Here is a 229,434-nt window from a genome sequence, read left to right as displayed (position 1 = left end):
CTGGACTCAATTTCCAATGGATTTGCCAATCCTGGAGAGATTGCAGGAAAACTCAACAGGCATCGTTCGTCAATCGAAAAACATTTGCATATCCTTGTTATTGCAGGAATAATAGAGAAAGAGCCTTCGCTGAACAAAAAGGGTCAATTATCAGTCAAATACAGAATTAAGGTCGATTTGTCAGAATTGCTGTCATTTGCTGACAGGACTTTTAAAGTACAGAAAGAGGAATAAAATTATTTCGTAAGGGAAATACCCCAAGTTCAATTTCTCCCTAAGATAAACATGGTTCTGGAACTTTGAATTAATTTGGGGATGGTGCCGAGATTCAATATTGCATAAGGTGGGGCTAATAACTAACTCGATGTTGACTGTGAGTTTGTTAGCTAAATCGTCAAATTTTCCTTTTACTCATAAGAAAGTAAGACTCATTTATAGCAGTAAATGGGCCCGACCGGATTCGAACCGGTGACCTCCTCCGTGTCAGGGAGACATCATACCGCTAGACTACGAGCCCTTAACCATCCTGGAATTGTTGTCCTATATGGGATAGATGGCTGCTGTCGCACATATAAAAAATCTATTTAACACTTGCGAGCTTCATTTGCGCTATACAGGCGTATGTGCCAAGGCAATCAGGTTCAGGCATGTCCTGAGAACCGAAGAACGATCCGCAGGCATTGACTTTTCTTTGCTCATAGCCGGCAAATTTGAGCTGGCAAAAATTCTATAAAAGCTCGGGATGACCCCATATGGAAGATGTTCTCCTTATCCACTCAGGTGCAGGCTCAGATCGGTCCTATAATCCACGGCTTGAAAGATATGCCCGTGAGTCCTTCAGGCAGTCAGGGGCGCTGGACAGTGTGGTGGAAGCCGTAAGGATGATGGAGGACGATCCTGATTTCAACGCTGGAACCGGTTCAGTGAAGCGCATAGATGGAACAATACAGATGGATGCTGCAGTGATGATGGCTGGCTCCATAGGTTCAGTTGTGAATATTGAGAGAGTGAAGAATCCCATACTGGTGGCAAGGGCAGTAATGGAGAGAACGCCCCATGTAATGCTTTCAGGAGACGGTGCAGTCGCATTTGCCAGAAGGATCGGATATGAGGATTACGATCCGTCGACCCCCAGGACTGAGGAGCTTTACAGAAAGGCCTTGAAAATCTTATCCGGTGCAGAAAAAGATATTCCCGAGAGATATGCGTCTTACATGAAATATGCTGGAATTTTCGGGATTCCAGAAAACAAGGATACTGTTGGTGCCGTTGCACGAGTTTCCGGAAAATTTGCCGCTGCAGTCTCTACAGGGGGGTCTTCTCCCATGATGCGAGGCAGGGTGGGAGATTCTCCCATACCGGGTGCAGGATTGTTCGCTGGTGAAAAGGGGGCGATCGTAGCAACAGGCATCGGAGAGGAAATAATGAAGAGAAGCCTCTGCTACAGCATATATCATCAGATTGGAACTGAAAACCTTGAGGATATAATAAAGCGGGAGATTGATGGGTTCAATGGAGTCCTTGCAGGAGTGATAGCCATCACCGGGGATTCCTATGCTTCATATTCCAACAGCAGTATGGCGGTTGGCGTATTCAGATTCGGCAATAAGTGAATCTTTAGCTGGAAAATCTGAACTACAGACGGCAAACGTTAAATCCCACAAGGTTAAGATTTATATCCACGTACATGATGATATGCGAAATGGAATTCGAGAAATTCAAGACCATGCAGTTCCCCAGGGATGTATATGTGGGGCATGGCGTTCTGCCGAACATAGTTCCAGTGGTTGGCAGATACATGAGAGCCGGTTCCATTCTGGTTGTTACAGGCAATATCACGTATAACCTGGCCGGCAGGGAAATAGAGACGCTTTTAACAGATTCTGGCTATTCAGTCCATGTCATCAAGGCAGACAAGGCTGACATATTAAATCTCAAGAACATTGAAGAGGAGGCCAAAGATCTTTCCATAGGCCTTATTGTTGGAGTGGGTGGCGGGACAAAGATAGACCTTGCCAAGAAATCCGCCTTCGACATGGGTGTCCCGTTCGTAAGCGTTCCAACGTCGCCGAGCCATGATGGTATCGCATCTCCACGTGCCTCCATCAGGAATGAGAAGCTCACGGTATCTCAGGAAGCTTCCATGCCAATAGCCATCATAGCTGATACATATATACTGTCCAGGGCGCCATTCAGGTACCTCAGGGCCGGAGCCGCAGATGTCATATCGAACCTCACTGCCCTCCTGGACTGGAAACTTGCCAACAGGCTGCACGGTGAAGAGTACAGCTCAAGTGCCGCAGCTATTTCTGAGTATGCTGCAAGGGAACTCCTTGAAAAGAGCCATATGGTCATGGAAGGAGTGGAAGAATCAGTCTGGCTTGTGACAAAACAGATACTGGCCTCCGGTACTGCCATGGCAATCGCAGGAAACTCACGTCCTGCCAGCGGCAGTGAACACCTGCTTGCGCATGCCCTTGAAATGTCAAATCCCGGTGCATCCATCCACGGCGAGCAGTGCGCCATGGGTTCTGTTGTCTCAATGTTTCTGCATGGAGGGGAATGGCAGGTCCTTGCCAATGCATATTCACGCATGGGGCTTTCCATCCGGGCTAAAGATTATAACATACCTGATACTGTGGTGATTAAGGCGTTATCAACCGCCCACAGGATAAGGCCCGAGAGATACACCATTCTGGGCGAAAAGGACATAAGTACCAATGCTGCGGAAAAGGCTCTCGAAATTACGGGCATCATCTGAAACCGGTGTCGGCATCATGGCTAAAATTTCATTAATAGGAATCGATCTTGCAAAGGAGGGTCTGGAGTTCAGGTTTGTTGGACCCCTTGTAGGCTGTGCTGAGTGCAGGATAAAGAACGTGTGCTTCAACCTTGAACCGGGCCGGAAATACAGGATAACAAAGGTCAGGGACAAGGAAAATCCATGCTTTGTATATGATCAGGACAAGGTTTCCACAATTGAGGTCGAAGAGCTTCCCGAGTACGTCAATCTCCAGGCCGGAAGGAAGCTTCAGGAAGGATCATCTGTGACCATGAAGTCCATGGATTGCGATCATTTCACATGTCCCCATATCGAGACCTGCAATCTTATCCACATGAGGGAGGGCTCCAAGGTAACCATCAAGAAAGTTGAGGAAAAGATCGAGTGCCCCAAGGGATACAACATGAAAAGGGTACTGGTAAATTTTCACTGAAGATGCCTGAGAAATGACAGTAAAGATAGGCCTTGTCGGAAAACCAAACGTTGGGAAGTCCACGATTTTCTCTGCAATGACAAGGAGCCATGCTGATATTGCCAATTATCCATTCACAACACTGAAACCAAATGTGGGAGTGACCTACATAGAAACTCCATGTCCCCACACAGAAATCGGGAAACAGTGCAATCCGCGTGAGGGATACTGTGAAAATGGCATACGGCATGTGCCAATTGAGATCATAGATGTTCCCGGCCTGATTCCGGGCGCAAGCCAGGGAAAGGGCATGGGGAATGAGTTCCTGGACAATCTCCGGGATTCCGAGGCGCTCTGCCACATAATCGACGGATCCGGGCTCACAGCTCCGGACGGAACGCCCATCCAGGCCAGAAGGAAGCCCTGGGAAGACATAGACACCATAGAAGGTGAGATAAAGCAGTGGCTTGCTGACAGGATTTACAGGGACTGGGAGAAGTTTGCAAGGAAGGCGGATTCATCGGGTGAAAAACCTGATAGGTCCCTCCACAGGAAGATAGCATCCTTTGGACTGACAGAAAAGCAGGTTTCCCTGATTTTCTCAAGGGGATCATTCCCTGCCAGGTTCATGCTGTGGACCGAGGAAGATGCAATGCGATTCTCGGAGGTCATATTTGAGTTCATGAAGCCAGTGTTTCGGATTGCCAACAAAGCCGATAACATGGAACCTGATTCAAGGGATGAACTCTTACAGAAATATCCCGGGCTATACCTCGTTTCCGGAGAATTCGAGCTTGCCTTTGAGAAGGCACTGAAATCAGGAATGATTAAAGGTGGTCCAAGGGACTTTGAGATTACAGGCTCTGCAAGCAGGCAGCAGTCGGCGGCACTGGACCGAATCCGGGAATTCTTCAGGGACCCCGGCATAACGCTCATATCGCAAATAATGGGCATGATAGTCCAGGAAAAACTTGGCTACGTCATCGTATTCCCGGTCGTTGATGAAAGCACGTGGGAGGACAATAAGGGCAACGTGCTCCCGGATGCACTGCTTATGCCTTCAGGATCCACAGCGCTGGATCTTGCTTTCAAGATACATACTGATATCGGCGAGGGCTTCATCAGGGCTGTGGACTGCAGGACAAGGCGGGTCATAGGGAAAGACCATGTCCTGGCCAATTCTGACATAATAAGGATAGTCTCCAAGACCAGGTAGGATCATCATGCAGTGTCGGAATACGAGTAATCCGGAAGCTGATCTATCTCCAGTTCAGGATGTTCCTCCTTCCACTCATGTTCTGTGAGTTTTCCTGCTGAAGATACTTTGTCAAAGGAAGTGTTTCCGCAGTAAGGGCATTTCATGAGAAGTTCGTTGAAGACATGAGGCTTCAGTATGTCCCTTGCCCTGAAAACATGCTGGAAATCCTTTCCGCACTTGCTGCAGTGCACATTCCAAATATGGATATATTTCTGCATAAATCCCTGTAGAAATTCAGTTTATTTGCTTTCACTCACAGCAAAATACATTCAAATTATGCCATCACTCGTTTTGGGCACCGTACAGGAATAGTATTTTAATATGCCAGGGAACGCTATGAAAACAATGAAAGCCGTTAAATATAATTTAGCATATCCCATGCCTGCTCGATTAAGTTAAACAAAATCACAGGGTGATGTATTGGCAAACGGAGAAAACGCTGGTGGAAAGTTAAAATCAGTAAGAAAGAAATTCAAGTGGTCAGATAGCAAATTCAAGCGGAGAGTGCTTCATCTCAAGAAGAAGAGCGACCCGCTGGAGGGCGCCCCTTCAGCTAAAGGCATAGTCATAGAAAAGATTGGGATTGAGGCTAAGCAGCCGAACTCTGCAATCAGGAAATGCGTGAAGCTTCAGCTCATAAAGAACGGAAGGCAGATTACGGCCTTCGCGCCAGGTGACGGTGCAATCAACTATATTGATGAGCACGACGAGGTCACCGTGGAAGGCATAAGGGGAAGGCAGGGAAGAAGTAAAGGAGATATCCCCGGAGTAAGGTACAAAGTTTCAAAGGTCAACGGAATATCGCTCCATGAGCTTGTGAAGGGTAGAAAGGAGAAGACGGTGAGATAATGGTAGACCTTAAAATCCTGGGTGAATATGCAATAAATGAGGTGCAGGTTCATGATGAGGGCCTATCCAAATACATAAACCTCACCAGCAACGTGAACCTCCACAGCGGTGGCAGATTCTCCAGCTATTCAGCAGGAAAGAGAAATGTGAACACGGTGGAGAGGCTCCTGAACAAGCTAATGAGATCCGAGAAATGGACCGGGAAGAAGTACAGCGCATACAGAGTCCTGAAGGAAGCCTTCGAGTTGATCGCTGAGAAGACAAAGCAGAACCCGGTACAGCTCCTGATCAATGCAATAGAGAATGCAGCTCCAAGGGAAGAGGTCACTAGGCTCAAATACGGCGGAATAGCAGTACCAAAGGCAGTGGACGTTTCACCATCCAGAAGGGTTGACGTTGCCCTCAGGAACATCGCAATCGGGGCCACAAATGCATCATTCAAGAGCAAGAAGGCAATAGCCAACTGCCTTGCGGATGAGATCATGAACGCTGCCAGAAATGACGCCTCCTCCTTCGCGGTGAACAAGAAAGAGGAAATTGAGAGAATAGCGGCATCTGCCAGATAATCTTTTTTTATATATCTCCATCCATCCCTCTTCTATTATGGACATTGTTAATATTCAATAAGGACCTTATTACACTGGATAGACATGGCAGATGTTGCAGAAGTACTCATGATTGAGCATGAGGCAATCAGGCACATAAGCAGGTTCATCACACCAAGTTCGGAACTGAGCCTTGCTGATTTCCACAAATACCTGAAGGCAGTTCACATAGAAATAGAGGAAAAGATAGTGTTTCCGGCAATCGAGAAAAAGCTTCCGGAAGGCCGGAAGGACATGGTTTCAACCATTGAGCAGATCAAGGCGGATCACAAGCTCATCGACACCCTTGCTGGAAATATCGCTAAATGGCAGGATAAGGGGGACACTGATCTGGTCAATGAAAGGTTCCCACTGTACCTCCGGCTTCTCAAGGATCACAACCTGAGCGAGGATCGGCTTGTTTTTCCATGGTGGAAGGAGCTTGACCTCAGGGAAGTAAAATCAGCCATAAAGGAAGCGGAGGCAATAATAGATTCTTTCGGCAGGGAAAATTACATGGAAATAATCGGTCTTTCGCCGGAATCATTTGTGTACATGTTCGAATGAGATTCCCTGCTCAGTCTCCATCCCCGTCATTTATGTCCACATATGATTCGAATAAGTAGTTTATGTCCTGAAGCTTCCTGAAAAGCTCATTCCCGAACTCGGATAGCGTGAGTGTCCCATCATGCCTGAACTCTGCAATGTTCATGCTCACCAGGTATTCTGTGATGGAATCCTTTGTGGTTCCTACATCAGTCTTAAGGTCATTCCAGTTTACCTTTCCGTACGTTCCAAGCTCAAATATGGCCCTGAGGATGCCAGGTTTCCAGTCCAGCCATTCAATATAGTCTTTGCCCATATTCTCACCATAATATCAATAACTGCCCGTATTTCTACTCATCACCTGACCTGTAAGGCAAGCTCATGATCTGCATTCGCGGTAATTTATATCTTATGGCGGCATGTTTCTCGTGAAATGTCTCTGATGGACAATCTCAAATTCAAGGGATCAGATGCAACCCAGATGCTGAGGAATCAGCATAAGATCACTGTTGGTATTTCTGAAGGCTTCATTGCGAATGAAGTCAAACTGGAGGATTTTGTTGGGCATGTTGATTATGCAATCTCTGTTCATTTCAGGCTGGAAGAGGAGATACTCATCCCCGTCCTGAGCCCTCTCCTGAGGCAGTACCTGGAGTTCGAGGAGCCCATCCGCATAATAAGGGGTGAGCATGTCTCAATAAAGTCGCTTTACAACACACTTTACAGATCAATATCATTCGAGGCAGAAGATACGGCAGCTACATCTGAGGAGGTACTGAACAAATCAGGCCTGATTGCAAAGACCCTCCTTCAGCATATTTTCAAGGAGGAAAACGGGCTTTTCGGCATGGCAGATCTGTATATACCTGAGCAGCAGAGGGAGAAGATACAGTCCGACCTCGAAAGGAAGAATGAGGAATACCACCAGTCTTACATTTCTGCCCATGGCAGGACGAAATGAACCGGCACAGTTTGATGAATCAGCTTCTTGCCACTGCCGAGAGATCATTGAAGCTCAGTACGGTGGCGAACTCCCCATTCAGCGATGCAAGGCTTACACTGTGGACATCCTCTGCCCTGATGGTCCTGCCCTTCAGGTCCTTCCGGTCAAATGTAACGCAGGCATCCTCAATCACAAACACATTGAATCCAAGGTTGGCTGCCATCCTCACAGTGGTGCTCACGCAATGGTCAGTGGTTATGCCGGCAAAGAAAAGATCGTGAATTCCCTGCGCCCTTATGCGCTGTTCCAGATCCGTGCCTATGAATCCGCTGTTCACATGCTTAACTATGACTGGTTCCCCATCAACCGGCATAGCCTCTGGCTTGAACTCATATCCAGGTTTTCCCGCCTTAAGAAGGGAATCTGGGTTTCTTGAATCATGCCTGACGTGAATAACTGGCAGGTTGTTCTCCCTCCAGAGTTCAAGGGCATCAGACATCACCTTCTCTGCGTCCGGATTGTTTCTCCTGCCCCATGAGGGATCGTTCCAGACCAGCTGCACATCAATCATAATGAGAGCCGAATTTCCCTGTATAGAATATTCCATACGCATGGGAATTGCCGGCAGAGATATACATTTTCACTGTATGTGTTAACAGTAAAATTTCCACAGATTGTCGCTGAGTTTAGCATATGCAATTAACCCCTGCATTCCAAAAAACATCGCTCATTCCGCTGTGACAGAAGATTATGGCAGGAAACATTAACAGTGCTTTTAAACAGAGTACAGGGAACATGGATATTGACAGAATATAATAAAAGAGGAAATCTGTATTAATTAATTTCATTCAATACAGAAATCCCCCTGTGGTTTCGTCACTCATATGCATACAATTCCCGGATGACAGCTGGTGGATACTTTAAGGAGCCCGATGGAAGTTGAAGTTAATCAGGAATACCCTTAAGGAGAAGTCTCAGGGCACTTTCCGTCATGACATTAACACCAAGCATCAGGGCTGTTTCATCCATCCTGTATCTGGGACTGTGTTGTGATGCGGTGATTCCCTTTTCCGGGTTCCCAACACCAAGTCTGAAAAAAGCGCCAGGTGCAACTTCAAGGAATCTGGAAAAATCCTCTCCTCCCATTGTTGGTGGCGGGTATACAACATGATCCTTCCCGACGAGTTTGACCGCAACCTGGTTCACAACCTCCGCAACTCTCCGATCATTCAGTAATGCAGGATATCCCTCCTCATAATTGAAGCTAAACTGTGCTCCATGTAAATTGCAGAGTGATTCCAGCATGTCACGGAGCCCGTCCCTTATCTTATCACGTATCTCTTTGCTGTATGTTCTCACAGTACCGCTGATTTCTGACTTTGATGCTATTATGTTGAATCTGTCACCGGCTTTTATGGTGCCAAATGTGAGTACTGCAGGCTGTGTCTGATCAGTCATCCTGGAAATGAGCGCCTGTGCTGAAACTATGAACAGTGAGGTAACATATATCACATCCGATGTCTCATGGGGTCTCGAGCCATGTCCACCCGGTCCGGTTATGGTGATGAAAAACTCGTCTGAGATGGCAGCGCCGTAGTCGAAGTTAATGCCTATGGTTCCGGCCGGGAGGGTTGAGATAACATGCTGGCCCAGTACAAAGTCAACACCTTTCATGATTCCCTCCCTTATCATCTCTATTGCCCCACCAGGTGGTGACTCTTCTGCAGGCTGAAACATGAGCCTCACACGTCCGGGAAATGAGGGATCTGCTGCAAGTTTCCTGGCAACACCCAGCAACATAGCTATGTGAGCGTCATGCCCGCACGCGTGCATCACTCCCTTATTTTTCGAGGAAAACTGGTCTCCTGACATTTCATCAAGGGGGAGTGCGTCTATGTCAGCCCTTAAGGCCACGGTCCTGCCCTGAGTTTTGCCGCTAATATCACAGTATATTCCAGTCCCTGCAATGGGTATGGGTCTCAGTCCAATCTCATCCAGCTTTTTTGCTATCATTTTTGAAGTCTGGAATTCCTTGAAGCTGAGTTCAGCAATTTGATGAAATTCTCTGCGGAGTGAGATCACGTAATCATTCAACTCACTCTCTTCAATGACCTTAGCCAGGATTATTCACCCTCTCCAAGCACCTCGGCCTCCTGGCTGGCGACAGCGTGTTTCACGTTTGGCGTGATGCCCACAAGAACGAGGCTTACAAAAAGAGGGACCAGTATAACGTAAATCCCTGCCAGATGATACCCTACAGCGTTCACAGCAATTCCCATCAGTGGCGATCCTATGATGGTGCCCAGGTTGAAAATCAGGAACATAAATCCCACTGCGGATCCTCTCCATGCATCTTCAACAGAATCCTGGGCAAACGCGTTGACATTGCCATACATGCCATATCCTGCACCGAAAAGTATTGTTCCCAGTGCGGCAACCGCGAAAACTGGCGAGTGAATGAACAGTACTATGGAAGCCAATGCCATTACAACGCTGGCCGCCAGAATAACCATCTTCCTGTTGAAGGCATCACCCAGTACGCCTGCTGGCAGGGTAGCAATTAGAAGAGCAAGTCCGAAAAAGGAGAAGACAAACGACGCATTTCCCTCGCTGAACCCATATGCCGTAAGATATGCTGTGAAGTAGCTCTGGAAGGCAAAGAAGGCCACTCCGAAAAAGAAGAATGAAAGAGATATAACGATGAGCGACGGATTGAGGACCTCCAGGATCCCCTTCTTCGGTCTCTGATATAGCTTGTATTTTGATGGAACAAGTGCAATGACCACGCCTATGAGCGCAGCTCCGCTGATTCCAGCTATAATAAATGGAATGTCGAATGTGGTAGCTGTTGAATATGCAGCATATATGTAAGGGGCAACGAATAGCCCGAGACCAAAAGCTATTCCCTCAGAGGCTATGATGGTCTGCCTCCTCTCCGGTCTTATATCCCCAAGGAACGCTATAATTTCAGGCTGGATCATTCCCGTGCCGAATCCAACCAGGAATCGGTAAATAACAAGCTCATACTGGTTTGAGACAAATCCAGTCAGGGCTGAGAAGAGTGAGATGATGGTCAGTGAGATTATTATGCCGTTTCTGGTGGTGATTTTATCGAATATGTATCCACCTATAACGCTGAATATGGCTATTCCCGCAGCAAAACCTGAACCGGCTATCCCAAGGAGGAACTGGTTAACCTTTATGGTCTTCAGGATGAATGTACCACCAAAGAAGAAAAGGTTCGCATCAAACCCAACCAGAAACATTCCAAGGGCAATTGGAATGACCACCTTGAGCAGTCCTCCGACTGTATTGGCCTCTTTTATGACAGTCTGTTCCGTGTTCACACGACCCACACGGAGTTCAATGATATAAATGTTTAGTTCAGAAGCAGTGGCGGACAGTCATCATATGGGTCAAACCAGTGTTAGTCGGGGTTTCCAAAAAAGGGACTCCCTGACAATTCGTAGGCTTTTTGCCTCAGGGCAATCATTTCGGTAATAATTTTAGCGTGGTCATGATACCATCCTATGGATAGGAAGGAACTCCTGACTTCTCCTGTCAGGGACCTCAGGATAAATGCGAAAACAACACTGGCTGAATTAATGGAACAGTTTGGGGAATCAGGCGGATTCACATCTGCAAAGCTGCATACTGCCATGACGATTCTCAGGAAGATGTTCAGTGAGCAGAATACAACCTTTCTTTCATTTCCCGCAGACATAATTTCAACGGGTACAAGGGGAATAATCAACGATCTTGTGAGGAAAGGCTTCATTGACGTTATCATTACAACAAACGGGACTCTTGACCATGACATAGCCCGCACTTACATGAAGTACTACAGCGGCACATTTGATTACAGCGACAGGGAATTGAGGAATCTTGGTATAAACAGGCTGGGAAACGTATTCGTGCCGGATGAGAGCTACGGTGAGATAATCGAGGCTCAGGTTCAACCCTTCCTGGAGCAGGCTTACTCCATCAGGAAGGAATGGGGAGGTGCTGAGATAATAAGAGAATTTGGCCTGAAAATGAATAATCCAGATTCCATACTGTACAATGCCGCAAAGAACAATGTTCCGGTGTATGTGCCAGGAATGACGGATGGATCATTCGGGTCACAGCTGTGGTCGTTCTATGAACAGCATCATGACTTCAGGATAAATCTACTGCGGGATGAGCATGAACTTTCCGATATAGTCTTCGAGGCAAAGAAGACCGGGGCGCTTATGCTTGGGGGCGGAATCTCAAAGCACCATACAATATGGTGGAACCAGTTCCGGGATGGCCTGGATTATGCAGTGTATGTAACCACAGCACAGGAATACGACGGATCGTTATCCGGGGCGAAACTTGAGGAGGCAATCTCCTGGAAGAAAGTGAGGGAGGATGCCGAATTTGTTAATGTATACGGGGACATCACAGCGCTCCTGCCCCTGCTGGTAGGGCCTCTGCTTTAATTTATATGGGGTTTGCGTTGCGGGATTCAGAGGAAATCCTTCCAGGAATCAGATATACTTCAGCCATTCCATTACGGGGTCGTCCTCGCCCTCAAGATCTGTTGTGGTTTCTCCGAAGGCACTTCGCGTTGTAAACCTGTAAAAGTAGATCACACCGTTCCTTTCCCGCCCATACATTATATGCTCCACGGACTGTCCTTCCGGAAGGTGCCCCATTGCCTCCGGGAATTCAGGAGAAAAGTGGAGCTCAAAATTATCGCCATCCCCCTCTATCCAGTATGAATTATTTCCGCTGACGTAGTCCCTGAGTTTCTTTGCATCTATTGAAGGGCCCATGGGGCATCAGTTTATCTGGCTATATAGGTTTTTTACTCCAGAATGCATGCAAGATTATGTATTACATAACGGAAGAGGACGTCAGGAAGAACCTTGGAATGAAGGAGACCATAGATGCCATGGAGACCGCATTCACTGAATACGGGAATGGAAGGGCCACCACCAGCCCCAGGGACAGGCTGATCATTGGCGGAGTTGTCTACAACACCATGCCTGGCGTCATCGAGAAGTACCATCTGGCAGGCCTGAAGACATACATAGCTTCAAAGAACGGAGCAAGGTTTGTCGTGGCCGTGTTTGACACCCGTTCCATGGATCTGGTTGCGGTCATTGAAGCCAACCGCCTGGGACAGGTGCGGACAGGAGCACTCCCTGCCATGGTCACATCCAGGATCGTGAAGGACAGGAATCCCGACATATGCATAGTTGGGTCCGGTTTCCAGGCCGAAACCCAGCTGGAGGCGCTGCTTGCTCTATATGACCCGGAGAATGTTTACGTATACTCAAGGAACTTTGGCAATGCATCGGCTTTCGCGGAAAGAATGTCCCGTCTCCATGGAATAGCGGTGACACCGGCGAAGAGCGTGGCCGAAGGAACCAGGAAAGCAAGAATAGTAAATTCAATAACTGATTCCAACGAGGCCATTTTCTCCAGGAAGGACCTAGGGCAGGAATATCATGTCAACCTCTGTGGTGGAAATCTGCCAAACAGGAGGGAGGCGGCTGAGGACATTCTCACAGGATCCGAGGTGATAATTGCAGAAAACCTCGACCAGGCCCTGAAGGAATCCGGTGAGATCATAGGTTTTCATGAGAACCATCCTGAAAGGCAGATAACGGAGCTGAAGGACTTCATCAACGCAGGGAAAGCGGATTTCAAGAGGTCTGTATTCAAATCCATGGGCATAGGCCTGGAGGATGTGGCTGCAGCCTATGTTGTGCTGAAGAACATGTCCCTCATTGACTGAATGGATACCGTTATCACGTGCTGCCCATGAGGTCAGCAAGGGCTGCTTTCAGGTCCGTGTACCTGAACCTGTATCCCAGTTCCATGGCTCTTCGGGGAACCACTTTCTTTCCCTTGGCCAGCACGTTGGACACCTCTCCCATCATTAGCCTGATGACAGTTATGGGAATCCTTATCCTGGACCCCTTGTGCATGACTTCCCCAAGGGTAGCCGCAAACTCATTCATTGTGGGAACCTGAGGATCGGAAGCGTTCAGGGGACCGGAAACATTATCATTTTCAAGCGCAAACAGGACAAGCCCAACCTCGTCATCTTCATGTATCCATGGAAACCACTGGTTCCCCGGACTTATGGGACCACCTATGCCCTTCCTGAAAACAGATACAAGCTGTGGCAGGGCACCTCCCTTCATTGTGAGCACAACACTTGTCCTTATGAGAACGACCCTGACACCCATACTGGCTGCCGCCATGGCTTCCTTTTCCCAGGCAGTTACAAGGTCACCCCAGAAATCCCTGCCTGGCGGAGAACTTTCATCCACTTCCCTGTCATCAAAGCTGTCGTAGCCGTAAATGCCTGAGGCTGAGCCGTTGATGAGTACGGCAGGTTTTTCTGTGCACTTGCTTATGGCGTCCACAATCTGCTTTGTGGCTTCCACCCTGGAATCCCAGATTTCCTTCCTGTAATTCCCCTTCCACTTCTGGAAGATGGGGGCGCCTGAAAAATTAATTACAACTGCAGATCCCTCAAGATTCTGCTTCCAGTCATCCCTGGTATAATCCCACCTGATGTGTTCATTTATTTCAGGAAACATATCTCGGCTCTTCTCCACATTCCTGGCAAAGATCCTGATGCTGTATCCATCCTCCATAAGCGCCCTGATGACGCTGCTCCCTATGAGGCCGGTTGCACCGAACACTGAAACTGTGCTTGATTTTCCTTCCATGGTGGTAAATTGTTCATTTAGATTTAAATAATCATAAAGAAAATATTCAAATTTTCACAAAAGGGATAGGGGTGTGGTTATTCTCCAAGGATCTCCTTTGCGGCCTTTATGGGGACAATGCAGATTATCTTCATGTCCTCTGTTGCCGTCATGCCATGCCTGAGGTTTGGCGGGATGAATATGAAGTCCCCCTCTGATGCTGTCTTCTGGGCATTTCCAAGGGTAACGTCGCATTTTCCTGAGACAACAAAAATCTCGTGCTCGTAGTCATGGGAATGGTACGGGGTGCTCTTTCCCTTTCCAACCGTGATGAGCCGCATTGAAAAAGTCGGAGCGCCATCCCTGTGGGTTATGAGCCAGCGGATAGCTCCACCTCCCGGCATTGGTATCTCCTCAACCTGGGAAAAATTCTTCACGAATCCCTCTTCTGTCTTTTGCATGTATATGTTATGAGCTTACTGAATATAAGCCTTGACAGATACCGGCAGCATGATCGCCATTGGTCAAAGATCCTGCCATACAACGCCATTGCAGGATGATTGCGTTGATTACGGCGATGTGAACAAAACGCTCACAGGAGTTATTGTTGAAGTGAAAATTGCATGCAAAAAAAAGGTTGGTATCCGACCTATGGTTCGCGCACAGCAGAAATCAAGTATTCCGGATTTATTGGCGTTTCCGTTATGTGAAGGCCGGTGGCAACCTCTATTGCCCTAGAAAGAGCCACGGGTGTGCCTATGGTGGGAGCTTCACCAAGGCCCTTTGCCTTTGAAGGCAGTGTGGATTCACTGCTGTGCAGGATGAGCCTGTAGCGCGGGACCATGGTTGCTTTCACAACTCCGGCATCAGCGATTGATGATGTGATCATCTGCCCGTTCTGGTCAAACATGAGCCCCTCGTAAAGGGTCTGCCCTATGCCTTCTGCGCATCCCCCGGCATTCTGCCCTATGGCATTGTCCATGTTGAGTACCTTTCCAAGGTCATAGTATGATATGCATTCGTCGACCCTGACTCTGCCATACCTGTCAGTGCTCACAGTTATCAAATTTGCTCCAAGGCTTGTGTAGGGCTTGTCATAGTGGAAATATTCATAGGAATCCCACTTCCCATCAAGAAGCTTCGAAACGGAATATTTCCCGTGCTTCTTCTCCACCTGTTCCTTAAGCTTGTGCGCCGCCTCCACCAGCGCGGATCCCCCCATCATTGCGGATCTGCTTCCCCATGCGCCAACACCCTCCTTCAGCTGGTCAGTGTCACCCTTCTGCCATTCAACTATTCCAGGATCGACGCCAAGCTCGTCGGCAAGGATCGACTTCACAAAGAGATCATGCCGCTGGCCATGTGCGGTTCCGCCCAGCCATACCTTGATGCCGCGGTTTTCAACAAGTATCCTGGCAGTCTCTCCAGGCATGGTTGCCGGCACCAGGACAAACCATCCGAAACCGAAGTTGCCTTTCTTCCTGTGCCCATTGTAGTCCATTGCCTTCACAGCCTGTTCAAGGAAAGGCTTTGAAGCCTCAACGGTAAGTCCTGTGGGACTCACAAAAGGTTCCCGGGTTGCGTTGATCATCCTGACATCAACAGGATCCATATGGAGCTCATCGGCAAGCCTGTCAACCATTCTTTCCATGAAAAATGCGGCCTCGGGTCTTCCTGCACCCCTGTATGGTCCCTGCGGCACCTTGTTGGTGAGGACGGACAGTGCATGTATGTGGGCATTGTTTATCTCGTAGGGGCCAGTGATCTGCATGGCGATGAATCTTGATGAAAATTCTCCCGATCCTCCCGCAAATGCTCCGCTGTCAACTATTACATCTCCCTTTATGCCCAGGATCCTGCCTTCGCGGTTCGCGTAAAGCTTCATCCTTCCCACGACGCCACGTCCCGGCCTGCTGGCCAGGAGATGCTCGGAACGTGTCTCTATCCATTTCACAGGTCTGCCCTCCTTCATGGCGAGCCATGCGGCTACCACGTATTCCGGATAGAAGCCCCCCTTCAGGCCAAATGCGCCTCCGGTATCTGTCTGTATGACTCTGACCGCATCCGGTGAGAGTTTCATGACCTCGCAGAATCCCTGCTTGATGGTATGGACACTCTGTGTGCTTATCCATACTGTGAGCCTCTTTCCATCGTATGCTGCAACAATGCCCCTGGGCTCAATGGGATCGGTTGCTATGCGGTGGTTCACGAAGTGATCCTCAATGACAACTGGCGCATCCACCTGGAAATCCTCTCCCAGGTACCTGTCGGCGAGTATGTTGGACTTCAGTCCGGGATACATGGGATCAGCGGACAATGCCTTCTCCGGATCCACTATTGCAGTGAGGGGCTCGTAGTCAACATCAACTGTATCCACAAGGTCCTCTGCCTCGTACGCATTCTCTGAATACACAGCGGCAACAGGCTGGCCCACATAGCCAACGTATTCTTTGGCCAGTACGGGGTGTTCAAGATACTCGAAACCGGCACTTGCTCCTTCCCCCACGGAAGCCATCTTCATGTCGATGTCCCTTGATGTAATGCCTCCGGTAATGCTCTTTATGCGGGCCCTGGCATAAGGGCTCCTGACAAAGGCCAGATGCAGCATTCCTGGCAGGTTTATGTCATCCACGAAGTTTCCCCTGCCCGTGACCATCTTCTCTGAAAGATCCACTGGAATCACCTGCTCCTCCTGACGGGAATCTCCTCCTCTGTGTATTCCCCTTCCTTTTCCATGTTTCTCTGTGCCTCCTCAATGGAATCAACTATGCTTTCATAGCCTGTGCAGCGGCAGAGGTTTCCGGATATGGCCTCCCTGATCTCTTCCTCAGTGACCTTCTTTTTCCTGTTCAGGAGCCAGAATGATGTCAGCACCATGCCAGATGTGCAGTAGCCGCACTGCAGGCCATGCTTGTCAACAAACGCCTTCTGGACAGGATGCAGTTTTCCCGGAGTCCTGGAGAGCCCCTCAATGGTTGTGATCTTTTTTCCATCCGCCTGGACTGCAAGTATGGTGCATGACTTCACTGCCCTGCCATCCATTATGACAGTGCAGGCACCGCAATTGGTGGTGTCACATCCCACATGGGTTCCAGTGAGTCCTGCTATTTCCCTTATGAAATGGACCAGCAGCATCCTCGGTTCTACCTCAGCTGTCTTTTTCTCGCCGTTTATTGTGATTGATATTTCCTTTCCTGTCATTATTTCATTCCTCCCGATCTCCTGAATGCATTTTCAAGCGCCTCCATTGTTATGCGCTTCAGGATGTTTTTCTTATACTCAACAGAACCATATGTGTCCGGACTGGGCTGCGATTTCTCAACAACAATGTCGGCAGCCTCACTGATGACTGACTTATGGAATTTCTTACCCAGAAGGTAGTCCTCCGCTTCCGGGATGTACATGGCTTTCGGCCCCATGGATGTGATTGCAATGCCAGCTTCCACAACCGCTCCGTTCTCAAGCCTCAGTTGCACTGCACTTCCAGCCACGGAGAAATTCCAGGTGCCTCTCTCGAACTTCACGTATGATCCGCCTGAGTGTTCTTTCCATACGGGAATGGATATCCCGGTCAGGACCTCATCATGTTCAAGCGCCGTGGTGAAAGTGTCAATGAAGAAGTCCCTTGCATTTATGTTCCTGTCCCCTCCCCTTCCCCTTGCCACAAAGGTTGCCTTCAGTGCAAGCATCACTGCAGGGAGATCGTTGCTGGGATCGCCATGGGAAATATTTCCGCCAACTGTCCCCATGTTCCGGACAAGGGGATCCGCAAGCCTGGCAAGGGCATCCATGAGAATCGGGTACCTCTTCCTTATTGTGTCGGAATATTCCAGATCGGAATCAACGGTCATTGCCCCAATCCTTGTGGCATTGCTGCTTTCCGTTATGTAGGAAAGGTCCTTTATTCCTGACAGGCTGATAAGGTACGGTATCTCTGTTATCCTTGACTTGAGCAGGGGGATAAGGCTCTGGCCCCCAGCCAGTATCTTTGCGTCGTCTCCATACTTTTCAAGAAGGTCTATGACCTCATCAACGCCGGTCGGGGCATAATATTCAAAAGCCGGTGGCATCATAAGCCAAACAAGGATTTCAACTATTTAAATAAAGTTTTTATGTTGTAAAGATTATATTGTCTTAGCCTTTTTTTCAGTCGCTTTTTCAGCATGTTGTTCAGCAGAGGCTCCATTCCTCCTGACCCTTATGATCTCTGCAATTATGCTCACTGCGATCTCCGGCGGTGAAATTGCTCCTAAATCCAGACCGATGGGTGTGTGCACAGCTGCAAGGAAATTCTCATCTATGCCCAGCTTCCGCAGTTCATCAAAGTCATGCTTCGCTCGCTTCCTGCTGGCCATAAGGCCAACATATGACGCTTCAGTGTCAGCCAGGCTCCGGAGCGTAGGTATATCACGATCTCCCTTGGTGAGAATCACCACGTAATCTCCTCTTGATATGTTCAGGTCACGCAGGTTGAAGTCCAGATGGGTGATGAGTGTGTCCGGTTTATTTGTCAGGGATGGTGCATGATCGATCACGGTCACCTGGAAATCACAAAGTTTTCCCAGGCCTGCCAGCGAATCCTCTATGTCATCCTTCCCGCCCTGCCCGATTATTATGAGCCTGTCGCGAGGCCTGTACGCCTCCAGGAACACTTCAATTGTGCCTCCGCAGAATGTCTCCACATAGACTTCATCCGGCAATTTCCTTGAGACAATGGCTTCAAGACCCTTCCCGGATTCCTCAAGGTGAATCCTTATTGTCCTTGGGACGCCTGTTGAAAGAACCTGTTCAGCCGCATCCAGGATAACAGAATCGGGACATGCCCCTCCAAGTGTCCCGTAAATTATCTCACCATTGTGGACAATGACCTTGAATCCAGGCTTGGCAAGTGACGATCCATCAGTTTTCACCACAGTTGCAGTGACAAAAGTCATGTTCTGCGATATGAGTCTGTGCATTTCCTCTGCATACCCTATGGTCTCCATGCACAGTTATTGCTCCCTCCGGATATTTCATTTTCGGAATCCGGCCCTCTTATACTGCAGGCAAAAAATTCATGGAAAGTCAATATCCAAGTGCTAAAATAGGGACTGTGCCATCAGGGTAACGTGAAAGTATGTGCGGCAGTTCTGGCATCGGGAATGGGCACAAGGTTCGGAGGAGACAAGATATCTGCCCTGATGGGAGGAAAGCAGGTTGTATGCTATGCCGTAGACGACCTGGTAGCTGCTGGGCTGGAAGAGATCATGCTGGTTGTGCGCCCTGAAACAGTGGCTGAAAGGCTGGCCTGCAATGGTGAAGCAAAAATTGTCAGGAATGCACATTACCGGGAAGGCATGGCTTCCTCCATAAGGACTGCAGTCAACAATGCAGGAAATGGCTGTGACGGATTGCTTCTTGTGAATGGCGATATGCCATTATTCGGCCAGGCCAGGTACAGGGAAATGGTGGCAATATTCTTGAACAATCCGGATTGCATAGTGGCTGCCACAGTTTCCGGTGTAAGGAGAAATCCTGCCATCTTCCCCGCTTCAATGATGAAGGAGCTGCTTGGGCTAAAGGGAGAGGATGGCGGGAGAAAGCTTCTTGCCTCATATTCCGGGAATGTCGTGGAATATGCGGTAGGTTCCATCACAGCGGTCATGGATATTGACACGCCGCAGGACCTGGAAAAGGCAAATTCAATATTAAGAAATCAGGGCAAGCGCACCTGACTCAGATTATTTCCCCCAATGGCTGGCCACGCCACCAGGATGCCAGGAACGCTGGATCCGTACGGCGCACAGACAGCAAACAAACTCCCAAGGTGCGGCTTAGCCTGCACCAATGCTTTCATTTATTCATTGATTCAAAGGCTTCAATATCATTATATCCAACTGTTCCAATACAGTTCAGTTGGCGCAGATAAAGTTACGTGACAATCTTGAGAATATTTACAAGGTCAAGACACTAGTAATCATCTCGTTCATCCTGACTTTCCTGCTTGAAAACCATTACATAAAGTTTCTGTCTGATCCTGCACTGTCGGCGAAATTCAACACGTTCTTCAGCAATGGGAGCCTCCTCAGCCTTTACGGCACCCTAATAGGGCTGTTGCTGACTGCATATTCCCTCATAGTCACCATAATACCCCTCTTTTCCGCGGACAGCCTCCAGAAACCCATTTTCAGCCAGATCAACAGCCTCTTCGTCTTCACCATACTTGACGGCATACTGCTGTTGATAATCTTCTTTGCCGGCGGACTGATACCGGACAACTCTTCTTTCCTCTTTCTTGACTCAGAGATTTTCTTCTTCCTTTGTTTCCTCATAGGGCTCATATTCTGTGTGCTTACCCTCTCGGACCTGTTCAGGATCATAAGGCGCCGTGGAGTCAGAAGATAGTATTCAGATATTTCTTATACATAACATTATAATCTATTGACCAGGTTCTTTAAATAATATATAAACAGAATGTAGCTATTAAAACCATCTTCTTAAGGTATAAGGCATGGTCATTTTGTATGGACCTGCGATGATAGAATTGGTGAATCTATGGTTGACAAGGCATCTATAGTTCTGGCATCAGGGACTGTGGACAAACTGATGGCAGGATCCATAATAGTCTCCGGAGCCGTGGCCAATGGGATGGAGGTCAATGTTTTTGTGACTTTCTGGGCACTCATGGAGATGAGGAAGAATGCCGGCGAGAACACGAAGCTGGGCGTTGAAGGCAAGGGAATGGAGAAACAGCTTTTCAGCATAATGAAGGAGAAGAAAGTCCCGTCGTGGAAGGATACCCTGAAACAGGCCATGGAAGTCGGTGACGTTCATGTGTACGGCTGCGCAATGTTTGCTGACCTGATGGGAATCGGAAAAGATGACCTGGACCCAATGATCGAGGAAGTCATAGGTGTTTCCCAGTTCGTAGACATGGCAAAGGATTCCAAGATGACCCTGTTTATCTGAAAGAGGTGAATGAATATGGCAGAAGAAATTAAACCTGACAAGGTTGTGGATGCAAGGGGAAGTTTCTGCCCCGGACCACTCATGGAAATGATAAAGGCATACAAGCAGGCCAAAGTAGGTGATGTAATATCCGTATACTCCACGGACAGCGGCACCAAGAAAGATGCCACAGCCTGGATAAACAAATCCGGAAACCAGCTCATAGGTGTATTCGATCGGAACGGATATTACGAGATCGAAATGAAAAAGGTAAAGTGACGTGGTGAATATGGGCAATGGCAGGACGAACGTTCTGGTGCTTGGTGATGGTGCTGCAGGCATCATCATCTCAAACAAGCTGAGGCTTCTCACGGACCGTGAAAGGGTATCTATTTCCATTGTGGGGAACACCCCGCTCCACTACTTCAAGCCTGATGGGATCCACATCCCGCTGAACCTGAAGAATTACAGGGACAGTGTCAAGCCAACGGCATTTGTCATAAACCCCGGCATAGAATATATTAGGGACATGGCCACACATATTGATCCTGAGAACCGGAAGGTAACCCTTCTTGGTGGAAAGACCCTGGACTACGATATACTCATAGTGGCAACGGGAAACAGGTTTGCCCCGGATGAAATTCCAGGCTACAGGGGAAGCGCAAACCACTTCTACGACCTGCCAAGTGCCATTGACCTCAGGGATCAGCTCAGGAAATTCAAGGGCGGAAAGATAGTAATCGGGCAGGCAAGCATCCCCATACAGTGCCCTCCTGCACCCTATGAGTTCACGTTCCAGCTGGAGGACTATCTCAGGACAAGGGGTATCAGGGACAAGACCCAGATAGATTATGTGTATCCGCTGAACAGGGTGTTCACCATAGCTAATGTCTCGGACGAGGTCCAGAGGCTCTTCGATGAGAAGAACATCAATTACCACACGCTGTTCAATGTGGAGAGCATTGACCAGGAGAAGAAGCAGGTAAACTCCCTTGAAGGAGAGACCGTGGACTATGATCTGCTGGTGATGATACCCCCACACAGGGGACAGCGCTTCATAACAGAATCAGGGCTTGCCGATGAATCAGGCTATATTGACGTTGACAGGCACAAGCTGAACTACAAGGATCACGACGATCTGTTCGCAATCGGGGATGCCACAAACCTGCCCATCTCAAAGGCAGGTGCAACAGCCCACTTTGAATCTGAGTACCTGGCAAACAGGCTGGCATATGAAACTTCAGGGCATGTGTACGATGAATCATACAACGGCGAAGTTGCATGCACAACAGTGACCGGGGAAGGGACGGCAATGACCCTCTACTTCTCATACAACAAGCCTCCAAGGGCATGGTATGAGAGCAAATTTGACTACCTCCTGAAGTGGACCTCGGCAGATACGTATTTCACGGCAATGCTAAGGGGGATAATGTGAGATGACAGAAATGGAAATACATGATAAGGAAGAAGAGAATGAGGTCGAGGCAGTTGACCCCATGGAGAAAATCATAGAGAAGGTGGCGGACAACAGTGACGCTCTGCTCACGCTGCTGGATATACTTGAAAAATTGAAGGAGGCGGGGATAATAAAGCTGCTGAGCGACGTATCACAGTCATATCTTCCAACAGATGTGGAATTCTTTGGCAAGTTCATCTCATCCAAGGAGTTCGCCAACGGGATCATGAAGACTGGAAACGTTCTGCTGGCATTGCTGTTCGCGCTTTCCGATGAAAGGACCGCCGACACAATTAAGGCCATACTGTTCAACCTGCCTGATATTTCCAAGGACCTGGTTGATACCATAGGGAGCGGGAAGAAACAGACCCTTGTTGGAATGTACTCAAGCATCAAGAATGACCAGGACCTCTTCCTTGGGCTCACGGCCTCCATGAAAGCAATGTCAAGGATCACGAAGTCAATCAAGAAACTGGATTACAGTGACCCTGTTGAGAAGCTCAGGCAGATGAACCAGTGAAGCCGATCTGCTCCCCATTCCATATTTTTATGAATAAATTTTAATCCATCGCATATTTTACGTATTGATATCAATGGCGATTTCTCATAAGGAACTGAATGATTACATTATCTCCAAACGCAGGTATTTTCACGAAAATCCTGAACTGAGTTTCCAGGAATCCAGTACAGTTGCATATCTGAAAAAGGAACTTGAGAGTATGGGTTTAAATGTCACCGAGGTCCCAAAGGGAGGGATATTTGCTGACCTGGTGGGTGGGAGACCGGGGAACAGTGTTGCCGTCAGGGCTGACATTGATGCGCTTCCAGTAACGGAGGAGAATGATCTTCCGTACGTGTCAAGGAACAGGGGCGTAATGCATGCCTGCGGACACGACGCGCACATGGCCATGCTCCTGGGCGTGGTTCGCATGGCTGTGGCCAGGAAGAATGAGCTCAGCGGAAAGATAAGGTTCATGTTCCAGAGGGCAGAGGAAAGGCCACCAGGAGGAGCGGTTTCGCTTATTTCAGGTGGGGTCCTGAACGGCATGGACTTCGTCATAGGCCAGCACGTGATGTCCACAATTCCTGCAGGAAAGGTAGCGCTCTTTCCAAGGGAAGCAATGGCCAATGCCGATGAGTTCACAATAAGGATACATGGGAAAGGGGGTCACGGTTCAGCCCCCCATGAGACCGTTGACGCCCTGATGATTTCAGCGCTGTATATTGCCGAGGCGCAAACCATCGTATCCCGTATGATAGATCCGCAGGAAGCCGGTGTGGTGACATTTGGAACCATAAATTCCGGATACAGGTACAACATAATAGCGGCACACTCCGAGATGACCGGCACAGTTCGCACATTCTCCGAGGGCGTGAGGAAGACCATCAGGGAGAGCCTTGAAAAGCTGCTGTCAAGGATATGCGAGGCCTATGGCGCCACATATGAGTTCCACTATGAGGAAGGATATCCAGCCGTCATTAACAGCCCACAGGTCACGGACATAATCGGGAAGGCAGCCGAAGAGATCCTGGGCAAATCCGCCCTTCTTTACCCGAAGCCAAGCATGGGCGGGGAGGACTTTGCTTACTATCTCCAGAAAATTCCGGGTGCCTTCTATTTCCTTGGGGTCGGAAACCAGGAGAAAGGGATCACCAGCCCGCAGCACAGCCCAACATACAATGTGGATGAGGATGCCCTCCTGAACGGGTCCAGTTTACTGCTGAGGGCAGTAGAGAAGCTGACGTCTCTGCAGAAACAGTAACAGGAATATCTGTGCAACTGTCATGAAAATCAATGACAGGCGAACTGATGGCTGGAATTTTCAGCAATATTGGGGAACCAGGGGTCACTGACGTAACCTATACGAAGCGTGATGAGACATTTGAAGTGGAGTTCAACGCCACCTGCCGGGGCTTCTGCAATGCAATCAGGAATGACGGAACCAAGAAACGTGGTATAAGCGCAATCCATAGGAAATGTGAGAGAAGCAGTTTACGGCCAGAAATTATCCATGATAGGAAACTCCAGGCAAGCTCCTCTAAAAAAATTACTGTGAAGCAGCTTCCTGCTTCTGGGCAACCGGGCTGTAGGCCTCAAGCTGGAGGTAAAGATTCACCTTGTCGCCAAGCATGAGTCCGCCACCCTCAAGGGCCATGTTCCATTTCACGTCGAAATCTCCCCTGTTGATTGTTGCGGAGGCAGTGAGCCCAAACCTGTCGTTTCCATAGGGGTCCTTTATCTTGCCGCCGTATTCTCCCTTGAACACAACTTCCTTTGTTATGGCCTTGATCCTGAGATCGCCGGTGATCTTAACTTCATCCGCAGATCCAGTAACTTTCTTCACGGTGTACTCAACAGTGGGGTACTTATCCATGGCAAGTATCTCATCGGACCTGAGGTGGTTGTCCCTGTCCGCGGTACCCGTGTCAATGCTGGCAACCTTTATTGTGAAATGGGCCTTCAGGGTTGAGAAGTCATCCGGGTTTCCCCTTATCTCGCCGTCGAATTCCTTGAACTTGCCTCTTACCGTTGAAATCATCATGTGCCTTATGCTGAACTCTATGCTTGAATGAACTTTGTCCACAAGCCATGTCTTCTCTTCCATTTTTTTCACCTAACTATACATTTGTAACTTACTTACAATTGTAATCTCAGTATAGCAGTTACATTTAAATAATCTCTGTAACTCACTCTAAACAAGATGGCATACAGTAAATCAGATGAAATAGTTGAAATAACTTCCCCAAAGAAAGATAGTTGTCCCATTGTTGAAGCAATCAAGGAGATAGGGGGCGAGTGGCGACTCATAGTCATACGCTACCTTAATGACGGCCCCATGGGATTCAATGATCTCCTGAAGAGCATAGAAGGGCTGAACTCCAAGACGCTTTCATCCACACTGAAGTACCTTGAGGCACACGGGATTGTCACCAGGGAGGTAGAGAGCACCAGGCCCTTCAGGGTGCGGTACGATCTCACAGAGAAGGGCAAATCGCTCAAGTATTCCCTTGAGGATCTAAAGCGGTGGGGCCAGCAGTGGATCATGAAAAAGGCAGACATGCCGCAGAATGGCCAGCTGCCATGAATAGCGAAAGTTAACAATACAGTTGATAATCCCCGTTCACGAGAGCAAGCGGACGTTCTATTTCGGTTGCCATGCAGGCACTGCTTTTCATGACCCTTGGTAACTTCAATGATTCCGCCTACTCACCACTTGCTCCATTCATAAAATCTGATTTTCTCCTTTCCTCAGCCCAGCTCGGGCTCATCACGAGCTTCATTTTCATAGGCTCTTTGACAATGTCATCAATGACAGGCTATTTTGTTGACCGCCTTGGAAGGAACACCGCACTGAAAATAGCCTTTGGCATGATGGCTCTTGGATCACTTGTTGCAGGATCTGCTCAGAACTATCCAGAAATAGTGTCGGGCTTCTTCATCATAGGATTTGGATACGGCATAGTGACCCCTTCCACAAACAGCTCTGTGATGGCAGCTTATTATCCGCATCACGCTCGAACAATGGGAATAAAACAGTCAGGTGTTCCTCTTGGGGCGGCACTGGCGGCTCTTGCCCTGCCACTTGTCGCCCTGCACTTCTCTCTCAGGGATGCCCTCATACTCACGGCCCTGATCTCTGGAGGCCTGGCAATCGGCATAGCCCGGGATGTCAGGCCGGAAGGAAGCAGGGGCTCTGGGAAGGGGTACGTGCGGGAGTTCTTCTCAACGTGGCGCAACCGCCTGCTCCTGCTGGTAAGCCTTCCGGTGGCATTCCTGTCTTGGGGCCAGCAGTCCCTGCTCACATACTTCGTTGTATACATGAGGTTCAGGGGCTTCCCAATCATCTGGTCGGAAATACTCCTGGCTGTCCTGCTTGCAGGTTCCGTGGCAGGCAGGCTCTTCTGGGTGAACCTTTCCGAGAGGATGTTCAGCAGGAACAGGTCAAGGATGATCGCAATGATCATGCTCATAGCAGGCCTCCTGTTCATAACCTTCTCCCTGGTGGCCGGAAACATTCTGGAAGCAGGCGTGATGGCATTTGTCCTCGGCATGAGTGCCATAGGCTGGAACAGCACATACGTTACACTGATATCTGAAATTGCCCCGCGCGACCGCATCGGCCTTTTCAGCGGCGTGAGCCTCATGATGATAAGCATGGGGACAATACTTGGCACGCCGCTTTCCGGAACTGTTGTGGACGTGATCTCATACAACGCCATGTGGAGACTCATCGGGCTCTTCCTGATCCTGATGTCTCTCACCGTTGCCCTCATGCAGAGATACCTGGCAAGGCACATTTCCGGAACCCCCAATCCATGAACGAATCCATAATGATCTGGCGAGGTTCGGTGTAACCACAGTATTTTCGGGCCGGATGAATGATGCACCCTGTTGATGCTTCTTAGAGGATTTCCATGGATTCCAGGCCCGCGCATTGAGAGGTTGCTACCTCTTCCTTCATGTATTTTGCACGGAATACGACATAATGTTATTCACCCAGCTGTGGATTCCAATTTCATGTGCCAGGATTGCGCTGAAGAGGACTGTACTTGCAGCAGCTGCTACTATTACAGGCATAATTCAGCCTGTCCGCAGTGTGGCCACACCATATATCTGGACTGCTGCCAGGGTTTTTAGGCCCCTGGGAGCTCCAGTCAACCGGAAGAATGACACCCGCGATGCCTAATCATAAATTATATGCCATATTTGTAAAATATCTCATTGATATTTATGAAGAGACCAGTATAAGTTGACATAATATCGGATTTTAGCCTGGAAACAATACAGTTTTATATTATGGGGTCAATAAGGAAAACATAAGCGGCTAGAATGTGAAACTGCCATGATTCAGCATGCAGCGGATAAAGTGATTTCTTCCCGCTTGCGCCAGATATAGCCTGAAGGGAGCAAAAACATAATGATGCGAAGAAGAAACAGGTTGCAGAAGAACGCAGTGGGCCTGTTCCAGGGAGTGTTCCAGTCTCTTGGGCAGGTTGCCCCGGCAGCAGATATTGCTATCCTGCTGGTGGCATCTTTCTCAATTGCTGGCCCTGACACAGTCCTGTCTGTAATATTCGGATGGCTCATTTACGCACTGTGGATGATAACGCCCTACCAGTTCAGCAAGTATAAGTCCAACGCCGGAAGCTACTATGCTTACGCCTCATCCGCAACAGATCGAGGAAGACTGGGGCCAATAACGGCTTTCAGCTTCATGTATTACGATATAACAGGGGCGGCATTCGGGATACTCGGTCTGTCCAGCTTCATATTCCTCATATCGCCTGCAATAAGCAGCATCCCATACATATGGGTCATATTTGCAGCTGCCTTCACGGGTTACATAATCGCAGTCACGTATTTCGGCATAAAGCCTTCACTGGGATACAATGCAATTGCCGGACTTGCCGAGGTCCTGTTCCTGCTCATTGGAGCAATAATAATCATAATCAGGGTTGGGCCGGGAAACTCAGTGCTGCCATTCACAATTTCCAGGTCAACCGGCATTGGGTTTTCCGCCATTATGTTCGGCGCGGTGTTCTCAATTCTCGATTTCACGGGAAGCGGGGTGGTCACAACGGTTTCCGAAGAGATAAAGGAGCCCAAGAAGAACATAGGAAAATCCATCATATTCGCCATGGTCCTCACCGCAATATCAATAATACCTGCAACCTACGCACTTACCGTTGGATGGGGTATTGGCCACATTGCGAGCTTCGCCACAACCAACGATGCCGGCCTTATAGTGTTCAGCAGGTATCTTGGGCCAGTCGGGCTGGTTCTCCTGATAATATTCACAGTGAACAGCTACCTGACCAACGGGGTATCCAAGGCAACCGCCGTGAGCAGGTGGTGGTATTCAGCTGCCCGTGATGGCGTTGTCTTTCCCAAGAGCCTGAGCAGAATCCATCCCAAATACAAGTCTCCTGCCAATGCATTAATTGCGTGGGCGCTGGGGTCGTTTGCGCTTGACGTAATCATGGGGGTGATCTACGGCCCGGAAAACGCTGCATTCATTCTGGAGGCAGGCACAGGCATCTCGATCATCCTGGTCCACATAATGGCCAACACTTCACTGACTTTTTTCACCAGGAGAATAGGTGAGTTCAGGCTGCTGACGCACGGAATTGCACCGGCAGCAGCCACTGCCATAGGGCTTGTAGTCATATACTTCTCCATGAGCGATGTTGTGGCAAAATGGCTTTCCACGCCATCACCAATAAATGACGCCTATTTTGGGTCACTAATTGCAACAATGCTGTGGGTTATCCTTGGAGGGCTGGCCGTAACCATGTACTATTCCAGGCACAGGCCGAACACCCTGGAAAGAGCTGGGGAATTTGACGTGGAGGGTGTGAGCTACACTGGATTCAAGGAGAATCAGTGACAGGTCAGCGGGATCCCAGCTTCTTTCCGACCAGTGACCACACCATGTCGGCAACGCAAGCAGCAGCGGGAACAACCGGTGTGAAGCTCAGGAATCCATGAATCATTCCCATTGCCCTTATGCCGGTCACAGGAATGCCTGCGGACCCGAGCCTTGATACATATGTCTCACCCTGGTCCCTGAGGGGATCATGCTCTCCTGTTATGATTATGGCCTCAGGTAACCCTGAGAGATCAGGATGCAGGATGGGCGAGAAGTAAGGGTTCAGGGCATCAGCCTTATTTCCCAGGTACATGTCACCGAACCAGTCAATCTGATCCCTGGTGAGGAAGAAGCCATCAGAGAATTCACGCAGTGATTCGGAGAAGAAGTCAGGGCCGAGAGCAGGATAGAATAGAATCTGAAGCATGGGTTTTTCAATGCCACGGTCCCTGATCATGAGGCTGACGGCAGCGGAAAGGTTCCCGCCGGCACTGTCCCCTGCCACGGCAATCCTGTCAGGGTCAACGTCAAGCTTCCTGGCATTTTTCCTTGCCCATACATAGGCAGTGAAAGCATCCTCTACCGCGGCTGGAAACTTGTGTTCAGGGGCAAGCCTGTAATCCACAGAAAGAACCTTGCAGCCGGATTCCCGGGCTGCCCTGCGGCACACCGCATCGTGGCTTTCCAGGTTTCCAAAAACGAAGCCGCCCCCATGGAAATACAGTATGAGGGACCTGGTGCCATCCTTCGGATCATAAAGCCTGGCAGGGATTTTTTCGTCGCCTATGGACATGTCTGTGGTCCGGCTTATCTGGATATCCTCCTTCATCAATGGGTTGTTGTCCATCATATTCCGCAGATCGCCAACATCCATGTCCCTGAAATTGGGCATGTTCATTTCAGAAATCATCTTCAAGAGCTTCGCAACATCAGGATCAAGAGCCATTTCTATCCTATGATCATGCCATATCCTGCCTAATAATGTTGTGGAAGGCACTGTATTATAGCATTGCCATCAAGGATTAGACGGCAGTTCCCGGAATTTCCTGCGGTAATACAGTATGGGATTTCCTTCCTTGAGACTGTATGCAGCTGTGACATTTCCCAGAAACATTATATGATCCGCAACTGGAATCTGATCCTCAAGTGTGCATTCAAGGCAGGCAATTGAACCCGGGATAACAGGGATTCCATTGCTGCCACTCTCAAAGTGATCCTGAGCGAACCTCGTTGCGCTGTCCGGATCTGCAAATTTTCTTGCATCCGCCTCCTGACTGGCACTGAGTATGTTCACGTTGAATTTCCTGCTTCCTGCTATGGCCTGTGCTGTATGGCTGCCGGCAGTTATGAAAACCGCAATAAGAGGTGGAGTCATGGAGACTGAAGTGAAGGAGTTCATGGTACCGCCCACTGGCTTTCCTTCAGAAAGGGAGGTCACAATAGTCACTCCGGTTGGATAGCCCCTCATCACCTCCCTGAACGTCTGTTCCGTATTTTCCTGCATATCTAAAGCCTTAACGAATAATTTCTAAACAACTCAGAATACTATTGGCACATAGTCATCATTTACAAGGGCGGCAAGCCTCTCTCCAGCAGGCTGGAGATCAACACCCTTTTTCAGTATGGGCTCAGTGAGCGTGAATTTCTCTGCGATGAATTTGCATGCTGAATCAATATGGTGGTTCTTTATGAGGTAATCAACGTTGTCCTTGATTCCGGGTGATTCATCAAGCAGGAGCTTTTCGCTCTCGCCCTGCAGTATTACTTTCACGTCGCTGAATCTTTTGTGTTCAGCGGCCCTTCTTGCCACTGTAAGTCCCATGGCTGCTCGATCCTTTTCCGAAGCTACAATGTAAAACAGTGCTTTTTTCATGGACATGAAACTGTGATGTAAAGCTGCTTTAAAATTTTCATGTAATTTTTTGAGCAGGTTATCAGGATACCTCAGTTTCAGCAGATTAACATTGCTGCACATGCAATCCATGGAATATTGAACCCCGCTGCATAAAGCAGGCGCCATGAGTGGAATTGACTGACATAGCATTAGGGATCGCATTGAAATAACCGGTAATTGATTATCATATTGTGCACTAAATGTCATCATATGACAGTATCCTCAAGGCAAAACCGGGAGACAGGCTTTTTCTCCTTGGAAACGAGGCAATAGCCCGTGGTGTCATAGAGGCTGGCGTCGATGTTGCCACCACATACCCTGGCACTCCATCAAGCGAGGTTGGCGATGTTCTATTCGAGATAGCGGGAAAGGCTGGGCTGAAGTTTGAATTCTCCGTGAACGAGAAGGTGGCCGTTGAATCTGCCTTTGCCGCGTCCATATCGGGCCTCAGGTCCTTTGTATTCATGAAGCACGTGGGAATGAACGTGGCGGCAGATGCCATCATGAGCATAGCATATACAGGTACAGGGGCTCCAATGGTAATAATGACGGCAGACGATCCGTCAATGTTTTCGTCCCAGAATGAGCAGGACAACAGGATATATGCGCAGCTTGCCCATCTGCCATTAATTGAGCCCTCGAATCCGCAGGAGGCCAAGGACTTCCTGAAGATTGCATTCATGATATCTGAAAGGGAAGGCCTGCCAGTCATGTTCAGGACAACCACCAGGACAAGCCACATGCGTTCCTCCGTTGTCATGGGTGAAATACAGGAAAGGCACAGGGAAAATATACCCGCACCTCCGGGCAAGTATGTGGCACTCCCGTCAAATTCATACAGGTACAAGGAAGCCCTGATCTCAAGGATGGAGAAGATATCCGGCGAGAATTACCAGGACCTGCTGGTGACCAGGATTGGAAATCCGGAATCAATGCATGGAATCATAGCGTCCGGAGAGGCATTCAACATAATGATGGACAGCATGAAGAAGCTTGGGCTGGACATTGAAGTGCTGAAGCTGGGAATAATAAACCCATTTCCGGAGAAGATGGTGGCAGAATTCATGCAGAAGCATCCAACAGTCATAGTGGCTGAGGAGGTGGACCCTGTAATCGAGACCGCCTGCAGGTCCCTGGCCCAGAAGAAAGGCCTCAGTGTCAACATTACTGGAAAGCTCGACGGTGTCTTCCCAATGAGCCATGAACTTTCCCCCAATTCAGTGGATAAAATACTCAGGGAGATCCTTGCCCTTGGCAGGAAGGAACAGACAGGTACGAGCCAGCTTTCCATGGATGTGCCTGCAAGGCCTCCTGTCCTGTGCCCCGGATGTCCGCATCGCGGCACGTATTTTGCCGTGAAGAGGGCAGTGAAGATGCTCAGGATCAGTGATCCTGTTTATTCCTCCGATATAGGCTGTTATTCCCTGGGAGACTATGATCCGTTCGACGAGGCTACGGTCATGCTCAGCATGGGCTCATCAGTGGGTGTTGCCTCCGGCCTCACTGCCGCCACGGACAGGCGCGCAATTGCCTTCATTGGAGATTCCACATTCTTCCATGGAGGAATCCCAGGTCTGATAAATGCTGTGCACAACAAATCCAGGCTGCTCCTTGTCATAATGGACAATGATATTACAGCCATGACAGGCAGGCAGCCAAATCCCGGAACTCCGTTATTCCTTGCAGGACCGTCCACAAGGGAAGTATCAATAGAGGATGTGGTCAGATCAGCAGGAGTTGATTTTCTTAAGGTTGTTGATCCGTATGACCTGAAGGAAACCCTCACTGCCGTAATGGATGCGCTGAGGCACGACGGAGTGTCCGTGATCATAGCCAAGCGTGAATGTGCATTAATCCGTGACAACAGGAACAGGAAGCTCGGGGTTGAGGTCAGGTTCATGGTTAATCCTGATAAATGCACCGGCTGCATGAACTGTGTCACGAACTTCGCATGCCCTGCCATGTCCGTATCTGGGAACAAGGTGGTTATCGATCCAAATATCTGCGACGGATGCAGCGTATGCACCCAGCCCTATGTCTGCCCATTCCATGCAATAGAACTTGAGGGTGATGCAGGTGCAGCATAATATCATCATAGCAGGAGTCGGTGGACAGGGCGTGGTGACCCTGGGGCTCATGATCTCTAACGCGGCAATGTCAGCGGGCCAGAAGGCAATAATGTCAGAGATACACGGACTTGCCCAGAGAGGAGGTTCGGTGTCAGTGGACGTCAGGATTGGGGACTATTATGCCCCAATAGTGCCTGACGGCGATGCGGATATAATCGTGGCACTGGAGCCCCTCGAAGCACTCAGGTCGCTCAGAAGGGCAGGACCACACACGATCATGGTGATGAGCACGGAAAAGCTACCCCCTGTTTCGCTGGGAATCAACAGGAAGCAGTATCCCGATATTGATGATATCAGCAGGGCCATACAGAAGGAAGTTAAACTGCACAGCATAAACGCACTGGAGCTCGCAAGGGCGGCAGGGAATTATCGCACCGTGAACACCGTGATTGCAGGTTTCCTGTATGGGCTTGGCATTCTGGAAATCCCAAGGGAGATACTGGAAGGTGAGATAACCAGGATATTTTCCGGGAAGGCAGCAGAGGCAAACCTGGCAGCATTCAACTCAGGATATGAAGCTGCAAAGGCAGAAGGGATACAGGAGAGAACTGTTTCGTGATCTGCCAGCAGGTCACCGTACCATGATGGGCACTGAGGTTCACGCGGTGGTTTGAGCCATGAGTCATAATTTACCGCATCTTCATAACCCGCATTGGAAAGAGCAATAATGTAGATAATCATACACCTCCATGAAGTGTACTATCTGCGGCAGGGACGCTGTTTACGAGGCCAGGTACAGCGGTGAAATGCTCTGCGCGGATCACTTCATCGCTTCAGTTGACAGGAGAATCAGAAGGGAGATAAGGGACCAGGTATCATTTTCAGGTGCCCACATAACAATATCTGTTGCGATCTCAGGGGGCAAGGACAGTTCTGTCACCCTCTATTCTCTGGCAGAGCTATTCAAGGGCAGGAAGAATGTCACGCTGAAGGCATTCACAGTGGATGAAGGCATTGAAGGATACCGCAGCTCCGGCCTGGAGAAGGCACGCATGCTTTCCAGGATGCTGGGTGTGGAGCACTCAACCATATCATTTCAGGATCATTTCGGCACAACCATGGATCGCGTTGTCTCGGAAAACCCTGACGCCATTCCATGCTCGCGCTGCGGCCCCATGAGGAGGCAGATGATGAATCTTGAAAGTCTCTCCCTTGAATCGGATTATGTTGCTCTTGGCATGAATCTTGACGACTACTCCCAGTCAATACTCATGAATGTGGCCCGAGGAGACGTTGACAGGCTTGCCAGGATGGCACCGCACAGTGATTCCCGGGAAGGCATGGTCAGGAGGATACTGCCCCTGAGGCGCATCCCCGAGAAGGAGGTAATGCTTTACGCCATCCTGAAGGGGATCGACTTTGATGCTTCATGGTGCCCTTACTATGAAAAAGCACAGAGAAACACGTTTCGCGACGTTGTGGAAACACTTGAAGAACGCTCCCCTGGAACACGTTTTGCGCTGCTGAACTTCCTTGACAGGATCAAGCCATCAATACGGGGCGGCTCAGATACGGCAGTGGGAAAATGCGCAGTTTGCGGCCAGCCGTCATCCAGCGAGATTTGCCCGGTATGCGCCTCTTCTTCAGAAAACTTGAATGAAATTTACCACAGGAAATGATCGAGCAGAAATTGGAAACTGAACAAGCATATCTACTGTTAGGTTGCGAAATGTTTATTACGGCTCCTCCAATTTTAGGGGGCTTCCATTTCCAGTATTTCTGGAAACAGGGGTTGTAGCTTAGCATGGTTTGAGCACCCGGCTGATAACCGGGAGGTCACCGGTTCAAATCCGGTCAGCCCCATTTATTAACCGGACTTTTTGATTCAGTTGGATTTTAGAAATGCACCATCCATCTTTATGAGGTTCCCGGGAAAAATCAAGTACGTCAGGTTTTCCTTTGAAATTGCCGCGAATAATGAGAACTTCTCTTGAGGATGGCTTTGTTTATATGTCAAGTTGGGATTACGGATTCACATCAAGTCCCACGGGATGTGATAAAATGGAAAAAGAATTGAAACCGGCAAAGATAGTTGATGTGCGGGGAACAATTTGTCCTGGAGCTCTCTGGGAGATGCTCATAGCCTACAAGGATGCGAAAGTTGGGGATATTATAGCTGTATATTCTTCGGATCCAAGCGTAAAGGATGATGCTCCTGCCTGGGTGGACAAATCACAAAATGAGCTTGTAGGTGTATATGACCGCGACGGATACTATGAAGTTATGATGCGAAAGACGAAGTAAATACCTCAATTCGCATTTTCTTCTTTTTAATCAATTGTATAAGTCCCATTAATTTCTTCCAAATGGCAAACAGGCAGAGGACTCCGTACCGGGTAACGATTTCAAATTGCGTTGAATATTCTTGCTAGGGGAATCCTCCCATACTGATCAGGGATGATGGGGATTACCGTGTAAAATCCAATGAACTGTGGCTCAGTTTCATATTTTTCTCATAAATACATCGGTCACAGAATGATCGGGTCCCTTCTTCAGGATCAGGTGTGCGTGGTATTTTGTGGGCTCAATATTCTGCCTCAGGTTCACGGCATTGATCTCTTCCCATATGGACGAAGCTGTTGCTATGGCATCTTCAGTGTCCAACTCCGCATACTTCCTGAAAAAGGACTTTGGATCCCTGAATGCTGTTTCCCTGAACACCAGGAACCTGTCGATGTACCATTTCTTGATGTCTGCAACATCGGCATCCACATATATGGAAAAATCAAAGAAGTCTGATACAAGTAGTTCAGGATTGGTCTGGGATGCCATTGTACTCCTGGTCTGGAGAACATTGAGCCCCTCCAGTATGACTATATCCGGCCTCTTTATCTCCTGGAACTGCCCCGGAACTATGTCATAGGTCAGATGTGAGTAGAGGGGAATCTTGAGATCATCTTTACCACTCTTAAGCTCATAGAGAAAGTGAATCAGTGCCCTCACATCATAACTTTCGGGAAAGCCCTTCCTGTTCATGAGTCCCTTTGCTTCCAGCACGCTGTTTGGAAGCAGGAAGCCATCTGTTGCAATGAGCGAAACCTTTGGTGCAGTGGGCCATCTTGAAAAGAGGATCTTCAGGAGTCTTCCTATGGTGCTCTTCCCAACCGCAACGCTGCCTGCCATCCCCACCACATAGGGTACCTTCTCCCCCTTCTCCTTGAGGAACTCCCGCCTGGAATCGTAAAGCTGCCTGGCTGCGCAGTAATATATGTTCATGAGCCTGGACAGAGGCAGGAAAACCTCTTCAACCTCCTGGAGCGAGATTTTCTCGTTTATTCCTCTTATTATGCTGAGGTCCTCCTCTGACACGGTCATTGGAGTTGAATCACGAAGTGCTTTCCACTCATCCCTTGTGAAAGATATGAATGGAGAGACCTTGCTTTCATTGAGAATTTTAAGCAATACTATACGCTCCCTGTTTTTTCAAGTTAGCGGGTCAGGAGAATGATTGCGATTTGAGTATAAACATTTCCTGCATGAACTATGCTTATCTTCAGGTTCAGCATGTGTATGAATGCATAAAGTGTGTCCCATGTGCCATTCTGACAACGTGACGGGAGCAATGATCATGATCATGGGTCAGTACAAGTGCCTGGACTGCGGCTACAGTGGCCCATTTGTAATGGAGATGGATGACGATGCATACCAGGAGCTTCTCCTGGATGACGCGAGGAAGAAGGGATGATCACAGCAAGGTTTGTAACTATCAGAGGATGATCTTGAAAAGTTCCACAAAGATCACCACGATAAACACGGTTCCTATGGCTGCATATATGCCTTTCTCGGAGGTTCTGTGAGCAAGATATGAGAATCCAATACCGGATGCAAGGGAAGCCACCCCTATAATGGCAGCAGCAGTAAAGTCAATAAGCCCAAGGGAAGCATAACCAACAGTCCCGCTGAACGCGGAGAAAAACATGGCAAGGGTGGCTGTGCCCACCATTTTCTGTGCAGGTACAGTGAAGAGGAGCATTGTTATGCCTATGAACATGATGCCTCCGCTGGTGCCTATTGTGCCCGTCAGAAATCCCACTGGAATGCTCAGGGCAAAGGCAAGTGGAAGTGCCTGCATCTCCGGAAAGGATAGGTGAATATTCTTTTTTTCACGGGGTTTTCCAAATGCCCTTCTGTACATCTGGAAGGCAAGCACCGCTGTGAGAACAACGAATGCGATTTCCAGTGGATGCTGGGATATGGACACAGCTACCCTTGACCCTATCTGTGCTCCTATGATTGCGCCAAGGCCCATGAAAATCCCGCTCCTCACGTAGACACTGCGCTTCCTGAGATATACGTATATGACTATGGATGTGGTTATGACGTCCACAAGAAGGCTCGCACCCACCGATCTCTGGAACGTGAATCCCATGAGGCTCAGTGCGGGCACAACAACCAGAACGCCGCTGCTGCCAGTCATTCCAGTGAGTGCGCCAACTGCCACGCCGACGATCATAAGGATAAGGATATCCAGCACTGCCTGTGATTTCACCACCTCTTAAAAACAATCCCCATGTGGCATCATATTTCATGAATGAGGAAATTTAAACCATACAGGGAACAAAATCAGTAACGCCGGGGGGGAGATTCGAACTCCCGAGCTACAAGAGCAATAGATCTCGAGTCTATCGCCTTACCAGGCTAGGCTACCCCGACCCAATGTGTATGGAACTTCCGGTTAAGATTTTTATGCTTTGCTGTGGTATTTCCTGTGCTCCTTCATCATGCAGCGATCCATAACTACCTGTATGCCGTGGGATTTCGCAAGTTCAGCAGCCTCCTGGTTCACAACTCCCTCCTGGAGCCATACTACTGCTGGTTTCAGTTTCAGGGCTTCCTCCACCACCTGCAGTGCCGCATCTGGTTTCCGGAAGACATCCACTATTTCCACCCTGACATCTTCTGGAATGGATGAAAGGTCCCTGTATGCCTTTATGCCCAGCCACTGGTCCAGCGCTGGATTAACCGGCAGTATGTTGTACCCGGACTGTTTCAGGTATTCAGCTACCCTGTAGCTGTCACGGTCAGGCTTGTCGGATATGCCAACAACTGCCACTGTTCTGTACCTGTCCAGAATTTCCGGAATGTGTTCCTCGTCAAATTTCGCCATGCCTCACAATATTCAAAGTAGTAATTATCATTTTTGTACAACATCTTGCCGGAATTAAGCAATTTGTAAAGGTCAATGTATATATACTATCTCGGAATTCATCCTTTCTATGTTCTGTCCTAAATGCGGTTCACTCATGACACCCTCAAACGGAAAGATGGTCTGCACCAATTGCGGGTACACCCAGACAGCCGGAACAGGCAAGTCAGGCAAGATAGTAAGCACCTCCGCAGCCAAGGAGGTAATAATGATCAAGGAGGAGAAGAATGCGGAGCCTCTGGATTCCGATGCAGTCTGCCCAAAATGCCACCACAAGGGCGCATATTATCTCCTGAAACAGACCAGGTCTGCAGATGAACCGGAAACGAAGTTTTACACCTGTGAGGAATGCGGCTACAGGTGGAGAGAATATTAAATCCTTGGATTCATTTCTACCAGTGATGCTTAATGGTTCTTGAAGGGCTGGCCGGATCGCTCAGGGAGACAATACGCAAGATATCACGTGCAAGCTACATTGACAAGGAGACAATAAAGGAGGTTTCCAAGGAACTTCAAAGAGCGCTCCTGAAGGCTGACGTGAATGTCAAGCTTGTCCTGAATCTTTCTTCCACCCTTGAACGCAGGGCCAGCGAGGAAAAGCCCCCTGCTGGCATGACCGAACAGGACTACATGATCAAGATCATCTACGAGGAGCTCCTGAAGATTCTGGGGGAGGACTCAAAGATAGAGCTTGGTGAGCAGACCATTATGCTCGTTGGTCTATACGGTCAGGGCAAGACCACAAGCGCAGGCAAACTTGCCAAATTTTTCCACAGGAAGGGGCTCAGTGTTGGGCTCATAGCAGCAGATGTCCACAGGCCGGGAGCCTACGATCAGCTGGAACAGGTGGCAAAGCAGGTGAATGTCCCGTTTTATGGCGAGAAGGGGCAGAAGAATCCAGTCAGGATAATAAGCAACGGCCTGGAACAACTGAAGGACCTCAAGGTGAAGATCATTGATACCAGCGGCAGGGATTCACTGAACCAGGAACTTATTGACGAGATCACGGAGATAAAGAAAAAATTCCAGCCAAAGGAGGTCCTCCTGGTCATGGACGCCACCATAGGGCAGCAGGCAGGCCCGCAGGCAAAGGCTATAAACGATGCTGTAGGAATAACGGGAGTCATAATCACCAAGATGGACGGCACTGGGAAGGGTGGAGGGGCCCTCAGTGCGGTTGCAGATATCCATGCGCCCGTGTATTTCATAGGTACGGGGGAACACATGGATGATCTTGAGGTCTTCAATGCGAAGAAGTTCCTGTCACGCCTGCTTGGCCTTGGTGACCTGGAAACACTTCTTGAGGCATTCCAGGAGACCCAGATAACAGAGGAAGAGGCCGAGGAATCAATGAACCGCCTCATGTCCGGGAAATTCAATCTCAAGGACATGTACGAGATCTGGGAGAAGTTCGCGCAGCCCGGCATAATGAGGAAGATGTTTGATGCCCTCCCGCTCTCAAAAATTCCCGGCGGAGGGAAGATCGGTGCTGAGGACCTGGACAATGCTCAGGACAAGCTGAACAACTACCGTGTCATAATGGATTCCATGACCTTCTATGAGCTGGAGCATCCAGACGAGATAAATGCCAGACGCATCGTCAGGATAGCCAGAGGATCAGGAAGGGAGGAAACTGATGTGAGGAATCTCCTGAGGGAGTTCAAGGCAATGAAGAACAATCTCAAGGCCATGAAGGGCAACCGCGGATTCAAGAAACTCATGAGGAACCAGATAAAGGCCGGCAATTTCGGTCTGGAGAATCTCGAGGGCATTCAGTGATCCTCATTAAGGAGGTCCATAAGCCCGCCAATATCCATGTGCATCCGCCTTTCAATCTCAGCTACCGATATTTCTGAATATTCTTCTGTGGCAAGTTTTTCCATGAATTTTTCAATTTCACGGGGCTGTGCTTTCATGAGTTCGTTGTAGAGAAGGAACTCATCCCTCGGAGATTGTGCAAGTTCTGCCTGAAATCTCTCCGTGTATCTCTGGACAGCATTTTCAACCCTGCCTTCAAGCTGGGCAGTTATGCATTCTGCCGCAAGCTGAGCCGTGGCGACAGACTGGTGGAACGCAGTTGAGAAAATGGGATTCCACAGGCCTGACTGCAGCCCCGCAACAATGGCACCACCGTATTCTGGTACGGGTGCAGCCGGTAGGGCAAAGAACTTCTGTCCGACGGCAACTGAACCTGATGGCGATACTGTATCAGCAACGGTCACTCCAGGCTTTCCAGGCATCAAGCATATTGAATCGTGAAAGCCCCCGGGAATGGGATTTTCAATGTTGATGCAGTGTTCATGGCCATTGAAGATCAAGGAGGCAATTTTTCTTTCATCTGTCCGGGCCACTGATCTGCCATAACTGAAACCTGGCCGGGCAAGGTTTTGCAGCGGTGGCCGGCCTGCAAAGGCAGGTGCACTGTCCCATGATCCGCCAGCCAGCACCAAAAAACGCGACCTGAGCAGTTCCTCATGGGAACCGGTCCTGACCATAACTTCAAAGTCGCCCTGGGCATTCAGTGAAACGGCTTCTGCCCTGGACCTGATGTGGACATGGGAGCCTTCCAGCGCAGCAAGTGCCGTGATCTCCTTTTTGAGCCGGTCTGTCTCAACTGCGGCATTGAATGCATCGCCTTCCTTTCCTGATGCTGCCATGGTCAGCGCGGCCGATCCGCAGTGGATTTCAACGCCATCAAGCATCTCAATGGGCATTTCATCTGGATCTGCCCCGGCAGACCTGACATCCCTGACGTTTACAAGATCATCGCATGTCATGGGAGCGCCGATCTCCATCCTCATGTCAACGATTGCCGTGGCGAAGCCGCGCTTCTGAAGAATCCTTGAAATCACTGACCCGGACGGGCCACCACCGATTATGATGCAGTCAGGCAATGTCAACGTAATGCGTCTGGTATCATTTTGTTTTTCATTGATTCTGTCACTCCGGCCGGATCAAATAAATTTTAAATATGGTGCCATATACTCAGGCAGTAGTCGATTTTCATGAACAGCGTGGACAATTATGATATAATAGTTGCAGGAGCAGGCCTTTCCGGCATGCTTGCAGCCACTGTTGCTGCAAGGGCCGGCAAGAGGGTCCTGATGCTTGACAGGAACACGGAGGAGGAAGTTGGGAAGAAGACAGTATGGGGCTGGACATGCGGGGATGCAGTTGCCGGATCGCACATAGACTTCGTTACCAAAAAATTGGGAATTTCATTCGGATTCCCGGAACTTGACAGGAGGGTTGACGGCGTTTATGCAATTTCACCTGACCTCAAGACAAGGTTCATGTTCGAGGGGGTTGGATTCACCCTTGACAGGCCTGAGTTTGAGTCCAAGCTCCTGCAGATTGCCAGGAAGACAGATGTGGAATACATCAGCCAGTTCGACATTTCTGGGCCGGTCCTTGACGGGAAGAAGGTCGTGGGAGTCCATGGAAGGGACAGGAACAAGGAGGAGAAGGAATTCAGGGCAAAGGTTGTCATAGATGCCCTTGGCGTTTCAACAGTCCTGAGGAGGAACCTGCCTGAGAACCCTTACATAGAGAGGACAGTGGACATAGACGACATTGAATCAACAGGCAGGTACATCTATGAATTCGATCTTGATCATGCCGATCTGAAGTATTACGATCCTGACAATGCGCTGATCCACCTGAACAACGAGATCGCCCCAGGCGGATACGGCTGGGTGTTTCCCAAGAGCGGTAACAGGATAAACATTGGCCTGGGTGTCCAGAAGAGAAGCCTGGACATCAGGAACGCCAAGATGAAGAGATCAGACAACCTGCAGACCCTCATAGACAATTACGTGAAATGGAATCCTGCCCTCAAGAACCTGCGGATATTCAACAAGAACAACAACGGAAAGGGCATATGGTCCGTCTCGGTCAGGAGGCAGATGGAGAGCCTGGTGTACGACGGGTACATGGGAGCCGGAGACAGCATGGTCATGCCAAATCCCATCAGTGCTGGAGGAATCGGCCCGGCGCTCATATCGGGAATACTTGCTGGAGAAAATGCAGTCCGCGCTGTGGAGGAGAACGACACGTCCGTGAAGGGCCTGTGGAAGTACAATCTTGACTACAACCAGGCATACGGAAAGAGAACGGCTGGAATGGAGGTTTTCAGGATATACCTGCAGTCCCTGAACAACGATATCCTGAACTACGGCATGAGGACATTCCTCACAACCAAGGAGGCATCGGACATAACACTGGGGCTCATCCCGGAACTGAGCCTTGCATCAAAGTTCAAGATGGTGCTGAAGGGCGCCACCAACGTAAGGGCATTCTCAAACCTTGTCTATGTGGTGGGAAAGATGAAGGAATTCAACAGCCTCTACGATGCTTATCCAAAGACGCCGGAGGAGTTCGCTCCATTCAAGAAAACCGTGAAAACAATCATAGAGGACGCCAAGGAGAGGTTCAAGCCCAACCCTGTCTGATCCTATTTCTTCCCCAATTTTTTCTTTCCATATTGGCAGATGCCGTTGATCAGGCATTCGCTGCATCTTGGTCCAACCGGGCGGCATATCTTCTTCCCGAATTCAACCATTGTTGGATTGAAGCCAACCCACATGTCCTCAGGGACTATTTTCATGAGCCTCTTCTCGGTCTCCTCAGGCGTTGCGGCTGGTGCCCATCCTATGCGTGCAGCAATCCTGAAAACATGAGTGTCAACTGCTATGGCCGGCTTCCCGAATGCATCAGCCAGTACCACGTTTGCGGTTTTCCTTCCCACTCCCGGTATCTTTGTGAGTTCATCAAGCGAGGGCGGCACATTCCCGTGAAAATCATCCACTATGATCCGCGCTGCCTCGATAACCCTTGCTGCCTTGACCCTGCTGAATCCCACCCTTGATATGATGGCGAGGACATCCTCGTATCTGGCCCCGGCAAGTCCAGCCGCATCATGATACCTCTGGAACAGCCCGCGTGCTGCTGCATCTGTAACCTCATCCTTTGTCCTGTGGGACATTATTGTGGTGATGAGAACCCAGAACGGATCATGGAATTCAAAGTGATGTGGAGGAGCCTGTTTTCTTATTGAGGAATATACCTCCATGAATGTTGCCCTGGATTCACTGAGATTCATCACTGCATCACCAGTATTCCCCTATTTCCAGATATTCCGGCTTTGATTCCGCCTCAAGTGCCCTGGCAAGGCTCTCAGCCAGCCTGAGGTTTGTTATGAGTGGTATGTTGCTCCTGATTGCTATCTTCCTTATCTCATTACCGTCCCTGATTGCCCCGGACCGCATGTTGGGCGTGTTGATTATGATGACAGGCTTCTGGGAAGCAATGAATTCATCAATGCCAGGCTTCCTGAGATCCTCAATCTTGAATACTGTGCCCGCAGCGATTCCGTTTTCCTCAAGATATTTCCGTGTCCCAGGCGTGGCATATATGGAGAAGCCCCTGCCTGCAAGTGATCTTGCTACCGGCACAAGCGCCGGCTTGTCCCTGTCGCTGACCGAGACCAGCACTTTCCCCCCATGGGGTATGCTTATCCTCATGAGCTTCAGGGCCTTTTCCATGGCTTCCTCAAGGGTCTTTCCGGCACTCATCCCCTCACCGGTGGATTTCATCTCCGGTCCAAGCACCGCATCAAGGTCCAGGAAACGGTTGAATGGAAATGCGGGAACCTTGACGAAATACGAGGATGGATTTCCCGGGTCTTCATGTATCCTGTGGCCCGTCATGGCGGAGATTCCGATTCCGATCCAGTCTCTGCCAGTGGCCTTGCTGACGAATGGAAGAGACCTGGAAGCACGGGCGTTGAGTTCTATTATGTAAATCCTGTCATCCTTCACTGCCAGCTGCAGGTTGGAGAAACCCCTGAGAGAGAATCTTTCCGTGAACTTCCTGACAAGTGAAGTTATCCTGGACGCAATTTCCGGTGACGGAATGCCGGGCCCCATGACCATTGTTGCATCTCCGGAATGGGTTCCGGCCTCCTCTATGTGAACGCATATTCCTGCTATGACTGAATTTCTGCCATCCGACACGAAGTCAACATCAATCTCCGTGGCGTCCTCAACGTACCTGCTCAGCAGTATGGGATACTGTGGCCGCTCGTTGAGCAGATCCGAGATTCTCCGGAACAGGTCATCCCTGTCATTGACAATGTCCATGGCCCTCCCGCCTATTATGAAACTGCTCCTCACTATGAGGGGGAGCCTGACCCTCTCCATGGCCTCCACCGCCTGCTGTATGTTTGAAATGGTGACAAATTCTGGCTGCAGCATTCCCATGGCATCCAGCGATTCGGCAAACTTCTTCCTGTCCTCAATCTCATCTATGCTGTCCGGCATTGTTCCCATGAAGATGCTTGCACCGAAGATCTTCTCAAGATCTGAGGCAAGATTCTGGCCCGTCTGGCCTGAAAACTGTATTATGATCCTGCATGGCTGCTCCCTCATGATGACGTTGCTGATATGCTCCAGATCAAGAGGCTCAAAGTAGAGGGAATCCGATATGTCGAAATCTGTGGATACGGTTTCGGGATTGCTGTTCACCATAACTGTCCTGTAGCCCATGCGCCTCAGCTCAAGGACGGCCTTCACCGCCCCATAATCGAACTCCAGCCCCTGAGAGATGCGGTTCGGTCCAGATCCAATGACAACAACCGTGCCCCTGTTCTTTTTCGCCTGGAACTTCTCATCCTCACTTTCATAAGTTGAGTACAGGTATGGGGTCTGGGTCTCGAATTCACCGGAGCATGTGTCTATGGCCTTGAATACTGGAAGGATGCCGGATGTTATCCTGTCCATTATTATGTCCGTCTCCCTGATGCCTGTGAATACAGTTATGTTACTGTCAGGAATGCCAAGCCTCTTGAGCATGGCCATGTCCTCCGGCACGGTGCCCCTGCTGATTGCCCCAAGGGCCCGGGTAATGTTTACCATCTTTGCTATGAAATACTCCGGATAACCGCTGATCCTGCTCACATGGGATATGTCCCAGTTCCTGAAAAGCGCCTCAAATATTGCGAAGAGCCTCAGGTCTGACGGAACCGATATGAGAGAGGAAAGTTTTGCATCATCAACACCAAGCCTGAGCTTCCTTGATTCCGGTGTATCCAGTGAGGCAACAGCCTTCATGAGGGCTTCCTCAAATGTCCTGCCGATTCCCATGACCTCCCCGATGGATTTCATCTGGACCCCGATTCTCCGGTCCACGTCAAACTTGTCAAATGGCCATCTGGGTATCTTCACGGTTATGTAGTCCAGCGACGGCTCGTATGCCGCATATGTATTCCGGGTTATGGGGTTCCTGATCTCCGGCAGATTGTAGCCAACGGCAATTTTGCTGGAAGTCCTTGCTATGGGGTACCCGCTTGCCTTGGACGCAAGGGCGGATGATCTTGATGTTCTGGGGTTCACCTCAACAATATAGTACCTGTTTGTGCTGGAATCAAGGGCAAACTGGATGTTGCATGCTCCCCTTATTTCAAGTGAAGAGATGACCCGTATGGCAGAATCCCTGAGCATGTGGTACTGTATGTCGCTGAGCGTCTGCGACGGCGTGACCACAATGCTCTCGCCGGTGTGGACGCCCATTGGGTCAAGGTTCTCCATGTTGCATATGGTGATGCAGTTCCCGGCATTATCCCTGATGACCTCGTACTCTATCTCCTTCAGCCCCTCAAGGGATTTCTCCAGCTCCAGGGTTTCTTCGGGATATATGCTGAAGTATTCCTGGCAGATCTTCTCAAGCTCCTGGCGGTCCCTGATGATCCTTCCCCCTGAACCTCCAAGGGAGAAGGAAGTCCTGACTATGAGGGGATAGAAGTCAATTGACTGGAGTGAAGATTCATAACTATCTTTCCTGAGCCTTGCAGACGGCGCAACAGGTTCTCCTATGCTGATCATGAGCTCATGGAACTTTTCCCGATCCTCCGCAATCTCAATGGATTCAGCGGAAGTCCCCAGCACCCTGATGCCGGTCCTTTCAAGGAAACCCCTCTTCTTCAGTGAAAGGGCCATGTTGAGGGCAGTCTGGCCTCCCATGGACGGAAGTATTGAATCCACGTTCTCCCGCAGGGCAATAGTCTCAACGGCTTCTGGAGTAAGCGGCTCTATGTATACCCGATCAGCAATCTCATGGTCGGTCTGGATTGTTGCGGGGTTTGAGTTCACGAGAACAACCTGGATTCCTTCCTCCCTGAGTGAAAGACAGGCCTGGGAACCTGCATAGTCGAATTCGGCAGCCTGCCCTATGACCACGGGGCCTGACCCTATTACAAGAACCTTCCTGATGGTGACGTCCCTGCTCATTGCAGCGCCTCCATGTCTGCCAGGATCTCCTGGAAGAACACACGGGCATCATGCGGCCCCGGAGAGGCCTCCGGGTGGTACTGCACAGAGAAAACATGGAGATCCCGGTGCTTTATCTTCTCAACTGTGCCGTCGTTTATATCCCTCTGAATGACCTGCAGGGGCGTTCCGGCAAGGGAAGCCTCATCCACCGCATAACCATGGTTGTGCGTGGTTATCATCACGTGAGTTCCGTCGCCAACAGCATGATTTGATCCCCTGTGCCCGAACTTCATCTTGGTTGTCCTGCCGCCAAAGGCCTGGGAGATGATCTGGTGGCCCAGGCACACGCCGTATACCGGCATGCTCTCAGATGCACGGCGAACGAAGTCAACAACGCCTGAAAGTGACGGATGTGACGGGTCTCCAGGACCGTTTGAAAGGAAGACCGCATCATATTCTCCTGCCATCATCTCCAGATCAGCATCATACGGGACAACCAGGAGGCTGCCAACTGCTGACATCTCCCTTACCAGGCTTCTCTTTGCTCCAAGATCTACAAAGAGGATATTGTGGCCGCTCCTGCCAGGAACATGGTATTGGGTCCTGCAGGTCACCAGCGATACAAGATCCGCATCCATGGGATCCGGGAATGCCCTTGCTGTTGAAGGAGAATTGCTCATGTGGCACCTCAATGTACCTCCTTCCCTGATCTTCCTCACCAGCTGTCTTGTGTCAACAAGATCAATGCCTGGAACTCCCTTGGCCCTGAGGTATTCCTGGAAATGATCCCAGCTGGAATCCGATCTGAGCACTGAATGGGCATCCCTTGTCACTATGCCGGCCACCTGCCCCTGGCCGCTCTCCTCAGAACCCATGGATATATCATAGTTCCCTATGGTTGGGCTGGCAAAGACAAGTATCTGGTTCCTGTATGACGGGTCGGTTATGGATTCAAGGTATCCGGTCATTGACGTGGTGAAAACAAGCTCCCCGTAGGATTCCCCATCATGCCCGAATCCTTCTCCCTCAATGACGGTCCCGTCCTGAAAGACGAGATACCGCTTCATATGGCCACGCCCACCCACATGGAATAATTCACAAATTCAAAAAATCCAGAGATTGTTGATGCATTTACAAATTTCAATGTCTTTCGAGGTTGTGAATTGGAAGGTGACATAAAATGATTTTCATAGGGCCAGTGTCAGTGGATCCTGTCCCCATGTTCATCAAGCACAGGAATCCCGCCGCAGTACGTGACTCGCGATCCATCAAAGGCGAACTTCAGCACCCTGACGGGCATTCCGGCATCCAGGCATCGGTAGAACTCCCGGGAGAAATCCGGATCGGTACGGGAATTGGGCATGAAAGCCGTTGCATACCTGCGAAACATGAGCACCATGAGTTCAACCCCGTATCCCTGCAGCATGAGCTGCTGCAGCAGCCTGAGATGATCGCGCCCCCTTGTGGTTGGGGCATCCGGAAATACGGCTATTCCGTTTTCCAGCAGAGTTCCGCCCTTAACCTCAAGATATGTGTCGCCATACATGAAGTCGATCCTGTGGTTCCCTACCCTGACCTCGCTCCTCACATCCGGCGGAAGGAAATGCCTTGCAATGGGATGGTGGAATCTTGTGTCGGTGATCACCCACTGGCTTCCAGCCCTGGCCGCCGTCACAGAGTATCCGGTCTTTGCCCCTGCCTGTGGCCTGATGAGGACGGTGTTGCCGGGATAGATAAGCTCCCTGAGCCTGCCGGGGTCATGGAGGTGGCACCTGATCTCCTCCTTTCCATTATGCGCAACCACAAGGAACCTGTTTGGCCTATCAATGATCCTGGCCTCTGCCATGGGAAAATCCATGTCCATGACAACAGTGCCAGCAGGGATATCATTGAAAATTGCAGTGTTGGTCAACACCATCCTGACTGCAATGAGGAATAAAGTTTTTGCATCATGTCCTTATGGCAATCAATGGCAGATGGCGCACTCATTATAATTTCGTCAGGCAAAGAGGCTGTTGACAAGGCAATGACCGGAATGATGTATGCATACAACGCGTTGAAGTATGGATGGCTTCCGGATGTGCAGGTGGTGTTTTTTGGCCCCAGCGAGGAGCTCATAATATCGGACAATCCCGAGGTCAGGGCAATGCTGGAGAAACTCATGGGCCAGGGTGTAAAGCCTTTCGCCTGCTCTGCAATTGCAAAGGGCAGTGGCCTGGAGGCCGGTTTGATGCAGATTGGAATGGACGTTCTCCCTGTTGGCCCGCTTATCAGTTCCTATATAAAAAAGGGTTATGCCACCCTGACTTTCTGAGGCGGCTTATTCTATTATTGCCAGTTCCCTGCCGGCACTTGTGAATGCCTCAACGGCATAGTCCAGATCCTTCCTGCTGTGCAGTGCAGACGGCATGAGTCTTATCCTGGCGGTGCCTGCCGGTACGGTGGGGTAGACAATGGGGGAGGCAAATATCCCGTGTGCCGCATAGAGTTTCTCGCTCAGTTGGAGGGTTTTCTTCTCATCACCCACCATCACCGGTGTTATTGGGGTCTTGCTGTGGCCAAGGTCAAATCCAGCTTCACTGAGGTTTTTCTTCAGGTAGTCTGAATTGCTCCACAGCTTCTTCAGAAGGCTGTCGTCCCTCTCCAGTATCTCTATGGATTTCAGGACAGCTGCAGCATCGCCGGGATTGAGGCCGCTGCTGAACAGGAATGGCCTGGACTTCCTCTTCAGGTACTCCACCAGGTATTCAGGGCCTGCCACAAATCCGCCCATGGAACCGATGGCCTTGGAGAATGTACCCATCTCTATGTCTATTTTGTCTGAAACCTTGAAATAATCCGCTATCCCCCTTCCATGGTCTCCAAGCACGCCTTCCCCATGGGCATCATCCACGTAGCTCATTGCACCATACTTGATGGCCAGGTCAACAAGCTCAGGAACAGGGGCAATATCGCCATCCATGCTGAAAACCCCGTCGGTGATTATGAGTTTTCTGGATGAGGATGATGCATTTTCTCTCAGGTTCTTCTCCAGGTCAGCCATGTTCATGTGCTTGTACACTATTCTTCTGGCAGAACTCAGCCTGACACCATCAATTATGCTGGCATGGTTCAGTTCCTCGCTGAATACGAGATCATCCTTTCCCACAATGGCCGGTATGGTGCCGGAATTTGCCAGGAGTCCTCCCTGGTAGACCAGGGAAGCTTCCATGTGCTTGAACTTCGCAACCTTCTCCTCCAGCTTGATATCTATCTCATTTGTGCCTGCTATGGATCTCACGGCTCCCGCTCCCACTCCATATTCCTCTATGGCCTCAATGGCAGCCTTTTTCACCTCAGGGTGGTTGGCAAGCCCAAGGTAGTTGTTTGAGCACATGTTCAGGAAGTCCTTCCCTGAAATCCTGACCCATGCCCCCTGTGGCCCCTCAAGAACCTTGATGGGCACAAATCTGCCGGCGCTCTTCATGGATTCAATCTCGCCCTTTATCCAGTCCAGTGATCCCATAATTGTCACCAGATCATGGCTAAAATAGTATTAAGCATGTCCATACATGGCTGAATTCTCGCCGGACCCGTAACAAAATTATAATACTGTGATTGCGTATTTATATCATATGGCAGATTTAATCGTTTCCGGAAATCTCAAGCTGAAAAACCTTGCACAGGTCACGTGGAGCTGGTATGACAAGTCCTCCGGCACAGTGATGTGGACCTTCAGGAATCCGTCAGCCAGGGTGCAGAGCATAATCCTCTTCAGGTCAGGATACTATTTCGGCAACGCCTACTGGCCCATATACCTTGCAAACCAGAATTTCAATGTCAGGTGGGGAAAGAATGATCCCCTGGTGAATCTGGGTTCCCAGCAGAATTCTCCGCCCCTGGGCGTTGTGAATTTCAACTCCAGGAAGCTTGTATGCTTCATTTTCACACTGAATCCAGGCCAGGACTGGTCAATGCTCGAGGGGGGCTTCCAGGGCACTGAACCGGAGTCCGTCAAGAGTGTGCCAGTCTCATACGAGGGTACGGCAGATTTCTGCATAACCTATGACAAGAACCAGGTGAATGACTGGGATCTGCAGACAGGAACAGGGCTGAAGGGATACCTTCCTAACCCCAGCACCTTCAGCACTGCATATTACGGGTGCAGGGACGAATACTACCAGCTTTTCAACGATGTCATAACAGCAGGTAAATGCTGAAACGCATCAGGCCTTCCCGTGATCTGCCATGATCCTGACGCTGTAGTCCATGCCCTCCCATGTGGCACTGTCCTTCCAGAAGAAGGTGAATGTCACAGTATCTCCAGCCTTCATTTCGGATGTGGGCAGGTCAGTGTAGAACTGGTTCAGGCATGAATGGTCTGTATCCTGATCCACTATTGTTTTCCAGCCATCGCCGGACCAGTGTATGGTGGCAATTGCATGCACCTGTATTCTCAGTGTCCTTCCCTCCTCAAGCCATGTGAACTTGTTGCTGAATGCCCAGATTGACAGGGTGCTCCTGTTGCTGCCCTCGAGGTAGCGCAGCCTGGTTACTTCCGGCATGTCGTATATCCTGCCGTCGTGTATGGATCGTCCCAGCTTCAGGTACTCTGCATGCGCCCATACCAGCGGCATGGCAGAACCCGAGGGCTTGCCGTTGAACAGTCCCTTTCCAGGTATGTCGGGGGCGTCCCATACCTGCTCCGGCAGCATTCCTCCGCTGCTTGTCATCTTCTCCATTGCGGCCATCAGCTTCTGAGCTTCCTCACGCCGGCCTGCAGCAAGCTCATAATGTGCGCGTTCTCCCACAAGCAGAGGCCATCCCCTGCCCTTCCCGGTGCCGTTGAATGGGGTCCCGTCATCATGCTCGCCATAGCCGTCGTAATTGTACCTGTGCCATACGGGGCCAGATCTGGTATCGGTGCGGAGAATCCCGTCCATCACCCTGATTGTGTTCAGTATTCTAGGATCGCCTGGAGACCTCAGCCCGAACCTCACAAGTGCCAGGGCATCGGTGCTGACAATTTCCTCCGCCGGGACATCAGACTGGCCAACAGGCCTGTTCTTGATGGGAACATATCCAAGGAGCGCCGAGGAAGCAAAACGCATGCCCCGGTCGGGAGGCGCAATCCTCACGTAGTAGCCATCAACGCCGAACCTTCTGGAAACGTCAGTGCCCGTGGCATATGTCCACCTTTCAATATTTGAGTTTATTGAATCGGCGGTTTCCCTCAGGAATGCTGCAGTATCAGCTTCCCCGTTGAATTCCGCGAATTCTGCCGCGGACAGCAGGGCCGCCACCTCAACGGCAATTGTGAATGGGGAGTATCCGCCATCCTCCTCCCACCTGTCCTCCTGGGTGCACGGGCCGCTCCTGACAAGGAACTCTGCTGCCTTCCTGACCATGGGCCAGGCATTATGCATGTCTATCTTCTCGAGCTTCCATAGCTTGTGTGCAAGCAGCACGGGAAAGGCGGTTTCATCTATCTGTATACCCTCCCAGTACCTTCCGCCGTCAAGCCACATGTTCTGCTGCCAGTGCCCGTCGTCCTCCTGTGTAACAAGAAGGAACCGCAGGGCTGATATTGCTCCGTCTATGTCTCCCACTGCAATCTGGGCTTCGGCAGCCTCCACCATGTCACGAGGCCATATGAGGTGGTATCCGCCTATGTCGTTGTCGCCCTTGGAATTGCCCCATGGTATGGAAAGGCTTGCAATGAGGGCACCGGGAAACTGGTCCTTGGCCTGGTGGGATTTCACCACTGTTATGCTCCTCTCATCAAGGGCATTGTTCCATTCCTTGGCGTACTGCTTCCCCAGGTATGCATGGTAGGAGGACCACTGGGATGTGAACTTCCTGAGCACATCCCTGTAATCCTTCATCCTTGTGCTTCTTGCCTTAAGTGCGGCCTCATCTGCTGTGTTGCCGAATCCCAGGTAGAATGTGAACTCTCCGGATTCAGGCACCTCCACTTCAGCAGTTATTGCCACATTTCCGTTGTCAGCACGATGGAACTCCCATGTCATCTTCCTGTTCCTGCTGATGTCCTGCCATCCATCGGAGAATCCGGAGAAGCCGCAGCTCATCCTGCTGTGCGGAACATCTATGCACGCTGCCATGAATATGGAACCGCGCATGGCGTACATCATGGGTACGCCCTTGTAATCTCCAATCCACGCTGTATTCCCGTTTCCCATGTTGCCGATGTGCGGTGCCATGAGCGAATATATGCTCATCCTGCCGGACTGCTTTCCGGAGGGTGTGAATTTAACATGCTCCACCAGGACATCCGCATCCGGATCAGTGAAAACGGTTTTCGTTATCCTGAACCTGCCGTTCCTGGCAGAATTTTCAACAACAAAGGCCGGTACCCCGGGCTTGTATGGTCGTATCCTGTGTATGGTGTCCCTCCTCTCCTCGGCAAAGAAGTCGTCCCCTGCCACAAGGAACTGGTGATCCCTGAGGTCTGCCGTATCTATCCTTGGAAAGTAAACCTCATTCACGATGCCGTGTGACAGGGTGAACCATATCCTGCTGTGTGATGAAATTGCAGTTCCCACGCCGTCCTTTGAACTTGATGTCCACCTGGGCTCTATGCCAGGCGAACCGAATGCCTCGCCGTTATCCATGAAGTCGCATGCCCTTTCCGGTTAAAAGGCTTGCCGGAACCCTGGATGCCTGATTCCATATTGCAAGCTCCGTTCAGGTCAACAGTGTTACTGGCCTTTGGGCCTTGATTGCTTTGCCTGCGCTGCCGGTTTGCTCTCCACTGTGCGTGCAGCCAAACCTTTCCCGTGGTGGCCCTGGTGTGCAGAATCCAGCAACCTGCAGGAAGAGGAATTGAGAGCAAGCAGAATCTCAAGGCCACGTGCTGCCAGCCTGTCAAAGCATTTTCCAGACATGATACTGCCATGAGCTTTTACCTCATAACTCTTGCTCATGGCCCATTGCCAGAGAAGCAATGCGAAATGAAGTAATTTCCTTCCAAATAAAAATATAAATCGTCAGACACTACCTGTGAGAGTAAGGGATGCAATGAACGATCTGCAGGGAAACCACATAATTCTTGGCACCAGATCAAGAAAATTCTCCTCAAGCGGCCATGCCTGGTTCATAAGCTACCTTCTCTCAAACGTGTCTGGCGGTCTGACATCTCCCTTGATTCCGCTGTTCGTTGTCATATATTTACATTACAGCGTGGTATACGTGGGGATAATATCCTCACTTTCCTCCGCCGCAAGCGTGCCGGCACTGATTTTCTGGGGCAACCTCTCGGATATCCTGAAGAAAAGGAAGGTCTTCATCGTCATAGGATTTGCAGGGTCGTTCCTTTCCCTGCTTCTCATACTGATCACCCACACCATAGGTATGTACATAGCTACGCTTGTGGTGTACCAGATCATAGCAATGGCCAGCACCCCGGTTGCAACCCTTCTAATACTGGAGAGCACAGTTGAGAAGAAATGGCCCAACGTCATGTCCAGCTTCAATACCATATCATACATCGGACTTGTTGCCGGATTGGCAGCGGGCACCATTATCCTGAACATATTCGGCCACGGGGGGCCGGCAATCCTCCCCATGCTGTATTTCTACTCTGCCATAGTGTACCTGGCTGCAGCACTGAGCGCAATATTCCTCCTGCCCGAACCTGCCAGGAAGCTTGACAGGAACGCGGGCAAGCTGAACCGCGTGGCATCATTCAGGATGGTTGAGAGAATACGCTATTTCCCATCCAGTGTCATACACATAATATCACTCCGCCAGGGCAACGGCAGGAAACTTTCATCCAGGACCAGGACGTACATATTCTACACATGCATGCTCATGTTCGGCTTCCAGCTCTTCTTCGTGCCATTCCCTGTCTTCCTCATAGACAGGCTGGGCGGGACTGAGACGGAGATATTCATAATGTACCTGCTCAACAACATCGCCTCCCTGCTTGCCTTCAGGATCAGCGGAAAGACGGTTGAAAGAGCCGGCCTGGGAAAGACCATGTCAATGGCAATATTCTCGAGGGTCTCCATCCTTGCCTTTTCCACGATTCTGGGATTATGGCTGGTTCACATCTCTGGAAGCCTGTGGATCGGCGTGGCATGTTACTCAATCATGGGATTCTTCTGGAGCTTCATAAGCATCAGCTGGGTCACATCAATTTCAAAGCTTGCCATACCTGAGAACAGGGGGAAGGCCATTGGATATTACAACTCATTCCTTGGTATAGGGCAGATAGGCGGTGGCCTGGCATCCGGTTTCATTTCAGGAATTTTCGGGTACCCTGCCGACTTCCTTGTGGCCATGTTTGCAGTGCTCATTGGCGGGATATTCCTGGTCAGGTTCCAGAAAAACATGGATCCTTATATGAATCCGGGACAGCAGGTACCGGCATCATGACACTGGCTAGAGAGCCCTGATCCTCTGCCTGTCTATGGCTATTCCGGGAGGAGTGACCACAAAATATGTGCCGTTTGAGCCCACACCGGCCACATCGCCGTTCACGTCCCTCACTATCCTCTTGATCTCGTCCTTGATTCTGGTCATAAGGTACTCTTCCCTGGAAACCGGGGAGCAGTCCAGAATGAGGATGTTCCCCTCATAGATGAAAGGGCTGATCTTCCTGATGTCCTCAAACCTTGCGATCTCAGCCACCCTTACCATTCCCCTGGTCTCGTCCTTGAGCTCTGGAAACTTGTATTCATTCAGGTCTATGAATTTCCTGGTTCCTGGTTTTTCGTTTTCTTCCCTGGAGTTCTTCCTCTTTAGGATGGCCATGGAAAGTAATTATCAAGGCAGTTCTAATAATTTTGCCTGACGCAGATTCAATGCGCTGGAACTGCTGTTTTTCCCTTGGACATGCGGAATCTTATCATCATGACGGCCCACAGGGCTATTGCGCATGTCCCGAATGTTTCAAGTTCCGCGCTTGATGGCCAGCTTATCCCGAAGCCCGCTCCCGTTGCTACTGCTGCAAGGAGCAGTATGTAGCCTCCCCTGGAGAGGCTCTCAATGGACATTCCCATTCCCCATGTTATGATGGCGATATCGGCAATGATGAAGAACCAGAGGCTGACAAAATCGTGGGGATAGGTGCCTCCATGATAGATGCCTATGAGCGCCAGGAAAAGTGCCGCCATCATGAAGAAGGAGCTGCCTGCTGATTCAATTTTGTTGCGTGACCACAGCAGAAGCCCGCAGGCAAATATGAAAAGCAGGACTGCGGTAAACATCAGCCCCACGTTGTAGACCCACGGAAAGTTTGATCCAGGTGACCCAAGCTGGCTCAGGGCGCCGGTGAAGAAGTCAAAACCGGGATTCAGGAGCATTGCAGCAGCTATCCATGCGAAGGCAGCCACAATTGCTGCAATTCCAGACAGCATGAGCTTGCCGGAGAGGTCTTCTTTCAACACAGTGAAAACAGCTGAATCGGGTATAAGAGGTTTACTTTCATAACAGATTCCGGTCACGAGTTGCCGTTGACCCTCTTGACGAAAACATAGAACAGGTTTGAGAAGCCGTCGTGCCAGGTCTTCAGCTTGGGCTTGGTTATCCTGATGCCATATCTTATGGGGACCTCTATGAACTGACCGAGCCTGATGGCCTCAATCTTTATGTCCTGGGAGAATGACATGCCGTTGCTGAGGTTCCTCATCTGCCTGTAAAGGCCGCTCCTGAAAATCCACATGCCGCTCTGGGAATCCTTAAGGCTGGTCTTGAAGAGGAGGCCGATGCTCTTGGTGAGTATGCTGTTTCCCACGAAGTGCAGCGTGGTATAGCTTTTGCTGGTCCTGAGGGTTATCCTGTCGCATGAGATGAAGTCCACTTCGTCATATATGAGCAGATCAATGAGTGGCCCCACAACGTTTGTTGGATATGTTCCATCACCATCCAGGCAGACCACAATATCTCCGGTGATCCTGTCGAGCCCGGTCTTGTATGCCCTTCCATAGCCTTTTCTGGGCTCCTCTATGACAAGTGCGCCCTTCTCCCTTGCTATCTCGCGGGTCCGGTCAGTCGAATTGGTGTCAACAACTATTATTTCTACATCGCCGAGCTTGCGTAGGCCGTCTATGACTTCGCCTATTGTGTGTTCCTCATTTATGGTAGGTATAACTGCACTGATTTTCAACTCAAACCGACTCCATGCCGAAACTCGATGTCTCCAAATTGGCAGGAAATATATTTAAGTATTTCTCTGTGAGCATCGCCAGCGTGGTTTCGCTTCCGGGATACTGCTAATCACCGGGATCATTCAGCCGGCTGCACAATGGAGCTGCCTTTCTGCTTGGTCACCTCGAATACGTTGTTGGAGACTGACCTGAGTTCTGAATGGTGCGATACTATGATCATCTGCGGGATGGGGTTCTCCTCACCGTTGAATGTATACTGCAGTATATCGGTCAGATTCTGTCTCCTGTCCTCATCAAGGAACACAGTGGGCTCGTCCATGACCATTGTCTTTATGCTGTCGTTCACGTACTTCACAATGGCAAGCCTGAGGGCAATGGCAAGAGCTGTGCGCTCTCCTCCGCTGAGCATGTCAACGCTCTCCATATTGCCGTTCTGCGATACCTGTATTCCCATATCCTCCTCCACCCTGACATCATCAAAGTTGAGGTTGAAAGCCAGGGAATATTCCCTCATCATGTTGGTTATGAACACTGCGGAGTCCTTCCTTATGGTTTTCTGGATTCCATCCCGATCAAAACAGTACCGGACCTTATCCATTGAGGAAATGGCGCTCCTGATCTTCTCCAGTTTGGCCACACGTTCTGCGGAGACCTTTTCATCCTCCCGGAGCATACTGAGCGATTTCTCAAGGGTCTCAATCTTGCCCCTGATGATGGAAACCTCCGTCATATGATCATCCATTTCTTTGCGAGCTGTATTATAGGCATCCTGTGCTCTGATGTGATCATTCTCTGCCTCCGGGCGTGATTTCAGGAGGTCCTGCAACCTGGATATATCGGCATCAATGGATGACATCTGTGATTTCTTTGCACTTATATCCGCATCCAGGCTGGTTAGCTTCTCCCTGATACCAATGGCATCCTGCTGTGCCCTGATGCTTGCCGCCAGCCTGTTCCCGGTTTCGGCATCCGGCGAGAATCCCAGGGTGGAGATAATGGCCTCAAGATCTGCGGACATTCCTGAATTATCAGCATCAAGCGCAGACTTTCTTGCCTCCAGTTCTGCCCTGCCTGAATTCTGTATGGAGTACATCAGCGAATTATGCCTGTCTTCCTGTTCCTTCAGGTCCTTCAGCTTCTGTTTCACCTGACTGTAGGTATCCTGAATGCCTGTGTATTCCTCATGCTCCTTCATGTATCTCCTTATGGTTGCCTCAAGGGTCCTGATCTCGCTCTCCTGGGTTGAAAGATCACGCTTCAGGGCAAACAGCTGCGACAGTTCGCTGGAGGACAGTGCGGAAAGCTCTGCTTCAATTCCGGCTTTCCTGGCTTCAAGGTCCTTCTTTTTTGAGGAAAGCTCCTGTATCCTGGTCACCAGTCCGCTATCCTCAATATTGTAGTCCCCCACGATCTTGCTTCTGTGTTCCTCAGTGATTTCCTGCCTGCAAAGTGGGCATACGCTTGAGTGTTTTATCTCCTCTATGCTGTCTTTAATCTTCTTTCTCTGTTCATTGATCTGGCCTACCTGGGCTTTGATCTCCCCCATGCTCACATTCAGGCCGGATCTCTCCGCATCAAGTGTTGCTTTCCTACTGGACAGGGCGGCTTCATCAAGATCACCTTGTATGATTCCGGACAGTCTTTCCTGCAGGGACTTCAAATCATTGCCAATATTTTCCGCTTTCTTCTTTGCCTGGGCAAGGGACCTGAAGGCATACTCGAATTCCCTGTTGGCAGGTTCCAGGGATTTCATCCTTTCCTCAAGGGCCTGGTATTCCTTCTGGATTTTTTCATAATCAGCATGGGCGGGCGCCAGTTTCTTCAGTTCATCTTCGTCACTGGATATCCTTTCAAGGCGACGCATCACATCCTGCAGCACTGTCAGGTTGCTTCCCAGTCGGGCCTGGATATCAAGGTACCGCCTTATGCTTTCCTGGTTGTCAACCAGGGTCTGGTCTATACTGCCTCCCTTTTCGGAAAAATCACGCTTCAGTTTTTCCATTTCGGCGGACTTACGTGACAGCTCACTTTCGAGGCCGGCCTTTTGCTTTTTAAGTTCGTCAAGCCTCCTGGCGGCAGCCTTGAGTTCCGTAACCCTGTCCCTGGCCTCCTGGAGATCAGAGTCGGCTTTCCTCAGTTTCCCTTCAAGGTCTTCACGCCTGGAATCAGCATCCATGATCTGTGCCTCATGTCCTTTGATCTCTTCTGTGGTATCCTGTATCCTCTGCTGCGTGTCGGTAAGCTGCTGTTCCGCATCACGCATGGCCTCCAGCTTGGACTTAAGCTCCTTTCCCCTCTCCTGGATATCCTGCGCAAACTGCTGCAGGAGATTCAGCCCAAGGATATGGCTGAAAGTCTTCTCCCTGACAGCTCTGTTCTCAGAAACAAGGGAGGCGATTTCTCCCTGTTCCACGAAGACAGAGTTGAGGAACAGGTCTTCGCTGATGCCAAGAAGATCCTCCACGGCAGAGTTGACTCCGGTCACGGTGCGGGCCATTTCGGCACTGTTCTTCAGCAGTGTTGCATCCCGCCCCTTTATGCCTGACCTGCCAACGGACATGGTCCTGGTGATCCTGTACTGGTCAGGGCCTACACTGAATTCAAGCGACACCTGGGTCTCAAGCCTGTTCCTTGTGACAAGATCCTGCACTGAGCCGCGTTTTGTGTCACCGAAGAGCGCGAATTTTATCCCGTCAATCAGGCTGCTCTTTCCTGCGCCGTTCTTGCCGGTTATGAGGTTTACGCCCAGATCGAAATTGACGGTGCTGTTCTCATGGGACAGGAAATTCTTCAGTTCAAGTGTATGTATGATCACAGGTCACCGACCCCCAGCTTTTCCATGAGGAATTTCATTGCAGCTTCCCTGTCCGATCTTGCCATACTGTAATACCTGGCGGCAATTCCAGCAAGCTCGGGATCACTGCTGAAATATGCATTTATGTAGTCAGCAATATTCTCCATTCCCGGCCTGGATTCAACTTCCACTTTTTCTGAGATGAATTCGGGAGGCCTGAAAATTATGTTATCATAGGACTTCAGTGTTGATCTGATCCTTTCCTTGTCTGCGTTTCCAACTATTCTGAGGGTGAATACAGGTTTCTTGTTCCCAAACCTTGAGGAGTATTTTTCAATGGCCTTATCTATTTCAGCCTGGTAGTCAACGGGGTTGCTCTCAATGGCGTACTGGAATCTCACAGATTTGAGCTTTCTCCTCTCAACGGTGGCGATGCCGTTTTCCAGGCTGACAAGGTTCACAGACTTGCCGTTCTTTATGAATGCCGGGATCTCCCTTGTGCTCTTGAGCTCCGTTGACCCGGCATAGGAGAACACCGGCCTCCGATCCTGCTTCAGGGCCCAGTCATGGACGTGGCCAAAAGCAAGGTATGAGAAGTTAACAGGAAGATCCTCGGGCCTTGCTTCGCATGCTTCATCATAAAGGTAGCCTGTTATGGCCTGGTGCGAGATCAGGACAGAGTTTGTGCTCCCCTCAGAAATTTCGTCTGCCCTGCGGTACTCTTCAAGGAGTGCATTGCGCCTGAACCCCTTCATATTTGATATGCCGGCAATAAGGACACGGTCGTTCCCAACCTCATGGGTCACACTTTCCACCCCGTCCTTTCCAAGAAGCCTTATTCCAAGGAAGTTGAATATTTCGGCAGCCGGGTAGTCTGTTCTCTTTGGGCGATCGTGATCTCCCATGATGAGGAACATCGGGATCCCGGCCTCCCTCATCCTCAGTGCTGAATCCCGGAATTTGGAAAGTGCATAGTTGCTGGGGCTCCAGGTGTCGAAGAGGTCTCCGGAGTGCACTATGAAATCAACCTTCTCACTTATGGCTATATCCATGGCTTCATCAAAGGAATCGTAGAAATCCTGTTCCCTGTCATCGCTCATGTATATCCTGCTGCCCAGGTGCGTATCCGACATGTGAAGAAACCTGATCATCTCAGTCACCCAGCAGCCTTGAAATCCTCTGCCTCTCTGCCTTTGGATCGTTGCGCCTGTCCCTTTCTTCCCTTGCTTTGCGCAGCATGTCAACCACGTCTATGTCGCCGCCGCCTTCCATGCTCTCCCTCTCCCTGATCCTTACGTTAACCGGGACTTTCACGAACTGGCCCACAAGTATTGCTTCGCCCACATTAAGTGAGGGAAGATCATCTATGACGGCCTGGCTTATTGCTTCTCCACTCTCCAGGATGGCCCGCTGGTCCAGTGGGTTGGTGATCCTCAGGATGATCTCGGAATTGCACTGGCTGAGGACATCCTGATCGATCTTGCCTGGCCTCTGCGTTATGACAACCAGGAATATGCCGAATTTCCTGCCCTCAGATGCAATCTTCTTTATGATCTGGGCTATCTGCGTCTGCGATCCAGGAGGCACGAAGTTGTGTGCCTCCTCAATGAATACAAACACGGGGTACTGGTAGGTTGAGGTGACCTTGGAATCGTAAATCTCATCAAGCACCCGGTATGAGAAGTATCCTGCCAGGAACTGATCCATGCCTGATAGATCAAGGATGGACATCATTCCCGGTGCAAGGTAATCTGACAGACCCGTGGTTCGTTCCGAAAAGATGCTCCTGACCTTGGAGAGGAGCCTTATCCTGCCGGCAATCCTGTGATAATCCTCAGGCTCAAGTGCCTCGGCAGTCTTAACGAAATCATCAAAGTCCCTCCGCCCGTGCATGTTCTTCACGGTGGTTTCCACGGACTTCCTCAGGTTTGTCCATGATTCCTTGATGCCCATTATCTCAGAGATGTCATCCGCCTCAAGATCGGAAAACCTCAGGGTGAACTCGTCAACTATACCCTTCTGCACGGAATCATACCTGCCCGTGCTCAGAGGTGTGCGGAACACCCTTATGGAGCCGTTGTAGAATGATCCTGATCCGGTCCGCCTCATGAGGACATAATCGGCATGGGGGTCCAGCACTATAATGGACGCGCCCTTCCTCAGGAGTTCCTCCATTAGGACGCCTGCAGTATGGCTCTTGCCTGCACCTGTCTGTGCCACGATAGCCACATGCCTGCGCATCCCCCTGACATCAACGGACACATGGACATCCGACCGGTCGGCCAGGTATCCAATGTTCAGCCCCTCTTCGGTGCCGAATCCGAAGATGCCTTCAAGCATGGATGACGGTGCCCGGTAAACCGCTGTCCCAGGCCTGATGAAATCCCTGGAGAGCTCAAGATCATGATTTATGACGGAACCCAGGGTTCGGGCAAGGCACACGTTCACCGCATAGTTCAGATCGCTCTCCACATAACGGGCTACGCTGTTGAAATCCATGCTGTCATTGAGCAGATCGCTCTTGGAAATGGTCCGTTCCACCCTTCCCAGGACGGTCTTGCCGGATGTGGTCACATAAACATATTCCCACTTCCTCACCTGGGCATCCTCAGCAATGACAAATCTGAACATTTCGCTGGTGTTATCGCCCACCACATAACCTATCTCAGATTCTGATTCTTGCACGCCTTTCCCCTCTGGTCTCATAGAAACTGATGCCTATTTCTCTCTCAAATGTTTTCATGTAGATATCCTCCACTTCTTCCTTCCTGAACTTAACCAGCCTGTCTATGTCTGCAAGCCAGAGGTTGTGGACCTTGGAACCGCCATATGCCCAGAAGGCCATGGATATTATGGATCTTGCAAGGCTTCCGGAAGAATCCATTTCCTCGCCGGGGAGCACAAAATCCATCTTGAGTGGTAGGTCCCTTGCATCCGGCAGGATATGGGTCGTATGGTATAGGTACTCCTTTGCAGCATCCCCGTCACCCAGGGTTGATGCCTGCTGTATGGGCCGGGTATATCCGGGCCCGGTTGCCAGGGACTTTATGAGATAATGGTCATTCAGCCCTGAATCCAGTTCCGTCCTGATCTGTTCCTTCATGCCCGCGCCTTTACCTATCTCTCCCAGCAGGAATTTCTTGAAGACCCTTGATTCAGAACTCTTGGCTATGAACACCAGGGGAATCCCAAGTGAATCTGCCCTTTCAATCATTGCTGCAAGTGACTTCACGTAATCATTATGGAATTCAGTGTATCCTTCTGCAAGAAGTCGGCGCCTCTCACGGTTTATCCTTCCGCTTATGGAACCGTCAATCAGCACCATGTCAGGTCTTTCAATTTCAAGCATCCTGAGCACGCTCATGTGCTCAGAATGTTCCATGAGCATGGTAATGAAGCGCTGCAGATCATCCCTGCCAACGTTCATGACCCTGGGCACAAAACTGCTGTAAATGGTCTTCCCAGCTGATGTATATGATCTCACAAGAATTATCTTCTTGCCGTTGTAGAGCTCCCTGACGAATTCGCTGCTGTCGGTGGCCGATATATTCTTGCCGAAGCCATGGGATGGAGGCGGAAGAAAGTTTCTGCGAAATGAATCCGAGTAAAGGTCTCTTCTGGGAGATGATTCAGGCATGATCAGGTCATCCCTGATCCTTTCCCGGTTTTCCCTGAGAAATGATACAAAGTCCCCGTATGTTTCGTTCATCTGCCAATGAAGATATTCAGGGAAGTATTAAATGATTCATGCATCAGGTCAGTGGATGCTGATGGGTATGGGTGTGAAAGTGAGGACGAACATTATGAGTGCAAACACACCCAGCGCTATATCCATGGGCCTGATCTTTGCATAATCGTCAAGTGCAGGAGGATGCGTTAGCCCCAGCAGCACAACAAATATGGCTAGAAGCCACCACCCGTCATATCTGAACCCCAGAATGAAAAGGAAAGCAACGAAGACGTAGTCAACAATTGATGCCTTTCTCCCAAGGAGTCCCCTGACAACATGGCCGCCATCAAGCTGCCCAACAGGGATAAGATTCATGGCTGTGGCAAACATCCCAACCCATACGGCAAGCACCATGGGGAAGACGGGAACATCATGGGGCGTTGCAAAATGGAGTACATGGTAGATTAAGGGGAAATTTATGAAGAAACCTATCCTGTAATCGTGAAGCGGTGGAAATGAGTGTGAGAGAAACGAGGCCACAAAGACCAGAGGAAGTGCAGTCAGGAAACCGAAAATCGGTCCGGCCACGCCTATTTCGGTCATGGCTCTCCTGTTTGGGATTGGATCTCTCAGTGAGATGAAAGCCCCGAATGTGCCTAGAGTCACAGGAAATGGTATGAAGAATGGAAGGGATGCCCTCACCTTGTGGTGGCGGGCTACAATATAATGGCCCGTCTCATGTATTCCAAGAATCAGCATCAGGGGCAGCGAAAAGAAAACAAATCCGTAGAGAACCCTGAGACCAAGGTCCCTTGGATCTGAAACGAAGTTGATGGCGTATATTGAACCAACGTAGATGGTGGACGCCAGGGTCAGGACAAGCATTATGATGTTGACATAGACCCCACGGAATTTCACGTTTGGTCTCCTGGTCACCTCCAGGAAATGCTCTCCATCTTCTGAAAGGAATGGTATATAGCCCTTGGGCACAAGTTCCTTCCTTATCTCATCGAAGGCTCGATCTATGTCAGGGTTGTCGCTGTTGACATAAAGGAATTTAACGTTTACCGGAGTGACCTGTATATCATATGCATTAAGGTACTGCTTTACAGTTGAAACGACGTATTCCAGATCATCGCTTTGCATTTTTGTAAGAGTGCTGCTGTTCTCCATTGGTACTCCTCGGAATGACTTTTCCCCAGTTTAACGGGAGCTAGTCACGTTTCGTAGTTCCGCTGACCCTCTGGGGAATTTTTCGTATGTCGCTGATCGGGAGATCACTGCCAGATGACGCATCAGATGCTAATCCCGAGGCCCATGACTAAACGAATTTTAGTCCCGGGTCGTCATATATGATCACAAATCACATATACTAATTTCCAGGACGTTACACCAATGTGGAACTGGGATAAAAATATTGCAAGTAGAAATTAACACAAAATGTGCAAAGTTATTAATGCGGATTCAATTTTCCCCAGACAGAGGGCTTGTGGTCTAGCGGTTATGACATCGCTCTCACACAGCGAAGGCCGCCGGTTCAAATCCGGCCAAGCCCATTTGAAATATCAATCTACTCTGGAAAATATGTAGTCAACGTTCTCAGTCGTCACCTTTGCTGATGGTTGGGTTCAGCTATCTGGGAACACTTTCAGAATTTTGTCATGTTTTTTCAATAGTAGTCTCGGATGAGTATACGGTTTTTATACATATGGTCGGAGGAAAGTGTGTTGCACAATTCAATAGGCATGTGTCATCTCTCTTAGAACGTTGTAATACTGCACCTTCAGTGCAATCTCCTGAACTATGTAATCAGGCCTGTTGGCCTTGATTACCTCACCCATTGTCCTCTTGAGGCCTGAGAAATATATCTCCACATGCCATCTTTTTCCATAACCAACGGATTCCTTCCATTCTTTTTCCGATGTCCTCCAGATCTTCCTGACTATTTTCGCTCTTGAAGGTGATCCCCTGCTCCTTGTGGATGCATTCTTCCTTGGGGGTATTATTGTATTCTCCCCGAATGTATTGTATATTGACTTTGAATCATAACCCTTGTCTGCAAATATCCTTCTGATCCTTTCTTTTACAGATTTCAGCAGTTCCTTTCCTGCCTTTGCATCATGCACATGATCATCAGTGATGGAAAAGGACATGGCTGACACATCATTTATGGATATGACTGCATGAAGCTTTGACCATCCCCCCCTTGGTTTTTTCCATTTTGATCCAAGATAATCACCCCTGATGGTGATCTTGAAGCCTGTGGAATCAATGGCACAGTCCACAGGCTTTCCCTGAGAATCGGGAATAGCTGGCACAATCTTTCTGATTCTTCGGAATATGCTTGTGTAGCATACTGTTGCAATGCCTGTGATCCTTGCAAATATCCTGGCAATTCCCTCCAGTGATCTGAAGGGAATGCTGTACATTGCCCTGAGTTTTGCAAGGAATGTTATGAATGCATTTGGTGTCCTGTAGGGATGGCCTCTCTTTCCACTGTTGTTATCTGCAAGGAGCAGCTTCCAGTCCATGAGGAATGAAGTATCAAGGAGATCCTCAATCCTGTCCACCAGGGACCTGTTGTACCTGTCATACCTTCTGTCCGAACCGATCCAATATCTTCTTTTGCTTCTATTGCCTGTAGCAGTGATTGGCTTTGGTGTCATACAAACCAATCACCCCCCTGTATTTCATTATACAGGGGAATTATGCAACACACTTCTCATTAAATTATCAACTAATATAGGAACTGCACTGGATTAGCGTTATCTTGTATTTGACTCAATTTCTAACACAATTAGTGCAGGCATAATAACGAAACAACTGAGTGGGGACTTCATAAAGCCCGATCTAAATGGAGAAATTGAACATCTAATCTCAACTTAAAGATATCAACTCAACACTCCCACGGTCAATATTGATACAGGCAAATCTTTTACTATAAATTCTAAATTTATATTTGAAAAATTATTATATGATGGTACAATCTAATTACTTATTTGGGCACAAGAACACAGGGAAATGCAGGCAGTTACAAAGGCAAAAAGGAAACCTCAAAAGAGGTTCATGCGTTACGCGATGCTCTAGAAGCACACTTGGATGCGAAGACTTTGGCTAAAATGGCTGTAAGAACGTTAGCAATATCCAATCCTTACATTGGCGGATTAGTCTTAGCATCTGAGCTTGCCTATTCTGCTTATAAAGGTTTGAAAGTATACACTGAAACTAAAGATTTAAGACAGGCCATGATTTCCTCCGGATTAGAAGCTGCTAAGATTCTTATAAATGATGTTTTGTTACCCGGAGAGGTAAGAACGGCTTCGAATTTAATCGTCCCTGGATTGGTAGCAAAATTTACAGGAGGAAATGCCAACTCAGAAAAAATCATGGATGATACAAAAATAATAAAATCAGCAATTGAAGGGGCTGCAGGTGTATTGACTTGAGAGTAGATTCTGAATTACGAGAATTTATGTTAAAATTCTATGAGAACTTGATTTATGGAATGCTAAAATCCAGCTTTACTACTGATGACAGGGTATCTGATTCTTACTTAAAACTCAGCGATGAGGAGAAGAGAGAGCTAGAAAAAGAACTTGAGAGGAAATCAAAATTTATTGCCAGTGATATAGTTGAAGAACTAATCACGCATGATTTACTCATTGAATCAGAGCCCACAACAACGCAGGCATTAGAGATTGAAAAAATCATTAGAAAAGTAATCTCTGATTACGCGGAAGATTAACATGAAAATAATAGTAACTTCAGTTAACAAATCCGGTGCTGACAAGAAAATTACTATCTCTCCAGAACGTGGAGATATAACATTTGATAGATTCATAGACACTGGAAAACTAAAGTTATTAGGGCAGAATTATGAATTCTTGAGCTTAATTTGTGGAATATTCATCCTTGAAGGACTTTTGAGAGACGGTTCTTATCAGAATTGCGTAATAGACTTAAATTCAAAAATAAGTGTTGATATAGAATTGGAGTATATTAGTCCGCAACAAGAATTACCATTAAAAACTTACTTCACATATCTTCTCTCATTCTCACTAGGCTTATTTCTTGACTTGAATATCAAGTCCGTGGGTAGAAAATGGCAATCCACATTAATAGATACTATAAAGCATGATGGCGCAGTTTGCCTCTTTTCAGGAGGAGCAGATAGTTTTACCGGTATTTTAAGTTCGAAGGCAACTGGAATAGAGACCATTGGGGTATTTGTGTCTCACGCAATGCTTAGGAAGTTAGTGGAGGAAGAGCTTATCCCTTTTATGAATTCAAAGGGGATATCTATAGATATAATAAAAATCCCAAAGGGAAGAAGCAGATTGCAGCAACTGAGAGGTTTTGTTTATACAGCAATAGGGACAATTGTTGCCCATATGCATGGAATGAACAAAGTTATTATTTCTGAAATTGGACCTGTAATGTTTCAACCTATCTTTGCCCTATTTTAACACTACAGTTCAATTGAAAGTTTCTCCAGCAGTGTTTTCTGATCCTTTGTGAGTTCCACAGTACTGTGGGAGCCATTGGCGTAGACAACCTCCTTGATGCCCCTTATGGTTTCCAGAGTCCGGTTGTATGTCAGGCCGCACCTGTATGCAATCATTGCCATGATTGCATACCCGAGAATGGAGAGGAACACCTTCGCCCGTGTACCATCCTCTGTACGTGCATACAGAGGTTCCATGGCGGATTTTGAATGCATGAATGCCTTCTCAACCACATCCTTCCTTCTGTATATCTGCAGGATATCCGCCTCACTGATCTTGGTGTTTGTGAGTAGTATGAAGAATCCCATGCGTGATGTGTGTGACTGTATTGCTCTGTGCTTCAGTGAATATGTGAATGTTGATCCGGTGAATTTAAGCGATATGTACCTTCCCATGCCCCTGACAGATTCCGTGACGGACCGAATCATGTCGTTCCTGCTGCTGAACTTCACAGCCATCATGCCCCTGAGCCTTTTCTCCGCCTCCGAGAGTTTGGAGTAGAAGGATTCTATCCTTTCTGCCTTCCTCTTTGCACTGTAGTACACAATGTAACGCATCTTATTGATCATGAATGATTTGTGGAATATTGTATCCTCACCATACTGCATGTAGTTCCTGGAGCTCTCTATGCCCGAGGACTTCTTCAAGAGATCCGTATATACGGAGAGCGTACCGGGGACTGAAGCGATTATGCCGTGATCCTGGAGTTCCTTCACGTTGGATTCGGAATAGAAACCCCTGTCCATGACAATCATCACTGAACGGATGCCGAAATCCTTCAGTTCCATCACAAGATTGCTGATGGCTGAAACCGACACTATGTTGCCGGGCATGATCCTGTGGTGCACCGGTATTCCGGAATCCCTTGTCACTGCCAGAACAAAGTTGATCTCCCTGTTCTCCCCGTTGGAATGATAGTAATGGCCGTACTCTGCAAGATCATTATCCTTTCCGTAGTATCGTATTGCACTGAGATCATATACTATGCCTGAGGATCCGAACTCCTTCACTATGCGTTTCGATATGGCCTTCTGAAGGACTGCTGCAATATGGGGACTTTCAGAACCGATGAAATCCACCAGATCACGGTTCTCCTTCACTGTGCCATCCCTTATGCCCGTATGCATTTCAATGGAACCGGTGGAACCGAACATGTCCATTGCAGCCAGTACAACGATTCTCCTGGCTGCCTCCCTCATGCTGGTGAAACCGCTTATGGCAGGTATGAAATCATCCATTATTCCGAAATCCTCCGCATATCGGTACATTATGTATGGCGCAGATTCCAGAAGCCTCCTAACCATGATCCGCTTCCTCGGTTCCTGTATCACGGTTTTTCCATCCACGGTAATCTCCTTTCCAAGATACACAGAATCCTGTTTCACTTCCTTAGTTCCCTTTATCCTGTGGTTTGTCACACGGTAAACGTAGATGTTTTTTCCCTTTGGAAGCCTCCGGGTGAATGTCATGTAGTGATAATAACACTACAATCTATAAGAATCTTTTCCTTCACAGACACCTTAAAACAGCTTATTTGAGATAGAATGTAGTGTTAATCAGGGGAAAAGATAGGTTTCAACCGTCTTATGATATCCTTGATGAGGTAACTATTACCACGCATCCTGTCACGCTTGAACTCACAAGAAAGATATTTGGGATATTATACAGAGAAAATTTCGAATATTTAACTCCATTTCGGACATTAACAAAGGCAGAAGCGGTTTCCCATGTTAGCAATTTTGAATTGATAAAGAGGACAAATTCCTGCAGAACCACTAGGTATTCCAACAGTGAATATCCGAATTGCGGGAAATGCCTGGGTTGTATAATTCGCAGAATATCGCTCATAGTCGCCGGTATAGAGGATGGAAAGGCGGACGGATACGCTTGGGATGTTTTCTTGAGAGACGAGAATGAGCCAGTTATGGGACGGGGAGAAGGATGGAAAATAAGGCTAAAATCTTTCTCAGATCTTTATCAGATATTCAACTTCTGTGATACATTCTTGAGAAACTCTTCTAGCGATGTAAGTCTTCCAAAGATAAAAGATTATGAATTGAACAATTTGTTTACGAGGTTTTCCTTGGATGTTATGAGTGCAGCTTATTTGATGTATGATAAGGAAAAAGTGGGAAATAACCCCATTGTTAATAGCTTTTATAACTCACTTAAATCTGATGGAATAATAAATACTGAAATGCTTGAAAAGAGAATTTCAGCAGTGAGGAATAAGGAATTTCACCCAGTTTTTTATTCTACTTTCGTTTAATTTTTTCCTGTTATGGGCGGTAGGGGAAGGTTTGAGCCTCTGATTATATTTCTTAGCCTTTCCGGGTTGCTCTTAAGTTTATTCATGGTGGATATGACAGCATTCTTCAGATCATCCATGCTTTCAGGGCAGAAATTTGGCAGCTCCTGATATTTCAGGGCATTCCAAACGAATTCATCGGGATTCAGCTCGGGAGAATATGCTGGTATACGCCTTGTGATGAGCCGATCATTATGCGTGCCGAGGTATTCCCTGACCTTGCCACTCCTGTGTATCATGATGTTGTCCCAGAATATGTAAAGAAACCCATGTATTTCTGAGAGAAGCTGATCCATAAATGAGAGGATGTCGTCCTCGTTCATGCTACCCCCCTTTATGGCGAAATACAGATCGCCATCCGCAGATACTGCAGAGGATATGGATATCCTGTCCCTCTTCTCCCTCACCCTTATGGCCGGTCTCTTGTCCCTGGGAGACCATGTCCTCCTGACGTTGGGCCTGCTCTGCATTCCGGATTCGTCCTGGAACAGAATGGTCGCATTCTTCTCCTTGGCCTCCTTCACGTATCCGGGATCTTCTCAATGGCAACCGCAACCGGGATCTGTGCTGAATAACCCAAGTTCTTCAGCACTCTCCAGACGTGTGTCGTGTTGTAATCAACATTGAACTCCCTTGATATGACTTCAGATATTCTCTTCAGTGTCCACAGATCAGTATCATAGCCGTATGACCTTGGACCGCCGTCTATTATCTTCTTCAGCTTCTCCTTCTGATCCTTTCTCAACTTGCTCCTGGAACCTGGCTGTTTCCTGTCATGCCAGTCTCCACTCTGTTCCAGTTTGACTGACCAGTTGTACACTGTCTTTCGGTTCACCCCGAGTCTTTTTGATATAACGGACTTCTTCATGCCTTTCTTCAGCATCTCAAAACCCTGTTCCCTTTTCCATTCCCTGATTTCAGATTTATCACGGGATCCGTGCCTGGGCCTCTCGGTAGCCATAATAATTGTGGAAGCAAATTGGATACAAGCATCATTATGGATTATTTGTCGTTATAGGCCTTAATCATTCCAAAGAGCAGTAAACCAAACTCACCCATTTGTTCTAACCTTTCACTAAAGATTATAAGATAGAATCGTAATGAATGGTTCATTTACTACCAAAGTTTGTACGTGACGTAAAAAGCGCTCAGATTCGATTTAAAGAGTTATGGCATGACTACTTTTTAATCTCAAATATTTTCAGTCTTTTCTAGAATTCTGACTTCATGGTGAAGCATTTGGTAACCTGCTTAAGAATCCTTCCAAGAAGGAGCCATTTGAATTCGCTAATAAAGTTTTGAACAGTCTTCGACTCAGAATTAGCAACAAATCAAAATTTCATTTCAGTGTGCCAACGATTTTAAACTCCTTGTTATCTCATCTCTCAATCATTCGTTTGTTCTTGACTGGCCAACATTTTCGACGGAATATATTTAGATGTATACTTGTTCATTGGGTCTTCAGCATTGGATCATCCTCTTAGTTTAGATAGTATCGTCGAAACATAAGGCTACCCCGTAAGCATTGAAAATTGAATAGTCCTCTCTTCCGTTAGACTTTTCACAAAAACCTAGATATTAAAAAAATAACGCATGAAGAGAAGGGGAAGCAATATGGAAGAACGAAAGGGATGTGATACGGCAGGGACTGTCGCATAATTCCTTTAGTGAATTGTCTAGAATTGGGGAAAACAGTACACATACACAACTTTCGGGTCGATATGAGATTATGGAAATTCGTGGAAGTATTGCAAAAGTATATACTAATTTTCAACAAGAATGAATACAGGCGATCAAGTCCACTCTTGGTCATTTTTTGGCTTTGGTTTACATAAACTAAGAAATGCTGACTGTTTATCAAATTTGCTTGTTAATGTAAATAGTTCTCGTATCACTAATGTATTTACTCAGATATCTTGGTTTGACGCTCATGCTAGCTAAAATTTAGCATCGCAATGGAATAACTCACTGTCTGATAAGCTTCTGAATTCCCGACCCGTACTGAGCAGCCTTCTTTGGAATCATTGCCAGATCTACCGGATAGCTAAGACAGACAGCGGCTTGCCTGAGCATGAGTTTATTCATGTTTCCCCTGACATTCTGTTCTCTCTGCATCCCTTCCATAATCCCGAGGATTTCAGGGCTCAGGTAAGGCGTAACAAGCTTCTTCCCCATGGCGCTGGCCAGTCTTTCTTCCCTAGGGAGAGTTGAACTGTAAAGCTTCTTCATATGCCCCTCGTTGGTGAGACCAGGATTATCAATGAATCGCCTGTACCCATAGAACAGTTCGTCGGATCCCTGTCCGGTGACAAGGTATTCTTCGTCTATACTGTCCAGAAGGATGGCAAGAACAACCTCATAGCCCATGTCTGATTCTGAGATTCCTGGATCCGCATCACGTACCATTTCCCTGTACTTTTTAATGTCCAGCCCAGTGGGGTCGATGTGCGTGAACTTGAATCCCAGGCGTTCAGACACCATGGTTGCGTTGGAGAGGTCCCTGGATCCAGGAACGCTTACATTGTAAGGGTGAAGACTGTTTCCAGCGATGAAATTTATGAGTGAACTGTCTATGCCCCCGGAAAAACCAAGGGCTGAATCAGGTGGAATCATGCCAGGAAATGTTTTCCGAATAATTTCTGCAAGCTTCCCGGCAAAAACATCTTCGCATGGGATGGAATCCATTGCCAGCCCTATTCGATCTGATTATATAATTATGAATACTATCGAACCCGTGGATTACGTTCCAGATACTTCAGTGATTATTGATGGCCGATTTACTTCATTTCTTTCCCGGCAGTCGGAATGCAGGGTGATCCTGTCGGAAGCCATGATGTCGGAGGTAGAGCATCAGGCAAATGAAGGAAAGTCAATAGGTTTTGCGGCTTTGGAAGAGCTGAAAAAAATCAGGAAAATGGCCGATGACGGCATAATTTATGTGGAAATACACGGCCGCAGGCCGGCAGACTGGCAGATTAAGCGTGCCAAGAGCGGCGAGATTGATGAGATCATCAGGATGGTGGCATTCGAGAATGATGCGACTCTTGTTACTGGAGACCAGATACAGAGGGACATTGCGCTCATAAAGGGCATCAAGGTTGAATATATTGCCCCTGATACAAGGGAACCGAAAAACATCGAGGAATTCTTTGACGAAGTAACAAGTTCAGTGCACCTTAAGGCTGAAATGGAACCTGTTCTCAAGAGGGGTCCTCCCGGAGAAATCAAGTATGAGAAGCTCCGCTACAAAATAACAAGGGGAGATCTTGAGGAAATAGCCAACCATATCGTGAAGAGAGGCAGGAACGAGGACGATTCATTCATTGAGATGGACGCACGGGGAGCAACCGTCATCCAGCTTCACAACATACGTATAGTCATAACCAGGCCTCCTTTTTCTGATGATCTTGAGATAACTGCTGTGAGACCCATTGTGAAACTCTCCATTGAGGACTACAAATTAAGGCCAGAACTCCTGGAAAGGCTGAAAAACCAGGCAAACGGAGTTCTTGTGGCCGGCGGCCCGGGGGCGGGCAAGAGTACATTTGTTCAGGCACTTGCGGAATACCTCAGTTCACTTGGTAAGGTTGTAAAGACAATGGAGAGGCCGAGGGACCTCCAGGTTTCAAAGGAAATCACTCAGTACACTGGGCTTGAAGGATCCATGGAAAAGACCGGGGACATTCTCCTTCTTGTGAGAGAGGATTATACGGTTTTCGACGAGATGAGAGTGACAAACGATTTTCATGTGTACTCTGATCTCAGGCTGGCAGGCGTGGGCATGATTGGCGTCGTCCACGCCACACGTGGAATAGATGCAATCCAGAGATTCATCGGAAGGATAGAGCTTGGGATGATTCCACAGGTTGTGGACACAATTATATTCATTGAAAGGGGAGCCGTTGCATCGGTCCTGGTGACGCAGTACTCGGTCAAGGTTCCAAGCGGGATGCAGGAGGAGGACCTGGCGCGTCCTGTAATAGAGGTCAGGGATTTCTTCAGTCAAACCACTGTCTTCGAGATTTACACATTCGGGGAGCAGATCGTGGTGGTGCCAGTCCAGAAGGGCCAGGAAAGAGGTTCTTTCTTCAAGCTTGCAGAGGATCGCATAGTCCAGGAGATAAGGCGCATAACAGGCTCGGGACGAGTTGTTGTTAAGATGGTTGGGGAGAACAGGGTCCTTGTGCAGGTGGATGAAGCAAGCATTTCGCGGCTCATAGGCAAGAAGGGCGCAACAATCTCAGAACTGGAGAAGCGCCTCGGTGTGAGAATAGAGGTTGAACCGCTTGAGGAGTCTCAGGAGGAGCAGAGGCAGGAAGCTTACACTGAAATCAAGAACAAGATAATCTACCTGACCGTGGGCGAGCCTAACATGGATGTAAGGTTCTATGTTGACAACATACTTGTACTCCAGGCGAAAAGTTCCAATAAGGGAATTGTCAGGATAAAGATAGCCAGCGATACAGGCGCTGCCCTCTACAACTACATCAAGCAAGGAAAGAAGATATATTTCTCGCCAGCAAGAAAATAAGAAACAGGCCACCCATCAATTTGAAAATCTGGTGGTGGTTGCAGGAGGCAGGTTTCTTGTGGAATAGTAGTACACAAGCAGGAAGAAGCCCGCAAAGAAAGGCAGGAGGAGCAGATCACTTATGACCCTCACCGATTCAATATACCAGAACAGTGAGAATGATAGCAGCAGGGCAGAAACAGCCACCTTCATGTTAGCCTGCTTGACCTTTCTTATCTGGCTCCTCAGTATGTATGCTGCTGCAACTACTGCCACGATGCCTATTACGAGCCCAATAAGGGTTGAATCATAATTCTCAGGGAACAGAGCTACAAGGACAATGGCAGCCTCAAAAGCCTCCACAACTCCCACGGAGAACGCTGTGCTTGCAACGCTCCTACCTGTGTCACCGTGTCCTCCGGGTGGAAAGCCGATGCGCTGGAACTTCATGGATCGCTTTGCGCTTTTCATGAGCCTCTGGCCGAAATATAGCAGGAGAGTTGCAGATGCGATCCTGACGTAGAAAAGCGGGAACAGGGCAATGAAATTTCCTGCAACTGCAGTGGGAATAAGGATTACAATGACACCAAGGGCAACTGCAAAGAAAGGAATGTTTGATCTCGAATCTCCATGCAGTGCAAGAGCCACAGCCGAAGCTTCTGACATCTCAAGAAGCGTTATTCCCAGGGCAGCAAGCAGTATAGCAGGTTCAAGAAACATCTCATCTTGGGATTGGCTGGGAATATGAATAATTTTCCACATGTCGGCGGAAATCCCGGGGAAACCTGCACAACTCCTGCCACATTGAACCACTGAAATTATTCTGGCAGGTTCAGGGAAAGCATTTAAGTAGGGATGGCATAACAAGAAGGGAAGATGGGGCTAAGCAAAAGAGATTTGACCAGGAAGAAGAAGAGTCTTGAGATGAAGCTTGAAGAGCTTGAGGCGAGGGCAAAACACAATCCCATGAACAAGGAGCTTCAGGCAGAGATCGCCGACCTGAAGAAAAAGATCGAAAAATCCTGATTGCTCTCCTGCCCGTAATTGTTTTCGAGGGCGAGAAGGTTGCTCGCATAAGTTAAATATTATCATTTAATAGCGTGAAAAAGGTACTTGACACAGTGATAGCATGGTTTACATAGGAATTATTGGAGGAAGTGGACTCTACAATCTCATTGAAAATCCAAAATCTTTTGATATAGAGACTCCATACGGCAAACCCTCAGCCCCAATTGAGGTAGGAAAGATCAATGGCGTGGAAGTTGCCTTTATCCCACGCCACGGCAAAAAACACACAATCCCGCCGCACAAGGTGAATTACAGGGCCAATATATGGGCACTCAACAGCCTTGGCGTGAAGAGGATCATAGGCGTTAATGCGGTGGGCTCCCTCAAGGAGGAACTCGCTCCGGGCCATGTGGTTATTCCGGATCAGTTCATTGATTTCACCAGGAGGAGGGAACTTACGTTCTACGACGGCCCTGAGGTATACCACATATCCATGGCAGACCCATTCTGCCCGGAAATGAACAGGGAGATTTTCAAGGTTTCGAAGAAGATAGATGGGAATTCCCATATGGGTGGTTCATATGTGACCATTGAAGGGCCGAGATTTTCCACAAGGTCTGAATCCAGGATGTTCAGGCAGTTTTCAGATATAATCGGAATGACTCTTGTTCCCGAAGTCAACCTGGCTGATGAAATGTCAATGTGTTATTCCGTCCTGGCAACTGTCACTGACTATGATGTCTGGTCAGAAACACCGGTTGAGGCAGCAGAGGTCTTCAGGATCATGAAGGAAAACGAGGATAAGGTCACCAGAATAATCAGGGAATCATTACCCATAATAAATTCCGAAAGGCATTGTCACTGTAAAGATCGCCTTAAAGATGCAAAAGCGTGAGGAAACCAGAATGAAAGTAAAGTTTTTAGGAGGAGCAGAAGAAGTTGGCAGGCTGGCAATAAAGTTCCAGGATGATAGCACCAGGTTCATGGTGGATTACGGAGTGGTTCCAGAGAAGCCTCCGCAGTATCCAATGCCCTACGAACCCGTAGACGGCATATTCATAACACATGCGCACCTGGATCACATAGGCGCTCTGCCCGTGTGTTATCACGGAGACAGGGCAAGCCTGTACACAACCACCATGACGGCAAACAGCATGGAGCCGCTGCTGAACGATTCCATCAAGATAATGGATCTGGAGGGCTACCCCAAGAGGTTCGACGTTACCGATATTGATACCATGTTTGAATCGCTGACCGCAGTGCACTATGAAGATACGGTCCAGGTGGGGAAGTACTATGCTACACCATACTCGGCCGGCCACATACCGGGGTCTTCCATGTGGCTTTTCGAGAACAGCAAGAAGATCCTTGTTACTGGAGATCTCTACACAAGGGATTCAAACCTCCTGGTAGGCGGGAAGCCTGTGAAGGCCGACATACTTGTGATGGAGAGCACGTATGCTGGGAAAAACCACGAAGACAGGCAGCAGGTCATAGCAAGGCTCAAGTCCAGGATAAAGGAAGTTGTGGATAACGGCGGCAAGGTCATACTTCCGTCCTTCGCGCTGGGAAGGACGCAGGAACTCATCATGATTCTTGCAGACCTTGGATACAGGATAGCAGTTGACGGCATGGGCAACCTCATAACAGGAATATACCTCAACACCCCCGGATACCTGAGATCGAGGGGAGAGTTCAGGCGCAAGGTTGGTCGTGTACGCCAGGTGAGAGGCAGGAGGATGAGGGAAGCAGCCCTGGATAACGACATCATCATAACAACCTCAGGGATGCTGGACGGCGGCCCCGTCCTTGGCTATATCCAGAAACTTGCCGATGATGACAAGAGTGCAATATTCCTGACTGGATACCAGGTGGAGGGCACAAACGGAAGGAGCCTTGTTGAGACAGGTACAATAAACATTGCGGGCGTTCCACTGAGGCCAAGCATGCAGGTGGAATTCTTCGATCTTTCCGCCCACGCCGGCCATGATGATCTTATCTCATTTGCCAAGGCAGTAAGCCCTGAAAAGATAATCCTCTGCCATGGGGAAAGCAGGGAGAAGCTTCTGGACGATCTCTCTGAATTTGAAGTGATCCTCCCCTTCAACGGGAAGGAATTCACCATCGAATGAAGGCAGCATCATCCGGCCATATTCCACCGGCCGGTGCCCGCCTCAATTTTTTCCCAGCATCTTTATTGCACTGATTTTTCCAAGTTTATATCAGCAGTTTTATCAGGGAACATATTTAAATACGGGTGAGTAATTTTCATAGAGATGAAATATTATGGAAAATCATGATAATGAATCTCCATGCAACCAGAGCTCGCCGGGCAAACTTTTCAGTAAATTGCAGTCCGGAGGTTCAGCATGATAATCACAATTATTCAATATCTGTATTCCGTGATTTCCGGAGTGCTTGTGGGCTTTTCGCTCGGGCTCATCGGTGGTGGAGGATCAATCCTGGCAATACCGCTGCTCCTCTATTTTGTGGGCATTAATGATCCCCATGTGGTCATAGGCACAACCGCCCTTGCTGTTGGAATAAATTCATATATCAATTCCATAAGCCACTGGAGAAGGCACAACATAAATCTCAGGGTGGGCCTGATCTTCTCAGTTATGGGTGTCATCGGTGTACTCATAGGTACCACTCTGGGCCTGCTGACGAAGGGTAACCTTCTGCTGTTTCTGTTTTCGTTCATGATGATGGGAATAGGCCTGTACATATTCCTGACAAAGTGCAGGAAGGCGAATGAGGACGTTTCCGGCCAGACCAAGGTGGAGAAAAGCAGCGATGCAAAGGTGAGTTCTTTCGGCGTTCTGGCAGGCTTTGCATCAGGGTTTTTCGGTATAGGCGGCGGTTTCCTTATTGTACCATCAATACTCTATTCCTCCAACCTTAACATGAACAGGGCAGTTGGCACTTCCCTTCTGGCTGTTGGCACATTCGGGATGGTCACCGCCATAAGGTACGGCATAGCAGGTCAGATAATCATACCCATCGCAGTTCTGTATGTGGTGGGAGGCATATTCGGAGGCATGGCAGGAGCAAGGATATCATCAGGAATGAACAAGACCCTCCTGAGGAAAATATTCGCAGTGATAATTGTGGTGGTTGGCATATACATGGCAATACAGAACCTCTCGGCAATCTGAGATTGCCGGTTCCCACCCTCCATCAGTGTATGACGCCAAGTGCTATTATGGCATTTATGAAGTACTGTATGGCAAAGCCCGCCACCAGCAATCCAAATATCCTTGTCAGGGCCTTCAGAACCTTGTCACCAAGGACCCTGGTTATCCTGGACGAGAATGTGAAGAATATGTAAATTATGAGCATCACCAGTGCAAGCGCCACAATGGTGAAGAGGTCATTCAGCGGATTGGTGAAAACTGCTCCCTTCATGAGTATGATGACCAGTGATATGGCACCGGGGCCGGCTATGAATGGAGTGGCAAATGGAACGATCCCTATATCCTCCTGGACCTGTCCTCCACCCATTGATTTCGGCCTGTCCCCCTCCCTCACCATCTCAATACCCATGATTAACAGTATGAGCCCGCCAGCTATCTCAAGGGCCTCAATGGATATGCCGAAGAAGCTCAGGATGTATGATCCCAGTATGGCGAAGAAGAGCAGGATGAGGCCGCCGTAGACCACAGCATCATTGGTTATGGTCCGCCTGGTTTTCGTATCGGTTGTGCCTGTCATTGCCACAAAGAGGACAAGTGATCCAAAGGGATCAATGACCACGAACAGCCTCACGAATATGCTAACAAAATCAAGTAACGGTGAACTCAATGGGGGAGTTATAATGAGAAGCACATTAACTTAGTGATACATGGCAGCCCCTGTCCCGGCAGCATGTGTTTCCTGCTGCAATTTGCAAGTGTGTCAAACATTTTTATCCGCATTTCCACTACGGCTGCATATGAAGGTAATGATACTGGGAATTGACGGTTACATCGGCTGGCCCCTGGCCCTCAGGGAGATAGAGAAGGGAAACGAGGTCTCTGGAATTGACAACTTCTTCACCAGGAGACGGGTCAGGGAGGTCAATTCTGATTCCGTGATTCCAATCTCAACCATGCAGAAGAGGATATCTGCCGTGCGTGAGAAAACCGGCGCAAGAATAAATTTCTACAGGGGCGACGTTGCAAACCCTTCCGTGGTCATAGACGCCGTGAAGAAGGAGAAGCCTGATGTTGTTGTGCATCTTGCAGAGCAGAGGTCTGCACCTTATTCCATGATCGGCCTCAGGCAGGCGACGCAGACCATGGTTAAGAACATAGTCAGCACCCTGAACCTCATTTATGCCATAAAAGATGTTGTGCCCCATGCACATATACTGAAGCTTGGGACAATGGGCGAATACGGAACACCCAACATAGACATTCCTGAAGGATTCTTCGAGGTTCAGTACAACGGAAGGAAGGATTATCTGCCTTTCCCAAAGCAGGCCGGTTCCTGGTATCACTGGACAAAGGTGCACGATTCCAATAACCTGATGTTTGCAAACAGGGTATGGCGCCTGGGTATCACGGATGTTATGCAGGGCGTTGTATATGGCACAAGGACACCTGAAATCAACAGGACAGGCCTGCGGACAAGGTTTGACATAGACGAGGTCTGGGGAACAGCGTTGAACAGGTTCTGCGCCCAGGCGGTGGCAGGGCTGCCCATAACGCCATACGGCAAGGGAGGGCAAACGAGAGGTTTCCTGTCATTGGAGGACAGCATTTCCTGTCTTGACCTTTCAATATCAAAGCCTCCTGCAGAAGGTGAATACAGGGTATTCAATCAGTTTGACGAGCATTATTCTGTCATGCAGCTTGCCCAGATGGTGAAGGAGGTCTTCGAGCATGACACCGGAAAGGAGGCAGTTATCAGGAACGTGCCGAATCCCCGGATTGAGGCCGAGGAGCATTATTACAATCCGGAACACAAGAAGCTGGCAGAAATGGGTTACAGGCACTCAAGGGAGCTGAAAGAGGAGATCTCAATAATGCTGGAGGATCTCGCAGCCCACAGGCCGCGCATAGAAGCTCTCAGCGACGTTATCAGCCCGCATACGGCATGGAAGGCAAGCGGCATCAATTGACATTGCCGCGGCTTCTTCCCAGGGTCTCGGAGAGAACTCTGACGTAGTCATCTACTCTCCCAACACTGACCCAGTCGTCATGCTTCACAACCTTGGCAAATGTCGGTGTTCCTTCCCTTATCATGCTGTTTATGGCAGGAGTCAGCTCCACGTTCTCTGACACATCGGCAGACAGGTGGGCGAATATACCCGGCTCAAGTATGTAGAATGCGCAGAGGGCATAATCCGAAGGAGGATTCGCAGATTTTTCCACAACCTCCCTGACAATAAGCTGTGATCCCTCACGATCTATCCTGGCAGTCCCATAGTTCTCGGGGTTCTTCACCCTCCTCACAGTCAGGATGTTGCCCGGTGTTTTCTGCCTGATGCAGTCAGACTGGGTTTTCTCGTCCAGAAGTATTCCATCCCCGGCATTGAGGGCGAACCTCTCACCATCAATGAACTCCATTCCGGCAAGGACGGCATCCCCGAACCCCCTCTGTTTTTTCTGGTGCAATACAGTTACTTCCGGGAATTCGCGTGAAATGTATGAATGCGTCTGGTCATCAGATGGTTCCAGAACCACTGCAACGTCATCTATGCCCATGCTGTGGAAACGGGTGATGATCACGTCAAGCATGGGGCGCAGCACAAGCCGTCCACCCCTCATATCGTATACGGGGAGCATCTCCTTTCTAAGTTTCCCGTCCAGGCCGGATCTAACGCCTCTTCCTGCAGCAGTGATAAGTGCTTTCATGTGATCAAGTGGTTATATCGTCCTATCTTAACTATTCTCGTACACTGGGTTTCACCAGATGCACCATGGTTATATCCTGCAAAGCCTCCGTCGCACGGGAATTAATCCATGGGATGCGGCCGGTGGCTTCATGCGCCTGACAACCTGCATTTCATGCATGAAGGAAACGAATATATGTTGGGGAAACGATTACCAACAAATGCCCAGATATGCAGGTAATTTTTTCACGCTGGATAGCTTCGATCTCAGGGGCAGGCATATTTACCTGAGGCTCGACGTCAATTCACCAATAAATCCAATTGACGGCAACATAATGAGTTCCGCCAGGTTCGAATCACATCTGGAAACGCTCAGGGACCTTTCCGAATCAATGGTGGTCCTCGTTGCCCACCAGAGCCGTCCCGGGAAGAACGACTTCACTTCCCTGAACAAGCACGCTGAAAAACTTGAGCGGATACTTGGCAGGCCGGTTGAATTCATCGATTCCCTCTTCGGGAAGGAGGTCAGGAACAGGATAAGGAAAATGGAGCCGGGTGACATCATCATGCTGGAAAACACCAGGTTCTACAGTGAGGAGGTAGACATAGACGCCGGAGATATCGATGCCGTGGAATCCACCCACATAGTGAGGAACCTTGTGGATCTATTCGATTACTTTGTCATCGATGCATTTCCCGCAATACACAGAGCCCAGACCTCACTTGTGGGTTTCCGCCGGCTGAAGCCTAACCTGGCCGGGAGGCTCATTGAACGTGAAGTCTCAATGATCGACAGGTTCAGGGACAGCAGGGAAAGGCCCAAAATTGCCATACTTGCCGGAGCAAAGATAGACGACAGCATACAGGTAAGCAGCAATTTCCTCAGGGATGGCACAGTGGACAGCATACTGGTTGGCGGGGTGGTTGCAAATGCTTTCCTGTGGGCAAGCGGATTCGACATCGGCCGCAAAAATCGTGAATTCATCGAGAAGAACAATAAGGATCACAAGAAGCTCATTGAAACTTGCAGCAAGCTCCTGAAGTCCTATCCCGGAAAGATAATCATGCCCGAGGATTTCGTGCTGAACCCCATGGGCAGGCTGTTCAGCATAAATGATCACATACCGGATGACCAGCTTATTGCCGATATAGGTCTTGAGTCAATAGCCAGGTTCTCGTCCCTGATATCGGAAGCCAGGGGGATTTTCCTCAACGGCCCCATGGGAATGTACGAGATTGAGGAATATTCCGTGGGTACCAGGGAAATCCTGGAGGCAGTGGCAAACTCAGATGCACTGACAATAGCAGGGGGCGGGCACACCTTGAGCGCCCTGGAGAAGCTCAACCTCATGGGGCGCATAACACACGCCTCAACCGGAGGTGGCGCCCTCATAAGTTATTTATCCGGCGACCCAATGCCTGTACTGGAATCACTGGTGGAAAGCCGTAAGATTTTTGGAGTGAAAGAGGATGGAAAACAGTAACAGCGTGGGAATATCCGAAGAGCTTGACTACCTTAAATCCCTGATTGATTCCATTGACAACCAGCTCTCCGTCCTTGTGAGGGGCATGGATGAATACAACCGCGCCCTAGTGGTCCTCAAGGAGAATTATCTCAAGGATTCAAAGGACGTGAAAATCGGCATAGGAGCTGGCATTTACATGAAGGCGGATCTTCATAACGAAGAGAAGCTGTTCGTTCCAATAGGTTCTGATCTTTATATTGAGGAGGATTCCAGCGTGACCCTTGGCAGACTGGACAGGAACATCAAGGAAATACAGGATTCGGTTCAGAACATTCAGCAGAGGCGTACTGAAATTTCAGACAGGTACAACTCACTTGTTGCTGCAGTTCAGAACCAGATGGGCAGAAACAAGGGATAGACGCCATGTTTGAGAATTTCAGGAAGAAGCTCTCAGGCCTTTTCAAGGGATCAGCAGGTAGCGATGAGGTTCTCAGGAAAGGGGATATTGAAAGTTCCGTCAGGGATGCCCTTCTGGAATCTGATGTGTCCCTTGAGACATCTGAAAGGATCATAGCTGATCTGGATAATTTTCTGGAAAGGCCCGGAAAGAAGGTGAGCCAGGCTGATCTCAGGGATGCCCTGAGAAAATCCATCAGGAAGATACTTGATGAGAATTCAACAGGCATTGATATACTCAATCCCGGAAAGAAGCCCTTCGTGATCCTGTTCCTTGGGATAAACGGAACGGGGAAGACCACAACTGTGGCAAAGATAGCAAATTATCTCAAGAAAAATGGCAAGCGTGTTGTTGTTGCTGCTGGAGATACTTTCAGGGCAGGTGCAATTGAGCAGTTGAGCCTTCTCTGCCAGGATATCGGGGTGAATCTCATAAAGCATGAGGCGGGAAGCGATCCGGCATCCGTGGCATTCGATGCAATTGATCATGCGAAGGCCAGGAACCTTGACTATGTATTGATCGATTCAGCTGGCAGGATGCAGACCAACAAGAATCTCCTTGAGGAGATGAAGAAGATGAAGAGGGTGGCAAAGCCTGATCTCACTGTCCTTGTGCTGGATGCAATGATAGGCCAGGACGCGGTGTACCAGGCTGAAACATTCATGAAGGAGACATCATTTGACTGCGTCGTCCTTACAAAGCTGGACACCGACGCTAGGGGAGGCGCCATAATAACAATAGCTGACCAGCTTCGGAAGCCTGTGCTGTTCCTGGGGGTAGGCCAGGGAATGGACGACATCATGGAGTTCTCCACCGAATGGTACCTGGATCGGGTGCTTCCAAATTAGAAAAGGGGCTCAGGGGCTGTTCTCTGTGGCTTAATGATCTGGCGGCTTCTGGTTCTCTACGTTCTTGGTTTCACCGGATATGTCCATTGACGCAACGTATTTTTCATGGCCTGTATCCCGGCTCTTCTGCGACAGGGGCTTGATGTCGAATTTGATTCCTATCCTGGTGTTGATGATCTCCAGGTTTTTCCTTACCATCTGGGAGAACTTAGTGAGGTCCTTCATGAAATCGTCCTGGTCATTATTTCCAGTTGCCAGCGGTGTGGCAGGCTCCATATGATCTTCCACCACAGCAGGGTGATTCTCAGGTTCGGAAGGCTTTTCCTCAGGGGCAGCCTTTATGTCTCGGCGCGATCTGCTCTGAGTAAAAGTCACTATCCACAATGCTATGGCTATTAAGGAAAATATGAGGGCAGCCAGTGTGAAAGGATTCATTGTCAGACAATAGCATCTGATATTAATTCATTTTCTCTTCCGGCCTTTTCCCAGATATGGATACGGGAAGAATATGGCCAGGAAAATCAGGAAGAGTGAAGCTCCAAGGTACTCATAGCTGTGGGCAGGCACCTCATTATAATAGGGCCAGTCTCCCTCAAGCCTCATGAGGTTGAGCTTTATGAGGCCGAACCATGGTATCTGCCCCCTGGCAATTCCCACAACCTGGCTGGGTTTCACCGGGGCTGGAGTGATGCCCACGTTCTGATCAGCCGCCAGGTATGCGTCATACTTTGCATTGAAATAGAAAGATGGGGCAGTTGCCAGGTTATGATCACCAACGGTGATGAATCCGCTTTCGTTCACAAAGCCCGAGACGTTTACAAGGAGATTCCTGTGGGAATAGCCGCAGTCATAAATCACGATGTTCATGCCGTATATCTTCAGCCAGCTCTGGTCTGTGTATCCCTGCACAACGGGCCTGCTGCCATTCCATGTAAGGTAGAACATGGCACGATGGATTACGGTGTTTCCGTCTGGATCGTGGTAGAGTAAGACATCGCCATATTCACCGTAGGTGGAGAAGTTGGTGATTCTTCCGGTCACATATGTTACAACATCCTCAACGGGATTTGGGACATACTTCACTATGACAATATCACCAACATTTATTGTGCCCCATTCCCAGCTGGAAGAGTGCTCCATGCTGTAGGATTCCACAACAGATGCTGGAGGGAATTCGCCTGAATATGCCGTGATCCCCACGAGAATGGCAACTATTATGATCACGGCCAGAATCCCCGGTGCAGATCTCTTCATCAGAATATCCTGAATGAGCCATCAGTTATAATTTTTGAGATTTGCCTGAACAGAACAGGCCTCAGGCAACACCGCGCCTAACAGTGCAATATATGAGGATTCCAGTCAGTAAATGCTGGATTATTGATTATGGGTGTAATTATAATGAGGGAAACTGCATTTTCCCCGTTTATGGCCTGTCAGGAATGACAGACCGGTCATTTCAGTGACGCCATAATCTTTGATATGGCAGGCGCATCAAGTTCCGTAACGATCAGCGGGATATTTTCCACGTCTGCCAGCTTTACTGCCAGATCATCTATTCTGTCGGGCTGAATATACACAACAGCGGCAGGTTTCAGTGGATGCACCCTGATTGCAATCATGGGGCTTCTTCCCAGTTTTACCTCTGTGAAGAATATTATTCGCTGGCTTGACCATCCGTAGAGCTTGCTGTATTCCGAGTATGAGAATGACAGGATTGCCTTGATTCCATCAACAATAGTATATCCCCGTATGTACCTGTTCAGGCCTATGGAGGAATAGTTTGTCCCGCTTATCATGCGGATCACCCTCTCGAGCGATATGTCATGGCTATAATCACTTATGTCGATGATGGCATCAGAAGGCATGCCGCTGTTGTACCGCCTCAGTACCTGCCCACCCCTCTTCAGGTCGATCTCCACCAGTGCATTGACTATCTTTCTTATTGATGTAACACCAGGTGATTTACGCCTGCCCGATTCATAATCACTGATGACTGATGGCGATATCTCCAGATACCTGGCCAGGTCCAGCTGAGACACCTGAAACTCTTCACGCCATTTCCTTATGGTTTCGCCGGGATTCTCCGCTATTGTGATCTCACCGGCTATCTTCTCCTGTATGTCCACATTGAGTAAGATTTGTAATGTTTAAAAATTTGTCGAATGAAGCTACGTTTAATGACGAAAAACATGTTGCGCGTTCACTCCAGTCGGCCCAATCCAAAGAAGCCCATTTCCTGTTATGTTAAATCAGGACACACCGGCATCTTCATTTCCCTTCATCATGGAGGCAAACGGCCTCACATTCCGAATTTTAACACTCCAGTTCAAGAAGTCTTTACGCGATCTGGAAATCTTTTTGATATAGTCGGAAACAAAGGATTTGGGAAGTATGAGAGTTATGGTAAAGATCCCTCCGGACAGGGTGTGAATCCGCCGGAAAGACGGTATCATTATGCTGTGGTCGCTGGACGACAGGAAGCCCAGCATCTCGTTTCTGGTTTCCATTTCATATATATTGTCCACGATTTTCATTGCGTCATCCCTCACCCTCTCCGAACCTGAAAAATAAACAGCCTTGATGGAGCTGTCCGTGGTTCTGTACTTTATCTCCCGAACCCATTCCAGTCCAATGGGGTTTCTTTCAGGAGACAGTTCCTCAGGCGGCGGGATGGTATCAACTGTTACTTCGTATAATTCCACGTGGCTGTCTATCCATTTCAGGACGTCAATCATCCTGTCATTCCCGGAAAGGCGATGTACATTTATCCCGGAAGGGACCTCGGATGAAAGAAGCGTGTCCGAAACCTGGCGGAGAAATTCATGCCTGAATATGAAGTGGAAATAATGCTTGCCTTTCCATACATAGGAAGCATAGTTCAGCACTGAGGGTATGTCAAGAATTCTCTTTAACATATTATACTGGGGGAATCTGGAGCTTGAACCGTAAAGTGTCAGTACGCCCCCGTTATTCCTGGCCCCATACCTGTTGAGAAAAATTTCAACATCTCTCTTTCCCTTCACAGCTGCTTCCGAGAAATAATACATCATGGATACTTTTCCATTACCGGCAGAAAGGACGGCAGGGACGAAAAGATCGTGATCTCGGCTAAAAGCCTCAATAGGGAAATTTCCCTCATTCTCTATTACCAGCTCCATGTCGAGGTTGTTAGCAGCAAGGAATGATTCCCGAGAATTCATCAGAGATTCACTTTGTCTCCCGGATGTGATTAAGGTTGAGCTATAAAAAAATTTTCATCAATTACGGGAAATTTCGCCGATTGTTAGACTTTTAAGCTTCAATTTAAATATTGTGTGAATGATATTTGGGGTTCAATACGAAGTATTGACATAAGGCGCCATCATCATTCGCCATACCTGACTGGCCATAAAAAGCGGTTGCTAAAGGATATATTCCATTGGGAAATCTGCAGATCATGAATGAAAATGGCCTTAATGGGAAGATTGCACTTGTTACAGGCGCTTCAAGGGGAATTGGAAGGTCCATTGCCATAAAGCTTGGAAATATGGGGGCCAGGGTTGCCGTCAACTACAACAGAGGCAGAGATGAAGCTGAGAGCCTTGCCCGATCAATTCCAGATTCTATGGCATTCCAGGCAGATGTGGCCAGCAGAAGCCAGGTCAACAGGATGGCTGAAGAAATTCATTCAAAGATGGGAAAAGTTGACATAATCGTCAATAACGCAGGCTACTGGGAACTTATGGACTTTGTGTCATACAGGGAAGATGCCATGGACAGGATGTTCGCTGTTAATGTTAAGGGAGGCATAAACACGGTCCTGGCATTTCTGGATGATCTGAAGGGAAAAGGGATAATTGTGAACATAGCATCAAATGCTGGAATTGGAACTGCTGCTCCAAATACAACCCTGTATTCCATCACGAAGGCAGCCGTCATTATGCTAACGAAACGTCTGGCATTCGATCTCAGGGATCAACACATCAGAATCAATGCCGTTGCTCCGGGATGGGTTGAAACGGACATGACCATTGGGAACAAGAACAGCAGCGAGATCTCAGATCTTGAACACTATTTCAGAAGCAGAACCACGCTTAACAGCGTTGGGCGACCAGAGGATATTGCCGATGTGGTGGCTTTCCTGGCTTCAGATGATTCCAGATACATAAACGGGCAGGTAATTGTGGCGGATGGAGGCCGTATGGATAACCTGACGCATGGGATTTGAACATACTGAAAGCACAGCGAGATGAACTGTAGCTGGTCATTCCACAGGGCTGCATGGGTCAATGGACACTGCTTTGCCGTTCAGCCCAGCAAAACTGTTAAATAATGTTCAGTTGATAGTTGCAGGGCATTCTAATGTATGACACGTTGCTGGTAAAGGATAAAGGGCACATTTCCATAATCTCAATAAATCGTGCTGAAAAATTAAACTCACTTGGGGATGAGGTTCGGAGGGACCTTCTGAAGGCATTCAAAGATTTCAACGCAAATGAAGGAAAACGTGTGGCCATATTGACAGGGGAGGGCAGGGCGTTTTCTGCAGGCGCGGATGTCTCCACCTCTTCAGAAAAAGGCGCCGGTGTGGATATAGAGAGCGAGCTGTCAAATTCCTTTCACCTTATACTGAAAGAAATGAGGTACAGCAAGAAGCTATTCATTTCAGTTATAAACGGCGTTGTAGCTGGGGCTGGGATGAGCCTTGCCCTTGCATGTGATGAATCTTTCGCATCCCGTGAAAGCAGGTTTGTAATGGCTTTTCAGGGCATAGGACTTGCTCCGGATACGGGGCTTACGCTGATTCTTTCAAGACTGGCCGGAGCACGAGCACTTCCGTACCTGCTCCATGGCGGAGAATTCTCTGCTGCAGAAGCAGAAAATATGGGCCTGGTAAGGGTAGTGGATGATCCCATGGCTGAGGCCATGAAAATGGCAGAAAATCTGGCTGAAGGGCCTTTTGGGGCATATTCTGTGGGCAAGCAACTTATAACAAAGGCAATTTATTTTGATCTGGATGAGTTCCTGAAGGAAGAGGCAAGTCTGCAGGGCAAACTGTCGGAGGGACATGACTTCAAGGAAGGCGTGAAAGCTTTCAGGGAGAAGCGCAAACCAAATTTTAACGGTACATAAGCAAAAATCTATCTCAAATTTCAACGCTGAGCCTTTATGGATTGCGGTTCCGACTGGGCTAACTTCTTTAATTACAGTCCATGGCGAATTTTACCGCCAAGAAAATAAAAGTGTTCCAGTTAGATTCACAAATAAGACTCTCCGGAAGCAATTTCGTGATATTTTTCGGTCAGTTCATTTCATTAATCCATCAGGGTTGTTGCAGTGGATAAAATGGAGGCAAACTTCGTAAGATCACAATTATATTGGGGTGAGAAGTCGGTTTCAGGATTCAGACTGCTTCGTCCCTGGAGATGCGTAATTTATAGATCATAATCGTGCGAACTAACTTGGATATATTGTGATAATTGACGTGCAGCTTCCGCCAAGCGATGATTACAGAAAAGATTTTGGGAATTACATAACTTGCACAGGAGCCCAGTTTGATTTTAACAATTAAGGATATGCTGTTCAATGAACCTGCTCTGGGTGCTGAGAAACAGGCTATAGTAAGAGCAACACGAAGTAAGTAAGATTCTGTTAAGGTACGGTTGCTTGTTTGTGGGTTCAGTTTGAGTTTATATCAATATACAGTTCTGGTAAGAGAAGTCTGACAAGTTTGCGGGTCCATTCTATCATTCTACGACACACATTAACAAGGGGAGCTTGTAGTGCAAAAGACCGTATCTCATGAAGCTTTTTTATCAGAAATTCTGAGTTTTTACAGACTTTAATTCAAGCTCTATTCTTACTGCGTTGCTCGCACCTATTTTATATTCTTCACGTGTTGTGAGAATATACAAGTTTATACCTTCTGCACCCTTTTTTAGAGAATATTTCAGGTACTGGCCGTAAAAATAATCCAAACTTGTAATGTGATTGTCTCCGCGTGCATACAATGCAACACTTCTAACATTCCCTTGTTCTCTCCTCTGAAGGTCCTGGATAGACTTCAATGCATCAGTCCCCTCATCTATGAATAGTGCTTCCGGGAAGTAGTCGAGTATATTTGTTATTGCTTCATCAGAGTGAAGTTCACTGCTTACAAGCAGCTGCATTGCGAAACCCTCAAGATAACCTGATCTTGCCAGATTGTAAAACTTCTTGTTCATTGTTTTTTTTGGGCCGTCAAAAGCTGATGTCATAAGATTTTTTGCCTCCTCGTACTGGGCAGAGTCCTCAAGATTAATTATCTTGAACGCAATTTTGATTGATGCTACTTTATCTGGCTTCCACCCTGCTTTTTTGAACAGGTCTATCTTGTGTCTTTGTGTGGAGGTAAGCTTCTGGTTGGTTGCAATGCTCAAGGAAGGGTCGAACTGGAGCCCAATCTCTTCGTGATTCTTAATATCATTTTGTAGAGCGGTAAAAATCTCTTGAGCAACTACTGGATCATAGTCCTTTGCCTCTTTATTGATGTTGATGGTAATATTCTGGGTCATCAGATGATCTATCCTGATGTTCTGATACGAGGTGTTGAAGTTGATGTCAGGTTTGTCTGGCCTTACTGTAAGCCATTTTACGCCTTTCTTCAATAAGTTTACAATTTAAAGTAAAAAAGTAGGTGGCATTATGGGATTTACTCTTCAATCAATTCTACTTCAGAAACATCTGTAATAAGAGCTAGAGATCCTGGAACAATGCCTTTGACATCGCTGACTTTTATACCAGTGGCACCGTCAACAGATGCAGCTCTCTTGCCATCAATGTCGAGGTATCCATTATCAGAAATAATGAATCCCATACTCTTAAGGATATCCTCTTTCTCGAAACCTTCAATCTTTATCCACTGTTTTATGGTGCCCATTAATTCACCCTAATTTGACGTACAAGAATTCTACTTTACGAGCTAATTAATGGGTAAACGTAATTAAGTTTACTCACAGTCCCATAGTTTGCTGTTCTTTCCCGGTTCCGAATAGCGGAGCACCTGTATCTAATTTGAGGAGTATATACAGAACTTCGTATTGCCATTATACAAAGCTAATCAATGAAATCGCGAACCAAATATGACGCCGCGGGAGAGATTCGAACTCCCGATCCACAAGGGAACCAGATCTCAAGTCTGGCGCCGTACCACTGGGCCACCGCGGCAAAGAAAAAAGTCAGTGGAAATTTGTGGAGATTATCTTCTGAGCCTGCCGTTTGATCTTATGGATGGCCTGCTCTTGGAACTTCCGCTTCTACCTGTCCTCAGGCCTCTCCCCTTGTATCCAGCCGAGGTAAGGCCCCTGTAGACTCTGCCCCTGTTCTGTGGTTCCGCAATCCAGGAAATAGAACTGTCCGTAACAATCTCCGGGTGCGATCGGTCAACCATTATGACCTCATAATACTTGTAGAGTCCATCCTCTCCAACATAATACGAATTGAGAACTTCCATGTTGGGATATCTGTCAGCAGTTCTCTCCTCTGCAATCCACTGGATACTTTTCTTGGGGGTGAGTTTATTGTAGCCCATCCTTCTGGGTCTTCTTCCTCCCATGATCTTGGGCTTGTTCCTTCCTCCTCTTCTCACTCTGGCCCTGACAACGATGAAACCGCCCTTGGCCTTATAGCCAAGTGCTCTCGCCCTGTCAAGCCTTGTGGGTCTCTCTACCCTTTCAATTGAAGAACCGCTTCTCCAGGCGATCATTCTCTCTTTTTGCAACCCGTAGATCTCAGATTTCTTGAGGTCCTTCCAGGCATCCCTGACCATGCTGTATGTACTTTGAACATCTGGCATCTAAATCTTACCTCTAATTCTCGTGAATGAAGCTGTAGAGTATAAGTCTATAAATATGTTATTGGCTTGGCAATAGTTCATGAATGCCTGAAGTCTCGACACTTAAATTAACAACTCCGCCATAAGCCTCTGTTGAAAGGCAATCCATTGAGAAAGCGCTATGTCCTTGTAAGGATCGGCAACCTCCAGAAGAGGTTATCTTTCATTGACAGGGAGCTGTACCGCCTGTTCCGCGCCAAGAGGAAATATATGGAAGGGAATTACGCCATTTATCTCACTGATCAGTTCACGATGGGCCCTTTTGTTTCCTATTTCAACCAGAAAATCAATGAGGCCGAAACTCTCTATGTGAGCGGAACCATAAGGAAATGCAGGAAAGTTATTTCCAGGCTTCCTGCTGAATCGGCGGGACCTGCAGAGAAATCAGCCTTTCTTGAGAACAGATAATTCCTTCTCGCTCAGGTTGAGCTGTTTTTCAAGCATCGCCGAAAATTCCTTTCGTTTGAGCATTTCACCATAGAACCACAAATTTCCGGAAATCCTCATTCTTCCGCTATGTGTGAATCTTGCAAGCTTTGCTGTGGCAAACTTCCTCCCTTCCCTGCTTTCCCTCAGCCTGGACATTTTCATTATGTATGACGGGAACTCATACTTCACATATTTCTCATTGCGGTGCACTATTCCGGTTGAAACGCCTGCGGCTATCTCCTCCGCATATCCCTTGTATGCATAGTGCTGCTTCTTTATGACCCTTCCCACAAATACGTCTGCAATGGAGAGAATATCATATGCATGGTCAAGGTCCGCTGCATCCTTTGCCTCCATGGGAAGATTTTTGTCAAGCCACATAAGATAGTCTTCCGTTGTGAAGTCTTTGTCCATGAGGTCCCTTAGGATACCCTCATAGTCACCCTCCTTGAAGGTTGCGTGCATGACGTCGTATATGCCGGAGGGAGCATCCCTGATTGAAGGCTGGCCAACAGCCTCAGGGTCATCCCTGTATGCCATCATGCTCACAGCATCGTTTATGATTGCCCTGAGATCATCTCGGTTTCGTTCTATCAGTGCGTCCACTATCTCAGGCCGAAACTGCAGCCCCTCGCTCTGGGCGATGAAAATGAGCCTCTCGGTCAGTTTGTGCCGGAAGCTCCTGAAATCGAGATCGTTCTTCTTCCTGAACTGCCTGAACTCTATGGCAAGACAGTTGTTTATGATCTCCTTGGCTGCATTTTTGCGCCTGAATCCGTAAAAATCATTCATGGTCAGGATTATAGGATTCCTGGTGTTCCTGATAACCCTGGCAAGCTCTGTTATCCCTCCGGAATCCCCGCCGGTCTCCCTGCTCCTGCCCTCGAATATGTTGTCAGCCTCGTCAATGAGGATTATCTTGTTGAACCCTGCCGCATGATCTGCCATAAGGGTGAGATCTGAATACTGTGATCCCATCATGGCCACCCTCTTCATGGCATCGGAATTTCTCGTTTCCGAGGCGTTCATCTCAATTAATGGAACACCTGATTCTTTTGCCAGGGCAAGGGCCGTGGTGGTTTTTCCGGATCCCGGGGGGCCATAAAGTATCAGCCCCTTCTTTGTGGGGGTCCCCTCATTCCACAGTTTCAGCCAGTTCCTGATATCAGCAAGTATCCTCTGGCTGATGATGAGATCCGATACTGATTCAGCCCTGTATTTCTCTGCTATGTTCATTCTATGACACTCTCAGACCAGGTGGCGATTCTCTGTCGGTGGTCAGCAGGGACAGGAAATCATCCTTCTCCACCGCCAGGAGCATGCCCTGGCTTTCCAGGCCCATGAATGTGGCCTTCTTCAGGTTAGTGACCACAACTATGGTTTTTCCAACCATTTCCTCCGGGCTGTAAAACTCAGATATGCTGGATATGATCTGCCTCTTCTCCTCCCCAAGATCCACAACAATCCTGAGAAGGCTCCTGGAGCGTGGCACCTTCTCGCACTCAACAACCCTGCCGGTCCGGAACTCTATCTTCCTGAAATCTTCTATGCCGATCTCCTCGCTCACCCGGTTCACCTACTCCTTGAAGAACTCCTTTCCAAGGCTTTCCCTGGCTATGATCATCTTCATTATTTCACGTGATCCTTCAGCAAGCATGAAGGACCTGACGCCCCTCAGGGCAAGCTCCTGCGGATTGTATTTTGTGTAGCCATATGCCCCGTGCCACTGGAGTGCATCGTTGATGGCATCGAAAGACCATATGGTGGCCAGCAGCTTAGCAGTGGCAACTTCCCGGCTCACCTCGAATCTTGTGAATTTCTTGTATTTCTGCTCCTGGTCATACATCCACAGTGCCTTGAAACCAAGGGTCCTGGCAGCCTCCATCCTCGCCATGTGGTCGGCGAGCTGGAACTGGAGACCCTGATATTTGCCGATGGGCTGGCCGAAAGCCTTTCTTGTCTTCATGTATTCAATCCCATTGTTCAGGCATGTCATTGCTGTGGAGACGGACATCACTGCAATCAGGGACCTGGCGAACTCGAACCCCTCGTGGACGATCTTGAATCCCTGGTTCACATTTCCAAGAATAAACTTCTCGTTGATCCTGTAATCCCTGAAATTCAAGGCTCCCCATGTTGATCCTTCCCTTCCCATTTCCTCCAGGTTGGTGATTTCAATATGATCCTTGCTGTCAGGTGTGTAGAAAAGCGTCACTCCTGAGGTGCCCTTATCCGGGGCGGTCTTTGCAACTGTGACATACCCTCCGCCCATGTCCCTGACATCCCTCACAAGGCTGATAAATGACTTCTCTCCATTGATTATGTAGTCGCTGCCGGATCTTGTAGCAGTTGTTGTCATTGACCCAATGTCGGATCCAAAATTGGGCTCCGTGGATGCTATTGCTGTTATGATTTCACCCTTTGCCATCTTTGGCAGGAACTCCTGGGCAACCTCGCTGCCAGAATATTTTGATACAAGGTAAGACCACGCATTGTGGACGAGAAACATCACGGGAATGGACATTGTGGGATCAGCTGCAGCAATCTCTTCAGCAACTATACCTGTGGTAACGGCATCCGCCCCCATCCCGCCGTACTTTTCCGGGACGGTCATGCCCAGAACACCCAGCTTTTTCATTCCAGATATGATTTCCTGTGGGATCCTGCGCTTTGCCACCATTTCCTGAATGCGCGGCGCAATTTCTTTCTGGGCAAACTGCCTTGCCGAACTCCTGATTATATCCTGCTCCTCAGTGAAGTTAAAGTCCATATTATTACCATCTGACTATGTCTTTGCAATATAAGTTAATTATTGAATCATTCCCAGCGGGAAATATGCATGGGGAATGAAAATAAACGCAGGAAGCCACGGGGGTGCTATATGATTGCACTGGAATGTTCCCGAATGAGTATATTCATCCCGCAGACCATATCGGATCAGGAGGCGGAAATGACCGCCTGTGCCGGCATCATTCGCATGAACAGAAATATAGGGGAACTCCAGGTAAAGTTAGCCACATTCGATCTATCAGATTGCTGAAAAATCTATTTTTGCCCTGGACGGATCTTTTGCCAGAAGCGTGACCCTGCTATCCCTTCTCTCACCGGCAAATTCGTATCCCAGCATTGATCCAAGAGCCCTGCTGAAATCCACCACATAATCATGGGAAGGCATATTCTCAATTCCTAGCCGGGTAATGGACTGTCCCACATGTACATAGCCCTTTGACTCGATGAAGTCCGGGCTGGCTATGCTGTCAAGCTTCGCGTATTCCTCCAGGTACGGCATATTGACATCCTTAACCAGGGTGTGCCTTATGACCTTCCTGGTATCAAGCGAAGGCAGCAGCTCCAGCGTTCTGAGGAAGTTTTCCCATGCATTGCCGATGGCCGGATTCAGCACGTCGTGAAAAATCTGCTTTGTGGGGCCGGCAGTGGTGACGTAAAGCTGGGTGGGCAGAGGGTCAAGTTTCTCCAGGACCATGGGAAGAGTGCCGTTTGTTACAAGGAATGTGGAAATCCCTCTCTTTCTGGCGAGAGCTATGAATTCGCCAAGCCTGGAGTAGAGTGTTGGCTCTCCGGTAAGGGAGATGGCAATGTGTTTTGGGTTGTCAGCTTCATTCCACTTCTCTTCAGTGACCTTTGGATTCCCCTTGAATCCGGTCAGAAGCTTCCTGTGTGCCTTTATTGATTCTTCCAGGATGAATTCAGGGTCATCCTCATCGGATATGTGCATGCTGTCAAATCCCTGGAATCTCCAGCAGAATGAGCAGTTCTCGGTGCAGGAGTTCAGGGTAGGCGTCATCTGCACGCACTGATGCGATTTTATTCCGTAGAAATCGCCCTTGTAGCATCCTTTGCCGCCGGTGATCTCGCTCTTCGTCCAGTGGCAGACCTTTACGGCTGAGTGTTTCCCCACAAGCCCATACTGCTGTTTCTTGTAAATTTGAGTGTAAGCGTTTTCCACGACGCAACAGATATAATTATTATATAATCTTTGTTAAACGACAGAGGATACTCATGAAATCAGAAAAATGAGAAAACTCAATGGGATATGTTAAATTTATAAAATGGAAAAATGGGTTTAATCGGAGTCTCCGCCTGGTCCGGGACCGCCGCTTGGTGGTGCTCCGCCCTTGGATCCTTTCGTGGCGATCACATCATCTATCCTGAGGATCATCACGGCGGCATCTGTGGCAGCCTCTATGGCCTGTTTGCCCACTCTGATTGGCTCTATAACGCCAACTTTCTCCATGTCCTCCACATTGCCGGTGAACACGTTGACTCCTGCTGTCTTGTTTCCCTTGGCGTGCTCATTCCTTATCTTTATGAGTATGTCTATGGCATCAAGCCCGGCGTTTTCTGAGAGAGCCCTGGGGATCTCCTCCATTGCATTGGCGAATTTCTCTATTGCAAGCTGCTGTCTCCCTCCAACCTTTGATGCATACTCCCTGAGCTTCAGGGCTATTTCTGAGGCAGCAGAGCCGCCTCCAGCAACATAAGCTCCGTCTTCAACAGCCGCAGCAACAACATGGAGTGAATCCGTTATTGATCTCTCTATTTCGTCAACAACATGCTCTGTGCCGCCTCTGACCAGTATGCTCACGGCCTTTGGATTCTTGCAGCCGGTCACGAATGTAAGGTAATCGTCTCCGATCTTCACCTGCTCAACCATTTCGGCGGCGCCCAGGTCCTGATCCGACAGTTCCTCAATTGAGGATACTATGGCGGCTCCGGTTGCCTTTGAGAGCTTCTCCACGTCGCTTTTCTTGACTCTCCTGACTGCATATATGCCTTCCTTGGAAAGGTAGTGCTGTGCAAGATCGTCTATTCCCTTCTGGGTGATGAGGACATTTGCACCGGATTTCTTGACCTTCTGCACCATATCCTTGAGCAGCCCCTCTTCCTGAGAAAGGAATTTCTGGATCATGGATGGATCATCAATCCTTATGTTGGTGTCGAACTCTGGCTTCTTTATCTCAAGTGCAGCATCCAGTAGCGCGATCTTTGCATTCTTGACGAAGTTTGGCATTCCGGGGTGAACCTTCTCCTTGTCAACGATTATACCATAGATGAGCTGCGTGTCGTCAATGTCTCCACCCTGTTTCTTGACAACCTGTATGTTGTCGAAATCCACGGTGTAGTTATTGTCCCTCTTCTCTGCAACTGCCTTTATGGCATCCACGGATATGTCTGAAAGGAGATCCTTGCTTGATGAGGCACTCTTGCTGCTGAGTGATGTGCCTGCCATCTTCTTCAGGAGTTCCTTGTCGGTGAACTTCACTGGCTTGGATATGTCGTCCAGTATCTTCTTGGACTGGTCTGCTGCCATCCTGTATCCTGATGATATAACGGTGGGGTGTACATTCTGGTTAATAAGGCTCTCTGCCTCCTGCAGAAGTGCCCCAGCCACGATGACTGCGGTTGTGGTGCCGTCACCAACAAAGGAATCCTGTGTCTTGGAAACCTCAACCATCATCTTGGCTGCAGGATGCTCAACATCCATTTCCTTGAGTATGGTTACACCGTCATTGGTGATCACAATATCGCCAAGTGAATCCACCAGCATCTTGTCCATTCCCCTAGGGCCAAGGCTTGACCTTACCGCACTGGCGATGCTCTTTGCGGCGTCAATATTGTTCTTCATGGCGTCCTTGCCCGTCTCTCTTTTTGACCCTTCCTTTAATATGAATATTGGTTGTCCACCTATCATAATGACCTCAGACTAGTAAAAATAAACTTCTATATAACCATTTCCAATCAGGCCCCATGTCGGCGGCATTCCAACAGGCACGATGCCGGATTGCAATTACCCTATTTCACCTGGAACATGGTATGGTAGAGTTGATGGTTCCACAAGCAGACTGCCATATCATATGAGAACAGGTTTTATGCATGCATGGCATTTCTCACCATGATTCAGGCAGAATCTGTGGAGATAGGCGGGAAAAGTTTTGAATTTATGCGAATGGCCATGGGCACTGCTCCGCTGCTGGTGCTGAAGGGAAGCAAAGGGTTTGTGATGTGCGGATACCTCAACCTTGAAGCTGCCAACAAGCTGGGTGATGTTGCAGTACGTGTTACGGGGGTTTCCGACCTCAGGTCCATGACCGAGAGCAAGGTAGCGGGCGTCTCTGAGAAAGCCTCAGCCATGGGCATAAGAGAGGGACAGAAGGTATCAGAAATCCTAGGGCTTCTGGCGTAAAGCCATGGATTCTGCTGTGGGTCTCATAATTCACCATAATTCCATCGTCATCGTTAAGAGGCAGCGAAGGGAAGGTGATCTATGGTCCGGAGACATAGCCTTCCCCGGTGGACATGTGAAGGAAGGGGAAACAGCCATTCAGGGTGTTCTCAGGGAGATCAGGGAAGAGGTGAGCCTCTCGTTTCAGCCGGATGACATCGTGATGGAATTGCCCCCTACCCACTCAATGCGGATGCCAGACATGCCTGTATATCCATTTGTCATAGCAGCAGTCAGCCTTGAGGGGCTCGCACCTGGCCCTGAGATATACAAGATCCGTGTTGTGGACATCAACAGTGGGCACAGGATAAAGCATCCTGTGAACGGACAGGACGCACTTGACTTTGACGGATGGATCATGTGGGGACTCACATACAGGATATTCACGCAGTTCCTTTCAGTCAAGGAAAATCTGGGAAAATCTCTGTGATCTTGTTCCGCTTTCCTCAAATGAGACCCTGATGACGAAGTCTGAGTACTTCATCATGGAACTCTGGACCTGTTCAATGGATCCAGGCCTGCATACTGCAAGTACAAATCCCTCGCCGCCGCCGCCCATGAGTTTTGCTGCTTCAGCCCCATTTGACAGAGCCTCGTTTATTATGCGGTCTATCTTGCTGTTGCTCACATTACGGCCCAGGTTCCTCTTGAGTTCCCAGCCCCTGTTGATTCCCCTGAGAAACCCGCCCATGTCGCCACTCAGGGCGCAGCTGTACATCTCATGGGTGAGGGCCTTCATTTCCCTGAGATTGCTCACAACCTGGCTGTTACCTGCAGCTGACTGGTCCACCTGATCCCTGAGATATGCCGAACTCTCCCGCGTCTTTCCAGTATAGATCAGAAGCGTTCTGCCCTCAAGTTCTCTCCAGAATGCCTGATTCTGATTCAATGGATGGTTTATTTCTGTCCCGCCGGTGAATTCCATGAACTTGAATCCTCCCACAGCAATGGCAAAGGGGTCCTGCTTCCCAAGGGTGATGCCGAAGTAATTCTTCTCTATGCTGAAAGCCTCCCTGGCAATTTCCCATGGGTCTCTGGACTCATTTCTGTGCATGTGTATCAACGATAGAACAGCGGTGGTGAGTGCGCTTGACGACCCAAGGCCAGAGCCGGGTGGAACGCCGCTGTTTATGCTGATCCGTCCTCGATCGATGCCATAGTTCCTGAAAAGTCCCGCCATTTTGTGAAGGACATCCCCGTTATCATTTTCCCCCACTATCATGACGCTCTTGAGGAAGTCCCGTGACGATATCTCAAGTTCATATTCATCCGGAGTGTAGATGACGGTGACACCCCGATCTATGGTGGCGTTGATAACGGACCCGCCGTAAGCATCACAGAACGGGTTGATGTCAGTTCCGCCGCCGGCAAAGCTGATCCTGAATGGGCTGTATGATACCAGTTTAGTCCCCTGTGTCAATGCAGGAGATAATGGGCGATCCATAGTTTAATATTTCCGGCAAAGGCGACGTAAAGAGGGAAAACCCTGACAGATCATGCTGACGGCATAAATGGCTGAAAGAAGCAGATATTTATACATCAGTTCAATGGCAAAACATGAACAAGAATGCTAGCTATTGGCACCAGGTACCGGTCGGTCCCGAACCACCCGAGCACCTGAACGTAATCATCGAGACCCCCCGGGGGAGCAGGAACAAATACGAGATGTCCAAGGAATTTGCGGGAGTGGTCCTGGATCGTGTTCTGCACTCATCGGTGGTGTATCCTGTTGAGTACGGCGCAATACCGCAGACACTTTATGATGACGGTGACCCCCTGGATGCAATGGTACTCCTGAAGGACCCAACATATCCCGGCATTGTCCTGAAGGCAAGGCCCGTTGGTGTCATGAAGATGATTGACCAGGGCGATCTGGACAACAAGATACTCATGGTAGCGGAAGGCGACCCTCTCTATCGTGGGGTGAACACACTGAAGGATCTTCCGGAGCATCTCCTGAAGGAAATAGCGAATTTCTTCCAGACATACAAGATACTTGAGAACAAGAAGACAGAAGTTTCAGGATGGGAAGGCAAGGAGTTTGCAGTCAGGGAAATCCAGAGATCCATGGAAGCGTACAGAAAGAAGTATGAATAATGGCAGATGATGTGACAATCCCGGTGGGGAAAGGCAGGATCATCATAAGCCGTTCCCTTATGTCCGTGGCCACTGCAGGCAATTACATAATCCTTGAGGCGAAATCACGCCCCGGCCCCTGCAATGACAGGGACTGCCAGCCTATTTTCTATCCAGAGGTAAGGATCAGCCAGGTTCCTGATGATTCCCACCGCCTGTTTGCCGGCGAGGGATACATGCTTGCACTGGACGGCGCTGTGTTCAACGCCATAGACAGGGACCGGCAGACGGTGACTGTTAAGAAATCCATGACGGGGAAGCCTTCGGTTCACGGGCTCAGCCTCTGATTTCATGGCTGCCATGCCGCACCATACTTGCCGAGATTTTTATATGTCACTGTTCTAGCCCCATACGGCTAATGGACGCATTTCCGGAGCATTTCTATTCAGCAACAGGGAGCTTTGGGCAGTAAGCATAGCCTCGGGCATACGTTCCATCGGGTTCGGGGCAACATGGCCCTTCATGGCCCTCTTCTTCCAGCTGGATCTGCACATCCCGGTTTATGAAGTTGGCATAATATTCACCCTGCTTTCAGTGGGGTCCATAGTCTTCAGTCTTGTTGGCGGAGCACTGGCAGATTCGCTGGGCAGGAAGAAGACGCTGCTCCTGGGCAGTGGGGCCGGATCAGCACTTTATTTCGCCATCGCCATTGGAATCCTCATCAGGCTGCCAATACCCACCATCATTGCCATGTTTGTCCTGACATCCTTCGGAGGAGCACTTGTGTTTCCGTCAGCTGGGGCCCTCATAGCGGACGTGACCTCAATTGCAGACAGGTCAAGGGGATATGTTGTATACAGGATAATGGCAAACCTGGGGTGGGCAATCGGCCCGCTCACAGGGTCGCTCATATTCAACTTCGGAATATTCTGGATATTCCTGCTTGTGGCGGTATCAAGCCTCATACAGGGCATAGTGGTTCTCTTCTTTGTCAGGGAGAGAGGGACTTTCAGGAAAAGGGAAAAGGGATCGGGAAGGATACAGATGATCAGCTTTGACAGGTTCCTGCTGGTATTTTCCGCTGGAACGTTCCTGGTCACACTGGTATCGTCGCAGTTTTCCGTGACACTGCCTCTTTATGCAGGAGTCAGGGCTGCCGTTCCCACAGACCTCATAGGCTACATATATGCTGTGAATGGCGTTGTGGTTGTGGTTGGGCAGTACCCCATAACAAATTTCATGAAGAGGTACCCCGACATCGTTTCCATGATTGCAGGCGCCCTGGCATATACTGTGGGGTACCTGCTTGTTGGATTTTCCACCACGCTTCCTCAGTTCATGGGAGACATGGTCATCATCACCATCGGTGAAAATCTCACGTCGCCAATAATGAACACGGTTGTGTCAAGAATTGCGCCCGAAGGGAAGGTGGCAAGGTACATGGGATTCCTTGGAATGGTGAATTCCACAGGCAGGGCACTGGGACCCAGTGTAGGTGCATTCTTCATAGCCATATACGCCTACAACGGCCTGAGGATATGGTCATCGGTAGGAGCCTTCGGACTCCTTTCCATCGTTGCATTTGCGGCATTCGCAAGGATGCTTTCCCGTTCATTCACAGCAGGTTCAGCGAAGGTCGAAGGAGATCAGTAGCCCCCAAAGGCAATTGAAAGGATGACTCCTGCCAGGAAAATGAAGCCTATGAAAGTGTTTGAGTTCCTGAAGGATACCTTGATGCTCCGGGGGTCATCAGGCTTCACAATGTAGTGCTGGTATATTATGAGGCCAAGGATGGGTATGAGGGCAATGTCATAGAATACTGACCTCATGTAGAGTGCCAGTGCCAGGAAGAATGCAAAGGTAACCCCATGGATTATATTGGATAATATTAGCCCCTTCCGGATGCCGAAATCCGTCATAACCGTCCTGAGGCCGAAAACCTTGTCGGTGTCAACATCAGGGATTGTGTATATCATATCAAAGCCGGCTATCCATAGGGATGATCCTGCAAATATGAGATAGAGCGGTAGTGTTGACGGGAATGCCGGAACGATGGCAAGATATCCTGCAAGCACGCCCACACCTATGGTGAGCCCCATGTAGATGTGCCTCCATGGAGTGATCCTCTTGAGAAGCGGGTCCGTTATGAACAGCACAAGGACAATGGGAGAGAGCATGAGGACAAAGGTGTTGAGGAAATACGCTGAAAGTTCAAAGATAATGCCAAATACCATGGTTAAAATGATGGCCTTCCGCACGCTGAGCTTTCCAGATACCAGGAGCCAGTCCTTCTTCCTGGGATTTATCCTGTCATACCTTACTCCCTCTATCCTGTTCACGGACATTGCAGTTGCTCTGGCGCTAGTGGTGGCCACCAGTATGAGCAGCAGCTTCACGTAGTTATAGGAGCCATGGGATGCAAGAACTGCACCGCTGAAAACAAACGGCAGATCGAATACAGTGTGCTCAAGCTTGATGTAGTCAACGATGTCCCTGGCATTCATAGGCCCAGCGCGCCCCATTTCTTCTTCACGGATTCCACCACTTCTGGCGGCATCTGCATGGTTTCAGGCCACCTTCTCATATACCCTTCCGAGGCGCCTTTCCTTGTGGCGTCAATTCCCATCTTTGAGCCATAGTTGAATATGGGGGAAGCGTGATCAAGGCTGTCGGTCACTGTCCCCTTCACAGTGAAGACATCCCTGTCAGGGTCGATCCTGGTGGACATGGCCCATATTACCTGCTTCCTGTCATGAACGTCTATGTCGTCATCAACAACCACAATTATCTTGGAGAACATGAGCTGCCCCAGGCCCCAGAGGGCAAACATTACTTTCTTTGCCTGCCCCGGGTATCTCTTGCGTATTGACACTATGACCATGTTATGGAATACGGCCTCCTCCATGGTGTTCAGGTCAACTATTTCAGGTATCTGGAATTTTATTACTGGAAGGAACATCCGCTCAACCGCCTTTCCCAGTATGACATCCTCGTGCCAGAGTTTGCCCACTATTGTGGTGGGATAGATGGGCTTCTTCCTCTGGAATACCTTCCTGACATGCAGCACGGGGAATTCCTCCTCCAGGGAATAATATCCCGTGTGGTCCCCGAAGGGTCCCTCAACCCTTGATTCGGCAGGGTCCACATAGCCTTCAAGAACGATTTCTGAATTGCTTGGATATTCCAGGTTTACTGTGGAACCCTTTGCCAGGTCAACCCTGTCCCTGGAGATGAGCCCTGCGAAGGAGAATTCGTCAAGCCCGTTGGGAAGAGGTGCAACTGCAGAGAATATGTTCAGTGGATCTGTGCCCAGCACAACTGCAACATCAAGCGGCTTTGATCTTTCCCTCTGCCTGTCATAGTTCTCTGCGCCCCCCTTGTGAATCTGCCAGTGCATGCCCAGGGTCTCAGAATCATAGAGCTGCAGCCTGTACATTCCCACGTTCCTGTTTCCGCTCACTGGATCCTTTGTTATAACAAGGGGAAGAGTGATGTATTTTCCCCCATCCTTTGGCCATGTGCGGCATATGGGATACTGGAGAAGATCCGGCTTGCCGGCATCAATGTGGTCGGAATCCAGATCGTTGTGCACCTTAGGCCTTATGCCGCCCAGTTCCCTGAACATCTTGAGGCCCTTGGACATCATGGAATCTGTATCACTTGGAACCTGCACAAGTTCAAGCAGGCGGTTCCCGATGTTGATGGGCTCATCTCCAAGGACCATCTTCATTCTTTCCCAGTCGCCAAAGAGATTCCCGGCAACGGGTATGCTGCTCCCCTTCACATCGTTGAATACAATTGTCCTCTTCTTTCCTATCCGTAGCTCCTCACTCAATATATGCGTGAGTTCCAGGTCAGGGTCAACCTGTGCACTAACGTCAACCAGCATGGATTTTCCCCTGAGTTCGTTCAGGTAGCTCCTGAGATCTTGAAATGGCATGTGTTCCTCTATTGTTATTTGGAATATCACATTTTACATGCAGCATCCCAAAGCTAACTATGATGGGTAACTTCAAGTGTGTGCCTGACGTTTCCTTTTATCTGATAATATAATCCCAGATAATGCAGAGACGTGAAATACATACCAATCTCGGAAAGATTTCATACCTCCACAGGGACGGAACAATTCCCATAATTTTCCTGCATGGCCTTGGGGGATCCGGAAACAACTGGATAAAGCTCCAGCAGTATCTTGATCCTGTATTTGCACTTTACATGCCGGATCTTGCAGGTCAGGGAAGAACGATGATTGACAATTATGATTATACAATTGGCATGCAGTGCAGGGTGATCCGCAGCTTCGCAGACAGTCTTGGCATCAGCCATCCTGTCCTGGTAGGTAACTCATATGGCGGCTGGGTATCACTCAGGCTGGTTCTGTCCGGCATGCCCGTATTGCATCTCTTCCTGGTTGATTCTGCAGGCATAAACAAAACTGTGGGTGAAGATACCCCAGAAGCTATGGAAGCATTTGTGGACAGGATCATGCGGATGAATCCAGGGAACAGCAGGGAAAGCATAAGGCAGATGATTATGAACAATGCCACAGGGCGGGAAAAGCTGACAGATGGAGAACTTGGGTCCATTTCTGTTCCCGCAACAATAATCTGGGGTTCAGAGGACAGGATAATTTCGGTGGAATATGCCTATCAGCTTCATTCACTCATACATGGCAGCCATCTTGAGATCATAAATGGTGCAGGGCATACTCCGCAGACTTCCAACCCGGAGGAGGTTGCCGGAATTATCTCCAGATACATTATGGAAGGCAAGGCCAATAAATAATATCACCGGGTGCTTGAAATGCCGTATTCGCCAGGATCTTCATCGAATCTCGCAAGCAGTGGGCCATCTACTCTCTTTTCGTCAATCTCGGCCACTGTTACGGGTGCGGTATTGCACTCAGTACTTTTCAGCAGGACTCCACTGTCCGTATAATCCATCCACGTTATCATGGATCCGCCCCCAAAAGGATCGGATAGTGAATTCACAGACACAACAGGAATCCTGTTCTCCAGGGATCTGCCGCGGACGTAAATGTGCCACATCTCATGAAATTCCTTCACAATAAGGGATGGATTCACGAGCATTCTGGCACCCCGAGCCACAGCTACCTTTGTGTAGTACGGGAAGTCAAGGTCGTAGCAGACTGCTATTGCTATCCTGATAGAATCTGCGTCAAAGACACTTATGTCCCTGCCAGGCTCATAAATGGAACGTTCGTTCCTGTATGGCGATATCTTATCCTGAAATCCCTGCACCCTTCCATTCCTGATGAACGGTGAGGAGTTGTACAGCTTGCTATCCCTGATTATGCTGAAGCTTCCAGGAATAACAGAGGATCCGTTTGACGAGGAAAGATCCATGAATACCCCCAGTATGGCCCAGAGGTCTGCCGAATCCTGCTCCAGGCGATCTGTTACCCATTTCTCCGGCAGAACTACCAGATCCGGATCTATGGCTTCCAGTTCCCGGGCCAGTGCTGATGCATATCCGGCAGCGGAGGAAATTCCACATCTTGGTGCCTGAACGGAGACTATCCTCATGGTGCCTCCGTTGACTTTGAATACAGAAGGAATAGCACCTTCTGGGTCATCTGGGGCTTGGAGAGTATTCCCTGATCCTCATGATCATTGGGCCTGATGAAAATGTAATGGTTGCTCACCGTTCCGAATGGCCCGGATCCACGTGATATGCTGTTGTAAACCACAAGGTCCGGCCTGCTGGAGCTGACTTTTCTGTACACCTGATCCGGAGATACTTCGTCATCCAGCTTGAAGGCCACGAGCCTGCCGCCGTGCTTCTTCCTTATGCGATCAAGAAGCTTCTCCCTGGGAATCAGGGTTACTGTAGCGCTTCTGTCTCCAGGCATCTTGCTCCCTGACTTCTCCTTCACAATGAAGTCAGAAAGCGAAGCGCAGTTGATGACCACATCGAAATTCCTCTTTGACAGGATACTGTCCACTTCTGCTTCGAATTCCTCCATCTTCACTGCATGAATGTACTCAGCGTATTCCGGAACGCGATATTCGGTGTTGCCTATCATAACTATGCTTGCTGCGCCAAGCCTGAAAGCATTCACTGCAAACCATGACAGTGTGAAGCCGCTACCTAGATTGGAAACTGCCCTTACAGGATCAATCATCTCCTCCCCTCTTCCGCCGATTATGAGCACACTCTTTCCACGCAGGGTCTTTCCGTGGAATAGCCTGCATACATGGTCTATTATGAGGTCATTTTCGGAGATCTTTGCCTTTTCTTCCGATATTCTGGGTGGAATTATCTGTACTCCAGCATCTTCCAGTGCCTGCAGGTTCCTGTGGTTTATGGGATTCACCATCATGCCTTCATGCATTGCCGGGCAAATGCACACAGGGTTTCCGTTGCCAATGGCGAATGAAAAGAAAAGTGATGGCACATCATCAGAAATGCCGTTTGCAATCTTACCCACTGTGTTGTGCGATGCCGGGCAAATGAGAAGTGCCGTATCACCTGCGTGGCCAATGAAGAGGCTGATATGCTCTATATTCCCGCCTACAGCAGTCACAACGTCGTTTTCTGACGCCCACTGGAATATGGTGGGACTTATCATGGAAGCAGCCTCCTTTGACATTCCCACTATCACCCTTGCACCCTCGCGGCGAAGGTCCCTCACAAGGTCCGGCATCCTGTAAAGTGAAATGCTGGCAGTGACCGTCAGTATGACCGTCTTTCCAGCAAGCATGCCCTCAAATCTGTTCTCATCTATATCCATTTTTGCCGCCGTCCCGGCATTCCAGCAGAGCATTCCCGGGTTGTATTATCTGCATCATATGGCAGCATCCTTTATCCTGATATTCCATGCCATTTGTATTCATCGCAGCGCTTAAATTCTACCACATCACCCAGGATTCATGTAACAGGTTTCATACATGGCCGAAAATATACCAGGTCCCTGTAGCGTCGGCACAGAGTTTTCCTTCAGAATCAGTGATCTCCATGCGGGCAAAGGCTATGTTCCTGCCTTTCCTGACAACATCGGCAGTTACCTTCAGCGGCCCCTTGTCTATTTTTCTTATGAAGTTGGTGTTCAGGTTCACCGTGACCTGGTTTGATCCCTCAACCAGTGTGAAAACAGCCATTCCACCGGCTGCATCCAGTAGTGTCATGGTGGCCCCTCCGTTGGCAATGTCGCCGATCCTCATCATGTTCTTCATCAGAGGAACCCGGAACTCAACATGACCCTGATGTGCCTCAACAACCTCGATCTGCATGTTTGCCAGGTAATTGTCCATTTTCAGTATCTGTGATATTTCATCGATCATCAGTTCCAATCAGTGCTGTGCTGTTCTTATTATTTACGCTCCATATGCAGTGAACGCCTTTTTTTGAGAGATAAATAGTTATGACAGCCACATTTGTAAATGATTTATAAATAGAACAATATTTTCATAGAATCAGGTAAATATTGATAGCGCAATAATTGCGACCTTAGAAAATCATATAAACAAATAACACATTATTAGCTATGGAAGCTAATGCTGAGCAACTCAGCAAGATAGCGGAAATGCTGAAACTGCTGGGTTTGTCATCGTACGAAGCACAGGGATTCGCCGCCCTGGTCTACCATGGCGTCGCCAATGCCGATACTGTGGCAGACACTGCCAAGATACCCAGGACATCGGCATACAAGGTCATGGAATCGCTGGTGCAGAAGGGTTTTGCCAAGGAAACAGAGGGAAGGCCCCGGATGTTCAAGCCCGAAGACATGGGAAAGATAAGGTCGGATTTCCAGGAAAGGTTTGACAGCCTGTTCAGGAAACTCAAGGAGATACAGGACATGGTCCCGTCTAAGGGCGATCCCCAGTTAGTTTACACAATCTACGGGAACCAGCGGGTCATGAGCAAACTTGCGGAGATGATAAACCTGACAGAAAGGGAGATCCTCATCTGCACTCCTAAGGTCAGGGAGATCCGCACTGAACTGAAGAAAAACCTTGACAACGCAATAAAAAGGGGAGTCAAGGTAATCTTCGTTACCCCGCCCAATAAGAGGATTCCTCCCAATACGGTTGTCTACAGGAAGGAGGGCCTCATAGCCACGGACGTTGCAAGCGACCAGGTGCGTGCAATGCTGGCTGGCCCTGAACTTGATGCCTGCGGCTATACGGACAATCCGGCACTGGCACTTCATGTTTACCAGTTCATCAACATGATGATCGAGAGCGACAAACAGTTGAGGTAGGTTTTCATTTTGGTCATCACTGACGAACTTAAACTGGGAGGACACATTTCCACAGCTGGAGGAGTGCATCTTGCACCTGAAAGGGCGTCCCGGTTCGGCTTCCGAACATTCCAGATATTTTCCAAGAACCAGATGCAGTGGAACGCCAGGCCTCTTCCAGCAGAGGAAATTGAAAGCTTCCGGCATGGAGTTTCCCAATATCACATGTGCGGGATAATGATACACGCTTCATACCTTCTCAACATGGGAACAGCCAGCCCTGAGCTCAGGAAAAAGGCCACAGATGCCTTCACCATTGAAATCCAGAGGGCTGATCTGCTTGGGGTGGATTATCTCACATTCCATCCCGGATCCGCTTCAGGCTCCACACCAAAAGAGGCCATCGACAGCGTCCGGCGGAACCTCAACAGCGTTATGTCTAAGGACCAGAAATGCACGATCCTCCTGGAAAATGCTGCAGGACAGGGAAGTACCATTGGAAGGTCGTTTGAGGAAATAGCCGAAATGATGGATGGTCTCCAGTTCCCGGCTAAAGTAGGAGTATGCCTCGACACCTGCCACACATGGGCTGCAGGATATGATATAGTTTCTCCGGAGGGATATATGGAAACAATGGATCAATTCGAGAGCACAATTGGCCTCAGCAAGCTGAAAGGCATCCACCTCAACGATTCAAAGAAAGACAGAGGCAGTCATCTTGACAGGCACGAGCAGATTGGCCGCGGCACCATAGGTGCCCAGGGCATTGGCAATTTCATAAATGACAGAAGGCTTGAACACACTCCCATGATACTTGAGACTCCGCTAGGCGAGAACGGATATGAAGCTGATCTGCAGGTCATAAAATCCATAAGGGGAATGAATTCCGCTTGAATCTCATTCCATTTCGCCCGCTTGTTTACAGGGGTGATCTTGAAGGAACCACTTCCCCTCCGGTGGACATAATCTCGCAGGATCATGAGGCGAGGCTCAAGTCCAGTCCCTTCAACATAACCCACATAACCATGCCGCGCCACGGAATCCTTGAGAATGCACTTGGCACCCTGGCACAGTGGAGGAAGGATGGAGTTTTAGAAACTTTTGGCAGCGATTGCCTCATCATACTGGACCAGGAAATACATGTGGGGGGACGCCGCATATCAAGGATTGGAATAATTTCCCCGGTGGAGACATCGCCGGAGAGGAAGGATGTCCTGGCACATGAGGAAACATTTCCATGGGCTGTGGAGGAAAGAAGAAAACTTATGGAGAAGACATCCTGCCAGCTGGAACCAATTTTCCTGACAGTGAACGGCACCAGTTTCGAGCGGATACTCAGGGCCGCCGTAAGGCAGATGTCCCCGGCAAAGACCTTCCAGGAGCCGGATGGGGTGGCAAATTCAGTGTATTTCCTGACTGATCCGCGGTCAATAGAGAGCATCAGGCAGTCACTGCAGAGAGAGAATGCAGTGGTCGCCGATGGCCATCACAGGCTGCAGGCAACAAGGAATCTTTATCTTGAAAGCAACGGCGAAAACAGGGATTTCTGGAAATTCACCATGGCGTATGTTACATCGCTTCAAAGTGATTCCCTCCTGATTGGTGGGATTCACAGGGTTGTAAGCAGGGAGTTTGAGATTTCAGCATTTATGGATAGCATCCGTGAATATTTCGATGTCAGGGAGATGAATGGGGATCATGGCCAGGAATCAATAGTCCTGTACGACGGAAAATATCATTCCATATCCCCAAAGCCAATTGCCTTTGATGCAATCGGGTGCAGCAAGAAGTACAAGTATGCCGGGGATCCGTCCCTGGTGAGCAACCTCATACTAAGGCAGATAATGGGAATGACCCAGAAGGACCTCTCAACAAAGGTTCTTTACACGCACAACAGGGTCATTGCAGTGGACGAGGTTGACAGCGGCAGATCAGGTTTTTCATTCCTAATGCCTGAATGGAACAAATCTGTCTTCATATCCATGATAGAGGATGGCCGCCTGCTCCCACAGAAATCCACATACTTCTATCCAAAGGTGCCCTCTGGCATTGCCCTCTACTGCAGTGATTCAATCCGGATTTCAGGCAGGAACCTACAGTAGTATATTTTTATACCATGCGAAATATTGCATCATGACAGAATAGCTTTATGATAAACATCACGCAGTTGTCTGAAACCATTGAAAGCATAGCCTACTCAATAATATTCAGGTACAAGGACATCTTCTTCAGCGCATTTGTTGCCATATTCGTTGGCCGCAGGATCATAAGGATTTCTCTGGGCGGGAAGTATTCTGCAAGGTCACTCATATTTTCGCCCCTGCTTTATCTTGCCTTTACGGGTGCCACATATGTGGGGCTGACCACAATTGAACTGCTTGCCTGCTCCATCGCCTTCGCCCTTGGGCTGGGACTCTCATCACTGTTCAAGGGACAGGTCAAATTCTTCGAAAAGAAGAAAATCCTTCATTACAGGCGTTCCCCCATAATTGGGCTTGCCTGGACAATAGCCTTCGTGGTGAGGATTTACCTGCTGATCTATTACGATGTTACGGCGGGTTTCTTCCTGAGCATCATACTTTCATACCTCTCCGGCCTCATACTTGGGGAAGCATTCCAGATAGCAATCCAGAAAAGGATGTTTGAATTCAGCAAAAAGTCCCGGGAGAATGCACAGATATCAGCCAGGAATCCAGACCAGGATATCAGCAAAGAATGACACTGCCATTTTCTGTTTTCGGACGAAATGGTTTGTGCGTTCAATGTTCATAATTGTACGGCCACTTCGTGGACTTCACAATGGCATTTGTCACATGGCTGGCATGGAAGCTGCGTTTTCTGCCGGTGCCGATTCATTAACAAATGGGGTCCGGGAGATCACTGATTTCTCGGTACAAACCGAATTGCCCCCTCAGGGCATGCCGTAACACAATCACTGCAGGAGTGGCATCTGTCCAGGCCGGGGGTGCCGGCAATCCTGTTTCCGTGGGCCTTTGCCTTTATGCGTCCGAGAAAACCCAGATCTGAAATTTCACCGGATGTTCTGGGTCTGATTTCAAAAACCTCGTATGGGCAAACTTTCACACACTCACCCTTCGCTTCGCATTTTGCCGGGTCGACTCTGGGAACAACACCTGAAGCATCAGGCTTGCAATGGGTACCTTTCTTATCAGTTCCGCGACCACTCATCTGCTTTCCCCAGCAGCCAGAATCAACGAATACATAAACTTCAGCTTCATTCTTCTGCCAGTCAGAAATGCTGAGTGCCTTAATAAAATGACTTTGATCACATCGATCCGGTGTGCCAGCGCTTGCAAAGGGCGTAATATTGGGGACGAAGAATTTTCAGAAGTTCTTTCATTCGAACATTTTTATTTTCATAACATACTCTCAAGAAGCTTCACTGATGATGGTTTGGTGGACTTCCTCAAAATAAAGGTGAGGGAGATAGCGGATAGATCGGGCGTGGAGGTTGTTTCAATGGAATGTGACGAGGATCATTTCCATATGCTCTTCAGGGGAACTCCTGTACTGAGAATCACTGAATTTGTGAATGCAGTGAAAACCATAACGTCCAGAGAAATACAGAGGAAATTCCCGGAGGTCACCAAAGTCCTATGAAACGGTAAACTGTGGTCACCATCATACTTTCTGGCAACATCGGGCCAGGTAACTCTCCCTGTGTTGATGAAGTACGTGGAATCACAGGAGGAAAAGAGGATTGAAAGCGTATAAGTTCAGGCTGTACCCATCTGCGGATCAGGAAGAAAAACTCAATGAACAGGTGAAACTCTGCAGGGAACTGTACAATTCATTACTGCTGGAAAGGAGATACGCTTACAGGGGATCAAAGAAAACCCTCACATACAACCATCAGCAGAATGAGATACCTGAACTGAAGAATACTTTTGATGAATACCGGAACATACATTCACAGGTATTGCAGGATGTTGCCAGAAGAGTTGATCGTGCATACCAGAACTTCTATGGAAGAATAAGGGAGAAGAAGCAGGGTGTCAAGCAGAAGGCAGGTTTCCCGAGACTGAAAGGTAAGGGAAGATACAGGTCACTGACATACCCGCAATCCCGCTTCACTCTCATGGAGAACTGACATCTGAGGCTTTCAAAGATCGGGACAATAAGAAAGTTCATGCACCGTGAGATTGAAGGTGAGACCAGAACACTCAACATCTCACATGACGGATCAGGGAAATGGTATGCACCATTCTCCGTGAAGCAGGAGAGTGTTACCATTCAGCCAGAGAAGACTGGCAACAGCATCGGCATTGATGCCGGCCTCCTGCATCTGGCAACAATGAGTGACGGAACTGTGGTTGATCCTCCAAAATTTCTGAAGAAGGGAGAGAAAAGGATCAAAAAGGCACAGAGGAACCTGTCACACAAGAAGAAGGGATCAAACAACCAAGAGAAGGCAAAGATCAGCCTCTCAAAGCAGCATCAAAAGGTGAAGAACCAGAGAGAGGATTTTGCACACAAGCTGTCAAATCAGATGGTGCAAAACAATGATCTCATCGTTTTCGAGGATCTGAACATAACAGGAATGATGAAGAATCATCATTTAGCAAAAAGCATAGCTGATGCTTCATGGAATAAACTGGTACAATACACTACATACAAGACTGAGAGTGCCGGTAAGGAAGTAGTACTTGTGGATCCACGAAGCACATCAAGAGAATGTTCAAACTGTGGATACAGGGAGCAGGAACTGAAACTCTCAACGAGAGTCTTCAGATGTGATCATTGCGGTTTTGAAATCGACAGGGATCTCAATGCTGCAATCAACATCCACAATCGGGCATTAGAGAAAGTAGGGAGGGGCACTCCCGAAGTTACGCCTGTGGAGATCAGGGCACTACCCGAAAGGGCAACTCAGATCGCAGAAGCAGGAAGCCCCGTCCCATAGGGCGGGGAGGATGTCACTGAATCATGCGAAATACATTACTTTGATTCCTGCGGCACTGTATATCTCTGATTTGTAAATTTCGAATTCCCTGTCTCTAGTTATCAATTCAATATCCGCTTTTGTTGACTCCATCATTGCGTGTGCGTAAGAGAGATGAAGTAAATCCAGTGTCCTCATTGGAATATCTCTTGAGAGTTCAACGGCGAACGACATGATGTTTCCGTAATTCCCAATAGGCATTTCAACCTGAATTTGTTGAACCGGAAGAAACAGAAGATCAAACTTCTTGAGAATATATAGAATCATGGCGTAAGAACTGGATGCCCTGTCTCCAGAAAGTTCATCCATGAGAGTCACAAAATTCTTATTTCTTGACAGAACTGAGCTTAGTTCAGTGATCACTAGCTCTGAAACTACCTTTTCCTGCTTCTGGAGGACTTCGTTCGAACTAATGGAGGATGGATCCGCCGGATCAAGGGCAGAGACAATTACACTAGTGTCAATATATTTCAATTGAATCTGTCCCTATTAACCAGAAGGTCTTTGAGGCTCCCTGACAATTCGATGGGTGATCTTCCAGTAGTTTTCTCCATGGACTTAAGTCTCTCAACTTTCTCGGAGACCTCTGGAAATTTCGCAGCAGCAATTATTCCTGCGGATAAAATATACCTGAGAGCATCACTCTTTGTCCTGAAAAGACCTGATCTGAGCATTTGATTAACTAACTTAGAGGTCTCTTCATCAATTCTGATCTGGATCGTCTCTTTGGTCATTACAATTACGTAATTGTAATGTTGTTTATTAACTATTTCGGTTCCATGTACTTCACTGCTGGCGGACTCGAACTGTGGTTAAACATAACAAGATCATGGCATTCTATGAAAAAAGCCATGAGAAGGAAGCCGCTGGACGCATTTGAACCCCCGACGTGCTGATTACGAATTACAAACATATGCGTTTTTAGAGAAAAGAAATTGATTTATTTGCAAATTTTCTATTTCCTGAAAGGTTCAGATTCAGGATTTAGTGATAATATATCAAGCTACTCCAGTTGAAGTTTCATATGATTATCATGTCAAGGTCGGTTACCTTTGCAATCTGTATAAAATCTCGATCAAGTGTAGCTATCTTATCTGTTCCTGTTTCGATCGCAATGCCAGCTATCAGGGTATCAAGTGCATTAATTGGAAGACCAAGCTTAAACAGACTTCCCATTATGCGAGATGCCTCTTCGGCAGAATTCTGATCAAGTGGAAATACAATAGATCGTCTGAGAAAAGCCCTAATATTCCTTTCCTCACCTTTCATTCCCTTATGATATACTGGGGTAAGTAGTTCATATTGGGAAATTACTGTAGTGTATACACTCTCTCGATTACTCTCTATTTCCTCCACAATAGACCTGGTTTTCACTCCACCTTTTAGGAAATCTATTATGGCGGAAGTGTCGAAAATAATCATACTCTAATCTTGGCTCCATTTCTAATTGCCTTTAAGTCGGTCTCAATGAGGTCAAGTGCCTCGGATTCAGATAATGAACTCCAAAGAGGCAAGAGACTTACATTCCTTTTCAATAACCCTTCTATTGCATCACTAAAGCTCTCGTCTGGCCCTTTTACCTCTTTCAATTTTTTGTATACGTCTTCTCTGAGTGCAATGTTTTTAGTAGACATATGTATATACACATACATATCTACATTTTATAAATATTTGCTCCCTTCTCCGTGATTTGAATCGACATTGATTTCATCTCTTTTGTAACTAGGATAAAGTGCTTCATTGGTTTATAATGTGTTTAAAAGCTGAGATTCCAATTGTGGATAAGGGATACTGCCGTGTCACAGAGGTTGAGCAGATACAACATCACAGTAATAACGTTCATCGGTGACCATAATGCGTAATTTGTCCTTTCAGGATATCGTAGGAGGAATGCTGTAGAAACGCTATTCATGTCATCCAGGACATTCACTGGAGGAGAACCGTTGAGGATTCACGGCATGGAGGCATTGAGAGGGGAGATGTTCGTGAATCTCATTGCAATTGCCATCAGGTTCAGGATTCTGGAATACATGAGATCATCAGGCCTGCTGAAGAAATACTCCATTGAGAAGATGCTACTGGAACTACACAAGCTCAGGAAGGTAATATTGAATGGCGGAAAGGAGATCACAACAGAGATAACCAGGAAGCAGAAGGAAATTCTGGAATCACTTGGCATCAAGCCGGAACATGTGCCTACTTTTCTGAAGAGTTGAGGTTGAAAAGGTCTCGCTTAAACATGTGTTTTTGCGAAAACTTCAGTATAATCAGGTAGGAGAAAATAGAAAATATATGATACAGGATATGCGGAAAATTATTGAAACTAAAGGAAAAATACATTATCAAGTAGGTGAAAATTTACAGGAAAGTAAAAATTTCAAACACAACAAAAATAACCCATTCAATATGTCAAAAACTCAGTATTATGTAAGCAAGCCGCTGGAGGGATTTGAACCCCCGACCTGCTGATTACGAATCAGCTGCTCTACCTGCTGAGCTACAGCGGCACGATGGGATAATAGACAGATGAATTTTAAATCTATGCGAAGGATTGCCCACAGTCTTTCAGGAGATGAGTTATGATCATAACCCGCCAAAAACCTGCTTCTTGACAGACTTCGGCATCAACTTTGCCAGGGTTATGTACCTGTTTACTGATTTTGCGCCATTCTTATGTATTCTCCTGTGCAGTACATGGTGTTTCATCAGCCATGGTTTTATCTCGCTGTCCCAGGTTGCCTGGTACCTGCTTATATCTCCCGCAGCTACGGCCTCTCCCGCAGCTTTTCCGGACCAGAAGGCTCCCTGGAGGCCTCCGGCAGTTGTGTTGAGGACCGCATTCACCATATCGCCAGTATAAAGCCTGTTCTGTGAAACAACTGAGTCAGCAGGTCTGGATAGGGGAATCTGATGAGCCATGGTGTGGAGCATCCTTCCCCTGATCTCCGGAAACTTTTCAGTGAACCTGTCAAGGACAGCTTTGGGTTGCTGTGAATTTACGGGGTAGAAGCAGACCCCCACCTTTCTCGTATCATCGGTATTTGCGAAGTCCCAGAAATATCCACCAGGTGCCATATCACTGAACCAGAGTATCATCTGGAAATCATCTCTCCTGGGCAGCTCCCTTATTTCCTCATAGGCTACAAGTACGTTATTCCGGTCCAGCTTCTTTCCGAAAGCTGACTGGGGACCTGCAGCCATGATTATGCTTTCTGCAGTTATGCTGCCGCTATCCGTTGTGACGGTATTGCCGTCGATTGATTTCACCAGTGTGTGCAACTTAATATTGAGCTTACCTGCGAATTCATCTGAAAGATATTTCTCATACCTTGTAAAATCATAAACAAGTCCCACCGGTCTGTCAAACTTCAGGGGAATGTGTCTTCCAAGGTCGGTCCTGAAGTCCATGGCCATTATTTCAGAGGCCACGATGGAACTGCTGGTGGGCATTCCTATTCTATTGACCCATTCAAGCGATACAGCTCCAGTTGATCTCACGGGAAGTCCAATTTCTTCCTTCCTGTCAAGAATTATATAACTCTTTCCGGCTCTCTCAAGTGAAGCACCGGCAGAGAGGCCTGCAGTTCCTGCTCCAACTATAACTGCATCGTAATCCATTTTATTCCTTGGAGGTCATTCATATATGTATTTTAACCTTCTGTAGATGGTATTGGCCTGCTTTGTGATGACTGTTGCTTCAGTAATATGGCCACGGCAAGGTTTCCTAATTCTCATTGTATGATTCTGAAATATCACTGGTCATTCCAAGATTCACGGGTAAAAAACGTTTAAGTCAGATGACCGAATGTTTATGTATGAAGGCAATGGTTCTCTCGAAGCAGGAAAAGATAGAAAAGAAACCGCTCAAGTACACAAGTGTGGAGAGCGAGGAGATTGTAAATGGGCAGATTCTTGTCAAGGTGCTGGCAAATGGGGTATGTCACAGTGATCTGCACATAGTTGAGGGTGATTTTCCACTTCCCGCGAGTCTCTTTCCGCTCATTCCCGGGCATGAGATCGTTGGAGAGGTTGTGGAATCCAAGAGCGGGATCGAGAAGGGCACGAGGGTCGGTATCGGCTGGTTCTACAATGCGTGCGGCAAATGCGATCAGTGCATATCTGGCCACGAAAATCTCTGCCCGAACGCCCTGGTTTCCGGCATAAACGTGAAAGGCGGGTATGCGGAATATGCGGTTCTGGACGCCAACTATGTGACTCCTATCCCGGACAGCATAGGGAATATTGAGGCAGCACCACTCTTCTGCGCAGGGATAACGGCATATTCAGCAGTCAGGAAGATTAACCCGTCCGTGAATGACAGGATAGCGGTTTTTGGAGTAGGAGGTCTTGCATTTTACGCTATCCAGATGATAGAGGCAATGGGAGCCAAGGCAGTGGCGGTGACAAGGTCCCATGCGAAAGTGGCCGAAGAAGCAGGAGCATCTGAAATAGTTGAAAAGCCCTCGGGCCTGTATGATGGCTCAATAGTGTTTGCTCCAAGCTCATCCCTTGTTAACGATGCCGTATCATCCGTCCGCAGCGGAAAGACAGTAGTGATTCCGGCAGTGATGGACAAGATCGAGGTACCATTCTCCAGCTTTACCTGGGAGAAGAACATAACCAGCGTCGCCAGCGGACTCAGGAAGGAAACAAGGGCAGTTCTGAACATGGCAGCCGGATCAGGCCTGAAATCCATGGTTCACAGGAGAGGGCTTTCTGAAGCGAATGAAGTTCTCTCGGAACTGAAGAATGGGCGTATAATGGGCAGGGCAGTCCTGGTACCATAATATCAGGCCGCCGACACTATTGCAATAATCAAAGAAAACCTCTAAAATTTCTATTCCTGACTGACAATCTTTTTCATGTACACAACTTTTCCCCAGAAATCATCGTATTCCTCTTTTCCCGTGCTGGAGTATCCCAGTGAGGAATAATAATCAGTAAGGTCCTCAACAGCTTCAATAACTATTTCAGAGCAACCCAGCGGCTTTGTTATATAATCCTCAACAATACGAATCATTTCAGCACCAACGCCTGAATTATGCATTCCTTGAAGCTGGTTCCTAGAAAGCATCTCCACCACAATGCTCCGGGGATTGTTTTTGTCAGGGACGAACCTTAATACCACGATTCCCGTGAGAACATTTCCATTCCCCTCCACCACGAGAACCAGGGTATCAGGCTCAGTGCTCCATTCATAAAAATATTTCATGCTGTATGCCCTCATCTTGCTATCCCTTGTGAAGAAAGGTTTTCCCACATCATCCCTGCGCATTAATCTCACTCCGGCAGGGAATCTGAGGGAAATATTATCGTTGATACGGATCACTGGCATACACAGGCCATAACGGCTCCAGTACACTTAATTGTTCTCATAGCAGCAAGATTTTGCAGTGCAGGCCATATATGGTTGCATACCTGTTTCTAAACTGCCTGAGATGCAGAGCTGATATTCTCAATGCATACGGTTATCGTGGCCGTGTCCATGCTCATGGGTCGGGCCATCCATTTTCGGGAGTTTTCCGTCCACAAGTGCTTTGATTGCCGTATCAACGTGCATTCCTGCTCCAGAATAGAGGACTGCCTTACCCTTTGTAAAATTGAATGCCGGCGATCCAGCTTCAGCTACCACAATGGCGGTTGCCCCTTTCTCCATTGCTGACTTCAGCATCCAGATGCCCCTGGTGGTGGTCGCCGTAAGCGCAGGATTCTGGTACTCCTCAACAACCCTCGGCGCAGGCTCTGTCTCATAAATCTGGACTGTCTGCCCTTCTCCCGGACCCTCAACAATCAGATTGGTTTCAACAACTGCTACCTTCATGTCACAGTCATCACATCTGAGTACATTAAGCCCGCCACTCATATGCAGGGAAGTATTCATTCATTTGCACGCATTAATTCCGAAACCCTTCTTCTGCTCTTTTTCCTGCTACGCCTCAGATGAAACTGCATCACTATCTGGATCAGTGACCTTGCCACCAGCTGCGAGCTGCCTGTGATGAAAAGGTAGACTCCAAGCACATCATTTGCTCCGGCAAAGACATTATTTGGGAAAAACTCGATACTGCCTATTACAAACTCAAGCCCAAGTGAAAGATCGTTGGCAATGCCGAGCCAGTAATAGAATCTCTTGAGTCTTATGGATTCATTATGCCTTATACTTCGCTCAAGGAATGCCTGGCGTATTCGCTCATCCCTGTACAGGAGTTCATTCTGGGTGGCCAGTACTGGTAGAATGCCACTGGATATTGAGGAAAGAAGCTCATCAAGTGAATTCTCATCCATGGATGCGATTATTGTCTCCATAATGCCATGAAATGAACCGGAATCCTCATCCCTGAGAACCTTGATTATGCTCAGGAACCAGTCCATTGAAAGCAACTGGCCCATGCTGCCAGGGTTGGTTGATCTCAAGGCAGCCTTCTGCTGGATTGCCCATCTGTTAACAGCCTCCGCCTGCAGAAAAAAATCTGAAGTCATGACAGCGTAGGCACAATTTTCAGAGGTGATCCTGAGCATGGTGCCATGGGTTTCAATAATGGTCTCAAGGAGAGCAACAGAAAACCTGTAACGTGCCATGAAAAGGATGAGGAAATTTCTGGCAAGATCGTCTCCAGTTATTATATTCAGCATGCCGGAGATCATCTTTTCCAGTTTTTCTGGCTCAGGATTGAAATTGAAGACACCAAGGGGCCGAAACGGGACTTCAGGTTCCGCATCTGAAATTATGCCTGCTGTTTTTATGGATTCCATTATGCTTACCTCCGGCAACCCCAGAACCTTTGACGCAAAGGCTGTGAAACCTTTATTTGTCAATCCTGTGGGGACCTTTGAATCATCCACTATCCTGCACAGGTATCCCAGTTCATCGCTGACTTCCATCAATGCTCAAGTGAAGCATCGCATTTCTTAATTTGCGTCTCATCCGGAATGTTCGCTTCCGCCCTGTGCCGGAGGATTTGATTCAGGCAAGTGCAATCCGCGTATTCCTTCCAAGCCCTGCGAGAAAGACCAGCGTTGAGATTGAGAACAGTCCGAGGAACAGCCAGGCATATGTGTATGACCCAGCCGAGCCCTGGACTATGATGCCGAATATAAGCGGGATTACAGATCCTATACCAATCTGAATTGAATTGATCAGACCTATATTCAGTGACATGTACCTGCTGGATTTTTCAATGGAGGCAACAATTGCGTATTCCAGTGATATTATGACCGTGGCAATAACGCCCACCTCAACAACAATCGCCCAGTATTCCGCATGGCCGGCAGTTCCCAGGAGTGCAACAGAAATTCCGACTGCTATTACCAGAAGGATGGAGAGTTTTATGGGGTTATACCGCCTGAACATTCCTGCAACGGTGCCCCCAACAACACCCGCCATGGGAACAAGCCCCCCCATTGCCCCTGCCGCAAATGAACCAATTCCCACAGATGACGCAAATGCCTTGAAATATTCAGGCAGGGTGTAATTCAGTGACCAGAGCCCCACAAGGCCAATGCCTATGATCCAGATCTGCCTGTTCATCAGCCTTTTCCTCAGGCCTGAGAAGTCAAACTCCGGGTATACGCCAGCCTCTCTGATGAGGACGTTCAGCAGGATTGCAGATGCAAGTTCCAGGGAACCGGATATGAGGAAATCGTACCTCCACCCAAGCAATGACACAACGGGCGTGAATGCTATGATCCCGATGCCTGCTCCAAGGTTGAAAGATGCATTGTAGTATCCTATGACGGATGTCAGGCTGCCGGTTGCAAGATCATTCAGCAGGGCAATGGCAGTGCTGAAGAACATGGCAGCCCCCACGCCTACGGCAAATCTGAGTGCAAGAAGCACTTCAAATGAAGGCGAAATTGCCGTGAGTATGGCGGCGACTGACATCAGGTAGAGCCCCATGAGCGCCGTTTTCCTTGCGCCAATCCTTGATGCCACTATGCCGGCGGGAACCTGGAAAATTCCAGCTCCAACAAGAAAAAGTGACAGGGAGAGGGATGTTTCGGCAAGTGATATTCCGTAGGCATGGCCTATGGGCACCAGAGCCGGAGAAACGTTGTACCAGTTTACGGAATAGAATAGCCGGGCTGTCAGGATAGCGCCTATTCCAGTCCTGTTGCCGGTGGATGACATGCTTCGTTCCCGTATTTGCTGATGGTATTAATGATCAGCTGGAACAGGCCTGACATTTTGCCGCGAACTCCATTGGGGCAACTCAATAAAAGTTGTGAAAAATAATATATGAATAGGAGCTATGTTTGTCCAATGACATCAGTGGATAAGGGGCAGGTAATACAGTGGCTTGCCGGCGGAGATGAAACCTCAACAAATCTTGTTGACATTCCATGGAAAGTGAGGGACCTCGATAAACTCCTGGTCCTTGAAAGCGACAAGGTGCCATTTTCACTGTTCCTCTCATTCGAGGAGAAGACAGTTAAGATATTCTTCCGGACAGGCATCGAGACTGCTGTGCTGGAGAACCAGCCGAGGCTTGCCATATACAGGACCCTGCTTCTCCTGAACAGGCAGATTGACCTTGTCAAGTTCATGCTTGACGGAATGAATGAAGAAGTGGTATCCCGTGTTGATCTTGAGCTGGAGGGCCTGACCAAGGCTGAACTCAATGAAGGACTGAACACGCTGCTTTCATCCATATACCTGATGATACGGGCGCTCAAGCTTGAGGAGCAGTTTCAGGCTGAGGTCACCCAGCGCATGGTCATGATGGTGCAGGACATGATAAACCAGGGGAAGAGCAGGGATGATATAGAGAATTACCTGGTGGCAAAGGTTGGTCTGAGTAAGGAAGATGCTGAAATACTTCTCAACAAGCTAATCGGGCAGTCAGCAAGCAAGGATCACAGTGGAATGTACGCATGAGCGATCAGGTTAAGAGATTGAAAATATCCGAACTGACTCCCGGCACACAGAATGCGAACATCCTGGCTAGCATTGTATCTCTGCAGCGGAAAGAACTGAAGAATGAACGTGGCGAATCCGTGTATTATTATGGGATACTTGGGGATGATACCGGAACTATATCATTCACTGCGTGGATATTCCCGCAAACTGTCAGGATAGGCGACGTCGTGGAGATAAAGAAAGCGTCCGTCAGGGAATACAAAGGAATAAACAGGGTCTACATAGACGCCGGCTCAGAGGTCATAATGCATCCGGGTGAAACCATGGATGTAAGGAGGAGTTATTCCCAGTTGAAGATAAAGGACCTTTCCACTGCACAGCCATACGTAACGGTTGAAGGCCGCGTTTCCAATGTAAGGGAAAAGGAACTGGAGCGTGATGGGAAGAAGACAATGATGTATTACGGCGATCTTGACGACGATACGGGAAAAATCCGGATATCGTCATTTGAGAAGCCACTGAAGGAAGGGGTCTTCATCAGGATGGAGGGTGCAAAGGTTTCTGAATACAACGGCCGGCTTCGTATCACAGTGGGAAGCAGGACTGATATCACCGAAATAAAGCCATCATTCCAGGTTGGGGAGAGGCTCTACGACATACATGATATAAACACCCCTCTTGGCGGGGTTACGGTAAACGGCTTCATTGTGAGCCTGGGCCCAAAGAGCGGCCTTGTGATGAGATGCTCAGTTTGCAATAACAGGCTCGACGACATCCACTGCCCGGACCATCCAGAAGCTCCGGTGGTGTATGATCTGTTCGCATACTTCACGCTTGATGACGGCACAGGAAGCATACAGTGCACCGGCGGAAAAACTGCACTGCTGAGCCATCTGGGCTTCACCCAGGAGGAATATGCACCTGAAAATAATAAAATATCACGCAGGCTTGTGTCATCCAGGCTCCAGGAGAAACTCCTGGGCAGGGCAGTGGTCATAGAGGGTGATGTCACCAGGAATCAGTCTGGAACATCAGTGCGCATATCGTCGCTGAATTATATGGACACAGATTTCATGAAGAAACTGGAGGCAAGAATGGGGGCTGATTTCCAGTGATGGCAAGAAAGCGTGAATTCACCAACTGGATCTTCGGCAGGGAACTGAGGGATTCCAGGGAGCTCGAGGAAAGGCCCGACGAAGAAAGGGCAAAGCCCTACGTCATAACACCGCTCGGAACCAGGATCAGAAGGGTCCTTTTCTGCGGGCTGGTATCGCAGAAGAACGCCGATGAATCAATGACACGTGTTACAGTGACCGATGGGACAGGTAACTTCTATATCTCTGCATTTAACAGCGAATTCGGGATGCAGGCGAAGGCCATGGTTGACGCTCTGGAGATAAATGACCAGGTTCTTGTCATGGGGAGGGTCAGTACCTACCAGAATGAAGGCAAGACCTATTTCAATATCAACCCTGAAATAGCCGTAAAGGTGGACAGCGTCTCAATGGATTACTGGCGCATGAAGACTCTGCATATCGCAAGGAGAAAGATCTATGCCATAAGAATGGCCAGAAACAGGCCGGGATCAACGGTTGCGGATGTCAGGGCCGCCGGCTACTCCGATCTTGAGGCAGAATCCGCCATGAAGGCCATGGAAAAGTATCCGGATTATGATCTGCAGGATTTCGAATCCGCCATTGCAGCCCAGATTCAGCCTGCTGCAAAGGAAGAGCATAAATCCTCAAAGGATTTCATACTGCAATACATAAGGGCGAACGACACGGATGGCAGGGGATGCAGGTATGAGGACCTGCTGGCGGCATCGCAGAATGCGTCAATATCACAGAATGAACTTGATGATCTGCTGAATTCCCTTGGATCAGACGGCGAGATATTCGAGGTCTCGCTGAAACGCTACAAGGTAATCTGAATCACCGGTTTCAGTAAAATATATTTTTTCCGTATTTTTCCTCAATCCCCGCTCCTCGCTCAAGGGTGTATGCGGAGTTCTTCCTGTCATAATCTGTCACCGAATAGCCGGCAGCAAAAAGTTCCTGAAACTTCATTCTGGTTGCAAGCCGGATTTCAAGTGCCACCTCATGGCTGTTTCTCTTCATCTCCACATAATTCTCGGGAATGTGGAATCCTATGACATCGGCATAGGGCCCATTCCGGAATTCTCCTGGCTTTTCGGCACTGTTTATGCAATATTCAGGTTTTCTGGCAGGGAAACGATCCTTCAGTATCCACCATTCTGTCACAAACCGGTCTGTTGGAATTCCGAAATTGAGGGCATCTTCCATTTCGCCGTAAAAATTCATGAGATATGCCCGGCATATTGTTCCGAGCTTGTATACGTTGAAATTTGCATTGAGGGACATAAGCGGATCGTAAGTCCACGCAATGAGATCGTACCCGTTCCTGATTGCCCATTCCTTCTGCCGGAGTTTCAGGGCTTCCCCAACGCCAGAGTATTTCCTTTCCGAAACCACACCGGTCATATGGGAATACAGGTATGTCTTTCCGTTCTTCATGCCGGCAAAGCTGAAGTGCATGCCCACAACCCTGCCCTCCTCTCTGGCAAGCAAAACAAGCCCGCCATGGAAGCGCATGGCTGCCAGTATGTCCTTCACAAGCTGCTCAATGTTGTCCATGCCCCAGGCTGACCGGATAACAGGGATAGCCTGCCGTATATGATCCGGATCATGTACAACTTCAATTTCCATAGGTGCTGCCATCCCACCTTACCTTCATGTCCCTTGCTGCCTTCACCTCATCAGGCCTGCTGACTGGCAGGTTCACGGGGTGGTTCTTCAATTCTTCAGGGGAGAGTTTCGAACTCTCTATGAGGGCGTCCACAAACCTGTCCAGATCCTGCTTTGATACGGTTTCTGTGGGTTCAATCATCATTGCCTCATGAACGATGAGCGGGAAATAGATTGTTGGGGCATGCACACCCTGATCTATGAGATACTTGGCTGCATCAAGAGCCCTGATGCCGGTATTCTCAGTGGATATCACAACCTCATGCTTCTTCAGCGTCTTGTAGGGAATGCTGAACCTGCCCTCAAGCCTTTTCCTTATGTAGTTTGTGTTGAGGACAGCATTCACTGTGTTTCTCCTGAGGCCATCCGATCCGTGGTACGTGATGTAAGCCCATGCCCTGAGAAGTACCATGAATGATCCCGTGTATGACGATACCTTCCCGATGGTGTGTTTTGCACCGTAGTCAAGGAAGTACCTGTCACCTTCCTTACCTACTACAGGAACAGGCAGGAAGTCCTTCAGGCGTGATTTAACCCCAACGGGACCGGCACCAGGTCCTCCGCTTCCGTGCGGGGTTGCAAAGGTCTTGTGGAGGTTGAAGTGGACGATGTCGAATCCCATTATGCCCGGTGATGTGACCCCCAGGATTCCATTGAAATTTGCGCCATCGTAGTAAAGCAGGGCACCGGCATCGTGAACCATCTTTGCTATCTCCTCAATGTGGTCTTCAAAGATTCCAAGGGTGTTGGGATTTGTAATCATGAATGCTGCGGTATGTTCAGATAGGGCAGCCTTCAGGGCATCAAGATTCACGGTACCGTTCTCTGAGGACGGTATCTCTATGACGTTGAAACCTGCCATTGCAGCAGAGGCCGGGTTGGTTCCATGAGCAGAATCAGGAATGAGGACGTCTGTTCTGCTGTCAAGCTCCCCCTTCACCTCAAAATATTTCCTGGTGATCAGTATCCCGGTGTACTCTCCCTGTGCCCCGGCCAGAGGCTGGAGCGTAACGGCATCCATGTCGGAGATGGCCTTGAGGTATTCCTGGAGCTCATAGAGTATCCTGAGCTCGCCCTGTGTTTCAGATTGAAGCTGCAGCGGATGCATCTCCGAGAACTGCCTGGATGAGGCTATGGCGTCTGCATACTTTGGATTGAACTTCATTGTGCATGACCCCAGTGGATAAATTCCAAGATCCACGCTGTAGTTCATCTGGGAAAGCCTTGTGTAGTGCCGCACAACATCATATTCCGAGACTTCGGGAAGATTCAACTCCTTTCTCAGCAGGTTTTCCGGAAGATCAATCTTCTGTTTTCCCTCAAGGCCCGGAAGCTTGTAGGTTGTTCCGGATCTGTACTCAAAGATCAGGGGTTCGTCGTACACTGCCTCGTGGTATGCCATCAGAACACCTCCAGTGCTTCTGCCAGCTTTGCAATTGCCCCGTCGGTGGTCTTCTCTGTAGTGGAGAAGAATGCACCGTTTCTTACATCTGATGCCGCCCCGCTGGATAACCTTGATAGTGCAAGGCCTCCATTGATGCCCCTGGTGGAAAGAAACTCCTGAAGGCCATTCACGTCTTTCCGGAATGACACCAGCACATCTGAGAAGGGTTTTCCGGTGAGCTGCTGCTTTTCAGCTATCTTCAGTCCGCCAAGTTTCTCTTTCAGCTTCCTGGAGTTAATGTATGTTGTCTCCGCAATTTTCCTGAGTCCCGAAGGGCCAACAGTTCCAAGGTACACAGTTGCGGCAATGGCCATGAGGGCCTGGTTTGTGCATATGTTGCTCGTTGCTTTTTCCCTCCTTATATGCTGTTCCCTTGTCTGCAGGGTCATAACGTAAGCCCTTTTCCCATTGCTGTCCACCGTTTCACCTATAATCCGGCCCGGTGACTTTCTCACATAATCTTTCCTGAAACTGAGAATTCCAAGTGTGGGCCCTCCGAAATTCATGTGAATTCCAAGCTGCTGGCCCTCTGCAGCCACTATATCCGCACCGTAATCGCCCGGCGGAGCCAGCATTCCAAGGGATACCGGGTCAACGTACGCTATTATGAGTGCATTTTTCCTGATCTGCTGTATTTTCGGGACGTTCTCGTCAATTATGCCCAGGGCATTTGGCATCTCCACAACTATGGCAGACGTATCATCAGTGATCTTGGACTGGATATCCTCAATGTTGATGAAACCGCTTTTGCTGTCCACTGAGTACCTTACAAGCCTCACCGGGAGACCATAAAGGTAGCTTTCGATTACCTTCAGCTTATCATCGTATATGTTTGCCGGTATGAGGATATCTCTTTTCTCATTGATTCTGTGTGCCATCCTGACAGCCTCTCCCAGTGTTGAGAAGCCATCATACATTGAAGAGTTTGATATGTCCATGCCAGTGAGTTCTGCCATGTAGGTCTGGTATTCAAACAGGGACTGTAATGCGCCCTGTGACATCTCTGCCTGATATGGGGTGTATGCTGTCAGGAACTCGCTTCTGCCAATTATTGAATCCACAGTGGAAGGAACAACGCGGTCATAGATTCCATTCCCCAGGAAGTTTATCATGTCAGGACCCCTATTTAATCCGCCTGTGGACAGGGCCATTGAAATCACCTCATACTCTGATATTCCCGGGCTGATCTTGAGATCGGTCTTCCTGAATTTCTTTGGTATATCAGAAAAAAGTTCCATCTCATCAGAAATGCCAACAAATTCCGCAATTTCCTGCTTTTCCGAATTTGACTGCATAGAATCGCTCATAGATTGTATGGAACTCTATTTAGTTTCGCTAATCACTGCAATGGAGGTGTTGTGGGCAAAATTCTTAATAATGATTCCACTGACATGGAGGTTGACATCAGAAATATCTTCCTTAACCGCAGAATCTGTTGCTTATCCCACCATCGGTGTAATACTGCTTGGAGGCATAAGCGATCGCACACGCAGAAATCCGCTCCACACCTCTGCAGGGTTTGCGTATACAGGTCTTGATTATGACATAGACGTGCACACCAGAATTTATGCCACAAAAGGACAGCCGTCGGGATCAATTAACGGAGAGCCAGTCAGGTTCAGCCAGTCCAACAGATCGCCATTCCATGTCCTGAACAAATATTCGCCGCTTATCTTCAGGAAGTTTGGAATCACGGATGATGAAATCTCTCTATCATTCAGTTCCACAAACAGAAAAATCCTCAGCGGAAGTTCAGATGCCGGTGCAGCAGCCATAGGGGCAGGCATCCAGAGTCTGTCCGGGGGGACAGTATCGCATAAAGACCTTGAATCCGATCTCAGGGCAATTTCCGAAAGTGCTGCCAGAAGCCTTTACGGTGGCCTTTCAGTGACCTGGGTCAATGGAGGGGAAATAAGCACCGAAAGAATTCTGGATCCAGAGGCATTTAATAACTACGTTATTGTGGGCTGCAGGTTCAATGTGCCAAGGAACCCATCTGACAGGATTCATGAGAATGTTGTACACAGCCCTGATTACAGCAGGAGGATAGAATCCACCCGGGAAAAAGGAAAAGTCCTGGTAAAACTTGCTGAAGACAGGGACATCGAGGGCATATTTGAGCTGGCGCATCATGACACAGATGAGTACCATGCCCTCATAGAAAGCGTCGGCGTTCATGTAATAACCGAAAGGATGCGGGCATTGATGACGTGGGTCAATGAGATGCGGAAAGAAAACTGGCTCACATATATTGTGACAGGCGGAAGCAATGTTTTTGTGACCGTGAGAAAGAAGGATCTGGCAAACGTACTGCCGCTGATTTCTGGAAAATGTGATGAGATAGACCTCCTGAAGGTTTCTGGAGAGGCTCACACCATCTAATTCATGAATGGGGCATTCTGATTAAGCTGACCGTCGATCGCAAAGACTATTTATCGGAAATGCGATCTCAGGTCACATGGCAGACAAGAAATCCGAAGGATTCCAGTCTGGAGCAGGTTTAATCAGATACTTTGATGAAGAGGAAATTAAGGGTCCTGCTCTTGATCCCAAGCTCATAATATACATAGGCATTGCCATGGCCGTGATTGTGGAGCTTGCAAAGGTTTTCTGGCCAATATGATTCAAGATTTTCCACTTGTTTCTTTTCAGTCAGTAAGTAATTTTCCTTTAAAGAGCTGAGAATGCAACGCTTGGCTTGAAAAATTTATATGACGCCGGATAATGAACGCCTATGGTATGGAAAAGAATTGTTTCGACCAAAGCCCTGGATAATGCAGGCGGCCATTTTTCAGTCAGCGTCGGCGGCAACACTATTTTTGTGGCCAGGGGAAAAGACGGCTATCACGCAATGGATGCCGTATGCTCTCATGCAAAATGCATACTTGGCGTTTACAATGCAGATGATCTCACAGTACGATGCCCATGCCATAATGCGAAGTTTGACCTGAGCACCGGGCATATGCTGGAACCTCCGTTTGTTGCTCCCAATGCTCCCAAGGATAAACTTGGCCTGAGATTATTCAAGATCAGGGACAATGAGGGTTTTCTTGAGGTAGAGGTAGAATAACAAAATTAATCCTGTAAAACCCGCATTTTTATTTGCTCGGCCTTTCTGATATTAACTGCCAGGCTAACCTGCAACAAAAAGAAATAAATGATCAGACACGATTAGGCTTGAAGCTCCGGTGGTGTAGCACGGCCAAGCATAAGGGACTCTCAATCCCTCGACTCGGGTCCAAATCCCGGCCGGAGCATCGTTCCACTTACCTGCTTTATAGTGAAAACCATGGAATGGAAAATGTAAATGCACTGATGTGAATTCATCCTGCAGCCTAATTTAATGTTGTTGACAGAATAAATCTAAAATTTCCAGCCTGAGGCGCGTTCAATTCACTTCCTATGGCATAGTGAATGGATCTTTGCATCTGCCCTGGCACGCAATGATGAGGATCCGCCTCAATGCTTCTGCTGACCATATTCCAGGCAGGATGTTGCAATGGAATTCATTTGATTTCCATTTTCTTTACCTTTGGCTTCTCAGGTTCGCTGGATTTCCCAGACACAACCTGCCTGCCAATTTTCGCAACATCTCCGGCTACATCCATCGCATCTTTAAGGGTCCTCTGGGCAAGCTCCAAAAGCCCCTTTGGAACCCTGACCCTTATTTCCAGAACAAAATCCTTCGAGTCATCTTCCTGTGCTGTCATTTCACTTCAGGTCTATAAGAAGGTAACCGTTATTAAACTCTGCCGCCGTGGGGTTTTTGTTTGCCAGTGTCTGCGGAAGATAGAAAACCCTCCTCCAGTTATCAAGCTCAATGACAAGCTCCCCTCCCTTGTTATAGAGGTTCAGCCTTTCCTTGGTGGCAAATGGCAGTCTTATGCGAGCCGTAACGAAGTTATCATGCTTATCATAGCTTATTGGGATGCTGTGTGCAAAAACTTCCAGTGGATCCTGATTGCCATAAAGATCATTCCCCATTTCAGAAAGGCGTTCCATTCCTGTTGGTTCATCCTTTGAAAGATACAGCTTGAAAATATGGAGATCCTGGAATGAATTGTCAATTTCCGCCATTATCTCCTCCTGCGACTTTCTCCAGTTCTGGAAGAAGTCACCCGTGTTGGATCTGAATATCTTGTTGACTATGACTGCATCAACAGGATAACCGTACAGAAGAAGATATGTGTATGCCCTCCGGGTCTCATTCATGGACATCCTGTCTGGAGTGCACACCAGCCTGATTGATGTTACGCTCTCATCTGTAAGAATTCCCCTGACTTCCCTGAGGCTCTCATACAGGCCCTCCATGCTCTTGAAAATGGAATCGTCCGGAAGCGGTATGCTGGAGAAAGGCTTCATTATGGGCCTGACAATCCTTGCAGTGGTCCTGCTTATGGGGAAGAGCTTCTCCATATACCATGACATTGCTTCCGGGAATGATAATAGCTTCAGCGACTCTCCGGTTGGAGCACTATCCATGACGATCACGTCATATTTCCCCTCTTTCATGTAGTCATTGACATAAAGAAGCTCCGAAGCCTCATCAAATCCCGGTAATGTGGCAATCTCTTCAGAAGAAATCGGGTCCAAGCCCTGCGAACTGAACAGCCCTGTCAGGTACCCCTTGAGATTCTCCCAGTGGTCGTTTATGGCCTCTATGACGCTGATCTCCTGGGCGTGCAGGTTGTGTGTGATCTCCGTAACAGCGGCCCCTATCTGTACCCCGAAAGCATCAGAAAGGCTGTGTGCCGGATCCGTTGATATTATGAGAGTCCTCTTTCCTCTGGAGGCCAGTAGCATTGCAGTGGAAGCCGCCACGCTGGTCTTTCCAACGCCCCCCTTTCCCGTGAAAAGTATTATTCTTGTTTTTCCAGTTTTCTTTTCGACCTTTGCCATCTTAATTCCTCTTTGTTAATTGTATAATGCGTTACTGCTCTTAACCATGGTACCGTTCCAAGCCGGTAGTGGTGTGAATAACATCACATCTCATCTTCAAAGGGCTCAAAGCATTCAGGGGGAACAAAGCCAAACCTTTCAAGCAGGACCGTGCCCCTGGAACATACAGCCATCCCATGGATTGCAAGCTCAACCATTCCTGTAACAGCATTCCTGTTATCCATCACCAGTGATCCCTCGTCCCCAGGCTCCGCGAAATTGCCCGCCTCGCCCATCACGATGAAATGATCATTAATATAGTAAAGCCTGCCGTCCTGAATGCGTTTCATCCTGACATCAGTGCAGAGTATTTTCCCTTCAGTGAATCCGGTGGTTCTCCCGCTTTTCCTGACGCTCATTCCTATGTGTGGTTCGCTGGCCTCACTGGGCACTCCTATATTCTTGACGCGGGGAGTTGTAAGTATTTCCGGGTCTATTTCGGCTATGGCGGCATCCAGATCGTTGGAGGAGTTGGGGGCCATCCTGGAGATCACCACGAGCCTGCCCAGGATCACTCCTCTTCTTGGGGAATCCGGCCTGGAAGGGTGAACAACCTTATCCCCTATCATTGCCCCTGCAGGCGCGAGAACTGATGCAGTTGAAACAACATATTTCCTTTCTCCCATCCTGAGTACCCCGCCCAGTGTCCCGGTAGTGGAGGCATTCAGATGGCCGATGGATGTCCCGCCCATTATGAATTTGTCAGGTATTGCCGGTATCATTTCAGGTTCCATCTGATTCGGGATCTCTATGACAATGGGATATATGCTGAATCCAAGCTGGGCAGCACTGAATTCATCCTTCAGGTACTGAAGCATTCCCGGATCGTCAACGAAAACGTACCAGAAAAACTCGGGTTTCTCAAATCCAAGGCCGAACCCAACGAAAGAATCGATCTCGCTATTCAATCTGCCCAGAAGATCCTTGGCCCTGGTTATCTGTTCATTGGCACAGTTTATATCACAGTCATTTCCAGCAATCCTGAAGACATATCCGGATATCTCCTTCCCACAATACCAGCAGTCACTCAACATCATATGCAGGGCACTCTACAAATAAATATTTCCTTGTTTTTTCATGTTAATTCTTAATGTATGGCGGCGATTGAATACGCAAATATTCACATGCTATAATATTTAGAAGAACAATTACTTTCATATAATTATATTAATATTAGTAAATCTTAAATCTCAGATATCAGTTAATATTGTATGGGTAGCACAGTTGTTCTTACATCGGACAGAGGATCTTTCACAAGCTATTCAGGGGTATCCACCATGGGTTATGTTGCCTGCATGCCGGCAAGGCTTGTACCCCGAGTGTTGATGAACTCAATCTTCACGCCTCCCGAGGAGACGAACAGGAAGGGTGAGGCATATTTTGCTCCCTATGCCCTCAGGAAGGTTGAGGCTTCACTGGTTGCATCGGGCATAACAGACGTCAGCGTTGTCAGCCCAGACATGCTTGAAAGAGCCATTGATGAAAACACCAAGATTGTGGGGATATCCGTTCACGATCCCCTGGGACTTGCTCCCGTAACATTCAAGCTGACAATGATATTTGGCGGAGGTCCAAGCTGGACTGAGAAGTTTTTCCAGGAAATGGGCCACAGGATTGCAAAGCTGAAGAAAAAATACGGCTTCAAGGTCTTTGCAGGCGGCCCTGCAGCATGGCAATTATCCCTGGAGAGACCCAACTGGGTTGACACAATTTTTTCAGGCGAGGCGGAACTGGATCTGCCGGATCTGGTCAGGAAAGCAATAAATGGAGACCAGATGCCAAGAGACAGTGTGGGCAGGATGCCAAAGGTGGAGGAGATTCCCACCATAATAAAGCCAAGCCGGTTTGGCGAAGTGCAGGTTACCCGGGGTTGTCCAAGGGGCTGCCAGTTCTGTTCCATAACCCCGGAAACCTTCAGGTCGATTCCACTTTCCGACATAATAAAGGAGGTGAATCTGAATCAGAATGCAGGCCAGAATTCTGTTGAACTTCTGACCGATGACATCCTTCTATACGGTTCCAAGAGGCTTGGAGTTAACCATGAAGCCATTGTGAACCTGTTCACAGAGGTGAAAAAGCAGGGCGTTGACCTGATCTATTTCCCACACATATCCTCGCCAGGAGTCCTTAGCAGTCCGAAGACAGTGGAGGAGATTTCTCACATAGCTGAATACGACAAATACAGGGCAGAAGCACCGGTTGTAGGACTGGAGAGCGGCAGTGAACGTATCATTTCAAAGTATATGAGGGGAAAGCCGTTCCCCTGGAAGCCATCTGACTGGAAGAACGTTATACTTGAATCCACGCCAATAATGAACGATGCCTACATCACACCATGCTATACAATGACAATAGGCTACGAAGATGAGACAGAGGAGGACCTGCAGGAAAGTATAGACCTGGTTCAGAACATCATAGACGAGAAGTTGAGGGCATGGGTTTTCCCTCTCCCGGTCATACCCATGGGCACATCCAGGATCAGGAACAATCCATTCCCCATACTGGAGAAACTGCCAAAGGGTTACTGGGATCTCCTTTACACCTCATGGAAATATGATCTTCAGATCACAAGGATCATGATGCCGGAGATGACAAAAAAGATGCAGAGCAGGACCGTGGAGATCATAACCAACACCATGACTGACAAGATATTCAGCCACATTGAGAATGTATTCCTTGAGCTGAAGGAGACAAAGGGGATGAAGGCCAGGGACTTCAGCAGGATAGACCTCAATAACGTCATGGGCATATTCAGATCCATATACTGGATCGGCAGGGCCTCCATGTCAGGTGCCTAAGCCAATCTCTGCCTGGCAATCTCCTTGGGCACCAGCATGCTCACCACGTAATTCGGCTCGTCCACCACTTCGCTTATCCTGAGGTTTCCGGTAACACTGCAAAGCGCATATGCCTCTTCGTCAGTGAATCCATAGGTTTGCAATTCCTCAATCATGTTTTCAATGGCATCGCTGCATGCCGTGTGGATATCCGGTGAAATCCCCATTGTTACAACCACTGGGCCAAGCCCACGGTCGTTGGAAAAGGCACGCGGAGCGCTTATGGAGGAACCCTTCATTAGGTTGACTTTCAGCCTTGCTGTGGCCATGGTTTCAATGGCAGTTCCGCAAACCTCCCCATCACCCTGGGCGGCATGGGGATCTGCTACCGAAAGAAGCGCACCGGGAACAGACACAGGAAGGTAGACTTTCGATCCCTGGCCAAGCAGCCTGTTATCCATGTTTCCACCGAAGTACTGCGGCGGTATCATCCCATGTTTCCCAGTAGAAGGTGCGGTGCCGATTATTCCAAGGAACGGGGAAACCGGTATCCTGATGCCATTCAGGAAATCGCCCCTGGCTGTGGCTTCTTCCCGGTCAATATCCCATATGAGCAGCCTGTCCCTGAACCTGTGCTTTATGAAACCAAAGTCCCAGGAGACCATGGTCCAGCCCCAGCTTGCAACATCAAGTTTTTCTATGGACACTTCCAGGACGTCCCCCGGTTCCGATCCTTTGACATATATTGGCCCAACTGCAGCATCAAGAAGCGACCCGTCAACATTCCTGAGGTCTTCTGTTGTGAAGTTTTCCCTGATCTGCAGTGTCGATGAATCCGGGATGTCCACCTGCACTGTGCTGCCCGGGTCTATTTCTGCCACAGGTTTCAGTCCGGGGCTCCAGTTCATGTGCAGGTTGCCTTTAAGATGGCCGTCAATTTTTATCATGGCCGGAAAAAATGTTGTGTAATAATAATATTGCTCTCAGTCCCATGGCCTGAGCCTTTCGCCGTGGGACCTCTGCAGGTAGTCTGGCGGCATCTGATCCGGGATAACTGCAATTTCCAGGTGCCTTCTTCCCCTGTATACGATCGCAGGCGCCTCATTTCCAGTTCCCAGTTCTGATATGGAGGCTATGAGATCCCTCATGCTCTTTACCGCCTTTCCGTTGAATTCTGTGATGATATCGCCTCTTCGTATTCCCGCAATGTCAGCAGGTCCTCCCGGTACAGTGGATGCTACCATAACTCCGTCTGCCAGTCCAGTCTTTTCCTGCATTTCAGCAAGATCCTGTGTTGAAACGCCGGAAAGCCCTATCCACGGCCTGCGGACCTTCCCCTGTTCAAGCATCTGCTGTATAAGCGTCTTCACTGTATTGGAAGGTATGGCAAAGCCAACGCCCTGAGCGAAGGGCACAATGGCCGTATTCATTCCTATGACCATGCCGTCCACTGTGGCAAGAGGTCCGCCACTGTTGCCGGGATTGATTGCAGCATCTGTCTGAACAAGCCCTTCAGTGATGAACTCGGACCACGGCAGTATCCGGCCTACGGCGCTTACCACTCCATATGAAACGGTAGGCCCTCCCGGAAGTGCAAGCGCATTTCCCACGGCAATCACAGGCTGGCCAGGCCTGATGGCGGACGAATCGCCGAAGTTGCATGAACTGAGGTTCCGGGCATTGATCTTTATGACAGCAAGGTCAGTTGCATCATCGTAGCCCACTATCCTTGCACTGTGTTTCTCATTGTCAGGTGTTATGACAGTTATTCCTGATGATCCGGCCACCACATGAAAGTTGGTGGCAATGTATCCGCTGCTGCTAATTATCATCCCTGTCCCGGAACCAACTATCCTGTCCATCCTTCCCCACTGGTCTCTCCCATATCTTGAGGTCCTTACAGTGACTATGCTGTTCCTGATGTGTTCCACAATATCCGCAATTCCCTGTGAACCATACATTTCCATAATTTTCACCTGTATCCTTCAGTTCAAAGCTGTTATTATACAGAAAAGGATCAGGAGAGACACAAGGTGACAACAATGCCATCTGTAAAGTTACTGGAACTGGGGGATCAGGAGGCAGTTATCAATGCACGAAAGGTCATTGGACCGGTTTCAAAAAAGAACTCCATTGAGATAATTTTTCTCCTGGGCCTCAGGGGAGCTCTTCGCTTCAATGAAATCAAGAGATCACTGAAGGCAAGGGATACAAAGGGAATATCCAGGGCGCTGGGCGCACTGGTCAGCAGTGGCGTCGTGGCAAGAGCCGTGTACCCGTTCAAGCCTCCGGCTGTGGAGTACAGGCTAACAGAAAAAGGCGAAGCTATCTTCAGGCTGATGGATGAGATGGGACATTTCTGAAAACCGGGCGTTGTGATCGGAAATCATTCATGAAAGGTCTCCAGATATGAAGGAGACCACATTGTCCAGTATCCTCTCCTTGACCATTGATGGATTTTTCCATGAGAACAGAGACGGTTCAAGGTAGCAAGCCAGTGCACATTTGTTGCACTTCTCGTAGGGTTCCCAGTCATAGGAATTCCATACCTTCCTGATATCAACGTCCCAGACTTTCAGGTCCCCCTTGTACTCATTGAGGACATAACATGGCTGGACGATCCTTCCAGATGGATCGATGTTTATGGTGAGCCATGGCTTGCATCTCCAGCTTTCACCAAGATACCATGAATTTACAACAGCCTCGAAGTACTGGGAAGAATTCACGATCGGATATCCTTCATTCTTCATGGTCTTAAGTGTGTTGATGGCATCCAGGAGCCTGGTGCGATCGGGAGATTTTGGGTCAGCTGTTGAATAGTCGTATGCAATCTGGAAATTTATGCTCACCTTGAGCTTTACAGCTAGATCCACCAGATCTTTCGCCTGATGCATATTGTCCCTTGTTATTGTGGAACTGATGGCCATTGGGATATGATCCCTGGCTGCCTGGATCCCTTCCACAGCATGCTTGAAAGAGCCGCTGACCCCGCGAAGGGTATCGTGGAGTTCTCCGATGCCATCAAGTGATACAAATAGGTAATTCAGGTGATCCTTGACATCATTCAGCCTGGCTTTAAGGAGCCAACCATTGCTTACCATGGATGTGTGGAACCTCTTATGGGACTCCTGAAGTATGTCTCCTATATCCTTCCTGAGTAGTGGCTCTCCGCCCTCAAAACCCAGGAATGAGACTCCGCCACGCTTGAGTGCCTCCATCATCCTTATCTCGTCATCAAGGCTCAGGAGTTCTTCATCCTCCCTTCTCCAGAAAGGGCACATGCTGCATTTTAGATTGCAACCGTAAAGCAGTTTGTGGCCCGCGATAACAGGAACCTTTGATCCGTTGATTCCCTTCATTGATCTCAGTATGCTTCTGCCCACTACAGGCCTCAAAAGCGCCATGTGATTAATAACAGTGTCCAGTATTCATACTTTACGTTACAGCTCAAACCTATGCGTCATCGAAAGAAAGGTCTGGATAAGGTTCAAATCAGCTCAAATTCTCAGCAGAGAAATACCGATTCCCGACGCTCCGCTTGAGGTCTCTACAAGGATCTCCACAATGCAGGGATAATACTGTCCGGTTCCTGGGCTTGAAGTTTTCATTTCCTGAAAACCAGTCTGGTTGATATACAGCGTCAAATTCAGCGATAAAGTGGAATTTGCCGGGATGGATTCTGTCATATAATTGTAGGGGTATGAGGTTTTGTTCAGGTAAGTCAGGTTATATATGGAATACACCTCAACAGGGCTCTGTTTTTGAATCGAGGAAAGGTTTGAAGGAGACACATCAAATATGTAGACTGGTGAAGAGCTGCTGGTGATGTTTACAGTCAGATTAATTGTCTGATTGGCTGAAAGTATGGGAAATGACGTGCCATTCTGCGGAGACGATACGGCCAGGCCCTGGCTTGATTGGGATATGGCCGTGGTGGTGGATGAAGACCCATGGGAAATTGTTTCATATGTTATTCCGCTGAATGCAACAAGCATCACCACTGCTATGAGTGCAGCAACTTTACCTGAAATCATAATGGGACAGCAATATCCAGCGATTATAAAACCATTCCTAATTTCTAACTAACTAATTATTTATAGCAAAAGGAAATTCCCTGCTGATAAGATGGTACAATATAAATGGGTTGCACTGTCAAATACCACAATTGGAGTGCTGATGGCTTCGATCAACAGCACCATCATGCTGATATCCCTACCTGCAATATTCCGTGGCATAAATATAGATCCATTCTCATCAGGTTCCTTCGTTTACCTTCTCTGGATACTTATGGGCTACATGGTTGTTACAGCCGTGATGCTTGTCACCGTGGGCAGGCTCTCAGATATTTTTGGAAGGGTAAGGCTCTTCAACTTCGGTTTCCTGATTTTCACGGTTGGATCAATACTGCTTTTCATAACACCCAACAAGGGTGACCTTGGTGCCCAGGAGATCATAATATTCCGTATGGTACAGGCAATAGGGGGATCATTCCTCTTCGCCAATTCAGCTGCAATAATAACGGACAGCTTTGGCCCAACAGAACGTGGCAAGGCCATGGGCATAAACCAGATAGCTGCTCTGGCCGGATCACTGGTGGGCCTGATTCTTGGGGGTCTTCTTGCCACAATTAACTGGAGGTACGTATTTCTGGTGAGTGTGCCCGTGGGCATACTTGGAACAGTGTGGTCATACCTCAAACTTAAAGACCACTCCATAAGGCACAAGGAACAGAAGATTGACATTGCTGGAAATATTACATTTGCTGGCGGACTCACACTTATCCTTTTGGGCATTACATACGGCCTGATGCCCTACGGGACGTCATCAATGGGCTGGGGAAACCCATGGGTCATAACATCCATAATTGCAGGGTTTGCAATGGTTGTGGCATTCGTGCTTGTTGAGAGGGTTGTAGCACAGCCAATGTTCAACCTCTCACTTTTCAAGAACAGAGCGTTCACCACAGGGAGCGTTGCAGGGATGCTGCAATCAATGGGCATGGGCGGGGCAATGTTCATGATCATAATCCTTCTGCAGGGAGTCTGGCTCCCTCTCCATGGGTACTCATACACAAGCGTTCCTTTCTGGGCAGGCATATACATGATACCCATGATGGCAGGCTTCGTTGTTCTGGGTCCAATCAGCGGTGCTATCTCAGACAGGGCAGGTGCCAGGACAATATCCACAATCGGAATGGCAATCAGTGCCGTCTCCTTCATACTGCTTTCAACCCTGAGCTATAATTTTTCATATCCTGTTTTCGGTGCAATGCTGTTTATGATGGGTTCAGGGATGGGTCTATTCGCGGCCCCAAATATAACGGCAATTATGAACTCAGTTCAGCCGCAGCTTCGTGGCGTTGCTTCAGGCATGAGAGCCACACTGCAGAACACAGGCCAGACTGCAAGCATGGGCATATTCTTCACCATAGTTCTCGTATCGCTCACATCAAAACTCCCATCGGCATTTACAGTGGCACTTGGTCAGGCTGGAGCTCCTGAGCTCATCCCGTTTTTCATAAAGATTCCACCCACTTCAGCACTGTTTTCAGCCTTCCTTGGATATAACCCGGTTGCCACCATACTGGGACTGTTTCCAAAGGGATCGGTCTCTTCCATTCTGAATCCAGGTGTTGTGACATACCTTGAAGGTAAGACCTGGTTCCCGCATGCCCTGGCCGGGGCCTTCATGGGGGCCCTGAGGATGTCGTTCTACATAGGTGCAGCAATATTCGCAATGGCAGCCCTTCTATCGGCGCTCAGAGGAAAAAGATACATATACGGTGAATCAACAACTGCCGAAATGAAGGAAAAGAGTGATAGTGCAGTACAATCTCCCTTGAGCAGCCCTGGCATGTCAAAGGCCCAGGAGGCCAATATCGATCCAGAGGCCAAATCATCAGGGAAAGATTTAACTGCAGATGATGTTATAAATAAGAGGGATAACGCAAGATTGAACACTGCGGAGGAATCAGTTGACTGAAGAAAAGAAGGAATCATCCTGCGATCTGGATACAATCGATCTATGGCACATATTTTCCCGTGTCTTCAGGAATGGAAAGAAGCTCATAGAGCGGGAGCTTGAGAAAATTGGCATAAAGCCCACGGAACTGAGGGTACTTTTTTCACTCTCAAAGGATCACGACACAACCATGAACTCGCTGGCCACGGAGAATGATGTTACGGGGCCATGGATAACCGGGGTTGTAGATGAGCTTGAAAAGAAAGGGTACGTGACAAAAGTAAGGAGTGCCACAGATCGAAGAATAATCAAAGTTTCAATAACTGAATATGGGAATGAGGCCCTTGCGCAGGGGATAAAGGTATACAACAAGCTCATAGAGCTCGTTTTAAGGAATCTTTCCCCGGAAGAATCTGCCGAATTCAGGTCAATACTGTCAAAGATAGAGATTGCGCTCAGTGATCAGGCGGACAGGTAAGATTCAATATTTCGGCAAAGCATTAAAGAAATGCAGGTAAACCCTACCCATTGACATACTTTTCCAGTAGCAGTCAGCAGTATCATGAAGCGGCTAACTGCAGGATAAATGCAACCAGATTTTAATGCGCAGAATTGCTCCCCTGGCAATGGAAATTTCAAATCAATCGCCAACAAGAGTCAACGCGTGGTCAGTATACCCCAGCGCCATAGCCGGTTGGATAATGGACGCATTCAATCTCAGCATGATGTTCCTGCTGGTACCTGTAATTGCAAACCAGTTCTTCCCTGCAAATGATGGGCTTGCAATAATAGGGACGTGGAGCATCTACACGACAACATTCATTTTCAGGCCAGTGGGAGGCCTGATATTTGGAAGGCTTGGAGATCGAATAGGCCGCAAAAATACAATGACTATCACGCTTCTTGGACTTGGTCTTATAACATTTGCCACTGGTTTCCTGCCGGTGTATGCCATTGTTGGAATAGCTGCCCCGCTGTTGCTTTTCTTTTTCAGGATAATCACGGGAATATTTGCAGGGGGAGAATACGGAAATGGTTCATCCATCTTGATGGAGTCCGTGAAAGGAGCGAAACGCGGCATCTGGGGCGCTGCAATTCAGAGCGGATATCCCCTGGGATATACTCTTGCTGCAATCATTTTCCTGTACCTCCATTATGTATTTCCCGGAACCGGGTTTACTATTACAGCATGGCGCTGGATGTTCTGGATAGGCATAGTGCCAGCAGTCATAGGGCTTGTAATCCGTCTAAAAATGCCTGAATCAGCCATGTGGCTTGATACCAGGAACAAGGCGAAGCAGGTCTCCATGGGAACTCTGTTCAAAAACAAGAGGCTTGTGTACGAGATTATCATGGGAATTCTTGCCATGACCGGGATAGCCTGGGTCTATGGCCTCACGCTTGGATTCTTCCCCACAGTGCTTTCCGTTAACGGCTTCCTGAAGTTTCCGTATTTCATATATGTGGTGATCACAGCCATCCTGGTTTCACTGGTAGGTTACGTGCTGTCAGGTTATTTGAGTGACATCATTGGCCGGCGCATGATCATGATAATATTCTCGGTGCTGGCCATAATTGCTGCGATACCTATGACATTCCTCATCATGAGGCATGACCTGGGTTTTACAGGATCACTGATATTTGCCAGCGTCATAGCATTCCTGACCACCGGGATTTATGGGGTAATACCAGCCTTCCTCAGTGAAAAATATCCAACTGAAGTAAGAAGCACAGGAACTGGCCTTGGCTTCAATGGAGGTTTCATCCTGGGAAACTGGAGCACAGTCTTCCTGCTGCTCATAGTCAGTTTTGCTGCAGCCACTTTTTTTGAATGGTGGGGGATTTTTGTGATTATTGGCGAGCTGTTCATCCTTGTTTCAGCACTCCTGTCCAGGGAGACGCGGGGAGCAAATCTTTCGGAAATAAAACTCTAATTTTCACATAAACCTCTTCTTTTTTTCTGACTCAACAATTTATGACAGCTTTTCCAGCGCCTATGTGATATTGGATTAAAGCATTCCACAGCACTGACTGTTTCTCATAAGAGACCATATATGCGAGGGATGGGATTTGAACCCACGAACCCCTACGGGACAGAATCTTAAGTCCTGCACAGTTGGCCAGGCTTTGTTACCCTCGCAATCAATCGGTTTATACTCCGGGAATATATTAAAAGTGCTGAAATTTGATGATTAGTAGGAATGTATCTTGTATTGAGATTTGAATTCAGGACACTATGTTTTAATGGAGACTGCACTGTTTTGAATTAATTTGAGGTAAAGGAAAGCGCTCACTCCTTCTCTTTAGCCTCGCGATAAAGGTTGATTGCTGCTACACTGGTCTTCCATTCCCTGTTAAGGCGGATTCCAGGGATCTCTCCTTGTGTTATTCTGAGGGCAATATACTTCGATGAGTAATCTATTCCAGAGGTCTTTCTCAATTCATTCAGCGACTGGAGCGTATCTTCCTCGGAACCCACTTTATCTAGAAGAAAGATCATAGATCTTGCCATATTTATCTCCAGGAAAGCCTTTAGTTCAGCTGTACCCTCAGATCCAGACCTCTCAAGTGCGTTGAGGTAATCTCTTCTATGTTGAGGAAGGATGTTGATGAATGGCCAGTTATGGTTGAGGAAGTGTATATTGAGCAACAATCTCCCAACTCTCCCGTTTCCATCTGAAAACGGGTGTATAGACTCAAAACCATAATGCATTTTTGCTGCTTGAGAAAAAACATCCATCCTGTTCATTTCCATGGCAGTGTATTCATTTTCCCACCCACTGAGCAAAGAAAGGAGTTTCTCCACCCTAGGAGGGGCGTGTTTTGAACCGGTAATTCTTACATTCACTGTTCGCCATTTTCCGGCATCAATAAGGATTCCGCTGAAAATAATCTTATGTAAGGTTAATGCACTTTGCATGTTCACATCTGAAATTGTCCCTTTCACCACTTCACTGAAGGCAGATTGATGCTGAATGGTCTCAAGGAGGTCCCTGACAGGCCTGTTTGGTACAGTCATACCCCTTTCAATTACTGTCGTTACTTCATCTAAAGTGAGGGTATTCCCCTCTATTGCGTTTGTTCCCCACGTATTAAGAATAGAGGATTCTTGAAGTGTTCTATCGGGGAGGTTTCTAATCGAACCGCGATCCAGGATTTTCTCCCTTAGTCTGTTTAATATGTGTTTATCCATGTGTTTCTTGTTTATGCATATTACGTATTTAAAGGAATATGTAGTTCATGTAACATATACAGATTTCCATACCAACTAAGTGCAATTTCATTTTTTAAATCTATAGCGGACAGGATAGATTCCCTGTTTGTCTTAGCTTTTCAGTACATTTCTGAAAACTGGAAATAACAAGAAAAGATTAATTACTGACGCAATCAGCATAATAGCCATATTCTGCAAAAATGAAATGAATATCAATATTGCTGATCTCATGAAAAAAGCTCTTCTGGCCACGCTTTCATGACGCTGCTAGCGTGAGAGAGGGAGAATGCGATCTTTGTTATATCATAGTGAGCATTAATGATGGAATTACACTGAAGCCTTCCAAAAAGCTTGACAAAGTCTCATTCGAGAAGAGTGCAATAAAACACAGGGACTGCATTCTCTCCTTGAAAGGTGCCAAGGCTCCAGAAATTGGAGAAGCCAAAAAATACTCATTGGAGGATGAATTATGGCCTTGAGACACCACAAGTGGATAATCAAATGGTGTTAACCGGGGCACATGGTCAATCTATAGAGGGATATCGCTTCCATAAAATTAAAGGACCGTTACAATAGGTCTTAAACTCAAGCTCTTTAAAGCATATAACATCTATCTTGGCACTAGCATAGCTTACGTATGGAGGCTGATAATGGAAAAAACAAGAATTGTGGTCATAGGGGCGGGTGTTGTTGGGCTTGCAATCGCAGCCAGGCTATCGGAACTTAACGATGGCGTCATTGTTCTTGAAAAAAACAGGAAATATGGTCAGGAAACCAGCAGCCACAACAGCGGCGTTATCCATTCCGGAATTCACTATCCAACAGGATCGCTTAAGGCAATGCTCTGTGTCAGGGGCAATTCCATGATCTATGAAATGTGCAGAAAATATGGAATACCATACAAACGTCTTGGTAAGTTGACTGTTGCCACTGGCGAATCCGAGATCAGGGAACTTGAAAGACTGATGAAAATGGGAGAAGACAACGGTGTGGAGGGGCTCAGGATGCTTGACGGTGACGAAGTGGCCAGGATGGAACCAAACATTCAGGCGGAAAGGGCGCTTTATACCCCATCTACCGGTATACTGGAACCTGACGATCTCATGCAGCATTTTCTGGGTGAAGCCATTGAAAATGGGGCATCGCTCTCTCTGGACACCGAAGTCACGGGTCTGAGAAGTACAGGCTCAGACTATGAAATCTCTGGAATAAGCGCTAATAGAGTTTTCCATATAAGGGCTGATACGGTGATAAACTGTTCCGGACTTAATGCAGACAAGGTTGCCGCCATGGTGGGCCTTGATGTGAACAGGCTTGGTTACGTGCAGCATTACTACAAGGGTGATTACTTCAGGATAACAGGCAATCCACCGGTCAAAATGCTGGTCTATCCTGTTCCAAAGGGTGCAGGCCTGGGAATACACCTCACTCCAGATATGGCAGGATCTGTGAAAATGGGCCCAAATGCTTACCCAGTGAGAATGATAGATTACCGGGTCGAATCAAATGAGGAGGAATTCCGAAAGGATGTTCAGAGATTTCTACCGTCTATATCCCTCAGAACCATACAGCCTGATTCATCGGGCATAAGGCCAAAACTCGATGGGGGTCATGGAGGATTTGCAGATTTCATCATAAGGCATGCGGCAGACCGAAATCTATTCGGATTCATAAACCTCATTGGAATCGAGTCACCAGGACTAACCTCATCTCCTGCAATAGCAGAATACGTATCAGAAATTTATGAAAATGAAATCAGAATTTAGATGGCTGGTAAATCCTGGACTAACCTCACATCCGAAATGCAAGATTCTGTTCCTGTTACAATGATCATAACAGGAAATCCCCTTATCCTGCGACGTGGATGAATGACAGGAATCTCAGACACCGTTAAAGCTTGAAATTTCATGCGAGAAACTTCTCCACGCAATCATTAGTTGGAAGGATTTCGACACCAGGCGGGAGATGTACCTGATCCGTGGTCAGATTATAGGAATTGGTTTCCGAGAAACCACCAGACCTGTGAGGGATGAAATCAAAAACAGAAGAAAAATGGGAGCATCCAATCCTTCAGGATGAAGAGCATGCAAGATCTGTCAAGGCACGCGATTTTGTGTTCAAAATAAATTGAAATCAGGAGTTACCCGCAACGTCATGAATCTTCTGATTTGATCCATTTTCATCATTGTGATATATCTTATGCAATTCTATGATCAACTTCTCCGAAAATTATGCAACAGATTTTACATTTGAGGGCGGGAATTCCCTTTTCGCAAGAGAGGATGAAAGCAGGCCTATCTGTACCACAAACACTTGATATCCCTGACCGCCGGCAGGCAGAAGTGAAAGTGGTCGTATTGCATATTGCTTCATGCACGCCTGCATCAGTAAAGTCAGGTGGTTCAGCATGAGGGACAGAGTACTTTCGGGCCGAGGGGAATTCAAGCCCGATGAGATTCTGCCAGCAGCTATATGTGCAGTAAGTCCATATGGAAAGATAGGTGAAGAGGTTACTATGATCTTGAAGCAAAAACTCTCAAGATCTGTCTAGGTGTAAAATAATATCCATAAGTCTAAGGGAACTTTCTGTGGTAGAGAGATTTAAAAGTATTAATCAGTTACACAATTATGATGCCAGGCAATATTCCTCCGGGAGGGGAACTTGTTGAATTCGAAATCGACGAGGAGCCCAAGTGGATAACAGTGAAGCTAAAGGACGGATCAGTCATTCAGATTAAGATGGAGATCGTGGCCATAATGAGAAATGGAAATGATCAGAATACTGGTCTTCCAATGTACATGGTGCAGGCCACAAACATAATCAGGATGATGAAAGTTCCCAGGGACCTTATAAAGAAGGGGGAAAAACAGGACGACAACCGTGGGCAGACTCTTTACCGATAAATCTGAATTAATACGTCTATATTTATTTTGATATATAAAAAACTGTAGTCATAACGGCGTGGAAAGACATTATATTCCGGATACTATACGTCATTGTGGACGACAAGGATTGGGCAATACTGGAGTTGCTGAAATCCGACTCCCGGAGGTCAAATTCGGAAATTGCCCGGAAGCTCAATGTGTCCGAAGGCACAATACGCAAGAGGATAGAAAAACTAGTCAAGGACGGAGTCATAAAAAGATTCACGGTTGTGCTGAGAAGCGAAGGCGTTGAGGGGCTCGTTCTCATAAAGACGGAACCCAAGAAATCCATGGAAATTTACAACACACTATCAAAGAAATTCGACGAGATTTTCGAATTTTCTGGAAGGTTTGATCTTGTTATCCGGGCATACTGCAAAACCCTGGATGAACTCAACAAGCTTGTAGATGGTGTCAGGTCAATGGACGGCGTCAAAAGTACCGACACTCTTGTGAGGCTCCACTGAGTATCACGGTCCTATCTTCGATATAATTATATATTCAGGTCTAATCAGAACAAGGAGGCAACATCATGGCAGAAGAGAATATCATTTTTGTCGGAAAGAAACCAACCATGAACTATGTTCTTGCCGTTGTAACGCAGTTCAATAACAATGTCGACCACATCACCATCAAGGCAAGAGGCAAGGCCATCAGCAAGGCCGTTGACATTGCAGAGATCACAAGGCACAAGTTCATTCAGGACGCAAAATACGGGAATATCAAGGTAGAAACAGAGGTCCTCCAGGGAGAGAGGGGAGAATCAAACGTTTCGTCCATTGAGATAACCCTCACAAGATAGGTAAAGAATTTAGTTTCTCCTTTCTTAATTCCGGCTATTTTGCCTGTTCATAAAAATATCAAAAAAATCCTTAACAACCATTAAATTTTGAGTTGGCATTAAGGACAAGCTTAGTGGGTATATGAAGAACTTTGTTGACTGGGAAATTGGGCTTCATGGAAAAGTGGACGAGGTTAATCTCAGGCTTCTGGAGATCATCAAAACTGATCAGAAGAACCTGTACGAGATGGCAAAGTATACCATTGAAGCCGGCGGAAAGAGATTTCGCCCTCTACTGACAATTCTCGCTTACGAAGTCAGCTCGGACAACCCATATTCTGAAATTCTGGATCTGGCAGCTGGCTACGAGCTTATTCACACTGCCAGCCTTATTCATGATGATATAATTGATGATTCCTCCACCAGGAGAGGCAGGGCCACACTGAATAATGTGTATGGACTGAACCATGCCATTGTTGTGGGGGACTACCTGTTTGCAAAGGCTTACGAGATGGGTTCCAGATACGGCCCCGTGGTATCCAAAATAATGGCTGACGCCTCAAGCAGACTGGCGGAAGGGCAGACGCTTGAAGCAATAAACCTTGGCAATATGGACCTGACTGAGGAGACCTACCTTGAGATCATAAGCAACAAAACAGCCCATTTCTTTGAGGCATGTGCCATGGGGGCCACCACTGCAGCAAAAGCTTCCCCAGAAGTGTCCAGGAGCCTTCAGGAGTTTGCTTTCAATCTGGGCATGGCATTTCAGGTGACTGACGATATTCTTGATATAGTGGGGGATTCGTCCAAACTTGGAAAGCCCGTATTTGCAGATGTTAAGCACAATGCCATAACAATACCCATAATATACACGCTCAAGAACGCAGACAGATCCGCAAAGGATGAGATATTAAGCGCACTGAGGGTTGGAGACGATCGTTCTGTTGACGATCGGTTCAAGGACCTGATGGTCAAGACTGGTGCAATAGATTACTCTTTTTCAATAGCCAAGGCATACTCGCAGAAAGCTCTGAAAGCACTGCATATGTCTGAGCGATCTCCCGACCTGGATCTGCTGATGGAACTTGCAATGATTGTTGTGGAAAGGATTGAGGAACTGAGCTGAATAACTGGCAGCAGAGAGGTTCCTGGGGCTCACGCTTAACAAACAGTATTTATGGCTGTTGTTATGAGAATAGCAAAAAATATTCAGGGCTTTTCCATTAACCAGTATGCCGGAAAATGATTTTGACGCATTCAGGAGAGACACACTGAAGAGCGTAGCAATTGATGAAACGAACTCAGGAGTTTTTGCAGGCAAATGGTATCCTAAAGCCGGAGACAGCAGGTATGATTCAATCAGCCCGGTTGATGGGAAGCACAATGCGACCGTATTCCTGGCCACGAAGGAGCAGTACGAAGAGGCAGTCAGGCATTCACAGAAGGCATTTGACGAGTGGAGTAAAATTCCTGCCCCCAAGCGAGGAGAAATCGTAAAGGCAATCGGTGACGAACTGGCAAAAAAGAAGAAGGACCTTGGTGCGCTGGTAACCCTTGAGGCCGGAAAGACAACAAGTGAGGGCGAAGGCGAGATCCAGGAAATGATTGATGTCGCGTATTTTGCAGCAGGATTATCCAGACAGTTGTACGGGCTTACCATGGCCAGCGAAAGGCCAGATCACAGGCTGTATGAGCAGTGGCAGCCACTGGGGCCCATTGCAGTAATAAGTGCGTTCAACTTTCCATCCTCAGTGTGGTCTTGGAACGCCATGGTTGCTGCCGTTTGTGGTGATACTGTGGTATGGAAACCATCAACCAAGGCCTCCCTTGCAGCAGTGGGGGTTATGAAGGTCATCACCGGTGTTCTGGAGAGAGAAGGAGCTCCGCAGATATTCTCACTGGTGGCAAGCAGAGGATCTGAAGGAGGAGAGTGGATATCCAATGATCCGAGACTCAAGCTGGTATCATTCACCGGTTCAACAAAAACTGGCAGGACCATATACGAAAACGTGGCCAGAAGAATTGGCCGTGCAATACTTGAACTTGGCGGCAACAACTGTTCCATAGTTTCTGACAGAGCAGACATGAAGCTCGCATTGAAGGGCGTTGCATTTGGCGCACTGGCTACAGCGGGGCAGCGCTGCACAAGCACACGCCGCGTTGTTGTTCATGAAAAGATCTATGATGAATTCCTGGCAAAGCTCAAGGATATATATGCAAATGTGAAAATAGGAAACCCCAGGAGCAATGGCGTCCTTGTTGGCCCGCTCATTGATGACGGCGCAATATCAACATACGAGAAAGCAATAGCTGAAGCTGTGAAGGAAGGTGGAAAACTGGTCACAGGGGGAAAGAGAATTAAGGTCCCAGGGCTTGAAAAGGGTTTTTACGTGAATCCCGCCATTATCGAGGCTAACCCGGGGATGGAGATCACAAAACAGGAAACCTTCGGTCCTCTGCTCTACGTGTTCAAGTACAGGACCATTGAGGAGGCAATTGAGATTCACAATGCAGTCCCTCAGGGACTTTCATCTGCCATATTCACCACAGATATGCGTGAGGAGGAATATTTCCTGTCTGCACGAGGTTCTGACTGTGGGCTGGCCAACGTGAACACCAGTACTGCCGGTGCTGAAATAGGTGGGGCGTTCGGCGGTGAGAAGGAGACTGGAGCTGGCAGGGAAAGTGGAAGCGATTCCTGGAAACTGTATATGAGGAGACAGACTGTTACAATAAACTACGGACGGGATCTTCCACTGGCCCAGGGCGTCAGGTTCGAAGTTTGAATGCCGGGTATAAACTCAACTTCTCAGATTACCCACAATCATTTTTTAATAATTAATTATTATCAACCATCACAATCTCATGAACATACAATTGAAAGCTCACAGGGAGATGTTTTCCAGTTATTTCTTGAGGCCGGCTGAATCCATGGCCATCATACTTTACAGGCCGCACCACGGCAATTGCAGTAGAAATGCTATGGGGTATAGGCTATATAGGACGCAGCAGAATGAAGGCTCATTATCATATAAATCCACAAGCCTGGCTGGCTCAAACAGCATGTCTGCCGGAGTAAAAAATGGTGGCTATGAAATTTCTGGAAATATGAACCATCAAAATTCTGGCATCAATCCAGCATCCTCCGAGAAGGTGGAAATTGGGGCAGGATTCAGATTTTCCTGGTGGAGCAGACAAGTTACAAGCAACATATTGGAGAGTATTTAAATGGTTAGAATGGAAGGATTTGTACATGGAATTTATCCAAAGAGCGAGAAACTGCGGGTGAGAATTGGACGCTGGGAGAGAGGATCATTATCGGCGGGCGAACTCAACGATCTCATTGCGGATGAGACTGCAATTTACGAGGATCTTTTTGATGGGCAGGCTCTGCACACAGATCCCCTGTTTAACTGGTACGACATATTCAGGCCGATTGTTCTGATGTCAAGCGGCATGGATCTGGGACCGCTGACAAGATTCGAAGAAACGAACACTTTCTACAGGATTCCGCAGCTGCATGGGCTCCCATCCCTGAGGATTCCACCGGATGTTTTCTACGAACTTCCGGAGAACCCGCCACTTCCCCTCTACCATTCAAGGAAAGATCCAGTCCTTTTCCTGCCAGGTCCCGAGACTCTGTTCAGGTTTTCCAGGAATGCTGGCAACCTGGAAAGGAGCAGTTTCCTTGAGGCGGCCTGCCAGATTTATTCTGGCGTAGTGTCAAAGCTGAAGCCTGCAAGGACTTTCATAATGGAACGGGTCAAAGTTGATGGTATCGCCCTGGAGGCCATTTCTCGCATAACGAATCCGTCTGGAATTATATTGTTCACCACTGGAAACCTTGAGGGAAACGCATTCTCCGGCAACCAGCACAAGTTTTATTCCATAATCGTAGGCCCGAACAGATCAAACCTGCAGGTTGCCAGAGATCATTCTGAAGTTCCAGGAATCAAACTGGTGGACGGGCATAATACCAGAATGGAATCAGTTGACGAGATCAGAAAGAAGGCAGAGGAATTATCAATGGGAATGAACATTGAAAGTATGATTGTGGCAAATTCTGATTATCTGGACTTTCTTCCAAGAAAGATTGCAGACCAGAAGGTAAAGCTTCTGGCGGGGCTTGGTGAGTAAAATGGCGGACAAAAATTTGATTTTACAGGAGATAGGCAGTTTCAGGAAACCGGAGTATCTGAGCAAGAATTTTCACCAGCTGGAAGGAACAGATGAGTTCAATGTGCTTGCTGGAAAAGCAACAGTTGAGACTCTCGATCTGTTCAGGAAGTCCGGGCTTGAGAACCTTGGAGTAGGCGGGGAGATGTTCCGGTGGGAGATGTATGAGGCTCTGGCAAACAACATTGGAAACCTTGAATTTTATGGTATGGTCAGGTCATTCGACAACAGGTACTACAGGAAAGGCAGCGTAACAGGGCCCGTGGTCAGGAAACATCCGTTCCACAGGGACGAACTGGAATTTCTCCTTGCAAACACGCACGACAGGCTCAAGCTACCAATAACCGGCCCATACACCATGATGGACTGGTCATTCAATGAATACTACAGGGACAGGAGAGAACTGGCAAACGCATACGCGGACGCAATAAACAAGGAACTGAGGGAACTCAAGGAAATCTGGGATCATCACAGGAAAGGTGAAATCTTCGAAGTCCAGATAGATGAGCCGGCAGCCACAACACATCCATCCGAGATGGACATAGTTGTTGAATCCGTGAACAGGTCTTTCGAAGGAATTTCTGGTATTGAACCGTCAATCCACGTCTGCTACAGTATCGATTATGCATATCTCTACAACACCATTGCTGATCTGAAGGTGCATGGCCTGAACCTGGAATTCGCCAACAGGGATCCCCTGACACAGGGAAAGGGTCTGGATCACAGGCCCGGGTATGCGGATCTCAAGGAGTATGCCGCAATGAATGAAACCCTGTCAAGGAAGAAATTCATGGGCCTTGGTGTTACGGATGTGCACATTGATGACATTGAGAGTGTGGAACTCATAAAGGATCGGATTGAAACAGCCCTGGACATCATCGGAGATCCATCGCTGGTCAGGATAAATCCGGATTGCGGGCTTCGGACAAGATCAAGGGAAACCGGCTTTGAGAAGCTGAGGAACATGGCTCTGGCCACGGCGGCTGTCAGGAAAGAACTCTGATATTTCCGACACTTTTTTTCTTAACCCCTCAGTTGCTCCCTAAATAATTTTCCCCATTATATGTAAGGGCACATCTTATTATATTTTGGTGCAAAGGTAATCCTGATCAATATGCTGGAAGTCAGGTTTCATGGAAGAGGGGGACAGGGTGCAGTAACGGCTTCAAAGATGCTGGCTCTGGCGTCCTTCCTGTCCGGTGAGTATGTAATATCATTTCCATTTTTCGGGACGGAGCGAAGGGGGGCACCCGTGACTGCGTTCACGCGGATTGACACCACGCCCATACTGCTTAAGACACAGGTTTACAATCCTGACGTTGTTGTGGTTCTGGACAGCAAGGTCATGGAGACCGTTGATGTGACTGCAGGGATGAAGCCCGGATCGTCGCTCATACTCAATTCACCTGAAGCTCCTGAAGATCTTGGCCTTCCTTACCATGTGGCAACAGTGGATGCAACCAGGATTGCCACCGACCTCGGACTGGGCAACAGGACGAACCCCATAATTAACACAGCAATGCTGGGTGCCTTCTCAAAGAGCACAGGCCTTGTTGACATGACGCAGGTTCGTGAGGCAATATCAGAAATGTCCCCCTCCAAGGCTGAGGTGAATGTCACCGCAGCTGAGAAGGCATACAGTTCCGTAAGGATAGGGTGGTAAAGTTGGTGCTGGTTCCACTGGCTGAGACCAGTTCAAGGGCAAACCATACAGGGCTGTTGAGGACACTGAAGCCCGTAATAGACTATTCAAGCTGCATAAGGTGCGAGATATGCTGGAAATTCTGCCCTGACAATGCTATAAATCTCGAGGATGGGCGCAGTACTCCAGCACCAAACCAGAAGGTTACTGCCTTCAGCATTCCGGTTATAGACTACGATTATTGCAAGGGATGCGGAATATGTGCAAACGAATGCCCGGAAAAATGTATAGAAATGAAATTTGAGGAGGAATGACTGGAATGAGGGAAATAGCATCAAAAACATCAATTATGACCGGCAATGAGGCCGTCGCAGAGGGCGTTCGTCTTTCAAAAGTTGGCTTCATCTCAGCTTACCCCATCACCCCGCAGACTACAATAGTGGAAAAACTGGCCGAAATGGTTGCAAACAGGGAGATCAGCGCCAGGTACATTGAGGTGGAGAGCGAACACAGTGCAATGGCAGCTGTATTTGCAAGTGAAATTGCCGGCGTGAGGTCTTACACTGCAACAAGCTCACAGGGTCTTCTCTACATGCATGAGATGCTGCACTGGGTTGCAGGCCAGCGCCTTCCAATTGTCATGAGTGTGGTCAACAGGGCTATTGGTCCTCCGTGGAATATATGGTCTGACCAGTCCGACAGCATGAACCAGAAGGATACAGGATGGATTCAGGTCTACAGCGAATCCAATCAGGAAGCCATGGATACCCTCATCATGGGTTACCGTATTGGGGAGGATTCAGGCGTTATGCTTCCATTCATGAGCATGGAGGATGCCTTCATACTATCACATACTTCGGAGCAGGTTGTGATACCGGACCAGGAGCTTGTGGACGAATTCCTTCCTGAATTCCGCCTGGATTTCAAGGTTGATTCGAACCGCCCCATGGGCTACGGCTCATATTCTACCCCTGACGGGCCATTCATGGAACTGAAGAAGGACATGATGGAGAGCATGTGGAAATCTGCAAACACCATCAGGAAGGTCACCAGGGAATTCTCCGAGATCTTCGGCCGTGACTACGGCGGCCTGATTGAGGAATACATGACGGAGGGTGCAGAGTACATACTCATAGCCTCAGGCACTGTGGCATCCACTGCAAAATATGTTGCAGGGAAGCTGAGGGCGGACGGCAGGAAAGTTGGGATAATCAGGATAAGGTATTTCAGGCCATTCCCGGCCGAGGATATTGTGCGTGCCACAAAGGAAGCTGCTCACATAGGCGTTATCGACAGATCAGTTTCATTTGGGTCCGGAGGAACCATGTTCAACGAAATCAAGGCAGCACTGTATGGCAGATCAGACATACCCGTAACAGGATTTGTGGCTGGGATTGGAGGCCGTGATGTGAAGGAGGAGGACATAGAAGAAATGATAAATATCATGGCGGCTGGGAAAGAAGGTACTGTTTTCATAAACACAAGGGGTGATCAGTGATGCCCACATCTATTCCTGAACAGGAACTTATGGAACCTGGGCACACAGCCTGCCAGGGTTGCGGTGCAACACTGGCAATGAGATATGTTCTGAAGGCGCTTGGCAAGAAGACCGTGGTCTCTGTGCCAGCTTCCTGCTGGGCGGTAATTCCAGGTGCCATGCCAAACAGGACGCTGGACATACCAATGGTTTACACTCCATTTGCGGCCACCGGCGCTTCAATAAGCGGCCTGCGGGAAGCACTGGATATAAGGGGCGACAGTGATTACAACGTTGTTGGATTTGCCGGTGATGGAGGGACAGCAGACATAGGTCTCCAGTCACTATCGGGGGCCATGGAAAGGGGACACAACGTCTTCTACATCATGTACGACAATGAGGGCTACATGAACACAGGTGTCCAGAGATCCGGAAGCACGCCTTACGGTGCTGAAACCACGACAACTCCAGTCGGACTGGATAAAAATTTCAAGAAACAGCAGAAGAAGGTCGTGGCAGATATAATGATGGCCCAGGGAGTTCCATATGTGGCAACAGCCACCATTGCATATCCTGAAGACCTCATCCGGAAGGTGCAGAATGCAAGGAAGATCAATGGCCCCAAGTTCATACAGATCCTTGCTCCGTGCCCCACGGGCTGGTACTATCCACCAGAGAAGACCATCGAGGTGTCACGGATGGCAGTGCAGTCAAGGATGTTTCCGCTGTACGAATACTCAATGGGCACATTCCGGCTCACCAGACCCAGCAAACCTGTTACCGTCAAGGAATACATACAGTCCCAGAAGAGATTTTCCCATATGGATGAGGATGAAATCAGGATACTGCAGGAAGAAGTAGACAGAAGATGGGAAAGTCTGCTTGAAAAAGAGACGCATTAGGGATAGACTGGGGTCTTCTTCCATCTCTTCCTTAAATATGCCCCCATGAAGGCCAGATAGACAGCAATGCCTCCCACTATGGCAATGTTCATTCCCAGATATACTGGATTGGTGTAGGTTATCTTCACCACCGACGACTGATAGACTTCCCCATCGGAGAGCCTCAACACTATTGTTGCATAATAGGTGTGCCCCGGATATATGCCGGAGATCACGGTGGAGGTGCTTGATGGGGAGGTGAAGGTGATAACCCTTGGATTGAAGAAGCTGGGATTCTGGGAAATGTATAACTGATACTGCGAGAATATCTTTCCGCTGTAGCCTGACCATGTGACAACTCCCATGAAGAAGAATAGTGGGAAATACCTGGTTATTGTTATGAAAGGCATGGAGCTGATGTTTATGTCCAGGGGTTTCATGGAGAAATTGAGGTCCAGCGGAGCAAATTTCAGAACCAGTTGTTTGTACTGGGATTCATAGAGATTTGCGGATGCTGATATATTGAGAGTGCCCGGGTCCTCGTAAAGTCGATAATATCCGGTTGAATTTGTGTATGAATATGACTGGTTGGAAACGGAAATGACGGCCCCAGGCACAGGGAACGCATAAACAGCATCACTCACTGTGCCCTGTATGAGCACCATGCTGGTGGATATGGGCTGAAGCGAGATCTGGGTTCGGTATGTACCTCCGGGCATTATGGCCGTTGACATGTTAACAGGGTTGAAACCAGGGGCGGTTACATTGATCCACACAGCACCCGGCATTGGAGATCCGGAAAATGTTCCATTGTCTCCTGCAACAGTAACGTTCTGTATTCTCACGGTTGCATTGCCCTGAAATACAAACACAGTAACGGATACAGGCATTGCGGAAAGCTTGAAGCTGAGGTTGCCGGTTGATTTGCTGGTTCGTGATTCAGGATGGAACCCCGGAGACGAAACACTGAAATTGTTCGTGCCGGAAATCACAGGTATGGCTGATGCATTATTGATGCCGTATCTGAGGAAATAATCCACAATAAGAGACGAAGGCGGATTCAGGTCATACTTCACGTTGGAGTGAACACTCACGTTCTGGATCACAATGTCCGGTATGTAAATTATGCGGGATTCATTCACCCTGCCCCTGTCCACTGAGGCGGTGACATTGTAATATCCGGCTCTCGGAAATGAATAGTTGTCCCCAGCAATGGAGGTTCCATTCACCTTCCACACAACGGATCCTGTGGAGTTGGACAGGTGAAATGCCCCGTGCACAGGCAAACTGAAATTAAGCATATATGAGATCAGAGGCGGTGTGGGAAGAGATGGAATGTCAGAAGAGCTCCTGTTGATATACTGAGAGAATTCAACCTCTGTCACGTTTATTATAGCATTCAGTGATGAATAGCTTTGAGTTCCAATTCCAGAAAACTTCTGTAAATATAATCCGGTGGAATTCAATTGTGTGCCATTGTAAGCTCCAGTCAGGTTGCTGAAGGTGAAATTCCCCAGATCAGTCATATTGTCATATGAGCCAATGCTCATTCCTCCAGCAACCGGAGTTGAATTGCCGGCATAACTGAGGAAGACAGGCACAGGGACACTGATTACAATTGAGCCGTCAGATGCTGCGGATATCATTCCTGCTTTATAGGTGAGAGAGAGGTTTGAGACGTAATTGGATGACCCTGAAAATCCATAAACATGCGGGTTAGTGAAGGTCCTGATGTATCCGGACTGATCTATCCTCATGAGATAACTGGCAGTTGTGGATGAAACGTTCACGCCAAATTCAATATAATTTATTGGGTTGTTATATAATCCCACATAATAGAAACCTGTTCCGTTCAGTCTCAGGTTTGATGTGTTTACGGAAAGATTCAGTACTGAATAGACCGTGTTTGCATATGTGGCGTTGCCCTGGAGAAGAATCTGCCCCCCGAACCCAGCAGTTATTTTTTCAGTAGCATTCACCAGGTCTGACACGCTTGGTGTCCCCAGTCCAGTCACAGGATTCCAGCCCGGTGCGGCACGGTATGCTCCGTTTGTTCCTGCCGTTATCTGTTCAAATGATGAATTGTACAATGGAGTTCTTGAGATCTGATACAGGAGGGGATTGAGGAATCCCAGATGCCGGTGTGTGGCCTGATCCATTATGGCTGCTGCAGCCGCCCAGATGGGGGTGGCGATGCTCGTGCCACCAGCCTCATACTGCTTGCCCCTGACTACCACGATCATTCCAGTGTACTGGTCAGCGTCCAGCGATACATCAGGTGTTCCTCTTTCAGTGCTGTTGAAACCTGGTGCGGACTGCCAGTACGGTCTGGAAAAGAATTTGCTGTAACCTCCTCCGCTTCCGAAGCTCTGGCTTTCATAGATTCCTCCCCATGCAGTCTGGGAGTACTTTCCGTCAAAAAGGCTGAGCGTGGTCCCTCCCACAGCGGTAACATATGGATCCGAAGATGGGAAATTCACAGTGGGTACCCCTGTTCCGTTGGGGCCATAATAGTCCGATCCGAAGTCTCCCGTTGCAGCAACGACAGTTATGCCTCTAAGGTAAGCCTCCCTGTAGATCTGCGAATATACTTTAACCTCATTCTGCGTTAACTGGATCTCGGGATTGCCCCAGCTCAGGGAAATGATGTTGACGGAACTGCTGTTGATCATATCGCTTACAGCAAACTGAAGCATCTGGGTAATGGCAGAAGGGGCAATGTAAAGAAGTATGGTTGCATTTGGAGCCATGGCATGTGCCCACTCAACATCCGTTGCAGTCTCCAGTGCCCATGACGCATTATAGGTCCCGTTTCCAGGCTGCCCCTCCGGATAAAAAACGCTCAGATTGGCAGGTGGAAGACCCGTTAATTCATCAAATGCCCTGAGATCATAGGCGAGATTCGGGTCACCATACGCATCCACTATCCCTATGGTTATACCTGACCCGGTATATCCGGAGCGGTATTCCCATGTGAAGTTGTAAGCGCTTGCGATCTGGGAGGGCACAAAAGCATACGGAATAACAAGATCCGGGGTCACCTGCGATACAGCATCATAAGGGGTGGAAGTTACAGATCGGTTGACCAGGGCATAATGTATGCCGTAGTCCCTGCTGGCACTTTTCAGGATCTCTGATACATAAGGAAGCTGTGCCTGGCTGGGATATATGTTCATGAGCCCACCTGCATTCGTAAAGCTTACTCCCAGCGCTCCAAGCTCCGAGGCTACTATCCCTGAATATGATCCGGAGGCGTAGGCCACATAATTCTGATCATTACTCTGGCTTACATTGCCTGTGGAAGAGATAATGTTGCCTGCTCCCATGTAACTGTGGGTGGAATATGGCTGCCACATTGGAATAAATGCCGCCATGGGTGCTGCAATCAGCAACACTGCAAGCACTGCGTAGAACTTATTGATAGGCATCTGCCTCAACTCAATGGTAAACCATATTAATATATCATGTCATGGGCAGGCGTTGCCCGAAACAGACACTTCAGAAAACGTGTTGCGTGAATATTTCCATGACTATTACAGGAACTGGAAGGCAGATCTCATTGACATAGTCTCCGCAAGAGAGATCGGTTTCATCCCATTTTTCGGAACCATGGTAAGGCACAGGGCAGTTCTGAACCTCAGCTCCCTGACAGACATGATGAGGCGCATTGTTCCGCGCCACACCTATTATTCCACCGCATATTACAGGAAGCCCGAAGAAAAGGTCATGAAGGACAAGGAATGGCTTGGTGCCGAACTCATATTTGATCTGGATGCGGATCACATTCCGGGTGCAGAAAAAATGAGTTATACTGAAATCCTGGCAGAGGTCAAGAAGCACACTCACCGCCTCATTTTCAAGTTCCTTATGGATGATCTTGGATTTCGGGAAAAGGACCTGAAAATATTCTTTTCCGGCGGAAGAGGTTACCATGTCCACGTCGTGGAGGATTCAATATATCCTCTTGGATCGGATTCCCGCCGTGAAATTGCAAATTACATACGGGGTGAGGGGTTCAGCACATACGATGTCCGCAGGTCAATGCAGGAAGCATCCACTGTCATGGGTGGATGGAAATCTGAAGTGGACAGGCTTTTTGTGGAATTCCTAGCTGACGTTGCAGACGAATCCGGCAGCCAAACACTTTCCAGCGTTCTGGGAAACAGGAGAAGTGCAGAGGCATACATCCGCAACCTCTCCAAACAGACCAGCTCCGGCGTGCCCGTGAAGAAACGTGATCTTTTCCTGAAGCCGGGCAATGAGAAGTACAGGCACATGGATGCCAATGACGAGAAGATACTCACGCACATAATCAGTAAGGTCAGGGAAGCCAATGCATGTGAAATTGACGAACCGGTGACCACTGACGTGCACCGGCTCATAAGAACTCCAGGAAGCCTTCACGGAAAGACCGGGTTTATTGTGAAGCATATACCTGTTGAAGATTTTGACTCATTCGATCCTCTCCGCGATGCGGTATATGCAGGATTCAATGCGCGCCCGGCGAAAGTTCATATTCAGCGCCCACTCAGAATAAGCATTGCAGGAGAGGATTTCAACCTTGTTCCTGGCGAGACCCAGTTACCGGGGGCCGCGGCAGTCTATGCAGTCGCTTCACGTTATGGTAAATTTTTATAATTATTAACTTAGAATAACTATCATAAAGTTAATATATAGTTGCTACATAAACATGTGGTGTTAAAATGGAACTGAAAAACAGTAAGACGCTGGAAAATCTGAAAGCCGGTTTCGCCGGTGAGAGCCAGGCCAACAGGCGCTATCTTTATTTCGCGCAGAAGGCAGATGAGGAGGGATACCAGGAAGTTGCATCCATATTCAGGTCAACAGCTGACGGTGAAACAGCACATGCATTCGGCCATCTCAAATATCTTGCGCAGGTTGGAGACCCTGTCACGGGCGAGCCCATAGGGTCAACTGAGCAGAACCTGAAATCGGCCATTGCAGGAGAAACATACGAGTACAGCCAGATGTACCCCGGATTCGCAAAGGTTGCAAGGGACGAGCACTTTGACGATATAGCTCACTGGTTTGAGATACTTTCAAAGGCGGAAAAATCACACGCAAAGAAATACGAAGACACTCTTGCTAAGCTGCCCAAGTAAGGTGGGTTGATATGCAGGAGATAAGATCGGAGGAGATAATTCCTCCTGAAAATTTTGAGAAACAGCGTGAGGAAGCCACAAGAAAGATCATAGAAATCAAGAAAACCAGAAGAGTGGAGACGAAGACATTCAGCTTTCTCTTTGAATCAAGGGACACAGTGATGAATCAGATCAATGAGATGGTTTTCATAGAGAAAGTCAAGGATCCTGAGGAAATAAGGAGACTCATAGATGTATACAGTGATCTGCTTCCCCGGCCAGATACTTTTAGCGTATCCATGTTCATAGAGTTCAGGGATGAGAGGCAGATGGCGGCTGAGATGCCCAAACTGACAGGCATTGAGAATACAGTTTATCTTTCATTTGACGGGCATGAATTGAAGGCTACCCCGGAGGAGGGCCGGTCAACTGAAGTCCTTGAATCCACCCTTCAGTACTTGAAATTCCACTTCAACAGGGTTCTTGCGGACCAGTTCAGGTCAGCGGAGAATGTATACATCGAAACAAGGAAGCCGGGCTATTCCGAGGCCGGAAAGATATCCGGGCCACTGCTGCAGCAACTGAAGAGCGAACTTACAGTTTAACTATAATCCAAACCCTCTTCAGAACAGACAATTTATTATTTTTATACCCATTCCAGATTCATGATAGAAGCCACCATAACGCAGGACGAAAAGGAAGTTCTGAAGTATGTAAGGCAATTTGCCCAGAAAGAGGTCAAGCCTCTTGCAAGAGAGATAGACAGGACCAAGTCCGTCCCGCAGAAAATCATAGACAGGATGAATGAACTGGGGCTCTTTTCAAGCTACATCCCCAAGGAATACGGCGGAGCAGGGCTCAGCTTCAGTTTTCTTGTGAGAGTCATAGAGGAGCTTTCCATGGCATGTCCAAGCACTGCACTTGTTCTGGACGGCGCGCTGACTCTTTTTGCCGATCCGCTCATCATGTTTGGAAGCGAGGATCTGAAGAAGAGATATCTCACGAAGGTCGCATCTGGCGCTGTGGGAGGGCTAGCGCTTACTGAAGCGAATGCTGGAAGCGACGCCGCCGCCATTAAGACCTCTGCAGTCAGGAAAGGGAACGGTTATATCATCAATGGAAGCAAGATGTTCATCTCAAACGGGCGTATCGCCAAGTTCTTTGTTGTGGACGCAGTCACTGATCCATCAAAGGGCCACAGGGGCATAACAACATTTGTTGTGGACGCTGATTCACCTGGGTTCAGGGTCAGCAGGGACATAGAGAAGCTTGGCATACGCGGGAGCAGCACAGTGGAGCTGGAGTTCCAGGATGTGTTTGTCCCGGATGAGAATGTTGTAGGTGAGGTCAACAGGGGATTCAGGGTTGTAATGGAGACCCTGGATTCCGGGCGCATAGGCATAGCGGCACAGGCGCTGGGAATAGCCCAGACAGCCCTGGACGAAGCGGTGGATTATGTCAGGCAGAGGAAACAGTTTGGCCAGGCCATAGGCGATTTCCAGGGAATACAGTTCATGCTTGCCGACATGTCCACGAAACTGGATGCTGCCAGGCTTCTCACATACAAGGCAGCCGAGATGTGGGACAGGCATGAGAATGCAGTGAAGATTTCATCACAGGCCAAACTCTTCGCATCTGATGCTGCAATGAGCATCACAACTGACTGCCTTCAGCTGTTCGGCGGATACGGATACACAACAGACCTGGATGCAGAACGGCACATGAGGGATGCAAAGATAACCCAGATCTATGAAGGAACAAACCAGATTCAGAGAGTTATAATAGCCAGAGATCTTCTAAGACAGTAAATGATCTGGCTGGGCTGCTCAGGCTGGGCATACAGTGACTGGAACGGGGTGTTCTATCCCCGTGGAATGTCAGGCAGTCTCAGCTATTATGGCAGGTTTTTCAACTCCGTTGAGGTGAACGTAACCTTCTACAGGCAGGTTGCGGATGATACCATCATCAGCTGGATAAAGACTGCAGAAAAGCTGTCCAGATTCCGATTTTCCATCAAGGCGCCCGGGACCATCACGCACGATCTGTTATTGCGAGATGTTAAATCGGCAGTGGCGGAAATGGAGAAATTTTCGGACAGCATCCTGAAGCTATTGTCCCGGGCACATCTATCCGGGGCCCTGCTGGTACAGCTTCCACCTTTCTTCAAGGAATCCCATGCAGAGAACCTGGATGTTCTCCTATCAGCCGTGGGCATCCATGGGTTCAGAGGAGTGCTGGAATTCAGGAGCGAATCACTTACAAACAGCCCGGCTATCCGGAAGATATACAATGGAACCGGGTACACTCCTGCAAATACGGATAGCCCTGCTGCAAGGTTGGAGAATTATGCTGATTACGGTCATGGAATTTCCTACTTCAGGTTCCACGGAAGAAATGCCGAATCATGGTTTTCCAGGAGCCAGGACCCTTCAGCCAGATACAGATATACTTACAGCCTGGAGGAACTCAGGCATCTCTCCAGCTTCGTAAAGAAGAGCATGGATCTGGGTGACGAGGTTTTCGTATATTTCAACAACCACCCTGCAGGCAATGCACCACGGAATGCAATGGACTTCGCAGCAATCATGGGGGCGGAGTCCGGAGGACACCAGATGCAGCTCTTTTAGCAGATATGAATGCAGAACCAATGATATTCAAGCAGAAATTGAAGCAGAGCGGAATAAGCATAACCGAATATGGCACATCACCTTTTCTCAACTGAATTAAAAGTTTTAAGCACAGATCATGATACTAAGCAAGGGATGCAGCACATTGAAGGATCTTGTTGAGGGAACAATTTTACGGTTCAAGTACAAGCAAACCCAGTTTGATGGGATTGTGATAAGTTACAGTAACGGTCTGGTGAACGTGAAACTCAGCAGTGGCTACAACATGACAATTCCGGTCGATTCAATGGGCGATGTTGAATTGAGGGGAACAAGAAAAATCATGACCACAGAAACACGAAAGGGGAAACCTGATGGTGGCAAAAAAGTCGGCTTTCTTGCGACAGGTGGCACAATAGCAAGCAGGGTGGACTACGTGACGGGCGCAGTAAAGCCAGTGCTGGATCCTGAATTTCTGGAGGACAGTGTGTCAAATATCAGGGAGTTTTCGCTGGATATGGATCTCATGGATCCGGTCCTGAGTGAGAATCTTACACCATCTGACTGGGTGGAAATTGCTCACAGGTCACTGAAACTTCTTGAAAGGAATGGACGCACCATAGTGCTGCATGGCACAGACACAATGTCGTATACTGCATCAGCCCTGTCTTTCATGTTTCAGGAGCAGACCGGACCCATCCTTTTCGTGGGATCCCAGAGGAGCTCAGACCGGCCAAGCAGCGATGCATTTCTAAACCTCGAGGCTGCACTTGAGTTCTCAAGAGCCCCAATGGGAGAAGTGGGCGTTGTGATGCACAGAAACATCTCGGATCATGAAGCTGCACTGCATCGGGCAGTCAGGGTCAGGAAGATGCATACCTCAAGAAGGGACGCTTTTCGTACCCTTGGGGGGAGACCCATGGCAGTTTATTCATCTGGGACCGCCAGATTCAACGAGACCCCGAGACCAGCATCAGAAGGGAACGTACTGATGGACAAACTTGAGCGTAAAGTTTCCATGGTGTATTTCCACCCGTCTCTGGAACCGGACGATCTGGGACAGATTCTAAATGGCAGGCGGGCAGCAGTAATAATGGGAACAGGGCTTGGCCATGTGGGAAGCAGGTTCTACGGCATAATTAAAGATGCAGTGAATAGCGGAGTTAAGGTCATAATGACATCACAGTGCATAAACGGAATGGTTGACATGAATGTCTACTCAACTGGAAGGGAACTTCAGTCCATTGGGGTAATCCCTGCCGGGTCAATGCTTCCTGAGGTGGCCATGGTGAAGAGCATGCACCTTCTTGGCAATTATCCAGAGGAAGATTTCACGGGTCTATTCCTTCAGAACATGCGCGGGGAGTTCAATTTGAGGGATGGACTGGGGGATGAGCCCATATGACCGCACCGGTGAAGATAGGCCTGGAGATTCATGTGCAGCTCGGGGGCCGGAAACTCTTCTGTGAATGCCCCACAGAAAGTGATGGGACCAGTTACGGGTCAATTTACAGGAAGCTATCCCTCTCCACTGGGGAAATGGGGAATTATGACCCGGCTGCAGTATATGAGAAAGGCCGCAGCAGAGTATTTGAGTATGAGATATCTGACAACAGTTGCCTGGTTGAATATGATGAGGAACCTCCGCACGATGTTAACTCGGAGGCTCTTCTGAAAGGCCTGGCAGTTTCACACGCACTCAACTGCAGGACTGTGGATGTGCTTGAGTACATGAGAAAGATCGTTGTTGACGGTTCCAACACGTCCGGCTTCCAGAGAACAGCCATAATATCTTTCGGAGGCTGGGTCGACACAACACGTGGAAGAGTACGGATCAGCACAATATGCCTGGAGGAGGATTCAGCAAGAAAGATTTCAGACGCATCGGCTGAGGTATCTTACTCACTTGACAGGCTTGGAATTCCATTGCTGGAGATTGCCACTGAACCTGATATCGTGGACGGTGAACACGCCGTTGAGGTAGCAAAGCAGATTGGTGACATCATACTCCTCTCAGGATGGTCGCGCAGGGCTCCTGAATCAATAAGGCAGGACGTGAATTTCTCCATGGGTTACGGGCGGGTTGAAATAAAGGGCGTGCCTAAGCTTTCAGTAATAAGGGATTGCCTTCTCTATGAAAAGGAGAGACAGGCGTCACTGAAGGAGATCGCAGACAGACTGGGAAACAACTGGGAAAATGGGATCGAGTTCACGGATGTTACCCATCTGTTTGCTGAAACCGGATCCAAGGTCATAAGGAAATCCCTTGATGCTGGAATGAAGGTTTATGCCTCCCTGCTTCCCGGACTGAATGGCTATCTCAAGAATGGCGCATACAGACTGGGAAGAGAACTTGCCGATGTTGCAAAGCTATACGGTTCTGGCGGTATAATGCACTCCGACGAGCTTCCCGGCTACGGGGTTAAGGATGAAGTGAAGTCATTGAAAGATATGCTTAAACCCCGGGCAGCTGACGGTTTTTTCATCATAGTATCGGATGAGGCTCATATGGGCATCATAGGAAGGGAAATGAATTCGCGGATTTCAAAAATACTCAGGCTTGATCTGTCGGAGACCAGATATGCGGATGCCCAGGGCGAAACGCATTACCTCAGGCCGCTTCCTGGCGGTGAAAGGATGTATCCGGAAACAGATATCCCCAATTATCCAATAACACAGGAACTGGTCAGGCGATCGCGGGAGATTGTTCCAAAGACCAGGGAGGAGCTTATTGCCGAATTTTGCAGGAAATATGGAATATCCAGGCAGGAAGCCTCATCAATAATAGTGAACAATCTTTCCGGCGTGATTGAGGACTACGCCTCTGTTCTTAACAACGGAAAACTGGCTGCAAGGCTGCTCCTTCAGGTTATACCTGATCTTGAGAAGAAGGCAAGCAAAGATATTAACATGGCAGACGTTAGGAAGCTGCTCACTGCCCTTGCTGGAAGAAATGCCATGAAGGAGGAATATGAGCGTGCCCTGGATCTCCTCATAGTGCAATCCATGCACATTGACTCCATACTGGTTTCTCCAGAGATGAAAGTCTTGGACGATGGCGAACTGCGGAAAGTTATTGTGGCACTCCTTGAGGGAGATAACATAAACGAGAAGAATCTCATACCCCGTCTCAGGGCTACCATCAAAGGGATTTTTGATCCTTCCACTGCCTTCCGGATATTCAAGGATATTTCCGGGAAGCAAAATTAAATATAAAAATTAAAATATTGACGGTACACCTTGTAAAATAAGCCGAAATTCGATCTGCTAAACAATTCTTAAATAATGTCTAACGATACTCAGTGGATGTTGGACGGATACATCCCATTGCTAATCACCCTGGTTCTAATGGTTCTCGGGATGATCGGACTGTTTATGCTTCTTCCCACACTTGGGGAAAGCCGGTACAGGCCAAATAAGAAGTTTAGCATGAAACCGGACGATATTATTCAGAATCTGGTTCTTGAACGTTCACCCCCCGCCAAAGATGGGTCATACCTGGAGCCGTATGAAACCGGCGAGGTTGCCCGGGGAGAAATAGGCAAATTCGTTACCGTTCAGTATTACGTTATAATTCTTCTTTTCATACTTTTTGATGTGGATATGGTCCTTCTTTTCCCGTGGGCATTTGATTTCAAAGCACTGGGAATATTCCCGTTCCTTGAGACAATCCTGTTCCTGGCCATGCCACTGTTTGTGGTCTATTATGCTTTCAGGGAAGGATATATGAGGTGGCAGAAGTGAAGAGTGGAGAAGGCGGTGCACTTACAACAACAGTTGATCAGGCCATGGAATGGGCCAGAAGCAACTCGCTCTGGCCGTTGACTTTTGGACTGGCATGCTGCGCCATAGAGATGATGGCAATACAGGCTTCCAATCTGGATATTTCAAGGTTTGGGAGTGAAATTTTCAGAAACTCACCCCGGCAGTCTGATCTGATGATAGTATCAGGCACTGTCACGAAAAAGATGGCGCCAAGGCTAAGGAGAATCTATGATGAGATGCCTTACCCCAAGTACGTTATAGCAATGGGAGTCTGCGTCATCCAGGGAGGGCCATATCATCTTGGATATTCCGTGGTCCTGGGTGTTGACAGGGTGGTTCCAGTTGACGTATATGTTCCAGGATGCCCGCCAACTCCTGAGGCGCTGACATACGGCATAATGCTGCTTCAGAAAAAGATACGGAACGAAGCGGAGAGGTGATGATTGTTGGTTGAAATTATCGAGGAGACCAGGGGAAAGGATGGAAGGAGAAATCTCAAGGTCGCCAAGGAAAATCTTGTTGAACTGATAAAGGACCTGAAGAGCAAGGGCTACGACCATCTTTCCCTGATTACCGGCATTGACCGCAAGGACAGGCTGGAAGTGGTTTATCACCTTCACAACATGAAGGAAAATGAGTACGTAGTTGTCAGAACAGAGACTACGGATGAAAGAATGCCCAGTATTTCATCCCTGTATGCTTCGGCCAACTGGGAAGAGCGTGAACAGTATGACATGCTGGGTATAGTCTTTGAAGGCCATCCAAACCTTAAGCGCCTGTTCCTGCCAGAATCCTGGGTTGGCCACCCACTCAGGAAGAACTATGACCTGTCAAAGGTACAGTACATAAACATGGACGAAGACGGCAATGATTACGCAACCTTTGATCCCGGAGATGGTTGGTAATGGTTGTTGAAGGGGAGAAGATAGATCAGTCCAGGGAGTGGGTTGAGCTCAACATCGGTCCGCAGCATCCATCCACTCATGGTGTACTGAGGCTGAGAGTAAAGCTTGACGGAGAAACAGTCAAGGACGTTGAGCCCATTATAGGATATCTCCACAGAAATGCTGAAAAACTCTGTGAGATGGATTATTACTGCGATTCCCTAATTTACTTTGACAGGATGGATTATGTTGGCGCAATGAACATGGAGCTTGGTTATCTGGAAGCTGCTGAGAAAGTTCTTGGAATTCCGCCTCCTGAAAGGGCACAGTGGATAAGAGTCATAATGGCAGAGCTCAACAGGATCGCAGCCCATCTTGTGTGGGCTGGAGCTTTTGGCCTTGACCTTGGTATGCTAACCCCATTCTTCTACTGCTTCATAGAGCGGGAAAAGATACTGAGAATTTTTACCGCAGTAAGCGGCTCAAGGCAGCAGACAAATTACATGAGCATTGGTGGAGTTTACCAGGATATTGATGACCAGATTATTTACGACATAGATCAGTTCACCGAGGAGTTCCCCAAGAAGCTCGAGGAAATTTTCAGCACATTCGTGAAGAATGACATATTCATATCAAGAAACAAGGGAGTGGGCATTCTTGAGCCTGAGGTTGCAATAGAATACGGGGTGACCGGTCCAATGCTAAGGGCATCTGGCGTGGATTATGACGTAAGGAAGGCTGAGCCATACCTTGTTTACGATAAGCTGAACTTTGACATACCGGTATCATACAAGAAAGACAATCTTGCCAGATTTCTGGTAAGGTTTGAGGAGATGCGCCAGTCCATAAGAATAATCAAGCAGGCCATCAAGAAGATACCTGATGGCCCATATTTCAATCCCAAAGCAAAGAAATCCCTGATGATAAGGCTGAGGGGAGAGGGGGAGGCATATGCAAGGACAGAATCCTCCAAGGGTGAATTTGGCGTCTATATTGTAGCAGATGGAAGTGTCAAGCCCTACAGGGTCCACGTGAGGAGCCCTGCCATGAGGAATCTCAGTGTTCTTCCATATCTGGCCAAGGATGTCATGATAGCTGATCTTTTCTCAATTTCAGGTACCACTGACCTCGTGTTCGGCGAGGTGGACAGATGAGTGTCCTGGAAAGGTTGGCGGCATTCTTTGGAATACTGGGGCATTACCCTGCTTATATTCTGGCTTATTTCTTCGAAACACTGTTCATGCTGATTTTCGTAGTGGTCATGCTCATAGTCATGATATACCTCTTCCGTAAATACATGGCCCGTGTGCAGCTGAGGATAGGTCCCAACAGAGTGGGTAAAGCTGGCACACTGCAGCTCATAGCTGATGCCCTGAAGCTCGTTGGAAAGGAAAGCATACTCCCAAGCAGGCGTGATGATCTGCCCTACAAGATTGCACCAATAGTTGTTTTCCTCGGTCTCATAATGGCGTTTGCCATCATTCCATATGGAGATTTCTATTACATCGGGTCACTCACCATTACACATTCCGATGTTTCCCTCCTGCTTCTCTTCGCGGCACTGGCCATTATGCCTGTAGGGGAAGTTCTGGCAGGCGTGAGTTCCAAGAACAAATATGCCGTGCTGGGAGCCCTGAGGGGGGTTGCCAAGGATATATCCTTTGAAATTCCAATGATGATCTCTGTGCTTGCCCTGGTGATGATGGCATCAGCCAGGACAAATCAGCCGCTCGACCTGGTGAACCTTATTTCCGTTCAGTCCATTCCATATGGTATACCACAGGTGATCGGCCTTGGTGTTTTCTTCATTGCAATGATTGCAAGGGCAGCTTATTCTCCTTTTGATATGAGTGAAAGTGACAGTGAGCTTGTCTCAGGCCATTCCATTGAGTATTCCGGCATGAGGTTCGGCATGTTCTACATGGGAATGTTCGGAAGCATCTTCCTGGGTTCAATGATAGTGTCCCTCCTTTATCTTGGTGCATACAATGGCCCATTTTCAGGCGATGCTGGATTCATATATCTCTTCATCAAGGCAATGGTCTTGGTCATACTTTCATTCACAATCTGGCTGTCAGTTCCAAGGATAAGGATAGACAGGTTTGTCAATATGGGATGGAAGTATCTGTTGCCGGCAGCTATAATTAACCTGGTAATTGCAGGAATATTAACTCTGGGGTTGTCGCTATGATAGAAGTTAAAGAACCAAAGAAGGAAATACCGCTGATAGGCACAATAAAGGCAGTTGTAACTGTGGGCAAACACGTTTTCCAGAAGCCGGTAACGGTGCAGTATCCTGAAGAGAAGCCGGATTACCCCGACAGGTTCAGGTTCAGGATATTCCTGAGCCTTGATGACTGTGTTGGGTGTACCCTCTGCGAGCAGGTCTGTCCAAACAAGAGCATAACCATGCAGAAGGTGAACCGTGATAACCCAAGAAACAAGAGGCACATATATCCTGATGTTAACTTCGGCACCTGCACAGTATGCCGCAATTGTGAGGAGATCTGTCCTACTGATGCCATTTACCTTACGCATACGTTCGAACTCGCCAGGACAAGAAACAGTTTCACTTATTCCCCTGAAGAGCTCTCACTGCCCGAGGACGAGGTGATAAAGTGATCTACACCATTGTCCTCATACTGTTCGCCATTATCCTGATACCACTTGCGCTCAAGACCGTTGCAGAAAAGAACCTTACGCATTCTGCGGTTTATCTGATGGTCTTCCTGGTAATGCTCTCCGCACTCTTCATATTCCTTGGTGGATCAATCATAGGGGCCGTGGAGCTTCTAGTCTTTGTGGGCGCAGTAGTAACACTGCTCGTATTTACACTGATGCTCAGCGGAGGTAAGGAACTTGAATAACAAATTATCAGCAGTTGCGGCTGCCCTGTTCCTTGTTGTATTCGGAATTGAAGTGGCAAGGATAAGGTACAACTTCACCCCATCTTCACAGAACATTGCCCAGATCGGAACCACGCTGTTCGGAAAATACCTTATACCATTTGAACTGCTTTCGCTCATTCTGGTGGCCGGAATCATAGGCATGTTCTATATAGCAGGGAGGGAAGATTAATGCAGATACTTCTTGTGAGCATGCTTTCCCTGATCCTCTTTGTCATTGGCCTCTATGGGGTGATGACGTCCAACATCGGCATTAAGATGCTGATCTCCCTTGAGATAATCATTAACTCTGCAATTCTCAATCTCGTTGCCGTAGCAATAGCCTACGGATCAGTTGATCCATTAATAATGGCGCTGTTTGGCATTGCAATAGGCGCAGTGGAATCAGTTGTGGGCCTCAGTCTGCTCACAGCCACATATAAAAAGGTCGGCAGGATTGCCATTTCCCTGCTGAAGGAGATAAAGTGGTAACATGTATTGGCCTGGTTGGTTCATATTTCTAAGTCCTCTCATTGGTGCCCCAATAGCTCTCGCAGTTGGGAAGCGTTATAAATCGCTGGCAGGGATCATAGCATCTCTTGCTGTTGGCGGAGCACTGGTTGCCTCAATAATAACATTTTTCTACGTTGATGCCGGAACGGTTGTGTCAAACAGCTCAAAACTTTATGTTATTACCGGGCAATACGCATACAACCATTACCTGTGGTTCTTCAACATAGACATTGGCATATTCATTGACAGGCTCTCCATAATGATGGCACTTATGGTATCATTTGTGTCATTGATGATACATCTATTTGCCCTGTATTACATGAAGAATGATCCCAATAAGCATGTGTATTTTGCGGAAACTTCCCTGTTCACAGCGGGAATGCTGGGGCTTGTGGTGGCTTCTAACCTGGTTGTATTCTTCCTGTTCTGGGAACTGGTGGGACTGTGTTCATACCTTCTCATAGGCTTCTGGTTTTTCAAGCCAAATGCCACAGCTGCTGCCAAGAAGGCATTCATAGTGACAAGAGTTGGTGATCTGCTATTCCTTGTTGGAATGGCAATTCTTTACGATTCTCTGGTTGGTTTTCCAGGTCTTGGCAGCAACAGCCCTCTCAGCATACCGTTCCTTATCAACAATGCCAGTCTGATTGCTTCCTATATAGGAAAGAACACTCTTGGTATTGTTGCAGTACTGTTTCTGGCAGGAGCAGCAGGTAAATCCGCACAGTTCCCGCTTCACGTATGGATACCGGATGCAATGGAAGGCCCAACTACGGTTTCCGCTCTTATCCATGCAGCAACAATGGTTACTGCCGGAGTCTATCTTGTTGCCAGGGTCTTCAACATATTTTACGCAGCTGCACCATTCGCACTCTATTCAGTGGCCATACTTGGAGCCTTTACTGCTGTGTTTGCTGGAATAATCGGAATATTTGTAAATGACATAAAACGTATCCTGGCATATTCAACAATAAGTCAGATAGGATACATGTTTGCAGCCATAGGTCTTGGCGGACTGTTCGGTTATGCTGCTGTACCTCTGGGAATGTTCCATCTGGTTGTCCACGCAGTGTTTAAGGCACTTCTGTTCATGGCAGCAGGTGCCATACTCATAGCCCTTATGGATCTCAGGGACACAAGGGACATGGGAGGTCTGTGGAGAAAGATGCCCATGACAGTCACCCTTCTCTTCATAGGGTCGCTGGCACTCATAGCATTTCCTGGAACTGCTGGCTACTTCTCCAAGGATTCTATAATTTCAGCCTCCTGGCTTTATTATGCGCATTATGGCACAGCCTGGAGTTTTATCCCATGGATATTCCTTGCTACCGGCTCGCTTCTCACCACACTTTACACGTTCAGGATGTTCTTCCGTGTCTCGCTGGGAAAGCCCAGGTCACACCTGGCTGAGCATGCAAAGGACCCCTCTGTCTGGGCGCTCATACCACTGTTCATCCTTGCCGCAGGGGCACTTTTACTTGGCCTCATACAGACTCCTTTCTATAAATTCATCACTCCGGAAGCTTTTGTTCCGTCTGTTCCAATTTACATTGAAGCCATACCCATCACGCTCCTGGCCATAGGCCTTATCGTGACATATGTTCTTTACGGCACAGACAGGTGGAGACACATGGATTTCAGCAAGAACAGGCTTTACAGGCTTGCGAAGAACAAGTTCTACCTTGACACTCTTTTCACCAACATAATTGCCGAGAGAGTCATAACACCTGTATCAGGAGGAATTGCCACATTTGAGAATGCGTACAACAACGCAGTGGACAGGACAGGGGCAGGAACATTGAGTCTTGGGTCATTCTTCAGGAAGCTGCAGGACGGAGTTGTGGAGAACTACTTTGTTGTTCTGATAATAGGCATTTCCATTGTTTTTATCATAATGCTTCTGGCGGGGTTGATGTAACTTGTTCATTCTCATACTATTCATAATAATGGTACTTGCCTCATTGTTTTCATTCGCCTTTACGGATCGCAGGCGTGAATATGCCCTCATCGCCACTGCCATATTCCTTATTGCCACAATAGTATACAGCACACTGAGATTCAGCACGGGTTACGGGTCTGGAGGATTCCGTTCAGAGAGTGTTTACAATCTTGCACCTTCCATCGGTATTGCGTTCTCCATTGGAGTGAGTGGCTTTGCCGATGCTCTGCTCATACTTTCCGGAATTGTCATATTCATCGCGGCTTTCATAGCAGGGAAGCATGAATTCACCCAGACAATGTATTCATACATCATGATAACCGAGGTTGGGCTCTACGGAATACTTATTTCCAGAGACTTCCTGTTTTTCTATATATTCTGGGAAGTCGTGCTCATACCTGTATACTTCATGGTTGCGCAATACGGGGGAAGAAACAAGGATCATGTTTCACTGAAGTTCTTCGTGTATACACACATAGGTTCAGTGTTTCTTCTCCTTGCCATATTCACAGTATACGCATATCACTATGATGCAACGGGAGTGTTCACCTTCGAGATAGGCGCGCTAATGCAGTCGAAGTACATTGACATGATTCCAACTGCTCTCAGGTATTTCGCATTTTTCGGTTTCCTCTTCGCATTTCTGGTGAAGATGCCATCTTTCCCTCTTCACTCCTGGCTTCCTGATACGTATGAGACATCCCCGTATCCGGGCACAGTTATACTTGCAGGTGGTTTATCCCTGATGGGTGGTTACGGGCTGTTCGGGATACTCATGCCAATATACAGCTCACTTGGAACCGGTATACTGCAGCTTCTGGTTGCCCTGGGCATCATCAGCCTCCTTTATTTCTCATTCACAGCGCTGATCCAGAAGAACCTCAAGCGCATGATGGCATTCGCCAGTGCGGGAGCAATGGGCTTTGTCACACTTTCATTCGGAGCAGGCCTTCTGGAGGGCACAAAATATACCGCCAGCCTTGAGCTGGCTGGTGGCATGTTCCAGATAGTGGCTCATGGGCTCATCATGGCCATGATATTCACGGCGCTGTATTTCATAAAGATCAGTACAGGAAAGGAAACAACCTACGGTCTTGGTGGCATTTACCGTGAAGTGCCAATGCTCAGCACATTCCTTCTTGCTGGACTGCTTGCATCCCTTGGCCTTCCAGGATTGGCAGGATTTATCGGTGAGTTCTCAATTCTTGTGGGGTCTTTTGCAGCAATCGGCTGGCTCATACTGCTGGTGATACTTGGAATGATAGTTACTGCATCCTATCACATATGGGCAGCGCAGAGATCGCTTTACGGACCCTATAATGAGAATCTCGGCAAGATCGCCGACTTGACGCCATCAAGATTTGCCATACTTATTGGGACGTTCGCAGCCATATTCATTCTTGGAATAGTTCCGAATCTGATCTATGGCATACTAGTATCCTATGTTGGAGGAATAATCTAATGACAGCTGCAATAATTTCACTGAGTGGAGCACAGGCTCTTGTAACATTCACGCCTGAGATATTCCTTGGGCTTGTGGGCTTCATAATCCTTGCCCTTGGAACATTCAGAATCGAGAAGCGTATAATCTCATGGATCTCATTCGGAGCCCTGGGAATATCCGCAATCATGGTATTTTTCCTTTCACCTGTTGGAAAATCCCTCTTTAATGGCACTTTCCAGTACTCAGACTTCGGCATATACTTCGCCATAGTCATGCTGCTTTCTGGAATGCTCATTTCATATCCGGCAACAAGGTCAATTAAATCAAAGAGTGAAGTATTCTACGCAACCCTGCTCTTTGTTTCAGTTGGCATGATATTTGCTGCGTTCAGCTATAACATAATCACGCTTTTCGTGGCATTCGAATCAGTCAGTATAGGAACGTATGTTCTGGCAAGCTTTGGCAAATCCAGGCGTAACCTGGAAGGCACAATCAAGTACTTCTTCACTGGAACAATCGCAACTGCATTCATACTTTTCGGTGCTTCATTCTTCTTTCTTCAGACCGGAACATTTAATCTCCAGGTACTGAAATCAGCTTCACCTTCGCCGGAACTCCTCATTTCACTTGTGTTCCTCATAATCGGGTTCGGATTTAAGCTGGCAATATTTCCCATGCATCAGTGGGCACTTGATGCCTATGATGGCACAGAAAATTCCATCTCTGCGTATCTTGCTGCTGGAAGCAAGGTCCTGGCTTTTCTGGTAATACTGAAGATTTTCCTTGTGGGTTTCTCCTCGGATTTCAGGGATGTTTCATATCTCTTCATCATACTTTCCATACTGACAATGACATACGGCAACGTTGCAGCCCTCTCACAGAACAACCTGAAAAGGCTCCTGGCATATTCCAGCATAGCGCAGGCAGGGTATCTGATACTTGTGCTTGCAGTGGTGGGCTTTGTAGGAAACACAAATTCTGCAGTTGTTGATGTGGCAGTTGCGGCAGGGATGTTCTATGCTCTAGTTTACGTGTTCATGAAGGGTGGAGCTTTCATAACACTGAATCTGATCAAGAAAGACAATGTTATGATCAGCGACGTTTCTGGCCTGGCCAAGAAATCACCTGCAACTGCTGTGAGTTTCGCAGTGATGCTCCTTGCACTGGCAGGAGTCCCAATAACTGGAGGGTTCTTTGCCAAGTATCTCCTTTTCCTGTCACTCATAGAGGGAAATCTCTGGTGGCTTGCCATAATCGCCATACTGAACAGCGCAATTTCTGTTTTCTATTATTTCAGGATCATTCTGTATATGTTTGGGAAGGATCCCATTCCCGGAGAGTCATTTGATATGTCGACTTCAACCAGGGTACCAATATATGCTTCTGCATTCATAACAGTGGCCCTTTCAGTGGTGGTCATATGGTGGCCATCCCTCATAAGCATGGCAAACGGATTGTTCGGGTGATTAAAATGTCCATAGACAGCGATATGGAAATAATCAAGAGTGCAATAATATACGGAGATATCGGAGATGCGGAGAAGGTGATCCAGAGGCGCATAAAGAATCTTGGAATTATCCTGAAGCGGAGAAGCAGACCGGAACTGCAGGAATACCTGGAGTTTCTGAATGCTCTTGACAGCCTCCTCAGATCCCGTATAACATTGGAGCAGTTCAAATCCATTAGCGGAGGAATCCATGGCCTTGAAAACCTTCTGGAAAGGCACACAGGTGAACATGGTTATCTGCCTTCGCTGTTCTACCTGCTGCAGCTTTCCATTGATCGGTACAATGTAAGGTATCCCGAATTTGACATGAAGAGGTGCGATGATCTATGACTGCAAGGTTTGACGATTGCTTTTCCCACATTGAGGAGAACGAGGAGTCTGCAGCGGAATGCATCCACTGCCTTAAGAAGCACGGTGAACAGGTCATGTATGATCCAGCGCAGAAACGCCTGATCCTTGGAAGGGAGATTTACGACGACAGTTACTCCAGGGCCATGCAAACACTCACAGATCTTCTGAAAATCAAATCCCTGGAAGATTACCAGGCTATGGACAGGAAGTATAATCTCACAATGTATTGAAGAAATTTCGCTACATGTGAGGTCAATTTTTAAATCAAGTCCTGCATATTTGCATTCATGTCTCTGGAGAGAGTCCCACTTGTGAATTTGAAGAAGGAGGATGATCTCAATGTTGTCACAATTTCAAACGGGGTGAACAACAGCCTCACCAACGAAGGTCTCAGGGATATGCTGATGGCGCTGACCGAAGCACTTTCAGGAAACAGCAATCCCATAATGATCACAGGAAGTGGTGAAAGGGCATTTTCTGTTGGCTATTCAGCATCCTGCACCAAGATCTCCGATAAGATGCATCTGGAGGAAGCCTATTCACTTGGAACTTCAATCGCAAGGATAATACTGAGGAATGATCGGCCTGTCATATCCGCCATAAACGGCTACGCTCTTGGCCTGGGGCTGGAGATCGCATTGTGTTCTGATTTTATAATCAGCACCGGGAGATCGCACTTCGGAATGCCAGAAATTAAGTTCGGAATCCCTTCGCTCACGGGTTTTGTTCCTGAAATACCTGACAAGTATCCCGGGGGGCTCTTTGCCGCAGTTAAATCAGGAGCAATATTTGGAATCCAGGAGGCTCAGTCGTTCGGAATGATAACAGCAATCTTAGATTCCAGGAATTTCATCAGAGATGCAGAAAATTACTGCAGGAAGATGGAGACAAGGCTTGTGAGCATGCTTAAGCCAGCGGAGCGCGTAGGCCAGTACAGGCAAGCAATAGATTCACTATTCTTCAGGATCTATTCACCCAGCTGCCTGACCATGACTGAATTAGAGCGCTTCCGTAACAGTATTTGATTCCTTCTGGCCGTATTTTTTCTGGTACCTCATGGCGAAATAGGCACCTGCAAAATACAGTGCAATCATGGGAAGTGACATCACCATCATTGTGAACCCAAGCACACCAGGGGAGAAGATCATTCCGAAAATCAATGATCCAACGATTGCGTACCTCCAGTACTTGTACCAGGTTTCGGCCTGAACCATGCCTGATCTTGTAAGCCCATACATGAACACTGGAATCTCAAACGCTACCCCAAAGCTCACCACATACAGAAGAAGGAAAGATACGAAGCTCATTACTCCCATGGTGGATTCGGCTCCAAGACCAATATTGAAATTGTGAAATATGGTGAAGAGTTCCGGAGCCACGAACCAGAGGCCCATGAATGCGCCTGCTGCAAATAGAAGGCTTGCTGGCACAGTTATGACTCTTATGAGTTCCTTCTCGCTCTTCTTAAGTGCAGGGCCGATGAACTTGCCTATCTGATATACGATATTGGGCATGGCGAATATGAGGGAAAGGAACAGCGCTGTGTATATGTTTGCTGAGACCCCGTCTGTCGGCTTCAATACAAGCAGCTGGGTCCCGCTGGGTATTATGTGTGCTTCCAGAAGTTTCAGGAACTGGGCAGGAATATTATGGTAAACATCGAACGTGATGAATGGGAATGACACACCAAATAGTGTCACCCTGGTTATGGAAAAAATCAGGAAGAATATGAAGAAGAATCCAAACACTTCAAGAATACGGACTAGGCGAAAACGCAACTCATCTATATTCTTAAAGATAATTGGCAGGAATTCTTCGTCTGTCATTGATCATTGAGCTTCAGTTTCTCAGCGATTTCCTTTGTGAGCTGTTCGTGGGTCTTGTTTGCAGGATCGATTCCAAGGTTGCGTGCTATCTCGGTATAATCTATGGCTTTGTTGGCATCAGCAGCTGCCGGCGCCGGATTCATGGCTTTCTTGATTTCATTCTCAAGCTCCATCTGCCCGCGCTTGAATTCGCCTGTCGCTTTTCCAAGGTTCCTGGCGAATTCCGGGATCTTCTTAGTGCTACCAAAAAGCAGGAGTATAACCGCCACAACGATCAACCACTCTATGGGTGAATCAAACATACAAATGTAATTCAACCTGCTTATTTAACCTTTTATGGAAGAAAGTGGGACAGGTGCGCAGGTAGCTCTCATTCAATGTCCAGCTGGACATCGTAGCCTATTTTCCTGAAGGAATCGGCATCTGCCTTTAGATTATGCGCGAGATCCTCTGGAATGGAAGCAAAGGACAATGACAGGACCCGTTTCGTGGAGTTAACAACCACAAAGCCCACTGTCTTGTCCTCCGGCATGACCTCATCCGTTCTGGAGAATTCCTCAATGAACTCCTGCAGGCCTTCCTCCACATAATCACTGGAGAGCACATCTGCAAGGGCAAGAAGTGATTGTCTGACATTTGAGAGATCAACACAAATTACTGCGGGGTGCCTGTCCCCCACGGTAATGTTGTACATGGCACATAGAGTCAAAATATCACGCTTTGACTCTCTTAAGGTACCAGCGTTCTGCACCCTCTTCCTTTTCTCTTGCAAGAGCATCCTTGAGTGTGCTTGGAGCTGAGGCAATCCCCTCTTTGCCTGGTTCCCAGTTGGCAGGCGTGGCCAGTTTCTTGTCCCAGTTGAACTGAAGGGCTTTTATGACACGTATGATTTCTCTGATATTCCTTCCGGTTTCAGCAGGATAGTATATCATCCACCTTACAGTCTGGTTGGGATCTATTATGAAAACTCCCCTTACTGTTGTGCCCACCTTAGGGTCGAGCAGATTATACTGGGTTGCAACCTCTCTCTCAAGATCTGCAAGAACAGGGAACGGAACTTCAATCCCATACCTGTCCTTTATATCCTTGAGCCAGGCTATATGGGAATATATGCTGTCCACACTGAGCCCTATGAGTTCCACTCCAAGTTTCTTGAACTCGTCATAGGATTCTGAAAATGCCATGAATTCTGTTGTGCATACAGGCGTGAAGTCTGCAGGATGCGAGAAAAGCAATACCCATTTTCCCTTGAAATTTGATAGGGTTATTGGACCCTGCGTTGAGTTTACTGTGAAATCCGGTGCTTTCTGTCCTAATGTTACTGCCATTTTTTTATCACCAAATAGTTATTGTTTTTTGATATATTAAATCGGCGACTGGTGCAATCTCACAATTTTTCCGTCAGATACTGTGCAAAGTATGTTATGACCATGTCGGCTCCTGCCCTAAAGATGGATCCTACGGCCTCTTCTATGGCATTTGCAGAGAGATAACCTGCATCCACCGCATTCCTGATCATTGTGTATTCGCCGCTGACACTGTATGCAGCCAGGGGCAGTGAATATTTTCGCCTCACGCCTCTTATTACATCAAGGTAGAAGAGGGCAGGTTTAACCATGATTATGTCGGCGCCCTCCTTCACATCCAGATCAATCTCCCTCATTGCCTCCCTTGAGTTCCGGGGATCCATCTGGTAGCTCCTGCGGTCACCGAAGCTGGGGGTCGATTCCGCAGCCTCACGAAATGGCCCGTAGAGAGACGAGGCATATTTTGCGCTGTATGCCATTATTGGGATTTTCGAGTATCCGGCATCATCCAGAGTCTTTCTTATCCTGCCTACCTGGCCATCCATCATGCCGCTTGGTGCTATGAGGTCGACACCAGCCTCGGCATAGGTCTTTGCTATTTTGCCATAGGAATCCAATGTGGCATCATTGTCCACATAATCGCCTCTGAGTATTCCGCAATGACCATGACTGGTGTATTCACACATGCACAGATCGGCAATGGTGATTAGATCAGTTCTTTCCTTGCTGATGCCTATGGCTTTCTGGACAATGCCGTTCTCATCATAAGCAGAACTGCCCACATCATCCTTGTTTACTGGAATTCCAAAGAGCAGTATGCTCCTGACTCCGGAACTCTGAAGGGAGATCAGGTGGTCTTCAAGTTCTGACAGTGGGTAGCGGTATATGCCTGGCATGGACCTGATGGGAACTGCTTTCTTTGCCCCCTCATCCACAAATACAGGCATTATGAGTTTTTCAGGCTTGATGGCACTCTCTGCAACGAGATCACGTATATTCTGCGAAGATCGCAATCTTCTGGGTCTTGATACAGGAAACATGGATGGTCATTGCAGGCTGAGATTTAACCTCTGTGAGCACGCATTCACCTCCCAAGGGATGACATGGAAAAGAGTCCTCTGTTTAGGTGGCAATCCGCACATTGCCCGGCCAGCATACTGACCCATGGTGGGCATCCCATGGGGAAACTCAGGCCCGTGAAGTCTTCGCCACATGGTTGGAAGCGCATGCGGATGTATTGAGACAGAGTCAACAGGAATACTCCTGCTGGAATAAGGTTCCGAATCATTTCCAAAGTATGGCCTTCTTTTAACTGTTTAATACCAAGAGTTTGCCTGAGGGATCAAACAGATTTTTGATATGCATAACGTTATCCTATTGAGATCATTGTATCAGTTACAGTCATCGGGAACTCTTGTGCTGCCGTCCGAGAAGGTTGGCAAGCTCATAGAAGGTGCTGGGAAAGAAAACGACTGCTTTGCCATGGTCCGGCTTCAGGCTCTCTCATCAAAAGAAAATGTCTGCTTCTCCGGGGAACCAACAATAAGCTTCGAGATTAGTGGAAACCGGATTGCAGTAATAGCAAAGGCTAAAACAGAATTCCTGCACGAATCAATAAGAAGGCTCCTGGACATTTCGTACTCAGTTCTGAGAGATCTTGCAATATGCACGCTGGACGATGCTTCATTCGATGTTTCAAAGCATTATGTTGAAATCAGGGAAATAGCAATCACTGCCATACGGGAAGAATAGGAAAAACGTTCTCCCTTTGCCTTCACACAATGTCAAAAAGTTTAATGTCCGGCCAGTGCGATTTGTCATATTCAGGAATGGCAGCGTAAGATATCCTGGGGGCAGAATTCATCAACGCGTAGCCACTGACTTCCTTGAAATGGATGGCAAGATTTGAGTAATGGCTAATTTTTCCGTAATACTCGTCATCTGCTATTATTATGGTTGCTCCGGTGGGTCTTATGCCGTTTATGAGGTTCACCAGGTCGCCGAAGAAGTCTGGGCCGTACGTAAACATCAGGAAATCCGTGGAAAAGAAATAGAGGTTTGGCCTGGATGATGATGACATGAAGAAATCTATGACGTCGTTGGGGAAATCCTCCACAATGCTCTTCCCCTCAAGATTTATGACAAACGAGTTGGCCCTCTTGGACTTCTCGGCCGTTATGTAATGTTTCATGGTTTCAGGATCCATAACGTTCACAAGTATCCTTGAAGTCTCATAGCTGCTGGACGTGGCATCAATTACACCACGACCCACAGAAATCGCATTTTTAATGAGATTGTTCTTCACAAGGTTGACAACATCGTTGACCACGTTTGAATTATCCTTCCTGTGAAACATTATTACAGATCCAAGGGGAATTGATTTCGCTCCGGTTGGAGTAAGCTTGGGGAGGTCGGATGAATCAAGGGGCACTTCAAATTCCTCGTGGGGTTTTCCAGCCTCAACGGTAATACGGGTTTCAGGGTATATTATGAGGTTTTGCTTGAAAGGATCAAACCTGCCATCCTTGAGTGTGTACAGGTAGACCGGCGTGGATCCCAGTGATACTCCCCTGAGCTTCTCCACAGTGGCCCGCCTTACAAGGAAATCTGCATCAACATAGTAGTCCATTGATACAACGCCATCCGAAAAGTACTCCAGCTTCTGGTTCTCGTTGGCTTCAAGGATTGCAATGATATTTGCTCTGGATTTTTCCACAAGATCTGAATGTAAGACAGAAAAGAGCGTCAAACTGCTCATGTCGTACTTCTCTGACAGGGCTTCCATTGAATCTATAACTATCAGTGGATTATTCCCGTAATTTGCATCCACGAACTCATATATGGATCTTATATCGGGCAGGAGATCGGCTATATTGAGGATCAGGCCCTTATTGAGTGAACTGGAAATCTGACCTTCTTCTATCATTCTCTCAAGCTTCTGCAGGGAATCTGTGCTGACCGACGTGAGGTCTGACTGTGTACCTCCTTCCCTGTTCTTTATGGACACATCCTTGAGCCAGGGAAAGGATTCAAAAAGAGAATCATCGGAAAACCTGGACGAAAGGTAGCATACGGGAGTGTTTCCAAGGATACCCTCAAGATATCCAAGTGCAAAAGTTGTCTTACCTGCACCCGGTTTCCCCTTGATCACCAGTGATTTTCCGAATTTCTGGCTGAAGAAATTGTCAAGTAATCCAATAAGTCCTTCCCTAGCTTTCAAGAATGCATCATCTCTCCAGTTCGTTTATCTTTCTGGGGCTCCATTCATAGCAGTATCTTGTGATCTGTCCAAACTGGATGTGGTCCATGGATTCCTCACCCAGGACAAGTATCAGGTACACTTCCTTTTCCATGGCCGCGCTCTTTATCAATTCAAAGGAACGCGCCACGTCATAGAAGGAATGGTAAACTATCATCAGGTCAAATATGTCAATAAAAATCAGGTAAGTTGAACCCTCATTTATCCTCTTAATTATTGTATCCACAATGAATGTGAGATTCACCGGCCGGTTTCGTTGAGCCCCGATTGAATCAGTCACCCAGATGAAGTTTCTGTCATTGAGAATTTCCGGCATCTCCATTCTCAGGTTGAACCGTGAAACAACAAGTGATCTGTCCCTGTCAATATGCTTTGAGATGAGCATGGATGTGAAAAGGCCAGTGTTATCTGGATTAGTGAAATATGTGTTTCCAGGATAAAGTCCGTTCTTGGCCAGGTATATGGTGGTATCATTTATTGTCCTTAGCTTCCTGACCGTATGGCTGGAAAGAGCTTTCCGAAGGCGATCCCTGGTTTCATCAATGTTGTCAGGATCTACTGGCACAAGCTCCGATGAGTACTTTATCCGCTCATTCACTTCGGGAACGGACCTGTACATGAGTATGAGGAGGAATTCTCTTCTTTCAGTGAGGAATAACTTTTCATCCTCACTGGGCATTTCTCCATCTACGAAATATATTAAAGTGGTGGGACTGGCCTCCTCCAGAACTCGGACGCTCAGTTTCTTCAGCAGCTTGAATTCCATGCCAGTGGGAACCATAAGCTCCCTGAGCATTTCCTCTTCACTGCCAGACCCATCATATACAAGAATCATTGTCTCTGATTTAAAGTTCAAGATTATTTAATTTTTGCCATTGTGTCGAGCCAGTTTTCTCATGAAATTTTCTCTGAATTACTACTATTTCTAACATCTTAAACAGAAATGTGCATAGGAACATAAATAATAATCATGCCTCGCTGCACCAGTGGTCCGCACCAATCGAACACTCAGGCACAACTTTAAGATTGAATAAGTGATTTTCTGTCATGGTAAGAAAAAAGATTTCAGTAATAGGAGCCGGAAACGTAGGGGCTACTGTGGCTCAGTTTGTAGCACTGAAGGAACTAGGCGATGTTTATTTATTCGATGTGGTGGACGGTATTCCTGAAGGGAAGGGCCTGGATATTATGGAAGGGAGCCCGCACTGGGGCACAGATGTTGATGTGAGAGGATTCACAACAACAAATCCAGAGGCGTACAGGAATATGGAGAACTCAGACGTCATAGTTATAACAGCTGGGCTTGCAAGAAAGCCAGGCATGAGCCGTGACGATCTTCTGAACAAGAACGTTGAGATAATGTCTGATGTTGCCAGGAATGTCAAGAAATATTCCCCAAATTCAAAGGTTGTGGTGGTCTCAAATCCTGCTGATATCATGGCATACGCTTTCCAGAAGGTTTCAGGAGTGAAGCCGGAATACATAATGGGACTTGGAGGGTCACTGGACAGTTCAAGATTCAGGACTTTTCTTGCAATGGAGCTTAACGTATCAGTTGAGGATGTCAATGCATTCGTCATTGGTGGACACGGTGATGACATGGTGCCTTTCATAAGATACTCAAACGTCTCAGGCATCCCAATCAGCAACCTTCTTTCAAAGGAGAAGATTGAAGAGATCGTAAAGAGAACAAGATTCGGCGGTGGGGAAATAGTGAACTACCTGAAGACTGGAAGTGCGTATTACGCGCCAGGTATCTCCATCACTGCGATGGTAGAATCAATAATAAAGGATAAGCACAGAGTCATCCCATGCGCAGCCTACCTGGAAGGGGACCATGCAAAGCATTACGGCGCATCCGGCATATTCATCGGTGTTCCCATAAGCATAGGCTCAAACGGTGTTGAGAGAATATACGATATGGATTTCACTGCCGAGGAGAAGGCCCTCTGGGAGAAAACAGTTAAGGGAGTTCAGGAGAACTGCAAGAAGGTTGACGACTTCCTGAAATCCAAAAACTAATTTTTTTCAAGAAATTTTCTATAAAATTCCGGATAAGATTCGTAAGGGATCGGATCGGGGATGCCGGCCTCCATGAACCCTTTCAGCCTCAGGAGGCAGGAATCACATTTTCCACATGCCTTCTCCCTGCCAAGATAACAGGAGGTTGTCAGATCATAGGGCACATTCAGTGACCTTCCTGTTTTTATTATCTCTCCCTTGGTAAGGTATTGCAGTGGAACATTTATTCTGAAGGGGTGTTCAGATCCGGCCACTGTTCCCAGGTTCAGCGCATCTTCGAAAGCGTTATAGAAGGCTGGCCTGCAGTCTGGATATCCTGAGAAATCAACTGCATTGGCACCGATGAAGATATGATTTGCGCCTATGGATTCTGCCATTGATGCAGCTATGGAAAGGAATATGATGTTTCTTGATGGCACATAAGTATTGGGAATGCTCTCCTCTATATGATCCAGTGACCTGGTCTCCACATCCTTCTGGCCGGTCAGGGCACTGATTGTAACCTCATTCAGATTCATCCTGACTACATGCCTTTGCACGTGGAAATGATCCGCCACCCTGGCAGATGCTTCAAGTTCCCTGCTATGTCTCTGGCCATAATCAAAGCTTATGGCCGTGCAATCATACCCCTTGCTGAGGGCGATTGCCAGTACTGTAGTGGAATCGATCCCTCCGGACAGCAGACATACTGCCTTACCAATCATCGGGACACTTCCGAGCACGCACCCTGACCCGGGCTCTCGTAAACGCAGACTTCAAACCTTCTGATATTTCCATGACGGAATATCTCCTTCTCTGTTTTTTCAAGGATGCTTCTGGAAAGCAGCTCACTCGAGCTCATTTCCCTGTCAAGCAGGTACACATCGCTGACGGGAAACTGGAATTTCTTTCCCGCATATGCCACAAGGCACACTTCTCCATCAATTTTGCATGTGGAGAAGCCGGAATGTTCCGGGACAAGTATTCTATGGTCAAGCGGTTCAATGGCTTTCCTCATGAGGGACTTCAGTATTCCGTAGTCCATAAGCACGCCTTCCTCAGGGTCACCCTCAACCTCCACATTTACGTAGTAGTTGTGTCCATGGAGGTGGGCACACTTTTCTATTGTTGGTATGAAATGCGCTGCGGAAAAATCCATGTGGCCAAGTGAACCATCAATCATAAGTTTCATATTTACTGCATAGTGACATTATTCTTAATTTTTGATCATCATTTCCAGTGGACTGGATCAATCATGTGAGAAGCCAGGGGCCATCTCTGTGGAACACACTTTCTGATGTTATGGTTGCAGCTGACCTCCGGGAGTAAAATACTTCGAAATAAAATCGCAATTTTAATCAGGAATGCCGGGGGGACACGGGCATCCGTAGCCCTGCAATCAGAATCCTGTTGCAGGGCATTTTGCAAATGGAGACTTCATGAATACCTCCGGGGGATACGATCTTGAGTTTGAAATATATACAAGTATGTGATTATGTTGAGCACCAAGTTAGGGCGCGTGGCCCAGTCTGGATATGGCAGCAGCCTCCTAAGCTGCAGATCAGGGGTCCGAATCCCCTCGCGCCCGTCTTACTTCATTCAACATTATTTTTCCGAAAATCTCCGGATATATTTTAACGCGTAACTTCCTAGTGGATAGGAGTATGCTTGTTTTGACCCGGTACGAAACATTGTTACAGCGAAGTGGACTTTTGAAAAATGAAAGAGGAGTTTCTCTTATTACTGTTCCATTCTCGGCGCAAGAAGGAATGAACCCTTTGCCTGGTTCTCTGCTCCACCCTTTGACTGGCCAAATGAGAACTCTATATTCAAAGGGTAGTCATCTTTGAAACTCAACTTGATCTCGTCTGAGCTTGTAAGGGACTTTACCAGCTTGAGGAGGTACTCCAGAGGATATGAACTCTTTATCGGTGCCGAGCATTTCAGCTCCTTAAGCATGTCCTTGGTCAGGATCATCTCGGATTCCTCGGAGTCGGAAGAAGATCTGGCCTTGAACTCATCAGGTCCCAGAGTGAGCCTTATGGAATCTGAGACATCCTCGGCAGCCCTGAGTCCCCTTTCAAACTCAGATTTGCTGACAACCACATAATTATCTGAACTAATGACCGGGACACGGGGTGTCATGACGGTGTTATTGTCCAGAAGTGCTATGCTTTTGCTGATGTTGTTGATCTCAAATTTAAGTTTCTCCTTCTCCTTGGTCAGGGTTACCTGATCTCCGGAATTTGCCAGTCTTATGACAGATTTCATCCTTTCCACGTCTATTGAAATCTCTTCCTCACCATCTATCTGGTATTCCACAAAAGCCTCCTTTGGTACATCAATGGAAACCATTGCCACGTGGGCAGGATCAACAACCTTAACCGATATGCCGGTCTGATCTATTTTGAATTTAGCTTCTGTGACAACCGTATTCAACAGATCTGCAATCTCTTTCAAGTTTTTTACTGAAATTGTGAGTCTAAGCATTTATAACACCAGAACTTAGTATCAAGCTCCAGATAATTCCATTGATGATAATTAATACTTTTCTTATGGTGGTTGCAGAGAATGAATCGCAACCATGATGAAAAAAATAAGCCACGCGCGTAATAAATCACTTGATTCCCAGAAGTACGGCGGCACAACTGAGTGGATTTCTGGCATGTTACTGCAACCATTCACAGTATGGAATGCGCAAAACTTAAAATGCGGATTCAGGGTAGAAGATATGAAAATTATGAAAAAAAATCTTGATATGAACGTGGCTGGAGTGCTATTTTTTGTGTCGATTGCCCAGTTCTTCCTTATGATGCTGCTGGCAGAAACCATATATCCTAATTATAGTGTGTCGCACAACTACATCAGCGATCTTGGGGTTGGAAAGACAGCTTACATTTTCAACGTTTCAATTGTACTGCTGGGGATTCTTTTGATTGCAGCGGCCTATATATCCCGAAGTTTCTCCAGAGTGTTCTCAGTCATAATCGTTCTTGCGGGCATAGGTGCCATGGGTGTTGGAATATTTCCGGAGACCACTGGCAGCATCCATGTCTACTCCTCACTGCTGGTGTTCCTAATGGCCTCCATTGCGCCATACATTATCATCTATAAGCTCAAGAACAGCCTCTCAGTTGCATGGGCAATACTTGGTACCATTGGCCTGGTCTCCCTGATCCTCTACGCCACCGGGCATTACCTTGGCCTTGGTGTTGGAGGTATGGAGAGATTCATTGTTTATCCTGATCTCCTCTGGGGAATGGGTTTCGGGGGTTGGCTTCTGGGTAAAGGTCAGGCTGAGGGTGGTCAGTGACGGGGGGGCAGTATCGTTACATCCTCTGGCGAAAACAAAGCAGTCATGAAGACATTTCGATCATAATTCATTATAGACAGTATGGCACATGGCATATTGTATCGTGAAAGCTTAAATTATGTCCATGGGATTACCATGTGTCCTCATCTAGAGGATAATAGGTGAAAATATGCCAGAAGATTTGGACCCATTTGATATAGCTGTGAAACAGCTGAAAAAAGCAGCAGACGTAATGAAACTGGACAAGCAGACCTTTGAGGTGCTTAGCCACCCTATGGCAATTCTTCAGGTAAGTATACCTGTTAAGATGGACAATGGGGAAACAAAGGTTTTCACTGGCTTCAGAGTTCACTATAACAATGCAAGGGGACCGGTGAAGGGCGGTATAAGGTTCCATCCTGAAGAGACCCTTTCAACCGTAAAAGCTCTCTCTGCATGGATGACATGGAAGACTGCCATAACGAACCTTCCACTTGGCGGTGCAAAGGGTGGAGTTATATGCGATCCAAAGAGCATGAGCGCGGGTGAGCTGGAGAGACTAAGCAGGGGATACGTTAGGGCCATAGGAGAATTCATAGGGCCAGAGATAGATGTTCCTGCACCTGATGTCTATACTACTCCGCAGATCATGGCATGGATGATGGACGAATACGAGAATATAGTCAGACATTCCGCTCCTGGAGTCATAACAGGAAAGCCACTGGAGGTCTGGGGTTCACTGGGCCGTGGTGACGCAACTGCAAAGGGTGGAATGTATGTTCTGAGAGAAGCTGCTAAAACTCTGGGAATGGACCTTTCAAAGGCAAAGGTGGCAATTCAGGGATTTGGCAATGCCGGGCAATTCGCACTCAAGCTCGTGAAGGAGATGTTCCACTCAAATGTAGTTGCCATATCTGACACAAAGGGTGGAATATACTCTGAGAAGGGCCTGGACTTTGACAAGCTGATGGAACACAAGAAGAAGACTGGCACTGTTCAGAATTTGCCCGGTACAAAGAACATAACAAATGAGGAACTTCTGGAACTTGATGTTGATGTGCTCATACCTGCAGCAATTGAGAACCAGCTCAGGGCAGACAATGCCAACAAGGTAAGGGCGAAGGTAATCTTGGAACTTGCAAATGGACCCACAACTCCTGAGGCAGACGAGATATTCTTCAAAAGGAAGGTACTGGTACTGCCAGACTTCCTGTCCAACGCCGGGGGAGTAACTGTATCCTATTTTGAGTGGGTGCAGAACCAGGCAGGATACTACTGGACTGAGAAAGAAGTGTACGAACGCCTTGACCAGAAGATGACAGAGGCAACCCATGCGGTTCTTGACGCGGCCAAGAAATACAACGTAGATCCAAGGACTGCAGCGTACACGGTATCCGTAAAGAGAGTGGCGGATGCCATGAAGATGAGGGGCTGGGTGTAAACCCACCTCAAACATTTTTTATATCTCTCTATTTTTACCAGTTAAGGCGGGTGTAGTGTAGTGGTTATCACTGGAGCTTCCCAAGCTCTAGACCCGGGTTCGAATCCCGGCATCCGCATATTATTTGGCTGATCGTGTATCTGTTTCATTGTTATTCAATCAGTGAATCATTGATACCATTCTAAGTGGCATGGGACGGATAATGCAATTATATCTGCTCAAAAATCAATGGGAGGAAGAATCAGCACAAATTAACTGTTTATTCTCAGTTCCAAGTGAAAACCCTTGGTGCTAAGAATGGTTATAAAAGTCTCATTTGACGGAGAGACTGCCATCCGGATTTTTCTCCAAGTCCTCCGATTTGATCCGTTTCCTCTCATTTCTGAAGAAAGATAGAATGGAGCCAAATATGGTAATGACTGAAATGACATAGAAAACTGTATCAAGAGATTTCATGAAAGATGGGGCGAGAACTCCCGGGAACCAACTGTTTCCTTCCAGCAGTTTGACTGTTGAGGCAGGGATTGCAGCGGGAAGACGTGGAATAGCAGCCATAATTGCCCCGACAGGATTTATGCCAAGAAACGCACCAAATATAGCCTCAGTTGGTGGCATGCTGGAGAGATAGGGAACCAGCGATGTTGCGCCAGCAGAGTTAAGAGCAGAGGTAATGTGCAGCGGTAAGCTTGTAGCCAGGCCGGCAATAAGTATGCTGAAGAAAACGCCCATGCTGGCAACGTAGCCCGTGTTGCGCATGTTATTGAGCATTCCGGAGGCGGAGCCTCTGTCAGAGGCGGGTACAGAATTCATGACTGCAGAGATATTGGGGGAGTTGAATAATCCATAACCCGCTCCGAATATGGTAATCAGAATCCCCATTTTTACATAGGAAAAATTGTAGGACAGGAAGGTTAACCCCAGCAGAGAGAGGGCCGATATGAGCAAACCGATTACTGTAAGCATGCGTTGCCCATATCTGTCAGAAATCCTGCCCGCCAGAATCCCAAACAACCCCATACTCACCGTCATGGGAAGCATATAAATTCCAGCCCATAGGGGGGTAATGGAATATGGCACACCGTGTAATGGAAGCCACACTCCCTGGAAAAGAAGAGTAAGCATGTAAAGCAGCCCCATCATTCCCATGGCTGAAATAAATCCAGTTAAGCTGCCGATGGAGAACCCCCTGGACCTGAAGAGCTTAAGGTTGAACATTGGATATTCTGATCTCATTTCCCACACAACAAAGAGCACAAGTAAGACGGCTCCTGCTGCAAGCGCCAGTATAACCAGCGGATTTTCCCATCCCATTGGGCTGTTTCTATATGGTGTGATACCGTAGGTCACACCCAGAAGGAAAACAACCAGTCCTGAGCCAAACAACACATTTCCGGCAACGTCAATGGTCTGTTTCTTTCTTGGCGATGTCTCTTTCAGCTTGAGGTAGGACCATACTGTCCCAAAGATGCCCAGTGGAACGCTAAGGAGAAAAACATCCCTCCAGTATATAACCGAAAGAATACCTCCCAGAACAATCCCTATGCTCACTCCCGAAACTGAGGCAACGCTGTTGATTGATATGGCGAAGCCCCTCTGGTTAGGATTGAAATTGTCCGATATTATGGCAAAACTATTTGCCATTATGAAAGACCCTCCAACAGCCTGTATTATCCTGAATATGATGATTTCAAGGGCACCCGTATCGCTGCGCCCCGGAGTGAGATAAAGGAGAACGGATGCAACAGTGAATATGAGGAAACCCATATTAAAAAGCCGGACACGGCCAAACATGTCTGAGAGTTTGCCCACGGTGACCAGGAGTACGGATATTACGATCATGTAGCTCATTATCACCCAGAGCAGATAGGAAAAGGAGCCGGGGGAAAGCGGATTCAGCCCGATGCCTTCGAATATTGGCGGGAGAGCAACAATTATTACGCTGGTGTTTATGGTGGCAACAAGCTGCCCCAGGGTGGTGTTTGAAAGGGCGATCCACTTCTGTTCCACCATATTCAGAAATCATGGCATGCAAATTTAATGTTTCCAAGCTGAAACAGGCTAAACTATTGATAACATTTACGATGAATCAGATGCATCAAGGTAACCCCCGTCAATTGACCTGTTATCTGGAAGTTGAAGGAATACTTGCAGATAAAATGTGGAAAATATCCATGTATATCATTTTAGAAATCACATGGCTTTAATTTTCACAGATCTAAGCACTTTAAGGGTTTTATGCCATTGCAGGCATATGTGATACGCAGGCCCCGTGTTTTGGGGAAAAATTATTCCTTAATATATTAGTGATTGACCTTATTTTCAGCACAGTCTTAGTTATTGGAGTGGTCTGTATGGAAGACATAAAAACTATCGATAAGGGGCTGGAAAATGCAGAAATAGAGTGGACAAAACTGACTACAATTGACGGGGAGAAAGGCATTCTGATGTATGGAGGATACTCCATTGATGACATTATAGCACACAAGGCATCTGTGGAAGAGATACAGTATCTTTTCCTGTATGGTGAATTACCAACTCAGAACCAGCTTCAGGCATTCAGGCATGATGTGGAAGCAGGCTATAAGCTGCCTGACTATGTGATAGACATAATAAGGAAACTGCCTAGAGAATCCGATGCCGTTGCCATGCAGATGGCTGCATTTGCATCCATGGCCGCAGCAGAAGTAAGCTTCAAGTGGAACAAGGAAACGGATAAGGTAGTGGCTGCGAATGTAATTGGAAGGATGTCTGCAGTTACTGCGAATGTCTACCGCCACATAATGGGACTGCCGCCTGCAAATCCAAAGCCATCTGGCAGCTTTGTTGAAAGTTTCCTGAAAGCCACATTCGGCAAGGAACTCTCCAGGGAAGAAATAGACGCAATGAATTCTGCACTCATACTGTATACAGATCATGAGGTTCCCGCTTCAACAACCGCAGGTCTTGTTGCAGTGTCCACGCTTTCTGACATGTATTCAGGAGTGACAGCTGCACTTGCAGCACTTAAGGGTCCACTACATGGGGGAGCAGCGGAAGCTTCAATTGCACAGTTCAAGGAGATAGGCGACGAGAAGAATGTCAGGAACTGGTTCGACAAAAACATAACAACCGGGAACAAGAGGCTGATGGGTTTTGGCCACAGGGTGTACAAGACATATGACCCAAGGGCCAGGATATTCAAGAAATACGCAGAGTCGCTGGTGAAGAACAGCAGGGAAGCAGAAAAGCTATTCAAGGTTGCCACTGCTCTGGAGGAACTGGGCATAGAAAAGTACGGAGCGAAGAAGATATTCCCCAATACTGATTACTTCTCTGGCATCGTTTACCTGTCTATGGGATTCCCTCTTCAGAACAATATATACACAGCTCTGTTCGCCCTTTCCAGGATAACCGGCTGGACTGCTCACTTCATTGAGTACGACGAGGAGGAGGAAAGGCTCATCAGGCCCAGGGCAGTATACGTCGGAAAAGGGCTCAGGGACTTCACCCCCATAACTGCAAGATAGGTGGACTCATAAAGTCCACAACACATCAATTTTGATAACTCTTATAAACGGCGGAACTTATTCTGGCATTTTCAAGTTATTCAATTGGTTCACTAGCGCAACTTTAGCACTGGTGCAATGTCATATAAATGACTTGGTCTATTTTAAATAGTAGATGGTAATATGTAACTAAGTATAAAATATACATTTAACTTGGAGTTGATAACATATGGCAGAAGGAAAGGAAAAAAGCATAATACAGGTTTTCAGGGGTAACGATACTGTAGACGGAGCTGGCGTCAGGCTTAGGAGAATGTTTGGCGGGCATAACACAGCATATCTCACTGATCCGTTCCTGCTTCTGGATCATTTCGGTTCCAGCGATCCAGCAGAATATATGGCAGGCTTTCCATGGCATCCACACAGGGGCATTGAAACTGTCACCTTTCTTATGGAGGGCAAGGTGGAGCATCAGGACAGCGAGGGCCACAGGGGAACAATATACCCCAATGATATACAGTGGATGACGGCAGGGAGCGGCATTTTTCACCAGGAAATGCCACATGCTTTAGACGACAGGGATCCATCTGAAATCATGCGGAGCACTGGTATGTCAACATCCGTGGTTGGTCTTCAGCTCTGGATAAACCTTCCAAGCAAGTACAAAATGACCACTCCAACATACCGTGGAATCACAGGCAAAATCACCCCAGTTGTAGAGGATGACAGTGGAAATAGAATCAGGATAGTTGCAGGAAAATATCTCAGAGACCAGGGATACCTCATGGGCAGGCCTGAAATAGATCCGGTATATCTTGAGGTGAAGATGCCTCCGGAATCAGAGTTCAGGTACACTGTTGAAAATGGGCATAACAGCATAATCAACACTCTTTCCGGGGACATAAGAACAGGAAGAGAAAGCACTGTTATTCATCCAAGGTCCGCAGTGGTCTTCAGCCAGGAAAATGATACCATAACAGTTAAAACAGGGGATCGTCCAGCAAGATTCATACTTCTTGCAGGAAAGCCCATCAGAGAGCCAATATTCTGGTATGGCCCCATGGTCATGAACACCCGTGAGGAGATCAACCAGGCACTGCAGGATCTTCAGAACAACACATTCATCAGGGAAAAGAATCCAATCACCGAATAGTTTTCACCCATAGAAATGCAGAAAGGTCAAGACTGCAGATGCCAGAAATGAACGGATTCTGGCCCCAAGAGCCAGATGCGGTGCTACAGCTGAGTAAATTTTTAAAAATTCCATGTTAGTAGTATTAATACTTATACTATTTAGATATTTCTGAAGATATAATTTATATAGTAGATACCACATTGTCATGCTGGTCATCTGAATAGTTGACTTATGGAGGATAAAATGGTTGAAGACAGTTTAAATCCATTTGGAAAAGCGCTCGCTGCCGATCCGGCACCGCTGGGGCTCGCGGGTTTCGCCTTTACGACATTCCTGCTGAGCTTCGTGAATGCGGGCCTCATTACATCATCTGCTGCTAATGTGGTTGTGCCACTAGCCATTGCCTATGGTGGTCTCGGACAGCTGATTGCAGGTTCCTGGGAAATGCGGAGAGGGAATACATTCGGTTTCACTGCATTCACCAGCTACGGGGCTTTCTGGGAATTTTACGCCATAATGGTCCTGCTTGCTGACATGCATATCATATCAAGCCTGCCGGCTGAAGGCGTAGGTTGGGCACTTGTTCTGTGGGGTATCTTCACGCTTTACATGTGGGGCGGCGCAATGATGGCGAACCTTTCACTGAATCTGACATTCCTTACTCTGTTCATAGCGTTCTTTGCCCTTGGTGCAGGCGCCATTTACAGCAATGCGACCCTTACGCATGTTGGAGGCTATTTCGGTATACTGGCTGCATTCTTCGCCGCTTACACCAGCTTTGCCATTATCATAAACTCCATGAGGCCAAGCACAATCCCGCTGGGGCCGGCTGTGGGTAAGAAATCTTAACAGGATTTCTATCCTATAAATTTTTAAACCAAAACATTTTATTACAAAAGTATAAATATTATGTTGTTGTTTTTCTCCTATGGCAAAATCGGAATCTCAGAAAGATGTTCTGCCAACATCAGAGGTATTTCATCCCGGCATAGGAAGCTATCAACAGGTGTACAGGGAATCTGTGGAGAACAGGGATGATTTTTGGAGCAAACAGGCGGGCATTCTTGACTGGCATAAGAGATGGGACAAGGTGCTGGATGATTCAAATCCTCCGTTTTACAGATGGTTTGTGAACGGGAAACTCAACGCATCCTACAATGCCCTTGACAGGCATGTTATGCATGGTAAGAGGAACAAGGCGGCATACATATGGATAGCAGAAAATGGCGATGAGAAGATAGTAACGTACGACGGGCTGTATAGAAGAGTAAATAATTTTGCAAAAGCACTTCTGGACCTGGGGATAAAGAAGGGTGACAAGATAATTATCTATCTGCCCATGATTCTTGAAGCGCCAGTTGCAATGCTTGCTGCCGCCAGAATCGGAGCAGTTTTCTCATTCGTTTTTGCGGGCTTTGGTGCAGGGGCCCTGGCAGACAGGATAAATGATTCAAAGGCCAGGATGGTGATCACGGCCGATGGGGCATTCAGGGGAGGAAAGGTAGTTGAACTGAAGAAGATCGTTGACGAAGCAGTTGAGATGACCTCATCAGTCAGCACCATAGTTGTTGTGAAAAGAACAGGCACAGAGATACAGATGGATGAGGAAAGGGATGTGTGGTGGCACGATGTCACCAAGGATGCCTCCACTTACGTTGAACCAGAATGGATGGACTCAAACGATCCCCTGTATATTCTGTATACTTCCGGAACGACAGGAAAACCAAAGGGAGCTGTTCACGGCAATGGAGGTTATGCTGTATGGGTATCAAGCACACTCAGGTGGGCATTTGATCCCAAGGAGGATGACAGATGGTGGTGTGCTGCAGATATCGGATGGGTTACCGGCCACAGCTACATAGTGTTTGCCCCGCTTTTCCTTGGCCTGACATCCATAATGTTCGAGGGTGCCATAACGTATCCGGCTCCCGACAGGATGTGGGAGATCATAGAGAGATACCGTGTGAACCTCCTTTACACATCTCCAACTGCCATAAGAACTCTGATGAGATTCGGGGAGAAATACCCTGCAATGCATGACCTATCGTCACTTAGGGTTCTGGGCACTGTGGGAGAGCCAATCAACCCCGCAGCGTGGAAATGGTATTATGAACACATAGGTCACTCAAACTCGCCCATAATCGACACATACTGGCAGACTGAGACCGGAGGTTTCATGATTGCGCCAGCTCTTGGTCTGGGCCTCCCCCCACTTAAGCCAGGGTCAGCAACTTTCCCCATGCCTGGAGTCGAACCGGTGATACTGGACGATAAGGGAAATGAGCTCAAGGAAGAACAGAAGGGATACATTGCCTATAAGAAACCGTGGCCTGGCATGTTTCTCACGCTGAACAACGATCCGGAACGTTACAAGAAAGTGTACTTTGAAAAGTATCCCGGTTTCTATTTCTGCGGAGACTACGCAATAAAGGATAAGGATGGGTACTTCTGGCTCCTTGGCAGATCCGACGAGGTTCTGAACGTGTCGGGGCACAGGCTGGGAACCATAGAAGTTGAAGACGCTCTCATAAGTTCCAAGGAGGTTGCTGAAAGCGCAGTATTCGGAAAGCCTGACAACGTTAAGGGTGAGGTTATAGTGGCCTTCGTTGTGCTGAAGGATCAGTATCAGGATGACGGCGAAATAGTCCAGAAACTCAGAAAGCGAATAAGGGAGGATCTTGGTCCAATATATGTCCCTGAGGAAATCCACATTGTGAAGTCTCTCCCCAAAACAAGAAGCGGAAAAATAATGCGGCGTGTGGTGAAGGCCGTAGCACTGAATCAGCTTCCCGGGGACATAAGCACCCTTGAGAATTCAGCATCCGTGGATGAAATAAAGGCTGCAATAGAAGTATTTTCAAGCGAGACAGGCAGCTCATAAAACCCATTTTTTTCATTAATTTTCCAGATACTTTTGCACCAAAACCAATATGCTATTGTAAGGGTTTAGGGATTTATGGAGAAGGAGAGATTCATAGTTATTGGCGGGGACGCCGCAGGCATGAGCGCCGCATCAAGGATCAGGAAGAGGAGGCCGGAATCCGATGTAATTGTTTATGAAGCAGGCCAGTATGTGTCATATTCGGCCTGTGGAATGCCCTTTCACATTGGAGGAGTTGTGAAGGATTTCAACAGCCTTGTGCACTATCCGGTGGAAAAATTCCGCAAGGAAAGAAACATTGATGTGAGGCTTGGTGTTCGTGTAACTGCCATAGACAGAAAAAACAGGGAAATAACTTTCAAATCACAGGGCACAACAGGGAGGGATAATTATGACCGTCTTGTAATCGCCACCGGCGCCAGCGCCAGAGTTCCTGAGAATCTTCAGGGAGTTCCGAATGTGTATACCCTGAGAACACTGAATGATCTTCAGGGATTTGAATCCGCCCTTGACAGGGTGCATGACGTGACAATTGTTGGTGCGGGCTACATTGGACTTGAGCTTGCAGAATCCATGAGAAGCAGGGGGAAGACTGTGAGAATTATACAGCACTCCGGCAGAATCCTCAGGGGTTTCGACAAACAGCTCTCCGGTGCTATAATGGACGAGGTTCTTGCAAATAATGTACAGATGCTGATGAGCACCGAAATCACTCAGGTGGAGCAATCCGGTGACAGCCTGAGAATTGGCCTGGGCAATGGGCAATCATTGAACACAGAAATGATTGTGGTAGCGACGGGAGTCAGGCCAAACAGTGATATGGCAAAGGATGCAGGACTTGAAATCGGTGTTTCCGGCACCATCAAGGTGAATGAATACATGGAAACCAGCGATCCCCTGATCTTCGCCGCAGGAGATGTTGCCAGTTCCTTTAACATGATAACAGGGAAGGAGGTGTATATGCCCCTGGCGACCGGTTCAAACAAATCAGGGAGAATCGCTGGGGAAAACGCGGCCGGAGGCAGATCAAAGTTCGCTGGAATAGCTGGAACTGAGGTTGTGAAGGTATTCTCGCTTGAGGTGGGGAAGACCGGCCTGGATCATGATGCAGCAGTATCTGAAGGATTTGATGCCGTATCCTCAACAATAACGTCTACATCCCGATCCTCATATTATCCAGGATCGACGCCGCTCACCATTAAGATGACAGCAGACAAGAAGAGCAGGAGGGTTCTGGGGGCTGAGATCATTGGGCGTGAGGGTGTGGCAAAGAGAATTGATGTGGTAGCTACCGCAATCTATTCAAAGCTCACGGTTGATGACATGCTTGGAGTGGACTATTCATATTCCCCACCATTTGCACCTACGTGGGAGCCCATCCTTGTGGCAGCAGACGTTCTTTCCGGGAAGCTTGAATAGGCGTGAGGCTGCCCCCTTCTCCCCATCTGGAGATGAAGGATTCATAACCTGTAAAACCGTAAAATTTTTTTTGATCAGAAGCCATAAACTATCACACAATACAATGATGTGAAATTAAGCAGCTTCATAATCAGGCACAGGAAAACCATTGTAATCCTCTGGGCAGTTATCATTCTGGCCTCAACCCCTGCACTCCTGGGATATTCTCACTACATAACATATTCCAGTTCTGGCGCAGTCAATCCCAGCAGCGAATCTCAGATAGCCTCTCAAATACTTGAAAAATCCCACACAACAAATTCCTCGCTTGTGATTCTCGTGCTGCAGAATCCATTCCTGAACAATTCAACTGCAGCCAGGACTTTATCCATGCAGACAGCACTGCAGAGTTTGGGCATAAGGGATCTGGCATCAACAACCTCACCCTTCTCCGCTTATGCATCATTCATCAATACAGCCATAGGCAGGAATGCAACTCTCATAGCCTGGCTGTACAATGAGACCAGGATAAACGCAACTACCATGTATTCATTCCCTTCTGCTTTCTATTCAAGCTGGTCCAGTCATTCTTATACATATGATTCAATAATGGCTTCCGCCCTTGATGCAGGGTTCAATTCCTCCATGCCATACGAAGCAGCATTCATTTCGGAACTGAACAGGACTGCGGGAGCCAACAACGTATCTGGAAGTGAATCCGTTTCACAGCCGCTTCAGGCCGTAATGTCGGCAATCCTTATTGCTTATAACGAAAGTTATCCCCAGTATCAAATAGGTGAATATTCTCCTGGAAGCTATATTTCATACCATTACCTTGGGCTGAACAATTACTCAGATTCAGTCTCTGTGGCCGTGGCAGGCTATCTCAGGCAGTACTTTCCAGCCACACCTGACCTTGTGAATGCAACCATATCAGGCGGAAACGTTGGAATAAACTACGTCCGGATGTATGGACTTGCAGGAGCCCCACAGTACCTCACTGATCAGTATGTGAGCAGTGACAGGTCGGCATTCATTGTCAGTGTAATATTCTCTGTGCCCTCCGGTTACGTGGGGAAAGGTGATTTTGAGCCATCTGCAAATGCAACTCCTGCTGTGGAGAAGATAATCTCCAACTACTTTGGAAACTCCGGAATGGTAACTGGAAATGGTGCCATAAACCAGCAGATACAGCAGGTCACTGCCAGGTCGGCATTCATATTCGGCGTGCTGTTCGTGATCCTGGCAATAGCTGTTGCAATAACCCTTGTATCATGGAAGTCTGCCCTGGTGGCGCTGATATTTGTATCACTGGCAACAGCACTTGGCTATGTCTCAATCTTCATAACAGGAATAATCCTGTACGGGGTGAACTACATAGTAAACTATACCCTGACGGCTGTTGCAGTGGGGGTATCCACCGATTACCTCATCTATATAGCATCCAGGTACAGGCAGGAAATAAGGGAAGGCGCAAACAACCAGGATGCCCTGAGCACCGCAGTATCAAGGGCCGGCAGGGCAGTTGTAATCAGCGGCGTAACAGTCAGCCTGAGCCTCCTCACATTCTCATTCATTCCCGGCTTCAGGAGCTGGGGACTGGTGCTATTCATGGCAATACTCATGATTGTGGCACTCGTTGCAACACTGTTTCCTGCCATACTTGCACTCTTTGGTCCGGGTTTCTTCACCAGGAAATCCATATCAAGGGTTCAGGAGGGATACCATACAAAGTCAGTATTCCACAGGGCTGCCAGACTGGCCTCACGCAGGAGGGTTGCAGTTGTTGCGGTAATACTTCTGCTTGGAATACCCGCAGGTTACTTCTTCTTCACAGTGCCAACAACATATAATTTCAATACAGGTGTGCCGGCCGGTTTGCCTGCGGTGAAGGCATTGAACACTCTTGAAACTAAGTTCGGATCAAACCTGATCTACCCCATTGAGGTGATTCTGCCAATGGCAGGCACCAACTGGACTAATGCCACTGGAACCAATACCACCATACTATCCACCACCCAGATGCTTCTGGATTTCACAGGAGTGCATAAAGTGGTTGGACCGTACAGCAACGGGACATCCCTGAACAGCAGCATTTCGCCATCTTCATTCACTCTGGACGGCGGCAGGTATGTTTATTACCTGGTATACAGTGATTATTCACCATATTCCGCACAGGCATTACAGCAGGTTGCGCATCTCAGGGAGGACAAATCAATCATAGTGGGCGGCATTACTTCCAGTGTAATAGACCAGAAAGCAGAAAATGCCGTCACATACGGCGAACTGGAGATTCTCATTGTTGCAGTGATATTTGCCGTGCTGACGGTCTCTTTCAGGTCCCTGAGGTATCCCATAATATCAATTTCCGGAGTGTTTATCAGCATATCATGGACAACAGCCATCCTGTACTTCATTTCCACTTACATACTGCATCAGGCGCTCATATACCTGATCCCCATCATACTGTTCATAATCCTGATGTCCCTTGGAAATGACTACACGGTATTCATAGTCTCAAGTGTTCGTGAATACAGCGGTAAGATGGGTTTCAGGGATGGTATGCCACGGGGTATGGCAAGCTCCGGAAAGGTGGTTACATCTCTTGGACTGATACTTGCGGCATCCCTTGGATCCCTGGCATTCATACCGGATGGGTTCCTGGAGCAGCTTGGTATTTCCTTCATAATCTCACTGCTCATTGACACCTTCATAATCAGGGCCCTGTGCTTTCCCTCAATGCTTTCAATATTTCACATGAGAAAGGAAGAGATTGTGCTGGAGGAGAAGATGTGAATGTTCAGGGTATACCCAGGGCACTGGTGATGTCATCAAGAATCACAGCCGGATCCTCAAGTCCAACGGAGAGCCGGAACGTGGATTCAGAGAAGCCAACCTTCTTCCTCTCATCTGGTGAAAGGGATCTGTGGGACATTGTGGCTGGATGAGAAATGGTGGTGTTGACACCGCCAAGTGTATTGGCAGGCTCTATGATCCGGAGTCTTGACATGAATTCTTTGGGGCTGCTCATGCCTTTATGAATGTCAAAGCTTATTATGCCCCCGAAGCCATTGAGCAGTTTCCTGGCCACGCTGCTGTCAGGATGTGATTCCAGTCCGGGGTACCTGATGGTCCCGAAGGAAGGATTATCCTGAAATTCCTCTGCAAGCTCCATTGCGGTATCATTGATTCTCTTCATGCGGACCCCAAGAGTTTTCAGGCCCCTTATGGTCAGATACGCCGTATTCGGATCCATTGATGTGCCAAGAGTTCTCCGGAATGAATCTATGGAGCTGATTGAATCAGGATCTCCGGAGGCTGAACCACCAATTATGTCATTGTGCCCCGACATGAATTTTGAAAGGCTGTGAATAACAACTGCCGCGCCCTGACCGTGCGGCTTCTGGTTGACAGGTGTGGCAAGGGTCGAATCCACCACCAGTTTTCCTCCATGCTCAGATACAATTCGGGAAATTGCAGGAATATCATATACCCGCAACACGGGGTTCGATATGCTCTCAAGAAAAACTATATCCGCATCCGGTGCCAGATCCATGACATTTTCATTTCCCGGTTCAGATACATTTACAGTTATGCCGTACTGCCTGAGGAACTCAGTGGCAAACCTGAAGGTCCTTGCAAAACAGTCCCTGGTAACAAGGAGCCTCATTCCCGGCCTGAGCAGCTTCAGAAGCGTGGTGGTGATTGCCCCCATTCCCGATGAAAACGCGGTGCTTGAACTGGTGTTTTCAAGCACGGATATAATCCTTCCCAGCTCTTCCACTGTTGGGTTGGATTCCCTTGAGTAGCGGTACTTCTCGCCATCTGGCATCCTGTATGCGCTTGTCTGGTAAATGGGATATGTCAGTGAACCTGTGACCGGATCGATGCTCTCCTTAACTCCCTGCCGGATTTCTTTCAATTCTTGTACCTCCTGCAATTTTAGATTCAACAATGCTGTAACCGATCTTCATCCGGGAAAGGATTTGCTCAGTTCCTGATCTTATCTTTTCTATTTCGGTGAGGCTGTCAACAACAGCAATTACGCTGGGGCCGGCACCGCTGATACAGACACCTGCGGCACCTGCTTCAAGCATCATGATCTTGAGTTTTTCATAAAATGGATAGAGAGGTTTCCTGGCGGCCTCAACTATGACATCATTCATTCCATTCTTAACAAGTTCCCGGTCTCCTCCCATAAGGCCTGCAATCAGTTCAGTCACAAATCTGGCGTTCTGTATGTAGCTGGAGATGGGGACATCCTTTGGAACCAGGGTACGGCACAATTTGGTTTTGTCCTTAATGTAAATGGACGGTATTATGGTGAGGAATGAGAATGATCTGTGGATCGTCAGGCGTTTCACCCTGACTGGGGAAACAGATTCAACAACAACGAATCCTCCGTGTATGCTGGCGGCAACATTGTCTGCATGAGGTGTTCCGGATGAAGCCGCCTCTCCAAGCATGGAATATTTCACCTTTTCATCCATTGACAGCTTCAGGCCAAAGAGTTCACTTACTGCTGAAACAGCAGCCGCAGCGGATGCCCCACTGCTGCCGAGGCCAAGACCTGGAGGAATCCCTTTCCTGATTTGAAGCGACACCGGCTCATTTATACCATGATCACGCAGAAGATTTAATACAGAAAGTCCTGCAGTGTTGGTCATGGGATCATGATTCTCATCCATTCCACCGATTGTCAGCAGGGTGTTGCCCTGAGAAGGATTTATGGTGGCAGTCACGGCATCATGGAAGGCGTCATGGGCCACGGCAAGAAGGTCATAGCCGGGTCCCATGTTTGCAGAGGACGAATATGAGATTGCGGTGACCTGATCCATTACAGCGAAAATATGACATTGGATAATATTTTTCACTAATACAGTATTATTGCAGGGAATATGTGTTCATGACGCCACCAGAAGGGCCAGGGCTTGTCCTCACCCTTTAAGACCAGAATTATTAATGGTGGTGCCATATATAACCATGAAAATCAGGGGTTATTTCGATCTCTCAGTTCTCTTACAGGGCGGGATGCCCATATGGCCCACCAACCCACCTGTCAGGGTGCAGAGGGAAGGCACGCTGGAAAAGGATGGGTACAATGTTGAGAGTTACTGGTCAGTAACACACACCGGCACCCACATAGATGCTCCGTTCCATATGGTGGATGGTGGAGCCACAGTTGACGAAATTCCAATCCATCAGCTGGCAGGTGATGGTTACGTAATCAGGCCGGAACTGGAAGGACGGGAGATTACTGAAGGGAGTCTCAGGAAGGTATGGAAGGATGAATATGACGGCAACATTGTGCTCATCAACACCGGATGGGATAAAAAGCGCGCATTCACGCATGAGTTTCAGTACGATTTTCCTGGACTTGCAGTAAATGCAATCGACTTTCTTCTGGATCACCGACCGTCAGTAATTGGCATAGACACGCTTGGAATAGAGCCCTATGATCATGAAGATTTTACCGTTCACAAGGCACTGTTGAAAACGGGAATGATCTTCATAGAAGATCTTGCCAACCTTGATGAACTGCAGGTGGGTAAGAAATATCTGGTGGTGGCACTTCCACTGAAAATACAGGGCGCCAGCGGATCCATGGCACGGGTAATCGCGCTGGATGTTCAATGAAATGATGGTGCAGGACGGCGAAAGAACCCTTATTTATTCGGCCTTTGCAGGGTACTGATCCGAACAAGCATATCCACATATGCCATGCAAATAGAGGCATATGACGAACAGAGGTCGGAACAGGCCTCAACATATTTTTATTTACTGAATAGCATGGCCATAAATATGGACACAGACGGCGAATCGTGGCTCAGCTGCATAAGGTGCGGGCGGAAGTATGACATTTCACGCAGGAAATACATATGCGACAGATGCCATGGACTTCTTGAGGTTAAGCACAGCTTCCCGGACCATTTCACTTTAGAGGGCTTTTCTGGCGTCTGGCACTATGGTCCCCTCATCCACCCTGCACTGGGTAAAGCACGCATAATTTCACGCGGCGAGGGAGCCACAGCCATGTATTCCCACGAATCAGTATCCAGATTCACGGGTCTCTCAAGCCTGGGAATGAAGCATGAGGGAGAAAATCCCACAGGAAGCTTCAAGGATCGTGGTATGACTGTGGCCGTGACAGAAGCCCTCAGGCTTGGGGCAACCGAGACCATCTGTGCCTCAACCGGGAACACCTCGGCTTCTGCTGCTTCATACAGTGCCCTCGCGGGAATCAGGAGCAATGTTCTCATCCCTTCCGGCAATATATCATCCTCAAAACTTTCCCAGGCCATTGCCTACGGTGCCAGAATAATAGACATCCCGGGAGACTTTGACATGGCCATGTCCAACGTGATCAGGATTGCAGAAAACAGGCAGGATTATTATGTTTTAAACTCCATCAATCCCTGGCGGATAGAAGGGCAGAAGACAATCTTCTTCGAAATAATGGAAAGGGTAAGGGATTGCCGTTTCATAGCACTTCCCGCAGGGAACCTGGGAAACACATCGGCTGCCGGAAAGGCGATACGTGAGTTTAAAGAGCTTGGCCTTATTGATGATATCCCGAAAATAATATCAGTGCAGGCAGAAGGCGCCAGTCCTTTCTACAATCTCTGGACAGGAGGCGGGGAAAAACTTGAACCGGTCAGGGCTTCCACCATAGCCAGCGCAATAAGGATTGGAAATCCTGTAAACTGGGAGAAGGCAATACGTGAGATAAGATACACAGGGGGAATGGTTGTCAGAGTGACCGACAGGGAGATCATGGAGTCCAAAAGAGTCGTGGATCGATCAGGAATAGGGTGCGAACCCGCTTCTGCCGCTTCAGTGGCCGGACTGAAGCAACTTGTGGACCAGGGGGAGATAGACAGGAACGACAGTGCAGTGGCGGTGCTCACCGGAAACATACTTAAGGATACGGCATCCATTCAGGAAGTTTCTGACAGAATCCCGATGGAGGCTTTTATGCAGGAACTCCTGGCATGATCCAGATTTCCTCTTTTTAACTGCACCCACAATCATTTATTCCGTTCATGCTGAATTTATTAACCTGAAACTTATGTTTATGCATGTCCAATTCTGATGTTGCACGTATTTTCGATGAACTGGCCGATATGGAGGAAATAGAGGGGAATCGCTGGGAATCCCTGGCTTACAGAAAAGCCGCTGCATCAATCAGGGCACTTGGGCTTCCCCTTGAGACCCTATATTCCAGGGGAGAACTGAGAACCATAGACGGGGTTGGCAGTGCAATTGAGAAGAAGATCATCCAGTTTCTCGAAACCGGAGAAATTTCGAAATATTCCGAAATGAAATCCAGATATCCCATAGACTTCACAGGCCTGAGTCGTGTGCAGGGGCTTGGGCCCAAGAAAATATTCACTCTTTATACGGCGCTTGGCATCAGGAACATCGATGATCTGAAAATGGCAGTGGAAAGCCATAAGATTGAAAACCTCCCCGGTTTTGGAAAAAGGTCAGAAGACAACATCAGGCACTCCCTCAGTCTTATTGCGACACGTTCGGCCGATAGGTTGCCACTTGCAAAGGTTTACTACGAGGTCATGTCCATGGCTGACAGCCTGATGGCATCCGGAACTGTCAGGAGGGTTGAAGTTGTGGGTTCAATAAGGCGGATGAAGGAGACTGTAGGGGATGTGGACATCCTGGCGGTTTCGGACGAACCCGAAAAGGCACTTCAAAGCTTCCTTTCGCAGAAGTATGTCACAGGCATAGTCGTGAGTGGTCCATCAAAAACCTCAGTCAATCTTTCAATTGGCCTGAACGGTGACTTCCGGGTCTTCAGTGCCGAATCCTTCGGTTCAGCAATGCAGTATTTCACAGGAAGTAAGGAGCATAATATTAAAATGAGGGACCTGGCCATACAGAATGGCCTGAAACTTAATGAATACGGGCTCTTCAGGAAAGACATTCCAGTAGCTGGCGAAGACGAAGAGGGCGTATATTCTGCACTTGGTCTCCAGTACATTCCTCCAGAAATGAGGGAGAATAGCGGTGAAATAGAGGCTGCAAGAGACCGAAAACTGCCGAAAATACCGGAATATGTGGATATTGTTTCAGACATGCATGTCTCAATCCGTAATTTCAGCCCGAAAATAGTTCATGACATTATAGCAGCATCAAGGAATGAAGGCATGAAGTATGTGGCCTTATTATATGATGGCATAAATGCAGACAGGGACAAGGGCGTTGATTATGAAGGATATGGGGTCATGCAGAAATACGTTGAAAAATTAAATTCCGGGTCAGATTTCAAGATCATACCGGGGATAAAGATACCAGTGAAGCAGGAAACCGGACAGGTATCAATTCCATCGGATATGCGGAATTCAGCATATGTGGTGGGTACACTTTCTCCTAAAGACATTTCCGGTGAATCAGATCCCACCGACTTCATCATAAGAGCAGTAAGATCAGGGTCATTCAGAACCCTGTCATATTCATATACGGAGCCTGAACCAGACAACAGAATCGGTATTGATAATGATCTCATATTCAAGGCCTGTGCGGAAAATAAGATTCTCATTGAGTTAAGTGGCAGTCCTGGCGATTATGGCATCCACTATACTGCCGCCAGGGCGGCATCATCATCAGGGGTAAATTTTGTTCTTGGCAGCAGGGCCACTTCTCCTGGGGAGATCAAGCATATCAAATTCGCCACGGCCATAGCCCGCAGGGGATGGGTCGAGAAAAGCAGAATAATAAATTCGGCTGATTACAACGCGGTAATAGGTGCCCTACAGTTATAACGGCTGTATGGAAATGTTGAATCATACGCCTGTTAGTGCTGCAGCCATCCAGCAAGCAAGTCTCACGCTGACTTCCCGACACCGGTGAATGCCTGCCTTGTCATATTGACATAACTCTAAGTTTTGCCATGAAATATGGGTATCCAATTTATTTCAAAATAAGATTCGGGATCACCTGCTTCAAGGGATTAAAACTTGCGGATGTATCAGGCTTCCAACATTCCTATAAATAATGAACGCATTCTTAGTCATGACAGAAAGAAAAGTTTTCACTGAATTCCGCGAGATTATCGATCCTTCTCACACTGCCCTTGTAATATGGGATGTCCAGAACATGCTTGTTGGCAGAATCTTCAACAGGGAACAGTACCTTCCTGGTATAACAAGATTCATAGGGGCAGCTCACTCAGCGCGAGTTCCTGTATTTTTCACAAAGATCACTCCGCTGCCGGAAGCGTTTGAATCTGGTGTCAGGCTCTCACAGAGGAGGTTCCCAGGTGGGCTTTCTCCGGAAATGCTTGATCTTGCAGTTAAGCCCGGCAAGGATGATATAGTTATTAACAAGAACACAGCAAGCATATTCATCGGGACAAATTTTGAACTCATGGTGAGGAACGCCGGCATACAGACAATTATTTTTGCAGGCATAGCCACTGAAATAGGAGTGGAATCAAGTGCAAGGGATTCACAGAACAGGGGATTTTACACCATTGTTGTTGACGATCTGAGTTCATCTGCTGACAGGGAAGCACATGAAAGATCCCTGGCAAATATGAAGAACCTTCTGATGGTAAAGTCCTCTTCCGATATCGTGAATATCTGGTCGTCCTGAAGAAATCTGTGATTATCCAGATCAATAATATTTTATTATTTTCTCGGCACATAGGATAGATAGGTTTCCCTTACATAATATCAAACTAAACAGATAAGTATACTCAAGTGATACACCTTGCATGGCCGACGAAAACATCACAATAAGCAAAGGCTTGGAAGGAATATACATAGCAGACACAACACTTTGCAAAATTGACGGAGCTAACGGCAAACTCTGGTACAGGGGATATCCCATAGAAGTACTGGCAGACAAGTCCAGTTATGAAGAGGTAGCTTTTCTCCTGCTTTACGGGCATTTGCCCAAGAAGGATGAACTTCATGTTTTCAATCAGAGGTTGATTTCTGAGCGGGAAGTTCCAGAATCCATTGAGGAGATCATTAAAAGTTTCACAGGCAGGACACATCCAAACGACGTTCTGAGGACCTGTGTTTCTGCCATTTCAGCATATGATTCAGATATGGCAGACCGAGGTTCAGATGCAAATATAGAAAGGGCTATCAAGCTCACTGCCAAGATGCCAACCATAGTTGCCATGATTGGAAGATACAGGCAGGGAAAACCATTCATCAAACCTTCCAGAACGCTTTCGCATTCGTCAAATTTCCTGTACATGCTCACTGGAGTTGAACCGGATAAGGAATCTGCAAAGCTCATTGACCTGATGTTCATACTACATGCCGAACACGGAAGCAACGCATCCACATTCTCGACCCTTGTCACCGGTTCGACACTTGCGGATGTCTATGCAGCAGTTGTTGCAGGCATATCTACCCTGAGAGGCCCACTCCATGGTGGAGCAGACGAGGCAGCCCTCAATATGATGAGAGCCATAGGTGAACCAGACAACACGGAGACATACATTGAAGATGCACTTGCAGGAAAGCAGAGAATAATGGGATTCGGCCACCGTGTTTACAAGGCATACGACCCTAGGGCGAAAATTGTATACAATTACCTGAAATCATTCATGCAGAAAACGACAGATCCAAAAATAGAGAAGCTTCTTGAAATAGCAATCAGGGCAGAGAAACTCATGGAGGAAAAACTCAGCAAGACCAAGGGAATATGGCCAAACATTGACTTCTTCTCAGGCCCACTGTATACAGCCATGGGTATTCCATCGGAACTCTTCACCCCGGTTTTCGCGTGCTCCAGGGTGGTCGGATGGACTGCGCATCTCTTCGAATACTGGCAGAACAACCGCCTCTTCAGGCCTCTGGATCACTATGTTGGTCAGCTGGATATAAAATACGTTCCAATAGATCAGAGATAAACAGTTTTAAAAACCTAAATTTTTAATCTTTATAAAATTATTAATCGAAGCCGCAGCCGCACTGTATGGCTTCTATTTCAGACCTATGCTCAGTTCCGCACATCCTGCATTCATATCTTTCTTCACTCAACTTTCTTACCTCCATTTTGCTCTAATGAGTGTTAAAAAATGTAGTTTAAAAAATTTACGATTCATGCATTCGTCAATTGTTGAACTTTTTTGATTAAGTATCCTAAATCTGCGGCTCTAAAGCCGCGAAACTCATATTCCATGCAACCATACTGTATAGGTTTTGGTTTTCATATTATGGACCACTTCACCCGTACTTCTTCGCTGAAAGATAGAGAAAATTGACATGGGAATACAAATATGTGATCCAAGCTAACAATGTTAGCAAAGATGGCCTCTTATATGGGTTGCCATCTCCAGAATCGGGAGACATTGATTACGCTATGGAAACTCTGATGAAAAGGAAGTGTGTAATTCAATCCCAGGACAGACAGTTCATATTGGAAAAAACCCAATACAATAAGCCGCAGGCTATGGATTTATCTGCGCAAGATGCGTTAATGCGGAGGGCCGGATTCGAACCGGCGAATCCCTACGAAAACAGATCTTGAGTCTGTCGCCTTTGACCTGACTCGGCAACCTCCGCAATGCCATGGGTAAAGACAAAGGCAATAAGATTATTTCGCGTGTTCATATTGCGTGAAGAATGAAGATAGATCTGACCATTTGCTCCCAATCGCTTGACTGTAAATCCCTGAAAATGGTGCTGGAGCCAGATAATGACAGCAGAATATGCATAGACTGCACTGATGATTGCGCAAACATTGAAATTAATAATGTAAAGGAGACCTCAATGTACAGTATAGTGGACGATCTGCTCAGATCATTTGAGGTCTATGAAAAAATAAAAGGGTGAGGAAAGCTTACTGCTCAACATCAAGAGCAAGCTTTTCTGTCAGCTCTTTGTACCTGTTCCTTATGGTAACTTCAGTGACTCCCGCGACCTCTGCAACAGCTCTCTGGGTGCGTCTTTCCTGTGTAAGAAGAGATGCAATGTAGATTGCTGCAGCCGCAACTCCTGTTGGACCCTTTCCGGATGTCAGGTCGTTATCCTCGGCCATTTTTAGTATTTCCGTGGCTTTCTTCCTGGCTTCCATTGAAAGCTTGAGCTTGCTGCAGAACCTGTTCACATAATCATCTGGCTTTGATGGCATTATGTTCAGTTTCAGGTACCTGCTCATGATACGGTACGTTCTCCCTATCTCTTTCTTCTTCACTCTGGTAACAGAGGCGATTTCATCAAGAGTCCTGGGCACATTTGTGATCCTGCAAGCAGCGTAGATAGAACCTGCCACAACACCTTCAATGCTCCGGCCCCTTATCATGTTCTGCTTGACAGCTTTCCTGTAGATTACAGCTGCTGTTTCTCTGACATCATTTGGTATGCTCAGGTTTGATGCCATTCTCTCCAGTTCCTGCAGTGCCTGTGAAAGATTTCTCTCTGCGGCGTTTGAAACCTTGATTCTCTTCTGCCACTTTCTCAGCCTGTACAGCTGGGCTCTGTTTCTTGTTGGTATGGACTTTCCATAGGAATCCTTGTTCTTCCATGAAATATCTGTGGAGAGACCCTTGTCGTGAATTGTGAAGGTCATGGGAGACCCGGTTCTCGCTCTGGAATCGTTCTGCTCGGAATCGAACGCCCTCCACTCGGGTCCCTGGTCTATGAAGCTTTCATCTATGACAAGGCCACAGTTATTGCAAATGAGTTCACCCCTTTCATAATCTCTTACTAACTGGGTTGACCCGCATTCAGGGCACTTTTCTATCTCCTCTATTCTTTTCTTTTTTTCAGGTGCATTTTCCATCTTAATTCCTCCTTTTAACATACAACCCTGAACTTTTCCTGTTCAGGATAGGTTTCATTCATACTGAGCAGTGCGTAGGGCGCCTTCACAGGCCCGAATACTCTCGTAACACGTCCCACCACCTTTCCGTTCTCATTCACTACCTTTGCCCTAATCTTAAGGCAATCAGAGATCCGTACCACCATCTGCTTGTTCAGCCTGTGAACAATTTCCACTCCGACTTCCATGTAAACATGATAATGATAACAAAGTATATAAATGTAACGTAAAGTTATTAAAAAGAGTTTTGATCATATTAAAGCATTGATATTCTATCCGTGGCAATCTGGCTCCTGAGGATAATATATATCTTGATGTTATTTGCAAATTTGTCGTATGATGCATAACATACTATTTAAAGTCTGATCAAAATTTGTCAGTGAAATATTAATATAGTACAAATAGAAAAGATTTAATATCCGCTCCTATGTCGTATTTAATAATTATCTGCGGGTGTTATGATGGGTTCAAACATAGATCAGGAAGTAACCAAGAAATGCCAGGAATGCGGTTCCGAGCATCTTATTAGGGACTACGAGCGGGGAGAGCTTATTTGCAGCGATTGTGGAATGGTCATTGAGGACTCTTTTATTGATCAGGGGCCTGAATGGCGCGCATTTGATTCCGAACAGGATGACAGAAGGGCAAGAACTGGATCGCCCATGACTTTTTTGAGCCACGACAAAGGGTTGGCAACTGAGATATCATGGTCCAATAAGGACTATTATGGTAAGCGGATTCCGCACAAAAATCGCGCACAGATATATCGGGTCAGAAAGTGGCACCAGAGGATAAGAGTAAGCAACGCTGCCGAAAGGAACCTGTCACTGGCACTTCAGATGCTCAATGACAACGGTGCAAAGCTGGGAATTCCAAAGGATATCAAGGAAACTGCTGCGCTCATATACAGAAGGGCTGTGGAGAAGAACCTTATCAGGGGAAGAAGCATAGAGAGCATAGTCTGCGCATCCATTTATGCAGCATGCAGAATGGTCAATCTTCCCAGGACACTGGATGAAATTTCCAAGGCATCTGAGGTGAACAAGAAGAAGATAGGAAAGGCTTACCGGCATCTGGCCAAGGAGCTTAGCCTGAATCTTAAGCCCACAACGCCTTACTCATACGTTGCCCAGTTCTGCAGCAAACTTGATCTGGACAAGCAGGCAATCATCGTGAGCGAGGACATAGTAAGGAGATCGATTGAACTTGGAATTTCCTCCGGGAAAGGACCAACCGGTGTGGCAGCAGCCTCCATATACATCGCATCTGTCATGGTAGGCAAACCAAGAACCCAGAAAGAAATTGCACGTGTTTCCGGTGTTACTGAGGTAACAATCAGAAACAGGTACAAGGAGATCAGTAAATCCCTGGGAATACCTGGAATGGAATAATCTCGGATGAAGATATTCGTTGTGGACAACGGTGGGCAGTGGACCCACCGCGAATACCGCGTTCTCAGAGATCTGGGTGTTGAGAGCAGGATCGTTCCAAACACTGTGGATTCACACGAACTTGATGGAATTGATGGGCTGGTGCTTTCCGGCGGGGCCCCCAGCATAGTCTCTGAGCTGGACAAGCTTGGAAACGTGGGAAAATTTATCGATGATCATTCTTACCCGATCCTTGGCATCTGTGTTGGAGCCCAGTTTATTGCCCTGCATTTCGGAGGTGAGGTTGGGCCGGGGGTGCATCCTGAATTCGGAAGGACTGAGGTTGTATTCAGCAAGGTTGACCGAATTTTTACTGGAATCCCGGAACGGATAACTGCCTGGGAAAATCATAACGATGAGGTCAAGAGCCTGACCGGGGATTTCGAGGTCCTGGCATCGTCAAAGACCTGCAGCATTCAGGCATTCGAGCACAGGAACAGGCCCATATATGGTGTTCAATTCCATCCTGAAGTTGACAACACACAGTTTGGAAAGGAACTCATGAAAAATTTTGCTGAGTCCTGCAAAAAGTGAATCCGGCGAAAATTTATATCCATTTTACCTTTAGTCAGTTGAATGCTAACAGAGGTTACAGAACTTCGTGACATGCCAGTCTATACCGATAGAGGTGTTCTGGTCGGTACGGTCACGGATATAATTTTGGACATTGAAACCCAGGAAATCTACGGTCTGTACATTGATCATCCAAATTCTGAACTTGTGGAAATGAGTTCCGCCATAAGCATACCATTCAGGTGGATCAAGGCCATAGGCCAGATCGTCCTGCTCAGAAAATTCCCTGCATTCCTGAAAATACCTCAGGAATGATTATCAGTATTACGGATGGGTGAAGAATCCCGTTTGCTCGGATGCGATATTCACGTATCCATACCTTTCCAGCTGAGCCACTCCCTTGTATTTTTCGGCAAGTGGTTCTATGAGTCCCTTGTCCTGAGTCCCATCAGGCTTATTTACGGTGAAGACTCTGGCATTATCTGGAACCCACTGGATTATCCTTGCCTTTCTGTCTTTCATGGCAGTTCCTGCAAATTCTGCGAGAGACCCGGACTTCTTCACGTTGCACAGGTCTTTCAGGCGCAGTTCCGCACCATCCGGCAGCGAATTCCAATCAGCGGCAGGCACGAATAGTGATGGATCATCCCCCAGGGAGTATACGCGGTATCCCATATCCGGGTAAGATGGATGGTACGGTGCCTTGCTGGAAAGCTGCTTGCCACCATCAATTTTAATCCGGACGGGGTTCGGGACATAGAAAAAGCGCGGCGTCTTCGAATCAATTATATCCTTGTTTATGGAATCGAATATTCCCACGGAAAATTCTGAATCAATCTCCCTCATTCCGGACTGGACCCAGTATTTCCTGAACGTTTCAGGCGAAAAACCCCTCTTCCTGAAGGCCAGCAGGGTTCCCAGCCTTATGTCATCCCAACCCGAATATTTGCCCTCTGCAAGTCCCTTTTTTATAATGGAGGTCTTGAGAATCACCCCTGGAAAGTCCACAAGGCCGTAATGGTAGTATTCAGGGAGTTTCCAGTTGTTATAGCTGAATATGTATTTCTGTTTCTCTGTATTATTGATATGATCCTTGCCTCGGATAACGTGGGTCAACCCAAGCAGATGATCATCCACTGCCACGCTGAAGTTCATCATGGGGTAGGCGTGGTATTCCCTTCCGTGCCTGGGATGAACAGCATCGCTGATCCTGAAGGCAATCCAGTCCCTGACGGATGGATTGGGGTGACTCAGATCCGTCTTTATAATAAGGACCGCTTCTCCCTGAGAGAACGTTCCGTCAACCATCTTCTGGAATCCTTCCAGGTTCTCATCCGGAGTTGTTTCCCTGTGGGGGCATGCAATGGAAGCAGAAAGCTTGCGCTTGAAATCCTCCGGTACGCATGAGCAAACATAGGCATGGCCCGCAGCAATAAGTGATCTTGCCTGTTCGTAATACAATTCCATCCTGTCTGACTGGATTGCGATCTGGTGAACTGTGACTCCCAGCCATTCAAGGTCCCTGGGAATCTGTTCATATGCTATGGGGTCTATGTTGGCAGGGTTTGTATCCTCAATTCTCAGTATGAGTTTACCACCATATCTCTTGACGTACTCGTCATTGAGAATTGCCATCCTTGAGTGGCCGATATGCAGTGGTCCTGACGGGGAGGGAGCCATTCTCATGACAACAGGCCCATTCACATTCCTCAGTTCCGGGAGGCTGTGAACCTGTACCTTCTTTTCCCTTACCTCAAACTCCGGGAATTCCCTGTGCACTATTGCAGTTATCTCATCTGGAGACATGCCGTTGATTTTCTCCAGCTCTGCATTGACCAGCCTTGCCAGTTCTCCAGCGTTTTTCCTGTATTCCGGGAATTCACCCAGGATCTTGCTTATTACTGAACCGGCGTTTGCCTTCCCGTCATGCTGAAAGGCATTCCTTATTGCCTGTTTTCTGATTTCCTCTTCCAGATTCAGGAGAATCACCTATTTTACGTATTTTTCCATCTCTTCTCTCAACCTGCCCATTCCAGTTCCGGTTGATGCAGATATGGCTATTTCTTCCACCCTGACATCAGTGAGATCACACTTCGCTTGGACTCGTATTATTGGCGAAAGCAGCGATTTACGGATTTCCTGATAAAGCTTCTCCTGCTGTTCAAGGGAATAGCTGGAATGTCCGGTAGGATCAATGAGGAAAAGCACCGTGCCGCGGATGTCCTTCAGGGAGAGGATGGATTTCAGTTCCATCTCATTCCTCTTGGCCATAGGGCGGTCCAGAATTCCTGGTGTATCAATGATCTGGACTTTCTTTCCGCCGATGGTGGTATAACCTATGAATATGCTCTGTGTGGTAAAGGGATACGGTGCAACCTTTGGACTTGTTCCTGTCAGCGCGGAAAGTAAGGAGCTCTTTCCAACGTTTGGCATCCCCGCAACCAGGAATGTCGGCAGATCGGGGTTTATATCAGGAATCTGCCTTATCCAGTCCCTGCAGCTTCCCAGGAAAGACAGGTCCTTGTCTATGCTCAGCATTATGGATGAGAACCTTCCGTAATATTCCCTCATCATGCGGTTAAGATCCTCAACCTTCTTTCCGGAACGCAGCCTCCTGATAACATCTGTGCTGAGGTCCGTGATCCTCTCGGATGCCCACTGTACCTTGCTGAGGCTCACCTTGTAGTGATCTATGTCAAACATCAGGTCAATCATGTCCCGGTAGAAAGGATGAATCAGCTCAATTGTTGGGAATTTCTTCACCAGCTTTGTCAGGTGTGAGCATGTGGTGCTTTCTATGGTGGACACACGGTCCATTATCTCCTTACGTATCTTGTCCTCTATTTTGGGATGGTATGGCTCTGTTATTCTGGAGGCCCGCAGGAAAGACTTATCTATTATTTCCTGGCTTCTCAGGACCGTCGGTATTCTTGTAAACATATGAAAATCTTCAGGATTTTTTCTCCGTAATAGCATCCTGGAACTTCTTCATCTGGTCATCATTTATTTCAAAGAGGTTGTGCGCGTATCTGGCATGGATTCTGATCTTAGGAATGATTTCTTCATGGGAATTGCCCTCCACTTCATAACTGCACTGATAACCCGCATCGGCGCATCTGAATATATATCGTGTCATTTTCGCCTTATTCTCAACAACCTTAAATATTTACTGAGGCTTCTAAAGCATGAATGGAGACGATCATCCGGAATCGGATATTGAAAGAAAACTCAGCTCGGAATTGAGGTATCTTACCCTGAGGAATGAGAATCTCGTTGAGGATATCGAGATGCTGCGTGCAGATCTCTTATCGCTTCAGGGTCGTGTCACGGAGATTCGGGAGGACATTGCCATTGAAGATGGTCTAGAACGGAGGCTGCGCCAGCTTGTTTCTGAGTGATGAACAGGACATACGCAGGCTATGCAGGGAAATCAACCTGACGGATTCAGAGACTGAGCGGGTGCTGAATAATCCTGGAAAATACCTTGGGATCCTGGCGAAAATAAGGGCGGCCCTGCAAATCCATAGAAAGCTCCTTGTGGAAAAAACCGAACTTGAAACAAAAATTGCCAGCCTGAACTACAGCAATTACGAGCTTTACATGGCAGCCCATACAAATGCAATAGCCATCAGCGGTATTCTTGGGGAAGCAAGGATAAAGGGCATAATGATACCCGGAAGCGAGATGAGCCAGATCAACAGGATACTGGACGACTACCTGATCATAAGGAGAGATTAGGACAGACCTTCCAACGTTCCTGATACCATTTATTAGCTGGATTTCAATATACCATAATCATGCTGAAGGAAGACCACAGAAACATAACCTGCGGGGGCGATCCTTTCAACTACCTGAAGAGCGTCATGAAGGGGCTCTCCATCCAGCTCGATCCGGGCCAGGATGCTGAGATTATGCTTTCCCGGGACAAATTCGGATACGACCGAAACACATATGACGGGCTTGCCAGGACAACAAAGCTGAGGATTGTAAGCATAGTGGAGGAAGATCAGGACATCAGGGTCGTTGTACGTAAGGAAAATTGACCATCTGTGCATGATTTCAGTCAATAAATTCTTATATACAATGGAATAGGGATAATTTGACATTGTACCGTCAAAGGAATGTATGTTATGGAAAATTATGATTCTTCTCAGATACAGATTCTGGAGGGACTTAAGGCAGTAAGAAAGGTCCCAGGAATGTACATCGGGTCAACCGATGAAAGAGGGCTACACCATCTGGTTTACGAAGTTGTGGATAATGGAGTGGATGAAGCAATAGCCGGATTTGCAAAGTCCATATATGTCACCATAAACACTGACAACTCAATAATGGTGGAGGATGATGGCCGTGGTATACCTGTTGACATTCATCCCAAATACGGAAGGCCTGGCCTCGAAATAGTCCTCACCGAGCTCCATAGCGGAGCCAAGTTTGATAAGAAAGTGTACAAGATAACTGGTGGACTGCATGGCGTGGGAGTACATGTGGTCAATGCCCTCTCTTCGAAGCTTGTGGCTGTTGTGAAGAGGGACGGCAAGATATACTGGGAAACTTTCATCCGTGGTGTCCCTGAGGGCAAACTCAAGTCTGTTGAACTATCAGAATTTCTCAGCAGTCCGCCGGAGGAACTTAATGGCGTAAGCCTGCACCTTAACAGGGAACACGGCACAATAATATTCTTCTATCCTGATCCGGAGATTTTCGAGACAACTGAATTCTCATACAGCACCATACTTGAGCGGGTAAGGGACCTGACATTCCTGAATCCAGCCATCACCATTACCCTTGACGACCTCAGGACGGGCAGCAAGGACGTACTGCACTTCGATGGGGGGCTTTCGGAATTCGTGAGATACCTTGGTGAGGGATACAATGCAGTGCACAGAGATCCCATATACAACAGGACGGAAGGAGAGAATTTCGTTGTGGAGTTTGCATTCCAGTATACAACCGGAGTATCAGAAACGCTGGAAAGCTTCGTCAACAACATAAACACCGTGGAAGGCGGAACCCATGTTGCAGGGTTCAGGGCCGGGCTGTCCCGTGTGATACAGGATTATGCCAGGAACAAAAACATGATAAAGGGCGTGGAATCAATTACGGGCGACGACGTCAGGGAAGGCATTGTTGCAGTGCTGCATCTCAAGATTCCTGAACCGCAGTTTGAGGGTCAGACAAAATCAAAGCTGGGAAACAGTGAGGCTCGAGGCATAGTGCAGTCTGCAACCGAAGGCTATCTCAAGGAATACTTTGAATCCTACCCCAACATAGCAGACGTGATAATCAAGAGAACACTTGCAGCAGCCGCTGCTAGGGAAGCATCAAGGAAAGCCCGGGAGCTGGTGCGCAGGAAATCAGCCCTTGAGGGAGGCGGCCTGCCAGGGAAGCTTGCTGACTGTTCCTCCTCTGATCCGGAAAAGACGGAACTGTACATAGTAGAGGGCGATTCCGCAGGTGGATCAGCAAAACAGGCCAGGAACAGGGAATTCCAGGCGATCCTGCCGCTTCGTGGAAAGATACTTAACGTTGAGAAATCCAACGATGTCAAGACCCTGGGCAATCAGGTCATCAGGGATCTCATAACCGCACTGGGAACCAATATAAAGGACGATCTTGACATAAACAAGCTCAGGTACGGGAAGATAATCATAATGACCGATGCCGATGTTGACGGTGCCCACATACGCACACTGCTTCTCACATTCTTCTACAGGTATGCCAGGGAGCTTGTCACAAACGGTAAGATTTTCTTTGCCCAGCCACCGCTTTACAGGGTACAGAAGGGAGACAAGGTTGCATACGTGTACTCGGAGAATGACAAGGACAGAGTTTCTGAGAAAATGGGGCAGAACGCTGTCACACAGAGGTTCAAGGGACTGGGGGAAATGAATCCGGCGCAACTCTGGGAAACAACAATGAAGCCCGAGACAAGGAAGCTGGTGGAGGTCACCATAGAGGATGCAGCTGCAGCCGACAGGCTTTTCTCCATCCTCATGGGCGACAAGGTGGAACCAAGGAGAAAGTTCATTGAAGAGAATGCCAGATACGTTACAAATATAGATCTGTGAGGGATAAACTTGGAAAAAAGACCAATTGAGAATGAGATTAAAACATCATACCTTGAATACGCCATGAGCGTCATAGTCAGCAGGGCAATTCCTGAGGTGAGGGATGGCCTTAAACCCGTTCAGAGGAGGATTCTTTACTCAATGAGCGAACTGAACGTTAACCATGACAAACCATACAAGAAGTGCGCCAGAATAGTTGGCGAGACCATGGGTAAGTACCACCCGCATGGAGATATGGCCATATATGAGGCCCTGGCCAGAATGGCCCAGGATTTCTCAATGCGGTACCTTCTTGTTGATGGGCAGGGAAATTTCGGTTCCATAGATGGTGATGCCCCTGCTGCAATGAGGTACACAGAGGCAAGGCTTACAGAGCTATCGGAGGAGATGGTCCGGGATATTGAGAAGAACACGGTTCCATTCAGGCTGAACTTCGACGGGTCCCTGGAAGAGCCGGAATATTTTCCCACAAAGGTTCCGAACCTTCTCATCAACGGATCGTCGGGCATAGCCGTGGGGATGGCGACCAACATGGTGCCGCACAACCTCACCGAAGTATGCAATGCAATCACATATGCTCTTGACCACCGGGACTATGAGGTAAAGGAGCTTTTGAAATACATAAAGGGGCCTGATTTCCCGGGTGGGGGGATATCATTCTATTCCCAGGAACTCATGGATGCCTACCTGACCGGACGTGGAAAGGTGGTCAGCCAGGGTGAGGTGGACCTGTCTGAGCCCAAGCACATTGTCATCAAGAGCCTTCCGTACGGGGTCAACAAGGCAATCTTCATACAGAATGTTGCAGAACAGGTGAAGAATGAGATTCTGAAGGGGATTACGGATATAAGGGACGAAAGTGACAGAACTGGCATGCGTGTGGTCATAAAGGTCAGGGACGACGATATGAGAAACCTGATTCTTAACCAGCTTTATGAGCACACTGAACTTGAATCTTCCATAGGGATCATCAACCTGGTCCTTGTGAACAACCAGCCAAGAACACTTAATCTCAAGGGACTGGTGGACAATTACATAATGCACAGGCTTGAGGTCATTGTCAAGAGGTCCAGCTTTGACCTGAACAAGATGAGGGAGAGGGAGCATATCCTGCTGGCGCTCACAAAGGCCCTTGAAAATATAGATGACGTCATATCAATCATACGTGGTGCCAGGGATGTTCCTACGGCAAGGGCTGACCTGATGTCGAAACTTGAAATCGACGACGTGCAGGCCAACTCTATCCTTGAACTCAGGCTGCAGAGGCTTACGGCGCTGGAAATCAGCAAGGTTGAGGAGGAACTGAAGGATGTCAGGGAAAAAATCCTGTCCCTGGAGAAAATTCTGGCAAGCGAAGACCTGAGGCGCAGCATAATAAAGGATGAACTCAAGGAGCTTTCCAAGAAATACGGGGACAAGAGAAGGACCAAGATATCATTCAGGGAGATAAAGGCCAGGACCATAGCCGATCTGGTCCCGGAGGAGGACGATGTTGTCATACTCAGTGAGGGCAGCCTCCTGAAGAGGGTGTCGCTTGAGGAGTACAGGGCACAGAGAAGAGGTGGAAAGGGAATAATAACCTCAACAAGGAAGGAGGATTCCGTAAAGACCATCCTCTCCTGCAGCTCACACGACAGCATATTCATGTTCACCAACACCGGAAGGGTTCTGAGGACTCTGGCATATGAAATTGAGAAGAAATCCAGGAAATCTGTGGGAGTTACAGCCGCTTCATATGTTCCTCTTCAGGAAGGAGAAGTGGTGGAGCAGATCATGAAGGCACCGGAATCAAGGGAATCCCATCTTGTGATCCTGACCAGGAACGGTTTCATAAAGAGGACTCCTGCAGAAGCCATACTTGACATGCGTTCCTCCGGCATCAGGATCATAGCGCTGGAGGACGATGACGAGGTTGTTTCCGTTGAGGCAATTTCCAGGGAAGGCAACATAGTGGCAATATCAAATTCCGGTAAGGCATCGGTGTTCACAACATCAGAGGTCAGGCCCACCGGCCGCACATCCAGGGGAGTCAGGGCCATGAGGCTGAAGAAAGGCGAATACATCATTACGGGATTCATTGCACAGGACGACGAGGAAGTTCTAACTGTTTCAGAGAATGGCATAGGGAAGCGCACTCCAATAACCGAGTTTTCTGTTCATCACAGGGGATCTTCAGGAATTCTTGTGTTCAAGAAATCAGAAAGGACTGGAAACCTGGTAAAGGCAATTCCTGTTAAGCCGGACGACGAGATAATGATAATCACAAGGAATGAGAAAACAATCCGGCTGAAGGTGAGCGGAATAAAAAGCCAGGCAAGGGTAACTTCCGGAGTGAAGCTCATAGACACGTCTGACAATGATGCGGTCATTGAGGTATCAAGGATAGAACCGGGCGAGGAAGCTGAGGAAGATGCAGAGAAATAGTATTTCCATATATGTCCAGGGTATAGGTAGTGTGGGCAGGAATTTCCTTTCCATACTGGCAGATGAAGGCAAGCTGATTTCCGAAAGAACAGGGATGGACATGGTCCTTGGCGGTGCATCCGACAGGACCGGATCAGTTATCTTCAGCAAGCCTGTGGCTCCTGCTGATCTTCTGAAGGCCAAACTTTCCGGCAATATACTGTCTCTTGGAAAGGAAGTAACGTCCAAGGAAATGACTGAGAATGAAGGCGGAATTCTTGTGGACATGTCCTCGGCATCCAGGGATGGATCAAGGGAGCTGCAGATGTACCTGTCTGCCATGAAAAATGGCATGGACATAGTGACGGCAAACAAGTCTCCTCTGGCAAACCACTGGAAACAGATCATGGATAATGCTTCAGCAGGCGGGAGAACGGTACTCTACGAAGCCACTGTGGCAGGTGGAGTGCCGTTGTTCAGCCTCCTGGGTGGCTCATGCGGGCCTTCCACCGTGAATGAATTCAGGGGGATTGTCAGCCTTACTGCAAATTTCGTACTGAAACAGATGCAGGAAGGAAAAACTTTCATGGATTCTGTTGCCGAGGCTCAGAAAAGGGGCATTGCTGAAACGAATTTCAGGGATGACACCGACGGCCTGGACGGAGCAAGGAAAACAGTCATCCTGGCCAATGCCTTGTTCGGGAAAAACATGACGCTGAAGGATATCAAAACATCCGGCGTTTCAGAGAGCACAGACGCGAAAGGGATGGATAGATACAGGCTCATCGCAGAAATCACCAGATCCGGAAATGAAGTTCACGCATTCAGCGGCCTTCGTAACCTGGATGATGGCGATTATCTACTTTCACTGGGTGAGATGTCTCTTGGATACGAGGTAAACACTTCAAGGAACGGCAGGCTCAGGATTCACAGCGTCAGTGATGGTCCCGGGGAAACAGCTGCGGCTGTAATGAATGACGTGATGCTTCTGGCCAAGGAAAAATTTCAAGGAAAATGCTGAGATACCTCGTGGATTTAATGTTCAAAATAGATCGGCATGAAGTCCCAATTGCCATCAGGGCACTGAAGACAGCCAATGTTTATGAGATTACAGGGAGGAAGAGAATCATTGTTGACACCGGAATGTCTGATGAATCCTACAATGAACTCATGGCCCAGGGGCTGTCAATGGAGAACGTTGACTACATCTTCCTGACGCACATGCACATAGACCATATCGGATCTGCCCACAGGATGCAGCAGGAGTTCGGCATACCCGTTGCTATGGGGGAAGAGGACATCAAGCGCGTAAATGCCATAAAGGAGAGCCCGGAGGATTTCAGGGATTCTCTGCTGGAAATAATGAGGATGAACGGCACTCCAAGTGCAATCACCGATCAGATGATTCAGCGGCACTTCGTGCTGGATCATCTGGATACGTACCTCCGGATCGAATTCGACATCCACCTGAGGGGCAACGAGGAGATAATTCCAGGAGTCAGGGCTCTTTTCAATCCGGGGCATTCTCCCGGATCATTTTCCCTGTATATAGCTGAATGCAGCTGCCTTTTTTCCGGAGATCACATCCTTCCCGGCATAACACCAAACATCAGTTTTTACGACGACAGCACCGATATGCTGGGGCTCTACCTTGAGAGCCTCAAGCACACAAGGACTCTGGGCGCAAAAATGGTGTATCCAGGGCACCGGTCTCCATTTGAGAACGCAAACAACAGGATAGATCAGCTAATCGCACATCACAATGAAAGGATGAAGGAGATTGCGGGAATTGCCAGCAAGTGGATGACTGCATACGAGGTGGCTGAATCAATGAAGTGGAGCAAAGAACGTAATCTCGTGAGCATGAACCTCATGGAGATGAATTTTGCAATTGGTGAGGCAATATCACATCTGATGCACATGGAAGCGGATGGAATGCTGGACAGGAAAGAGGAAAACGGGCTCTATCTTTATCGGAAGCCATGATTCTGTATAATTATTCAGAACCATAAAAATTCATAAGCTGAAGATCGATGATCATGGGTTCTCAGGAGTAAATACAATGGGATTGAACGCAGTATTATATGCACCAAACACACCTTCTCTCATAGGTGATCTGGGAGTGAGCCACACCATTACAGAGAAGGCGCTTGAGGAAATGGGAAGGAAATACCGGAGCACAGTAAAGACCATGATCGTTGTCTCACCTCATTTTGTAACTTCCGGTGCCATAGGAGTTGTGCTGGAAGATCCCCTCAAGCAGATCTTCGATTTTTCAGGCTTCCCGCGAGAGTTCTATCAGAAAAAATACGTACCCCATGGCGATCCGGAGCTCGGCAAATCACTCATAGCGGCCGGAAAATCTCTTGGCTTATCCATGGGTAGCGTTCCAGACTGGGGGCTGGATCATGGGGCATGGTCTCCTTTATACAGACTCTTCCCTGATGCGGATATTCCGGTTGTTCCCGTTTCAATATCGCCTTCCCTTGGACCTGAGAAACATGAAATCCTGGGAAGGGCCATAAGGAATGCCTCTGAGGGGCATGAAACAATGCTGCTTGTCACCGGTTCCATAATTCACAGGCTCGACCTGTGGGCTAGGGGCAGCGATCATGTTCCTGAAAATGCTTTGAAGTACCTTAAGGAGACAACCGGCCACATGATTAACGGAAGATGGGACCAGATCTGGCACATGCCACGGGACCTTGCAAGATCAGCTTCGCCTGAAGGAGGCGAATTACCTTTCAGGATACTTGCAGGGGCGATGGGTAATAACGCAAGAGGCAACGTGATAGCAAGCGAGATGGAATTTGGTGCTGCGTCACTAACGACAATTGAGTTCAGCTTTTAGGCAAAATCCAGGACAGCAAATGTACATTAGATGGCACCGCATGGCATCTATATAATAGACAAGTTGAATTCAGCAGGCATAGGTTTCATCGGCCAGGATTAAGTAGTAAGTACCAATTCACACTCATGATTGATAAGATAGGTGACAGACGGGTTTTTCCTGTAGGTCTGGGAACATATGGGATGGGTGGCTATCAGTCAAAAGCCTCTGGTGCTGATGAAAAGTATGTTTCTGCGATCAAATACGCCCTGTCCAAAGGCATCAATGTCATTGACACTGCTGAAATGTATGCATCAGGTCACACAGAGGAAATCGTGGGAAAAGCTGTTTCATCTGTTGACAGGAAGGACGTTTTCATAATATCAAAGGTATGGCCAACACACCTTGGACGGTATGATTTACGTAAATCCCTTGAAGGTAGCCTGAAGAGGCTCAATGTTGATTACCTGGATCTGTACCTGATCCACTGGCCCAGCACAGAAGTTCCACTGGACGAATCCATCGGTACTCTTCTGGAACTGAAGGATGAGGGTAAAATAAGACAGCTTGGGGTGAGCAATTTCGATGAAAACCTCCTGGAAGATGCAATTGCCTTTGCGGGGCAAGGGCAGATCTCTGCCAATGAGATTGAATATAATTACGGAAACAGGAAGGAGGTCAGAGGTCTCCTGGAATTCTGTAAAAAGCACGGAATAACAGTAATAGCTTACACACCTTTGTCAAGGGGTGCCTACGCAAGATCGCAGAGGGTAGAAGAAATGGCTAAGAAATACGGGAAATCAGAGCTTCAGATGGGACTCAGGCTGGTCATGGAGGATGCCCTCCCCATTCCAAAGGCGTCATCGCCTGAACATATTGATGAACTGGTTGACACAGCGGGGATAAACATGAGCAGAGAAGACCTGAATTACCTTGGAGAATAGGGCCTTATATTCTTGCATGAATTATGATATTTGAATGAAACTTCTCCTTAATTAATCAGATCATCATTCTTAGCGGGGACTGATGAAGATTCAATATATATTCGGCACGATCTTATGGAAATCCTTATCAACTTTCTGTTAATCACTTTTTCCCTACCAGATGAAAGGGGCTGTAGCTTAGCTAGGTAGAGCGCCTGGCTCATAACCAGGTGGTCATCGGTTCGAACCCGGTCAGCCCCACTTTCTATTTGATTCAAACTATGATATGGGCATTCAAATTTTGAAGCTGCGCTGGTTTCACCATTTATCTCGGTCTCCTACTGGGGCTTCATGATGGATGTCGCAGGGGTAGTAGCAAGATGAAATACAGAAGGCAGGGGAAGTACCAGAAGACAGCATCTAAACTTGTAATCAGGACATGAACGCTGTCAAGAATTGCTGTGCTTCCCATTACTGTGATCAAAAACGGAATTCAGACTCCTATAGAAGCAGATGTGGAATCTCTTCTGATTCCCAGTATGGGCATTCCATGGTACAACGTTGAGAACATAACAGAATACGTAAGACTGGGACCTTATTCAAGAGATCCGTTATTCAAACATAAGCAAAAGTGGAAAGAGCTGGTGACTTAATATCCATAATTGTACTCTAATTTACATGAAAGTAGTAATACAGGTATCAGAGAAAGAAAAGATTCCCATGGGAAATATTGTTGGGACACACATTGCAGTGCTAAAAGACGTGGAAACCATTGAGGTTGTTTTTCTCGAGGGCGCCATAGTCGCAACAACTAATGAAAAAATGATAAAGCCACTTCTTGATGAAAAAAAAGTCATAGTTATGGCTTGCAAAACCTCGATGGAACTTAACCATGTGAATGAGACAGATCTCGTGAAGGGTGTATCCCCAACTCCCCAGGGCGGCTTCATAGAAATCATCAGGAGGCAGCAGGAAGGCTGGTACTACATACATGTTTAATCTCAAGACTGGAATATCACCGTTCACTAATTATTCCTCATTCAAGAATCAATGAGCTGTGAATCCTGAAAAACTGTTACCCGTACCGTCAAGAACAAACCGGCTCTCGCGGCCAGATGAGATAGGGGAATACGCCGCTGGTCGGATTCGAACCGACGACCGCTCGGTTAACAGCCGAGTGCTCTACCAGCTAAGCTACAACGGCAAAGGTATACGGAAAGCTTTTCAGTTCTCTTAATCTTTTCGTATTCAGAGGATACTGTCAATATCCACTCCGCAGATTGCCGATAAGTCCCTGTGAAGATTCACAATTCTGTCTGCTGCTTTATCCAGCCCCTTTTTCCTGTATCTTGCGATTACTTCAGCCAGGGGAGTTCTTGTTGTTCCAGAATAAAGGTTGTCAGCATGTGCAACTATTTTCTCCTCCAGAGTAACGGGAACGAAATCTCTGAGCCCCAGCCCAAGTTTTTCAGCTTCATCCGCGGGAATTCCCGCCCCTGTGTGCCTTTCCACAATCAGGATAACTCTTTCATCAATATTTCCAAGTTCCTTGAGAATCTTTGCGCCCTCAACGGCATGATCTATCCCGTTTGTCCTGGTCCTTCCAATATCATGAAGCAGGGCTCCAGCCCTTACCAGATCTAAGTCAGCATGAGCCAGTTCTGCCATCTTCACTGCCAGCCCTTCCACAGAATCGCAGTGTGAAATTATCCTTTCGTCAGCCCCTGCCTTGTGGAGGATGTTCAAGCATTCCCTTTTATCAGGGATTATCTTCACAGTTTTTCCTCTGGCAGTGGGAACAACACGCATTCTTCCTTCGAATTCCCTGTTGAGCTCCCTTCCCTGAAAGTACCGATCCAGGAATATTGCAAGTGCCGACACCTCGCTTATTGGCTGATTGGAAATGGAAACATTATAATCACTCTGCTCATAGAATTCAAATGGAACCTTGCTGGCGCCAACTACCACCACAACATCACGGTTCAGACTCTTTTCCCTTATTTCCTGCACGCATTCTTCTACGGGTATTCCGTACATTGTAAGGTGGACTTTGATCCCGCTGAAAGATTTCAGGAATTTTATGGGATTTTTGCCTGTTTCAATGCTGAAGTTTCCACCAAAATTATGGGTTACTGAGTTAACCGCATCCCTCAGTTCCTCATCATCTGTGTCAACCACAATGGCATCTGCCCCAAGTGCCCTTGCAGTCAGTGCAACATGTGTGGTGATTCTCTTATCTCTGTAAGGCCGATGATTTATTCTCAGGACTGTTATCATTTACAATCTGCAGCTAAGCTAGGGGGCGCTGACCTTTGCAATCTTGTATCCCTTGATCTGAAGCATGCTTGACCTTTTCACAATTCCGCGCAGAAGAGCCTGAGAAATGTTTAGTTTTTCAGAAACGTCTCCAATGAAGACTCCTTCGGGATCTGTAATCATTTCCATTATCCTGTCCTCGTATTCCATGAGCTGCTGATCTGTAAGGGTCGTTGCATAGATTATATCGGCCAGATCGCTCATGCTTCCAAGGAGGTTGATCTGCACATTTGTGTAGTAGGTATGGAATGCCTTTTCCGGCCCATTTTCTCCCGTCATCCACTGGCTTTCAATCAGTTTTATTTTATCCAGGTAGAGCAATGCTTTCTTGCCCTCAGTGCCATACTTCTGCTCTATAACTGGCATCGTTATCCATCCGGTTGAAAGATCAAGAAGCAACCGCCTTTTTGTATCACTGTCAGCGGCATGAAAAATTGAAACAAGTTCCCCTACGTCATTAACTACTTTGATTCGGCTGACCATCCATACCTAATCGCTGGATAAGATATAATTATTACCTGAAAAAGATAATTTCTGTCTATTTTCTTCTCTTTCTTATTTCGTAAAGTAACATTTTATCATAATCAACCTGGAACTTGATTTTCTTGTTTTTCAGGACCTTGGTGACAGATTCCACTATGTCCCTGATCTCCTCGGAGGGTCCTCCCCTGTAGATGATCATCTCTTTCCTGTCTTCAGGAAAAACCATCCTGTATTTTGCACCATCCTTAATGTAGCCAATGGGTTTTTTATCTTTCCGTATCTCTGCAAGATTCAGCTCCAGTGTTATCTGGTCGTACTGAGCTTCCTCCTGGTTCTGCTTGGTCTCTCCAGCTATTATATCCCATATTTCAGGAAAGGCTTTCTCCAGATCCTTCCAGTGAAATTCATCAGTGAAATAGATGTGTCCGCTCCAGTTCTTCACCTTTCTTCATCTTTACCAAGATATTTAATATTGCGCATCTTAAGGGACTGTTGAACCACGATGGATCAGGCAGCTCAAAGATCGCAGTACTCCTTACACTGATGACGGCTCTTCTGGGAATCCAGTTTGTTGCAGGCATGTATGCCAACTCATTCTATGGCTCAGAAAGTGGGTCAATTTTAACTGTGCTTGCTCAATCTGCACATTATCCGGTTCTGGCCTTTCATATCCTTCTTGGCGCTTTCACGTTTATTGTAAGCTTTTATGCCTTTATTCTTGGAATAACTGCAAAGTTGAGGCATAACCTGCTGATCCTTCTGGGGCTGAATTCAATATGCATCCTTACGGCGGGGATTTCAGGATTGCTATATCTTTCCACCAAATCCGCATTATACACATTCAGTATGGCAATGCTTTGGCTTCTTGCCTTCGGTTTCATAGGATTCAGCCAGACAATGCTGAGATCTTCAATGTCAAAGGCAAAGAGTTAAAAATGCCTATTACATCGCTTGACCGAAGCCCCGTGGTGTAGAGGCCAAGCATAGCGGGCTCTGGACCCGTTGACAGCAGTTCGAATCTGCTCGGGGCTATTATTCTGGATGTGTGCCTGATGCCGGAGAATGAAGAGGAGGATCCAAGAACTGCCATATGCGAATACAATGGACAGATATTGCCAAGGCAGCATCCCGTTTTCAACTATCAGATGGAGATGCGGATGGCACAGGCCGAACTCGGCCTTGCCATAGCTGAGGGTGTGAGGCTGCAAGCAACCAGGGAACTTCTGGATATGCTTGATACGCTCAGCCAGATGCTGACGGATCCGGATTCGAAGCTGCCTGACCAGCAA

247 protein-coding genes and 14 tRNA genes (2 of these 261 only partly in view) are annotated in these 229,434 nt (G+C 47.8%); 150 read left to right on the top strand and 111 right to left on the bottom strand.

Features of this window, described 5'->3' with window-relative positions:
- Positions 1-234, top strand: partial view of a helix-turn-helix domain-containing protein gene (locus RE469_03135; GenBank protein WMT45195.1) — the 3' portion only. The gene continues 66 nt to the left of window position 1, outside the view; 234 of the gene's 300 nt are visible here — the last part of the coding sequence; its start codon lies beyond the left edge, outside the window; its stop codon occupies positions 232-234.
- Positions 235-445: 211 nt separating this feature from the next.
- On the opposite strand, the gene RE469_03130 is transcribed toward RE469_03135, so the two are convergent.
- Positions 446-517, bottom strand: a tRNA-Val gene (locus tag RE469_03130).
- 235 nt (positions 518-752) lie between these two features.
- Here RE469_03130 and RE469_03125 point away from each other — a divergent pair.
- The 4 genes from RE469_03125 (at position 753) to ychF (ending at position 4,410) form a co-directional block, all read left to right on the top strand.
- The gene (locus RE469_03125; GenBank protein ID WMT45194.1) at positions 753-1,613 is read left to right on the top strand and encodes an isoaspartyl peptidase/L-asparaginase; all 861 of its coding nucleotides are present in this window, start codon (positions 753-755) and stop codon (positions 1,611-1,613) included.
- Between the two features lie 89 nt (positions 1,614-1,702).
- A complete protein-coding gene (locus RE469_03120) occupies positions 1,703-2,761 on the top strand; it encodes an NAD(P)-dependent glycerol-1-phosphate dehydrogenase (GenBank protein ID WMT45193.1) in 1,059 nt (352 codons plus the stop codon).
- A 16-nt stretch (positions 2,762-2,777) separates the two neighbouring features.
- Positions 2,778-3,215: a UPF0179 family protein gene (locus tag RE469_03115; protein ID WMT45192.1), complete on the top strand. Its 438-nt coding sequence runs from the start codon at positions 2,778-2,780 to the stop codon at positions 3,213-3,215.
- A 13-nt stretch (positions 3,216-3,228) separates the two neighbouring features.
- On the top strand, positions 3,229-4,410 hold the full coding sequence (gene ychF / locus RE469_03110) for a YchF-related putative GTPase (GenBank protein WMT45191.1): 1,182 nt from the start codon (positions 3,229-3,231) through the stop codon (positions 4,408-4,410).
- A 5-nt stretch (positions 4,411-4,415) separates the two neighbouring features.
- Here ychF and RE469_03105 read toward each other — a convergent pair whose 3' ends face one another.
- Positions 4,416-4,643 carry a hypothetical protein gene (locus RE469_03105; protein WMT45190.1) on the bottom strand — a complete coding sequence of 76 codons (228 nt, stop codon included), beginning with the start codon at positions 4,641-4,643 and terminating at the stop codon, positions 4,416-4,418.
- Between the two features lie 229 nt (positions 4,644-4,872).
- Here RE469_03105 and RE469_03100 point away from each other — a divergent pair, with 229 nt between their 5' ends.
- From RE469_03100 to RE469_03090, 3 genes are all read left to right on the top strand, one after another.
- Positions 4,873-5,301, top strand: a complete 429-nt coding sequence (locus RE469_03100) for a 30S ribosomal protein S12 (protein ID WMT45189.1) — start codon at positions 4,873-4,875, stop codon at positions 5,299-5,301.
- Positions 5,301-5,867 carry a 30S ribosomal protein S7 gene (locus RE469_03095; GenBank protein WMT45188.1) on the top strand — a complete coding sequence of 189 codons (567 nt, stop codon included), beginning with the start codon at positions 5,301-5,303 and terminating at the stop codon, positions 5,865-5,867. Before RE469_03100 ends, RE469_03095 begins: the two co-directional genes overlap by 1 nt.
- Before the next feature lie 84 nt (positions 5,868-5,951).
- A complete protein-coding gene (locus tag RE469_03090) occupies positions 5,952-6,452 on the top strand; it encodes a hemerythrin domain-containing protein (GenBank protein WMT45187.1) in 501 nt (166 codons plus the stop codon).
- Between the two features lie 10 nt (positions 6,453-6,462).
- On the opposite strand, the gene RE469_03085 is transcribed toward RE469_03090, so the two are convergent.
- On the bottom strand, positions 6,463-6,747 hold the full coding sequence (locus tag RE469_03085; GenBank protein WMT45186.1) for a hypothetical protein: 285 nt from the start codon (positions 6,745-6,747) through the stop codon (positions 6,463-6,465).
- 117 nt (positions 6,748-6,864) lie between these two features.
- On the opposite strand from RE469_03085, the gene RE469_03080 reads away from it, so the two are divergent.
- Positions 6,865-7,392, top strand: coding sequence for a hemerythrin domain-containing protein (locus tag RE469_03080; protein WMT45185.1), 528 nt, complete (start codon positions 6,865-6,867; stop codon positions 7,390-7,392).
- Between the two features lie 19 nt (positions 7,393-7,411).
- Here the strand turns inward: RE469_03080 and RE469_03075 are convergent, their stop codons facing one another.
- From RE469_03075 to RE469_03065, 3 genes are all read right to left on the bottom strand, one after another.
- On the bottom strand, positions 7,412-7,945 hold the full coding sequence (locus RE469_03075) for a cysteine hydrolase family protein (protein ID WMT45184.1): 534 nt from the start codon (positions 7,943-7,945) through the stop codon (positions 7,412-7,414).
- A gap of 374 nt (positions 7,946-8,319) precedes the next feature.
- Positions 8,320-9,468 (bottom strand): amidohydrolase, encoded by a 1,149-nt coding sequence (locus tag RE469_03070; protein ID WMT45183.1) that lies wholly within the window; start codon positions 9,466-9,468, stop codon positions 8,320-8,322.
- A 29-nt stretch (positions 9,469-9,497) separates the two neighbouring features.
- Positions 9,498-10,721, bottom strand: a complete 1,224-nt coding sequence (locus RE469_03065; GenBank protein WMT45182.1) for an MFS transporter — start codon at positions 10,719-10,721, stop codon at positions 9,498-9,500.
- A 183-nt stretch (positions 10,722-10,904) separates the two neighbouring features.
- Here RE469_03065 and RE469_03060 point away from each other — a divergent pair, with 183 nt between their 5' ends.
- Entirely contained in the window at positions 10,905-11,837 is a 933-nt protein-coding gene (locus RE469_03060; GenBank protein WMT45181.1) for a deoxyhypusine synthase, read from the top strand.
- 48 nt (positions 11,838-11,885) lie between these two features.
- Here the strand turns inward: RE469_03060 and RE469_03055 are convergent, their stop codons facing one another.
- Positions 11,886-12,173, bottom strand: a complete 288-nt coding sequence (locus tag RE469_03055) for a hypothetical protein (GenBank protein WMT45180.1) — start codon at positions 12,171-12,173, stop codon at positions 11,886-11,888.
- 56 nt (positions 12,174-12,229) lie between these two features.
- Here RE469_03055 and RE469_03050 point away from each other — a divergent pair, with 56 nt between their 5' ends.
- On the top strand, positions 12,230-13,141 hold the full coding sequence (locus RE469_03050; protein ID WMT45179.1) for an ornithine cyclodeaminase: 912 nt from the start codon (positions 12,230-12,232) through the stop codon (positions 13,139-13,141).
- 13 nt (positions 13,142-13,154) lie between these two features.
- Here RE469_03050 and RE469_03045 read toward each other — a convergent pair whose 3' ends face one another.
- The 6 genes from RE469_03045 to RE469_03020 form a co-directional block, all read right to left on the bottom strand.
- Positions 13,155-14,087: a TIGR01777 family oxidoreductase gene (locus RE469_03045; GenBank protein ID WMT45178.1), complete on the bottom strand. Its 933-nt coding sequence runs from the start codon at positions 14,085-14,087 to the stop codon at positions 13,155-13,157.
- 77 nt (positions 14,088-14,164) lie between these two features.
- Positions 14,165-14,527 carry a cupin domain-containing protein gene (locus RE469_03040; protein ID WMT45177.1) on the bottom strand — a complete coding sequence of 121 codons (363 nt, stop codon included), beginning with the start codon at positions 14,525-14,527 and terminating at the stop codon, positions 14,165-14,167.
- Between the two features lie 188 nt (positions 14,528-14,715).
- On the bottom strand, positions 14,716-16,740 hold the full coding sequence (locus tag RE469_03035; protein ID WMT45176.1) for a xanthine dehydrogenase family protein molybdopterin-binding subunit: 2,025 nt from the start codon (positions 16,738-16,740) through the stop codon (positions 14,716-14,718).
- A 5-nt stretch (positions 16,741-16,745) separates the two neighbouring features.
- The gene (locus tag RE469_03030; protein WMT45175.1) at positions 16,746-17,267 is read right to left on the bottom strand and encodes a (2Fe-2S)-binding protein; all 522 of its coding nucleotides are present in this window, start codon (positions 17,265-17,267) and stop codon (positions 16,746-16,748) included.
- The gene (locus RE469_03025) at positions 17,267-18,139 is read right to left on the bottom strand and encodes a xanthine dehydrogenase family protein subunit M (GenBank protein WMT45174.1); all 873 of its coding nucleotides are present in this window, start codon (positions 18,137-18,139) and stop codon (positions 17,267-17,269) included. Before RE469_03025 ends, RE469_03030 begins: the two co-directional genes overlap by 1 nt.
- Before the next feature lie 51 nt (positions 18,140-18,190).
- A complete protein-coding gene (locus RE469_03020; protein ID WMT45173.1) occupies positions 18,191-19,051 on the bottom strand; it encodes an XdhC/CoxI family protein in 861 nt (286 codons plus the stop codon).
- A gap of 123 nt (positions 19,052-19,174) precedes the next feature.
- Between RE469_03020 and RE469_03015 the strand changes: the two genes are divergently transcribed.
- From RE469_03015 to RE469_02985, 7 genes are all read left to right on the top strand, one after another.
- Entirely contained in the window at positions 19,175-19,780 is a 606-nt protein-coding gene (locus RE469_03015; protein ID WMT45172.1) for a nucleotidyltransferase family protein, read from the top strand.
- A gap of 181 nt (positions 19,781-19,961) precedes the next feature.
- Positions 19,962-20,450: a hypothetical protein gene (locus RE469_03010; GenBank protein WMT45171.1), complete on the top strand. Its 489-nt coding sequence runs from the start codon at positions 19,962-19,964 to the stop codon at positions 20,448-20,450.
- A gap of 150 nt (positions 20,451-20,600) precedes the next feature.
- A complete protein-coding gene (locus RE469_03005; protein ID WMT45170.1) occupies positions 20,601-21,014 on the top strand; it encodes a DsrE/DsrF/DrsH-like family protein in 414 nt (137 codons plus the stop codon).
- A 15-nt stretch (positions 21,015-21,029) separates the two neighbouring features.
- Entirely contained in the window at positions 21,030-21,272 is a 243-nt protein-coding gene (locus RE469_03000) for a sulfurtransferase TusA family protein (GenBank protein ID WMT45169.1), read from the top strand.
- A 10-nt stretch (positions 21,273-21,282) separates the two neighbouring features.
- Entirely contained in the window at positions 21,283-22,428 is a 1,146-nt protein-coding gene (locus RE469_02995) for an FAD/NAD(P)-binding oxidoreductase (protein WMT45672.1), read from the top strand.
- 10 nt (positions 22,429-22,438) lie between these two features.
- The gene (locus RE469_02990) at positions 22,439-22,969 is read left to right on the top strand and encodes a hypothetical protein (protein ID WMT45168.1); all 531 of its coding nucleotides are present in this window, start codon (positions 22,439-22,441) and stop codon (positions 22,967-22,969) included.
- A gap of 73 nt (positions 22,970-23,042) precedes the next feature.
- The gene (locus RE469_02985; GenBank protein ID WMT45167.1) at positions 23,043-24,212 is read left to right on the top strand and encodes an amidohydrolase; all 1,170 of its coding nucleotides are present in this window, start codon (positions 23,043-23,045) and stop codon (positions 24,210-24,212) included.
- Positions 24,213-24,497: 285 nt separating this feature from the next.
- Here RE469_02985 and RE469_02980 read toward each other — a convergent pair whose 3' ends face one another.
- Positions 24,498-25,055, bottom strand: a complete 558-nt coding sequence (locus RE469_02980; protein ID WMT45166.1) for a YceI family protein — start codon at positions 25,053-25,055, stop codon at positions 24,498-24,500.
- A gap of 96 nt (positions 25,056-25,151) precedes the next feature.
- On the opposite strand from RE469_02980, the gene RE469_02975 reads away from it, so the two are divergent.
- The 4 genes from RE469_02975 to RE469_02960 all read left to right on the top strand — a co-directional run bounded on the left by RE469_02975 (position 25,152) and on the right by RE469_02960 (position 28,838).
- A complete protein-coding gene (locus tag RE469_02975) occupies positions 25,152-25,535 on the top strand; it encodes a helix-turn-helix domain-containing protein (protein WMT45165.1) in 384 nt (127 codons plus the stop codon).
- Positions 25,536-25,606: 71 nt separating this feature from the next.
- Positions 25,607-26,770, top strand: coding sequence for an MFS transporter (locus tag RE469_02970; protein WMT45164.1), 1,164 nt, complete (start codon positions 25,607-25,609; stop codon positions 26,768-26,770).
- Positions 26,771-26,936: 166 nt separating this feature from the next.
- Positions 26,937-27,137, top strand: coding sequence for a hypothetical protein (locus RE469_02965; GenBank protein ID WMT45163.1), 201 nt, complete (start codon positions 26,937-26,939; stop codon positions 27,135-27,137).
- A 231-nt stretch (positions 27,138-27,368) separates the two neighbouring features.
- Positions 27,369-28,838 (top strand): amino acid permease, encoded by a 1,470-nt coding sequence (locus RE469_02960; protein ID WMT45162.1) that lies wholly within the window; start codon positions 27,369-27,371, stop codon positions 28,836-28,838.
- A 4-nt stretch (positions 28,839-28,842) separates the two neighbouring features.
- Here the strand turns inward: RE469_02960 and RE469_02955 are convergent, their stop codons facing one another.
- From RE469_02955 to RE469_02945, 3 genes are all read right to left on the bottom strand, one after another.
- Positions 28,843-29,766: an alpha/beta hydrolase gene (locus tag RE469_02955; protein ID WMT45161.1), complete on the bottom strand. Its 924-nt coding sequence runs from the start codon at positions 29,764-29,766 to the stop codon at positions 28,843-28,845.
- A gap of 69 nt (positions 29,767-29,835) precedes the next feature.
- Positions 29,836-30,324: a flavin reductase family protein gene (locus RE469_02950; protein ID WMT45160.1), complete on the bottom strand. Its 489-nt coding sequence runs from the start codon at positions 30,322-30,324 to the stop codon at positions 29,836-29,838.
- Positions 30,325-30,357: 33 nt separating this feature from the next.
- The gene (locus RE469_02945) at positions 30,358-30,699 is read right to left on the bottom strand and encodes a hypothetical protein (protein ID WMT45159.1); all 342 of its coding nucleotides are present in this window, start codon (positions 30,697-30,699) and stop codon (positions 30,358-30,360) included.
- A 215-nt stretch (positions 30,700-30,914) separates the two neighbouring features.
- Here RE469_02945 and iorA point away from each other — a divergent pair, with 215 nt between their 5' ends.
- From iorA to RE469_02920, 5 genes are all read left to right on the top strand, one after another.
- Positions 30,915-32,801: an indolepyruvate ferredoxin oxidoreductase subunit alpha gene (gene iorA, locus RE469_02940; GenBank protein WMT45158.1), complete on the top strand. Its 1,887-nt coding sequence runs from the start codon at positions 30,915-30,917 to the stop codon at positions 32,799-32,801.
- Complete coding sequence (locus tag RE469_02935; protein WMT45157.1) at positions 32,791-33,402, top strand: indolepyruvate oxidoreductase subunit beta; 612 nt, start codon at positions 32,791-32,793, stop codon at positions 33,400-33,402. Before iorA ends, RE469_02935 begins: the two co-directional genes overlap by 11 nt.
- A gap of 130 nt (positions 33,403-33,532) precedes the next feature.
- On the top strand, positions 33,533-34,462 hold the full coding sequence (locus RE469_02930; protein WMT45156.1) for a TIGR00269 family protein: 930 nt from the start codon (positions 33,533-33,535) through the stop codon (positions 34,460-34,462).
- 109 nt (positions 34,463-34,571) lie between these two features.
- Positions 34,572-34,646: transfer RNA gene (locus RE469_02925), tRNA-Ile, on the top strand.
- A gap of 198 nt (positions 34,647-34,844) precedes the next feature.
- Entirely contained in the window at positions 34,845-35,087 is a 243-nt protein-coding gene (locus RE469_02920; protein WMT45155.1) for a sulfurtransferase TusA family protein, read from the top strand.
- Positions 35,088-35,285: 198 nt separating this feature from the next.
- On the opposite strand, the gene coaA is transcribed toward RE469_02920, so the two are convergent.
- Positions 35,286-36,245, bottom strand: coding sequence for a type I pantothenate kinase (coaA, locus tag RE469_02915; protein ID WMT45154.1), 960 nt, complete (start codon positions 36,243-36,245; stop codon positions 35,286-35,288).
- 112 nt (positions 36,246-36,357) lie between these two features.
- On the opposite strand from coaA, the gene RE469_02910 reads away from it, so the two are divergent.
- Positions 36,358-36,528: a hypothetical protein gene (locus RE469_02910; protein ID WMT45153.1), complete on the top strand. Its 171-nt coding sequence runs from the start codon at positions 36,358-36,360 to the stop codon at positions 36,526-36,528.
- A 21-nt stretch (positions 36,529-36,549) separates the two neighbouring features.
- Here RE469_02910 and RE469_02905 read toward each other — a convergent pair whose 3' ends face one another.
- The 3 genes from RE469_02905 to RE469_02895 all read right to left on the bottom strand — a co-directional run bounded on the left by RE469_02905 (position 36,550) and on the right by RE469_02895 (position 37,950).
- Positions 36,550-37,332: a sulfite exporter TauE/SafE family protein gene (locus RE469_02905; GenBank protein ID WMT45152.1), complete on the bottom strand. Its 783-nt coding sequence runs from the start codon at positions 37,330-37,332 to the stop codon at positions 36,550-36,552.
- Positions 37,333-37,413: 81 nt separating this feature from the next.
- A tRNA-Ser gene (locus tag RE469_02900) sits at positions 37,414-37,496 on the bottom strand.
- Between the two features lie 31 nt (positions 37,497-37,527).
- Positions 37,528-37,950 (bottom strand): CoA-binding protein, encoded by a 423-nt coding sequence (locus tag RE469_02895; GenBank protein WMT45151.1) that lies wholly within the window; start codon positions 37,948-37,950, stop codon positions 37,528-37,530.
- A 109-nt stretch (positions 37,951-38,059) separates the two neighbouring features.
- Here RE469_02895 and RE469_02890 point away from each other — a divergent pair, with 109 nt between their 5' ends.
- Both RE469_02890 and RE469_02885 read left to right on the top strand, forming a co-directional pair.
- Positions 38,060-38,365: a transcription factor S gene (locus tag RE469_02890; GenBank protein ID WMT45150.1), complete on the top strand. Its 306-nt coding sequence runs from the start codon at positions 38,060-38,062 to the stop codon at positions 38,363-38,365.
- 32 nt (positions 38,366-38,397) lie between these two features.
- Positions 38,398-39,768 carry a signal recognition particle protein Srp54 gene (locus tag RE469_02885; protein ID WMT45149.1) on the top strand — a complete coding sequence of 457 codons (1,371 nt, stop codon included), beginning with the start codon at positions 38,398-38,400 and terminating at the stop codon, positions 39,766-39,768.
- Here the strand turns inward: RE469_02885 and RE469_02880 are convergent.
- A complete protein-coding gene (locus RE469_02880; GenBank protein ID WMT45148.1) occupies positions 39,762-40,883 on the bottom strand; it encodes a hypothetical protein in 1,122 nt (373 codons plus the stop codon). The two genes, RE469_02885 and RE469_02880, sit on opposite strands and share 7 nt — an antisense overlap.
- Positions 40,884-40,994: 111 nt before the next feature.
- On the opposite strand from RE469_02880, the gene RE469_02875 reads away from it, so the two are divergent.
- Positions 40,995-42,440: an FAD-dependent oxidoreductase gene (locus tag RE469_02875; GenBank protein ID WMT45147.1), complete on the top strand. Its 1,446-nt coding sequence runs from the start codon at positions 40,995-40,997 to the stop codon at positions 42,438-42,440.
- 2 nt (positions 42,441-42,442) lie between these two features.
- On the opposite strand, the gene nth is transcribed toward RE469_02875, so the two are convergent.
- From nth to sfsA, 4 genes are all read right to left on the bottom strand, one after another.
- Positions 42,443-43,090, bottom strand: a complete 648-nt coding sequence (nth, locus tag RE469_02870; GenBank protein WMT45146.1) for an endonuclease III — start codon at positions 43,088-43,090, stop codon at positions 42,443-42,445.
- Positions 43,091-43,097: 7 nt separating this feature from the next.
- Entirely contained in the window at positions 43,098-46,274 is a 3,177-nt protein-coding gene (carB, locus tag RE469_02865) for a carbamoyl-phosphate synthase (glutamine-hydrolyzing) large subunit (protein ID WMT45145.1), read from the bottom strand.
- On the bottom strand, positions 46,271-47,323 hold the full coding sequence (gene carA, locus RE469_02860) for a glutamine-hydrolyzing carbamoyl-phosphate synthase small subunit (GenBank protein WMT45144.1): 1,053 nt from the start codon (positions 47,321-47,323) through the stop codon (positions 46,271-46,273). Before carA ends, carB begins: the two co-directional genes overlap by 4 nt.
- Positions 47,324-47,457: 134 nt before the next feature.
- The gene (sfsA, locus tag RE469_02855) at positions 47,458-48,168 is read right to left on the bottom strand and encodes a DNA/RNA nuclease SfsA (protein ID WMT45143.1); all 711 of its coding nucleotides are present in this window, start codon (positions 48,166-48,168) and stop codon (positions 47,458-47,460) included.
- 57 nt (positions 48,169-48,225) lie between these two features.
- Here sfsA and RE469_02850 point away from each other — a divergent pair, with 57 nt between their 5' ends.
- Positions 48,226-48,570 carry a DsrE family protein gene (locus RE469_02850; GenBank protein ID WMT45142.1) on the top strand — a complete coding sequence of 115 codons (345 nt, stop codon included), beginning with the start codon at positions 48,226-48,228 and terminating at the stop codon, positions 48,568-48,570.
- Between the two features lie 6 nt (positions 48,571-48,576).
- Here the strand turns inward: RE469_02850 and RE469_02845 are convergent, their stop codons facing one another.
- Positions 48,577-49,761, bottom strand: coding sequence for a glycine C-acetyltransferase (locus RE469_02845; protein WMT45141.1), 1,185 nt, complete (start codon positions 49,759-49,761; stop codon positions 48,577-48,579).
- Between the two features lie 109 nt (positions 49,762-49,870).
- Between RE469_02845 and RE469_02840 the strand changes: the two genes are divergently transcribed.
- Positions 49,871-50,455, top strand: coding sequence for a hypothetical protein (locus tag RE469_02840; protein WMT45140.1), 585 nt, complete (start codon positions 49,871-49,873; stop codon positions 50,453-50,455).
- A gap of 6 nt (positions 50,456-50,461) precedes the next feature.
- Here RE469_02840 and RE469_02835 read toward each other — a convergent pair whose 3' ends face one another.
- A complete protein-coding gene (locus RE469_02835) occupies positions 50,462-52,867 on the bottom strand; it encodes a glycoside hydrolase family 15 protein (GenBank protein ID WMT45139.1) in 2,406 nt (801 codons plus the stop codon).
- An 87-nt stretch (positions 52,868-52,954) separates the two neighbouring features.
- Positions 52,955-53,140, bottom strand: a complete 186-nt coding sequence (locus RE469_02830; GenBank protein WMT45138.1) for a hypothetical protein — start codon at positions 53,138-53,140, stop codon at positions 52,955-52,957.
- Between the two features lie 115 nt (positions 53,141-53,255).
- Here RE469_02830 and RE469_02825 point away from each other — a divergent pair, with 115 nt between their 5' ends.
- Positions 53,256-54,632, top strand: coding sequence for an MFS transporter (locus tag RE469_02825; GenBank protein WMT45137.1), 1,377 nt, complete (start codon positions 53,256-53,258; stop codon positions 54,630-54,632).
- A 6-nt stretch (positions 54,633-54,638) separates the two neighbouring features.
- On the opposite strand, the gene sepF is transcribed toward RE469_02825, so the two are convergent.
- From sepF to RE469_02785, 8 genes are all read right to left on the bottom strand, one after another.
- On the bottom strand, positions 54,639-55,010 hold the full coding sequence (sepF, locus tag RE469_02820; protein WMT45136.1) for a cell division protein SepF: 372 nt from the start codon (positions 55,008-55,010) through the stop codon (positions 54,639-54,641).
- Between the two features lie 47 nt (positions 55,011-55,057).
- On the bottom strand, positions 55,058-55,642 hold the full coding sequence (locus RE469_02815) for a DUF998 domain-containing protein (GenBank protein ID WMT45135.1): 585 nt from the start codon (positions 55,640-55,642) through the stop codon (positions 55,058-55,060).
- Positions 55,643-55,698: 56 nt separating this feature from the next.
- Positions 55,699-56,364, bottom strand: a complete 666-nt coding sequence (locus RE469_02810) for a glycosyltransferase family 2 protein (GenBank protein WMT45134.1) — start codon at positions 56,362-56,364, stop codon at positions 55,699-55,701.
- Between the two features lie 119 nt (positions 56,365-56,483).
- Positions 56,484-59,180, bottom strand: coding sequence for an AAA family ATPase (locus tag RE469_02805; GenBank protein ID WMT45133.1), 2,697 nt, complete (start codon positions 59,178-59,180; stop codon positions 56,484-56,486).
- Positions 59,177-60,310 (bottom strand): exonuclease SbcCD subunit D, encoded by a 1,134-nt coding sequence (locus tag RE469_02800; protein ID WMT45132.1) that lies wholly within the window; start codon positions 60,308-60,310, stop codon positions 59,177-59,179. The genes RE469_02805 and RE469_02800 overlap by 4 nt, the downstream gene beginning before the upstream one ends.
- A 1-nt stretch (position 60,311) precedes the next feature.
- Positions 60,312-61,844: an ATP-binding protein gene (locus tag RE469_02795; protein ID WMT45131.1), complete on the bottom strand. Its 1,533-nt coding sequence runs from the start codon at positions 61,842-61,844 to the stop codon at positions 60,312-60,314.
- Complete coding sequence (locus RE469_02790) at positions 61,825-62,868, bottom strand: DNA double-strand break repair nuclease NurA (GenBank protein WMT45130.1); 1,044 nt, start codon at positions 62,866-62,868, stop codon at positions 61,825-61,827. Before RE469_02790 ends, RE469_02795 begins: the two co-directional genes overlap by 20 nt.
- 48 nt (positions 62,869-62,916) lie before the next feature.
- Positions 62,917-64,002 (bottom strand): site-2 protease family protein, encoded by a 1,086-nt coding sequence (locus RE469_02785; GenBank protein ID WMT45129.1) that lies wholly within the window; start codon positions 64,000-64,002, stop codon positions 62,917-62,919.
- 310 nt (positions 64,003-64,312) lie between these two features.
- Between RE469_02785 and RE469_02780 the strand changes: the two genes are divergently transcribed.
- Positions 64,313-64,385, top strand: a tRNA-Val gene (locus RE469_02780).
- A gap of 180 nt (positions 64,386-64,565) precedes the next feature.
- Here RE469_02780 and RE469_02775 read toward each other — a convergent pair.
- Entirely contained in the window at positions 64,566-65,495 is a 930-nt protein-coding gene (locus RE469_02775) for an IS5 family transposase (protein WMT45128.1), read from the bottom strand.
- Positions 65,496-65,828: 333 nt separating this feature from the next.
- On the opposite strand from RE469_02775, the gene RE469_02770 reads away from it, so the two are divergent.
- The 3 genes from RE469_02770 to RE469_02760 are packed head-to-tail and all read left to right on the top strand — an operon-like array spanning position 65,829 to position 67,295.
- Entirely contained in the window at positions 65,829-66,275 is a 447-nt protein-coding gene (locus tag RE469_02770; protein ID WMT45127.1) for a hypothetical protein, read from the top strand.
- Positions 66,272-66,574 (top strand): hypothetical protein, encoded by a 303-nt coding sequence (locus RE469_02765; protein WMT45126.1) that lies wholly within the window; start codon positions 66,272-66,274, stop codon positions 66,572-66,574. Before RE469_02770 ends, RE469_02765 begins: the two co-directional genes overlap by 4 nt.
- A gap of 1 nt (position 66,575) precedes the next feature.
- Positions 66,576-67,295 (top strand): hypothetical protein, encoded by a 720-nt coding sequence (locus RE469_02760; GenBank protein ID WMT45125.1) that lies wholly within the window; start codon positions 66,576-66,578, stop codon positions 67,293-67,295.
- Positions 67,296-67,297: 2 nt separating this feature from the next.
- On the opposite strand, the gene RE469_02755 is transcribed toward RE469_02760, so the two are convergent.
- Positions 67,298-68,803, bottom strand: a complete 1,506-nt coding sequence (locus RE469_02755) for an IS1634 family transposase (protein ID WMT45124.1) — start codon at positions 68,801-68,803, stop codon at positions 67,298-67,300.
- 80 nt (positions 68,804-68,883) lie between these two features.
- Here RE469_02755 and RE469_02750 point away from each other — a divergent pair, with 80 nt between their 5' ends.
- Complete coding sequence (locus RE469_02750; GenBank protein ID WMT45123.1) at positions 68,884-69,603, top strand: 7-cyano-7-deazaguanine synthase; 720 nt, start codon at positions 68,884-68,886, stop codon at positions 69,601-69,603.
- Here the strand turns inward: RE469_02750 and RE469_02745 are convergent.
- The 3 genes from RE469_02745 to RE469_02735 form a co-directional block, all read right to left on the bottom strand.
- Complete coding sequence (locus tag RE469_02745) at positions 69,600-70,166, bottom strand: IS630 family transposase (protein WMT45122.1); 567 nt, start codon at positions 70,164-70,166, stop codon at positions 69,600-69,602. The two genes, RE469_02750 and RE469_02745, sit on opposite strands and share 4 nt — an antisense overlap.
- Complete coding sequence (locus RE469_02740) at positions 70,163-70,603, bottom strand: winged helix-turn-helix domain-containing protein (GenBank protein ID WMT45121.1); 441 nt, start codon at positions 70,601-70,603, stop codon at positions 70,163-70,165. Before RE469_02740 ends, RE469_02745 begins: the two co-directional genes overlap by 4 nt.
- Positions 70,604-71,607: 1,004 nt before the next feature.
- Positions 71,608-72,327, bottom strand: coding sequence for an asparagine synthase-related protein (locus tag RE469_02735; protein ID WMT45120.1), 720 nt, complete (start codon positions 72,325-72,327; stop codon positions 71,608-71,610).
- A gap of 49 nt (positions 72,328-72,376) precedes the next feature.
- On the opposite strand from RE469_02735, the gene RE469_02730 reads away from it, so the two are divergent.
- Positions 72,377-74,173 carry a PINc/VapC family ATPase gene (locus RE469_02730; GenBank protein WMT45119.1) on the top strand — a complete coding sequence of 599 codons (1,797 nt, stop codon included), beginning with the start codon at positions 72,377-72,379 and terminating at the stop codon, positions 74,171-74,173.
- A gap of 15 nt (positions 74,174-74,188) precedes the next feature.
- Here RE469_02730 and RE469_02725 read toward each other — a convergent pair whose 3' ends face one another.
- Positions 74,189-74,872: a hypothetical protein gene (locus RE469_02725; protein WMT45118.1), complete on the bottom strand. Its 684-nt coding sequence runs from the start codon at positions 74,870-74,872 to the stop codon at positions 74,189-74,191.
- A gap of 156 nt (positions 74,873-75,028) precedes the next feature.
- On the opposite strand from RE469_02725, the gene RE469_02720 reads away from it, so the two are divergent.
- From RE469_02720 to RE469_02705, 4 genes are all read left to right on the top strand, one after another.
- Positions 75,029-75,178, top strand: coding sequence for a hypothetical protein (locus tag RE469_02720; GenBank protein WMT45117.1), 150 nt, complete (start codon positions 75,029-75,031; stop codon positions 75,176-75,178).
- Between the two features lie 103 nt (positions 75,179-75,281).
- Positions 75,282-76,055 (top strand): S-methyl-5'-thioadenosine phosphorylase, encoded by a 774-nt coding sequence (locus tag RE469_02715; GenBank protein WMT45116.1) that lies wholly within the window; start codon positions 75,282-75,284, stop codon positions 76,053-76,055.
- 10 nt (positions 76,056-76,065) lie between these two features.
- The gene (locus tag RE469_02710; GenBank protein ID WMT45115.1) at positions 76,066-77,292 is read left to right on the top strand and encodes an MBL fold metallo-hydrolase; all 1,227 of its coding nucleotides are present in this window, start codon (positions 76,066-76,068) and stop codon (positions 77,290-77,292) included.
- Positions 77,293-77,529: 237 nt separating this feature from the next.
- Positions 77,530-78,318: a sulfite exporter TauE/SafE family protein gene (locus RE469_02705; protein WMT45114.1), complete on the top strand. Its 789-nt coding sequence runs from the start codon at positions 77,530-77,532 to the stop codon at positions 78,316-78,318.
- 22 nt (positions 78,319-78,340) lie between these two features.
- Here RE469_02705 and RE469_02700 read toward each other — a convergent pair whose 3' ends face one another.
- The gene (locus RE469_02700; protein WMT45113.1) at positions 78,341-78,964 is read right to left on the bottom strand and encodes a MarC family protein; all 624 of its coding nucleotides are present in this window, start codon (positions 78,962-78,964) and stop codon (positions 78,341-78,343) included.
- Between the two features lie 130 nt (positions 78,965-79,094).
- Between RE469_02700 and agl3 the strand changes: the two genes are divergently transcribed.
- Positions 79,095-80,264 carry a UDP-sulfoquinovose synthase gene (gene agl3 / locus RE469_02695; GenBank protein ID WMT45112.1) on the top strand — a complete coding sequence of 390 codons (1,170 nt, stop codon included), beginning with the start codon at positions 79,095-79,097 and terminating at the stop codon, positions 80,262-80,264.
- Here agl3 and RE469_02690 read toward each other — a convergent pair.
- Complete coding sequence (locus RE469_02690) at positions 80,257-81,000, bottom strand: sugar phosphate nucleotidyltransferase (GenBank protein ID WMT45111.1); 744 nt, start codon at positions 80,998-81,000, stop codon at positions 80,257-80,259. The genes agl3 and RE469_02690 overlap by 8 nt on opposite strands.
- Before the next feature lie 199 nt (positions 81,001-81,199).
- Here RE469_02690 and pgk point away from each other — a divergent pair, with 199 nt between their 5' ends.
- Genes pgk through ftsY form a run of 3 tightly spaced genes read left to right on the top strand, consistent with a single transcriptional unit; the run spans position 81,200 to position 83,749 of the window.
- Entirely contained in the window at positions 81,200-82,462 is a 1,263-nt protein-coding gene (gene pgk / locus RE469_02685; GenBank protein WMT45110.1) for a phosphoglycerate kinase, read from the top strand.
- On the top strand, positions 82,449-82,862 hold the full coding sequence (pfdA, locus tag RE469_02680; GenBank protein ID WMT45109.1) for a prefoldin subunit alpha: 414 nt from the start codon (positions 82,449-82,451) through the stop codon (positions 82,860-82,862). The genes pgk and pfdA overlap by 14 nt, the downstream gene beginning before the upstream one ends.
- 5 nt (positions 82,863-82,867) lie before the next feature.
- The gene (gene ftsY, locus RE469_02675; protein ID WMT45108.1) at positions 82,868-83,749 is read left to right on the top strand and encodes a signal recognition particle-docking protein FtsY; all 882 of its coding nucleotides are present in this window, start codon (positions 82,868-82,870) and stop codon (positions 83,747-83,749) included.
- Between the two features lie 30 nt (positions 83,750-83,779).
- Here the strand turns inward: ftsY and RE469_02670 are convergent, their stop codons facing one another.
- The 4 genes from RE469_02670 to RE469_02655 form a co-directional block, all read right to left on the bottom strand.
- Complete coding sequence (locus RE469_02670) at positions 83,780-84,184, bottom strand: hypothetical protein (GenBank protein WMT45107.1); 405 nt, start codon at positions 84,182-84,184, stop codon at positions 83,780-83,782.
- Between the two features lie 27 nt (positions 84,185-84,211).
- Positions 84,212-85,003: a S26 family signal peptidase gene (locus RE469_02665; protein WMT45106.1), complete on the bottom strand. Its 792-nt coding sequence runs from the start codon at positions 85,001-85,003 to the stop codon at positions 84,212-84,214.
- Between the two features lie 197 nt (positions 85,004-85,200).
- Positions 85,201-85,875 (bottom strand): helix-turn-helix domain-containing protein, encoded by a 675-nt coding sequence (locus RE469_02660; protein ID WMT45105.1) that lies wholly within the window; start codon positions 85,873-85,875, stop codon positions 85,201-85,203.
- A gap of 123 nt (positions 85,876-85,998) precedes the next feature.
- Positions 85,999-86,949 carry a hypothetical protein gene (locus RE469_02655; protein ID WMT45104.1) on the bottom strand — a complete coding sequence of 317 codons (951 nt, stop codon included), beginning with the start codon at positions 86,947-86,949 and terminating at the stop codon, positions 85,999-86,001.
- A gap of 236 nt (positions 86,950-87,185) precedes the next feature.
- On the opposite strand from RE469_02655, the gene RE469_02650 reads away from it, so the two are divergent.
- Together RE469_02650 and RE469_02645 are read left to right on the top strand one after the other, a co-directional pair.
- Positions 87,186-87,956, top strand: a complete 771-nt coding sequence (locus tag RE469_02650; GenBank protein WMT45103.1) for an SDR family oxidoreductase — start codon at positions 87,186-87,188, stop codon at positions 87,954-87,956.
- 134 nt (positions 87,957-88,090) lie between these two features.
- Entirely contained in the window at positions 88,091-88,861 is a 771-nt protein-coding gene (locus RE469_02645) for an enoyl-CoA hydratase-related protein (protein WMT45102.1), read from the top strand.
- A gap of 683 nt (positions 88,862-89,544) precedes the next feature.
- On the opposite strand, the gene RE469_02640 is transcribed toward RE469_02645, so the two are convergent.
- The 4 genes from RE469_02640 to RE469_02625 form a co-directional block, all read right to left on the bottom strand.
- Entirely contained in the window at positions 89,545-90,375 is an 831-nt protein-coding gene (locus tag RE469_02640; protein WMT45101.1) for a hypothetical protein, read from the bottom strand.
- A gap of 44 nt (positions 90,376-90,419) precedes the next feature.
- Positions 90,420-90,647 carry a hypothetical protein gene (locus tag RE469_02635; GenBank protein WMT45100.1) on the bottom strand — a complete coding sequence of 76 codons (228 nt, stop codon included), beginning with the start codon at positions 90,645-90,647 and terminating at the stop codon, positions 90,420-90,422.
- 206 nt (positions 90,648-90,853) lie between these two features.
- Positions 90,854-90,934 (bottom strand) — tRNA-Ser (locus RE469_02630).
- A 31-nt stretch (positions 90,935-90,965) separates the two neighbouring features.
- On the bottom strand, positions 90,966-91,562 hold the full coding sequence (locus RE469_02625) for a 50S ribosomal protein L15e (protein ID WMT45099.1): 597 nt from the start codon (positions 91,560-91,562) through the stop codon (positions 90,966-90,968).
- A 132-nt stretch (positions 91,563-91,694) separates the two neighbouring features.
- Here RE469_02625 and RE469_02620 point away from each other — a divergent pair, with 132 nt between their 5' ends.
- A complete protein-coding gene (locus tag RE469_02620; GenBank protein ID WMT45098.1) occupies positions 91,695-92,009 on the top strand; it encodes a hypothetical protein in 315 nt (104 codons plus the stop codon).
- Here the strand turns inward: RE469_02620 and RE469_02615 are convergent.
- The 5 genes from RE469_02615 to thsB form a co-directional block, all read right to left on the bottom strand.
- Positions 91,986-93,266: a replication factor C large subunit gene (locus RE469_02615; GenBank protein ID WMT45097.1), complete on the bottom strand. Its 1,281-nt coding sequence runs from the start codon at positions 93,264-93,266 to the stop codon at positions 91,986-91,988. The two genes, RE469_02620 and RE469_02615, sit on opposite strands and share 24 nt — an antisense overlap.
- A 1-nt stretch (position 93,267) precedes the next feature.
- Positions 93,268-93,597, bottom strand: coding sequence for a methionine--tRNA ligase subunit beta (gene metG / locus RE469_02610; protein WMT45096.1), 330 nt, complete (start codon positions 93,595-93,597; stop codon positions 93,268-93,270).
- A gap of 9 nt (positions 93,598-93,606) precedes the next feature.
- Positions 93,607-94,800 carry an acyl-CoA dehydrogenase family protein gene (locus RE469_02605; protein WMT45095.1) on the bottom strand — a complete coding sequence of 398 codons (1,194 nt, stop codon included), beginning with the start codon at positions 94,798-94,800 and terminating at the stop codon, positions 93,607-93,609.
- Between the two features lie 258 nt (positions 94,801-95,058).
- Entirely contained in the window at positions 95,059-95,997 is a 939-nt protein-coding gene (gene twy1 / locus RE469_02600; GenBank protein WMT45094.1) for a 4-demethylwyosine synthase TYW1, read from the bottom strand.
- Positions 95,998-96,114: 117 nt separating this feature from the next.
- Positions 96,115-97,743: a thermosome subunit beta gene (gene thsB / locus RE469_02595; GenBank protein ID WMT45093.1), complete on the bottom strand. Its 1,629-nt coding sequence runs from the start codon at positions 97,741-97,743 to the stop codon at positions 96,115-96,117.
- Between the two features lie 201 nt (positions 97,744-97,944).
- On the opposite strand from thsB, the gene RE469_02590 reads away from it, so the two are divergent.
- Both RE469_02590 and RE469_02585 read left to right on the top strand, forming a co-directional pair.
- On the top strand, positions 97,945-98,235 hold the full coding sequence (locus RE469_02590) for a DUF1805 domain-containing protein (protein WMT45092.1): 291 nt from the start codon (positions 97,945-97,947) through the stop codon (positions 98,233-98,235).
- A gap of 4 nt (positions 98,236-98,239) precedes the next feature.
- The gene (locus tag RE469_02585) at positions 98,240-98,704 is read left to right on the top strand and encodes an NUDIX hydrolase (protein ID WMT45091.1); all 465 of its coding nucleotides are present in this window, start codon (positions 98,240-98,242) and stop codon (positions 98,702-98,704) included.
- On the opposite strand, the gene RE469_02580 is transcribed toward RE469_02585, so the two are convergent.
- The gene (locus tag RE469_02580; protein WMT45090.1) at positions 98,672-99,694 is read right to left on the bottom strand and encodes a kinase; all 1,023 of its coding nucleotides are present in this window, start codon (positions 99,692-99,694) and stop codon (positions 98,672-98,674) included. The genes RE469_02585 and RE469_02580 overlap by 33 nt on opposite strands.
- Before the next feature lie 137 nt (positions 99,695-99,831).
- On the opposite strand from RE469_02580, the gene RE469_02575 reads away from it, so the two are divergent.
- The 3 genes from RE469_02575 to RE469_02565 all read left to right on the top strand — a co-directional run bounded on the left by RE469_02575 (position 99,832) and on the right by RE469_02565 (position 102,003).
- Positions 99,832-100,371 (top strand): inorganic diphosphatase, encoded by a 540-nt coding sequence (locus tag RE469_02575; GenBank protein ID WMT45089.1) that lies wholly within the window; start codon positions 99,832-99,834, stop codon positions 100,369-100,371.
- Positions 100,371-100,697: a hypothetical protein gene (locus RE469_02570; GenBank protein ID WMT45088.1), complete on the top strand. Its 327-nt coding sequence runs from the start codon at positions 100,371-100,373 to the stop codon at positions 100,695-100,697. The genes RE469_02575 and RE469_02570 overlap by 1 nt, the downstream gene beginning before the upstream one ends.
- A gap of 79 nt (positions 100,698-100,776) precedes the next feature.
- On the top strand, positions 100,777-102,003 hold the full coding sequence (locus RE469_02565) for an MFS transporter (protein ID WMT45671.1): 1,227 nt from the start codon (positions 100,777-100,779) through the stop codon (positions 102,001-102,003).
- Here the strand turns inward: RE469_02565 and RE469_02560 are convergent.
- Positions 101,997-102,854 (bottom strand): UbiA-like polyprenyltransferase, encoded by an 858-nt coding sequence (locus tag RE469_02560; protein WMT45087.1) that lies wholly within the window; start codon positions 102,852-102,854, stop codon positions 101,997-101,999. The genes RE469_02565 and RE469_02560 overlap by 7 nt on opposite strands.
- On the bottom strand, positions 102,851-104,290 hold the full coding sequence (locus RE469_02555) for a menaquinone biosynthesis decarboxylase (GenBank protein ID WMT45086.1): 1,440 nt from the start codon (positions 104,288-104,290) through the stop codon (positions 102,851-102,853). The genes RE469_02560 and RE469_02555 overlap by 4 nt, the downstream gene beginning before the upstream one ends.
- A 122-nt stretch (positions 104,291-104,412) precedes the next feature.
- Between RE469_02555 and RE469_02550 the strand changes: the two genes are divergently transcribed.
- Positions 104,413-105,135, top strand: coding sequence for an alpha/beta hydrolase (locus RE469_02550; GenBank protein ID WMT45085.1), 723 nt, complete (start codon positions 104,413-104,415; stop codon positions 105,133-105,135).
- 2 nt (positions 105,136-105,137) lie between these two features.
- On the opposite strand, the gene RE469_02545 is transcribed toward RE469_02550, so the two are convergent.
- From RE469_02545 to RE469_02535, 3 genes are all read right to left on the bottom strand, one after another.
- Positions 105,138-105,896, bottom strand: a complete 759-nt coding sequence (locus RE469_02545; protein ID WMT45084.1) for a carbon-nitrogen hydrolase family protein — start codon at positions 105,894-105,896, stop codon at positions 105,138-105,140.
- Positions 105,893-107,104, bottom strand: a complete 1,212-nt coding sequence (coaBC, locus tag RE469_02540; protein WMT45083.1) for a bifunctional phosphopantothenoylcysteine decarboxylase/phosphopantothenate--cysteine ligase CoaBC — start codon at positions 107,102-107,104, stop codon at positions 105,893-105,895. Before coaBC ends, RE469_02545 begins: the two co-directional genes overlap by 4 nt.
- A 151-nt stretch (positions 107,105-107,255) precedes the next feature.
- On the bottom strand, positions 107,256-107,654 hold the full coding sequence (locus RE469_02535) for a PaaI family thioesterase (GenBank protein ID WMT45670.1): 399 nt from the start codon (positions 107,652-107,654) through the stop codon (positions 107,256-107,258).
- 203 nt (positions 107,655-107,857) lie between these two features.
- Between RE469_02535 and RE469_02530 the strand changes: the two genes are divergently transcribed.
- The 4 genes from RE469_02530 to RE469_02515 are packed head-to-tail and all read left to right on the top strand — an operon-like array spanning position 107,858 to position 111,272.
- On the top strand, positions 107,858-108,574 hold the full coding sequence (locus RE469_02530; protein WMT45082.1) for a TrmB family transcriptional regulator: 717 nt from the start codon (positions 107,858-107,860) through the stop codon (positions 108,572-108,574).
- A gap of 9 nt (positions 108,575-108,583) precedes the next feature.
- Positions 108,584-109,447: a deoxyribonuclease IV gene (locus tag RE469_02525; protein ID WMT45081.1), complete on the top strand. Its 864-nt coding sequence runs from the start codon at positions 108,584-108,586 to the stop codon at positions 109,445-109,447.
- Positions 109,444-110,655 (top strand): DUF1015 family protein, encoded by a 1,212-nt coding sequence (locus RE469_02520; protein ID WMT45080.1) that lies wholly within the window; start codon positions 109,444-109,446, stop codon positions 110,653-110,655. Before RE469_02525 ends, RE469_02520 begins: the two co-directional genes overlap by 4 nt.
- Before the next feature lie 47 nt (positions 110,656-110,702).
- A complete protein-coding gene (locus tag RE469_02515) occupies positions 110,703-111,272 on the top strand; it encodes a hypothetical protein (protein ID WMT45079.1) in 570 nt (189 codons plus the stop codon).
- Positions 111,273-111,430: 158 nt separating this feature from the next.
- On the opposite strand, the gene RE469_02510 is transcribed toward RE469_02515, so the two are convergent.
- Entirely contained in the window at positions 111,431-111,742 is a 312-nt protein-coding gene (locus tag RE469_02510; protein ID WMT45078.1) for a 4Fe-4S dicluster domain-containing protein, read from the bottom strand.
- Here RE469_02510 and RE469_02505 point away from each other — a divergent pair.
- The 3 genes from RE469_02505 (at position 111,707) to RE469_02495 (ending at position 113,477) form a co-directional block, all read left to right on the top strand.
- The gene (locus RE469_02505) at positions 111,707-112,174 is read left to right on the top strand and encodes a transposase (GenBank protein ID WMT45077.1); all 468 of its coding nucleotides are present in this window, start codon (positions 111,707-111,709) and stop codon (positions 112,172-112,174) included. The two genes, RE469_02510 and RE469_02505, sit on opposite strands and share 36 nt — an antisense overlap.
- 100 nt (positions 112,175-112,274) lie before the next feature.
- A complete protein-coding gene (locus RE469_02500; GenBank protein WMT45076.1) occupies positions 112,275-112,664 on the top strand; it encodes a transposase in 390 nt (129 codons plus the stop codon).
- Positions 112,665-112,667: 3 nt separating this feature from the next.
- Entirely contained in the window at positions 112,668-113,477 is an 810-nt protein-coding gene (locus tag RE469_02495) for a transposase (protein ID WMT45669.1), read from the top strand.
- A 21-nt stretch (positions 113,478-113,498) separates the two neighbouring features.
- On the opposite strand, the gene RE469_02490 is transcribed toward RE469_02495, so the two are convergent.
- From RE469_02490 to RE469_02475, 4 genes are all read right to left on the bottom strand, one after another.
- Positions 113,499-113,990: a PIN domain-containing protein gene (locus RE469_02490; GenBank protein WMT45075.1), complete on the bottom strand. Its 492-nt coding sequence runs from the start codon at positions 113,988-113,990 to the stop codon at positions 113,499-113,501.
- Positions 113,987-114,250, bottom strand: coding sequence for a hypothetical protein (locus tag RE469_02485; GenBank protein WMT45074.1), 264 nt, complete (start codon positions 114,248-114,250; stop codon positions 113,987-113,989). The genes RE469_02490 and RE469_02485 overlap by 4 nt, the downstream gene beginning before the upstream one ends.
- A 286-nt stretch (positions 114,251-114,536) precedes the next feature.
- A complete protein-coding gene (locus tag RE469_02480) occupies positions 114,537-114,938 on the bottom strand; it encodes a type II toxin-antitoxin system VapC family toxin (GenBank protein WMT45073.1) in 402 nt (133 codons plus the stop codon).
- Positions 114,935-115,150 carry an antitoxin VapB family protein gene (locus RE469_02475; GenBank protein ID WMT45072.1) on the bottom strand — a complete coding sequence of 72 codons (216 nt, stop codon included), beginning with the start codon at positions 115,148-115,150 and terminating at the stop codon, positions 114,935-114,937. The genes RE469_02480 and RE469_02475 overlap by 4 nt, the downstream gene beginning before the upstream one ends.
- Positions 115,151-115,426: 276 nt before the next feature.
- Here RE469_02475 and RE469_02470 point away from each other — a divergent pair, with 276 nt between their 5' ends.
- Positions 115,427-115,732, top strand: coding sequence for a hypothetical protein (locus RE469_02470; GenBank protein ID WMT45071.1), 306 nt, complete (start codon positions 115,427-115,429; stop codon positions 115,730-115,732).
- Positions 115,733-115,950: 218 nt separating this feature from the next.
- Here RE469_02470 and RE469_02465 read toward each other — a convergent pair.
- Positions 115,951-116,023: transfer RNA gene (locus tag RE469_02465), tRNA-Thr, on the bottom strand.
- A gap of 76 nt (positions 116,024-116,099) precedes the next feature.
- Positions 116,100-117,134 (bottom strand): NAD(P)/FAD-dependent oxidoreductase, encoded by a 1,035-nt coding sequence (locus RE469_02460; protein WMT45070.1) that lies wholly within the window; start codon positions 117,132-117,134, stop codon positions 116,100-116,102.
- A 197-nt stretch (positions 117,135-117,331) separates the two neighbouring features.
- On the opposite strand from RE469_02460, the gene RE469_02455 reads away from it, so the two are divergent.
- Complete coding sequence (locus RE469_02455) at positions 117,332-118,303, top strand: alcohol dehydrogenase catalytic domain-containing protein (GenBank protein WMT45069.1); 972 nt, start codon at positions 117,332-117,334, stop codon at positions 118,301-118,303.
- Between the two features lie 50 nt (positions 118,304-118,353).
- Here RE469_02455 and RE469_02450 read toward each other — a convergent pair whose 3' ends face one another.
- The 4 genes from RE469_02450 to RE469_02435 form a co-directional block, all read right to left on the bottom strand.
- Entirely contained in the window at positions 118,354-118,851 is a 498-nt protein-coding gene (locus RE469_02450; protein ID WMT45068.1) for a GNAT family N-acetyltransferase, read from the bottom strand.
- 120 nt (positions 118,852-118,971) lie between these two features.
- Positions 118,972-119,337: a diguanylate cyclase gene (locus RE469_02445; GenBank protein ID WMT45067.1), complete on the bottom strand. Its 366-nt coding sequence runs from the start codon at positions 119,335-119,337 to the stop codon at positions 118,972-118,974.
- Positions 119,338-119,393: 56 nt separating this feature from the next.
- The gene (locus RE469_02440) at positions 119,394-120,398 is read right to left on the bottom strand and encodes a YrhK family protein (protein WMT45066.1); all 1,005 of its coding nucleotides are present in this window, start codon (positions 120,396-120,398) and stop codon (positions 119,394-119,396) included.
- Positions 120,399-120,480: 82 nt separating this feature from the next.
- Positions 120,481-121,644: an MFS transporter gene (locus tag RE469_02435; GenBank protein ID WMT45065.1), complete on the bottom strand. Its 1,164-nt coding sequence runs from the start codon at positions 121,642-121,644 to the stop codon at positions 120,481-120,483.
- A 132-nt stretch (positions 121,645-121,776) separates the two neighbouring features.
- Between RE469_02435 and RE469_02430 the strand changes: the two genes are divergently transcribed.
- Genes RE469_02430 through RE469_02420 form a run of 3 tightly spaced genes read left to right on the top strand, consistent with a single transcriptional unit; the run spans position 121,777 to position 124,303 of the window.
- Complete coding sequence (locus tag RE469_02430; GenBank protein WMT45064.1) at positions 121,777-122,391, top strand: hypothetical protein; 615 nt, start codon at positions 121,777-121,779, stop codon at positions 122,389-122,391.
- On the top strand, positions 122,388-123,488 hold the full coding sequence (locus tag RE469_02425) for an OB-fold nucleic acid binding domain-containing protein (GenBank protein WMT45063.1): 1,101 nt from the start codon (positions 122,388-122,390) through the stop codon (positions 123,486-123,488). Before RE469_02430 ends, RE469_02425 begins: the two co-directional genes overlap by 4 nt.
- Positions 123,488-124,303, top strand: a complete 816-nt coding sequence (locus RE469_02420) for an OB-fold nucleic acid binding domain-containing protein (GenBank protein ID WMT45062.1) — start codon at positions 123,488-123,490, stop codon at positions 124,301-124,303. The genes RE469_02425 and RE469_02420 overlap by 1 nt, the downstream gene beginning before the upstream one ends.
- Positions 124,304-124,313: 10 nt before the next feature.
- Here the strand turns inward: RE469_02420 and RE469_02415 are convergent, their stop codons facing one another.
- The 3 genes from RE469_02415 to gcvPA are packed head-to-tail and all read right to left on the bottom strand — an operon-like array spanning position 124,314 to position 127,877.
- Complete coding sequence (locus tag RE469_02415; GenBank protein WMT45061.1) at positions 124,314-125,099, bottom strand: hypothetical protein; 786 nt, start codon at positions 125,097-125,099, stop codon at positions 124,314-124,316.
- A complete protein-coding gene (gene gcvPB / locus RE469_02410) occupies positions 125,089-126,540 on the bottom strand; it encodes an aminomethyl-transferring glycine dehydrogenase subunit GcvPB (protein ID WMT45060.1) in 1,452 nt (483 codons plus the stop codon). Before gcvPB ends, RE469_02415 begins: the two co-directional genes overlap by 11 nt.
- Complete coding sequence (gene gcvPA / locus RE469_02405) at positions 126,540-127,877, bottom strand: aminomethyl-transferring glycine dehydrogenase subunit GcvPA (GenBank protein WMT45059.1); 1,338 nt, start codon at positions 127,875-127,877, stop codon at positions 126,540-126,542. Before gcvPA ends, gcvPB begins: the two co-directional genes overlap by 1 nt.
- A gap of 103 nt (positions 127,878-127,980) precedes the next feature.
- Here gcvPA and RE469_02400 point away from each other — a divergent pair, with 103 nt between their 5' ends.
- The 4 genes from RE469_02400 to RE469_02385 all read left to right on the top strand — a co-directional run bounded on the left by RE469_02400 (position 127,981) and on the right by RE469_02385 (position 129,839).
- Complete coding sequence (locus RE469_02400) at positions 127,981-128,964, top strand: diphosphomevalonate decarboxylase (protein ID WMT45058.1); 984 nt, start codon at positions 127,981-127,983, stop codon at positions 128,962-128,964.
- Positions 128,965-129,040: 76 nt separating this feature from the next.
- A complete protein-coding gene (locus RE469_02395; protein WMT45057.1) occupies positions 129,041-129,205 on the top strand; it encodes a preprotein translocase subunit Sec61beta in 165 nt (54 codons plus the stop codon).
- Between the two features lie 111 nt (positions 129,206-129,316).
- Positions 129,317-129,652 carry a Rieske (2Fe-2S) protein gene (locus tag RE469_02390; GenBank protein WMT45056.1) on the top strand — a complete coding sequence of 112 codons (336 nt, stop codon included), beginning with the start codon at positions 129,317-129,319 and terminating at the stop codon, positions 129,650-129,652.
- Between the two features lie 112 nt (positions 129,653-129,764).
- A tRNA-Glu gene (locus RE469_02385) sits at positions 129,765-129,839 on the top strand.
- A 249-nt stretch (positions 129,840-130,088) separates the two neighbouring features.
- Here RE469_02385 and RE469_02380 read toward each other — a convergent pair.
- The 3 genes from RE469_02380 to RE469_02370 form a co-directional block, all read right to left on the bottom strand.
- Positions 130,089-130,292, bottom strand: a complete 204-nt coding sequence (locus RE469_02380; protein WMT45055.1) for a hypothetical protein — start codon at positions 130,290-130,292, stop codon at positions 130,089-130,091.
- Position 130,293: 1 nt separating this feature from the next.
- Positions 130,294-131,481, bottom strand: coding sequence for an ArsA family ATPase (locus RE469_02375; protein ID WMT45054.1), 1,188 nt, complete (start codon positions 131,479-131,481; stop codon positions 130,294-130,296).
- Between the two features lie 83 nt (positions 131,482-131,564).
- Positions 131,565-132,557: a trypsin-like serine protease gene (locus RE469_02370; protein WMT45053.1), complete on the bottom strand. Its 993-nt coding sequence runs from the start codon at positions 132,555-132,557 to the stop codon at positions 131,565-131,567.
- Between the two features lie 174 nt (positions 132,558-132,731).
- Here RE469_02370 and RE469_02365 point away from each other — a divergent pair, with 174 nt between their 5' ends.
- Entirely contained in the window at positions 132,732-134,318 is a 1,587-nt protein-coding gene (locus RE469_02365) for a radical SAM protein (GenBank protein WMT45052.1), read from the top strand.
- Here RE469_02365 and RE469_02360 read toward each other — a convergent pair.
- Together RE469_02360 and RE469_02355 are read right to left on the bottom strand one after the other, a co-directional pair.
- Positions 134,315-135,244 carry an acetamidase/formamidase family protein gene (locus RE469_02360; protein ID WMT45051.1) on the bottom strand — a complete coding sequence of 310 codons (930 nt, stop codon included), beginning with the start codon at positions 135,242-135,244 and terminating at the stop codon, positions 134,315-134,317. The genes RE469_02365 and RE469_02360 overlap by 4 nt on opposite strands.
- A gap of 36 nt (positions 135,245-135,280) precedes the next feature.
- Positions 135,281-136,264: a trypsin-like peptidase domain-containing protein gene (locus RE469_02355; protein ID WMT45050.1), complete on the bottom strand. Its 984-nt coding sequence runs from the start codon at positions 136,262-136,264 to the stop codon at positions 135,281-135,283.
- Between the two features lie 75 nt (positions 136,265-136,339).
- Between RE469_02355 and RE469_02350 the strand changes: the two genes are divergently transcribed.
- A complete protein-coding gene (locus RE469_02350; GenBank protein ID WMT45049.1) occupies positions 136,340-136,660 on the top strand; it encodes a helix-turn-helix domain-containing protein in 321 nt (106 codons plus the stop codon).
- Positions 136,661-136,687: 27 nt separating this feature from the next.
- Here the strand turns inward: RE469_02350 and RE469_02345 are convergent, their stop codons facing one another.
- Positions 136,688-137,701: a PTO1314 family radical SAM protein gene (locus RE469_02345; GenBank protein ID WMT45048.1), complete on the bottom strand. Its 1,014-nt coding sequence runs from the start codon at positions 137,699-137,701 to the stop codon at positions 136,688-136,690.
- Between the two features lie 93 nt (positions 137,702-137,794).
- Positions 137,795-138,331 carry a hypothetical protein gene (locus tag RE469_02340; protein WMT45047.1) on the bottom strand — a complete coding sequence of 179 codons (537 nt, stop codon included), beginning with the start codon at positions 138,329-138,331 and terminating at the stop codon, positions 137,795-137,797.
- 91 nt (positions 138,332-138,422) lie between these two features.
- Between RE469_02340 and RE469_02335 the strand changes: the two genes are divergently transcribed.
- The 3 genes from RE469_02335 to RE469_02325 all read left to right on the top strand — a co-directional run bounded on the left by RE469_02335 (position 138,423) and on the right by RE469_02325 (position 142,192).
- Entirely contained in the window at positions 138,423-140,279 is a 1,857-nt protein-coding gene (locus RE469_02335; GenBank protein WMT45046.1) for an MFS transporter, read from the top strand.
- Positions 140,272-140,736 (top strand): MarR family winged helix-turn-helix transcriptional regulator, encoded by a 465-nt coding sequence (locus RE469_02330; protein ID WMT45045.1) that lies wholly within the window; start codon positions 140,272-140,274, stop codon positions 140,734-140,736. The genes RE469_02335 and RE469_02330 overlap by 8 nt, the downstream gene beginning before the upstream one ends.
- A 148-nt stretch (positions 140,737-140,884) precedes the next feature.
- Entirely contained in the window at positions 140,885-142,192 is a 1,308-nt protein-coding gene (locus RE469_02325) for an MFS transporter (GenBank protein WMT45044.1), read from the top strand.
- A gap of 121 nt (positions 142,193-142,313) precedes the next feature.
- On the opposite strand, the gene RE469_02320 is transcribed toward RE469_02325, so the two are convergent.
- A tRNA-Leu gene (locus tag RE469_02320) sits at positions 142,314-142,398 on the bottom strand.
- A gap of 150 nt (positions 142,399-142,548) precedes the next feature.
- Positions 142,549-143,451 (bottom strand): Fic family protein, encoded by a 903-nt coding sequence (locus tag RE469_02315; protein WMT45043.1) that lies wholly within the window; start codon positions 143,449-143,451, stop codon positions 142,549-142,551.
- A gap of 293 nt (positions 143,452-143,744) precedes the next feature.
- Between RE469_02315 and RE469_02310 the strand changes: the two genes are divergently transcribed.
- The 15 genes from RE469_02310 to RE469_02240 all read left to right on the top strand — a co-directional run bounded on the left by RE469_02310 (position 143,745) and on the right by RE469_02240 (position 155,375).
- Positions 143,745-143,951, top strand: a complete 207-nt coding sequence (locus RE469_02310; GenBank protein WMT45042.1) for a hypothetical protein — start codon at positions 143,745-143,747, stop codon at positions 143,949-143,951.
- 171 nt (positions 143,952-144,122) lie between these two features.
- Entirely contained in the window at positions 144,123-145,238 is a 1,116-nt protein-coding gene (locus RE469_02305) for an NAD(P)/FAD-dependent oxidoreductase (protein ID WMT45041.1), read from the top strand.
- 641 nt (positions 145,239-145,879) lie between these two features.
- Positions 145,880-146,023 (top strand): hypothetical protein, encoded by a 144-nt coding sequence (locus tag RE469_02300; protein WMT45040.1) that lies wholly within the window; start codon positions 145,880-145,882, stop codon positions 146,021-146,023.
- A gap of 77 nt (positions 146,024-146,100) precedes the next feature.
- A complete protein-coding gene (locus RE469_02295; GenBank protein ID WMT45039.1) occupies positions 146,101-146,376 on the top strand; it encodes a hypothetical protein in 276 nt (91 codons plus the stop codon).
- Between the two features lie 95 nt (positions 146,377-146,471).
- Positions 146,472-146,864: an Lrp/AsnC family transcriptional regulator gene (locus RE469_02290; GenBank protein WMT45038.1), complete on the top strand. Its 393-nt coding sequence runs from the start codon at positions 146,472-146,474 to the stop codon at positions 146,862-146,864.
- 65 nt (positions 146,865-146,929) lie between these two features.
- The gene (gene albA, locus RE469_02285; protein WMT45037.1) at positions 146,930-147,199 is read left to right on the top strand and encodes a DNA-binding protein Alba; all 270 of its coding nucleotides are present in this window, start codon (positions 146,930-146,932) and stop codon (positions 147,197-147,199) included.
- Positions 147,200-147,320: 121 nt separating this feature from the next.
- Entirely contained in the window at positions 147,321-148,304 is a 984-nt protein-coding gene (locus RE469_02280) for a polyprenyl synthetase family protein (protein WMT45036.1), read from the top strand.
- A gap of 106 nt (positions 148,305-148,410) precedes the next feature.
- Positions 148,411-149,964: an aldehyde dehydrogenase family protein gene (locus RE469_02275; GenBank protein WMT45035.1), complete on the top strand. Its 1,554-nt coding sequence runs from the start codon at positions 148,411-148,413 to the stop codon at positions 149,962-149,964.
- A gap of 79 nt (positions 149,965-150,043) precedes the next feature.
- Positions 150,044-150,406, top strand: a complete 363-nt coding sequence (locus RE469_02270) for a hypothetical protein (protein WMT45034.1) — start codon at positions 150,044-150,046, stop codon at positions 150,404-150,406.
- On the top strand, positions 150,407-151,315 hold the full coding sequence (locus RE469_02265; protein WMT45033.1) for a hypothetical protein: 909 nt from the start codon (positions 150,407-150,409) through the stop codon (positions 151,313-151,315).
- A gap of 1 nt (position 151,316) precedes the next feature.
- On the top strand, positions 151,317-152,357 hold the full coding sequence (locus RE469_02260; protein ID WMT45032.1) for a methionine synthase: 1,041 nt from the start codon (positions 151,317-151,319) through the stop codon (positions 152,355-152,357).
- 111 nt (positions 152,358-152,468) lie between these two features.
- Positions 152,469-153,017: a 2-oxoacid:acceptor oxidoreductase family protein gene (locus RE469_02255; protein WMT45031.1), complete on the top strand. Its 549-nt coding sequence runs from the start codon at positions 152,469-152,471 to the stop codon at positions 153,015-153,017.
- Positions 153,018-153,022: 5 nt separating this feature from the next.
- Positions 153,023-153,310: a 4Fe-4S binding protein gene (locus RE469_02250; GenBank protein WMT45668.1), complete on the top strand. Its 288-nt coding sequence runs from the start codon at positions 153,023-153,025 to the stop codon at positions 153,308-153,310.
- Positions 153,307-154,494 (top strand): transketolase C-terminal domain-containing protein, encoded by a 1,188-nt coding sequence (locus RE469_02245; GenBank protein ID WMT45030.1) that lies wholly within the window; start codon positions 153,307-153,309, stop codon positions 154,492-154,494. The genes RE469_02250 and RE469_02245 overlap by 4 nt, the downstream gene beginning before the upstream one ends.
- Positions 154,494-155,375, top strand: coding sequence for a 3-methyl-2-oxobutanoate dehydrogenase subunit beta (locus RE469_02240; GenBank protein ID WMT45029.1), 882 nt, complete (start codon positions 154,494-154,496; stop codon positions 155,373-155,375). The genes RE469_02245 and RE469_02240 overlap by 1 nt, the downstream gene beginning before the upstream one ends.
- Here the strand turns inward: RE469_02240 and RE469_02235 are convergent.
- A complete protein-coding gene (locus RE469_02235) occupies positions 155,372-158,782 on the bottom strand; it encodes a S8 family serine peptidase (GenBank protein WMT45028.1) in 3,411 nt (1,136 codons plus the stop codon). The two genes, RE469_02240 and RE469_02235, sit on opposite strands and share 4 nt — an antisense overlap.
- Positions 158,783-158,834: 52 nt before the next feature.
- Here RE469_02235 and priS point away from each other — a divergent pair, with 52 nt between their 5' ends.
- From priS to RE469_02125, 22 genes are all read left to right on the top strand, one after another.
- Positions 158,835-159,992, top strand: coding sequence for a DNA primase catalytic subunit PriS (priS, locus tag RE469_02230; protein ID WMT45027.1), 1,158 nt, complete (start codon positions 158,835-158,837; stop codon positions 159,990-159,992).
- Between the two features lie 65 nt (positions 159,993-160,057).
- Positions 160,058-160,477: a rubrerythrin family protein gene (locus RE469_02225; protein ID WMT45026.1), complete on the top strand. Its 420-nt coding sequence runs from the start codon at positions 160,058-160,060 to the stop codon at positions 160,475-160,477.
- A gap of 11 nt (positions 160,478-160,488) precedes the next feature.
- Complete coding sequence (locus RE469_02220) at positions 160,489-161,061, top strand: DUF3501 family protein (protein ID WMT45025.1); 573 nt, start codon at positions 160,489-160,491, stop codon at positions 161,059-161,061.
- Between the two features lie 60 nt (positions 161,062-161,121).
- The gene (locus RE469_02215; protein ID WMT45024.1) at positions 161,122-162,264 is read left to right on the top strand and encodes an acyl-CoA dehydrogenase; all 1,143 of its coding nucleotides are present in this window, start codon (positions 161,122-161,124) and stop codon (positions 162,262-162,264) included.
- Positions 162,265-163,083 (top strand): DUF72 domain-containing protein, encoded by an 819-nt coding sequence (locus tag RE469_02210; protein WMT45023.1) that lies wholly within the window; start codon positions 162,265-162,267, stop codon positions 163,081-163,083.
- A 145-nt stretch (positions 163,084-163,228) separates the two neighbouring features.
- The gene (gene gatD / locus RE469_02205) at positions 163,229-164,467 is read left to right on the top strand and encodes a Glu-tRNA(Gln) amidotransferase subunit GatD (GenBank protein WMT45022.1); all 1,239 of its coding nucleotides are present in this window, start codon (positions 163,229-163,231) and stop codon (positions 164,465-164,467) included.
- Entirely contained in the window at positions 164,464-166,272 is a 1,809-nt protein-coding gene (gene gatE / locus RE469_02200) for a Glu-tRNA(Gln) amidotransferase subunit GatE (protein ID WMT45021.1), read from the top strand. The genes gatD and gatE overlap by 4 nt, the downstream gene beginning before the upstream one ends.
- A 96-nt stretch (positions 166,273-166,368) precedes the next feature.
- Positions 166,369-166,806: an NADH-quinone oxidoreductase subunit A gene (gene ndhC / locus RE469_02195; GenBank protein ID WMT45020.1), complete on the top strand. Its 438-nt coding sequence runs from the start codon at positions 166,369-166,371 to the stop codon at positions 166,804-166,806.
- Positions 166,803-167,267: an NADH-quinone oxidoreductase subunit B gene (locus RE469_02190; protein ID WMT45019.1), complete on the top strand. Its 465-nt coding sequence runs from the start codon at positions 166,803-166,805 to the stop codon at positions 167,265-167,267. The genes ndhC and RE469_02190 overlap by 4 nt, the downstream gene beginning before the upstream one ends.
- Positions 167,268-167,273: 6 nt before the next feature.
- Positions 167,274-167,732 carry an NADH-quinone oxidoreductase subunit C gene (locus RE469_02185; protein ID WMT45018.1) on the top strand — a complete coding sequence of 153 codons (459 nt, stop codon included), beginning with the start codon at positions 167,274-167,276 and terminating at the stop codon, positions 167,730-167,732.
- Positions 167,732-168,865, top strand: a complete 1,134-nt coding sequence (locus RE469_02180) for an NADH-quinone oxidoreductase subunit D (GenBank protein WMT45017.1) — start codon at positions 167,732-167,734, stop codon at positions 168,863-168,865. The genes RE469_02185 and RE469_02180 overlap by 1 nt, the downstream gene beginning before the upstream one ends.
- Positions 168,862-169,902: an NADH-quinone oxidoreductase subunit NuoH gene (gene nuoH, locus RE469_02175; GenBank protein WMT45016.1), complete on the top strand. Its 1,041-nt coding sequence runs from the start codon at positions 168,862-168,864 to the stop codon at positions 169,900-169,902. Before RE469_02180 ends, nuoH begins: the two co-directional genes overlap by 4 nt.
- The gene (gene nuoI / locus RE469_02170) at positions 169,899-170,333 is read left to right on the top strand and encodes an NADH-quinone oxidoreductase subunit NuoI (protein WMT45015.1); all 435 of its coding nucleotides are present in this window, start codon (positions 169,899-169,901) and stop codon (positions 170,331-170,333) included. The genes nuoH and nuoI overlap by 4 nt, the downstream gene beginning before the upstream one ends.
- Positions 170,330-170,578 carry an NADH-quinone oxidoreductase subunit J gene (locus RE469_02165; GenBank protein ID WMT45014.1) on the top strand — a complete coding sequence of 83 codons (249 nt, stop codon included), beginning with the start codon at positions 170,330-170,332 and terminating at the stop codon, positions 170,576-170,578. The genes nuoI and RE469_02165 overlap by 4 nt, the downstream gene beginning before the upstream one ends.
- Complete coding sequence (locus tag RE469_02160) at positions 170,571-170,789, top strand: NADH-quinone oxidoreductase subunit J (protein WMT45013.1); 219 nt, start codon at positions 170,571-170,573, stop codon at positions 170,787-170,789. Before RE469_02165 ends, RE469_02160 begins: the two co-directional genes overlap by 8 nt.
- A complete protein-coding gene (gene nuoK / locus RE469_02155) occupies positions 170,789-171,088 on the top strand; it encodes an NADH-quinone oxidoreductase subunit NuoK (protein WMT45012.1) in 300 nt (99 codons plus the stop codon). Before RE469_02160 ends, nuoK begins: the two co-directional genes overlap by 1 nt.
- A 1-nt stretch (position 171,089) precedes the next feature.
- Positions 171,090-173,027 (top strand): NADH-quinone oxidoreductase subunit L, encoded by a 1,938-nt coding sequence (locus RE469_02150; GenBank protein ID WMT45011.1) that lies wholly within the window; start codon positions 171,090-171,092, stop codon positions 173,025-173,027.
- Between the two features lies 1 nt (position 173,028).
- A complete protein-coding gene (locus RE469_02145) occupies positions 173,029-174,510 on the top strand; it encodes an NADH-quinone oxidoreductase subunit M (protein ID WMT45010.1) in 1,482 nt (493 codons plus the stop codon).
- Complete coding sequence (gene nuoN / locus RE469_02140; GenBank protein ID WMT45009.1) at positions 174,510-175,958, top strand: NADH-quinone oxidoreductase subunit NuoN; 1,449 nt, start codon at positions 174,510-174,512, stop codon at positions 175,956-175,958. The genes RE469_02145 and nuoN overlap by 1 nt, the downstream gene beginning before the upstream one ends.
- 5 nt (positions 175,959-175,963) lie before the next feature.
- Positions 175,964-176,329, top strand: coding sequence for a hypothetical protein (locus RE469_02135; GenBank protein ID WMT45008.1), 366 nt, complete (start codon positions 175,964-175,966; stop codon positions 176,327-176,329).
- Positions 176,326-176,580 (top strand): hypothetical protein, encoded by a 255-nt coding sequence (locus RE469_02130; GenBank protein WMT45007.1) that lies wholly within the window; start codon positions 176,326-176,328, stop codon positions 176,578-176,580. Before RE469_02135 ends, RE469_02130 begins: the two co-directional genes overlap by 4 nt.
- 57 nt (positions 176,581-176,637) lie before the next feature.
- Entirely contained in the window at positions 176,638-177,375 is a 738-nt protein-coding gene (locus RE469_02125) for an enoyl-CoA hydratase/isomerase family protein (GenBank protein WMT45006.1), read from the top strand.
- On the opposite strand, the gene RE469_02120 is transcribed toward RE469_02125, so the two are convergent.
- The 5 genes from RE469_02120 to hemB form a co-directional block, all read right to left on the bottom strand.
- The gene (locus RE469_02120; GenBank protein ID WMT45005.1) at positions 177,349-178,176 is read right to left on the bottom strand and encodes a twin-arginine translocase subunit TatC; all 828 of its coding nucleotides are present in this window, start codon (positions 178,174-178,176) and stop codon (positions 177,349-177,351) included. The genes RE469_02125 and RE469_02120 overlap by 27 nt on opposite strands.
- Positions 178,173-178,478: a twin-arginine translocase TatA/TatE family subunit gene (tatA, locus tag RE469_02115; protein ID WMT45004.1), complete on the bottom strand. Its 306-nt coding sequence runs from the start codon at positions 178,476-178,478 to the stop codon at positions 178,173-178,175. The genes RE469_02120 and tatA overlap by 4 nt, the downstream gene beginning before the upstream one ends.
- 68 nt (positions 178,479-178,546) lie before the next feature.
- Positions 178,547-178,870, bottom strand: coding sequence for a TA0956 family protein (locus tag RE469_02110; protein WMT45003.1), 324 nt, complete (start codon positions 178,868-178,870; stop codon positions 178,547-178,549).
- A gap of 19 nt (positions 178,871-178,889) precedes the next feature.
- Positions 178,890-179,504, bottom strand: coding sequence for a peroxiredoxin (locus tag RE469_02105; protein WMT45002.1), 615 nt, complete (start codon positions 179,502-179,504; stop codon positions 178,890-178,892).
- A 59-nt stretch (positions 179,505-179,563) separates the two neighbouring features.
- Positions 179,564-180,523: a porphobilinogen synthase gene (gene hemB / locus RE469_02100; protein ID WMT45001.1), complete on the bottom strand. Its 960-nt coding sequence runs from the start codon at positions 180,521-180,523 to the stop codon at positions 179,564-179,566.
- Between the two features lie 346 nt (positions 180,524-180,869).
- On the opposite strand from hemB, the gene RE469_02095 reads away from it, so the two are divergent.
- Positions 180,870-181,235 carry a hypothetical protein gene (locus tag RE469_02095; protein ID WMT45000.1) on the top strand — a complete coding sequence of 122 codons (366 nt, stop codon included), beginning with the start codon at positions 180,870-180,872 and terminating at the stop codon, positions 181,233-181,235.
- 22 nt (positions 181,236-181,257) lie between these two features.
- On the opposite strand, the gene gvpD is transcribed toward RE469_02095, so the two are convergent.
- Positions 181,258-182,703 carry a gas vesicle protein GvpD gene (gene gvpD, locus RE469_02090; GenBank protein WMT44999.1) on the bottom strand — a complete coding sequence of 482 codons (1,446 nt, stop codon included), beginning with the start codon at positions 182,701-182,703 and terminating at the stop codon, positions 181,258-181,260.
- A gap of 7 nt (positions 182,704-182,710) precedes the next feature.
- Positions 182,711-183,577, bottom strand: a complete 867-nt coding sequence (locus RE469_02085) for a DUF835 domain-containing protein (protein WMT44998.1) — start codon at positions 183,575-183,577, stop codon at positions 182,711-182,713.
- A gap of 212 nt (positions 183,578-183,789) precedes the next feature.
- Between RE469_02085 and mdh the strand changes: the two genes are divergently transcribed.
- Positions 183,790-184,764 (top strand): malate dehydrogenase, encoded by a 975-nt coding sequence (gene mdh, locus RE469_02080; protein ID WMT44997.1) that lies wholly within the window; start codon positions 183,790-183,792, stop codon positions 184,762-184,764.
- On the opposite strand, the gene queC is transcribed toward mdh, so the two are convergent.
- Positions 184,761-185,468 (bottom strand): 7-cyano-7-deazaguanine synthase QueC, encoded by a 708-nt coding sequence (gene queC / locus RE469_02075; protein WMT44996.1) that lies wholly within the window; start codon positions 185,466-185,468, stop codon positions 184,761-184,763. The two genes, mdh and queC, sit on opposite strands and share 4 nt — an antisense overlap.
- The gene (locus tag RE469_02070) at positions 185,465-185,935 is read right to left on the bottom strand and encodes a 6-carboxytetrahydropterin synthase (GenBank protein WMT44995.1); all 471 of its coding nucleotides are present in this window, start codon (positions 185,933-185,935) and stop codon (positions 185,465-185,467) included. Before RE469_02070 ends, queC begins: the two co-directional genes overlap by 4 nt.
- Before the next feature lie 321 nt (positions 185,936-186,256).
- Here RE469_02070 and RE469_02065 point away from each other — a divergent pair.
- A tRNA-Arg gene (locus RE469_02065) sits at positions 186,257-186,331 on the top strand.
- Positions 186,332-186,483: 152 nt separating this feature from the next.
- Here RE469_02065 and RE469_02060 read toward each other — a convergent pair.
- On the bottom strand, positions 186,484-187,233 hold the full coding sequence (locus RE469_02060; protein WMT44994.1) for a DNA polymerase sliding clamp: 750 nt from the start codon (positions 187,231-187,233) through the stop codon (positions 186,484-186,486).
- A gap of 250 nt (positions 187,234-187,483) precedes the next feature.
- Between RE469_02060 and RE469_02055 the strand changes: the two genes are divergently transcribed.
- The 3 genes from RE469_02055 (at position 187,484) to RE469_02045 (ending at position 189,594) form a co-directional block, all read left to right on the top strand.
- On the top strand, positions 187,484-188,056 hold the full coding sequence (locus tag RE469_02055) for a DUF998 domain-containing protein (protein ID WMT44993.1): 573 nt from the start codon (positions 187,484-187,486) through the stop codon (positions 188,054-188,056).
- A gap of 169 nt (positions 188,057-188,225) precedes the next feature.
- Positions 188,226-189,476, top strand: coding sequence for a Glu/Leu/Phe/Val dehydrogenase (locus RE469_02050; GenBank protein ID WMT44992.1), 1,251 nt, complete (start codon positions 188,226-188,228; stop codon positions 189,474-189,476).
- Positions 189,477-189,522: 46 nt separating this feature from the next.
- Positions 189,523-189,594 (top strand) — tRNA-Gly (locus RE469_02045).
- Positions 189,595-189,788: 194 nt separating this feature from the next.
- Here the strand turns inward: RE469_02045 and RE469_02040 are convergent.
- Positions 189,789-191,486 carry an MFS transporter gene (locus RE469_02040; GenBank protein WMT44991.1) on the bottom strand — a complete coding sequence of 566 codons (1,698 nt, stop codon included), beginning with the start codon at positions 191,484-191,486 and terminating at the stop codon, positions 189,789-189,791.
- A gap of 341 nt (positions 191,487-191,827) precedes the next feature.
- On the opposite strand from RE469_02040, the gene RE469_02035 reads away from it, so the two are divergent.
- The 6 genes from RE469_02035 to RE469_02010 all read left to right on the top strand — a co-directional run bounded on the left by RE469_02035 (position 191,828) and on the right by RE469_02010 (position 201,171).
- Entirely contained in the window at positions 191,828-192,982 is a 1,155-nt protein-coding gene (locus RE469_02035; GenBank protein ID WMT44990.1) for a citrate synthase, read from the top strand.
- Positions 192,983-193,190: 208 nt separating this feature from the next.
- The gene (locus RE469_02030) at positions 193,191-194,114 is read left to right on the top strand and encodes a pirin family protein (protein ID WMT44989.1); all 924 of its coding nucleotides are present in this window, start codon (positions 193,191-193,193) and stop codon (positions 194,112-194,114) included.
- Between the two features lie 225 nt (positions 194,115-194,339).
- A complete protein-coding gene (locus RE469_02025; GenBank protein WMT44988.1) occupies positions 194,340-194,945 on the top strand; it encodes an acetate uptake transporter in 606 nt (201 codons plus the stop codon).
- Positions 194,946-195,024: 79 nt separating this feature from the next.
- The gene (gene acs, locus RE469_02020) at positions 195,025-196,977 is read left to right on the top strand and encodes an acetate--CoA ligase (GenBank protein WMT44987.1); all 1,953 of its coding nucleotides are present in this window, start codon (positions 195,025-195,027) and stop codon (positions 196,975-196,977) included.
- Positions 196,978-197,052: 75 nt separating this feature from the next.
- Positions 197,053-198,396: an FAD-dependent oxidoreductase gene (locus tag RE469_02015; protein WMT44986.1), complete on the top strand. Its 1,344-nt coding sequence runs from the start codon at positions 197,053-197,055 to the stop codon at positions 198,394-198,396.
- A gap of 108 nt (positions 198,397-198,504) precedes the next feature.
- Positions 198,505-201,171 (top strand): MMPL family transporter, encoded by a 2,667-nt coding sequence (locus RE469_02010; GenBank protein WMT44985.1) that lies wholly within the window; start codon positions 198,505-198,507, stop codon positions 201,169-201,171.
- 4 nt (positions 201,172-201,175) lie between these two features.
- Here RE469_02010 and RE469_02005 read toward each other — a convergent pair whose 3' ends face one another.
- Both RE469_02005 and RE469_02000 read right to left on the bottom strand, forming a co-directional pair.
- Positions 201,176-202,297 carry a PLP-dependent transferase gene (locus RE469_02005; GenBank protein WMT44984.1) on the bottom strand — a complete coding sequence of 374 codons (1,122 nt, stop codon included), beginning with the start codon at positions 202,295-202,297 and terminating at the stop codon, positions 201,176-201,178.
- Positions 202,272-203,213, bottom strand: a complete 942-nt coding sequence (locus tag RE469_02000) for a homoserine kinase (protein ID WMT44983.1) — start codon at positions 203,211-203,213, stop codon at positions 202,272-202,274. Before RE469_02000 ends, RE469_02005 begins: the two co-directional genes overlap by 26 nt.
- 145 nt (positions 203,214-203,358) lie before the next feature.
- On the opposite strand from RE469_02000, the gene RE469_01995 reads away from it, so the two are divergent.
- The 5 genes from RE469_01995 (at position 203,359) to RE469_01975 (ending at position 209,263) form a co-directional block, all read left to right on the top strand.
- Positions 203,359-204,012 (top strand): cyclase family protein, encoded by a 654-nt coding sequence (locus RE469_01995; protein ID WMT44982.1) that lies wholly within the window; start codon positions 203,359-203,361, stop codon positions 204,010-204,012.
- Between the two features lie 165 nt (positions 204,013-204,177).
- The gene (gene thrC, locus RE469_01990) at positions 204,178-205,371 is read left to right on the top strand and encodes a threonine synthase (GenBank protein ID WMT44981.1); all 1,194 of its coding nucleotides are present in this window, start codon (positions 204,178-204,180) and stop codon (positions 205,369-205,371) included.
- Positions 205,372-205,454: 83 nt separating this feature from the next.
- The gene (locus RE469_01985; protein ID WMT44980.1) at positions 205,455-207,155 is read left to right on the top strand and encodes a helix-hairpin-helix domain-containing protein; all 1,701 of its coding nucleotides are present in this window, start codon (positions 205,455-205,457) and stop codon (positions 207,153-207,155) included.
- A gap of 250 nt (positions 207,156-207,405) precedes the next feature.
- Positions 207,406-207,987, top strand: coding sequence for an isochorismatase family cysteine hydrolase (locus RE469_01980; protein ID WMT44979.1), 582 nt, complete (start codon positions 207,406-207,408; stop codon positions 207,985-207,987).
- Positions 207,988-208,108: 121 nt separating this feature from the next.
- Positions 208,109-209,263: a citrate/2-methylcitrate synthase gene (locus RE469_01975; GenBank protein WMT44978.1), complete on the top strand. Its 1,155-nt coding sequence runs from the start codon at positions 208,109-208,111 to the stop codon at positions 209,261-209,263.
- Between the two features lie 570 nt (positions 209,264-209,833).
- Here RE469_01975 and RE469_01970 read toward each other — a convergent pair.
- Positions 209,834-209,918, bottom strand: a tRNA-Leu gene (locus tag RE469_01970).
- Between the two features lie 60 nt (positions 209,919-209,978).
- Here RE469_01970 and RE469_01965 point away from each other — a divergent pair.
- The gene (locus tag RE469_01965) at positions 209,979-210,188 is read left to right on the top strand and encodes a hypothetical protein (protein ID WMT44977.1); all 210 of its coding nucleotides are present in this window, start codon (positions 209,979-209,981) and stop codon (positions 210,186-210,188) included.
- Positions 210,189-210,195: 7 nt separating this feature from the next.
- Here the strand turns inward: RE469_01965 and RE469_01960 are convergent, their stop codons facing one another.
- Positions 210,196-211,137, bottom strand: coding sequence for a transcription initiation factor IIB (locus RE469_01960; GenBank protein WMT44976.1), 942 nt, complete (start codon positions 211,135-211,137; stop codon positions 210,196-210,198).
- Positions 211,138-211,151: 14 nt separating this feature from the next.
- Positions 211,152-211,364 (bottom strand): hypothetical protein, encoded by a 213-nt coding sequence (locus tag RE469_01955; protein WMT44975.1) that lies wholly within the window; start codon positions 211,362-211,364, stop codon positions 211,152-211,154.
- A 270-nt stretch (positions 211,365-211,634) separates the two neighbouring features.
- Here RE469_01955 and RE469_01950 point away from each other — a divergent pair, with 270 nt between their 5' ends.
- From RE469_01950 to RE469_01940, 3 genes are read left to right on the top strand one after another with little or no spacing between them, the layout of a single operon-like run.
- Positions 211,635-212,567, top strand: a complete 933-nt coding sequence (locus RE469_01950; protein ID WMT44974.1) for a transcription initiation factor IIB — start codon at positions 211,635-211,637, stop codon at positions 212,565-212,567.
- Positions 212,568-212,573: 6 nt separating this feature from the next.
- The gene (locus tag RE469_01945; GenBank protein WMT44973.1) at positions 212,574-213,140 is read left to right on the top strand and encodes a GMP synthase subunit A; all 567 of its coding nucleotides are present in this window, start codon (positions 212,574-212,576) and stop codon (positions 213,138-213,140) included.
- 42 nt (positions 213,141-213,182) lie between these two features.
- Entirely contained in the window at positions 213,183-213,434 is a 252-nt protein-coding gene (locus RE469_01940) for a PRC-barrel domain-containing protein (GenBank protein ID WMT44972.1), read from the top strand.
- A 9-nt stretch (positions 213,435-213,443) separates the two neighbouring features.
- Here the strand turns inward: RE469_01940 and RE469_01935 are convergent, their stop codons facing one another.
- Genes RE469_01935 through RE469_01925 form a run of 3 tightly spaced genes read right to left on the bottom strand, consistent with a single transcriptional unit; the run spans position 213,444 to position 216,255 of the window.
- Entirely contained in the window at positions 213,444-215,108 is a 1,665-nt protein-coding gene (locus RE469_01935; GenBank protein ID WMT44971.1) for a glutamate--tRNA ligase, read from the bottom strand.
- The gene (locus RE469_01930; protein ID WMT44970.1) at positions 215,109-216,059 is read right to left on the bottom strand and encodes an NOG1 family protein; all 951 of its coding nucleotides are present in this window, start codon (positions 216,057-216,059) and stop codon (positions 215,109-215,111) included.
- A 10-nt stretch (positions 216,060-216,069) separates the two neighbouring features.
- The gene (locus RE469_01925; GenBank protein ID WMT44969.1) at positions 216,070-216,255 is read right to left on the bottom strand and encodes a DUF1059 domain-containing protein; all 186 of its coding nucleotides are present in this window, start codon (positions 216,253-216,255) and stop codon (positions 216,070-216,072) included.
- Between the two features lie 49 nt (positions 216,256-216,304).
- Here RE469_01925 and RE469_01920 point away from each other — a divergent pair, with 49 nt between their 5' ends.
- The 11 genes from RE469_01920 to RE469_01870 all read left to right on the top strand — a co-directional run bounded on the left by RE469_01920 (position 216,305) and on the right by RE469_01870 (position 226,345).
- Positions 216,305-216,517 carry a hypothetical protein gene (locus tag RE469_01920; protein WMT44968.1) on the top strand — a complete coding sequence of 71 codons (213 nt, stop codon included), beginning with the start codon at positions 216,305-216,307 and terminating at the stop codon, positions 216,515-216,517.
- Entirely contained in the window at positions 216,504-216,857 is a 354-nt protein-coding gene (locus tag RE469_01915) for a hypothetical protein (protein ID WMT44967.1), read from the top strand. Before RE469_01920 ends, RE469_01915 begins: the two co-directional genes overlap by 14 nt.
- A gap of 59 nt (positions 216,858-216,916) precedes the next feature.
- The gene (locus tag RE469_01910) at positions 216,917-217,162 is read left to right on the top strand and encodes a hypothetical protein (GenBank protein ID WMT44966.1); all 246 of its coding nucleotides are present in this window, start codon (positions 216,917-216,919) and stop codon (positions 217,160-217,162) included.
- A gap of 87 nt (positions 217,163-217,249) precedes the next feature.
- Positions 217,250-219,190, top strand: coding sequence for a DNA topoisomerase (ATP-hydrolyzing) subunit B (gene gyrB, locus RE469_01905; GenBank protein ID WMT44965.1), 1,941 nt, complete (start codon positions 217,250-217,252; stop codon positions 219,188-219,190).
- 9 nt (positions 219,191-219,199) lie between these two features.
- A complete protein-coding gene (gene gyrA, locus RE469_01900; GenBank protein WMT44964.1) occupies positions 219,200-221,614 on the top strand; it encodes a DNA gyrase subunit A in 2,415 nt (804 codons plus the stop codon).
- Positions 221,601-222,614, top strand: coding sequence for a homoserine dehydrogenase (locus tag RE469_01895; GenBank protein WMT44963.1), 1,014 nt, complete (start codon positions 221,601-221,603; stop codon positions 222,612-222,614). Before gyrA ends, RE469_01895 begins: the two co-directional genes overlap by 14 nt.
- A gap of 17 nt (positions 222,615-222,631) precedes the next feature.
- Positions 222,632-223,579 carry an MBL fold metallo-hydrolase gene (locus tag RE469_01890; protein ID WMT44962.1) on the top strand — a complete coding sequence of 316 codons (948 nt, stop codon included), beginning with the start codon at positions 222,632-222,634 and terminating at the stop codon, positions 223,577-223,579.
- A gap of 76 nt (positions 223,580-223,655) precedes the next feature.
- Positions 223,656-224,444 carry a hypothetical protein gene (locus RE469_01885; protein WMT44961.1) on the top strand — a complete coding sequence of 263 codons (789 nt, stop codon included), beginning with the start codon at positions 223,656-223,658 and terminating at the stop codon, positions 224,442-224,444.
- Positions 224,445-224,569: 125 nt separating this feature from the next.
- A complete protein-coding gene (locus tag RE469_01880) occupies positions 224,570-225,367 on the top strand; it encodes an aldo/keto reductase (GenBank protein ID WMT44960.1) in 798 nt (265 codons plus the stop codon).
- 166 nt (positions 225,368-225,533) lie between these two features.
- Positions 225,534-225,607 (top strand) — tRNA-Ile (locus RE469_01875).
- A 417-nt stretch (positions 225,608-226,024) separates the two neighbouring features.
- The gene (locus tag RE469_01870) at positions 226,025-226,345 is read left to right on the top strand and encodes a hypothetical protein (protein ID WMT44959.1); all 321 of its coding nucleotides are present in this window, start codon (positions 226,025-226,027) and stop codon (positions 226,343-226,345) included.
- 132 nt (positions 226,346-226,477) lie between these two features.
- Here the strand turns inward: RE469_01870 and RE469_01865 are convergent.
- The 4 genes from RE469_01865 to RE469_01850 form a co-directional block, all read right to left on the bottom strand.
- Positions 226,478-226,550, bottom strand: a tRNA-Asn gene (locus RE469_01865).
- Positions 226,551-226,594: 44 nt separating this feature from the next.
- Positions 226,595-227,623, bottom strand: coding sequence for a tRNA (cytidine(56)-2'-O)-methyltransferase (locus RE469_01860; GenBank protein WMT44958.1), 1,029 nt, complete (start codon positions 227,621-227,623; stop codon positions 226,595-226,597).
- 18 nt (positions 227,624-227,641) lie between these two features.
- Entirely contained in the window at positions 227,642-228,145 is a 504-nt protein-coding gene (locus RE469_01855) for an ArsR family transcriptional regulator (protein WMT44957.1), read from the bottom strand.
- A 55-nt stretch (positions 228,146-228,200) separates the two neighbouring features.
- Positions 228,201-228,587 carry a hypothetical protein gene (locus tag RE469_01850; GenBank protein ID WMT44956.1) on the bottom strand — a complete coding sequence of 129 codons (387 nt, stop codon included), beginning with the start codon at positions 228,585-228,587 and terminating at the stop codon, positions 228,201-228,203.
- 50 nt (positions 228,588-228,637) lie between these two features.
- Between RE469_01850 and RE469_01845 the strand changes: the two genes are divergently transcribed.
- The 3 genes from RE469_01845 to RE469_01835 all read left to right on the top strand — a co-directional run.
- Complete coding sequence (locus tag RE469_01845) at positions 228,638-229,078, top strand: hypothetical protein (GenBank protein ID WMT44955.1); 441 nt, start codon at positions 228,638-228,640, stop codon at positions 229,076-229,078.
- A 26-nt stretch (positions 229,079-229,104) separates the two neighbouring features.
- A tRNA-Gln gene (locus RE469_01840) sits at positions 229,105-229,177 on the top strand.
- A 20-nt stretch (positions 229,178-229,197) separates the two neighbouring features.
- Positions 229,198-229,434 carry the 5' end (the start) of a DUF1940 domain-containing protein gene (locus tag RE469_01835; protein WMT44954.1) on the top strand. It continues 243 nt past the right edge of the window, so only the first 237 of its 480 coding nucleotides appear in the window; it begins with the start codon at positions 229,198-229,200; its stop codon lies beyond the right edge, outside the window.

This window comes from Cuniculiplasma divulgatum (assembly GCA_031200235.1).
Classification (GTDB): Archaea; Thermoplasmatota; Thermoplasmata; order Thermoplasmatales; family Thermoplasmataceae; genus UBA509.
The sequence above is the reverse complement of the archived record's forward strand: the minus strand, read 5'-3'. Positions and strand labels throughout refer to the sequence as shown.

Bases quoted from the DNA above. Each gene is read 5' to 3' on its own strand.
- RE469_03005 (WMT45170.1), top strand. From the start codon at position 20,601: ATGGTTGACAAGGCATCTATAGTTCTGGCATCAGGGACTGTGGACAAA.
- nuoI (WMT45015.1), top strand. From the start codon at position 169,899: ATGATAGAAGTTAAAGAACCAAAGAAGGAAATACCGCTGATAGGCACA.
- RE469_02715 (WMT45116.1), top strand. From the start codon at position 75,282: ATGGTTTACATAGGAATTATTGGAGGAAGTGGACTCTACAATCTCATT.
- RE469_02055 (WMT44993.1), top strand. From the start codon at position 187,484: ATGAAAAAAAATCTTGATATGAACGTGGCTGGAGTGCTATTTTTTGTG.
- RE469_02345 (WMT45048.1), bottom strand. From the start codon at position 137,701: ATGGCGCTTTTGAGGCCTGTAGTGGGCAGAAGCATACTGAGATCAATG.
- RE469_02920 (WMT45155.1), top strand. From the start codon at position 34,845: ATGGAAAAAGAATTGAAACCGGCAAAGATAGTTGATGTGCGGGGAACA.
- RE469_02135 (WMT45008.1), top strand. From the start codon at position 175,964: ATGTCCATAGACAGCGATATGGAAATAATCAAGAGTGCAATAATATAC.
- ftsY (WMT45108.1), top strand. From the start codon at position 82,868: ATGTTTGAGAATTTCAGGAAGAAGCTCTCAGGCCTTTTCAAGGGATCA.
- RE469_02705 (WMT45114.1), top strand. From the start codon at position 77,530: ATGATAATCACAATTATTCAATATCTGTATTCCGTGATTTCCGGAGTG.
- RE469_02945 (WMT45159.1), bottom strand. From the start codon at position 30,699: ATGTCCATGAAAAAAGCACTGTTTTACATTGTAGCTTCGGAAAAGGAT.
- tatA (WMT45004.1), bottom strand. From the start codon at position 178,478: ATGTTTGATTCACCCATAGAGTGGTTGATCGTTGTGGCGGTTATACTC.
- RE469_01950 (WMT44974.1), top strand. From the start codon at position 211,635: ATGATGGGTTCAAACATAGATCAGGAAGTAACCAAGAAATGCCAGGAA.
- RE469_02180 (WMT45017.1), top strand. From the start codon at position 167,732: ATGGTTGTTGAAGGGGAGAAGATAGATCAGTCCAGGGAGTGGGTTGAG.
- RE469_01890 (WMT44962.1), top strand. From the start codon at position 222,632: ATGTTCAAAATAGATCGGCATGAAGTCCCAATTGCCATCAGGGCACTG.
- RE469_02930 (WMT45156.1), top strand. From the start codon at position 33,533: ATGAAGTGTACTATCTGCGGCAGGGACGCTGTTTACGAGGCCAGGTAC.
- RE469_02340 (WMT45047.1), bottom strand. From the start codon at position 138,331: ATGATTTCAGGTAAAGTTGCTGCACTCATAGCAGTGGTGATGCTTGTT.
- RE469_02845 (WMT45141.1), bottom strand. From the start codon at position 49,761: ATGGGATCACTGGACTGGATAAAGGGCGAGATTGAATCCATGAAGAGC.
- RE469_02460 (WMT45070.1), bottom strand. From the start codon at position 117,134: ATGGATTACGATGCAGTTATAGTTGGAGCAGGAACTGCAGGCCTCTCT.
- RE469_02830 (WMT45138.1), bottom strand. From the start codon at position 53,140: ATGTCTGGAAAATGCTTTGACAGGCTGGCAGCACGTGGCCTTGAGATT.
- RE469_02255 (WMT45031.1), top strand. From the start codon at position 152,469: ATGCTGGAAGTCAGGTTTCATGGAAGAGGGGGACAGGGTGCAGTAACG.
- hemB (WMT45001.1), bottom strand. From the start codon at position 180,523: ATGTTTCCTGTATCAAGACCCAGAAGATTGCGATCTTCGCAGAATATA.
- RE469_01980 (WMT44979.1), top strand. From the start codon at position 207,406: ATGACAGAAAGAAAAGTTTTCACTGAATTCCGCGAGATTATCGATCCT.
- sepF (WMT45136.1), bottom strand. From the start codon at position 55,010: ATGGCCATCCTAAAGAGGAAGAACTCCAGGGAAGAAAACGAAAAACCA.
- RE469_02980 (WMT45166.1), bottom strand. From the start codon at position 25,055: ATGGAAGAGAAGACATGGCTTGTGGACAAAGTTCATTCAAGCATAGAG.
- coaBC (WMT45083.1), bottom strand. From the start codon at position 107,104: ATGGATATAGATGAGAACAGATTTGAGGGCATGCTTGCTGGAAAGACG.
- RE469_02000 (WMT44983.1), bottom strand. From the start codon at position 203,213: ATGGATCAGGTCACCGCAATCTCATATTCGTCCTCTGCAAACATGGGA.
- RE469_03090 (WMT45187.1), top strand. From the start codon at position 5,952: ATGGCAGATGTTGCAGAAGTACTCATGATTGAGCATGAGGCAATCAGG.
- RE469_02380 (WMT45055.1), bottom strand. From the start codon at position 130,292: ATGACAGCACAGGAAGATGACTCGAAGGATTTTGTTCTGGAAATAAGG.
- ndhC (WMT45020.1), top strand. From the start codon at position 166,369: ATGTTGGACGGATACATCCCATTGCTAATCACCCTGGTTCTAATGGTT.
- RE469_02265 (WMT45033.1), top strand. From the start codon at position 150,407: ATGGTTAGAATGGAAGGATTTGTACATGGAATTTATCCAAAGAGCGAG.
- carA (WMT45144.1), bottom strand. From the start codon at position 47,323: ATGAAGCGGTATCTCGTCTTTCAGGACGGGACCGTCATTGAGGGAGAA.
- RE469_02035 (WMT44990.1), top strand. From the start codon at position 191,828: ATGGAAGACATAAAAACTATCGATAAGGGGCTGGAAAATGCAGAAATA.
- RE469_03025 (WMT45174.1), bottom strand. From the start codon at position 18,139: ATGATGCCACCGGCTTTTGAATATTATGCCCCGACCGGCGTTGATGAG.
- gatE (WMT45021.1), top strand. From the start codon at position 164,464: ATGACCGCACCGGTGAAGATAGGCCTGGAGATTCATGTGCAGCTCGGG.
- agl3 (WMT45112.1), top strand. From the start codon at position 79,095: ATGAAGGTAATGATACTGGGAATTGACGGTTACATCGGCTGGCCCCTG.
- RE469_02725 (WMT45118.1), bottom strand. From the start codon at position 74,872: ATGTTTCTTGAACCTGCTATACTGCTTGCTGCCCTGGGAATAACGCTT.
- RE469_02840 (WMT45140.1), top strand. From the start codon at position 49,871: ATGGCAGATTTAATCGTTTCCGGAAATCTCAAGCTGAAAAACCTTGCA.
- RE469_02545 (WMT45084.1), bottom strand. From the start codon at position 105,896: ATGAGGATAGTCTCCGTTCAGGCACCAAGATGTGGAATTTCCTCCGCT.
- RE469_02960 (WMT45162.1), top strand. From the start codon at position 27,369: ATGATGCGAAGAAGAAACAGGTTGCAGAAGAACGCAGTGGGCCTGTTC.
- RE469_02070 (WMT44995.1), bottom strand. From the start codon at position 185,935: ATGAAACTTATGATTGATGGTTCACTTGGCCACATGGATTTTTCCGCA.
- RE469_02415 (WMT45061.1), bottom strand. From the start codon at position 125,099: ATGGAAATTGAAGTTGTACATGATCCGGATCATATACGGCAGGCTATC.
- thrC (WMT44981.1), top strand. From the start codon at position 204,178: ATGGACACAGACGGCGAATCGTGGCTCAGCTGCATAAGGTGCGGGCGG.
- RE469_01945 (WMT44973.1), top strand. From the start codon at position 212,574: ATGAAGATATTCGTTGTGGACAACGGTGGGCAGTGGACCCACCGCGAA.
- RE469_01965 (WMT44977.1), top strand. From the start codon at position 209,979: ATGAAGATAGATCTGACCATTTGCTCCCAATCGCTTGACTGTAAATCC.
- RE469_03045 (WMT45178.1), bottom strand. From the start codon at position 14,087: ATGGAAGGAAAATCAAGCACAGTTTCAGTGTTCGGTGCAACCGGCCTC.
- RE469_02120 (WMT45005.1), bottom strand. From the start codon at position 178,176: ATGACAGACGAAGAATTCCTGCCAATTATCTTTAAGAATATAGATGAG.
- RE469_01910 (WMT44966.1), top strand. From the start codon at position 216,917: ATGCTGAAGGAAGACCACAGAAACATAACCTGCGGGGGCGATCCTTTC.
- RE469_02735 (WMT45120.1), bottom strand. From the start codon at position 72,327: ATGGATTCCATCCCATGCGAAGATGTTTTTGCCGGGAAGCTTGCAGAA.
- RE469_02325 (WMT45044.1), top strand. From the start codon at position 140,885: ATGGAAATTTCAAATCAATCGCCAACAAGAGTCAACGCGTGGTCAGTA.
- RE469_02210 (WMT45023.1), top strand. From the start codon at position 162,265: ATGATCTGGCTGGGCTGCTCAGGCTGGGCATACAGTGACTGGAACGGG.
- RE469_02590 (WMT45092.1), top strand. From the start codon at position 97,945: ATGATTCAGGCAGAATCTGTGGAGATAGGCGGGAAAAGTTTTGAATTT.
- RE469_02270 (WMT45034.1), top strand. From the start codon at position 150,044: ATGAACATACAATTGAAAGCTCACAGGGAGATGTTTTCCAGTTATTTC.
- RE469_02760 (WMT45125.1), top strand. From the start codon at position 66,576: ATGAAAATAATAGTAACTTCAGTTAACAAATCCGGTGCTGACAAGAAA.
- RE469_02895 (WMT45151.1), bottom strand. From the start codon at position 37,950: ATGGCGAAATTTGACGAGGAACACATTCCGGAAATTCTGGACAGGTAC.
- RE469_03115 (WMT45192.1), top strand. From the start codon at position 2,778: ATGGCTAAAATTTCATTAATAGGAATCGATCTTGCAAAGGAGGGTCTG.
- RE469_02510 (WMT45078.1), bottom strand. From the start codon at position 111,742: ATGAGTGGTCGCGGAACTGATAAGAAAGGTACCCATTGCAAGCCTGAT.
- RE469_02060 (WMT44994.1), bottom strand. From the start codon at position 187,233: ATGCTTAGACTCACAATTTCAGTAAAAAACTTGAAAGAGATTGCAGAT.
- RE469_02275 (WMT45035.1), top strand. From the start codon at position 148,411: ATGCCGGAAAATGATTTTGACGCATTCAGGAGAGACACACTGAAGAGC.
- RE469_02225 (WMT45026.1), top strand. From the start codon at position 160,058: ATGGAACTGAAAAACAGTAAGACGCTGGAAAATCTGAAAGCCGGTTTC.
- RE469_02585 (WMT45091.1), top strand. From the start codon at position 98,240: ATGGATTCTGCTGTGGGTCTCATAATTCACCATAATTCCATCGTCATC.
- RE469_03055 (WMT45180.1), bottom strand. From the start codon at position 12,173: ATGGGCCCTTCAATAGATGCAAAGAAACTCAGGGACTACGTCAGCGGA.
- RE469_02635 (WMT45100.1), bottom strand. From the start codon at position 90,647: ATGGGCACCATAAAACAGTGGATAAAGATTGAAGGTTTCGAGAAAGAG.
- RE469_02950 (WMT45160.1), bottom strand. From the start codon at position 30,324: ATGCAGGAAAATACGGAACAGACGTTCAGGGAGGTGATGAGGGGCTAT.
- RE469_01960 (WMT44976.1), bottom strand. From the start codon at position 211,137: ATGGAAAATGCACCTGAAAAAAAGAAAAGAATAGAGGAGATAGAAAAG.
- nuoN (WMT45009.1), top strand. From the start codon at position 174,510: ATGACAGCTGCAATAATTTCACTGAGTGGAGCACAGGCTCTTGTAACA.
- nth (WMT45146.1), bottom strand. From the start codon at position 43,090: ATGAATCTCAGTGAATCCAGGGCAACATTCATGGAGGTATATTCCTCA.
- iorA (WMT45158.1), top strand. From the start codon at position 30,915: ATGTCATCATATGACAGTATCCTCAAGGCAAAACCGGGAGACAGGCTT.
- RE469_02790 (WMT45130.1), bottom strand. From the start codon at position 62,868: ATGAACGAAACATACGGGGACTTTGTATCATTTCTCAGGGAAAACCGG.
- RE469_02655 (WMT45104.1), bottom strand. From the start codon at position 86,949: ATGAATTCTCGGGAATCATTCCTTGCTGCTAACAACCTCGACATGGAG.
- RE469_02785 (WMT45129.1), bottom strand. From the start codon at position 64,002: ATGGAGAACAGCAGCACTCTTACAAAAATGCAAAGCGATGATCTGGAA.
- RE469_02985 (WMT45167.1), top strand. From the start codon at position 23,043: ATGGCGATTTCTCATAAGGAACTGAATGATTACATTATCTCCAAACGC.
- RE469_02885 (WMT45149.1), top strand. From the start codon at position 38,398: ATGGTTCTTGAAGGGCTGGCCGGATCGCTCAGGGAGACAATACGCAAG.
- RE469_02050 (WMT44992.1), top strand. From the start codon at position 188,226: ATGCCAGAAGATTTGGACCCATTTGATATAGCTGTGAAACAGCTGAAA.
- RE469_01985 (WMT44980.1), top strand. From the start codon at position 205,455: ATGTCCAATTCTGATGTTGCACGTATTTTCGATGAACTGGCCGATATG.
- RE469_02445 (WMT45067.1), bottom strand. From the start codon at position 119,337: ATGAAGGTAGCAGTTGTTGAAACCAATCTGATTGTTGAGGGTCCGGGA.
- RE469_03030 (WMT45175.1), bottom strand. From the start codon at position 17,267: ATGACAGGAAAGGAAATATCAATCACAATAAACGGCGAGAAAAAGACA.
- RE469_02970 (WMT45164.1), top strand. From the start codon at position 25,607: ATGCAGGCACTGCTTTTCATGACCCTTGGTAACTTCAATGATTCCGCC.
- RE469_02775 (WMT45128.1), bottom strand. From the start codon at position 65,495: ATGACACCAAAGCCAATCACTGCTACAGGCAATAGAAGCAAAAGAAGA.
- RE469_03020 (WMT45173.1), bottom strand. From the start codon at position 19,051: ATGGAGACCATAGGGTATGCAGAGGAAATGCACAGACTCATATCGCAG.
- RE469_02530 (WMT45082.1), top strand. From the start codon at position 107,858: ATGGAAGCTAATGCTGAGCAACTCAGCAAGATAGCGGAAATGCTGAAA.
- RE469_02220 (WMT45025.1), top strand. From the start codon at position 160,489: ATGCAGGAGATAAGATCGGAGGAGATAATTCCTCCTGAAAATTTTGAG.
- RE469_02085 (WMT44998.1), bottom strand. From the start codon at position 183,577: ATGATTCTTGTATATGATGGGTCTGGCAGTGAAGAGGAAATGCTCAGG.
- RE469_02505 (WMT45077.1), top strand. From the start codon at position 111,707: ATGGGTACCTTTCTTATCAGTTCCGCGACCACTCATCTGCTTTCCCCA.
- RE469_02650 (WMT45103.1), top strand. From the start codon at position 87,186: ATGAATGAAAATGGCCTTAATGGGAAGATTGCACTTGTTACAGGCGCT.
- RE469_01995 (WMT44982.1), top strand. From the start codon at position 203,359: ATGAAAATCAGGGGTTATTTCGATCTCTCAGTTCTCTTACAGGGCGGG.
- RE469_03075 (WMT45184.1), bottom strand. From the start codon at position 7,945: ATGATTGATGTGCAGCTGGTCTGGAACGATCCCTCATGGGGCAGGAGA.
- RE469_02390 (WMT45056.1), top strand. From the start codon at position 129,317: ATGGTATGGAAAAGAATTGTTTCGACCAAAGCCCTGGATAATGCAGGC.
- RE469_01895 (WMT44963.1), top strand. From the start codon at position 221,601: ATGCAGAGAAATAGTATTTCCATATATGTCCAGGGTATAGGTAGTGTG.
- RE469_02215 (WMT45024.1), top strand. From the start codon at position 161,122: ATGATAGAAGCCACCATAACGCAGGACGAAAAGGAAGTTCTGAAGTAT.
- RE469_02975 (WMT45165.1), top strand. From the start codon at position 25,152: ATGGCATACAGTAAATCAGATGAAATAGTTGAAATAACTTCCCCAAAG.
- RE469_03060 (WMT45181.1), top strand. From the start codon at position 10,905: ATGGATAGGAAGGAACTCCTGACTTCTCCTGTCAGGGACCTCAGGATA.
- nuoH (WMT45016.1), top strand. From the start codon at position 168,862: ATGAGTGTCCTGGAAAGGTTGGCGGCATTCTTTGGAATACTGGGGCAT.
- RE469_02040 (WMT44991.1), bottom strand. From the start codon at position 191,486: ATGGTGGAACAGAAGTGGATCGCCCTTTCAAACACCACCCTGGGGCAG.
- RE469_02105 (WMT45002.1), bottom strand. From the start codon at position 179,504: ATGGCAGTAACATTAGGACAGAAAGCACCGGATTTCACAGTAAACTCA.
- RE469_02240 (WMT45029.1), top strand. From the start codon at position 154,494: ATGCCCACATCTATTCCTGAACAGGAACTTATGGAACCTGGGCACACA.
- thsB (WMT45093.1), bottom strand. From the start codon at position 97,743: ATGATAGGTGGACAACCAATATTCATATTAAAGGAAGGGTCAAAAAGA.
- gyrB (WMT44965.1), top strand. From the start codon at position 217,250: ATGGAAAATTATGATTCTTCTCAGATACAGATTCTGGAGGGACTTAAG.
- RE469_02800 (WMT45132.1), bottom strand. From the start codon at position 60,310: ATGATCAGGTTTCTTCACATGTCGGATACGCACCTGGGCAGCAGGATA.
- RE469_02910 (WMT45153.1), top strand. From the start codon at position 36,358: ATGCATAAAGTGTGTCCCATGTGCCATTCTGACAACGTGACGGGAGCA.
- RE469_02015 (WMT44986.1), top strand. From the start codon at position 197,053: ATGGAGAAGGAGAGATTCATAGTTATTGGCGGGGACGCCGCAGGCATG.
- RE469_01975 (WMT44978.1), top strand. From the start codon at position 208,109: ATGGCCGACGAAAACATCACAATAAGCAAAGGCTTGGAAGGAATATAC.
- RE469_02245 (WMT45030.1), top strand. From the start codon at position 153,307: ATGACTGGAATGAGGGAAATAGCATCAAAAACATCAATTATGACCGGC.
- RE469_02125 (WMT45006.1), top strand. From the start codon at position 176,638: ATGTCTCTGGAGAGAGTCCCACTTGTGAATTTGAAGAAGGAGGATGAT.
- RE469_01870 (WMT44959.1), top strand. From the start codon at position 226,025: ATGAAAGTAGTAATACAGGTATCAGAGAAAGAAAAGATTCCCATGGGA.
- RE469_03050 (WMT45179.1), top strand. From the start codon at position 12,230: ATGTATTACATAACGGAAGAGGACGTCAGGAAGAACCTTGGAATGAAG.
- RE469_03080 (WMT45185.1), top strand. From the start codon at position 6,865: ATGTCTCTGATGGACAATCTCAAATTCAAGGGATCAGATGCAACCCAG.
- RE469_02420 (WMT45062.1), top strand. From the start codon at position 123,488: ATGGCAAGAAAGCGTGAATTCACCAACTGGATCTTCGGCAGGGAACTG.
- carB (WMT45145.1), bottom strand. From the start codon at position 46,274: ATGAGCAGGGACGTCACCATCAGGAAGGTTCTTGTAATAGGGTCAGGC.
- RE469_01940 (WMT44972.1), top strand. From the start codon at position 213,183: ATGCTAACAGAGGTTACAGAACTTCGTGACATGCCAGTCTATACCGAT.
- RE469_02710 (WMT45115.1), top strand. From the start codon at position 76,066: ATGAAAGTAAAGTTTTTAGGAGGAGCAGAAGAAGTTGGCAGGCTGGCA.
- RE469_02665 (WMT45106.1), bottom strand. From the start codon at position 85,003: ATGAAGAGATCTGCACCGGGGATTCTGGCCGTGATCATAATAGTTGCC.
- RE469_02720 (WMT45117.1), top strand. From the start codon at position 75,029: ATGGGGCTAAGCAAAAGAGATTTGACCAGGAAGAAGAAGAGTCTTGAG.
- RE469_02990 (WMT45168.1), top strand. From the start codon at position 22,439: ATGGAAATACATGATAAGGAAGAAGAGAATGAGGTCGAGGCAGTTGAC.
- RE469_01925 (WMT44969.1), bottom strand. From the start codon at position 216,255: ATGACACGATATATATTCAGATGCGCCGATGCGGGTTATCAGTGCAGT.
- RE469_02395 (WMT45057.1), top strand. From the start codon at position 129,041: ATGGCAGACAAGAAATCCGAAGGATTCCAGTCTGGAGCAGGTTTAATC.
- RE469_02350 (WMT45049.1), top strand. From the start codon at position 136,340: ATGCCATCTGTAAAGTTACTGGAACTGGGGGATCAGGAGGCAGTTATC.
- RE469_02670 (WMT45107.1), bottom strand. From the start codon at position 84,184: ATGAATCCTTTCACACTGGCTGCCCTCATATTTTCCTTAATAGCCATA.
- RE469_01955 (WMT44975.1), bottom strand. From the start codon at position 211,364: ATGGAAGTCGGAGTGGAAATTGTTCACAGGCTGAACAAGCAGATGGTG.
- RE469_01930 (WMT44970.1), bottom strand. From the start codon at position 216,059: ATGTTTACAAGAATACCGACGGTCCTGAGAAGCCAGGAAATAATAGAT.
- RE469_01885 (WMT44961.1), top strand. From the start codon at position 223,656: ATGGGATTGAACGCAGTATTATATGCACCAAACACACCTTCTCTCATA.
- RE469_02485 (WMT45074.1), bottom strand. From the start codon at position 114,250: ATGACCAAAGAGACGATCCAGATCAGAATTGATGAAGAGACCTCTAAG.
- RE469_02535 (WMT45670.1), bottom strand. From the start codon at position 107,654: ATGATCGATGAAATATCACAGATACTGAAAATGGACAATTACCTGGCA.
- RE469_02360 (WMT45051.1), bottom strand. From the start codon at position 135,244: ATGATAAAAATTGACGGCCATCTTAAAGGCAACCTGCACATGAACTGG.
- mdh (WMT44997.1), top strand. From the start codon at position 183,790: ATGGTAAGAAAAAAGATTTCAGTAATAGGAGCCGGAAACGTAGGGGCT.
- RE469_02605 (WMT45095.1), bottom strand. From the start codon at position 94,800: ATGGACTTTAACTTCACTGAGGAGCAGGATATAATCAGGAGTTCGGCA.
- RE469_02470 (WMT45071.1), top strand. From the start codon at position 115,427: ATGTCATCCAGGACATTCACTGGAGGAGAACCGTTGAGGATTCACGGC.
- RE469_02560 (WMT45087.1), bottom strand. From the start codon at position 102,854: ATGAATGCCAGGGACATCGTTGACTACATCAAGCTTGAGCACACTGTA.
- RE469_02850 (WMT45142.1), top strand. From the start codon at position 48,226: ATGGCAGATGGCGCACTCATTATAATTTCGTCAGGCAAAGAGGCTGTT.
- RE469_02375 (WMT45054.1), bottom strand. From the start codon at position 131,481: ATGGCAAAGGTCGAAAAGAAAACTGGAAAAACAAGAATAATACTTTTC.
- RE469_03000 (WMT45169.1), top strand. From the start codon at position 21,030: ATGGCAGAAGAAATTAAACCTGACAAGGTTGTGGATGCAAGGGGAAGT.
- RE469_02295 (WMT45039.1), top strand. From the start codon at position 146,101: ATGATGCCAGGCAATATTCCTCCGGGAGGGGAACTTGTTGAATTCGAA.
- RE469_02455 (WMT45069.1), top strand. From the start codon at position 117,332: ATGAAGGCAATGGTTCTCTCGAAGCAGGAAAAGATAGAAAAGAAACCG.
- RE469_03085 (WMT45186.1), bottom strand. From the start codon at position 6,747: ATGGGCAAAGACTATATTGAATGGCTGGACTGGAAACCTGGCATCCTC.
- RE469_02355 (WMT45050.1), bottom strand. From the start codon at position 136,264: ATGGAAATGTATGGTTCACAGGGAATTGCGGATATTGTGGAACACATC.
- RE469_02150 (WMT45011.1), top strand. From the start codon at position 171,090: ATGTATTGGCCTGGTTGGTTCATATTTCTAAGTCCTCTCATTGGTGCC.
- RE469_02280 (WMT45036.1), top strand. From the start codon at position 147,321: ATGAAGAACTTTGTTGACTGGGAAATTGGGCTTCATGGAAAAGTGGAC.
- RE469_02645 (WMT45102.1), top strand. From the start codon at position 88,091: ATGTATGACACGTTGCTGGTAAAGGATAAAGGGCACATTTCCATAATC.
- RE469_02480 (WMT45073.1), bottom strand. From the start codon at position 114,938: ATGATTATTTTCGACACTTCCGCCATAATAGATTTCCTAAAAGGTGGA.
- RE469_02690 (WMT45111.1), bottom strand. From the start codon at position 81,000: ATGAAAGCACTTATCACTGCTGCAGGAAGAGGCGTTAGATCCGGCCTG.
- albA (WMT45037.1), top strand. From the start codon at position 146,930: ATGGCAGAAGAGAATATCATTTTTGTCGGAAAGAAACCAACCATGAAC.
- RE469_02335 (WMT45046.1), top strand. From the start codon at position 138,423: ATGGTACAATATAAATGGGTTGCACTGTCAAATACCACAATTGGAGTG.
- RE469_02235 (WMT45028.1), bottom strand. From the start codon at position 158,782: ATGCCTATCAATAAGTTCTACGCAGTGCTTGCAGTGTTGCTGATTGCA.
- RE469_02625 (WMT45099.1), bottom strand. From the start codon at position 91,562: ATGCCAGATGTTCAAAGTACATACAGCATGGTCAGGGATGCCTGGAAG.
- RE469_02430 (WMT45064.1), top strand. From the start codon at position 121,777: ATGACATCAGTGGATAAGGGGCAGGTAATACAGTGGCTTGCCGGCGGA.
- RE469_02955 (WMT45161.1), bottom strand. From the start codon at position 29,766: ATGGCTCTTGATCCTGATGTTGCGAAGCTCTTGAAGATGATTTCTGAA.
- RE469_02835 (WMT45139.1), bottom strand. From the start codon at position 52,867: ATGGATAACGGCGAGGCATTCGGTTCGCCTGGCATAGAGCCCAGGTGG.
- pgk (WMT45110.1), top strand. From the start codon at position 81,200: ATGCCCAGATATGCAGGTAATTTTTTCACGCTGGATAGCTTCGATCTC.
- RE469_02550 (WMT45085.1), top strand. From the start codon at position 104,413: ATGCAGAGACGTGAAATACATACCAATCTCGGAAAGATTTCATACCTC.
- RE469_02315 (WMT45043.1), bottom strand. From the start codon at position 143,451: ATGGATAAACACATATTAAACAGACTAAGGGAGAAAATCCTGGATCGC.
- RE469_02555 (WMT45086.1), bottom strand. From the start codon at position 104,290: ATGCCATTTCAAGATCTCAGGAGCTACCTGAACGAACTCAGGGGAAAA.
- RE469_02740 (WMT45121.1), bottom strand. From the start codon at position 70,603: ATGGCTACCGAGAGGCCCAGGCACGGATCCCGTGATAAATCTGAAATC.
- RE469_02110 (WMT45003.1), bottom strand. From the start codon at position 178,870: ATGTACAACATTACCGTGGGGGACAGGCACCCCGCAGTAATTTGTGTT.
- RE469_02890 (WMT45150.1), top strand. From the start codon at position 38,060: ATGTTCTGTCCTAAATGCGGTTCACTCATGACACCCTCAAACGGAAAG.
- RE469_02875 (WMT45147.1), top strand. From the start codon at position 40,995: ATGAACAGCGTGGACAATTATGATATAATAGTTGCAGGAGCAGGCCTT.
- RE469_02030 (WMT44989.1), top strand. From the start codon at position 193,191: ATGGCAGAAGGAAAGGAAAAAAGCATAATACAGGTTTTCAGGGGTAAC.
- pfdA (WMT45109.1), top strand. From the start codon at position 82,449: ATGGAAAACAGTAACAGCGTGGGAATATCCGAAGAGCTTGACTACCTT.
- queC (WMT44996.1), bottom strand. From the start codon at position 185,468: ATGATTGGTAAGGCAGTATGTCTGCTGTCCGGAGGGATCGATTCCACT.
- RE469_01855 (WMT44957.1), bottom strand. From the start codon at position 228,145: ATGGTCAGCCGAATCAAAGTAGTTAATGACGTAGGGGAACTTGTTTCA.
- ychF (WMT45191.1), top strand. From the start codon at position 3,229: ATGACAGTAAAGATAGGCCTTGTCGGAAAACCAAACGTTGGGAAGTCC.
- RE469_02025 (WMT44988.1), top strand. From the start codon at position 194,340: ATGGTTGAAGACAGTTTAAATCCATTTGGAAAAGCGCTCGCTGCCGAT.
- RE469_01920 (WMT44968.1), top strand. From the start codon at position 216,305: ATGAATGGAGACGATCATCCGGAATCGGATATTGAAAGAAAACTCAGC.
- RE469_03040 (WMT45177.1), bottom strand. From the start codon at position 14,527: ATGCAAAAGACAGAAGAGGGATTCGTGAAGAATTTTTCCCAGGTTGAG.
- RE469_03095 (WMT45188.1), top strand. From the start codon at position 5,301: ATGGTAGACCTTAAAATCCTGGGTGAATATGCAATAAATGAGGTGCAG.
- RE469_02475 (WMT45072.1), bottom strand. From the start codon at position 115,150: ATGTCTACTAAAAACATTGCACTCAGAGAAGACGTATACAAAAAATTG.
- gcvPA (WMT45059.1), bottom strand. From the start codon at position 127,877: ATGCAGTCAAATTCGGAAAAGCAGGAAATTGCGGAATTTGTTGGCATT.
- RE469_02615 (WMT45097.1), bottom strand. From the start codon at position 93,266: ATGAACATAGCAGAGAAATACAGGGCTGAATCAGTATCGGATCTCATC.
- nuoK (WMT45012.1), top strand. From the start codon at position 170,789: ATGCAGATACTTCTTGTGAGCATGCTTTCCCTGATCCTCTTTGTCATT.
- RE469_03125 (WMT45194.1), top strand. From the start codon at position 753: ATGGAAGATGTTCTCCTTATCCACTCAGGTGCAGGCTCAGATCGGTCC.
- acs (WMT44987.1), top strand. From the start codon at position 195,025: ATGGCAAAATCGGAATCTCAGAAAGATGTTCTGCCAACATCAGAGGTA.
- RE469_02300 (WMT45040.1), top strand. From the start codon at position 145,880: ATGAGGGACAGAGTACTTTCGGGCCGAGGGGAATTCAAGCCCGATGAG.
- RE469_02570 (WMT45088.1), top strand. From the start codon at position 100,371: ATGGCAGATGATGTGACAATCCCGGTGGGGAAAGGCAGGATCATCATA.
- RE469_02440 (WMT45066.1), bottom strand. From the start codon at position 120,398: ATGGAAGTCAGCGATGAACTGGGATACCTGTGCAGGATAGTGGATGAT.
- RE469_02305 (WMT45041.1), top strand. From the start codon at position 144,123: ATGGAAAAAACAAGAATTGTGGTCATAGGGGCGGGTGTTGTTGGGCTT.
- RE469_02130 (WMT45007.1), top strand. From the start codon at position 176,326: ATGACTGCAAGGTTTGACGATTGCTTTTCCCACATTGAGGAGAACGAG.
- RE469_03120 (WMT45193.1), top strand. From the start codon at position 1,703: ATGGAATTCGAGAAATTCAAGACCATGCAGTTCCCCAGGGATGTATAT.
- RE469_02435 (WMT45065.1), bottom strand. From the start codon at position 121,644: ATGTCATCCACCGGCAACAGGACTGGAATAGGCGCTATCCTGACAGCC.
- RE469_02965 (WMT45163.1), top strand. From the start codon at position 26,937: ATGTTATTCACCCAGCTGTGGATTCCAATTTCATGTGCCAGGATTGCG.
- RE469_02365 (WMT45052.1), top strand. From the start codon at position 132,732: ATGGGTAGCACAGTTGTTCTTACATCGGACAGAGGATCTTTCACAAGC.
- RE469_02755 (WMT45124.1), bottom strand. From the start codon at position 68,803: ATGACATTCACCCGGAGGCTTCCAAAGGGAAAAAACATCTACGTTTAC.
- RE469_02995 (WMT45672.1), top strand. From the start codon at position 21,283: ATGGGCAATGGCAGGACGAACGTTCTGGTGCTTGGTGATGGTGCTGCA.
- RE469_02425 (WMT45063.1), top strand. From the start codon at position 122,388: ATGAGCGATCAGGTTAAGAGATTGAAAATATCCGAACTGACTCCCGGC.
- gcvPB (WMT45060.1), bottom strand. From the start codon at position 126,540: ATGGCATACCACGAGGCAGTGTACGACGAACCCCTGATCTTTGAGTAC.
- RE469_01880 (WMT44960.1), top strand. From the start codon at position 224,570: ATGATTGATAAGATAGGTGACAGACGGGTTTTTCCTGTAGGTCTGGGA.
- RE469_02515 (WMT45079.1), top strand. From the start codon at position 110,703: ATGATAAACATCACGCAGTTGTCTGAAACCATTGAAAGCATAGCCTAC.
- RE469_02370 (WMT45053.1), bottom strand. From the start codon at position 132,557: ATGATGTTGAGTGACTGCTGGTATTGTGGGAAGGAGATATCCGGATAT.
- RE469_02450 (WMT45068.1), bottom strand. From the start codon at position 118,851: ATGCCAGTGATCCGTATCAACGATAATATTTCCCTCAGATTCCCTGCC.
- RE469_02260 (WMT45032.1), top strand. From the start codon at position 151,317: ATGGCGGACAAAAATTTGATTTTACAGGAGATAGGCAGTTTCAGGAAA.
- RE469_02575 (WMT45089.1), top strand. From the start codon at position 99,832: ATGAACAAGAATGCTAGCTATTGGCACCAGGTACCGGTCGGTCCCGAA.
- RE469_01860 (WMT44958.1), bottom strand. From the start codon at position 227,623: ATGATAACAGTCCTGAGAATAAATCATCGGCCTTACAGAGATAAGAGA.